This window comes from Pseudomonas sp. P867 (assembly GCF_019891455.1).
GTDB lineage: Bacteria > Pseudomonadota > Gammaproteobacteria > Pseudomonadales > Pseudomonadaceae > Aquipseudomonas > Aquipseudomonas synxantha_A.
This window is the reverse complement of sequence record NZ_JAFLXB010000015.1, coordinates 1-187564: the sequence shown is the minus strand read 5'-3', so window position 1 is coordinate 187564 and position 187564 is coordinate 1. Positions and strand designations below refer to the sequence as shown.

Annotated in this window: 147 protein-coding genes and 2 pseudogenes; 75 read left to right on the top strand and 74 right to left on the bottom strand. The window is 60.7% G+C overall.

The genetic code is table 11. The annotated features are described in order from the left end of the window. Positions 1 to 1372: cystathionine beta-synthase (locus J1G33_RS23805; protein WP_223018885.1), on the top strand; the 1372-nt coding region annotated here is incomplete at its 5' end. Beyond that, complete coding sequence (locus tag J1G33_RS23800) at positions 1369 to 2535, top strand: cystathionine gamma-synthase (protein ID WP_032880897.1); 1167 nt, start codon at positions 1369 to 1371, stop codon at positions 2533 to 2535. The genes J1G33_RS23805 and J1G33_RS23800, both read left to right, overlap by 4 nt. 126 nt (positions 2536 to 2661) lie before the next feature. On the opposite strand, the gene J1G33_RS23795 is transcribed toward J1G33_RS23800, so the two are convergent. Further along, positions 2662 to 4860, bottom strand: a complete 2199-nt coding sequence (locus J1G33_RS23795) for an OsmC domain/YcaO domain-containing protein (RefSeq protein WP_032880895.1) — start codon at positions 4858 to 4860, stop codon at positions 2662 to 2664. Between the two features lie 179 nt (positions 4861 to 5039). Between J1G33_RS23795 and J1G33_RS23790 the strand changes: the two genes are divergently transcribed. Both J1G33_RS23790 and J1G33_RS23785 read left to right on the top strand, forming a co-directional pair. Further along, complete coding sequence (locus J1G33_RS23790; protein ID WP_103735020.1) at positions 5040 to 5600, top strand: cysteine hydrolase family protein; 561 nt, start codon at positions 5040 to 5042, stop codon at positions 5598 to 5600. Between the two features lie 14 nt (positions 5601 to 5614). After that, on the top strand, positions 5615 to 6667 hold the full coding sequence (locus J1G33_RS23785) for an FAD-binding oxidoreductase (protein ID WP_223018884.1): 1053 nt from the start codon (positions 5615 to 5617) through the stop codon (positions 6665 to 6667). Positions 6668 to 6681: 14 nt separating this feature from the next. Here the strand turns inward: J1G33_RS23785 and J1G33_RS23780 are convergent, their stop codons facing one another. Next, positions 6682 to 7479: a nucleotidyltransferase domain-containing protein gene (locus tag J1G33_RS23780; protein ID WP_223018883.1), complete on the bottom strand. Its 798-nt coding sequence runs from the start codon at positions 7477 to 7479 to the stop codon at positions 6682 to 6684. Next, the gene (locus J1G33_RS23775; RefSeq protein ID WP_223018882.1) at positions 7476 to 7724 is read right to left on the bottom strand and encodes an ATP-binding protein; all 249 of its coding nucleotides are present in this window, start codon (positions 7722 to 7724) and stop codon (positions 7476 to 7478) included. The genes J1G33_RS23780 and J1G33_RS23775 overlap by 4 nt, the downstream gene beginning before the upstream one ends. Before the next feature lie 188 nt (positions 7725 to 7912). Here J1G33_RS23775 and J1G33_RS23770 point away from each other — a divergent pair, with 188 nt between their 5' ends. Together J1G33_RS23770 and J1G33_RS23765 are read left to right on the top strand one after the other, a co-directional pair. Continuing rightward, a complete protein-coding gene (locus tag J1G33_RS23770) occupies positions 7913 to 8338 on the top strand; it encodes a DUF2231 domain-containing protein (RefSeq protein ID WP_223018881.1) in 426 nt (141 codons plus the stop codon). Beyond that, entirely contained in the window at positions 8335 to 9627 is a 1293-nt protein-coding gene (locus J1G33_RS23765) for a sorbosone dehydrogenase family protein (RefSeq protein ID WP_223018880.1), read from the top strand. The genes J1G33_RS23770 and J1G33_RS23765 overlap by 4 nt, the downstream gene beginning before the upstream one ends. A gap of 30 nt (positions 9628 to 9657) precedes the next feature. Here the strand turns inward: J1G33_RS23765 and J1G33_RS23760 are convergent, their stop codons facing one another. Continuing rightward, positions 9658 to 10566 carry a LysR substrate-binding domain-containing protein gene (locus J1G33_RS23760; protein WP_223018879.1) on the bottom strand — a complete coding sequence of 303 codons (909 nt, stop codon included), beginning with the start codon at positions 10564 to 10566 and terminating at the stop codon, positions 9658 to 9660. Between the two features lie 92 nt (positions 10567 to 10658). On the opposite strand from J1G33_RS23760, the gene J1G33_RS23755 reads away from it, so the two are divergent. Next, entirely contained in the window at positions 10659 to 11642 is a 984-nt protein-coding gene (locus J1G33_RS23755; RefSeq protein ID WP_223018878.1) for a DMT family transporter, read from the top strand. Continuing rightward, a pseudogene (locus tag J1G33_RS23750) lies at positions 11639 to 12548 on the top strand (alpha/beta hydrolase). Before J1G33_RS23755 ends, J1G33_RS23750 begins: the two are co-directional and overlap by 4 nt. Here J1G33_RS23750 and J1G33_RS23745 read toward each other — a convergent pair. After that, positions 12535 to 13938, bottom strand: coding sequence for an MFS transporter (locus J1G33_RS23745; protein WP_223018877.1), 1404 nt, complete (start codon positions 13936 to 13938; stop codon positions 12535 to 12537). The pseudogene J1G33_RS23750 and the gene J1G33_RS23745 sit on opposite strands and share 14 nt — an antisense overlap. Positions 13939 to 14082: 144 nt before the next feature. Beyond that, positions 14083 to 14613, bottom strand: coding sequence for a GNAT family N-acetyltransferase (locus tag J1G33_RS23740; RefSeq protein WP_148853944.1), 531 nt, complete (start codon positions 14611 to 14613; stop codon positions 14083 to 14085). A 380-nt stretch (positions 14614 to 14993) separates the two neighbouring features. Between J1G33_RS23740 and proP the strand changes: the two genes are divergently transcribed. Both proP and J1G33_RS23730 read left to right on the top strand, forming a co-directional pair. After that, positions 14994 to 16496 carry a glycine betaine/L-proline transporter ProP gene (gene proP, locus J1G33_RS23735; RefSeq protein WP_005787944.1) on the top strand — a complete coding sequence of 501 codons (1503 nt, stop codon included), beginning with the start codon at positions 14994 to 14996 and terminating at the stop codon, positions 16494 to 16496. 52 nt (positions 16497 to 16548) lie between these two features. After that, the gene (locus J1G33_RS23730; RefSeq protein WP_223018876.1) at positions 16549 to 17049 is read left to right on the top strand and encodes a GAF domain-containing protein; all 501 of its coding nucleotides are present in this window, start codon (positions 16549 to 16551) and stop codon (positions 17047 to 17049) included. On the opposite strand, the gene J1G33_RS23725 is transcribed toward J1G33_RS23730, so the two are convergent. Continuing rightward, the gene (locus J1G33_RS23725; RefSeq protein WP_223018875.1) at positions 17027 to 17947 is read right to left on the bottom strand and encodes an AraC family transcriptional regulator; all 921 of its coding nucleotides are present in this window, start codon (positions 17945 to 17947) and stop codon (positions 17027 to 17029) included. The two genes, J1G33_RS23730 and J1G33_RS23725, sit on opposite strands and share 23 nt — an antisense overlap. Before the next feature lie 169 nt (positions 17948 to 18116). Between J1G33_RS23725 and J1G33_RS23720 the strand changes: the two genes are divergently transcribed. Further along, positions 18117 to 19304, top strand: coding sequence for an MFS transporter (locus tag J1G33_RS23720; RefSeq protein WP_223018874.1), 1188 nt, complete (start codon positions 18117 to 18119; stop codon positions 19302 to 19304). On the opposite strand, the gene J1G33_RS23715 is transcribed toward J1G33_RS23720, so the two are convergent. Next, positions 19297 to 20118 (bottom strand): helix-turn-helix transcriptional regulator, encoded by an 822-nt coding sequence (locus tag J1G33_RS23715; protein WP_032880875.1) that lies wholly within the window; start codon positions 20116 to 20118, stop codon positions 19297 to 19299. The genes J1G33_RS23720 and J1G33_RS23715 overlap by 8 nt on opposite strands. 96 nt (positions 20119 to 20214) lie before the next feature. On the opposite strand from J1G33_RS23715, the gene J1G33_RS23710 reads away from it, so the two are divergent. Beyond that, positions 20215 to 21426, top strand: coding sequence for an MFS transporter (locus tag J1G33_RS23710; RefSeq protein WP_078821240.1), 1212 nt, complete (start codon positions 20215 to 20217; stop codon positions 21424 to 21426). A gap of 491 nt (positions 21427 to 21917) precedes the next feature. On the opposite strand, the gene J1G33_RS23705 is transcribed toward J1G33_RS23710, so the two are convergent. Continuing rightward, the gene (locus J1G33_RS23705) at positions 21918 to 22226 is read right to left on the bottom strand and encodes a DUF2834 domain-containing protein (RefSeq protein ID WP_103735010.1); all 309 of its coding nucleotides are present in this window, start codon (positions 22224 to 22226) and stop codon (positions 21918 to 21920) included. A gap of 110 nt (positions 22227 to 22336) precedes the next feature. Here J1G33_RS23705 and J1G33_RS23700 point away from each other — a divergent pair, with 110 nt between their 5' ends. Continuing rightward, positions 22337 to 24046: an amidase gene (locus J1G33_RS23700; RefSeq protein WP_223018873.1), complete on the top strand. Its 1710-nt coding sequence runs from the start codon at positions 22337 to 22339 to the stop codon at positions 24044 to 24046. Between the two features lie 458 nt (positions 24047 to 24504). Here J1G33_RS23700 and J1G33_RS23695 read toward each other — a convergent pair whose 3' ends face one another. After that, the gene (locus tag J1G33_RS23695) at positions 24505 to 24720 is read right to left on the bottom strand and encodes a DUF6434 domain-containing protein (protein ID WP_223018872.1); all 216 of its coding nucleotides are present in this window, start codon (positions 24718 to 24720) and stop codon (positions 24505 to 24507) included. Between the two features lie 152 nt (positions 24721 to 24872). On the opposite strand from J1G33_RS23695, the gene J1G33_RS23690 reads away from it, so the two are divergent. After that, positions 24873 to 25298: a nuclear transport factor 2 family protein gene (locus J1G33_RS23690; RefSeq protein WP_223018871.1), complete on the top strand. Its 426-nt coding sequence runs from the start codon at positions 24873 to 24875 to the stop codon at positions 25296 to 25298. A gap of 7 nt (positions 25299 to 25305) precedes the next feature. Here the strand turns inward: J1G33_RS23690 and J1G33_RS23685 are convergent, their stop codons facing one another. Continuing rightward, positions 25306 to 26631 carry a PLP-dependent aminotransferase family protein gene (locus J1G33_RS23685; RefSeq protein WP_223018870.1) on the bottom strand — a complete coding sequence of 442 codons (1326 nt, stop codon included), beginning with the start codon at positions 26629 to 26631 and terminating at the stop codon, positions 25306 to 25308. 87 nt (positions 26632 to 26718) lie between these two features. Between J1G33_RS23685 and J1G33_RS23680 the strand changes: the two genes are divergently transcribed. Genes J1G33_RS23680 through yghX form a run of 3 tightly spaced genes read left to right on the top strand, consistent with a single transcriptional unit; the run spans position 26719 to position 29087 of the window. Then, a complete protein-coding gene (locus J1G33_RS23680; protein WP_223018869.1) occupies positions 26719 to 27609 on the top strand; it encodes a DMT family transporter in 891 nt (296 codons plus the stop codon). Between the two features lie 51 nt (positions 27610 to 27660). Continuing rightward, positions 27661 to 28155 carry a PaaI family thioesterase gene (locus J1G33_RS23675; RefSeq protein WP_122732266.1) on the top strand — a complete coding sequence of 165 codons (495 nt, stop codon included), beginning with the start codon at positions 27661 to 27663 and terminating at the stop codon, positions 28153 to 28155. Positions 28156 to 28199: 44 nt separating this feature from the next. After that, positions 28200 to 29087, top strand: a complete 888-nt coding sequence (gene yghX / locus J1G33_RS23670; RefSeq protein ID WP_005787912.1) for a YghX family hydrolase — start codon at positions 28200 to 28202, stop codon at positions 29085 to 29087. Positions 29088 to 29104: 17 nt separating this feature from the next. Here the strand turns inward: yghX and J1G33_RS23665 are convergent, their stop codons facing one another. Next, entirely contained in the window at positions 29105 to 29977 is an 873-nt protein-coding gene (locus J1G33_RS23665; RefSeq protein ID WP_032880863.1) for a LysR family transcriptional regulator, read from the bottom strand. Between the two features lie 131 nt (positions 29978 to 30108). On the opposite strand from J1G33_RS23665, the gene ampC reads away from it, so the two are divergent. Continuing rightward, positions 30109 to 31248 carry a class C beta-lactamase gene (gene ampC / locus J1G33_RS23660; protein WP_032880862.1) on the top strand — a complete coding sequence of 380 codons (1140 nt, stop codon included), beginning with the start codon at positions 30109 to 30111 and terminating at the stop codon, positions 31246 to 31248. Positions 31249 to 31293: 45 nt separating this feature from the next. Here the strand turns inward: ampC and dctM are convergent, their stop codons facing one another. The 8 genes from dctM to J1G33_RS23620 all read right to left on the bottom strand — a co-directional run bounded on the left by dctM (position 31294) and on the right by J1G33_RS23620 (position 39902). Then, the gene (gene dctM, locus J1G33_RS23655) at positions 31294 to 32574 is read right to left on the bottom strand and encodes a C4-dicarboxylate TRAP transporter large permease protein DctM (RefSeq protein WP_032880861.1); all 1281 of its coding nucleotides are present in this window, start codon (positions 32572 to 32574) and stop codon (positions 31294 to 31296) included. Next, positions 32574 to 33206 carry a TRAP transporter small permease gene (locus J1G33_RS23650; protein WP_005787907.1) on the bottom strand — a complete coding sequence of 211 codons (633 nt, stop codon included), beginning with the start codon at positions 33204 to 33206 and terminating at the stop codon, positions 32574 to 32576. Before J1G33_RS23650 ends, dctM begins: the two co-directional genes overlap by 1 nt. A 161-nt stretch (positions 33207 to 33367) precedes the next feature. Next, entirely contained in the window at positions 33368 to 34351 is a 984-nt protein-coding gene (locus tag J1G33_RS23645; RefSeq protein WP_005787905.1) for a TRAP transporter substrate-binding protein, read from the bottom strand. 146 nt (positions 34352 to 34497) lie between these two features. Beyond that, positions 34498 to 35313, bottom strand: coding sequence for a CoA ester lyase (locus J1G33_RS23640; RefSeq protein ID WP_223018868.1), 816 nt, complete (start codon positions 35311 to 35313; stop codon positions 34498 to 34500). 14 nt (positions 35314 to 35327) lie between these two features. Beyond that, complete coding sequence (locus tag J1G33_RS23635) at positions 35328 to 36521, bottom strand: CaiB/BaiF CoA-transferase family protein (protein ID WP_223018867.1); 1194 nt, start codon at positions 36519 to 36521, stop codon at positions 35328 to 35330. 10 nt (positions 36522 to 36531) lie between these two features. After that, positions 36532 to 37881, bottom strand: a complete 1350-nt coding sequence (locus tag J1G33_RS23630; protein ID WP_032880855.1) for an MmgE/PrpD family protein — start codon at positions 37879 to 37881, stop codon at positions 36532 to 36534. A 10-nt stretch (positions 37882 to 37891) separates the two neighbouring features. Then, the gene (locus J1G33_RS23625; protein WP_223018866.1) at positions 37892 to 39055 is read right to left on the bottom strand and encodes an acyl-CoA dehydrogenase family protein; all 1164 of its coding nucleotides are present in this window, start codon (positions 39053 to 39055) and stop codon (positions 37892 to 37894) included. 28 nt (positions 39056 to 39083) lie between these two features. Continuing rightward, a complete protein-coding gene (locus tag J1G33_RS23620) occupies positions 39084 to 39902 on the bottom strand; it encodes a MaoC family dehydratase N-terminal domain-containing protein (protein WP_223018865.1) in 819 nt (272 codons plus the stop codon). A gap of 131 nt (positions 39903 to 40033) precedes the next feature. Here J1G33_RS23620 and J1G33_RS23615 point away from each other — a divergent pair, with 131 nt between their 5' ends. From J1G33_RS23615 to J1G33_RS23605, 3 genes are all read left to right on the top strand, one after another. Then, on the top strand, positions 40034 to 40915 hold the full coding sequence (locus J1G33_RS23615) for a LysR family transcriptional regulator (RefSeq protein WP_032880850.1): 882 nt from the start codon (positions 40034 to 40036) through the stop codon (positions 40913 to 40915). 137 nt (positions 40916 to 41052) lie between these two features. Continuing rightward, the gene (locus tag J1G33_RS23610; RefSeq protein ID WP_223018864.1) at positions 41053 to 42876 is read left to right on the top strand and encodes a serine hydrolase domain-containing protein; all 1824 of its coding nucleotides are present in this window, start codon (positions 41053 to 41055) and stop codon (positions 42874 to 42876) included. Between the two features lie 16 nt (positions 42877 to 42892). Next, complete coding sequence (locus J1G33_RS23605) at positions 42893 to 43684, top strand: MipA/OmpV family protein (protein WP_078821230.1); 792 nt, start codon at positions 42893 to 42895, stop codon at positions 43682 to 43684. Between the two features lie 56 nt (positions 43685 to 43740). Here J1G33_RS23605 and J1G33_RS23600 read toward each other — a convergent pair whose 3' ends face one another. Beyond that, the gene (locus J1G33_RS23600; protein ID WP_223018863.1) at positions 43741 to 45018 is read right to left on the bottom strand and encodes an ATP-binding protein; all 1278 of its coding nucleotides are present in this window, start codon (positions 45016 to 45018) and stop codon (positions 43741 to 43743) included. Further along, positions 45019 to 45726 (bottom strand): winged helix-turn-helix domain-containing protein, encoded by a 708-nt coding sequence (locus tag J1G33_RS23595; protein ID WP_223018862.1) that lies wholly within the window; start codon positions 45724 to 45726, stop codon positions 45019 to 45021. Between the two features lie 157 nt (positions 45727 to 45883). On the opposite strand from J1G33_RS23595, the gene J1G33_RS23590 reads away from it, so the two are divergent. Further along, positions 45884 to 47083 (top strand): MFS transporter, encoded by a 1200-nt coding sequence (locus tag J1G33_RS23590; RefSeq protein ID WP_032880844.1) that lies wholly within the window; start codon positions 45884 to 45886, stop codon positions 47081 to 47083. Here J1G33_RS23590 and miaE read toward each other — a convergent pair. Continuing rightward, positions 47039 to 47641, bottom strand: a complete 603-nt coding sequence (miaE, locus tag J1G33_RS23585) for a tRNA isopentenyl-2-thiomethyl-A-37 hydroxylase MiaE (protein WP_032880843.1) — start codon at positions 47639 to 47641, stop codon at positions 47039 to 47041. The genes J1G33_RS23590 and miaE overlap by 45 nt on opposite strands. 147 nt (positions 47642 to 47788) lie before the next feature. Between miaE and J1G33_RS23580 the strand changes: the two genes are divergently transcribed. Then, a complete protein-coding gene (locus tag J1G33_RS23580; protein ID WP_103734994.1) occupies positions 47789 to 48652 on the top strand; it encodes a universal stress protein in 864 nt (287 codons plus the stop codon). Positions 48653 to 48787: 135 nt separating this feature from the next. Here J1G33_RS23580 and J1G33_RS23575 read toward each other — a convergent pair whose 3' ends face one another. After that, positions 48788 to 49255 carry a DUF1289 domain-containing protein gene (locus J1G33_RS23575; protein ID WP_005787885.1) on the bottom strand — a complete coding sequence of 156 codons (468 nt, stop codon included), beginning with the start codon at positions 49253 to 49255 and terminating at the stop codon, positions 48788 to 48790. Between the two features lie 396 nt (positions 49256 to 49651). Between J1G33_RS23575 and acnB the strand changes: the two genes are divergently transcribed. After that, on the top strand, positions 49652 to 52261 hold the full coding sequence (acnB, locus tag J1G33_RS23570) for a bifunctional aconitate hydratase 2/2-methylisocitrate dehydratase (RefSeq protein WP_005787883.1): 2610 nt from the start codon (positions 49652 to 49654) through the stop codon (positions 52259 to 52261). A 218-nt stretch (positions 52262 to 52479) separates the two neighbouring features. On the opposite strand, the gene J1G33_RS23565 is transcribed toward acnB, so the two are convergent. Beyond that, positions 52480 to 53757, bottom strand: coding sequence for a serine/threonine transporter (locus J1G33_RS23565; RefSeq protein WP_005787881.1), 1278 nt, complete (start codon positions 53755 to 53757; stop codon positions 52480 to 52482). A gap of 553 nt (positions 53758 to 54310) precedes the next feature. Here J1G33_RS23565 and J1G33_RS23560 point away from each other — a divergent pair. The 7 genes from J1G33_RS23560 (at position 54311) to J1G33_RS23530 (ending at position 60374) form a co-directional block, all read left to right on the top strand. Continuing rightward, positions 54311 to 54811, top strand: a complete 501-nt coding sequence (locus J1G33_RS23560) for a DUF4822 domain-containing protein (RefSeq protein WP_032880841.1) — start codon at positions 54311 to 54313, stop codon at positions 54809 to 54811. A gap of 53 nt (positions 54812 to 54864) precedes the next feature. Further along, positions 54865 to 55299 carry a hypothetical protein gene (locus J1G33_RS23555; RefSeq protein WP_032880840.1) on the top strand — a complete coding sequence of 145 codons (435 nt, stop codon included), beginning with the start codon at positions 54865 to 54867 and terminating at the stop codon, positions 55297 to 55299. Between the two features lie 145 nt (positions 55300 to 55444). Continuing rightward, a complete protein-coding gene (locus J1G33_RS23550; RefSeq protein ID WP_148853925.1) occupies positions 55445 to 56398 on the top strand; it encodes a 2-hydroxyacid dehydrogenase in 954 nt (317 codons plus the stop codon). A gap of 129 nt (positions 56399 to 56527) precedes the next feature. Beyond that, positions 56528 to 57595 (top strand): phosphotransferase family protein, encoded by a 1068-nt coding sequence (locus J1G33_RS23545; protein ID WP_223018861.1) that lies wholly within the window; start codon positions 56528 to 56530, stop codon positions 57593 to 57595. Positions 57596 to 57616: 21 nt separating this feature from the next. Next, positions 57617 to 58384, top strand: a complete 768-nt coding sequence (locus J1G33_RS23540; protein WP_223018860.1) for an SDR family oxidoreductase — start codon at positions 57617 to 57619, stop codon at positions 58382 to 58384. A 70-nt stretch (positions 58385 to 58454) separates the two neighbouring features. Further along, positions 58455 to 59888 (top strand): PLP-dependent aminotransferase family protein, encoded by a 1434-nt coding sequence (locus J1G33_RS23535; protein ID WP_148853924.1) that lies wholly within the window; start codon positions 58455 to 58457, stop codon positions 59886 to 59888. 84 nt (positions 59889 to 59972) lie between these two features. Continuing rightward, positions 59973 to 60374, top strand: a complete 402-nt coding sequence (locus J1G33_RS23530) for a cupin domain-containing protein (RefSeq protein ID WP_078821220.1) — start codon at positions 59973 to 59975, stop codon at positions 60372 to 60374. A gap of 66 nt (positions 60375 to 60440) precedes the next feature. On the opposite strand, the gene J1G33_RS23525 is transcribed toward J1G33_RS23530, so the two are convergent. Further along, a complete protein-coding gene (locus tag J1G33_RS23525) occupies positions 60441 to 61070 on the bottom strand; it encodes a DNA-3-methyladenine glycosylase I (RefSeq protein ID WP_223018859.1) in 630 nt (209 codons plus the stop codon). Positions 61071 to 61285: 215 nt separating this feature from the next. On the opposite strand from J1G33_RS23525, the gene J1G33_RS23520 reads away from it, so the two are divergent. From J1G33_RS23520 to J1G33_RS23510, 3 genes are all read left to right on the top strand, one after another. Next, positions 61286 to 62611, top strand: coding sequence for a C4-dicarboxylate transporter DctA (locus tag J1G33_RS23520; RefSeq protein ID WP_177327440.1), 1326 nt, complete (start codon positions 61286 to 61288; stop codon positions 62609 to 62611). A gap of 158 nt (positions 62612 to 62769) precedes the next feature. Then, entirely contained in the window at positions 62770 to 63471 is a 702-nt protein-coding gene (locus tag J1G33_RS23515) for a FadR/GntR family transcriptional regulator (RefSeq protein ID WP_014718317.1), read from the top strand. 17 nt (positions 63472 to 63488) lie between these two features. Beyond that, positions 63489 to 64172 carry a GntR family transcriptional regulator gene (locus J1G33_RS23510; RefSeq protein ID WP_078821218.1) on the top strand — a complete coding sequence of 228 codons (684 nt, stop codon included), beginning with the start codon at positions 63489 to 63491 and terminating at the stop codon, positions 64170 to 64172. A 179-nt stretch (positions 64173 to 64351) separates the two neighbouring features. On the opposite strand, the gene J1G33_RS23505 is transcribed toward J1G33_RS23510, so the two are convergent. Next, positions 64352 to 69220 carry an NAD-glutamate dehydrogenase gene (locus J1G33_RS23505; protein ID WP_032880832.1) on the bottom strand — a complete coding sequence of 1623 codons (4869 nt, stop codon included), beginning with the start codon at positions 69218 to 69220 and terminating at the stop codon, positions 64352 to 64354. A gap of 481 nt (positions 69221 to 69701) precedes the next feature. Between J1G33_RS23505 and J1G33_RS23500 the strand changes: the two genes are divergently transcribed. The 7 genes from J1G33_RS23500 (at position 69702) to J1G33_RS23470 (ending at position 77157) form a co-directional block, all read left to right on the top strand. Beyond that, entirely contained in the window at positions 69702 to 70055 is a 354-nt protein-coding gene (locus J1G33_RS23500) for a hypothetical protein (RefSeq protein ID WP_223018858.1), read from the top strand. A 259-nt stretch (positions 70056 to 70314) separates the two neighbouring features. Beyond that, on the top strand, positions 70315 to 71274 hold the full coding sequence (locus J1G33_RS23495; RefSeq protein ID WP_005787860.1) for a MoxR family ATPase: 960 nt from the start codon (positions 70315 to 70317) through the stop codon (positions 71272 to 71274). A 5-nt stretch (positions 71275 to 71279) separates the two neighbouring features. Then, the gene (locus J1G33_RS23490; protein ID WP_005787858.1) at positions 71280 to 72212 is read left to right on the top strand and encodes a DUF58 domain-containing protein; all 933 of its coding nucleotides are present in this window, start codon (positions 71280 to 71282) and stop codon (positions 72210 to 72212) included. Beyond that, complete coding sequence (locus tag J1G33_RS23485) at positions 72209 to 72703, top strand: DUF4381 domain-containing protein (protein ID WP_017136650.1); 495 nt, start codon at positions 72209 to 72211, stop codon at positions 72701 to 72703. The genes J1G33_RS23490 and J1G33_RS23485 overlap by 4 nt, the downstream gene beginning before the upstream one ends. Continuing rightward, entirely contained in the window at positions 72696 to 73784 is a 1089-nt protein-coding gene (locus tag J1G33_RS23480; protein ID WP_032880830.1) for a VWA domain-containing protein, read from the top strand. The genes J1G33_RS23485 and J1G33_RS23480 overlap by 8 nt, the downstream gene beginning before the upstream one ends. Continuing rightward, positions 73781 to 75520, top strand: coding sequence for a tetratricopeptide repeat protein (locus tag J1G33_RS23475; protein ID WP_078821215.1), 1740 nt, complete (start codon positions 73781 to 73783; stop codon positions 75518 to 75520). The genes J1G33_RS23480 and J1G33_RS23475 overlap by 4 nt, the downstream gene beginning before the upstream one ends. After that, positions 75517 to 77157, top strand: a complete 1641-nt coding sequence (locus tag J1G33_RS23470) for a BatD family protein (protein WP_032880828.1) — start codon at positions 75517 to 75519, stop codon at positions 77155 to 77157. Before J1G33_RS23475 ends, J1G33_RS23470 begins: the two co-directional genes overlap by 4 nt. A 139-nt stretch (positions 77158 to 77296) precedes the next feature. Here J1G33_RS23470 and J1G33_RS23465 read toward each other — a convergent pair whose 3' ends face one another. Beyond that, positions 77297 to 77806, bottom strand: a complete 510-nt coding sequence (locus J1G33_RS23465) for a hypothetical protein (protein ID WP_347709545.1) — start codon at positions 77804 to 77806, stop codon at positions 77297 to 77299. 282 nt (positions 77807 to 78088) lie between these two features. Here J1G33_RS23465 and J1G33_RS23460 point away from each other — a divergent pair, with 282 nt between their 5' ends. The 3 genes from J1G33_RS23460 to J1G33_RS23450 are packed head-to-tail and all read left to right on the top strand — an operon-like array spanning position 78089 to position 83555. After that, a complete protein-coding gene (locus J1G33_RS23460; protein WP_078821214.1) occupies positions 78089 to 79330 on the top strand; it encodes an exonuclease SbcCD subunit D C-terminal domain-containing protein in 1242 nt (413 codons plus the stop codon). Further along, positions 79327 to 82965 (top strand): AAA family ATPase, encoded by a 3639-nt coding sequence (locus tag J1G33_RS23455; protein WP_223018857.1) that lies wholly within the window; start codon positions 79327 to 79329, stop codon positions 82963 to 82965. The genes J1G33_RS23460 and J1G33_RS23455 overlap by 4 nt, the downstream gene beginning before the upstream one ends. After that, positions 82962 to 83555 carry a glutathione S-transferase gene (locus J1G33_RS23450; RefSeq protein WP_103734988.1) on the top strand — a complete coding sequence of 198 codons (594 nt, stop codon included), beginning with the start codon at positions 82962 to 82964 and terminating at the stop codon, positions 83553 to 83555. The genes J1G33_RS23455 and J1G33_RS23450 overlap by 4 nt, the downstream gene beginning before the upstream one ends. Positions 83556 to 84151: 596 nt before the next feature. Here J1G33_RS23450 and J1G33_RS23445 read toward each other — a convergent pair. From J1G33_RS23445 to J1G33_RS23435, 3 genes are all read right to left on the bottom strand, one after another. Next, the gene (locus J1G33_RS23445; RefSeq protein ID WP_005787847.1) at positions 84152 to 84331 is read right to left on the bottom strand and encodes a hypothetical protein; all 180 of its coding nucleotides are present in this window, start codon (positions 84329 to 84331) and stop codon (positions 84152 to 84154) included. A 156-nt stretch (positions 84332 to 84487) separates the two neighbouring features. Beyond that, positions 84488 to 85663, bottom strand: a complete 1176-nt coding sequence (locus J1G33_RS23440; RefSeq protein ID WP_078821211.1) for a lactonase family protein — start codon at positions 85661 to 85663, stop codon at positions 84488 to 84490. Next, the gene (locus J1G33_RS23435) at positions 85650 to 85946 is read right to left on the bottom strand and encodes a DUF5629 family protein (RefSeq protein WP_078821210.1); all 297 of its coding nucleotides are present in this window, start codon (positions 85944 to 85946) and stop codon (positions 85650 to 85652) included. Before J1G33_RS23435 ends, J1G33_RS23440 begins: the two co-directional genes overlap by 14 nt. 292 nt (positions 85947 to 86238) lie before the next feature. Between J1G33_RS23435 and J1G33_RS23430 the strand changes: the two genes are divergently transcribed. Further along, positions 86239 to 91335, top strand: coding sequence for a DUF6543 domain-containing protein (locus J1G33_RS23430; RefSeq protein WP_262416923.1), 5097 nt, complete (start codon positions 86239 to 86241; stop codon positions 91333 to 91335). Positions 91336 to 91390: 55 nt separating this feature from the next. On the opposite strand, the gene J1G33_RS23425 is transcribed toward J1G33_RS23430, so the two are convergent. Both J1G33_RS23425 and J1G33_RS23420 read right to left on the bottom strand, forming a co-directional pair. Next, a complete protein-coding gene (locus tag J1G33_RS23425; RefSeq protein WP_223018856.1) occupies positions 91391 to 93766 on the bottom strand; it encodes an RND family transporter in 2376 nt (791 codons plus the stop codon). A gap of 16 nt (positions 93767 to 93782) precedes the next feature. Beyond that, a complete protein-coding gene (locus tag J1G33_RS23420; RefSeq protein WP_103734985.1) occupies positions 93783 to 94823 on the bottom strand; it encodes a YCF48-related protein in 1041 nt (346 codons plus the stop codon). A 297-nt stretch (positions 94824 to 95120) separates the two neighbouring features. On the opposite strand from J1G33_RS23420, the gene J1G33_RS23415 reads away from it, so the two are divergent. Both J1G33_RS23415 and J1G33_RS23410 read left to right on the top strand, forming a co-directional pair. Next, positions 95121 to 96236, top strand: a complete 1116-nt coding sequence (locus J1G33_RS23415) for a Gfo/Idh/MocA family oxidoreductase (RefSeq protein ID WP_223018855.1) — start codon at positions 95121 to 95123, stop codon at positions 96234 to 96236. Between the two features lie 379 nt (positions 96237 to 96615). Then, positions 96616 to 98616, top strand: coding sequence for a M10 family metallopeptidase C-terminal domain-containing protein (locus J1G33_RS23410; protein ID WP_223018854.1), 2001 nt, complete (start codon positions 96616 to 96618; stop codon positions 98614 to 98616). Between the two features lie 26 nt (positions 98617 to 98642). On the opposite strand, the gene J1G33_RS23405 is transcribed toward J1G33_RS23410, so the two are convergent. The 10 genes from J1G33_RS23405 to J1G33_RS23360 all read right to left on the bottom strand — a co-directional run bounded on the left by J1G33_RS23405 (position 98643) and on the right by J1G33_RS23360 (position 112163). Continuing rightward, positions 98643 to 100346, bottom strand: a complete 1704-nt coding sequence (locus J1G33_RS23405) for an AMP-binding protein (RefSeq protein ID WP_148853918.1) — start codon at positions 100344 to 100346, stop codon at positions 98643 to 98645. A 31-nt stretch (positions 100347 to 100377) separates the two neighbouring features. Continuing rightward, complete coding sequence (locus J1G33_RS23400; RefSeq protein ID WP_078821204.1) at positions 100378 to 101676, bottom strand: acetyl-CoA C-acetyltransferase; 1299 nt, start codon at positions 101674 to 101676, stop codon at positions 100378 to 100380. Then, on the bottom strand, positions 101676 to 102563 hold the full coding sequence (locus J1G33_RS23395) for a MaoC/PaaZ C-terminal domain-containing protein (protein WP_223018853.1): 888 nt from the start codon (positions 102561 to 102563) through the stop codon (positions 101676 to 101678). Before J1G33_RS23395 ends, J1G33_RS23400 begins: the two co-directional genes overlap by 1 nt. A gap of 4 nt (positions 102564 to 102567) precedes the next feature. Beyond that, positions 102568 to 103911 (bottom strand): 3-oxoacyl-ACP reductase, encoded by a 1344-nt coding sequence (locus J1G33_RS23390; protein ID WP_223018852.1) that lies wholly within the window; start codon positions 103909 to 103911, stop codon positions 102568 to 102570. A gap of 79 nt (positions 103912 to 103990) precedes the next feature. Continuing rightward, positions 103991 to 106516: an acyl-CoA dehydrogenase gene (locus J1G33_RS23385; protein ID WP_223018851.1), complete on the bottom strand. Its 2526-nt coding sequence runs from the start codon at positions 106514 to 106516 to the stop codon at positions 103991 to 103993. Positions 106517 to 106745: 229 nt separating this feature from the next. Next, the gene (locus J1G33_RS23380) at positions 106746 to 108197 is read right to left on the bottom strand and encodes an outer membrane protein transport protein (RefSeq protein WP_223018850.1); all 1452 of its coding nucleotides are present in this window, start codon (positions 108195 to 108197) and stop codon (positions 106746 to 106748) included. A gap of 121 nt (positions 108198 to 108318) precedes the next feature. After that, positions 108319 to 108822: an alkane oxidation protein activator PraB gene (gene praB, locus J1G33_RS23375; protein ID WP_032880810.1), complete on the bottom strand. Its 504-nt coding sequence runs from the start codon at positions 108820 to 108822 to the stop codon at positions 108319 to 108321. Positions 108823 to 108956: 134 nt separating this feature from the next. Beyond that, positions 108957 to 109451: an alkane oxidation protein activator PraA gene (praA, locus tag J1G33_RS23370; RefSeq protein ID WP_078821199.1), complete on the bottom strand. Its 495-nt coding sequence runs from the start codon at positions 109449 to 109451 to the stop codon at positions 108957 to 108959. A 125-nt stretch (positions 109452 to 109576) separates the two neighbouring features. Further along, positions 109577 to 110857, bottom strand: a complete 1281-nt coding sequence (locus J1G33_RS23365; RefSeq protein ID WP_032880808.1) for an alkane 1-monooxygenase — start codon at positions 110855 to 110857, stop codon at positions 109577 to 109579. Positions 110858 to 111164: 307 nt separating this feature from the next. Next, positions 111165 to 112163 (bottom strand): alpha/beta hydrolase, encoded by a 999-nt coding sequence (locus tag J1G33_RS23360; RefSeq protein WP_223018849.1) that lies wholly within the window; start codon positions 112161 to 112163, stop codon positions 111165 to 111167. Positions 112164 to 112453: 290 nt separating this feature from the next. Between J1G33_RS23360 and J1G33_RS23355 the strand changes: the two genes are divergently transcribed. Genes J1G33_RS23355 through J1G33_RS23345 form a run of 3 tightly spaced genes read left to right on the top strand, consistent with a single transcriptional unit; the run spans position 112454 to position 115737 of the window. After that, a complete protein-coding gene (locus J1G33_RS23355) occupies positions 112454 to 113992 on the top strand; it encodes an NAD(P)/FAD-dependent oxidoreductase (RefSeq protein WP_223018848.1) in 1539 nt (512 codons plus the stop codon). Beyond that, positions 113989 to 114879 (top strand): SDR family NAD(P)-dependent oxidoreductase, encoded by an 891-nt coding sequence (locus J1G33_RS23350; protein ID WP_223018847.1) that lies wholly within the window; start codon positions 113989 to 113991, stop codon positions 114877 to 114879. Before J1G33_RS23355 ends, J1G33_RS23350 begins: the two co-directional genes overlap by 4 nt. Positions 114880 to 114894: 15 nt before the next feature. Further along, positions 114895 to 115737 (top strand): metal-dependent hydrolase, encoded by an 843-nt coding sequence (locus J1G33_RS23345; protein WP_223018846.1) that lies wholly within the window; start codon positions 114895 to 114897, stop codon positions 115735 to 115737. Between the two features lie 28 nt (positions 115738 to 115765). Here the strand turns inward: J1G33_RS23345 and J1G33_RS23340 are convergent, their stop codons facing one another. Continuing rightward, entirely contained in the window at positions 115766 to 118402 is a 2637-nt protein-coding gene (locus tag J1G33_RS23340) for a glucosidase (RefSeq protein ID WP_223018845.1), read from the bottom strand. Positions 118403 to 118641: 239 nt separating this feature from the next. On the opposite strand from J1G33_RS23340, the gene J1G33_RS23335 reads away from it, so the two are divergent. Continuing rightward, entirely contained in the window at positions 118642 to 120018 is a 1377-nt protein-coding gene (locus J1G33_RS23335) for a VOC family protein (protein WP_223018844.1), read from the top strand. A gap of 139 nt (positions 120019 to 120157) precedes the next feature. Here the strand turns inward: J1G33_RS23335 and J1G33_RS23330 are convergent, their stop codons facing one another. Continuing rightward, entirely contained in the window at positions 120158 to 120382 is a 225-nt protein-coding gene (locus J1G33_RS23330) for a DUF465 domain-containing protein (RefSeq protein ID WP_032880801.1), read from the bottom strand. A 175-nt stretch (positions 120383 to 120557) separates the two neighbouring features. On the opposite strand from J1G33_RS23330, the gene tkt reads away from it, so the two are divergent. Further along, a complete protein-coding gene (gene tkt, locus J1G33_RS23325) occupies positions 120558 to 122615 on the top strand; it encodes a transketolase (protein ID WP_223018843.1) in 2058 nt (685 codons plus the stop codon). Between the two features lie 58 nt (positions 122616 to 122673). On the opposite strand, the gene uvrA is transcribed toward tkt, so the two are convergent. The 6 genes from uvrA to lexA form a co-directional block, all read right to left on the bottom strand. After that, complete coding sequence (gene uvrA / locus J1G33_RS23320; protein WP_223018842.1) at positions 122674 to 125193, bottom strand: excinuclease ABC subunit UvrA; 2520 nt, start codon at positions 125191 to 125193, stop codon at positions 122674 to 122676. After that, entirely contained in the window at positions 125190 to 126902 is a 1713-nt protein-coding gene (locus J1G33_RS23315; RefSeq protein WP_148853906.1) for an ATP-binding protein, read from the bottom strand. Before J1G33_RS23315 ends, uvrA begins: the two co-directional genes overlap by 4 nt. 101 nt (positions 126903 to 127003) lie before the next feature. Then, positions 127004 to 130075 (bottom strand): error-prone DNA polymerase, encoded by a 3072-nt coding sequence (locus J1G33_RS23310; protein ID WP_223018841.1) that lies wholly within the window; start codon positions 130073 to 130075, stop codon positions 127004 to 127006. Positions 130076 to 130097: 22 nt separating this feature from the next. Continuing rightward, positions 130098 to 131513, bottom strand: a complete 1416-nt coding sequence (locus J1G33_RS23305; RefSeq protein ID WP_032880794.1) for a DNA polymerase Y family protein — start codon at positions 131511 to 131513, stop codon at positions 130098 to 130100. 7 nt (positions 131514 to 131520) lie between these two features. Then, on the bottom strand, positions 131521 to 132135 hold the full coding sequence (imuA, locus tag J1G33_RS23300) for a translesion DNA synthesis-associated protein ImuA (protein ID WP_223018840.1): 615 nt from the start codon (positions 132133 to 132135) through the stop codon (positions 131521 to 131523). Next, positions 132135 to 132752, bottom strand: coding sequence for a transcriptional repressor LexA (gene lexA / locus J1G33_RS23295; protein WP_032803494.1), 618 nt, complete (start codon positions 132750 to 132752; stop codon positions 132135 to 132137). The genes imuA and lexA overlap by 1 nt, the downstream gene beginning before the upstream one ends. A gap of 109 nt (positions 132753 to 132861) precedes the next feature. Here lexA and J1G33_RS23290 point away from each other — a divergent pair. After that, positions 132862 to 133050 (top strand): annotated as a pseudogene (locus J1G33_RS23290) (alpha/beta hydrolase); the annotation flags it as partial. A gap of 191 nt (positions 133051 to 133241) precedes the next feature. Here J1G33_RS23290 and J1G33_RS23285 read toward each other — a convergent pair. After that, positions 133242 to 134402, bottom strand: a complete 1161-nt coding sequence (locus J1G33_RS23285; RefSeq protein ID WP_032880790.1) for an alpha-hydroxy acid oxidase — start codon at positions 134400 to 134402, stop codon at positions 133242 to 133244. 120 nt (positions 134403 to 134522) lie between these two features. Between J1G33_RS23285 and J1G33_RS23280 the strand changes: the two genes are divergently transcribed. Further along, complete coding sequence (locus J1G33_RS23280) at positions 134523 to 135305, top strand: DeoR/GlpR family DNA-binding transcription regulator (RefSeq protein WP_032880789.1); 783 nt, start codon at positions 134523 to 134525, stop codon at positions 135303 to 135305. Between the two features lie 8 nt (positions 135306 to 135313). Here J1G33_RS23280 and acpP read toward each other — a convergent pair whose 3' ends face one another. The 3 genes from acpP to J1G33_RS23265 form a co-directional block, all read right to left on the bottom strand. Beyond that, complete coding sequence (gene acpP / locus J1G33_RS23275; RefSeq protein ID WP_032880788.1) at positions 135314 to 135553, bottom strand: acyl carrier protein; 240 nt, start codon at positions 135551 to 135553, stop codon at positions 135314 to 135316. Between the two features lie 303 nt (positions 135554 to 135856). Beyond that, positions 135857 to 136288, bottom strand: a complete 432-nt coding sequence (locus J1G33_RS23270; protein WP_032880787.1) for a hypothetical protein — start codon at positions 136286 to 136288, stop codon at positions 135857 to 135859. A 2-nt stretch (positions 136289 to 136290) separates the two neighbouring features. Next, the gene (locus tag J1G33_RS23265; RefSeq protein WP_032880786.1) at positions 136291 to 136500 is read right to left on the bottom strand and encodes a hypothetical protein; all 210 of its coding nucleotides are present in this window, start codon (positions 136498 to 136500) and stop codon (positions 136291 to 136293) included. Positions 136501 to 136697: 197 nt separating this feature from the next. Here J1G33_RS23265 and J1G33_RS23260 point away from each other — a divergent pair, with 197 nt between their 5' ends. Both J1G33_RS23260 and J1G33_RS23255 read left to right on the top strand, forming a co-directional pair. Next, positions 136698 to 137201: a DUF4142 domain-containing protein gene (locus J1G33_RS23260; protein ID WP_032880785.1), complete on the top strand. Its 504-nt coding sequence runs from the start codon at positions 136698 to 136700 to the stop codon at positions 137199 to 137201. Between the two features lie 27 nt (positions 137202 to 137228). Further along, positions 137229 to 137789, top strand: a complete 561-nt coding sequence (locus J1G33_RS23255; protein WP_148853903.1) for a type 1 glutamine amidotransferase domain-containing protein — start codon at positions 137229 to 137231, stop codon at positions 137787 to 137789. 60 nt (positions 137790 to 137849) lie between these two features. On the opposite strand, the gene J1G33_RS23250 is transcribed toward J1G33_RS23255, so the two are convergent. After that, positions 137850 to 138056: a hypothetical protein gene (locus tag J1G33_RS23250; RefSeq protein ID WP_005788888.1), complete on the bottom strand. Its 207-nt coding sequence runs from the start codon at positions 138054 to 138056 to the stop codon at positions 137850 to 137852. 287 nt (positions 138057 to 138343) lie between these two features. Here J1G33_RS23250 and J1G33_RS23245 point away from each other — a divergent pair, with 287 nt between their 5' ends. The 4 genes from J1G33_RS23245 to J1G33_RS23230 all read left to right on the top strand — a co-directional run bounded on the left by J1G33_RS23245 (position 138344) and on the right by J1G33_RS23230 (position 150796). After that, entirely contained in the window at positions 138344 to 138820 is a 477-nt protein-coding gene (locus J1G33_RS23245) for a hemerythrin domain-containing protein (protein ID WP_032880783.1), read from the top strand. Positions 138821 to 138997: 177 nt separating this feature from the next. Beyond that, a complete protein-coding gene (locus J1G33_RS23240; RefSeq protein WP_032880782.1) occupies positions 138998 to 141607 on the top strand; it encodes a Tc toxin subunit A in 2610 nt (869 codons plus the stop codon). A 34-nt stretch (positions 141608 to 141641) separates the two neighbouring features. Continuing rightward, complete coding sequence (locus J1G33_RS23235) at positions 141642 to 146357, top strand: neuraminidase-like domain-containing protein (RefSeq protein ID WP_223018839.1); 4716 nt, start codon at positions 141642 to 141644, stop codon at positions 146355 to 146357. Then, positions 146354 to 150796, top strand: coding sequence for a SpvB/TcaC N-terminal domain-containing protein (locus tag J1G33_RS23230; protein ID WP_223018838.1), 4443 nt, complete (start codon positions 146354 to 146356; stop codon positions 150794 to 150796). Before J1G33_RS23235 ends, J1G33_RS23230 begins: the two co-directional genes overlap by 4 nt. A 51-nt stretch (positions 150797 to 150847) precedes the next feature. Here J1G33_RS23230 and J1G33_RS23225 read toward each other — a convergent pair whose 3' ends face one another. The 4 genes from J1G33_RS23225 to J1G33_RS23210 all read right to left on the bottom strand — a co-directional run bounded on the left by J1G33_RS23225 (position 150848) and on the right by J1G33_RS23210 (position 155552). Next, positions 150848 to 153742, bottom strand: coding sequence for an RHS repeat-associated core domain-containing protein (locus J1G33_RS23225; protein WP_148853899.1), 2895 nt, complete (start codon positions 153740 to 153742; stop codon positions 150848 to 150850). 115 nt (positions 153743 to 153857) lie between these two features. Continuing rightward, positions 153858 to 154409 (bottom strand): cytochrome b, encoded by a 552-nt coding sequence (locus J1G33_RS23220; protein ID WP_032880778.1) that lies wholly within the window; start codon positions 154407 to 154409, stop codon positions 153858 to 153860. A 151-nt stretch (positions 154410 to 154560) separates the two neighbouring features. Next, the gene (locus J1G33_RS23215) at positions 154561 to 155106 is read right to left on the bottom strand and encodes a putative natural product biosynthesis protein (RefSeq protein ID WP_223018837.1); all 546 of its coding nucleotides are present in this window, start codon (positions 155104 to 155106) and stop codon (positions 154561 to 154563) included. Between the two features lie 62 nt (positions 155107 to 155168). After that, positions 155169 to 155552 (bottom strand): DUF2946 domain-containing protein, encoded by a 384-nt coding sequence (locus tag J1G33_RS23210; protein WP_005788904.1) that lies wholly within the window; start codon positions 155550 to 155552, stop codon positions 155169 to 155171. A gap of 180 nt (positions 155553 to 155732) precedes the next feature. Between J1G33_RS23210 and J1G33_RS23205 the strand changes: the two genes are divergently transcribed. Further along, complete coding sequence (locus tag J1G33_RS23205; RefSeq protein ID WP_032880776.1) at positions 155733 to 156341, top strand: SCO family protein; 609 nt, start codon at positions 155733 to 155735, stop codon at positions 156339 to 156341. Continuing rightward, positions 156341 to 156823 (top strand): copper chaperone PCu(A)C, encoded by a 483-nt coding sequence (locus J1G33_RS23200; RefSeq protein ID WP_032880775.1) that lies wholly within the window; start codon positions 156341 to 156343, stop codon positions 156821 to 156823. Before J1G33_RS23205 ends, J1G33_RS23200 begins: the two co-directional genes overlap by 1 nt. Before the next feature lie 510 nt (positions 156824 to 157333). On the opposite strand, the gene J1G33_RS23195 is transcribed toward J1G33_RS23200, so the two are convergent. Next, on the bottom strand, positions 157334 to 157816 hold the full coding sequence (locus J1G33_RS23195; protein ID WP_223018836.1) for a GNAT family N-acetyltransferase: 483 nt from the start codon (positions 157814 to 157816) through the stop codon (positions 157334 to 157336). 175 nt (positions 157817 to 157991) lie between these two features. On the opposite strand from J1G33_RS23195, the gene J1G33_RS23190 reads away from it, so the two are divergent. After that, entirely contained in the window at positions 157992 to 158327 is a 336-nt protein-coding gene (locus tag J1G33_RS23190) for a hypothetical protein (RefSeq protein WP_032880773.1), read from the top strand. Here the strand turns inward: J1G33_RS23190 and J1G33_RS23185 are convergent. Then, positions 158317 to 159930: a hybrid sensor histidine kinase/response regulator gene (locus J1G33_RS23185; protein WP_103734957.1), complete on the bottom strand. Its 1614-nt coding sequence runs from the start codon at positions 159928 to 159930 to the stop codon at positions 158317 to 158319. The genes J1G33_RS23190 and J1G33_RS23185 overlap by 11 nt on opposite strands. A gap of 98 nt (positions 159931 to 160028) precedes the next feature. On the opposite strand from J1G33_RS23185, the gene J1G33_RS23180 reads away from it, so the two are divergent. From J1G33_RS23180 to J1G33_RS23170, 3 genes are all read left to right on the top strand, one after another. Beyond that, entirely contained in the window at positions 160029 to 160631 is a 603-nt protein-coding gene (locus J1G33_RS23180; RefSeq protein WP_148853894.1) for a response regulator transcription factor, read from the top strand. Positions 160632 to 160881: 250 nt separating this feature from the next. Next, on the top strand, positions 160882 to 161373 hold the full coding sequence (locus J1G33_RS23175) for a GNAT family N-acetyltransferase (RefSeq protein ID WP_032880770.1): 492 nt from the start codon (positions 160882 to 160884) through the stop codon (positions 161371 to 161373). 317 nt (positions 161374 to 161690) lie between these two features. After that, positions 161691 to 162080 carry a hypothetical protein gene (locus J1G33_RS23170; protein ID WP_223018835.1) on the top strand — a complete coding sequence of 130 codons (390 nt, stop codon included), beginning with the start codon at positions 161691 to 161693 and terminating at the stop codon, positions 162078 to 162080. Between the two features lie 107 nt (positions 162081 to 162187). Here the strand turns inward: J1G33_RS23170 and J1G33_RS23165 are convergent, their stop codons facing one another. Beyond that, positions 162188 to 163381, bottom strand: coding sequence for a TPM domain-containing protein (locus tag J1G33_RS23165; protein ID WP_223018834.1), 1194 nt, complete (start codon positions 163379 to 163381; stop codon positions 162188 to 162190). A gap of 132 nt (positions 163382 to 163513) precedes the next feature. On the opposite strand from J1G33_RS23165, the gene J1G33_RS23160 reads away from it, so the two are divergent. Next, positions 163514 to 164329 (top strand): alpha/beta hydrolase, encoded by an 816-nt coding sequence (locus tag J1G33_RS23160; RefSeq protein ID WP_032880767.1) that lies wholly within the window; start codon positions 163514 to 163516, stop codon positions 164327 to 164329. Continuing rightward, entirely contained in the window at positions 164319 to 165455 is a 1137-nt protein-coding gene (locus J1G33_RS23155) for a PAS domain-containing sensor histidine kinase (protein ID WP_223018833.1), read from the top strand. The genes J1G33_RS23160 and J1G33_RS23155 overlap by 11 nt, the downstream gene beginning before the upstream one ends. Here J1G33_RS23155 and dapF read toward each other — a convergent pair. Next, positions 165452 to 166255, bottom strand: coding sequence for a diaminopimelate epimerase (gene dapF / locus J1G33_RS23150; protein ID WP_032880765.1), 804 nt, complete (start codon positions 166253 to 166255; stop codon positions 165452 to 165454). The two genes, J1G33_RS23155 and dapF, sit on opposite strands and share 4 nt — an antisense overlap. Before the next feature lie 158 nt (positions 166256 to 166413). Between dapF and J1G33_RS23145 the strand changes: the two genes are divergently transcribed. Continuing rightward, entirely contained in the window at positions 166414 to 166989 is a 576-nt protein-coding gene (locus J1G33_RS23145) for an AAA family ATPase (RefSeq protein WP_262416922.1), read from the top strand. Here J1G33_RS23145 and J1G33_RS23140 read toward each other — a convergent pair. The 3 genes from J1G33_RS23140 to J1G33_RS23130 are packed head-to-tail and all read right to left on the bottom strand — an operon-like array spanning position 166930 to position 169192. Beyond that, entirely contained in the window at positions 166930 to 167346 is a 417-nt protein-coding gene (locus tag J1G33_RS23140; protein WP_032880764.1) for an SRPBCC family protein, read from the bottom strand. The genes J1G33_RS23145 and J1G33_RS23140 overlap by 60 nt on opposite strands. Positions 167347 to 167372: 26 nt before the next feature. Further along, the gene (locus J1G33_RS23135) at positions 167373 to 168170 is read right to left on the bottom strand and encodes an SDR family oxidoreductase (protein WP_223018832.1); all 798 of its coding nucleotides are present in this window, start codon (positions 168168 to 168170) and stop codon (positions 167373 to 167375) included. A 17-nt stretch (positions 168171 to 168187) separates the two neighbouring features. Next, positions 168188 to 169192: an aldo/keto reductase gene (locus tag J1G33_RS23130; RefSeq protein WP_223018831.1), complete on the bottom strand. Its 1005-nt coding sequence runs from the start codon at positions 169190 to 169192 to the stop codon at positions 168188 to 168190. 107 nt (positions 169193 to 169299) lie between these two features. Between J1G33_RS23130 and J1G33_RS23125 the strand changes: the two genes are divergently transcribed. Then, on the top strand, positions 169300 to 170199 hold the full coding sequence (locus J1G33_RS23125; RefSeq protein ID WP_223018830.1) for a LysR substrate-binding domain-containing protein: 900 nt from the start codon (positions 169300 to 169302) through the stop codon (positions 170197 to 170199). 38 nt (positions 170200 to 170237) lie between these two features. On the opposite strand, the gene J1G33_RS23120 is transcribed toward J1G33_RS23125, so the two are convergent. From J1G33_RS23120 to J1G33_RS23110, 3 genes are read right to left on the bottom strand one after another with little or no spacing between them, the layout of a single operon-like run. Beyond that, positions 170238 to 171530, bottom strand: coding sequence for an FAD-binding oxidoreductase (locus J1G33_RS23120; RefSeq protein ID WP_223018829.1), 1293 nt, complete (start codon positions 171528 to 171530; stop codon positions 170238 to 170240). Then, entirely contained in the window at positions 171527 to 172627 is a 1101-nt protein-coding gene (locus tag J1G33_RS23115) for a polyamine ABC transporter substrate-binding protein (protein ID WP_223018828.1), read from the bottom strand. Before J1G33_RS23115 ends, J1G33_RS23120 begins: the two co-directional genes overlap by 4 nt. Positions 172628 to 172651: 24 nt before the next feature. After that, positions 172652 to 174010: a glutamine synthetase family protein gene (locus J1G33_RS23110; protein WP_032880758.1), complete on the bottom strand. Its 1359-nt coding sequence runs from the start codon at positions 174008 to 174010 to the stop codon at positions 172652 to 172654. A gap of 138 nt (positions 174011 to 174148) precedes the next feature. Between J1G33_RS23110 and J1G33_RS23105 the strand changes: the two genes are divergently transcribed. Both J1G33_RS23105 and J1G33_RS23100 read left to right on the top strand, forming a co-directional pair. Beyond that, positions 174149 to 175045: a helix-turn-helix domain-containing protein gene (locus J1G33_RS23105; protein WP_078821166.1), complete on the top strand. Its 897-nt coding sequence runs from the start codon at positions 174149 to 174151 to the stop codon at positions 175043 to 175045. A gap of 322 nt (positions 175046 to 175367) precedes the next feature. Beyond that, positions 175368 to 177512 carry a TonB-dependent siderophore receptor gene (locus tag J1G33_RS23100; RefSeq protein ID WP_223018827.1) on the top strand — a complete coding sequence of 715 codons (2145 nt, stop codon included), beginning with the start codon at positions 175368 to 175370 and terminating at the stop codon, positions 177510 to 177512. Here J1G33_RS23100 and J1G33_RS23095 read toward each other — a convergent pair. Further along, entirely contained in the window at positions 177502 to 178632 is a 1131-nt protein-coding gene (locus J1G33_RS23095) for an MFS transporter (protein WP_032881322.1), read from the bottom strand. The genes J1G33_RS23100 and J1G33_RS23095 overlap by 11 nt on opposite strands. Before the next feature lie 98 nt (positions 178633 to 178730). Between J1G33_RS23095 and J1G33_RS23090 the strand changes: the two genes are divergently transcribed. Beyond that, entirely contained in the window at positions 178731 to 179501 is a 771-nt protein-coding gene (locus tag J1G33_RS23090; protein ID WP_032880755.1) for a helix-turn-helix transcriptional regulator, read from the top strand. A 4-nt stretch (positions 179502 to 179505) separates the two neighbouring features. Here J1G33_RS23090 and J1G33_RS23085 read toward each other — a convergent pair whose 3' ends face one another. The 3 genes from J1G33_RS23085 to J1G33_RS23075 form a co-directional block, all read right to left on the bottom strand. Beyond that, positions 179506 to 179943 carry a carboxymuconolactone decarboxylase family protein gene (locus J1G33_RS23085; RefSeq protein ID WP_005788953.1) on the bottom strand — a complete coding sequence of 146 codons (438 nt, stop codon included), beginning with the start codon at positions 179941 to 179943 and terminating at the stop codon, positions 179506 to 179508. 93 nt (positions 179944 to 180036) lie between these two features. After that, entirely contained in the window at positions 180037 to 181482 is a 1446-nt protein-coding gene (locus J1G33_RS23080) for a mechanosensitive ion channel family protein (protein ID WP_032880754.1), read from the bottom strand. A gap of 180 nt (positions 181483 to 181662) precedes the next feature. Next, the gene (locus tag J1G33_RS23075) at positions 181663 to 182529 is read right to left on the bottom strand and encodes a pirin family protein (RefSeq protein ID WP_148853888.1); all 867 of its coding nucleotides are present in this window, start codon (positions 182527 to 182529) and stop codon (positions 181663 to 181665) included. 722 nt (positions 182530 to 183251) lie between these two features. On the opposite strand from J1G33_RS23075, the gene J1G33_RS23070 reads away from it, so the two are divergent. Both J1G33_RS23070 and J1G33_RS23065 read left to right on the top strand, forming a co-directional pair. Further along, complete coding sequence (locus J1G33_RS23070) at positions 183252 to 184355, top strand: efflux RND transporter periplasmic adaptor subunit (protein ID WP_032880752.1); 1104 nt, start codon at positions 183252 to 183254, stop codon at positions 184353 to 184355. Between the two features lie 2 nt (positions 184356 to 184357). Beyond that, positions 184358 to 187432 carry an efflux RND transporter permease subunit gene (locus J1G33_RS23065; protein ID WP_223018826.1) on the top strand — a complete coding sequence of 1025 codons (3075 nt, stop codon included), beginning with the start codon at positions 184358 to 184360 and terminating at the stop codon, positions 187430 to 187432. The last annotated feature ends 132 nt before the right edge of the window (positions 187433 to 187564 follow it).

The following is a 187564-nucleotide window of genomic DNA, read 5'->3' as shown; positions in this document are numbered from 1 at the left end:
CACCCTATCCCGCCCTGCCGTACTTGAACTGATCGGTAACACGCCGCTGGTCAAGGTCAGCCGCTTCGATACCGGCCCTTGCACGCTGTTTCTAAAGCTTGAATCGCAAAACCCTGGCGGCTCCATCAAGGATCGCATCGGCTTGGCCATGATCGACTCCGCCGAGCGTGATGGGCGCTTGCGTCCTGGGGGTACCATCATCGAAGCCACCGCAGGCAATACCGGCCTGGGCTTGGCGCTGGTAGGCCGGGCCAAGGGGTATCGGGTGGTGCTGGTAGTGCCCGACAAGATGTCCACGGAGAAAGTGCTGCACCTGAAGGCCATGGGCGCTGAAGTACATATCACCCGCTCCGATGTGGGCAAGGGCCACCCGGAGTATTACCAGGACGTGGCGGCACGGCTGGCCAAGGATATTCCGGGCTCGTTCTTTGCTGATCAGTTCAACAACCCGGCCAACCCACTGGCCCACGAAACCAGCACCGCGCCGGAGATCTGGGCGCAGACCCAACATGACGTCGACGCGATTGTGGTCGGCGTCGGCTCGGCCGGCACCCTCACCGGCTTGACGCGTTTTTTCAAGCGTGTGCAGCCCGATCTCACGATGGTACTGGCCGACCCGGTGGGTTCAGTCATGGCCGAATACAGCCGCAGCCGGCAACTTGAAACGCCTGGCTCCTGGGCCGTGGAAGGCATCGGCGAAGACTTCATCCCGTCGATTGCCGATCTGTCCAGCGTGCGCCACGCCTACTCCATCAGCGATGAAGAGAGCTTCGATCACGCCCGCCAATTGCTCAAGGCCGAAGGCATTCTCGGCGGCTCGTCCACCGGCACCCTGCTCGCCGCTGCCCTGCGCTACTGCCGCGAGCAAACCGAGCCCAAGCGCGTGGTGACCTTTGTGTGCGACACCGGCACGCGTTATTTATCGAAGGTTTACAACGACCAATGGATGAACGACGCCGGCCTGCTGCAGTACAAACATTACGGCGACCTGCGCGACCTGATCGCCCGCCGCTTCGAAGACGGCCGTGTGATCAGCGTGAGCCCCGACGACACCCTGCTCACTGCGTTCCAACGCATGCGCCTGGCGGATGTGTCGCAACTGCCGGTGCTGGTAGACGGCCAACAATTGGCGGGCGTGATCGACGAATCGGACATTCTGCTGGGCCTGCACCATGACGCGGCGGACTTTTCCATGACCGTCGCCAGCGCCATGACCGACACCTTGCACACCCTGCCCCCCAGCGCCAGCCTGGCCGAACTGCAGGCAGAACTGGATCGCGGCCTGGTCGCCATTATTGCCGACGCCTCGGGCTTCCATGGCCTGATCACCCGCGTCGACCTGCTTAATCACCTACGGAGATCCCTTGCATGAGTCAGCCCGATAAAAGCGCGTTTGCCACCCGTGTGATCCACGCCGGGCAGTCACCCGACCCGACCACGGGCGCGCTGATGCCGCCGATCTACGCCAACTCCACTTACCTGCAAGACAGCCCCGGTGTGCACAAGGGCTTCGACTACGGCCGCTCCCACAACCCCACGCGTTTTGCCCTGGAGCGCTGCGTGGCCGACCTTGAAGGCGGCAGCCAGGCCTTTGCATTTGCGTCGGGGCTGGCGGCGATTTCCACCGTGCTCGAATTGCTCGATGCCGGTGCGCATATCGTTTCGGGCAATGACCTGTATGGCGGCACCTTCCGGCTGTTCGACAAGGTGCGCCAACGCAGCGCTGGGCACCGTTTCAGCTATATCGACCTGAGCGACTTGTCGGCCTTTGAAGCGTCGTTGCAGGACGACACGCGCATGGTCTGGGTCGAGACCCCGAGCAACCCGCTGCTGAGCCTCACCGACCTGCGCGCCGTCGCACGCATCTGCCGTGCCCGCGGAATTATCTGCGTGGCCGACAACACCTTCGCCAGCCCGTGGATCCAGCGGCCGCTGGAACTGGGTTTCGATATCGTGGTGCACTCCACTACCAAGTATCTGAACGGGCATTCCGATGTGATCGGCGGTATCGCCATTGTCGGTGACAATCCGGACCTGGCCGAACGCCTGGGCTTCCTGCAAAACTCGGTCGGTGCCATTGCCGGGCCGTTCGATGCGTTCCTGACCCTGCGCGGCGTGAAAACCCTGGCGCTGCGCATGGAGCGCCATTGCAGCAATGCCCTGGAGCTGGCCACCTGGCTGGAACAGCAACCGCAAGTGGCGCGAGTGTATTACCCCGGCCTGAAATCCCATCCACAGCACGCGCTGGCCAAGCAGCAAATGCGCGGTTTTGGCGGGATGATTTCGGTGGATTTGAACAGTGACCTGGCCGGTGCCAGGCGCTTTCTGGAGAACGTCAGGATCTTCGCCCTGGCCGAGAGCCTGGGTGGTGTGGAAAGCCTGATCGAACACCCCGCGATCATGACGCACGCGAGCATCCCGGCGGCCACGCGGGCGCAGTTGGGGATTGGTGATGGGCTGGTGCGGTTGTCGGTGGGGGTTGAGGATGTGGAGGATTTGCGAGCGGATTTAGCCCAAGCCTTGGCACACATCTAACGTCAAATATCGAGCAAAATGTGGGAGGGGGCTTGCTCCCGATAGCAGGGTGTCAGTCACTGTATTTGTTGACTGATACACCGCTATCGGGAGCAAGCCCCCTCCCACATTAAATCAACTGCGTAATCAGCCTTGGGTGATGTTGGCTCGTGCACTGTGCAGCTTCTTGTAGCTGTCGATCAAGCGCAGATGCCGGTCCAGCCCTTCGAGCTTCATGCTGGTCGGCGTCAACCCGTAGAACCGAACACTGCCGTCGACCGAACCAATCACCGCGTCCATGCGCTCATTGCCGAACATGCGCCGGAAGTTGGCCTCGTAGTCGGCCAGCTCCAGGTCGTCATCCAGCTCCATCTCCAGCACCGCGTTCATCGCCTGGTAAAACAGGCCGCGCTCGACGGTGTTGTCGTTGTACTGCAGGAACATCTCCACGCATTCCTTGGCTTCTTCATACTGCTTGAGGGCCAGGAATATCAGCAGCTTCAGCTCAAGGATGGTCAACTGGCCCCACGCGGTGTTGTCGTCGAACTCGATGCCGATCAGGGTGGTGATGTCGGTGTAGTCGTCCAGCTCGCTTTCAATCAGGCGTTCGACCAAGGCTTGCAGCTCGTCCTCGTTGAGGCGATGCAGGTTGAGGATGTCTTCGCGAAAGAACAGCGCCTTGTTGGTGTTATCCCAGATCAGGTCGTCCACCGGGTAGATTTCCGAATAGTCCGGCACCAGGATGCGGCAGGCGGTGGCGCCCAGGTGTTCGTACACCGCCATGTAGCACTCCTTGCCCATGCCTTCAAGAATGCCGAACAGCGTCGCGGCTTCCTGGGCGTTAGAGTCTTCACCGTGGCCGGAGAAGTCCCACTCGACGAATTCATAATCGGACTGGGCGCTGAAGAAGCGCCACGACACTACGCCGCTGGAGTCGATAAAGTGCTCGACGAAATTGTTCGGCTCGGTCACCGCCTGGCCTTCGAAGGTCGGCTGCGGCAGGTCGTTCAAACCTTCGAAGCTGCGGCCTTGCAGCAGCTCGGTGAGGCTGCGCTCCAGTGCCACTTCCAGGCTCGGGTGCGCGCCAAAGGAGGCAAACACGCCACCGGTGCGCGGGTTCATCAAGGTCACGCACATCACCGGAAATTCACCGCCCAGGGATGCATCCTTGACCAGCACCGGGAAACCCTGGGCCTCCAGCCCCTCAATACCGGCGAGGATGCCAGGGTATTTGGCCAACACCTCGGCAGGTACATCCGGCAGGGCGAATTCGCCTTCGATGATTTCGCGCTTCACCGCCCGCTCGAAAATCTCCGACAGGCACTGCACCTGAGCTTCGGCCAGGGTGTTGCCGGCACTCATGCCGTTGCTCAGGTAGAGGTTTTCGATCAGGTTGGACGGGAAATACACCACTTCACCATCGGACTGGCGCACGAACGGCAGCGAGACAATGCCTCGGGCTTCATTGCCCGAGTTGGTGTCGAACAGGTGCGAACCGCGCAACTCGCCCTCGCGGTTGTAGATCTTCAGGCAGTAGGCATCGAGGATTTCACTCGGTAGCTCATCGTCCGGGCCCGGCTGAAACCAGCGCTCATCCGGATAATGCACGAACGGCGCATTGGCCAGCTCTTCGCCCCAGAACTGGTCGTTGTAGAAGAAATTGCAGTTGAGCCGCTCGATAAACTCGCCCAGCGCCGACGCCAGTGCGCCCTCCTTCGTCGCGCCCTTGCCGTTGGTAAAGCACATCGGCGAATGCGCATCGCGCACATGCAGCGACCAGACATTGGGCACGATATTGCGCCACGAGGCGATCTCGATCTTCATGCCCAGCCCGGCGAGGATGCCGGACATGTTGGCGATGGTCTGCTCCAGCGGTAGGTCCTTGCCAGCAATGTAGGTGCCCGCCTCGGACGTGGAATTGGGCATCAACAACGCCTGGGCGTCGGCGTCGAGATTTTCCACCTGCTCAATCACGAACTCCGGCCCGGCCTGCACCACTTTCTTCACGGTGCAACGGTCGATGGAACGCAGGATGCCCTGGCGGTCCTTGTCCGAGATGTCCGCCGGCAGCTCGACCTGGATCTTGAAAATCTGGTTGTAGCGGTTTTCCGGGTCGACGATGTTGTTCTGCGACAGGCGAATATTCTCCGTGGGAATATTGCGCGTCTGGCAGTACAACTTCACAAAGTACGCCGCACACAACGCCGACGAAGCCAGGAAGTAATCGAATGGCCCCGGTGCCGACCCATCGCCCTTGTAGCGGATGGGCTGGTCGGCAATGACCGTGAAGTCATCGAACTTGGCTTCAAGCCGAAGGTTGTCGAGAAAGTTGACCTTAATTTCCATGCGGGCACACCAGAATAACGAGCTAAACAAATTGGCGGCCATTATGAAGCGTTTCGCCGGGAAGTCTCAGGGTTTTGCGTGTGGGTTGCCGATCGGTGGTAACGTCCAACCGACCTGTAGGAGCGAGCAAGCCCGCTCCCACACTTGAATCGCGATACTCATCCCTACAAGGACAGGCCATGGAACCGATAGCGACGAACGCTGCACTGGTGATCATTGATATGCAGAGAGGCATGGCCGATCCCGCCCTGGGCCGCCGCAACAACCCAGACGCCGAACTGCGCATACAACAGTTGCTCAATGCCTGGCGACAGGCGCAACGCCCGATCGTCCATGTGCGGCATATCTCCCGCTCTCCCGGCTCGGTGTTCTGGCCAGGCCAACCAGGCTGTGAATTCCAAGACACGCTGCAACCCCTGGGTCACGAGCATGTGGTGGAAAAAAATGTACCGGATGCCTTCATCGCCACGGGCCTGGAACGCTGGCTGCACATGCGCTCGATCAAACAACTGGTGATCGTAGGCGTCATCACTAATAACTCAGTGGAGGCCACCGCACGCTCTGGGGGCAACTTGGGGTTCGACGTAATCGTGGCGGCGGATGCCTGTTTTACTTTCGATCAAACCGACTTGTCGGGACGCCTGTGGCTCGCCGAAGACGTGCACGCGTTATCGCTCAGTAACCTCGCGATGGACTATGCCAGGGTGCTCCAAAGCGGTGAAATCCTCACCCATTGTTAACAGAGAGAGCGGACATGAATCAGGGCAAGCGCATTGTGGTCATTGGCGCCGGTATCGTCGGGGCTTCACTGGCCTATCACCTGGCCGGCAAGGGTGCGAAGGTGACGGTGGTCGATGCCGGTGACGTTGCTTGCGGGGTCACGGCTACTTCGTTTGCCTGGATAAACACTACCTGCGACGCACCCGACCCCATCGCCTCATTGCGCAGTGCTGCGATTGACGCGTATCACCGCCTGGAACATGAGTTGCCCGACGTGAAGATACGCTGGACGGGCGCCCTGTGTTACGGCCCAAACATTCAACCCAGGGCGAACTCACGGATCACTCGTGAGCGTATCCAGGCACTTGAGCCGCAGTTGAAAAACCCGCCTGAATACGCTCAGTTCGAAGCCGAGGAAGGCGCACTGGACGCTGTACAAACCACCCATGCGTTAATAGCCGCCGCCCAGGCCCTCGGTGCCAGGCTGCTGACACACAACCCAGTGCTGGGCTTCAGCAGGCAGGGTTCGCAGGTCACCGGCGTTGAAACCCGCCGGGGCGTCATCCATGCCGACAGGGTGGTGCTCGCAGCCGGAACGGGCACGGCAGCACTGACAAGCCTGCTGGGTTTGCCCTTGCCGATAGACGCCTCGCCAGCGATTTTCATCCGCTACAGCGCCCCGCCCGGGATTGTGCACACGCTCATTTCCAACCCTGAAATGGAAGTACGCGAAAGTGCAGAGGGTATTTGGCTGGCAGCCGAAGACTACCTTGGCAACGCCCCGGAACATCAGCCCGCCGCCATCGCCCGCCGCACCGCCCTGGCCATTGCCGGTGAGCTTGAGGGCGTCACTTCCATCCAGCCACAACTGGCGTGCGTCGGGCTCAGGCCCATCCCCGTCGATGGCCTGCCGATCATTGGCGAGTTGCCGAGTGCCAACGGTGTGTATGTCTGCGTGATGCATCCAGGCGTGACACTTGCGGCCATCGTGGGGCAGTTGGTCAGTGAAGAGATCATGGAGAGCATAACGTCCCCTGCCCTGGCGCCTTGCCGACCCGAGCGCTTTTTCAATCCTGAAAAGAGTTAGACGATTGCGGGCGCTCACGCATTCGATTGATTCCTGTCTCCAGCCGCTGAAACCATCCAACTTAAAAATGCGCGCAATCGCGTGCTGAACGTCTCGCACTCGGCGCTTGGGTTGCGTGCTTCAAACAGGAAATAGGCAATGTGTACGCGCATCGAGGGGTAATGCTCAACGAATAGCGCGACGTATTCTTCCAGCGTATGCGGCCACATCCGTGCTTCTTTCGGGCGCAGGGTATGGGTGGCGCGGATCAAGGCCCGCGAAGCTTCCCGCTGCAAGCGATGGCGTATGTGTTCAGTGCTGGCCTGTTCGATGCGCACCAGGTAGCCGGTGAGCGCCTGCTCGAAATCACCATTGACCGCCAAGGCGATAGCCCGGGACGGGCGAAACGCTTCGAAGTGCTGTGACAGGTCTTCGCCCCAGACACAACGGCAATGATGTTTGAGCCAGAAGCCCCAACTGTTTCGGTTTTCGGGCGCCAACACTTGAGCGCAATGACCGATGTCGAAATCGATCTTGGTGACTTGCCGATGCCGTTGCTCCAAGGCGATTCGAGCCGCCTCCAATTGCTCAAGCACGGGCGCATCCGGTGGTTCGATCAGTATCAGCGTGAGATCCAAGTCGCAAATCCCGACCTCGGCCTGGCCCCGTGCGACGCTGCCATACAGGTAAATCCCGTGCAGCCCCAACGCGGGCTGGGACAGGGTGGCGCAGATATCCACCAGCACGGGCTTGAATTCGGGTTGTATAGGCGCATCGGCGACGGTGAGGATAAAGCCGTCGGCATCGATACCCGCAGGTTGTTGGGTGCTCATGGCCGATGCACCTTGATCACCAGCCCTTCTTCTTCACTCGGCACGCAGAAGTGGCGAGTGATCAGGTCGAACTCGGCGTCGGTCGCGGCAAAGTCATGCTCACCCCGGACGTTACGCTCATGCAGGCGGGCGCGGCAGCAGTGGTCTTCGCTGAGCACAATGGCCGCGTGCTCGGCAGCCAGGGTTTTGGCGAGCGTGGACTCGCCGGAGGCGATCTTGCCGCACAACAGATGCAGAGTTGGCATAAAACGATTCCTTGTTGGGGCCAAGCAGGATGAGTCATGGAGCTGGCGTCGTAAACACATCCAGGTACATCTGCCAGGAAACATCTCCACCTCTCAATGAACTTTCTGACAAATGACAGGCTCCTTTCCTATGCGAAGTCAGCGCGCCCTGAGTCCAGGGTGCAGAACGATAAGGAGCCGCCACCGACATGACTACCCTACCCACCTACCCCGTCGTCAGACCTGGCCCGCTGCATGGGACCTTACTGGCCGGCACCGTGCCGTTGTTTCTCGGCGCCTTGCTCAGTGATATTGCCTACGGCCAGAGTTACCAGATCCAATGGGCCAACTTCGCCTCCTGGCTGATCGCCGGGGCGCTGGTGTTCTGTGGTTTTGCCCTGTTGTTTGCGCTGGTCAACCTGGTGCGTGCCGAACACAAGGGCGGGCGCCCCGTGGCCTATTTCCTGCTGTTGCTGGCTACTTGGGTACTCGGGCTGATCAATGCCTTCCAACACGCCAAGGACGCGTACGCCATGATGCCCACCGGCCTGGTGCTGTCGGCGATTGTCACCGCCCTGGCGATCATCGCCACCTGGATCGGCTTGACCAACCTGCGCTCAGGAGCTACCCGATGAAACCACTCAACACATTGACCGTGCTCAGTGCTGCCCTGTTGCTGAGTGCCTGTGGCGGCGAAGGTGACAAGACCCAGGCCCGCGGCCCCGATCCCAAGCTGACCGAACAACAAAGCAGCCTGCTGCCGAGCATGAAGATCGCCGAGCCCACGCCTTGGGGCGAACAAAAGCCCAAGGTGCCCGAAGGCTACAGCGTGACCGCCATCGCCACCGACCTGGCAATCCCCCGCCAAACTCTGGTGTTGCCCAACGGCGACATCCTCGTAGCCGAAGGCCGTGGCGGCAGTGCGGCCAAGCTCAAGCCCAAGGACGTGATTGCCAGCGTGATCAAGGCTCAGGGCAACACCAAGGTCAAAGGCGGCAACCGCATTACCCTGCTGCGCGATGCCGACGGCGACGGCACCTATGAACTCAAGACCGTGTTCGCCGACAACCTCAACGCCCCCTATGGCCTGGCATACGCCGACGGCAAACTCTATGTGGCCAACCAGGACGCGCTGGTGCGTTTCGATTACGCCGACGGCCAGACCAAGGCCAGTGCGCCGCCGGTCAAAGTCACCGACCTGCCGGCGCAGATCAATCACCACTGGACCAAGTCCTTGGCGGTCAGTGATGACGGGCGCCAGCTGTATGTGGGCATCGGCTCCAACAGCAACATCACCGAGCGCGGCATGGAAGTTGAGATTGACCGCGCCATGGTCTGGCAGATCGACGCGGTCACTGGCGCGCACAAACCCTACGCTACCGGGCTACGCAACCCCACGGCACTGACCATCCAACCGGGCTCCGGGCAACTGTGGACGGTGGTCAACGAACGCGATGAACTCGGCCCCGACCTGGTGCCGGACTACCTGACGTCAGTGCGCGAAGGTGCCTTCTACGGTTGGCCCTACAGCTACTGGGGCCAGAACGTCGACCCACGCGCACAACCGCAGAACCCAGCCAAAGTAGCCTCGGCGATCAAGCCCGATTACAGCCTGGGTTCCCATGTGGCCGCGCTGGGGGTGGACTTTTCCATCCCGGCCATGGGTGAAAAATTCGCCGAGGGTGTGTTCGTCGGCGAGCACGGCAGTTGGAACCGCGACGCGCCGGTGGGCTACAAGGTGATCTTTGTGCCGTTCAGCAATGGCAAGCCGGCGGGCGAGCCCATCGACTTCGCCACCGGCTTTCGTGGTGACGACGGCAAGACCCGTGGGCGCCCGGTGGGCGTGACGGTGGACCCCAAAGGTGCGTTGATCATTGCCGACGACCTGGCCAATACCCTTTGGCGCGTCACCCGTAATAAATAACCGGGTGTGACAGGGGCGGCGACGCCCCTGTCAGTCGTCCTTGTGCAATTGCGCTTCAAGCCAGGCCAGCAACGCAGCCACCTCCCCCCGACTGCTTGCCCCATGCTGCCTGTACACCGAAATAGCCTCCGGCAGAAACACGCTTTCAGCACAGGGGCGCACCAGTGCCCCACTGTCAATCAGCCTGCTGGCGGTGCGACGCCAGCCCATCGCAACACCGTGCCCTTCCACCGCCGCCTGCAACATCAGCGGGTAACTGTCGAAGGTGGCACTGCGCGCATCTTTGGCCAACACCCGCCCGAACACCTGCAGCCACTCATCCCACTCCATCAAGTGCGGAGGTTCAGAGCTATGGTGCAAAAAGGTGCAAGGCTGTAACTCAGAGAGCGGTAACGGCTGCTGCGGGCACAGGTAGGCGGGACTGCACACCGGAAACACTTCATCAGAAGCGGTAAACATCAGCGTATGGGCACCACTGGCGCGCCGGGTACTTTGCAGGGCGACATCGAAGTGGCCCTCGAATTGCGTGATGGGCCGCGTACAGGTCACCACCTGGATCTCGACCTGCGGGTATTGCTGGTGGAAGGTCGACAGGCGCGGCATCAACCAATAAAACGCCTCGCACAACTGGCACAACAGCACCACCCGATTGCGTTGCGGCGCCGTGCGCAGCTGAGCCGCGCCATCACTGATGCTTTGCAACGCGGCACTGACCACCCGCCCCAATTCACGCCCCTCTTGCGTCAGGAACACCGCACGGTTGCGCCGACTAAAGAGTTTCACCCCCAGGTTATCTTCCAGCCCGCGAATCTGCCGGCTGACAGCCGCCTGGGTGATGTGCAGCTCATCGGCCGCCTTGGAAAAACTTTCCAGGCGCGCAGCGGCTTCAAACGGCAACAGGCTGGCGAGGGGCGGTAAGGTTTTGCCAAGTAGATTCATAATCTGAGGTAATGCATCAAGGGCCGAGAACTCGTTTGTAGCACAGCCGTGCGGCTGGGCACCATGGATCCATTACTTCATGGATCAGCCTGATGAGCACTTCCCAAGCTTCAGTCTTTACCGGCGTGATATGCGCGGTGGTCGCCACCCTTGGCTGGGCACTGAACTTCATTGCGCCCTACGTCACCGGGGCATACAGCCTCTACGATCTGATGGCTGTGCGCTTTCTGATAGCCGGCGGGCTGGGCATCGTCTGGATGATTGTGTGTCGAGCGCAACTGCGGATGCTCAGCCATGGCCAGTGCCTGCTCGCGGCACTGCTGGGCGCACTGGGTTGCCTGGGCTACGGCGTTTGCATTGCAGGCGGCGTGATCGTCGGTGGCCCGGTGCTGACGCCAGCGTTTGTCGGGATGGTCCCGGTGCTGCTGGCGCTGATAGGCAACGCCAGCGATAAAACCCTGCAGTGGCGTCAACTGGTTATGCCGTTGCTCTGTCTCTCGGTGGGGCTGTTACTGGTCAATATCAGCAGTCTGCACCAGCCCTCTTCGGGCGGCGGCTCCTGGTTGGCCGGTCTGTTTTTTTCTTTGGGCGCCGTCGCCTTATGGATGGCGTTCAGCGTGATCAACCAACAGCAACTGGCGCACCTGCCGGCCAAGGTGACAGGTGTGTGGACCGCCCTGATGCTAGTGGGGGCCGGTGCCGCTGCGCTGATCATCCTCCCGTGGCTATACGTGTTGGGCGTGTTGCGGTTGCCCACCCTTGGCGCTGGCTGGAGCCAGGCATGGCCGCTGTATGCCTGGAGCCTGGTGATCGCCATGATGTCCACCGTCGTCGGCGCCTGGGCCTGGAACGCCGCGACGCGGCGCCTGCCCATGGTATTGAGCGGCCAGTTGATTGCCCTGGAATCACTGTTCGCCAGCCTGCTGGGCTTGTGGTTTCACCAGCGCTGGCCAACGCCCATGGAAACAGCGGGCCTGGCCGCGGTATTGATCGGCGTAGTAATGGCAGTTCGTATCATCTTGGCGGACGTAAAGACCGTCACAACCCACGATGCTTTAGGGGAGATTCAATCATGACCCACGCGAGTGATGCCTTGGCACTGCGCGAAACTTTCGACTTTCACGGGCAGGCGGTGCGCTGGGGCCAACTCGGCACTCAGGGCCCGGCCTTGGTGATGGTGCATGGCACGCCCTTCTCTGCCCATGTGTGGCGACGCATTGCGCCATTGTTCGCCCAGCACTGTCGAGTGTTCTATTACGACCTGCTCGGCTACGGCCAGTCGCAAAAGGCACCGGGGCAGGACGTCTCCCTCGGCGTGCAAAACACCTTGCTGGCCGCACTGCTTGAACATTGGGGCCTGGAACGTCCTCATCTACTCGCCCATGATACTGCTTGAACATTGGGGCCTGGAACGTCCTCATCTACTCGCCCATGATTTCGGCGGTGCCACGGCACTGCGCACGCATCTGCTGGATGGCTGCGACTACGCCAGCCTCACCTTGATCGATCCCGTTGCCCTGGCGCCCTGGGGTTCGCCGCTGATTCAGCATGTGCGTCAACATGAACGGGCCTTCAGCGATGCGCCGGCATACATCCATGAAGCGATCGTGCGTGCCTATCTTCAGGGCGCCGCTTTCAAGTCGCTGCCTGCCGAGGTATTGCAAGCTTATGTCACGCCATGGACGGGCGAGATTGGCCAGGCCGCCTTTTACCGACAGATCGTGCAAATGGATCAGCGTTATACCGATGCGATAGAAGATCAACTCGCCAGCGTCCGCTGCCCGGTGCTGCTGCTGTGGGGTGAAGAAGACCGGTGGATCCCGCTGGCGCAAGGCGATGCACTTGCTGGCAGATTGGCCGGGGCACGCTACCTGCGTATCCCCCACGCCGGGCATCTGGTACAAGAAGATGCACCAGAAGCCATCGTTGCCGCGCTGATGGCGTTTCTACGGTTGCCTGAAGCGGCCCCTAAAGATCAGTAATTTCCTTGTGACGGGGCACCAATGCCTTCATCACGCTCCAGGCCACCAGGTAAGCCAGGGCGCAGATGGCAAACATGATCATGTAGCCGGTGTGGATGTCGTTGATGGACTTGTAGTAGTCGAACACCCAACCGCCGATCTTGGTCATGACCACACCGCCCAGGCCCCCGGCCATGCCACCAATGCCGACCACCGAGGCCACGGTTTTCTGCGGGAACATATCGGACACGGTGGTGAAGATATTGCACGACCACGCCTGGTGCGCCGAGGCGCCCACGCCAATCAGCAGCACCGGTACCCAGAAGCTCAGGTAACCCAGAGGCTGTGCCAGCAACACCACCAGCGGGAACAGCGCAATCACCAGCATGGCTTTCATACGCCCGTCATAGGGTGCATCGCCGCGCGCCATGAAGTAGCTCGGGAACCAGCCGCCACCGATGCTGCCGACCATGGTCATGCTGTACAGCACCGCCAGCGGCATGACGATATCCGCGCCTTTCATGCCGTACTGCGCCGACAGGTAGGTGGGCAACCAGAACAGGAAAAACCACCACACACCGTCAGTCATGAACTTGCCAAAGGCGAACGCCCACGTCTGGCGGTAAGTCAGCAGTTTGAACCAGGAGACTTTCTTTGCGTTGGCGCCCGTAGGCTCCGGAGTGAAAGGCTGTACGGTCTGATCGCTGCGGATATAGGCCAGTTCTTCAGCGGACAGTCGTTTTTGCTGTTCCGGTTTTTCGTACACGGCGGCCCAGACTGCCACCCACACAAAGCCCAACATGCCAATGACTATAAATGCCGCTTCCCAACCCCACCAGCCTGCGATCAACGGCACGCAGATCGGCGCCAGGATCGCGCCGACGTTGGCACCGGAGTTGAAGATGCCGGTAGCCAGTGAGCGTTCTTTCTTGGGAAAATATTCAGCGGTGGCCTTGATCGCGATAGGGAAATTACCCGCTTCGCCGATCGCCAACACGGCACGCGACAGCATGAACCCGGCAATCGACACCGGAATCACCACCAGGCCGACAGCGCTGCTGACCGCCGCAATGCCCTCGCCCATCGGCACCGAAAACGCATGCATGATCGCCCCAGTAGACCAGATGCCGATCGCCACCACATACGCGGCCTTGGTACCGATCTTGTCGACAAACCGCCCGGCAAACAGCATGGCAATCGCGTAGACGAACTGGAACACCGCGGCGATGTTGGCGTAATCGGTGTTGCTCCAGCCAAATTGTGTCGAGAGTTGCGGCGCCAACAGGCTCAGCACCTGACGGTCGAGGTAGTTGACCGTGGTCGCGAAAAACAGCATCGCGCAGATCGTCCAGCGATAGCTGCCGACCGCCTGGCCGACACGATAGGCACTGATGGGCTCGTTCAGATTCATGGCATCACTTTTTTATTTTTGTTAGGTAGGACACATGTAACGTCATATGTCGTCGTACAACTATGGCTTTTATATCGGGACGCCTGCGCAGTGTCAATCTGAACAAGCGCCGTTTATCGAGGAATTACGTACGTATGAAAAATGTCAGGCGCCAGCGGTTGTAGGATGACAAACCCGCAACACCAGGCTGGGTGCCTGGCCAGGTACGTCGTCCAGCAGGCCGAAGGGCTGCATGCCAATCTTCTCCAGTACGCGGATCGACGCAGCATGATCGGGTCGTACCAGACCGAAAACCTCGGGCAAACCCAAGGTTACAAAAGCCAGCTCCAACGCGTCACGGCCCACCTCGGTGGCGTAGCCCTGCCCCCAGGCTTCGACGGCAAAGCGATAACCGAGGTTGATGCGTCGTTGGGTCAGATAGTTAAGCGGTGCAATGCCGCCAAACCCGATGATGTGTTCGGGCGCTTCTTTACGGGCAATCGCCCACCAGCCGTAGCCGTGAGTGGCCCATTGCGCCATCCAGTGAGCCAACAAGCGTTGAGCCGTCGCAAGATCGGGCATGGGCCCGGCCGGGTTGAACAGATTGGTCTGCGGATCACCGAAGATCGCAAACAACCGCTGGACATCGGCCAGTCGTGGTTGGCGGTAGATGAGGCGTGAATAGCGGTTTGGCATACAAATGACGTCTCCATTTGCGGCATGAGCCTGCGAGCGGAGTTTAGCCAATATCGCTATCGTCGCCGCAGTCAGTTAAGCGAACGAAATGCTCAAAGCAGCGACGACCCAATGTGGGAGAGGGCCTGCCCCCGATGGCGGTGAGTCAGTTAATAATAAGCGTCTGGCAGCACTGCTATCGGGGCAAGCCCCCTCCCACATTTAAATTTGGTTGAGGCGTGGATTTGCACGCCGCCGCGAGGGCACTCACACGATATTTTCGCTAATGCGAGAAAAAACACCCGATGCGGTGAATTTTTTCGTGTCCACTTGTATCTGAACTGACAGAGCGGTGCCATCGTAGCGATGGCACCTCCCCGTTCAGCTTTAGAGTGGCCCGCATGAAACTACGGAAAAAACGCGTCAAACCCATCGGCTTGAAAGACATCACCATTGTCGACGACAACAAGATGCGCAAGGCGATCACCGCCGCCGCCCTTGGCAATGCCATGGAATGGTTCGACTTCGGCGTGTATGGCTTTGTCGCCTATGTGCTGGGCAAGGTGTTCTTCCCCGATGCGTCCCCCAGCGTACAAATGATCGCCGCATTGGGTACCTTCTCGGTGCCCTTCCTGATTCGCCCACTGGGCGGTCTGTTCTTCGGTGCCTTGGGAGATAAGTACGGACGGCAAAAAGTCCTCGCTGCCACCATCGTGATCATGTCCCTGAGCACCTTCGCCATCGGCTTGATCCCCGGCTATGCCTCCATTGGCATTTGGGCGCCAATCCTGCTGCTGCTGTGCAAAATGGCCCAGGGCTTCTCGGTAGGCGGCGAATACACCGGTGCGTCAATCTTCGTGGCCGAATACGCCCCGGACCGCAAGCGCGGCTTCCTCGGCAGTTGGCTGGACTTTGGCTCGATTGCCGGTTTCGTCCTCGGCGCGGGTGTGGTGGTACTGATCTCCACCGTGCTCGGCGAAGCGGAATTCGAATCCTGGGGCTGGCGCCTGCCGTTCTTCCTTGCCCTGCCCCTGGGCATCATCGGCCTGTACCTGCGCCACGCACTGGAAGAGACCCCAGCGTTCCAGCAGCACGTCGACAAGCTTGAACAGGGCGACCGCGAAGGCCTGAGCCATGGCCCTAAAGTCTCGTTCAAGGAAATCGCCACCAAACACTGGCGCAGCCTGTTGACCTGCATCGGTATTGTCGCGGCCACCAACGTGACCTACTACATGTTGCTCACGTACATGCCCAGCTACCTGTCGCATAACTTGCACTACGCCGAAAACAGCGGCGTGTTGATCATCATCGCGATCATGGTCGGCATGTTGTTCGTGCAGCCATTCATTGGCTTTGTCAGCGACAAGATCGGCCGCAAGCCGTTCATCATCGCCGGCAGCATCGGCCTGCTGTTTCTGTCGATCCCGGCGTTCATGCTGATCACCAGCGGCAAGACCGGCTTGATCTTCAGCGGCCTGCTGATCCTGGCGATCGTGCTGAACTTCTTTATCGGCGTGATGGCCTCGACCTTGCCAGCAATGTTTCCAACGCACTTGCGCTACAGCGCCCTGGCCAGTGCATTCAACGTCTCGGTGCTGATCGCCGGCGTCACGCCAACCGTCGTCGCCTGGCTGGTGGAAAGCACCAACGACCTGTACATGCCCGCCTATTACCTGATGGTGTTCGCCGTGGTCGGCCTGGTCACGGGCCTGACCATGAAGGAAACCGCCAACAAGCCACTGCGCGGCGCGGCGCCTGCGGCATCCGACATGGAAGAAGCCAAAGAACTGCTGCAGGAGCATCACGACAACATCGAGCAGAAGATCGAAGACATCGACGCCGAGATTGCCGCGCTGCAAGCCAAGCGTGAAAACCTGGTGCAGCAGCATCCACGGATTAACTAAGACCTGACTGTGCGTGGTCGCGCCAAGCGACCACGCCACTGGAGTGCCCAGCATGGTTTCAAGCGTCACCGCACAATCGTTACTCAGCGCAGACGAACGCGCCGCTATTGCAGAAATCGAAGCGACTACCAACATCCTCAAGCTGGTCACGCGCCTGACCGGGATGAGATTTGCCGGCATTGCCAAATTCACCGACCTGGAATGGGTGGTGTGTTCGGCCTACGACCCTCTGCAAATGGGCATCAATGTCGACGACGTACTCGACCTCGAAACTACCCTGTGCAGTGAGTTCTGCATCGACCCTCAAGCCCTGTTCATCCCGCAGATCAGCCATAACGGCCGCTTTGCCTCGCGCCCGGTGGTCAAGCAATACGCCATCGAAAGCTATGCCGGTGCACCGATCTTTTTACCCGATGGGCGCCTGTTCGGCGCGCTGTGCGCGCTGGACTCACGGGCAATGCTGTTCGATGACCCCAACCTGTCCGAAACCCTGAGCCTGTTTGCGCGGCTGATCGGCTGCATTTTCTACGCTAACCTGGCCCCGGATCCGTAACCCCCGCCCTGCCCCGCAGCGCGACCATGTCGCGCTTGGGTGGCACGCCAAACAAGCGACTGTACTCACGACTGAACTGCGACGGGCTCTCATAGCCCACTTTGAACGCTGCGCTGGACACGTCCTGGTGCTCGTTCAACATCAAGCGCCGCGCCTCATTCAAGCGCAGCCATTTCTGGTACTGCAGCGGGCTCATCGCCGTCAGTTGCCGGAAGTGATGGTGGAAGGTCGCCGCGCTCATTTGCACCCGCGCTGCCAATTCTTCCACGCGTAGCGCCGCATCGAAATTCAATTTCAACCAATCGATAGCCTTGGCAATCCGATAACCCTGCCCGTCCACCGAACAGATCTGGCGCAGGCGGCCAGCCTGGTCGCTTTTCAATAGGCGGTAATGAATCTCACGCTGGATCAACGGGGCGAGCACCGGAATGGCTTCAGGCTCCTCAAGCAACGCGACCAGACGAGCGAATGCGCTGAGCATACCGTCGGTGACCGTACCGATACCCACGCCTTTCAGCACCGCACGCTCTCGGGTTGGCGGCAGATCACCTTGGGCAATCAACTCGGCCAACATGCGCAAGTCCAGTTTGAACGTCAGCCCCAGGCAGGGTTGCTCGGGGCTGGCGACCAGCACCTCCGAGTTGGCCGGAATGTCCAGCGACGTCACCAGAAAGCGCGAGCTGTCGTAGGGGTAACCCTCACCACCGGCCCACAATTGCTTCTGGCCCTGCACCACCAGCACGATGCACGGTTCGACCATGCACACCACAGGCGCAGCGGGTTGCTCACGCCGATAAAACCCCAGCCCGGGAATCGGCATGGGGTAATCGCCGGGCGACGGGGTGCGCGACTCGATGGAGTGCGCGAGGGTTTGCAGGGACGCAGGGTGGATGCTCATAGCGGACTCGTTTGCCTCTTTGCGCAACTTTACTCCCGCACGCCTCGCGAGTCCCAGGTATACCGCGAGACTCAGAGGATCAGGCAAGTAATCTGGCGAATCGAACTATGGAACCTGGGGTTTGATCCGGAAAATGCGCAGGCCATTGACGCATTAACGGGTTTACGCCATGTCTGATACACCTACCAAAAGCAGTTGGGGCGCAGTGCTGGCGATGTCGCTCGCCGCGTTCGCCCTGGTCGCCTCCGAATTCATGCCCGTCAGCCTGCTGACACCGTTGGCCGCCGACCTGCACATCACCGAAGGCCAGGCTGGCCAGGGCATTTCCGTATCCGGGGTGTTTGCCCTGCTCACCAGCCTGGTGATCGCCTCGATCGCTACGCGGGTGGACCGCAAGCGCCTGTTGATGGCGTTGACGCTGCTGATGATTATCTCCGGCACCGTGGTAGCGTTCGCGCCCAATTACCTGGTGTTCATGCTCGGCCGAGCCTTGATTGGCGTGGCGATTGGTGGCTTCTGGTCATTGTCGGCGGCCACGGCGATGCGCCTGGTGCCGCAAGCGCAGATACCGCGGGCCCTTGCCATCGTCAACGGCGGCAACGCGCTGGCAACGGTGATCGCCGCGCCGCTGGGCAGCTTTCTCGGCGGGATCATCGGCTGGCGCGGTGCGTTCTTCTGCGTGGTGCCGGTCGCGGTGGTTGCACTGGTATGGCTGCTCGCCAGCCTGCCCGCGCTGAAAAACCAGGGTGAGGCGAAAACCGCCAATGCCTTGCGCCTGATGAAAAACCCCAAGGTGGCCTTGGGCATGTTCGCCGTCAGCGTGTTCTTCATGGGCCAGTTCATGTTGTTCACCTACCTGCGCCCGTTTCTGGAAAGCGTCACGCGGGTTGAGGTGTCTACGCTGTCGTTGATGCTGTTGGTGCTTGGCCTGGCAGGCCTGGCCGGTACGTTTTTGATTGAACGTTTCCTCAAGCACAACCTGTACCCGACACTGATTGCCATCCCGCTGATCATGGCAGGCCTCGCACTTGCGCTGGTGGAATGGGGCCATTCAACGATCATAACCACGCTATTGCTCGGCAGTTGGGGCCTGGTGGCAACCGCCGCACCTGTAGGCTGGTGGACGTGGCTGGCGCAAACCCTGCCCGATGACGCCGAAGCCGGCGGCGGATTGATGGTGGCTATCATCCAATTGGCGATTGCTGCCGGCGCCACCGTCGGCGGCGTGGCGTTCGACCTGAGCGGCTACCAGGCCACCTTTGAACTCAGTGCCGGCTTGCTGGTAGTCGCCACCCTGCTCGCCTGCCTGGCGTCACGCCGCGCTGTGCAAGCTCGTGTTATCAGCGGTGCTACCTGAAAAAATGACTCGGCGTCTTGCCAAACTGTTTCTTGAACATGCTGGTAAAGGCGCTGGGGCTTTCGTAACCCAGTTCAAATGCCACGTCGATAATCTTCTGCCCTACCGCAATGCGCTCCAGCGCCAGCAGCAGCCGCGCCTGCTGGCGCCATTGGCCGAAGGTCATGCCGGTTTCCTTGCGAAACAGGCGCTGAATGGTGGTTTGATCCAGCCCCAGGCGCGCGCTCCAATCCGCGACGGTGGAGGCATCCCCCGGTTCGTCCTGCAACGCCAGGCAAATCTGGCTGAGGCGCGGGTCGGCAGGCTGCGGCAGGGACAACGGCAAGTCCGGCAGGATCGCCAGTTCGTCGAGGATCAGGTGCATGATCCTGGTATCGCGTGAGTCCTCGGCATACGGCGGCTTCAGGCTCACCGAGGCCTTGATCAGTTCACTCAACAGCGGCGAAACCGTCACCGTCTTCGGCTCGGCTGGCAGGTTCGGGAAGCTGTCCGGGCGCACGAACACGCTGCGCATCTTCAACGTGCCCACGCATCGTAGCGAATGGACTTGCCCGCACGGCATCCAGAAGCCACGGTTGGGTGGCACCGTCCATTGATTCAGCGCCGAATACACCACCATCACCCCGCCAATGGCATAGAGCAGTTGATGCTTGTTGTGGCTGTGTTCCGGGATCACCCAGTTTTCCGGATAATCGGTGGCCGAGCTGATGACGGCCCAATCGCCTTCATCGATCTCTTGGAGAAATTTGTCTAGGGATTTGATTGTTTCGCCCTTTTTGCGATGGTTTATGCCCGAATTTCGCGAGACAGGCATTTTCTTCGAATTTAGCATAGCTTTCGAAACAATTAGAAATGGCTGCCAGCTAAAGTACTGTCTGCCCCTGTTCGCTGCCTTGTATGGAATGCCCGCATGTCGAGCCTCACCGCGACACCCGCCGCTGCCACCACGACACCCCAGGTAAGCCCTCTGGTCATGCGCGTCCTCGGCGCCTGCGCCCTGGCGCATATGATCAATGACCTGATCCAGGCCGTGCTGCCGTCGATCTACCCGATGCTCAAGGCCAACTACGGCCTGAGCTTCACCCAGGTCGGCCTGATCACCCTGACCTTCCAGTTGACCGCCTCCCTGCTGCAACCGTGGATCGGCTATCACACCGACCGCCACCCCAAGCCTTGGCTGTTGCCGGCGGGCATGGTGTGCACCTTGATCGGTATTTTGATGCTGGCGTTTGTCGGCAACTTCCCGGCGATTCTGCTCGCGGCGGGGCTGGTGGGTGTCGGCTCGTCGACCTTCCACCCGGAAACCTCGCGGGTCGCACGCCTGGCGTCCGGTGGGCGCTATGGCCTGGCGCAGTCGACCTTCCAGGTCGGCGGCAACACCGGCAGCGCGTTCGGCCCTTTGCTGGCGGCAGCGATCATCATTCCCTACGGCCAGACCCATATCGCCTGGTTCGGCCTGTTTGCGGTGTTCGCGATCCTGGTGCTGTATGGCTTGAGCCGCTGGTACCGTCACCATCTCAATCTGTTCAAGCTCAAACAGGGCAGCCAGGCGACCCATGGCTTGTCCAAAGGCCGCGTGACTTTCGCCCTGGTGGTTCTGGCCGTGCTGGTGTTCTCCAAGTATTGGTACATGACCAGCCTGACCAGCTACTTCACCTTCTACTTGATTGAAAAATTCCAGCTGTCGGTGGCCAGCTCGCAGATGTACCTGTTCCTGTTCCTTGGCGCGGTGGCGGTCGGCACCTTCGCCGGGGGCCCGATCGGCGACAAGATCGGCCGCAAGAAAGTCATCTGGTTCTCGATCCTCGGCGCCGCGCCGTTCACCCTCGCCCTGCCCTACGTCGACCTGTTCTGGACCGCCGTACTCAGCGTGGTCATCGGTTTCATCATCGCCTCGGCGTTCTCGGCCATTGTGGTGTTTGCCCAGGAACTGGTGCCGGGCAACGTGGGCATGATCGCTGGGATATTCTTCGGCCTGATGTTCGGTTTCAGCGGGATTGGCGCGGCGTTGCTGGGGTTGCTTGCCGATAACCACGGGATCGAATACGTCTACAAACTGTGCTCGTTCTTGCCGTTGGTGGGCATCTTGACGGTACTGCTGCCTTCGACCAAAGGCGTTTGAACGAAGGCAGGTGAGTATTTACCTGATCAAACTGTGGGAGGGACTTGCGCCCGGTAAGCATAGGTATCTTCACAACTTTGGTGCGACGCCGAAACTGTGGGAGGGGGCTTGCTCCCGATGGCGGCCTCAGGGCCGATCAGGATGCTGGGTCAGACCGAGTACATATCCGTTATTTGGGTAACGGCCACTATTGGTCCCGCTCTTACAGCGGCTCACTTTTGAAAAGCGCAAAATTAAGCAAAACGCTCTTGCCCCACCACTCGGCACCTCGCTTAGGCTCGGTGTGCCCGTAATCCGACAGGTATTTGGGGGGCCGCCGCCACGCGCCATCCATGGCGCGGGGCGGCTAAACCGGCATCCCTGCCGGTTTACCCCCCAAATCCCTGTCGAATTACGGCCAGCGTGGTTTGACGGGGCGCCTCAGATCAAAAGCAGATCAAGATCAAGAGCGGCTCGCTTCGCATCGTGGTTACTGTCGTTGGCATCTACCGTCAGGTGCGTCGCGAGAACCCATTAACGACGATATACAGCAGCGGCCCTACCGACACGAACACCGCCGTCAACAGGAAATACGGGATCAACGACGCCACGGAGCGCCCTCGTCCGCGCGCGTCCCGGTACATCCACACACACGCCAGCACCGCCATCAAATACAGGTCAATCACCACCTGTGCGGTATCAGGCCGCGACATCAGCTCGCGTCCAAATGCCAGCAGTGATTGCTCGGCCGTGAGCATCGTCGCCGCCGTGTAGAGGGTAAATCCCAGCAGGGCAACCAGAGCAATATAGGGTCTGTGCATGGTCTCTTCCTTGAAGCGCAATGGTAGTCATCGCGGCCACCTTAGCTGGTTTTGTGAAATATCTGTACGTAGACTGCCGCCATCCCCCCACGTGAAGGCGGCGAAAAAACGTGATGCAAGTTACTGAAGTCTCCATTGCCCAATTGCGCGCTGCGCTTGAAGCCGGGCAGACCACGGCCGTTGAACTGGTCCAGGCATACCTGGCACGGATCGATGCCTACGATGGCCCGCAGACAGCTACGGCGCTGAACGCCGTGGTGGTGCGCAACCCTGACGCCCTGAAAGAAGCCGAGGCGTCGGATGCGCGCCGCGCCAAGGGCCAGACCCTGGGACCGTTGGAGGGTATTCCCTACACGGCCAAGGACAGTTACCTGGTCAAAGGTCTGACGGCCGCATCCGGCAGCCCGGCGTTTGCCAAGCTGGTGGCCCAGCGCGATGCCTTCACCATTGAGCGTCTGCGTGCCGGTGGCGCGATCTGCCTGGGCAAGACCAACATGCCGCCGATGGCCAATGGCGGCATGCAGCGTGGCGTGTATGGCCGCGCCGAAAGCCCTTACAACGCCGACTACCTGACCGCGCCATTTGCGTCCGGTTCTTCCAACGGCGCGGGCACTGCCACCGCCGCCAGCTTTGCAGCGTTTGGCCTGGCTGAAGAAACCTGGTCGAGTGGCCGCGGCCCGGCCTCCAACAATGGTTTGTGTGCCTATACGCCTTCCCGTGGGGTGATTTCGGTACGCGGCAACTGGCCATTGACCCCGACGATGGACGTCGTGGTGCCGTATGCGCGCACCATGGCCGACCTGTTGGAAGTGCTCGACGTCGTGGTGGCCGAAGACCCCGACAAGCGCGGCGACCTGTGGCGCCTGCAACCCTGGGTACCGATCCCCAGCGTCACCTCGGTGCGCCCGGCCTCATACGCCGCACTGGCCACCAGCAGCGAAAGCCTGGCCGGCAAGCGCTTTGGCGTGCCGCGCATGTACATCAATGCCGACCCCGACGCCGGCACCAGCGAAAAACCCGGTATCGGCGGGCCCACCGGGCAAAGGATCAATACCCGCGCCACGGTGATCGAGTTGTGGCAAGCCGCCCGCCAGGCGCTGGAGGCCGCCGGCGCCGAAGTGATCGAGGTGGATTTCCCGCTGGTATCCAACTGCGAAGGCGACCGCCCCGGCGCGCCAACGGTGTTTACCCGTGGCCTGGTGTCCAAGGAGTTCCTCCACGACGAACTGTGGGAGCTGTCTGCCTGGGCCTTCGATGACTTCCTGCGCGCCAACAACGATCCGGCGCTCAACCGCCTGGCGGATGTGGACGGACCAAAGATCTTCCCCCACGACCCCGGCACCCTGCCCAACCGTGAAGACGACCTCGCCGCCGGCATGGATGAATACGTGCGCATGGCCCAACGCGGCATCACACCGTGGGACCAGATCGGTACCGTGCCCGATGGCCTGCGTGGCCTGGAAGCAACCCGACGCCTGGATCTGGAAGACTGGATGGACAACCTCGGCCTCGACGCCGTGCTGTTCCCGACCGTAGCCGATGTAGGCCCGGCCGATGCCGACGTGAACGAAGCGTCTGCCGACATCGCCTGGAGCAACGGCGTGTGGGTGGCCAACGGTAACCTCGCGATTCGCCACCTGGGCGTGCCCACCGTCACCGTGCCGATGGGCGTGATGGCGGATATCGGTATGCCGGTGGGGCTGACGTTTGCCGGACGTGCTTATGATGATTCGGCGCTGCTGCGCTTTGCCGCAGCGTTTGAAGCCACCGGCAGCAAACGCGTGATACCGCCACGCACACCGCCGCTGCCCAGCGAATAGGTGCAATTCAAATGTGGGAGGTATCTACACAACTTTGCAGTCGCCAACAGTAACCACGATGCGAAGCGAGCCGCTCTTGATCTTGATCTGCTTTTGATCTTAGGCGCCCCGTTAAACCACGCTGGCCGGAATTCGACAGGGATTTGGGGGGTAAACCGGCAGGGATGCCGGTTTAGCCGCCCCGCGCCATGGATGGCGCGTGGTGGCGGCCCCCCAAATCCCTGGCGGATTACGGGCACACCGAGCCGAAGCGAGGTGCCGAGTGGTGGGGCAAGAGCGTTTGGGTTACTTTTGCGCTTTTCAAAAGTGACCCGCTGTAAAAGCGGAACCAATAGTGGTCGTTACCGCAGCAATGGATATGTACTCGGCCTGATCCAACATCCTGGTCGGCCCTGAGGCCGCCATCGGGAGCAAGCCCCCTCCCACATTTTGCTGTATTTGCAATCAAGCACCGTGGCTTAGGCCAGCGTCACCTCGCGACGCTGCCACTCGTCCACCACATCACCCATAGTCTTGGGGACGCCATTGAGAATCCACGCCATAAAGGGGCGGTTGAACTTGAACGTCGGCCCGCACTGTTCACGCATGAAACGGCGCACGTTCTGAGTGTTTTTATAGCCCGGGGTCACCGGTGTCCCACGGCTGAGAGGGTCGCTGTGCCAGTCAAAAGCCATTTTTACCTCGGCTATGGGGTGCTGGTTACCACTCTAACCTCGAATCATTTCAGACCACCTCAAAATTTCACTTTCCTTCCCTGCCGAAATTATTGCATGGTTGTACGACGACATACCTCGTCGTATTCACACAACAAAAACAAGGAACACCCATGCCCAACCTCAAAGTGCTGATCGGCTTCCTGTGCCTGTTCTCCGGCTACGTCGCCGCCGCCCCTGCTGAAAAGGAAGTGGCCCAGGTAGTCGACCAACTGACCCAAGCCATGTTGCACCTGGACGTCAAGCAACTGCACGCGCTGACATCCGACACGCTCACCTACGGCCACTCCAGCGGCAAAGTGCAGAACAAGGCGCAATTTATCGCCGACCTGCAAACCCACACCAGCGCCTTCAAGACTCTGGAAATGCAGAACCAGGCCATCACCCTTAATGGCGATACCGCCCTGGTGCGCAACCACTTCCATGCCTTGGCGGTGAACAGTGGCGTGGACACGCCAACCGATATCGACAACTTCCAGGTCTGGCAGAAGCAACACGGCAAGTGGTTGCTGATCGGGCGCCAGGCTTACAAATACTGAGGGCAGCTCACCACGCCACCACTTTGCGTATCGTCTCCAGGGCCCCACGCAACTGCGCCATCGGCACCGACCCCAGGGCCACGCGCAGTGCGTGGGGCACCTGGGCCGAGACTGCGAACGGTTCGGCGGTGGACACGCAAATGCCTTCGCGCTGCAAGGTCATGACGACTTGATCGGCGCGAGCCTCTTCTGCCAACGGCAGCCACAAAAAATACGATGACGGATGGCTGACATACCGCACGCCCGTCAGCACTTGGGCTGCCAGTGCCTGGCGGGCTTGGGCATCCGCGCGTTTTTGCGCCTCCAGTTGCGCCACCGTACCGTCTTCGAGCCAGGCCACTGCAATCGCACTCATCACGCCTGGCACGCTCCAGGTGGTGGCCATGATCGTACGTTCCAACCTGCTCACCCAAGCTGAAGGCGCCGCGATAAACCCTATGCGCAAACCGGCGGCGACATTCTTGGACAGCCCACCCACATACACCGTGCGCTCCGGGGCCAGTGCCGCCAACGGCGCAGGTGCATCTTCGGCGAGAAACGCATAGGCGCCATCCTCGACGATCATCAGGTTGTGCTGCCGGGCAATCGCCACCAAACGCTCGCGCTGCTCCAGGCTCAGTACCCAGCCCAGCGGGTTATGCAGGGTTGGCATGCTGTATACCGCACGTACCGGGCGCTGGCGACACAGGCTATGCAGATGGTCCAAGTCCGGGCCGGCCGTGGTCACCGGGATGGCGACGATTTCCAGGTGCAGGGTTTCGGCCAGCGCCTTGAAGCCCGGATAAGTCAGCGCATCCACCGCGATCACATCCCCAGGCTTGAGCAACGTCATCAGGGTCACCGCCAAGCCGTGCTGGGCGCCGCTGACCACCAGCACCTGCTCGGCGTCCACCGTGAGTCCGCGGCTCAACAAGTGCCGAGCTATGGCGGCGCGCTCATGCACACGCCCCGCATGGGGCTGGTAACGCAGCAGTGCCTCCAGATCGCCCGACAACGCCAACTGGCGCAACGCCGTGCGCAACAGCTCGGCCTGCCCAGGCAAGGACGGGTAGTTGAAATTCAGGTCGAGCAGGCCCGGCGCCACCGTCATCTGCCCGCTGCCCTGCCCCGGCGGCAAGGTGATTTCACGCACGAAGGTACCGCGACCGGTCTCGCCACTGACCAGGCCCATGGCTTCCAACTCGCTGTACACCCGGCTTGCCGTGACCAGTGCCAAGCCATGCTCAGCGGCCAACTGGCGATGAGTAGGCAAGCGCGTGCCGGCGGGCATTCGTCCACTGCGAATGGCCTCGGCGAAGGTATCGACCAGCGATTTGTAGCGCGCACGGGGCATCGGGATGTATCCATGACAATTTTTTGATTGTCCTAATCTTCAGCCCTAGGATGAGCCGCACGCAACCCCACTTTCGGACATACCGTCATGGAACGCATCGCCCGCTTCGGCACCCTGGATGTCAGCACTCAGGGTTGGATCAACGGTTTTATCGGCGTGGTGATTTTCAGCGGATCGCTGCCGGCCACGCGCCTGGCGGTCATGGAGTTCGACCCGGTGTTCCTGACCATGATCCGCGCCACCCTCGCCGCCCTGCTGGGGGGCTGCCTGTTGTGGCTATTCAAGCAAAAACGCCCCACCCGTCAGCAATGGGCTCCCTTGGTGATCGTCGTTCTGGGCGTGGTGATCGGCTTCCCACTGCTCACAGCCCTGGCCCTGCAATACGTGACCTCGGCTCACTCAATCGTCTTCATCGGCCTACTGCCCCTGGCCACGGCGGTATTTGGCGTGCTGCGTGGCGGCGAGCGACCCAAGCCAGTGTTCTGGTTGTTTTCCATCCTGGGCAGCCTGTTGGTGATGGGTTACGCCTTTGCCCAAGGCTTGAGCGCCGCCCCTGCAGGCGACTTGTTGATGCTGTTGGCGGTGCTGGTCTGCGGCCTGGGTTATGCCGAAGGCGCCAAGCTGTCGCGCAGCCTGGGTGGCTGGCAGGTGATTTGTTGGGCGCTGGTGGTGTCGCTGCCGCTGGTGGCACCGTTGAGCCTGCTGCTGGCGCCTTCGACCCTCAGCGGCATTAGCCTGCCGGCGTGGCTGAGCCTGGGGTACGTGGCGCTGTTCAGCATGTTGATCGGCTTTGTGTTCTGGTACCGCGGCCTGGCCCAGGGCGGCATTGCCGCAGTCGGCCAGTTGCAGCTGCTGCAACCTTTCTTCGGCCTGGCGCTGGCCGCGGGCCTGCTGCATGAGCAGGTCAGCCTGGGCATGGTGCTGGTGACGGTCGCGGTGATCGGCTGCGTGGCCGGGGCGAAGAAGTTTGCCCGCTGACGCGTGGCCTGCTAAACAGGGAAGTCGCCTGAACAATAACAAGGACTTTGCATGACCACCGCTTCTCTCCAAGACATCACCGCGCCAGAAGGCATCTGCTACGGCTGCGGCAGCAGCAACCCCCATGGCCTGCATATCAAGAGCCGCTGGGCCGAAGATGGCGTACACGTGGTCGCCGAGCATCAACCCGAAGCCAAATATAGCGGCTGGCCAGACCTGGTCTACGGCGGCCTGATCGCCATGCTGGTGGATTGCCATTCCAACTGGACCGCCATGGCCTACCACTACCGCGCCGAACAGCGCGAACCCGGCAGCCTGCCGCGCATCGACTGCGTCACCGGCAACCTGGGGATCAAATTCATCAAGCCCACACCGATGGGCGTGCCACTGACCCTGCGCGCACGGGTCGAAGGCGACATCGGGCGCAAAAGCCGCGTGGTCTGCGAGGTGTACGCCGGTGACGTGCTCACGGCCATCGGCGATTCAGTTTTCGTACGCGTCGACACCGGTCAATTGGCCGCGGCCGCCCATGGTCGCGAGGTGTGATCCTGGTCTACAGTGACTGCAACCGCTGATCGAGGACTGCACCCATGCCCCGTCTTACCGCCAAGGACTTTGCTCCCGAACTGCTGGAACTCTACGACGGCTACGCCCACGGCAAGATCAACCGCCGCGAGTTTCTCGACCGTGCCGCGCTGTTCACCTTGGGCGGCCTCACCGCCTCGGCGCTGCTGGCAGCCCTGAGCCCCAACTACGCCCTGGCCGAACAGGTCAAATTCACCGATCCGGATATCGTCGCCGACTACATCACCTACCCTTCGCCCAAGGGCAACGGCACGGTGCGCGGCTACCTGGTGCGCCCGTCCAAGGCTGCGGCAAAACTGCCCGCCGTGGTGGTGGTGCATGAAAACCGTGGCCTGAACCCCTATATCGAAGACGTGGCCCGGCGCCTGGCCAAAGCCGGCTTCATTGCCCTGGCACCCGATGGCCTGACGTCCGTGGGCGGCTACCCCGGCAACGATGAAAAAGGCGTGGCGCTGCAACAGACTGTCGACCCGACCAAACTGATGAACGACTTCTTCGCCGCCATCGAATGGCTGATGCACCACGACAGCAGTACCGGCAAAGTCGGCATCACCGGCTTCTGTTACGGCGGCGGCGTGACCAACGCGGCGGCGGTGGCCTACCCGGAACTGGGCGCTGCGGTGTCGTTCTACGGGCGCCAACCCGAGGCCAAAGACGTGCCGCGCATCAAGGCACCGATCATGTTGCATTTCGGGGAACTGGATACGCGGATCAATGAGGGTTGGCCGGCGTATGAGCAGGCGTTGAAAGCTGCGGGCACGACGTATGAGGCTTACATCTACCAAGGCGCCAACCACGGTTTTCACAATGACTCAACGCCGCGGTATGACGAGGCAGCAGCCAACCTGGCCTGGGAGCGCACCCTGGGCTGGTTCCGCAAATACCTCGCCTAGCCGCCCCTCCCACATTCTTATTCAATACACGTCTGCAACCACCCCTTGAACGCCGACATCGCGGGTGTCTCGTTGCGTGACTGCAAACGGGTCAACCAATAACTGCCGGTCGTGATCCCCACATCGAACGGCTGGCGGATCACATCGCTTTCCAACTGGCGTGAAAACATCAACGCTGGCGCCAGGGCCACACCGCTGCCTTGCAGGGCGGCCTCCATCATCGCCAGCGAAGAGTCGAACACGATACTGCGCGGCACCAGGGTGTCTGCCGGCAACCCGGCAGCCTGCAACCAAAGGCTCCACTCATCGGCACGGTAAGAGCGCAGCAAGGTGTGCTTCAACACGTCGGCCGGGCTGTGCAATTGCTCGGCAATCTGCGGCACGCACAACACCGTCAGCGGGGCTTCCAGCAAAGGGCAGGCCTCGGTGCCATGCCAGGCGCCTGCGCCAAACCGAATGGCGTAATCCAAGCCCTCGGCAGCGACATCAACGCGGTTGTTGTGAGTGGACAGGCGCAAATCAATAAACGGATAGCGGCTGTGGAAATCCGCCAAACGAGGCAATAGCCAGCCCACGGCGAAGGTGCCGACCGCGCCCACTGTCAGCACCTCGCGGTAGTGACCGCCCTCGAACTGGCCCAGGGTGTGGGCAATACGGTCGAAGGCTTCACGCAACACCGGCAACAGGGTTTCGCCTTCGCGAGTGAGCATCAGGCCGCGTGGCAGGCGCTTGAACAGCGTGACATTGAGCTGCGCTTCGAGGCTTTTGACTTGATGGCTGACTGCGGCTTGGGTCACGCATAGCTCGATGGCCGCGCGGGTAAAGCTCAAATGGCGCGCCGAGGCTTCAAAAGCGCGCAGGGCATTGAGGGGCAGATGGGAACGCAACAAGGCTTACCCCAATTTTTCTAATGGCTGGTGCGAGATATCATCGTTTGCTCCGGGTATAAAATCCACCTAGATTTGCCACGCCTGCGCAGGCTCTGATCATCATTGCCACTTTTACATGGAAGCGAATCACCATGAAATATCAGCCAAAGTACCTGGTTTCAGCTTTGCTGCTCGTATCCGGCGGCTGTATGGCCGCCACCGATATACGCCAGGTCGTGGACAGCAACGTCAAACCCTTGATGCAACAGCAAGGCATCCCCGGCCTTGCGGTCGCGGTGGTGAACCAGGGCAAGGTGCAATACTTTAATTACGGCGTAGCCGCCAAGGACACCCAGGCCGCGGTCACTCAAAACACGCTGTTCGAAATCGGCTCGGTAAGTAAAACCTTCACCGCTACCCTTGGTGGTTATGCCCAGGCCATCGGCAAGCTCAAGCTGTCGGACACAGCCAGCCAGTACTTGCCGTCCCTGGCCGGCAGCGCGTTCGATCGCATCAGCCTGCTGCAACTGGCGACCTATACCCCTGGCGGCTTGCCGCTGCAATTTCCGGATGCAGCCGACAGTGCATCGACCATGCTGGGCTACTTCCAGCATTGGAAGCCCACTTACGCTGCGGGTGAACAACGCTTGTACTCCAACCCCAGCATCGGCCTGTTCGGCTACCTGACCGCGCAAAGCCTGGGCCAGCCGTTCAACGTTGCCATGGAGAAGACGCTGCTGCCCAAGCTAGGGTTGACCAACACGTATGTCAGCGTGCGCACGGACAAAGCCAGCCAATATGCCCAAGGCTATGACAAGCAGCAAAAACCTGTGCGCGTCAGCCCCGGCGCGCTGGACAGTGAAGCCTACGGGCTCAAGACCACCAGCCAGGACCTCGCCCGCTATGTCATTGCGAACATGCACCCGCAAACCCTGGAACAGCCCGTGCAACAGGCCATCGCCGCCACCCACGCTGGCTACTACACCGTGAACGGCATGACCCAGGGCCTGGGCTGGGAGCGCTACCCCTACCCCATCACCCTGCAAGCGTTGATCGACGGTAACTCAACACCGATGGCAATGGAGCCGCACAAGGTCACCTGGCTCAACCCGGCCCAGGCGCAGCCGGCCAACGTGTTGTACAACAAGACCGGCTCTACCGGTGGCTTTGGTGCGTATGTGGCGTATGTGCCGAGCAAGGATATGGGCGTGGTGATTCTGGCCAACAAGAACTACCCGAATGCCGAGCGGGTAAAAGTGGCCCATGCGATCTTGAGTGCGATGGATCAGTAAGGCCGAAACAATCAACAAATGTGGGAGGGGGCAATCCCTCCCACCTTACATCCCCAGCCAATGCGGCAGCGCAAGGGAAATGAATGGCAAGTAAGTCACCATGATCAGGAACACCAGCAAAATCATCAGCCACGGCATCGCCGCGCGAATGGTCTGCCCCAATGTCAGCCCGGTCACCGCCGAGGTCACGAACAGGTTCAACCCCACCGGCGGGTGCACCAGGCCGATTTCCATATTCACCACCATCACGATCCCCAGATGAATCGGGTCAATCCCGAGCTTCATCGCGATCGGGAAGAAGATCGGCGCCAGGATCAGCACGATGGCCGACGGTTCCATAAAGCTGCCGGCAATCAGCAGCACCACGTTGACCATGATCAGAAAACCAATCGGCGTCAGCCCTTCGGAGATCACCCACGCAGTGATTTCCTGGGGGATCTGCTCCGTGGTCAGCACATGGGCAAACAGCATGGCGTTGGCGATGATGAACATCAGCATGATCGACAAGCGCCCCGACTCCAGCAGCACCTTGGGGCAGTCGCGCAGCGTCATGTCCTTGTAGATGAACAGCGCGACAAACGCCGAGTACACCGCCGCCACCGCTGCGGCTTCAGTCGGGGTGAACATGCCGCTGTAGATACCGCCGAGGATGATCACCAACAGCAACAGGCCCCAGAACGCCCGGCGTGCGCAACTCAACCACTCGCGGAACGTCGCCCGTGGTTGCGCGGGTAGCTTCTTGATACGCGCGACGATGTAGATCGCGATCATCAACATCAGGCCCAGCAACAGTCCCGGGATCACCCCAGCCATGAACAGCTTGCCCACTGAGGTTTCGGTCGCCGCCGAATACACCACCATCACAATCGAAGGCGGAATCAGGATACCCAAGGTCCCGGCGTTGCAGATGATCCCCGCACCAAACTCCTTCGGATAACCGGAACGCACCATACCTGCCACGGCAATCGAGCCCACCGCTGCCACCGTGGCCGGTGACGAGCCGGACAGCGCGGCAAACAACATGCAGGCCAGCACCGCCGCAATCGCCAGACCGCCACGGATATGACCGACACAGGCATTGGCAAAGTCGATCAGCCGCTGAGCCACGCCACCAGTGGTCATAAAGGCACCGGACAGCAGGAAGAACGGGATCGCCAGGAAGGTGTAGGCATCGCTGGTTTCAAACAGCTTGATCGCCAGGGAGCTCACCGAGTCCTGGCTGAACATCAGGATCGACACCGCGCCGGACAGCCCGAGGGAAATCGCAATCGGCACGCCAAGGAACATGAACACGAACAACAGCAGAAACAGACAGAGCACGGCCATCAGTGACGCTCCTCATGGCTGCCGGCCAACTTGCTGGCCTCCCCGGCCTCATCGGCCAATCCCAACCCGACCTGGCGGTGGGTAAAAATGCGGTAGAAAATTTCCAGGTAGCGAATCAATACCAAGGCAAAACCGATGGGCACGATCACCACGATGTCACCGACGTCGATACCGAACTGGTCAAGGTCCTCGGCACCGATATGCGCGGTCATTACCGCACTCACCCACTTGTAGCTGGCGACCATGAACAGGCCGGCGTAGGCCAGGCAGCACAGGCAGGCGAGCATCCCGAGCAAGCGTTGTACCGGGCGTTTGGTCAACCTGACCAGCGCGTCCACGCCCAGGTGGCCGGCGGTGCGTACACCGTAGGAAATACCGAAGAAAATCAACCAGCCGAACATGGCCTTGGTCAGCGCCACGCTCCAGGTCATGTCCTGGGCCCAGGTCATGGTGGTGTCGCCCAGGGCATTGAAGAAGTGACTGCTCCAGGCCCATTTATCCGCCAGAGCAAAGAACAGGGTGTAGATGTTGTTGAGCATGACGTAGACGAATGTCACCAGGGTCATGGCGGCCAGCAGGAAGGCAATAAAGCCTTCCTCCAGGTGCTCCCAGACGCGCCTTAGCGTTTGCATGGCAAAACCTCGCGAGGCAAATGAAATACCAGGGTGGAACTTGCCCAAATGTAGGAGGGGGCTTGCTCCCGATAGCAATGTGTCAGCTTGCAGATCTGTCTCTGATCCACCGCTATCGGGAGCAAGCCGCCTCCCACATTGGATCTCAGTACACCCTGGGATTATTGGTTGGAAGCGTCCGCTGCCTTGATCAGCTCAGCCCCGATCTGGCCTTCGAACTTCTGCCACACCGGGCGCATGGCTTCGCGCCAGAGCGTGCGTTGCTCGGGGGTAAGTTCGATGATCTCGCTGGTCTTGGCATCGATGATCTTCTGCCTGGCCGACTGGTTCAGCGCTTCGGCCTGCTTGTTCACCTCGACAGTGACTTCGGCCATGATCTGCTCCAGCGTGCTGCGCACATCCGGCGCCAGGCCGTTCCAGAACTTGGCGTTGGTGATGACCATGTAGTCGATCAGGCCATGGTTGGACTCGGTGAAATACTTCTGCACCTCGTTGACCTTCTGGCTTTCATAGTTCGACCAGGTGTTCTCGGTGCCATTCACGGTGCCGGTCTGCAAGCCCTGGTAAACCTCGGCAAAGCTCATCTTGCGCGGGTTGGCGCGGATCGCCTTGAACTGCTCTTCAAGCACGCTGGAGGCTTGCACGCGAAACTTCAGGCCACGGGCGTCCTTGGGTTCGTGCAGGGCCTTGTTGGCGGAGAGTTGCTTGAGGCCGTTGTGCCAATAGGCCAGGCCGAGAATGTTCTTGTCCTGCATTGCAGTCAGCAGTTGCTTGCCCTGGGCGGCCTGGAAACGGTCGACGGCAGCCAGGTCGTTGAACAGGAACGGCAGGTCGTAGATCTGCACCTGTTTGGTGTACTGCTCGAACTTGGCCAGGGACGGCGCCAGCATCTGCACGTCACCCAACAGCAACGCTTCCATTTCCTTGCCATCGCCGAACAGCGACGAGTTGGGGTACACCTCGACCTTGACCTTGCCGGGCAGGCGTTCTTCGGCGAGCTTCTTGAACAGCAGCGCGCCCTGGCCTTTGGGCGTGTTCTCGGCCACCACGTGGGCGAACTTGATCACAATCGGGTCAGCCGCCTGGGCCAGGCCCGCGGCGAACAAGGTGGCGGCGCACAGCAGCGCCCGAGAGAGCTTGAGCATGGGAAATCACCTTCTTATTGTTGTGTTGTAAGGCAAAGTGCCTGATGTGCTGCATATTGAGAATTTCGAATTTTAGATACCTGCGTTCGGCCTGGCCGAACACCAACCTCAAGGAGCATGTCGATCCTGTGGGAAGGCTTATCCAGTCAGGGTTGGGCAGCCAGCAGTCTCTGTGCCCGCAGCAACACCGGCGCATCCACCATCTGCCCATCAATCTGATAGGCCCCTGCCCCATGGGCACTCGCCTCCACTACCCGCTTGGCCCAGGCCAGGTCTTCAGCGCTGGGCGCCAACGCCTGATGAATCACCGGAACCTGCTTGGGATGGATACACAACGCCCCGGCAAAACCCATTTCATAGGCGTGCCGGATCGAACTGCGCAGGCCCTCAGGGTCGTCGATGGCCGGATGTACGCCGTCCAGCGGTGCCACCAGGTCGGCGGCGCGGGAATGCACGATCAGTGACAGGCGCGCCTGGTCGAGGGCAAACTCAGCAGCGCGGGAATGGCTGCTCAGGTTCAGATCCAGGGCCAGGTCCAAGCCACCGAACGACAGCCGCTCTACCAGCGGAGCATGGGCAATCTCGGCCACCGCCAACAAGCCGCGAGCGCTTTCGATGATCGGCCAGATGGGTTTGCCGGTGGCAGCCACTACGGCGACCTGGGCTGCGCTCTCGACCTTGGGGAGCAGCACACCCGCGACATTTGCATGAGCCTTGCAGAACGCCACATCCTCAAAATGCTCGACGTGTTCCGGCGCATTGATGCGCACCCACACCTGAGCCTCGGGGTGGGCCTGCAGGAACATCCCCAGATTGTCCCGGGCCTGGCGCTTGAGCGGCTCTTCCACGGCGTCTTCAAAATCCACAATGACTGCGTCGGCGCCGCTGGCCAAGGCTTTGGCGAACCGCTCCGGGCGGCTGCCCGGCACAAACAACGCTGAACGAACTAAAGGCTTTGGCATCGCACACTTCCTGATCAGATAACGCCGCGCGCACGCAGGCTGTCGATGGCTTCACCGGAATAACCCAGCTGGTCGAGAATGCCCTGGCTGTGTTGCCCCAGTGCCGGCACACCATCCATGCGCGGGGTAAACGCGGCGTTACGCGCTGGTGGCAGCAGCGAGGGCAACGGCCCGGCCGGGCTGTCGACTTCACGCCAACTGTCGCGGGCCTTGAGTTGAGGGTGGGCCCATACGCCTTGCATATCGTTGACCCGCGCGCTGGCGATCTGCGCATCCTCCAGACGCTGAATCACCGCCTCGGCGTCCAACCGGGCAAAACTGTCCACGATAATCTGGCGCAGCGCCTCGCGGTTGGCCGAACGCTTGAAGTTGGCGCTGAAACGTTCGTCCGTCGCCAGCGCCGGGGTGAGCAGTACCTTGTCGCAGAACGCCGCCCACTCGCGCTCATTCTGCAACCCGAGCATCACCGTGCCGCCATCACCAGTGGGAAACGGCCCATAGGGGTAAATCGTTGAATGTGCTGCGCCCGCACGCGGGGGCGGCGGCGCGCCGTCGAAGGCGTAATACATCGGGTAGCCCATCCACTCCACCAGGCTTTCCAACATGCTCACATCGATACGGCTGCCCTTGCCGGTCGTGCCCCGCAGCAGCAACGCCGAAAGAATGCCGCTGTAGGCATACATGCCCGCGGAGATATCCGCGATGGAGCAGCCGGCCTTGGCCATCTGCTCATCACCCGGGCCGCCAGTCACCGACAGGAAGCCGCCTTCGCTCTGGATCAGCAGGTCGTAGGCTTTCTTTTTCTCGTAGGGCCCGCCTTCGCCATAGCCGGAGATATCGCAGACGATCAGCCTTGGAAAACGTTGATGCAGTGCCTCGAACGACAAGCCCATGCGCGCCGCCGCGCCGGGTGCAAGGTTTTGCACCAGCACATCGGCATCGGCCAGCAGCGCTTCAAGGATGGCGCCCGCCTCGCCCTGCTTGAGGTCCAGGGTCAGGCTTTCCTTTGAACGGTTGGTCCAGACGAAATGCGATGCCAGGCCGCGCACGCGTTCGTCATAACCTCGGGCAAAGTCACCGGCACCGGGGCGCTCGACCTTGATCACGCGGGCGCCGAGATCGGCCAATTGGCGGGTACAGAATGGCGCGGCAATCGCGTGTTCCAGGCTGACAACCGTGATGCCGTCCAGCGGTCGTTGATTACTCATGACAAATCCCTCAAAGCCAATGGGCCATGGACGCGGTGTTACGCAGGTTCCATACCTGCTCGATCAGGCCACTGGCCTGGGCGGGGGTACGGGCGCCGCTGAAGTGAGTCAGGCGCTGGAACTTATCCGCCAGTTCGGCGCGGCTCAAGGTGTTGCCCGGGTCGCCCTTGGGCTCGTCGATGGCACCGTGCAGCGTGCGCCCGTCAGTGGTGGTGACGATGACACGGCCCAGCCAGCGTTGCGGATAGGCACTATCGACCTCAGGGTCTAGGGTCATGCTGACCTTGTCGCGAAAGGCCGCGACCGCAGGGTCGGTCAACGCCAGCTGATGGAACTCGGGCAACCCTGCCTTGCCATGCACCGCGATCAGGCCAAGCACGGTGCCCATGGAGAATTTGGCCTGGTGCACGGTGGCCGGCACCGTCACCCGGCCGAGCACATCAATGGCGCCTTGATGCACGCGGGTTTCCACTCGGGAGATTTGCGCCGCGCTCAAGCCTTCACGCTGCATCACGTCCAGTAGCGCATCCGCAGCGGGATGGGTGTGGCGGCAGGAGGCGTGGAACTTGAACGAGGTTTCCACCAGCGCCCAGCGGCTACCCAAATCAGCGGACAACTTGCTCGGCTCTGAATCACTCGACATGCCCGCCGCCAAGCCTTGATCGCCTTCAAGGATATTGCGCGCACCGGACAATCCATCGGCCGTCAGGTAAGCCGCCAGCAAGCCATCCGCTGCGGCTTTGGCGGTGTGCAGTTGCTTGGAGTCGGCGGCATCGCGCAAGAACTCCCACAGCCCTGCCGCTTGAGTGCCGGCACTGCCGAGCAGGTTGATGAACTGTTCCTGGTTGAAATCGAGCAATTTGCCCACGGCGACCGCCGCCGCCAGGGTGCCGACGGTGGCCGTGGTGTGGAAGATGCGGTAGTGCGAGCGGCCCAGGAACTCGCCGATGCGAATCCCGGCTTCATAACCGGCCACCGCAGCCAGCAGCAGATCGCGACCCGATTTGCCCAGGTCCTGGGCGGCCGCCAGCGCGGCTGGAAACACCACCGTGGCCGGGTGCAGCACCGAACTGTTGTGCAGGTCATCCTGCTCCACCAGGTGCGACGATGCCGCATTGACCAGTGCCGCGAAATACGCGCTGCTGCTGGCGCCGCTGACGATCACCTGGGCCGGGCCGCTGCTCGGCCCCATCTTCTGCGCATAGCGCTCGAACAGGGGAATCGGGTGTGCGCCCTGGCTGGCCAGCGCCGAGGCGAGCCAATCCAGATACAGCTCCTCGATGCGATCCAGTACGTGCTCGGGCAACTGCGAGTAGGTCAGATCAGCGAGGAATTGGCACAGGGCTTGGGTATGACGCATGCTCAGGCCCTCAGAAACTGCGTGGCAGTTCGAGCAGGTGCTCGGCCACGTAGGACAGGATCAGGTTGGTGGAAATCGGCGCCACCTGGTACAGGCGCGTCTCGCGGAATTTGCGTTCCACGTCGTATTCGCAGGCAAAACCAAAGCCACCGTGGGTTTGCAGGCAAGCGTTGGCTGCCTCCCACGACGCCTTGGCCGCCAGGTACTTGGCCATGTTGGCGCTGGCCCCGGCGTTCTTGCCGCTGTCGTATTCCTCGCAGGCACGCCAGCGCATCAAGTCGGCCGCTTCGATCTCGATATGCGCTTCGGCAATCGGGAATTGCACGCCCTGGTTCTGCCCGATTGGCCGGCCAAACACCACGCGGTCGCGAGCATAGGCGCTGGCCTTTTCGATAAACCAGCGGCCGTCGCCGATGCACTCGGCGGCGATCAGGGTGCGCTCGGCATTGAGGCCATCGAAGATGTATTTGAAGCCCTTGCCCTCTTCGCCAATCAGGCTGTCGACCGGCAGTTCCAGGTTGTCGAAGAACAGTTCGTTGGTCTCATGGTTGACCATATTGGCGATGGGCTGCACGGTCAGGCCGTTACCGATGGCCTCGCGCAGGTCGACCAGGAAGATCGACATGCCTTCGGACTTTTTCTTCACCTCGGCCAAGGCCGTAGTGCGCGCCAGCAGGATCATCAGGTCGGAATGCTGCACTCGCGAGATCCAGACTTTCTGCCCGTTGATCACGTACTTGTCGCCGCGTTTGATCGCGGTGGTCTTGATCTTGGTGGTGTCAGTGCCCGTGGTGGGCTCTGTGACGCCCATTGATTGCAGACGCAGTTCACCGCTGGCCAGCTTGGGCAGGTAGAAGCGCTTTTGCGCCTCGCTGCCGTGACGCAACAGGGTGAACATGTTGTACATCTGGCCATGCACGGTGCCGGAGTTACCGCCGCAACGGTTGACCTCTTCGAGGATCACCGACGCTTCGGCCAGGCCCAGGCCGGAACCGCCATACTCTTCGGGGATCATTGCCGACAGCCAGCCGGCATCGGTCAGGGCCTTGACGAAGGCTTCGGGGAAGCCTTTGTCTTCGTCGATCCTGCGCCAGTAGGCGGCATCGAACTCGGCGCACAAGGCGCGCACGCCTTCGCGGATGGCATTGAGTTCTTCGTTGTCATTGGGGTTCATGCGCGGCTCTCCGCCTGTTGTTCTTGGGTTATTCGAAATGCACCTGGGCGGTCTGCGCCAGACCTTCAGCGTTGCCAGCCCAAAGTTCTGCGACGCCGGTTGCGCTGATGCGCCCGCCGACTTCAAACGGCTGCGGTGCAATCAACGGGCGCACGCCGCGATAGATGAAACGGCGCGGCGTGGCTTCAGGGTGCGCCCGGCAGAACGCACGCAGGCTCAAGGTGGCGATCAGTGGGCCATGCACCACCAAGCCGCTGTAGCCTTCAGTGGCGGTGACATAGGGATAGTCGTAATGGATGCGGTGGCCGTTGAAGGTCACGGCGCTGTAGCGGAACAACAGGGTTGGTGTCGGTTCCACCGCTTCTGTCCATTCGCCCCGGACCAGGGCATCGCCGCTGCCGGGTTTGGGCGGCGTGGGCTCGCGATAGACGATGTCCTGTTCCTCGCGGATCGCCAGGCGCCCGGCCTGGGAATAGTCGTGGCGCACCGTGACAAACAACAGCGAACCGGTGCGACCGGTCTTTTCTTCGACCTGAGTGATGGTCGACACGCGGGTCGCCGCCTCGCCGGCTCGCAGCGGGTGCACAAACTCGATACGCCCACCGGCCCACATGCGATTACGGTTATCGGCCGGTGGCAAGAACCCGCCGCGAGCCGGGTGGCCATCGCTGCCCAGGGCCGACTCCGGCAGCGGGTCCTGGAAAAAGCACCATTGCCACAATGCGGGTACGGCTGCACCGTCGGCAGGCACCCCTTCACCGAACGTGGCGGCGATGCGCTTGAGCAGGTTATGGCTCAGGTGATCGTGGGCAGTCTCGCTTCGGCCGATCCAATCAGTGGCGCTCATCGGGTGCAGATCCTCAGGCAGTGGGTGTCTGCTGCCGATCATGCAAGGGCCTGCCCGTTCTGAGAATTTGCATTTCAATAAACCAGCGTTCGGTTATGCTGAACGCTGCCACCCTGTACCGGGAGTCTTGCATGCACTTTGATCTCGCCGACCTGCGCCTGTTTATCCATATCGCCGAATCCCCCAGCCTGACCCAGGGCGCCAAGCGCGCGTTTCTGTCGCCGGCCGCCGCGAGTGCGCGGATCAAGGCCCTGGAAGGTCAGCTCGACACCCGCCTGTTGTACCGCGACAGCCGTGGCGTGGAGATCACCCCGGCGGGCGAGCGCCTGTTGCACCATGCGCGATTGATCATGCGTCAGGTGGACTACCTGAAAAGCGAGTTCACCCAATACGGCGTGGACTCAGCCGGGCATATCCGCATCTTCGCCAACACCACGGCGGTCACCGAGTTCTTGCCGGAAGTGCTGGCGGGCTTTTTGTCCCAGCGCCCAGGCGTGACCGTCGACCTGCAGGAGCGCCTGTCTCGGGACATCGTGCGCGGCGTACTCGATGGCACCAGCGACATGGGCATTATTGCCGGTCCCGTGGAAGCTGCTGGCTTGCAGGTGCTGCATTTCAGTACGGATGAATTGGTGCTGATGGTGCCCGTCGGGCATCCCTTGGCCGATCAGCCTTCGGTCACCCTCGAACAAACCCTCGCCTACCAGCATATCGGCCTGCATGAAGGCAGCACGCTGCTGAGTTTCCTGCGCGAACATGTCGAGCGCCTGGGCAAGCAGTTGTCGCTGCGCATCCAGGTGTCGAGCTTCGAGGCGATCTGCCGGATGGTCGAGGCCGGCGTGGGCATCGGGATCATTCCCGAGTCCGCCGCCCAGCGCCACAGCCGCACCATGCAGTTGGTGACGGTGAAGCTGGACGAGCCTTGGGCGATTCGCGAGCGCAGCATTCTGGTGCGCGAGTTGGAGGCATTGCCGGGGACCATTCGGGCACTGATCGCCACATTGATGCCCTGATCTTGTAGGCGCGAGCAAGTTCGCTCCTACAGTTGGCCGTTAACAGTCTTTGACAGTTTCCCGACAAAGCACTCAAAGATTCTCAGCCCCCGCCGCCCTAGCATTCCAGCATCCAAATCATCATTCGGGTGCTCTTGATGTTTCGTAGACTGCGCGGTATCCCGCTATTGGGTTGCCTGCTGAGCAGTATCGGTTGCCACTCGCAACCGCCTGCTCCGCCGCCGATTCAAAAAGGCGATTACGGCGCGATCATCCGTTACCTGCAAACACGCATACCCCGGGAGATGGTCCGGGAAAATGTGGCAGGCTTGTCGATTGCCCTGGTCAATGGCCAGGAGTTGATCTGGGCCCGTGGCTTTGGCCTGGCCGACAAGGCCCAGGGCGTGCCGGTTACGCCCAACACGGCGTTTCGCGCCGGGGGGATTTCCAAACTGATCACCGCCACGGCGGCGCTGCAGTTGGTGGAGCAACAGCGCCTGGCACTGGATGCACCGATCCAGCAAACCCTGCGTGAATTTTACGTACGCTCGCGCTTTCATGACGACCAGGCCGAAGCAGATCGCGCCATCACGTTACGGCGTTTGCTCAGCCATCAATCCGGCCTGCCCAGTGAGCACCTGCGTGACCTGCACAGCACCTATGCCATGGGGCAGATGCCGATGCGCGTGTCGGGCGTATGGCTGAGCAGCCCGCCCGGTTTTCAGGTGGCTTATTCCAACCTCGGCTATTCGCTGGTGGGTGCCGCCATCGAGCGCAGCAGCGGCAAAAGCTTCGAAGCCCAGCTACAAAGCAGCCTCTTGACCCCCTTGCACATGAACCAGTCCAGTTTCCTCGGCACCGGCGCGCAATTGAGCTTTCGCGCCCTGGGTTATGAGGACGGCAACGCCAGCACCGACGCCCAGGTACGCGACCTTGCCGCCGGTGGCCTGTGGGCCAGCCCCAAGGATCTGAGTCACTACGTGCAGATGTTGTTTGCCAAAGGCACCTACAAGGGCAACCGCGTGCTGGGCAGCGCTTCAATAGATCAAATGTTCACCCAGCAAAACACCGGCAACGCCTTGGATTTTGACTGCCAGATGGGCCTGGGCTGGTTTCTGGCGCCATGCGGTGACGAGCCGATTGCCCCCGGTGTGCGTACTTACCAGCACAGCGGCGGCGGCGATGATTTCGCCGCCCAGGTGACCCTGCTGCCGGACCAGCAACTGGCCGTGATCATCATGGCCAACGACAGCAATGCCGAAGAGATGGTGGTGTCGCTGTCCACCGACAGCCTGCGCCTGATGCTTGAAGCACAAACCGGCGAGCGCGCCTGCGCCGACGACTGCCAGGCTCCCGGCCACGGTCTAAAACTGCGCCACGTGCCAGCGGCCGTCGACCGCAAGCGCCTGGCCGGGTTCTACGCGACCCCCTGGGGCATATTCCGTATCAAGGATGACCGTGAGCGCCTGGCCGGCGAACTGGCCGGCTACACCTTCGACTTGTTGCGCGATGACCAGGGCTGGCTGCGTGCGCAGAAAAAGGTCCTGGGTTTTTGGCTCAAGGACCTGGGCGACCTGGGTCGCATCCAGCTTGATGTAGTGACGGTACAAGGCCGGCAGATGCTCACGGCCCGCAGCCACGGCCAACGCATTGCTATCGGTGAGCGCATCGAGCCGCCGACCCTGTCTACGGCTTGGGCCGACACCATCGGCACCTATCAGGTACTCAATAGCCATGAACCCGACGCACCGTTGAGCGGTATCAGCGTGCGCCTGGAAGACGGCTTCCTGGTGATACGCGGCCAATTGCACGACGAGCCTCTGACTGACTACATCCTGCTGCCGGTCGACAACGCCCACGCGGTACTCGCCGGCACCGGCTACGGCCTGGGCGACACCGTCAGCCGCCAGGTCAACGGGCTGAGCGCTTCGGGTTATTCCTTCAAACGCACCCAGTCCCCCCACACACCCTTGAATTTCTAACCTGGAGAAACACCTGATGCACGCAAAAAACCTGTGCCTGTCAGTGACCTCACTGTGCCTGCTTGCCGCCGCCGACACGGCGCTTGCCGAAGACTGGCAATACAGCCTCAAGGCCGGCATAGCCAACGCCCCCCGCTACAGTGGCAGCGACGAACGCATGACGGCGCCTGTGCTGGGCGGCAAAATCATCAGCCCTTGGGGCGTCTTCCTCGACACTGATACGGGCCTGGGCTGGGGTTATGAAGGCAATGCCTTGAGCTTCAGCGCATACGTTGGCGCAAGCGATTCGCGCAAGGATAAAAACGAAAGCATGCATGCCGGCTCCAAACGCCTCAAAGGCATGGGCGAGATCAAGTCACGCCCGCAATTGGGGGTGAGTGCCGCCTACAACCTCGGCGGTGTGATCATTGGCGCCACCCTGGAACATGCGCTTGAAGAAGATAAACACAAGGACACCGGCAAGGCTTTTACCCATCTGGAGTTGAGCCTGGGGACCAATCTCTATGAAGGCCGTTACGGTTCCGTCGATACCGCCATCAACAGCCACTTTGGTGACCGCGACTACCTGCAGACCTGGTACGGCGTGACCACCGGCCAAGCCGCGCGCAGCCGCTTCAAGGCATACAAGGCCAGCGGCGGCAATATCAGCAATGGCATGAACCTTACGTGGAGCTTGCCAATCAGCGAGCACACACAGTTCTCGACGCTGCTGGATGTGCAGTACCTGGCGGATAAAGCGGGCAAGAGCCCGATTGTGGAGCGCCGCTTGCAGACGTCGGTGATGGGGATGGTGGAATACACCTTCTGATTCAAGTTGGTAACCCAATCAAAATGTGGGAGGGGCAGTGCAGTATTCAAAAGGTGTTACTCGCCATACGCCCAGGTCATCCGAAACGACGCCCCGCCCCACTCCGAATCCAGCACTTCCACCTGCCCGCCATGCCACTGGCTGACGCGTTTGACCAATGCCAGGCCCAAGCCAAACCCTCCAGTACGGCGGTCGCGGCTGGCATCGAGGCGCAGGAACGGTTCGAAGATCTTGGTGCGGCCCTCCAGCGGCACGCCTGGGCCATCGTCATTGACCCGTACTTCATAGCCGTTGCCGAACTTGACCAGCGACACTTCCACGCGGCGATCGGCATAACGGATGGCGTTACGCAGCAGGTTGATCACCGCCCGCGCCATAAAGCGTGGCTCGATGCGGATAAAGTCGACCTCACAGGTACGCAGTGATAACTGCAACCCCTGTGCTTCGGCCTCCAGGGCCACACTGCCGATCACGCTGTCGAGCCAGCTGTGGGCTTCGATGTTCTCGCGGGTGACCTGGGTGGCACCGCGCTCCAGGCTGGCGTAGGTCAACAGTTCGGAAACCATTTCTTCCAGCTCGCCGAGGTCGGCGTACATATCGGCAATCAACTCGCTGCTCTGGCGTGGATCGATCTGCTGGCGCAGTTGATCAAGTTCAAACGACAAGCGCGCAATCGGCGTGCGCAATTCGTGAGATACGGCGTTGGTGAGTTCGCGCTGGTTGGCGATCAGGCTCTCGATGCGCTCGGCCATCTGGTTGAAGTGCCCTGCCAGTTCGCGAACGGTGGAGCGCCTTGGCAACAGGATGCGTGAGCCGAGGTCATTGTCACCAAAACGTTGCGCCGCCAGGCGGATATGCTCCAGGTCACGCCAGTGCGGGCGTACCCAGAAATACAGGACGATGGCCAGGCCTGCGCCCAGAAAGCCATAAGCCCACAGGTACAGCCATTTGGGTTCTTCCGGCAGCTGAATCTCAAGTAATTGCGGGCCGCCGTCAATCGCTGACAGGAACTTCATAAAATCCTCGCGTACCACCACTTGGTCACTCGCCAGGAGTTTCTGTTCGCGCTCGCTCAGGTGCTGGGCGTCGCGCTGCACCAGTTTCAGGCGCAAGCCATAATGCGGCTGCAGCTCATCCAGGCGTGCCTGGCGCGCCTCTCCCTGTACCGGTCGCAATTGTTCCACCAGGGCCCACGCCGGGCCGCGCAAGGCTTCACGGTTATACGTTTCGTTGGACTCGGGCATGTAAGCGTCCAGGCCATAGTTGACCAGCCAGACCGACCCGGCCAGGCCGAGCGCGAGGATCACATAGAGGCGCAGATACAAGCGCAGCATCTAAACCTCCCACGCGAACGGATTGAACAGGTAACCCTTGCCCCAGATGGTTTTGATGCACACCGGCTCGCGTGGGTTGTCGTTGAGCTTGCCGCGCAATTTGCTGATGTAGACGTCAACGCTGCGATTGAGGCCATCAAAGGCAATACCACGCATACGGTTGAGGATGTCATCGCGCGAGAGGATCTTGCCCGAGCTGCTGGCCAGTAACCACAGCAACTCGAACTCCATGGTCGTCAGATCGATGGTCTGACCGCCCAGGCTGACGACCCGGCAACTGCGATCAATCGACAAGCGGCCGAACTCCAGGGCACCCCGCGCCGCGGGCTCGGGCACCTGGCGGCGCTGCAACGCACGCAAACGTGCAAGCAGCACCGGCGGCTTGATCGGCTTGATCACGTAATCGTCAGCCCCAGACTCAAGGCCCAGGATATGGTCCAGATCGTCTTCCTTGGCTGTCAGGATCACGATGGGCGTGTCTGACACAGTGCGAATTTCGCGGCAAACATGCAGCCCGCTCTGGCCCGGAAGCATCAAATCGAGCACGACAATCCTGGGTTTGAAGTCCAGGAACGCTGCCAGGGCTTCATCGCCCCGGTGCACGACACGCGCCTCAAAACCATGCTGCGACAGGAACTGCGCGATCAGCCCTGCCAGCTTTTCATCGTCCTCAACGAGCAGGACCTTGCCCAGACCCAGGTTTTCCATAAGTTCTCAGTGTAGAAACGCAGATTGAAGTGCGCGCATTATAGGTAGCAAGCAGGCGCACAGAAGCAGCTGGCCAGTACGAGCCGATGAAACTTCATGCTTTTAAGAGTTTTTAACAAATAGCCTGCAATCTTTAACGCCATTCTCAAGGAGTTGTATGCGCAAGGATTACCTGGCGTTCTTCGTTTCGCTGTTCCTCTCGCGGCTGGCCGACCAGATCCTGCTGTTCATCGTGCCGCTGATCGTGTTCCAGACCACTCAAAGCGTGTCGTGGGCGGGCCTGGCGTTTTTTGTCGAATCGCTGCCGCGCTATCTGGCATTTCCGGTGTGCGGAGCCTTGTGCGACAGGTTTTCACCCGTACGCATTCTGCATATCAGCCAGGTGTATCGCGCGCTGGCCTGCGTGGTGGCGGTGGCGCTGTATGGGCTGTTCGACGGGATCCATTGGCTGGTGATGCTGTCCGCGTTGTGCGGGGTATTGACCACTCAGGGCATCATGGCGCGGGAGGTGGTGATGCCGCATGTCTTCCAGCATTACACCTACGCCAAGACCTTGTCCTATTCGCAGATTGCCGACCAGAGCGGCCTGGTGCTCGGGCCGTTGCTGGCAGCGTTGATGCTGCAGGTTTGGGCCTGGCCCTGGGTGGTGCTGGCCATCGCCGCACTGTTTGTTCTCGCTGACCTGGCAATGCTGATCTGGCAGCGCAACACCACGGTGAGCCCGCAAAGCCATGGGCAGCACCCGGGTATCTGGCTGCAACCGCTGCGCACCGCGTTTGGCCACATCCGCAACCTGGTGGAACTCAAGCGCATCATCATTCTGGCAGTCGGCGTGAACCTGATTATCGGGGTCACACTGGCCACCTCGGCCGCCATGGTTACCGGCCAATACGCCGCCGACAAGGATGCCTACGCCCTGCTGCAAGCCGCCGGCGCGCTGGTCACCATCGGGATTCTGTTTTACCTGGCACGCTCATCACTGCCGTTGAAAGTAATGGGTGGGCTGTCGTATTCGATGATTGCAGTCGGCGCGCTGATCACCGCCGTCAGCCCCGGTGTGTGGGCGTATGCCGTGGGCTTCCTGCTGGTGACGGGCTTTGACAAGATGTTCAACGTGTACCTGCGCAGCACCCGTCAAAAAGTGATCCCGGTGCAGGATTTCGGCAAGACGGTAGGCGTGATCACCTTGCTCAACAACCTGCCGCAGCCGTTGGCGGGCCTGATGATCGCCGTGCTGGCAGCGCCGTTGGGCACGCAAATGGTGATCCTGCTGCTCGCCGGGATCACCGCCTTGATCGGCGTGGCGGTGGCCTCAGGCTGGCACGCCACTGTGAAAGCGGAACTCGATGTCGGGTGATTCGATCAGCTCCTGCTCGGCCGCCCTCACCCGCTCGATCACCTGGGCGATGTCCTTGGCGTCGCCATACTGGTAGGCCAGCTTCAAGTAACCCTGGAAGTGCCGGGCTTCGCTTTTGAGCAAACCGAAGTAGAACTTGCCGAGCTCTTCGTCCAAATGCGGCACCAATGCTTCGAAACGCTCGCAGCTGCGTGCTTCGATAAAAGCGCCGACCACCAGGGTGTCCACCAGCTTGACCGGCTCGTGGCTGCGCACCACCTTGCGCAAACCCGAGGCATAACGGCCCGCGTGCAGTTGGCGCAGTTCAACCTTGCGCTTCTTCATCAGGCGCATGACTTGCTCGTGGTGCACCAGTTCTTCGCGGGCCAGGCGCGACATCATATTGATCAGGTCAACATGGCCGTGGTACTTGGCCATCAGGCTCAGGGCGGTGCTGGCGGCTTTGAATTCGCAGTTCTTGTGGTCGATCAGCAGGGTTTCCTGATCGGCCAGAGCGGCCTGGACCCAGGCGTCGGGGGTGCGGCAGCCGAGGAATTCGTGGATTTCGGGCAGGTTCATCGGGCTCACGGGCAAAGGATCACAAAAGGGCGCCGATTATACCGACCCCGCCGCAGACCACCAGCCACCGGCCTTGATGTGCATCAACATGACGTCTGGCGGGCAGCAACTATAGTTGTTGCATGCCTCTTCCTGGAGATCCCGATCATGCAAGCCATCCGCAGCATCCTGGTGGTCATCGAGCCCGAGCATTCGGAAAGCCTGGCCCTCAAGCGTGGCAAGCTGATTGCCGGGGTGACCGACGCACATCTGCACTTGCTGGTCTGCGACAAGAAACACGAGCATTCGGCGCTGTTGAGTGTGCTCAAGGAGGGTTTAAAGAACGACGGTTACAGCGTCTCCACCGAGCAGGCGTGGAACGAAAGCCTGCATGACACCATTATCGAGGTGCAGCAAGCCGAAGGCTGCGGCCTGGTGATCAAACAGCACTTTCCCGACAGCCCGCTGAAAAAAGCCCTGTTGACGCCGGCGGACTGGAAGCTGCTGCGCTATTGCCCGACGCCGGTGCTATTGGTCAAGACTGCTACGCCATGGGCTGGCGGAGTGATTCTGGCGGCCATCGATGTAGGCAATACCGACAGCGAGCACCGCTCACTGCACAATGCGATCATCGACCATGGCTTTGATATCGCCAGCCTGGCCAAGGCGCAACTGCATGTGATCAGCGCCCACCCGTCGCCGATGCTGTCGGCAGCCGACCCGACCTTCCAGCTCAAGGAAACCATCGAGGCGCGCTATCGCGAACAATGCAAGGCATTCCAGGACGAGTTCGACGTGGACGGCAGGCACCTGCATATCAAGGAAGGCCCGGCCGATGTGCTGATCCCGCATATGGCCCATCAGCTGCACGCGGCGGTGACCATCATCGGCACCGTGGCCCGCACTGGGATTTCGGGGGCGTTGATCGGTAATACAGCGGAGGTGGTGCTGGATGCGGTGGAAAGCGACGTGCTGGTGCTCAAGCCACAGACGTTGATGGATCACCTGCAAGAGCTTGCGACCAAGCCCTGACACCGATCCTTCAGGCAATGGAGATCAAATGTGGGAGCTGGCTTGCCTGCGATTGCGGTGGGTCAGCTGGCGCATTTGCTTCTGATACACCGCTATCGCAGGCAAGCCAGCTCCCACATTGAGCTCGTCAATCAGTTAGCCCAGCGCATCTTTCAAGAATCCCGGGGCGATATAGCGCTGGTAATGCGCCTCGGACAAGATAAAGAACTCCCGATCAATCGCATCGCGCAGGTCCGGCAAGGGCCAGTCGCGAAACTCCGGCAACAGCACCATGCCGTACGCCTCAAGGTTATTGATCACCCGCGCCCCGCGTGCGATCAACTGGTAGGCCCAGCAATACTCGGACTGGTGCGGCACGAAGCGGATCTTGCGTTGCTCCAACTGCCCGCGCAGGGTCTTGGGGTCAAACACCTCCACTTTGCCGGCCATCACCTGCACCAGCAGTTGCTCAAGCCTGAGCCAGACTGCACGCTTTTCTTCTTCGTTATAGCCATTCCACTGGATCACTTCATGGTGGAAGCGCTTGCAGCCGCGGCACACGAGGTCGCCGTAGACCGTGGAGCAGAGGCCGACGCAGGGGGTCTTGATGGTTTGGTTGGACATGGGCGACAACACGCAAATCAGCGAAACAGTGCGCCATGTTAGCCCTTTGTCTAAGGTTGATCACCCAGCAAACTTGGCCAGGCAACTTACCTTTAGATTTTTTTTGCCGTAGAATCACCCGGCCTTGTAAGGCGCCAATAATCCGCTGGAAGCTGTTTTCAAAGCGTCACGAGCACAGTCGTTCCTTCAGAACGGTGTTGGCGTGGTTTCGACCCGGTAGGTCAGAGCCCACGCCAACCCTCATCAGCTCCGTTCTGCAGGCGTAAAACTTTGAAAGCAGCTTCTGTAAAGGAATGCCGGCAGCGCTGGCTTTGCGGCCCAAAAAGCCCCTGAGCGCATGCGTGCCGTTCATTTCTGGATGAGCGTCCCGTGGGACCACTGATGAGGGTAATAACTGTGCTTGAAGCCTACCGCAAACATATCGAAGAGCGTGCAGCACTGGGTATCGTTCCCCAGCCGCTTAACGCCGAACAAACCGCAGGCCTGGTCGAGCTGCTGAAAAATCCTCCGGCTGGCGAAGAAGAATTCCTCGTTGACCTGATCACCAACCGCATTCCACCAGGCGTTGACGAAGCTGCCTACGTCAAGGCCGGTTTCCTGTCTGCCCTGGCCAAGGGCGAAGCCACTTCCCCCCTGATCGACAAGAAACGCGCTGTTGAACTGCTCGGCACCATGCAAGGCGGCTACAACATCGTGACGTTGGTCGAGCTGCTGGACGACGCCACCCTGGCGCCCGTCGCGGCCGCCCAACTCAAGCACACCCTGCTGATGTTCGATGCGTTCCACGACGTCGCCGAAAAAGCCCGCAACGGCAACGAACACGCCAAAGGCGTGATCCAGTCCTGGGCTGACGGCGAGTGGTTCCGCAACCGCCCTACCCTGGCCGACAAGATCAGCCTGCGCGTGTTCAAGGTTACCGGCGAAACCAACACCGACGACCTGTCCCCGGCGCCTGACGCCTGGTCCCGCCCTGACATCCCGCTGCACGCCCTGGCCATGCTGAAAATGGCTCGTGAAGGCATCGTGCCGGACGAGCAAGGCAAGACCGGCCCGATGAAGCAGATCGAAGAAATGCGCGGCCAAGGCTTCCCGATCGCCTACGTCGGTGACGTGGTCGGTACCGGTTCGTCGCGTAAGTCGGCCACCAACTCGGTACTGTGGTTCTTCGGTGACGACGTGCCTTACGTGCCGAACAAGCGTGCTGGCGGTTTCTGCTTCGGCAGCAAGATCGCTCCGATCTTCTACAACACCATGGAAGATGCTGGCGCATTGCCAATCGAATTCGACGTCACCAACATGAACATGGGCGACGTGATCGACCTGTACCCTCATGCTGGCAAAGTCTGCAAACACGGCACCGACGAAGTCCTGACCACCTTCGAAATGAAGACTCCGGTACTGTTGGACGAAGTTCGCGCCGGCGGCCGTATCCCGCTGATCATCGGTCGCGGCCTGACCGACAAGGCCCGCGCCGAACTGGGCCTGGGCCCTACCGACCTGTTCAAGCTGCCTGAAGCGCCTGTCGACACCGGCAAGGGCTTCACCCTGGCACAGAAGATGGTCGGCAAGGCGTGCGGCCTGCCGGAAGGCAAAGGCGTTCGCCCTGGCACCTACTGCGAGCCGAAGATGACCACCGTGGGCTCCCAGGACACCACCGGTCCCATGACCCGTGATGAACTGAAAGACCTGGCGTGCCTGGGCTTCTCGACCGACCTGGTGATGCAGTCGTTCTGCCACACCGCGGCGTACCCGAAGCCGATCGACGTGACCACCCACCACACCCTGCCTGACTTCATCATGACCCGTGGCGGTGTATCGCTGCGTCCGGGCGACGGTATCATCCACAGCTGGCTCAACCGTATGCTGCTGCCGGACACCGTCGGTACCGGTGGTGACTCCCACACCCGTTTCCCGATGGGCATCTCGTTCCCGGCCGGTTCCGGTCTGGTCGCGTTCGCCGCAGCCACTGGCGTGATGCCACTGGACATGCCGGAATCGATCCTGGTGCGCTTCAAAGGCAAGATGAAGCCTGGCATCACCCTGCGTGACCTGGTTCATGCCATTCCTTACTACGCGATCCAGGCTGGCCTGCTGACCGTAGAGAAGAAAGGCAAGAAAAACGCCTTCTCCGGCCGCATCCTGGAAATCGAAGGCCTGAACGATCTGACGCTGGAACAGGCTTTCGAGCTGTCCGACGCCTCGGCTGAACGTTCGGCTGCCGGTTGCACCATCAAGCTGTCCAAAGAGTCCGTTACCGAGTACCTGAACTCCAACATCACCCTGCTGCGCTGGATGATCGGTGAAGGCTACGGCGATGCCCGCACCCTGGAACGTCGCGCCCAAGCGATGGAAGCCTGGGTTGCCAACCCGGAACTGATGGAAGCCGATGCCGACGCCGAATACGCCGAAATCATCGAGATCGACCTGTCGGAAATCAACGAGCCGATCCTCTGCGCGCCTAACGACCCGGACGATGCCCGTCTGTTGTCCAGCGTTGCCGGCGAGAAAATCGACGAAGTGTTCATCGGTTCGTGCATGACCAACATCGGTCACTTCCGCGCTGCCGGTAAGCTGCTGGAGCAGGTCAAGGGCCAGCTGCCGACTCGTCTGTGGCTGTCGCCGCCGACCAAGATGGACGCTCACCAGTTGACCGAAGAAGGCTACTACGGCATCTACGGCAAGGCTGGCGCACGCATGGAAATGCCGGGCTGCTCGCTGTGCATGGGTAACCAGGCACGTGTAGAACCGAACTCCACCGTCGTGTCGACGTCGACCCGTAACTTCCCGAACCGCCTGGGTGACGGTGCAAACGTCTACCTGGCATCGGCCGAACTGGCGGCAGTGGCCTCTACCCTGGGTCGCCTGCCGACTGTCGAAGAGTACATGGGCTACGCAGCGAAACTGGACACCATGGCCAGTGACGTCTACCGCTACCTGAACTTCGACCAGATCGCCGAGTTCCGCAAGATCGCAGCAAGCGCCAACATCCCGGTGATTCAAGCTTAAGGGTGTGTTGATGTGAAAGACGCCGCGTATCGCAAGATACGCGGCGTTTTTTTATGCCTGGAACTAACCTTTACTGCCAACACAAAACCAATGTGGGAGCTGGCTTGCCTGCGATAGCGGTGTATCAGTCATGAATTTAATGACTGACACATAGCTATCGCAGGCAAGCCAGCTCCCACACTTTTAGAGCTGTGCAGTCAGATAGACCGCATCAGGGCTTAGGCAACCAGCGAATACACCAATGCCGTAATCGCCACCAGGCCGACGGCGGTGACAAACACATTCGATGCCTGCCCACGGTACTTGGCCATGGCCGGCACCTTGCGGATCGCATACATCGGCATCAGGAACAGGATCGACGCAATCACCGGCCCCCCCAGGGTCTCGATCATACCGAGGATGCTTGGGTTAAGCGTGGCGACGATCCAGCACACCACCAGCATGAAGGCGGCGGTCATGCGGTCCAGGGTCTTCGGTGCCGGGCGGCGACCGGTCTTGACCACCAGCCCCTTGAGACCCTCGCTGGCACCGATGTAGTGGCCCAGGAACGACTTGGCAATCGCCACGAACGCAATCAACGGGGCGGCAAAGGCGATGGTCGGGTTGTCGAAGTGGTTGGCCAGGTACGACAGGATCGACAGGTTCTGCGCTTTCGCCTCGGCCAGTTGCGCGGGCGACAGGGTCAGCACGCAACTGAACACGAAGAACAGCACCATCGCCACCATCAGCAAGTGAGCGCGGGACAGGATCTGCGAACTGCGCTCCTCGGCGTGTGCGCCGTACTGACGCTTCTGGTCAACCGCAAAGGCCGAGATGATCGGCGAATGGTTGAACGAGAACACCATCACCGGAATCGCCAGCCACAGCGTATTGAGCAGCGCCGACGGTGCCGGCACCTCGCTGGCAGTGCTGAGAATGCCGCCATTCCAGTGCGGCACCAGGTACACGGCCAGGAACAGCAAGGCGACGATAAACGGATACACCATCAGGCTCATGGCCTTGACGATCACTTGCTCACCGCAGCGCACCACGGCCAGCAGGCCGAGGATCAGCACAAACGCCAGGATCGCACGAGGCGGCGGCATGATGTGCAGTTGGTGTTCCATGAAGCTGCTCACGGTATTGGTCAGTGCCACGCTGTAGATCAGCAGGATCGGGAAGATCGCGAAGAAATACAGCAAGGTGATCAACGCACCCGCCTTGATACCGAAATGCTCTTCGACCACGTCGGTGATGTCTGAGCCTTCACGGCCAGACAGCACGAAACGGGTCAGCCCACGGTGGGCAAAGAACGTCATCGGGAACGCCAGTAACGCCAGGATCACCAGCGGCCAGAAGCCCCCCAGGCCCGCGTTGATTGGCAGAAACAAAGTACCGGCGCCAATGGCGGTACCGAATAGCCCGAGCATCCAGGTGGTGTCCTGGCGGCTCCAGCTTGTGAGGGTTGCAGGTGTCGTTGCATAGCGTTCGTCGACGCTATTGGCCTGATCATTCATCCGGTCGGATCTCCGCATTCACATGGCCAGCACGAGTCAGAAAAACCTGACAGGCAGCGCCCTGGCCGTAACAAGGGCCGGATTGTCCGGGATTCTCTTGAATAAGCAAAGACTTAGATGAGGAACGGTAATGCAGTGCAAAGGCTGGAAGGCAGCCCATGGGGCGGCTCAGTTGATTCAACGCCAGATGTCCACCGCCTTTACCCACCTCACGAACGCCCCTGCCAGCGGGGCATTGGGAGGGTCGATCACGCAAGGCCGACGAAGCTTTGTTTAAATAAACCCAGTCACTCAAAGTTCGCCATTGGGGAGCCGCTGACAGAGACCCAATATCAATTAAAGTTAAACACCCTCACATATAAGAAAGTTCTTACATACAGTTAATCAACGCCTCTCGATTGAAACTCTAATGATTGTGGCATTTGTTGCAAGGGTTTTCCCAGGCATTGAGAGCCCCTTCTATCACGTTTATATTCCAGTCCAGTTCAAAAAAACAAAAGCATCTAAACCCACCACAGCAGAATTAAAAACCTCACTCATCAGGAGCGACTAGATGAACAAACACAACCTTATTTTCTCCCTGATACTTGCCACCGGAATACTCAGCCCATTGGCCAGCCAAGCACAACCGGCAGTAGAAAACTCAGACGCAAGTGCCCTGGGTACATCCCCCCGCTGGCTGACGACAAAAGTTTATATAGAAGGCGCCCCGGAGATCGACGTAAAGGACAAGTACCCAGGTGTCGTTGGAATATCAGTGTGGGACCCTGAACGTAATCGCTACGAATTTTTCTACACCGATACCGGGCTATCAAAATATGACAACGGCGGCGGCGGTTACTTCATGGTAACGGGTGACAAGAAAAACCATATCCTGATACCGGATAAAGGTGCAACGAAAACCATCGTCAGAAAACTTGAGACGTTGAACAATCAGGAATTCACTTATTCTCGTGAAGTGCCGCGCGACATGATAGACGCCAACCCTCTTGTTCGAATACATGTGGTTCATGCGCCCTATACCGGATCAGTCAAAACCACCCCCACCCACTAACCCTCAACACTCATCCCACGAGTAGCGACAATACTCATAAAAGGCCTCACTCAATGAAAACACTATTAAAGCCTTTATTGGCGTCTGTTTTATTGCTCTCTACCCTTGTTTCAGGCGGCCTTCATGCGCAGGCTTCCACGTCAGGAAAACCTGTCGCCATCAGCGCTGACAATGCGGTCATGTTGACCGTCTTCCTCAAACATGACCAATCTCGCAACTTGAACGAAATAAGAACAAAACTCACCGAACAGGAACTCTTTAAAGTATTCCCTCCTGAAGGGGTAGAGATTGTCAGTTGGAACATCGCCATGGGGATCGGTCACGTCATCGTTCTACGCTTCCCCGCCTCGCGCCTGCGGGAAGTCAATCTCGCCATCGAACGCTCTGCATGGGGCCCCTTCAGGACGGAGTTCTTTCCTACCTACGATTACATGGACATCGTAGCGGCCGAACAGAGCAAGGTGCGCAAGCCCGTACCCGCTAAATAATTCGCACGCGTGCAAACAGCGTCTCCCACTCGCCGAGACGCTGGCACTTTTCGCAAAATCAGTGGCGCTTTCTCTGCGCCCTCAGCATTTCACACAACACAAATGCAGCATACTCCGAGCATCGAACTCACCGGAGAGCTGCCCCATGCCCACCACCGTTCTAGTCCTGGTTGAAACCATCAACGAATACCTGCAAATCATCGAAAGCAATGACTTTCACGTGATCCTGGCGCCGACGCCCGCCGAACGCGCTCAGGCGATCAAGTTGCACGGTGGGCAGATCAAGGCCGTGCTGACCCGTGGCCCGCTGGGGTTGTACGCTGATGAAATCGCCGCACTGCCGTTGCTGGAAATCATCTGCGTGATCGGTGCCGGCTACGAACACGTGGACCTGCAAGCGGCAAGCAACCGTGGGATCGTGGTCACCAACGGTGCCGGCGTGAACGCCCCCTCGGTGGCCGATCACGCCATGGCGCTGCTGCTCTCGCTGGTGCGCGGGATTCCCCAGACCGATGCCGCCGTGCGGCGCAGCGAATGGCCGAAGGTCATGCGCCCTTCCCTGGCCGGCAAGCAACTGGGAATTCTCGGGCTCGGTGCCGTGGGGATGGAAATCGCCAGGCGCGCCGCCCTCGGCTTCGGCATGGAGGTGAGCTATCACAACCGCCAACCCCGCGATGACGTGGATTACACCTACTGTTCAACGGCCGTCGAACTGGCGCGCACCTCGGACTTCCTGATCCTGGCCACGCCAGGTGGGGCCAGCACTCGCCATCTGATCGATAAACATGCGCTGGATGCGTTGGGCCCCAATGGCTATCTGGTGAACATTGGCCGCGGCAGCGTGGTGGTGACCGCTGACCTCGTGGCTGCCCTGGAGCAACGGCGTATCGGCGGCGCCGCGCTGGATGTATTCGACGACGAACCCAAGGTGCCCGACGCCCTCAAGCGCCTGAGCAATACCGTCCTGACCTCCCATGTGGCCGGCCTGTCACCGGAGGCTGCCCATGACACCGTGCAGCGGGTGGCCGACAACCTGGTGGAATACTTCGCCGGCCGTCCTGTGCTCACGCCGGTTGCGCTGCCAGCGCCCGCAAAATGACCGATCAGGCACGCTGATCACCCTTCAACACGCTAACCTATTAAGCCGCCCCGACCTTGTCGCTGGGCGGCGGTGCGCATTAGATTAGGAAATAGTCCAAGGCCTTTAGAATAAGCAGAAGGGATAAGCATGGCGCTGAACGACCAATCGACCCAGATTCGCCCCGGCGAAGAACTTGATGCCAGCCTGATCGATCCCTACCTCAAGGCCCACATTCCGGGCTTGAACGGCACGCCTGCGATCAGTCAGTTCCCCGGCGGCGCATCGAACCTGACCTACCTGCTGGAATATCCAGGCCAGGAATTCGTGCTGCGTTGCCCGCCGTTTGGCCACAAGGCCAAGTCCGCCCACGACATGGGCCGCGAATACCGCATTCTCAACCAGCTCAAAGATGGTTTTCCGTATTGCCCCAAGGCATACGTGCACTGCACCGATGAATCAGTGATCGGTGCCGAGTTCTATGTGATGGAACGGGTCAACGGCATCATCCTGCGCTCTGACCTGCCGCCCGAACTGGGCCTGGACGCGGCCAAGACTCAAGCGCTGTGCAAAAGCTTTATCGACAAGTTCGTCGAACTGCATCAAGTCGACTACAGCGCCTGCGGCCTGGCCGACCTGGGCAAGCCTGAAGGCTACGTGGCGCGGCAGATTCGTGGCTGGGGCGAGCGCTACGAAAAAGCCCTGACCCCTGATGCGCCAAAATGGGAAGCGGTGCGCGCCTGGCTCAACGACAAAATGCCAGCCGATTCGCCCACATCCAGCATCGTGCATAACGACTACCGCTTCGATAACGTGATCCTCGACCCGCATAACCCGATGCAAATCATCGGTGTGCTGGATTGGGAACTGACCACTCTGGGCGACCCGCTGATGGACCTGGGCAACACCCTCGCCTACTGGATCGAAGCCGCAGACCCGGCGCCGGTGCAACTGATGCGGCGCCAGCCGAGCAACGCCCCGGGGATGCTCACCCGCCGTCAGTTTGTCGACTACTACGCCGAGCGCTCGGGGCTTGCGATCGACAATTTCGATTTCTATTACACCTACGGCCTGTTCCGGCTGGCCGGCATCGTGCAGCAGATCTACTACCGCTTTTTCCACGGCCAGACCCAGGACAAACGCTTTGCGCAGTTCATCCACATGAACAAGCTGCTGGAGCAAATGAGCCTGAATGTCATTGGCAAATCAGCGCTCTGATCGCAACCACAAGGAACCCTTATGTCCAAGACCAACCTGTTTGACCTTGACGGCAAGATCGCCTTCGTTTCCGGCGCCAGCCGTGGTATCGGCGAGGCCATTGCCAAGCTGCTGGCCCAGCAAGGCGCCCACGTGATCGTCTCCAGCCGCAAGCTGGAAGGTTGCCAGCACGTCGCCGACGCGATCATTGCCGACGGCGGCAAGGCCACGGCGATTGCCTGCCATATCGGTGAAATGGAGCAGATTACCCGGGTGTTCGCCGGCATCCGCGAACAGTTCGGCCGCCTGGATATTCTGGTCAACAACGCCGCGACCAACCCGCAGTTCTGCAACGTGCTGGATACCGACCTTGGCGCATTCCAGAAGACGGTCGACGTGAATATCCGCGGTTACTTCTTCATGTCGGTGGAAGCCGGCAAGCTGATGCGCGAGAACGGCGGCGGCAGCATCATCAACGTGGCATCGATCAACGGCATTTCGCCGGGCGTGTTCCAGGGCATCTACTCGGTCACCAAGGCTGCCGTGATCAACATGACCAAGGTGTTCGCCAAGGAATGCGCGGCATTCGGCATCCGTTGCAACGCACTGCTGCCGGGCCTGACTGATACCAAATTCGCCTCGGCGCTGGTCAAGAACGATTCGATCCTGAAAGTGGCCCTGGCGCAGATCCCCCTCAAGCGCGTCGCCGACCCCAGCGAAATGGCCGGCGCGGTGTTGTATCTGGCCAGCGATGCGTCAAGCTACACCACCGGTGTGTCGTTGAATGTAGACGGCGGCTTCCTGTCCTGACGCTGCCTGGTTTCTTCAGATCGATTTGCGCGTAACCTTGGCGCGGATCGATCTGTCTCCAGGATGAAACATGGAACTGCACCTCGTCATCAATGGCCGCAAGGACCTGGCTGCCCAGCTTTATCAGCAACTGCGCGAAGCTATCGCCACCGGGCGACTGTCGGCGGGTGCGCAACTGCCACCGAGCCGCCTGCTCGCCGAACAACTGGGCGTATCGCGCAAGACGGTGTCGGATACCTACACCACACTCACGTACGAAGGCCTGCTGATCGGCAAGATCGGCCGCGGCACTTTCGTCAATGCGTGGGCGCCCCAACCCGATCGTGTGCAAACCGCCACCGACCTGGCCTGCGCCGCCAACCTGGGCAAGTGGGCAGCACTGCCCTCGCCCATGGGCCACCCGTCCCGTGAGGGCATCCTGCGCTACGAATTTATCGGCGGCGCGACTGCACGCAACCAATTCCCCCAGGACGAATGGCGACGCTGCACCCAGGATGCGCTGCGCCGTATCGCCCAGAACAGTGGTTTCTACAGCCAACCGGAAGGGTTACCGGCATTGCGCGAGGCCATCGCCGGGCATATCGCGTTTTCCCGAGGGGTCAAATGCCGCGCCAGCGATATCGTGGTCACCAATGGCGCGCAGCAGGCGCTGGACCTGATTGCCCGCGTGGTGCTGGAACCCGGCAGCATGGTCGCGATGGAAGACCCAGGCTATAGCCCCGCGCGCCAAATGTTCGTAGCGATGGGCGCCAGCGTCGCCAGCGTGGCCGTCGACGAACAGGGGCTCCAGGTCGACCAGATCCCCGATGGCACCCGTCTGATCTATGTAACCCCGTCCCACCAGTTCCCCCTCGGCATGCCGATGAGTCAGAGGCGCCGCCAGGCACTGCTGGACCGCGCAATCGAGCTGGGTGCGATCATCATCGAAGACGACTACGACAGCGAATTTCGCTACGAAGGGCGCCCCACCGACTCCCTGCAAAGCCTGGACACCCGAGGCGTGGTCACCTACGTCGGGACCTTTTCCAAAACCCTGTTGCCCGAGTTGCGCCTGGGCTACGCGGTGCTGCCGCCAGCGATCTATGGCGCGGTGCTCAAGGCCAAGCAGTTGACCGACCAGCACAGCTCTACCCTGCCGCAGTGGGCATTGGCCAAGTTCATCAGCGAAGGCTACCTGCTCAAGCATATTCGCCGTTGCCACAGCATCTACGCGGGGCGTCGCGAACGAATACTGCAGCGTCTGGCGGGCGATCTGTCACCGTGGTTCGAGGCGGTTCCGACGGTGGCGGGCTTTCACCTGGCGGCATTGTGCAAGGTGGCGTTGAATATCCCATTGCTGATAGAACAGGCGCGTCAGGTCGAGGTGGGGTTGTACCCCCTGGACGTATTCTTCCACGACGTGCCATTACGCTCGGGGCTGATTTTCGGCTTCGGCGCCATCGAGACCCTGGACATCGACCCGGCGCTGGACAAGGTGCGCGATATTCTCCGGCAGATTGGCTAAGGGGTTTTCCGGTGTATTGGTCATTGGTGGCGTACAGGCTACGGCGTAGGGTGAAGAGGTCTCGAACTACGCGGAATCCTGATCATGAAACGATTGCTCGCCACCACGCTGATGCTCACCTCCCTCAGCGCATTTGCCCACGACCCGGTATACAACCAGGAAACGCTCAAGGTGCTGCAGGAGCACCCCTTGACCAACGTGCCCGGCAAGAAAACCATCATGCTCACCGTTGACTACGCCCCCGGCCAGGCCACCGTGCCCCATAGCCACACCGGCACTGCGGTGGCTTATGTGCTGCAAGGCGCGATCACCTCGCGGGTCAATGATGAAAAGGCGATCACCTACAAAGCCGGGCAATCGTTCTACGAACCGGCCGGCTCGCGGCATTTTGAGTCAAGCAATGCCAGCCAGACCCAACCGGCCAGGCTGCTGGTGGTGATGGTGCTGGATGACAAGGCTGAGGTACTCACCCCGCTTCCCAAATAATCAGCAACACCACAAAACCCATGTGGGAGCTGGCTTGCCTGCTCCCACAGTTTTAACCGTGTCTGGTCAGGGACGTTTGAATAGGTCGCGCTGGTCTTCAATGCGCAGCCGGCACTCGCAACCCTCTAGATGATCATTGACCATCCCCATCGCCTGCATCAACGCATACATCGTGGTCGGGCCGACGAAGGTCCAGCCGCGTTTCTTCAGGGCCTTGGACAAGCGCATCGAAGCCGCTGAGGTCGGATTGGCCGTCCAGTAAGCCATGTCCACCACTGCCGGCCGCTCTTCTGCGGCGGGCTCGAACGCCCACAGCCAGCGCGCCAGCGAGCCGGTCTCCTCCACCAGTTCACAGGCCCGGCGTGCGTTGTTGATGGCCGAGATGATCTTTGCCCGATTGCGCACGATGCCCGGCTCGCTCATCAACCGCTCAATGTCCGCTTCGCCGTACTGCGCCACCCGGCGAAAATCAAAACCCTCGAACGCCTGCCGAAAGTTATCGCGCTTGCGCAGAATGGTGATCCACGCCATCCCAGCCTGAAACCCCTCCAGGCAGATCTTCTCGTACAACGCGATGTCATCCGCCACCGGCACACCCCACTCGTGGTCGTGGTAATGCAGGTACGCAGGCGCTGCAGTGCGCCAGGCGCAATACATGCGCCCTGCTTCGTCGGTTGTAAGCCCTGATTGGTCCATCCATCACCTCGTATGCCCAAGGCGATGATACGCAAAAAAAATTAATCCCCGTCAACCGCTCAAGCACCGTACTTACCGACCAACTGGTCAGACCGGGACCTGCCAACCGCTGAATATTTACTTGTTGTTTGAAAAAAACCAAGCGTAGACTGGCCGCGCACTGGACTTACCGGTAAGACCACAACAATTAAGCCCTGGAACCACCAGGGCACCGAATAGAGATCCCTCCCATGCTCAGATGGTGCTCGCGTTCGATTTTCCTGCAAGTCGTGATTGGCCTGATGCTCGGCATCGCCTGCGGCCTGGCCCTTCCCGAATTTTCCTCACAACTCAAACCCCTGGGCGACGGCTTTATCAAGCTGATCAAAATGCTGATCGGCCTGATCGTGTTCTGTGTCGTGGTCAGCGGTATTTCCGGCGCCGGCGATTTGAAGAAGGTCGGGCGTATCGGGCTCAAGTCGGTGATCTACTTTGAAGTGCTGACCACCGTCGCCCTGGTGCTTGGCCTGATCATGGCCTTCAGCACCGGCATCGGCAGCGGCGCCAATATTCATCTTGAGCAACTCTCTTCCGCCGGCTTGAATGAGCTGGCCGACAAGGGCCAACACATCAAGGGCACCAGCCAGTTCCTGATGGACCTGATTCCCAACTCGGTGATCGGTGCGTTTGCCGATAACAACGTGTTACAGGTGCTGCTGTTCTCGGTGCTGTTCGGCAGTGCGCTGAACCTGGTGGGCGAAGCGGCCAGCGGTATCTCGCGGCTGATCAATGAGCTTAGCCATGTGATCTTCCGCATCATGGGCATGATCGTGCGCCTGGCGCCGATTGGCGTATTCGGTGCCATCGCGTTCACCACCAGCACCTACGGCCTGGACTCGCTGCAACACCTGGGCAGCCTGGTTGGGCTTTTCTACCTGACGTGCTTTGCCTTTGTCGCGCTGATCCTCGGGCTGGTAATGCGCTTGTCCGGCCTGCGGATGCTGCCGCTGCTCAAGTACCTGCGCGAAGAGCTGCTGATCGTGATGGGCACCGCTTCGTCCGACGCTGTGCTGCCGCAGATCATGCGCAAGCTGGAACATTTGGGCATTGGCAGTTCCACCGTGGGTTTGGTAATTCCCACCGGGTACTCGTTCAACCTCGACGGTTTCTCGATCTACCTGACCCTGGCCATCGTGTTTATCGCCAACGCCACCGGTACACCGCTGTCGATGACCGACTTGCTGACCATCCTCCTGGTATCGTTGATCACCTCCAAAGGCGCCCACGGCATTCCGGGCTCGGCATTGGTGATTCTAGCGGCGACACTCACGGCGATCCCGGCAATTCCGGTGGTGGGCCTGGTGTTGGTGCTGGCGGTGGACTGGTTCATGGGGATCGGTCGTGCGCTGACCAACCTGATCGGCAACTGCGTGGCTACCGTGGCGATTGCTCGCTGGGAAAAAGATATCGATATCCAGCGTGCCAACAAGGTGCTCGACGGCCAGCAGGGCTATGCCTTTCAGGCCAAGAAGCCGGTGCTGCCGGCGCATCAGGAGTTCTAGGACAACACCCATCCAATGTGGGAGCTGGCTTGCCTGCGATAGCGGTGAGTCAGCGTCAAATGTAGTGCCTGACACTCAGTCATCGCAGGCAAGCCAGCTCCCACATTGGCCCTTTGCCAGACTGAATACTGTATGAGCAACATCAAGGAGCCTTCGACGTGATCAGCACCTCAACCGTCGTCAATTCAGTGGTAGAAAAACTGCGCGCCGCCTTGGCGCGAGGCCAGTGGCGCCGCGGTGAAATGCTGCCAGGCCAGCGTGAGCTGGCCGAGCAACTGGGTATCAGCCGCCCGAGCCTGCGTGAAGCGGTGATCGTGCTGGAGACCTTGGGCCTGGTGCGTTCCATGCCGGGCAAAGGTGTGGTGGTACTGGAAACCAGCGTCAGCGAGCCGCAGTCGAGCGACGCGGTGGCCGACGCCAGCCTGGAAGACATCCTGCAACTGCGCTATACCCTCGAACCCTTCATCGTCGGCCTGGTCGCCCAATCCATCAGCAGCAAGGAAATCGGCCAACTGCGCCTGACGCTGATGGACATGCGCGAAGCCCTGGATGCCGGCGACGCCGAGGCGGGCATGAACGCCTACATCGACTTTCACGAAGAACTGTTTGCCCTGACCTCCAACCCGATCTTCCAGAACGTGGTGCAGCAAACCAGCACCGCGCTCAAACAAAGCGCCCAGGTATTGCGCAACTCCCCTGAACACCTGGCCGAACGCCTGCAAGAGAACGAAGCCGTGGTACGCGCCATCCGCAACAAGAACAGCGCCCTGGCCAGTGCCGAAATGCGTCGGCACATCCTGCAGGAAGGCTTGCGCATGGGCATTCGCTTGAATATCCCGGATGACCATCTGGGCAGCTGAATAATTGGAGACCGGCCATGAACGTCCACGCCCTGCAACGTGACCCTCTGCCCTGCCTGCGCCTGGTGTCGGGCAAGAAGCCTTCGGTTGACGACATCTACCCGCGCTTGTTCGACGCGATCCTTGAGCAACGCATTGCGCCTGCCAGCCGCTTCACCGAAGAAGGCCTGGGCGAACTCTTTGGCGTGAGCCGCAGCGTGATTCGCCGGGTGCTCGCCAAGCTGTCCCATCAGCAAGTGGTCATCCTGCGCCCCAACCAGCGCGCCCAGGTCGCCGCGCCGGATGCCCAGCACACACGGCAGATTCTTGAAGCACGGCGCCTGACCGAAATGACCGTGGTGCAACTGGCCTGCGCCCAGGCCACAGCGATGCAAATCCGCCAACTGCGCGAGCTGATTGCGCAGGAGCGCGACGCCATTGAGCGTGACCAGCGTGGGCCGGCGATCCGGTTTTCTGGAGAGTTTCATCTGCAACTGGCGCACATGGCAGGCAATGCGCCGTTGGCACAGTTTCTCAACAGCCTGGTGCCGTTGACGTCGTTGATCATTGCGCAATTTGAAACGAAGGCCTGCACGTATTGTGCGTGGCAGGAGCATGTGGCGATTGTGGATGCCGTGGAACAGCGCGACGCCCACACGGCTGTCGCCCTGATGACTCAGCACCTGGATCACCTGGAAACCCGGCTACTCAAACACCACTGATTCCGAATGAAGTTCAAACTGTGGGAGCTGGCTTGCCTGCGATAGCGGTGTACCAGTGACTCGATTATTAACTGACCCACCGCTATCGCAGGCAAGCCAGCTCCCACATTGATCGCATTCCAGATCAAATAAAAAGCCCCCGCATCTCACGATGCGGGGGCTTTTGGTTTACCGAAGCATCAAGCCGGCTGCAACACCGACTGACCACTCAACGCCAGGTCCAGCAACTCACGATTGGCCACCGCGTACATGGCGTAGTCCGTGCCAACCGCAGCACGAATTTCCACCATCATGGCACGCCAGCGATCAGCCATGTCCTGGTGCTGTTCAAGCCACAGGGCCACGCGGGCTTCCATGTCTTGTGGCGCGTCGGCCATTTGCAGTACCGAAATGGTAATCGCCCGTTGCTGCCAGTCCACGTCATCGCGGAAGGCTTCGCGGGCCTGGGCCTGCCAGTTGTTGGCGACAGGCAGATCGCTGATCTGCTGCAGGTACCACGGCAGGTCCAGGGCGCTGCCGACGGCGAAGTAGGCTTTGGCCACTTCGGCGGCGTCATGCCCGGTCACGTCGGCGGCTTCGATGATCGGCAGCAAGGTGTATAGGTGGGTTGTGCCTGCAACCATGCGTGCCAACAACTCCGGTACGCCGGCCTGGGTGTAGGCCTGGTAACGGTTCTGCCAGCCTTCACGGGTCGGACCTTCCAGCAGTTCGTCGAGCTTGAGGCCCAATGCTGCCAGATGCGGACCGAAGTGCGCAGTGTCACGCCCGGCGTCCTGTTCGTTGCGACGGCTGCGCAGGAACCAGCGCGTAGCACGACGGCCCAGGCGCATCAGCTCGTCCATCAGCTCCAGTTGCACGTCGGCCGACACCTGGTGGTCCAGGGCTTCGATCTGACGGAACCAGTGCGGGAGGTGGAAGATATCGCGCACGATCACATAGGCACCGGCGACGTTCGCCGGGCTCATGCCGGTCGACTCTTTGAGTCGCTGCACGAAGGTGATGCCCATGTGGTTGACCAGGTCGTTGGCGATCTGGGTGCTGACGATCTCGCGCTTGAGGCGATGGCGACGCATGGCTTCGGAGAACTTGGCCACCAGGCTCGGTGGGAACGCGGTCTCCATGTCACGGGTCAGGTATTCGTCATCCGGCACCAGGGATTTGAGCAGCGCTTCCTTGAGGTCGATCTTGCTGTACGAAATCAGCACCGACAACTCCGGACGGGTCAAGCCCTTGCCGGTCGAAGCGCGCTCGGTGAGCTGCTCTTCGGTCGGCAGGTACTCGATGGCGCGGTCCAGCTTGCCACGGCCTTCCAGGTCACTCATCAGGCGTTTGTACTCGGCGGCGCGCTCGTAAGCCTTGCGTGCGGCCAGGGACAGGGCCTGGGTCTGCTTGTAGTTGTTGCCCAACACCAGGTGGCCGACTTCGTCGGTCATGCTCGCCAGCAACTGGTTGCGCTGCTTGTCGGTCATGTCACCGGCCTGCACCACTTCGTTGAGCAGGATCTTGATGTTCACTTCGTGGTCGGAGCAGTCCACGCCACCGGCGTTGTCGATGAAGTCGGTGTTGGAACCGCCGCCATTGAGGCCGAATTCCACACGGCCCAGTTGGGTCATGCCCAGGTTACCGCCCTCGCCCACCACCTTGCAGCGCAGCTCGTTGCCGTTGACACGCAGCGCGTCGTTGGCCTTGTCGCCCACGTCGGCATGGCTTTCGGTGCTGGCCTTGACGTAGGTACCGATACCGCCGTTCCACAACAGGTCCACCGGCGCCTTGAGCAAGGCGTTGAGCAGTTCGGTCGGGGTCAGCTTGTCGGCCTGGATGTCGAAACGCTCTTTCATCTGTGGCGAGATGGCGATGCTCTTGGCGCTTCGCGAGAAGATACCGCCGCCTTCAGACATGATGCTGGTGTCGTAGTCGGTCCAGGACGAACGCGGCAGCTCGAACATGCGCTGGCGCTCGACGAAGCTGGTGGCCGGGTTCGGGTTCGGGTCGATGAAGATGTGCAGGTGGTTGAAGGCCGCGACCAGTTGCAGCTTGTCGGACATCAGCAAACCATTACCGAACACGTCACCGGCCATATCGCCGACGCCCACTACGGTGATGCTGTCTTCCTGCACGTTGATGCCGCGCTCACGGAAGTGACGCTGCACACCGACCCACGCGCCCTTGGCGGTGATGCCCATTTTCTTGTGGTCGTAACCGGCAGAACCGCCGGAAGCGAACGCGTCACCCAGCCAGAAACCGTAGTCGATAGCGATGCCGTTGGCGATGTCGGAGAAGGTTGCAGTGCCCTTGTCCGCCGCCACCACCAGGTAGGGGTCATCGTCGTCATGACGCACGACGTTGGCCGGTGGCACCAGGGCGCCGTCCTTCAGGTTGTCGGTAATGTCCAACAGGCCGGAAATGAAGATGCGGTAGCAGGCGATGCCCTCGGCCGCGATCTCGTCCCGGCTGCCGCCCAATGGCAGGCGACGCGGCAGGAAGCCGCCCTTGGCGCCCACCGGCACGATCACCGAGTTTTTCACTTGCTGGGCTTTTACCAGGCCGAGCACTTCGGTACGGAAGTCTTCTTCACGGTCGGACCAGCGCAGGCCGCCGCGAGCGACGTTGCCGAAGCGCAGATGCACGCCTTCAACACGGGGCGAGTACACGAAGATTTCAAACTTCGGCACCGGCTTGGGCAGCTCGGGGATCGCGTGCGGGTTGAACTTGAAGCTGAAGTACGACTTGTTCTGGCCGTTGGCGTCAGTCTGGTAGAAGTTGGTACGCAGGGTCGCCTTGATCAGGTCCAGGTAGCGACGCAGGATACGGTCTTCGTTGAGCACCTGAACGTCGTCCAGGGCGGTGAGGATCGCTTGTTCCAGGCGTTGCTGCTTGTCTTCCAGGTCGTCGGCGGTGAGCTTGCGCGCCAGGTAGAAGCGGGTCTTGAACAACCGGGTCAACTCGCGGGCGATGTCGGTGTGGTTGTTCAGGGTGCTGGCGATATAGCCCAGGTCGAAGCCCAGGCGGATCTGCTTGAGGTAGCGAGCATAAGCACGCAGCAACGCGACGTCGCGCCATGGCAGGCCGGCGGTCAATACCAGGCGGTTGAACGCATCGTTCTCGGCATCGCCATGCACGATGTGCACGAATGCGTCCTGCAGGGTGTCGTTGAGCTGCTGGATATCCAGGTTCACGCCTTCGGCGGCGATGAATGCAAAGTCATGGATCCAGAACTCACGGCCATTGGCATGGCGCAGGCGATACGGAAACTCGCCCAGCACGCGCAGGCCGAGGTTTTCCAGGATCGGCAGCACGTCGGACAGCGCCAGCGGGGTGTCAGCGTGATAGAGCTTGCAATGCAGTTCGCGCTGACCGGAGACCTGGCCCAGCGGCTGATAGAAGCTCATCACCAGCGGGTTGGCTTCGGTGAGGCTGTTCAGATGCTGCATGTCGACCACGGCCGAATGCGCGGCGAAACGCTCGCGGTAGCCGGCCGGGAAGCCTTTGGGGAAGTCCGCCAGCACGTTGGTGCCGTGGGCTTCGCCGAAACTCTCCACCACCAGACTGGCGTAGTCGTCCTGCCAGCTGCGGCAGGCTTGCACCACTTCTTTTTCCAGTTGCAGCGGGTCGATGTCCAGGCGGTTCTTCGGGTCGACCCGCAGAATCAGTTGCACACGGGCCAGCACGGACTCGGAGAAGAAGGTCCAGAACTCGCAGTCCGAAGCCTTGAGGCGATCCATCAGCACTTGCTGGATCTTCTGACGCACTTCGGTGGAATAGATATCGCGCGGCACATAGGCCAGGCAGTAGCAGAAACGACCGTACGGATCTTTGCGCAGGAACACCCGGATCTTGTTGCGTTCCTGGATCTGCACGATCGACATCACGGTGCTGAACAGCTCGTCGACCGGGGTCTGGAACAGGTCGTCACGGGGCAGCACTTCAACCACTTGGGCCAGTTCCTTGCCCAGATGCGCCTTGGCCTGGAAGCCCGAGCGACGCTCGATTTCCGCTACCTTGCGGCGAATGTACGGGATCACTCGCACGCTTTCGCCGTACACCGAGGAGGTGTAGAGGCCCATGAAGCGGTGTTCCTTGATGACCTTGCCGTCGGCACTGATCTCGCGGATCGACACGTAGTCCGGATACGCCGGGCGGTGCACGCGGCTTGGGTGTGCAGCCTTGGCGAACGACAGCACCGTCGGTTCACGCAGGTAGGCCACGGCGTAGTCTTCGATGCGCAGGTCTTCGGCGGTGAGGCCGGCGCGCAACAGCTTGGTCAGACCGAGGAAGGAGCTGGCGTCATATTCGATATGACCGCCGTCCGCCTCGTCACGTACCACGAACTCTTCATAGCCCAGGAAGGTGAAGTGGTTGCCCACCAGCCATTCCAGGAAGTTCTTGATCTCGGCTTTTTCTTCACCGTCGATCGTGAATGCGCTGGCGTCGATACCGGCCAGCAGGTCCTGGACCTTGGCTTTCATCGGTTCGAAATCAGCCACGGCCACGCGCACTTCGCCCAGCACCTGCTCCAGCTCTTTGCTCAGCACGTTCAGCTCGGCGGCGTTGGCGCAGCGGTCGATCTCCAGGTACATCAGCGACTCTTGTAGGATGCCTTCGCCCTGGGTGCCCTTGGGCAGGATTTCCAGCAACTCACCCTTGCTGCCACGGCGCACGCTGAGCACGGTGGTTTGCAGGGTATGGATGCTGTAGCCACGGCGGTTCAGCTCGGTACGGACCGAGTCCACCAGAAATGGCAGGTCATGGTGCAGCACTTCGACCGCGGTGTGGGTCGATTGCCAGCCATGACGTTCGTAATCGGGGTTGTAGACCCGCACTTGCGGTTGGGTGTGATCGAAGCGCTCAAGCAGGCGCCAGGCAGACAGGGTGCAACCGGCCAGGTCGGAAAGGCGACGCTGGGTCAGTTCGTCCAGGGAAATGATGCCGAAGAATTGCTCAGCGAACAGCGCCACTTGTGGCAGTGCCTGTTCACTGATGTGCTGCGCCAGTGCCGCTTGCAGTTGATGCTGGAAGTCGGCCTTGCTGGCTGCGGTGAAGAACGCCATCTGTGGTACTCCGCTTGGGCTTGTTATTGATGGAAGCGTCGCGTGTTATCCCCTTGCGGGGAGACCGTCAGCTCTGTTCGTGGGTCACGATAAACGAATCAGGCCGACAGGTGGGTGAAGCTGGACAGGACAGTCAGGTCACATACAACTTCCACAAGATGCACACCTTGCCGGGTGACGGTACGACGGGCAGGTCAGGCGCCGGGCGCGGGGCACATCCGTTGCGCAGCTTAACGAGTGTAGGAAGACCGCTGCTTGCGACGCTGCGACATATTCGGTCATCGGTAAGCAGGCAATAGGTTGCAACTTGGGCAACCGCGTTTTTCCGGGCAAAAAACCTGCGTTTTTCAGCCCTCTGAGTACCGAAAATGACTGATACCGCACGCCAGGTCATGCCCTGGGTCTGACACACCCTGCAGCATAAAATTCGCCGCAATGGCACAATTGCCAGCGCAACGCCCTCCTCCACACAGGATTTCCCATGCTGCAGCTGAAAACCGACGCCCTGATGGCCACCCCGTGCGACGAAGAAGAAGACAACATGGCCATGCTTTGCTGCCACGGCAAGAACGGCGAAATGTTCATGTTGAGCCGCTACCCGGATGAAGAGGAAGTGGAACTGACCTGGGATTACGAGCCGTCGACGCTGGATGGGCTGAAGATCACCTTGAGTGCCACGACGTTGCTGATCGAACTTGCAGCCGGTGATGCCGATGCATTGGGTGGCAAGGATCATCTGGAGATCATCCACGCCACGGCCGCATCCGACCTGGCTGAAGTGGAGGAAACCTTGCAGAAAATCCTCGCAGGCACTGGCACTTTCATCCGGACTTGAGCTGCACCCTGGTTCAAATGTGGGAAGGGGCTTGCCCCCGATAGCGGCGGGCCAGTTAATACATCGGTGCCCGACACACGGGCATCGGCGGCAAGCCCCCTCCCACATTGACCGTGTTCCCACACCAAAAGCCTACAAGTTTTTCTGAAAATACCCGTGACGTCGTTAGTCGTCACCCCCTTCGATGCATTAAAGTAAGCCTCCCAAGCCTGGCGCTCGCGCTCCACCATCAGGCTCATCTTTCCAGGAACCGTCATCGATGGAACATCGTGAAGCGCTGCTTGCGCTGCGAACCTTTCTTTCTACGCAGATTCTCGGCCAGGAAAAACTCATCGATCGCCTGCTGATCGCCCTGCTCGCCGACGGCCATATGCTGGTCGAAGGCGCACCGGGGCTGGCCAAGACCAAGGCGATCAAGGAGCTGGCCGAAGGCATCGAAGCGCAGTTCCATCGTATCCAGTTCACCCCCGACCTGCTGCCCGCCGACATCACCGGCACCGAGATCTATCGCCCGGAAACCGGCAGTTTCGTGTTCCAGCAGGGGCCGATATTCCATAACCTGGTGCTCGCCGACGAAATCAACCGCGCCCCGGCCAAGGTCCAGTCGGCCTTGCTTGAAGCGATGGCCGAGCGCCAGGTCAGCGTGGGCCGCAGCACTTACGAGCTATCGCCGCTGTTTTTGGTGATGGCCACGCAGAACCCCATCGAGCAGGAAGGCACCTACCCTCTGCCCGAAGCCCAGCTCGACCGCTTCCTCATGCACGTGAAGATCGGTTTCCCGGACGCCGCCGTCGAACGGCGCATCCTTCAGCAGGCCCGCGGCGAAGCGCTCAATGGCGAAACCAAGCCCGAGCGGCGCGTCAGCCAACAGGCGATCTTTGCCGCCCGCAAGGAAATCCTTGGCCTGTACATGGCCGATGCGGTAGAGGAATACCTGGTGCAACTGGTCATGGCCACGCGTACGCCTTCCAAGTTCGACCCGGAAATGGCCGAGTGGATCGCCTATGGCGCCAGCCCCCGAGGCTCCATCGCCCTGGACCGTTGCGCCCGCGCCCACGCCTGGCTGGCCGGTCGCGACTTCGTGAGCCCCGAGGATATCCAGGCGGTGCTGTTCGACGTGCTGCGTCACCGCATCATCCTGTCGTTCGAAGCCGAAGCTGCCGGGATCGACCAGGACCGCGTGGTGCAACGCATTCTTGACGTTGTTGCCGTCGCTTGAAGCCGATGAACGCCAGCGATGGTATACGCGTAACCCTCAGTGAACTGATTGAGATGCGTCACCACGTGCGCGAAGTGCAGCTGTTCTCCACGCCCGGCCAGCGCAGCCCGTTGATCGGCCTGCACCACTCCAAGCTGCGCGGGCGCGGTGTGGACTTCGATCAGGTGCGGGTGTACCAGGCGGGCGACGACGTGCGCACCATCGACTGGCGCGTGACAGCGCGCACCCAGGAACCGCACACCAAGTTGTTCCACGAAGAACGCGAACGGCCGATCTTTATCATGGTGGAGCAAAGCTGCCGTCTGTTCTTCGGCTCGGGGCAGATGTTCAAGTCGGTGCTCGCCGCACAAGCGGCCAGCCTGATCGGCTGGGCGGCCCTGGGGCATAACGATCGGGTCGGCGGACTGGTGTTCGGCGACAGCGAGCACTACGAAATCAAGCCTCGACGCAGCAAACAAAGCCTGTTGCAGCTGCTTAACCGCCTGGTGCGGGTCAACCAGAGCCTGAACACCGAAAGCCGCCCCGAAGCTGACGCCCTGGGCATGGCCTTGCGCCGTGGCCGTGAAGTGTTGCGACCGGGCAGCCTGGGAATTGTGATCTGCGATGAACGGGCGCTGACTGACAGCGCCGAGCAACAGCTGAGCCTGCTGTCGCGACATTGCGACCTGTTGCTGCTGCCCATTTCCGACCCGCTTGATCACGCCCTGCCCGCCGCCGGGTTACTGCGCTTCGCAGAACGCGGCGCACAGCTGGAACTGGACACCCTGAACATTGATTTGCGCCAGGCCTACAAAGCCCAGGCCGAAGCACGTATCGCCCGCTGGGAACGGCTCGCGCAAAAGCTGCGGGTGCTGTTGATGCCGTTGAGCACACAGAGTGAAATGGTCGAGCAATTGCGCGAGTACCTCAACCCGCAACGCCCGGTTAAAAAACAATGAGCAGCCTGGACCAACTGCAACCGCTGATCGCGCCGCCGGCCATCGGCTTCTGGCCGCCTGCGCCCGGCTGGTGGCTGTTGCTGCTGGTGATCCCGCTGCTCGGCTGGGGCCTGTGGTGGTTGCGCCGCTTCCTGCCAACCCGCCGCCCCGTGGCCCGCGCCGAACAACCGCTGGACCCGCTGCGCATCGCCGCCCTCGCCGAACTGGCCTTGATGCCCAAGCCCTACGACGGCGCGCCCGCAGGTGCCTGGCTGCAACAACTCAACGGCCTGCTCAAGCGCCTGTGCCGTAACGACTACCCGTATAGCCAGAGCCATACCCTCAACGGCCGCAAATGGCTGGCCTTCCTCGACAACCGCTGCCCCGCCGCCGGCCTGACGCGCTGGATGGTACTGGTGGAAGGCGCCTACAAGCCCGAATGCAAACTCGACGACAAAGCTATCGCCGGCCTGACTCAAGCTGTCGACACCTGGATCCGCAAACATGTTTGAGTTCGCCTGGCCGTGGATCTTTACCCTGTTGCCATTGCCCTGGTTGATGCGCCTGATCCTGCCCGTGGCCGACAGCGGCGAACCGGCATTGAAAGTCAGCTACCTGAGCGACCTCGAAGGCTTGGCCCGCCGTCGCGCCCGCGCCAACCTGCCAGGCTGGCGCCAGCAGGCCCCCTTCGTGGTGCTGTGGCTGCTGCTGTTGACTGCCGCCGCACGCCCGCAATGGCTGGGCGAGCCTTTGCCAATTGCCGCCAGTGGCCGGGACTTGCTGGTGGCGGTCGACGTGTCAGGCTCCATGGATTTCCCCGACATGCACTGGCAGGGTGAGGACGTGAGTCGCCTGGCCCTGGTCAAACACCTGCTCGGGGACTTTCTTGAAGAACGCGAAGGTGACCGCGTGGGCTTGATCCTGTTTGGTACTCAAGCCTACCTGCAGGCACCGCTGACCTTTGATCGGCGCACCGTACGTACCTGGCTGGACGAAGCGCGTATCGGCATTGCCGGCAAGAACACCGCCATCGGCGATGCCATTGGCCTGGCCTTGAAACGCCTGCGCCAACGCCCGGCGCAAAGCCGTGTGCTGATCCTGATCACCGACGGCGCCAATAACGCCGGGCAGATCGACCCGTTGACGGCAGCGCGACTGGCGGCCGAAGAAGGCGTGAAGATTTACCCGATCGGCATTGGCGCCGACCCGGAGCAAACCGGTTCCCTGGGCATTCTCGGCGTAAATCCGAGCCTGGACCTCGACGAGCCGGCGCTCAAGGCGATGGCCGAGGCCACCGGCGGTCAATATTTCCGCGCCCATGACGGCGAGGAACTGCAGCAGATCAAGGAGACCCTCGACACCCTGGAGCCCGTCGAACAACAACCCACCCAAGCGCGACCGGCCCAGGCGTTGTACAGCGGCCCGCTGGCGCTGGCGCTGATCTTGAGCCTGTTGCTGGTGATCCAGGAACGCTGGCCCAACAACGCCTTGCAACGCGGGTTCAACAAGCTGTCGAGCAAAGGGATCTTCCTGCAACAACACCCTGAATGGCGCCAGCGCCTCAAGCGCTTGCGTTTGCGGAGACGTCGATGATCGCCCTGTGGCCGCACTGGTTCCGGCCCTGGTGGCTATTGCTGCTGCCGCTGCTCGGCTGGTTGCTGTGGCAGTTGTGGCACCGACAAAAGCGCGCCGGCCGCTGGCAGATGATCCTGCCACCGGCCTTCCATGCCGTACTGCTCAGTGGCGGCAACGGCCGCGAGAGCAAATCGCCGTGGGTGCTGCTGGGCATCGCCTGGCTGTTGGCCGTGCTGGCGTTGCTGGGGCCCAGTTGGCAACGGGTTGAACAGCCCAGTCAGAAACCCGCTGACCCGCTGGTGGTACTGCTGGAACTGACCCCGGAAATGCTTGCCACCGACAGCCCGCCCAACCGCCTGGAGCAGGCGCGGCGCAAGCTGTATGACCTGCTGCAAGCACGCACCGATGCGCAAACCGCCATCGTCGTGTATGCGGGCAGCGCCCATACGCTGGTGCCGCTGTCGGACGACCTGGCCACCAGCCGCAATCTGCTGGAGGCCCTGCGCCCTTCGATCATGCCCGAGCCCGGCCATCGCGCCGATCTGGCCGTGGAAAAAGCCCTCGGCCTGCTCAAGCAAGGCGGGCTCGGCCAGGGGCGCCTGCTGCTGATCGGCTCCTCGCTGTCGAAACAGGAGCGCCAGGGCATCCGCCTGCAACTGCAAAGCGCCCAGGCACCGCCCTTGTCGATCCTCGGCATCGGCAGCCGTGAAGGCACACCGGTGACCCAGGAAAGCGGCGAGTTCCTCAAGGACGACCAGGGCGCGATCCTGGTGCCACGCCTCGACAGCCCGACGCTCAAGGCCTTCGCCAGTGAAATGGGTGGCCGCTACCGTGCAGCGCGCCTGGATGACAAGGACCTGCGCCAACTGGGTATGCTCGACAGCGTACAAGCCCTGCGCAACGACGGCCAAGTGCTGCACCTGGACACCTGGGCCGATCAGGGTTACTGGCTGCTGCTGCCGCTGTTACTGCTGGCCGCCTGCGCCGGGCGTCGCGGCTGGCTGTTCTGCCTGCCGTTGCTGTTGCTGGGCGCGCCACAACCCAGTTACGCCTTTGGCCTTCAGGACCTGTGGCTGCGCCCCGACCAGCAAGGTCAATACCTGCTCAAGCACAAGCGCCCAGCCGAAGCCGCCGAACACTTTCAAGACCCGCAATGGCAAGGTGTAGCCCTGTACGAAGCCGGCAATTACGCCGAGGCGATCAAACGTTTTGCCCAGGGCAACGACGCCTATTCCCACTACAATCGAGGCAATGCCCTGGCCAAAGCCGGTGAACTTGAAGCCGCTATCGACGCCTACGAGCAAGCCCTGGAAGCCCAGCCCGATCTGCAACCGGCGCTGAAAAACAAGGCCCTGGTTGAAACCCTGATGCAAGAGCAAGCCGAGCCCGAGCCGACCCAGCCTGCAAAAAACGAAGATGACGAAAGCCCCCAACCCGGCCAAACTGCGCAACCGGGGGCCAGCGGGCAAACGGGCCAGAGCGGCGAACAATCGCCCCAGGGCCAGGGCGAAGCCAGCAGCGGTGAAACTCAGGCCGGCGCCACCCCACAGCCAGGCCACAATGAAGTGCCGGGCAGCGAACTGGGCGACGAGCACACCACCACGCCGCCCCTGCGCCCTGTCGACACCCGCCTTGAAGGTGAGCGCCGCCAGGCGCTGGAGCAATGGCTGCAAGAGATCCCGGACAATCCCGGTGAGCTGCTGCGGCGCAAATTCTGGTACGAACAGCAACAACATCAGGACACGACTCGATGAGCCGCCGCACCACCCTTTTGCTTCTGCTCGCGTTGTCGGCAGGCCACGCCCAGGCGGCGAACCTGGTTGCCAGCGTTGACCGTAACCGCCTCAACTCCGGGGAAACGGTGGAGCTGACGGTGGAGTCCAGCGATGTAACCCAATTCGGCAAGCCGGACCTGTCGCCCCTGGACGCACAGTTTGAAGTCAGCGGCACCCGCCAGATCAACCAGCTCACCACCCTGGGCGGCGATAACCACGCCACCACCCGCTGGATCATCACCCTGCTGCCCAAGGAAAACGGCAACGTGATCATCCCGCCGTTGCAAGTGGGCGCACTCAAGACCCAGCCGATCACCCTGCAAGTGGTCGAAACCGCCAGCCAGAACACCAGCACCGAGCTGGCCCCAGTATTTATCGAGGCCAACCTCGACCAGACCGCCGTGTACGTCCAGGCCCAAGCGCTGTTGACCGTACGCGTGTACCACTCGGTATCGCTGTATGACGACAGCAGCCTCACGCCCTTGCAGATTCCCGATGCACGTGTCGAACAACTGGGCGAGTCGCGTACCTATGAGAAGGTCATCAACAGCATCCGCCATGGCGTGATCGAGACCCGCTACGCTGTCTACCCGCAGCACAGCGGCACGGTGGTGATTCCGGCGCAGACCTTCAGCGCTACCCTGGTCGAATCGCGCCCACCCCAGGAAAACACACTGCAGGGCACCAAGCCGGGCAAGATGATCCACGTCAGCTCTGCGGCCCTGCCGTTGACGATCAAACCCAAGCCGGACCTCTACCCCGCCGACGCTCCCTGGCTGCCGGCGCGCAGCCTGACCCTGAGCGAAGGCTGGAACCCTACGCCGGACCACGTGCAGGTCGGCGACTCTCTGACTCGCAGCCTCACCGTGCAGGCCGAGGGCTTATCCAGCGCACAGTTGCCGGCGCTGCCCAGCGCCGACGTCAACGGCCTGCGCCGCTACCCGGACCAACCGGTACTGGGCAACCAGACCAGCGACCGCGGCCTGATCGGCAGCCGTGAAGACCGCGAAGCCCTGGTGCCAACCCGCGCCGGCGAGCTGGAACTGCCGCCGGTGGAAGTGGTGTGGTGGAACACCCACGAAGATCACCTGGAACGCACCAGCCTGCCGGCGCGCACTGTGCAAGTGGCGGTCAATCCCAGCCTGGTGGTGGACGCACCCGCCACGCCGACCATCATCACTGCACCCGACGATGAGCGCCTGTGGCTGTGGCAACTGAGCACACTGATCCTGGCATGCACCACGTTGCTGGGCTTCGGCCTGTGGTGGCGCGCCCGTCGGCAGCCGGCCGTACAGCGCGCCGCGCAAACCGGCCCGAGCCCGCGCACCCTGCTCGACGACCTCAAGCGCGCCACCCAGGCCAACGATCCGCAAGCCACCCGCCAGGCCCTCGATGCCTGGGCGCGTCAACAGCCGGAAACCCTGGCCGACATGGCGGCGCGGTTTGTGCCATTGTCAGATGCCCTGGATGGCTTGAACGGCGCGCTGTACAGCGAAAGCGGCCAGTACTGGCTGGGTGAAGACCTGTGGCGTGCGATCAAGGCCATCCCCGTGGCCGAACGCGAGCAGGACCCGGCGACCGACACCACCAGCTTGCCGCCGTTGTATCCCAAGTAATACCGCAAACTCATGTGGGAGGGGGCTTGCTCCCGATGGCAGAGTTTCAGTTGATACATCTTTAACTGACCCACCACTATCGGGAGCAAGCCCCCTCCCACAGTTGCCCTGTGTCGCCTGTTCGACATCCATCTGGATGTTAGTGATTACGGCGCGGCACCTTCCATTCACGATGGGGGAATTTGTACAGATAGTTCAGGTTATCCATATCGAACCGGCCATCTTCCTTGCCGGGGCCACCAAAGAAGCTGATGCCGATATCCAGCTTGCGCAGCAGTTCGGGGCGTGACAACAACTCCAGTGCCGTGTGGTGTGCCTCTGGAGAAAATGACCTGTCGCTGGCTATCAGACCGGCCGCTTCTTTCAATTCATTGAAGTTTACGTAGCTGTCTGTCGCCCCGGCGGCGAACTCGCGAAAGTGGTCGCGGACCAGCCCTATCAGTTGCCGGTCGGTCACTCCACCGAAAGGACGCGCGTGAGGGGCGCCGGCTTGGGCCTCAGCGCTTCGCGCTTGCCGATGGCTGGACGAGGGTGAGGTTTTTTCAGGGTCCACCTGCTGAGGCATCACGTGAAAAGGACTAATAGGGGATGCATTTATTGAAACTGTCATGGTGAGTCTCTGATTCCGAAGGTTAATTAAGGCGTCCACGTGAGTGTGTGGTCCTCCCCTGCCCAACCGTTCCCCACGGCTGGCGCCCAACGCGACATGGCCCGCGCAATGGCCTGCCTGCCCCCCCAACCCCGTCAACACCCATAACCCCTGTGGGAGGGGGCTTGCTCCCGATAACGGTGGATCAGCCAATTAATCCATATCTGATTCACCGTCATCGGGGCAAGTCCTCTGCTATATCGGGTCTGGGCCACTGGCAGGCACTGTGTGCGTGTTTACAGGTAAACTCCCCTCCTTTTCATCTTCTCCACGGAGTTCGCCTTGCGTCTGTTTCACACCTCCGACTGGCACCTGGGCCAAAACCTCCACGGCCAGGAACGCGACTTCGAACATGCCTGTTTCCTTGAGTGGCTGCTGGGCCAACTGAAGGCCCAGCGCCCGGATGCGCTGTTGATCGCTGGCGATATCTTCGACACGGTCAACCCGCCGCTCAAGGCCCAGGAACGCCTGTATGACTTCATCATCAGCGCCCACGAGCAAAACCCGACGCTGACGATTGTGATGATCGCCGGCAACCATGACTCCGGCTCGCGTATCGAGCTGCCCGCGCCATTGATGCGCCGCCTGCGCACTCATGCCCTGGGCCGGGTGTTGTGGCTCGACGATGGCCAGTTGGACGCCGAACGCCTGCTGATCCCCTTGCCGGATGCCAAAGGCAAGATTGCCGCCTGGTGCCTGGCGCTGCCATTCCTGCGCCCGGCGGAAGTTACCGGTGCGCATCTGGGAGACGACTACTTGCGGGGTATCGGCCAGGTGCATGAATGGCTGATCGCCGCCGCCAATGCCAAACGCAAAAAAGGCCAGGCACTGATAGCCATCAGTCATGCGCACATGGCCGGGGGGTCGGTATCGGAAGACTCCGAGCGCAGCCTGATCATCGGCAATGCCGAGGCACTGCCGGCCAGCCTGTTCGACAAAACCGTCGGCTATGTTGCCCTCGGCCATTTGCACAAGCCGCAACAGGTCAATGGCGAAGAGCGCATTCGCTACAGCGGCTCGCCGATTCCGCTGTCGTTTTCCGAGATTGGCTACAAGCATCAGGTGCTCGACGTGACGTTCCAGGGTGAACGGCTGGTGGGCGTCGAACCGCTGCTGATCCCCCGTTCAGTCAACCTGCAACGTCTGGAAGCCGCACCGCTGGCGGACATCCTCAAGCAGCTGCGCGACCTGCCGGACATCGACCTGCTGGCCGAAACCCAACGTCACCCTTGGCTGGAAGTGCGGGTACGCCTCGACGAACCACAGCCAGACCTGCGCCAGCAGATCGAAACCGCCCTGCAAGGCAAGGCCGTACGCCTGGTGCGCATCGCCGCCGAATACGCCGGCCAGCGCGGCAACAGCGAAAGCGACGATGAGCGCTTGATCGAACTCGACCAGCTCACGCCCCAGGAATTGTTCAGCCGTGCCTGGCAGGACAGCTATGGCAGCGAAGTGGATGAACAAACCCTGAAGGATTTCGCCGTGCTGCTCCAGGAAGTGCAACAGGAGGGCGAACAGCCATGAAGATCCTCGCTATCCGCCTGAAAAACCTCGCCTCCCTGGCCGGGCCGTTCGAGATCGACTTCACCGCCGAGCCCCTGGCCAGTGCGGGCCTGTTCGCTATCACCGGGCCGACCGGCGCGGGTAAAAGCACGCTGCTTGACGCATTGTGCCTGGCGTTGTTCGGCGCGGTGCCGCGCCTGGGCGATACCGGCCAGGCCAAGATGCCGGACGCCGACACCGATATCTCCATCGGCGATCCGCGCACGCTGATTCGGCGCGGCACCGGCGGCGGTTATGCCGAAGTGGATTTCGTCGGCGTCAGTGGCCGTCGCTACCGTGCGCGCTGGGAAGCCAACCGCGCCCGCGACAAGGCCAGCGGCAAGTTGCAGAACAGCCGGCAAAGCTTGATCGACCTGGACAGCGAGCAACTGCTGGCCAGCCAGAAAACCGAATACAAGACTCAGCTTGAGCTGGCCCTGGGCCTGAACTTCGAGCAGTTCACCCGTGCGGTGTTGCTGGCGCAAAGCGAGTTCAGCGCCTTCCTCAAGGCCAATGACAATGAGCGCAGCGAACTGCTGGAAAAGCTCACCGACACCGCGCTGTACACCCAACTGGGGCGACGTGCATTCGACAAGGCCAAGGAGGCCAGGGACGCCCACAAACAGTTGCAAGACCAGGCCACCGGCGTAGTGCCCTTGGCACCTGAAGCCCGCGCCGAACTCGATCAACAGTTGGCCGAGGCCCAGCAACAACTCAAGACCCAGCAGGCCCAGCTCAAGCAGTTGGAGTTGCAGCACACCTGGCTTAAAGAGTTGCGTGAGTGGCAAGAGCGCCAGCTCAGCGCCGTCGAACAACTGCAGCAGGCCCAGCAGCAGTGGGACAGCCAAGGCCCGCAACGCCAGGACCTCAATCGCCTGGAGCAATTGGCACCGCAACGTCATCACTTCCTGCGCCAGGCTGAACTCGGCACCCTGCTGACGCCACTCGCGGCACAGATTCAGCAACAGCTTGAGCAGCAAGTCGCCCTGCATACCCGCCAGGACCAGGCGCAACAACAGCAAGTGGCCGCCCAAGCGGCGCTGGCCGACGCCCTGAAAAACCAGGCCGAGGCGGCTCCCCTGCTGCGCCAGGCCGTTGAAGAACAGAACACCCTCGCCCACTTGACCCGGGAACTGGCCAAGCGCAGCGAAGAAAAACAACAACAGCAAAGCGCCTGCAACGAAGGCCACGCCCTGCTCAAGGGTTTGCAAGACACGCAAACCCAAGTCGCCGAGCGCCTGCACCGCCTGGCTGCCGAGCTTGAGCACAGCACCGCCCTTGCCCCGCTGAGCGAAGCCTGGAACGCCTACCGCGACCGTCTGCAACAGCTGATGGTGATCGGCAATCGCCTCAACAAGGGCGAGGCCGAACTGCCGCAACTCGAACAGCGTGCCAGCGCCGCCGCCGATCAGTTCACCCAACAGCGCGAAGCCCTCGACCTGCTCTATCAGGAAGCCGGTGCCGAACCCCACGCGGTGGCCGAGCAAATTCAGTTGCTGGCCAGCCTGCTGCAGGATAATCGCAAGCAACAGCGTGCTTTCGAAGACCTGGCCCGCTTGTGGGACAGCCAGCAGCAACTGGATCAACAGACAGGCGCGCTGACACAACAACTCGCCGATGCCGCGCAACGCCGCGAGCGACTGAACCAGAGCGGTTTGCAAACCAAGGCCGAACTCAGCGTGGCTGAGCAAACCCTGACGGTGACCAAGCAACTGCTGGAACGTCAGCGCCTGGCCCGCAGTGCCAGCGTCGAAGAGTTGCGCGCGCAATTGCAGGATGACCAGCCCTGCCCGGTGTGCGGCAGCCACGAGCATCCGTATCACCAGCCCGAAGCCCTGTTGCAGAGCCTGGGTCGCCATGACGAGAACGAAGAAGCCACGGCGCAAAAGGCGGTCGACGACCTCAAGGAAAAACTCAACGAACTGCGCGGTGAAGTCGGTGGACTGATCGCCGAACAAAAGGAGTTCCTGCGCCAACAGGAACAGCTGGCGATACAACAGCAAGGCCTGGCACAGAGCCTGGAGGCCCATTCGCTGTCCGCCTCGTTGTTCAATCAGGACGCGGCCAAACGCAGCGGCTGGCTGGCTCAGCAACTGGCCCAACTGACCCAGAGCCTCACTCAGGACGAACAACGCCAGGACGCCCTGCTCAACCTGCAACAAAACGCCGGGCGCCTTCAGCAGCAATTGCAAGCCGCCCAGGAGGCCAGCCAACAAGCCCGGCAATTGCTGGTGGACCAGCAACGGGAATTGGCCAAGGACCGCGAACGCCTCGACGCAGAACTCGCCACCTTCGCCACCCTGTTGCCCACCCAAACCCTGGAGGGCTTGCGCAGTGCGCCTGCGGCGACCTTCATGCAGCTCGACCAGCAGGTCAGTCAACGCCTTGAGCAGTTGGGCCATCAGCGCGATGAACTGGCCGAGCAGCAGGAGCGCCAGCAGGCCATCGAGAAACAGCAGACCCACCAGCAACATCGCCAGCAGCAGCTCGACGCGCTCACGCTGCAAGTCACCGAAGTGGCCTCACAGCAACAAGCTGTTCAAGAAAAACTCAGCGCCTTGCTGGGCGACCACGCCAGCGCCGAACACTGGCAGCAGCAACTGGAGCAGACCGTCGCGCAGTCACGCCAAAGCGAGACCGACGCCAACCACGAGCTGCACACCGTGCACACGGCCCTGGTCCAACTGGCTGCTGACCTTAAGGCCCAGCAGGACCGCCAGCACGCGCTGCAAGCGGAACAACAAGCGCTTGAAACACGCATCAATGAATGGCGCACGCTGCACCCCGATCTGGATAACCAGGGCCTGTCACGTTTATTAGCCTTCGATGAGGCTCAGATCGCGCAGCTACGCCAGGACCTGAACAGCAGCGAAAAAACTGTCGAACAAGCCAAGGTGCTGCTGCAAGAGCGCGAACAGCGCTTGGCCGAACACCAGGCCTTGCACAACGGCAATCTCGACGCCGATCAACTGGACCACACCCTGGCGGCGCTCAATCAGCGGCTGGCCGAAGGCGAGAAGCAGTGCGCCGAACTGCGCGCCCGCCAAGCCGAAGATCAACGCCGCCAGGACGCCAACCAGGCCCTGGCCGAACAGATCACCAAGGCCTATGAAGAATGGCAGCGCTGGGCGCGCCTGAATGCGTTGATCGGTTCGGCCACCGGCGACACCTTCCGCAAGATCGCCCAGGCCTACAACCTCGATTTGCTGGTGCACCATGCCAACGTGCAGTTGCGCCAACTGGTGCGCCGCTACCGGCTTAAACGCGGCGGCAGTATGCTCGGGCTGTTGGTGATGGACACGGAGATGGGTGACGAATTGCGCTCGGTACACTCACTGTCCGGTGGCGAAACCTTCCTGGTGTCATTGGCGCTGGCCTTGGGCCTGGCGTCCATGGCCTCAAGCACCTTGAAGATCGAGTCGCTGTTTATCGATGAAGGTTTCGGCAGCCTCGACCCCGAGTCCCTGCAATTGGCCATGGACGCTTTGGATGGTTTGCAGGCTCAGGGCCGCAAAGTGGCGGTGATCTCTCACGTTCAGGAAATGCACGAGCGTATCCCGGTGCAAATCCAGGTCAAGCGCCAGGGCAATGGCCTGAGCACCCTGGAGGTCAAGTGAGCCAGGCGCTGCTGTATTCGTTCCGGCGCTGCCCTTATGCAATGCGGGCGCGATTGGCGCTGCGCTATTCAGGCGTGCCGGTGGACATTATCGAAGTGAGCCTGAAAGCCAAGCCGACCGAGATGCTGGCGCTGTCGCCCAAGGGCACGGTGCCGGTGTTGAGCGTCGAGGGCCGAGTGATCGAAGAAAGCCTGGAGATCATGCAGTGGGCGCTGGCACAGCACGATCCCGAGGATTGGTTGTTGCAGGGTGAGCCTGCGGTATTGGCGCTGATCAGCGAGAACGATCAGGTGTTCAAACATCACTTGAATCGATACAAGTACGCCGAACGCTACCCGGAGCAACCGATGGAACATTATCGGGCCGAGGGCGAGGTGTTTTTGCGCAAGCTGGAGGGTTTGCTGACAGAGCGGGAGTATTTGCTTGCCGATCACCTGAGCCTGGCAGATGCGGCGCTGGTGCCCTTTGTAAGGCAGTTTGCCCATGTGGATCGCGAGTGGTTTGCGGGGACGCCGTACTACCGGTTGCAGGCGTGGCTTCAACGGTTTCTGGAATCACCGCTGTTTATTGCGGTGATGGCAAAAACCTGAGTCTTACTCGACTAAATGTGGGAGGAGCTTGCTCCCGATAGCGGTGGGTCAGTCACAGGTGTGCTTACTGATACTCCCTCATCGGGGCATAGGTATCTACACAACTTCTGGTATGGCGCTGTACCTGTGGGAGGGGGCTTGCTCCCGATGGCGGCCTCAGGGCCGACCAGGATGCCGGATCAAACCGAGTACATATCCGTTATTTAGGCAACGGCTACTATTGGTTCCGCTCTTACAGCGGCTCACTTTTGAAAAGCGCAAAAGTAAGCAAAACGCTCTTGCCCCACCACTCGGCACCTCGCCTAGGCTCGGTGTGCCCGTAATCCGCCAGTGATTTGGGGGGCCGCCGCCACGCGCCATCCATGGCGCGGGGCGGCTAAACCGGCATCCCTGCCGGTTTACCCCCCAAATCCCTGTCGAATTCCGGCCAGCGTGGTTTGACGGGGCGCTTAAGATCAAAAGCAGATCAAGATCAAGATCAAGAGCGGCTCGCTTCGCATCGTGGTTACGCTCGGCGGTGGCTACAAAAGTTGTGTAGATACCCATGCTCATCGGGGGCAAGCCCCCTCCCACATCAGGCCTCTATTGTCTGAAGCTCAGTGCTGAGTCTTGTGATCCAGCGCTGCATAGAAATTGGCACTCTGTTGCAGGTATTTCTGGGTGTAGGCCGTGACACTGGATTTCTTGTCAGTGACTTCCACGCTGGCGCTGGCAGGCAATGCCACGGTGGCGGAAACAGCGGAAGCGGCGATGATGGAGAAGAGATTCAAGTTCATGGCGGTAACCCTTGTGTTCGTTTGGTTGAGTGGCCGGTGGAGGCCTTGGAACCAAACTTACGCCCGAGGATTGAACCTTAGAAATGCTTTGAAACAGTAGCCGCTATCAACCGAATTAATACAAAGGCTCAGGCCCCGCACTGCGGGGCCTGTGGCTTATTGACGCACCAGGAACTTGAGGTCGCTGGGGGCATCGATCGGCAATTGCTGCACGGTTTTACCCAACAGACCGGTCTTGGGGTCGCGTTCAACCACCACGATTTCATTGCTTTTCTGGTTGGCGATCAGCAGGAACTTGCCGCTCGGGTCGAGGCTGAACTCACGAGGGTGATCACCTTCGACAGAGCGACGCTGGATCTCCTTGAGGTGCGCGGTGGCCGGGTCGATGCTGAACACCAGCAACTGATTGGCCGTACCGCGGTTGCTCACGTAGAGGAACTTGCCGTCGCTTGACGCATGCAGCGCCGCGCCGGCCTTGTCGGACACCGGTTGGCCAGCGGCATAGTCCAGCAGCTGGGTTTGCGTCAGCTTGCCGTCGCTGTAATCGAACACCGCGACCTGAGCGCTCATTTCGGTGGTCAGCCAGGCGTGTTTGCCGTCGGCGCTGAACAGCAAATGACGCGGGCCGCTGCCGGGTGGCAGTTGCACCGAGGCCGGGTTGGCCGGCGTCAGCGGCAATTCGTGATTGGCCTTGGGATCGTACTGGTAGACAAACACTTTGTCCGCGCCCAGGTCCTGCACATATACGTACTTGCCATCCGGTGACGACACCACGGAATGCACGTGATTGGACGCCTGGCGCTCAGGATTTACCCGGCTGGCCGGATGCCCGCTCAACTGCACCGGGGCCGACAGCTTGCCCTCGGCGCCTATCGGCAGCACCGCCAGGCTGCCGCCCGGGTCTTCGAGTACCGAATAGTTGGCAACGAACAGGTGACGCCCATCGGCGGCGACGCTGGAATGGGTCGGCTCGTTGCCCAGGCTCTGCACCTGGTTGATCAGGGTGAGCTGATGATTTTGCGGGTCGATGCTGTAACTGCTGACACGACCCACCGGGTCTTTCTGGCCTGGACCGTTCTCGTTGACCACAAACAGGTACTTCTGGTCCTTGGAAACCGTCAACCACGACGGGTTGGCCGTCTTGGCAGCCAGCACCGGCTTGCCGCTGAACTGCCCGGTGCGGCTGTCGAATTGCAGGCGGTAGATACCTTCGCTGGTGCCGGCGGTATAGCTGCCCACCAGCAGCTCATAGGTGTCAGCCGGTGCAGCCTGCACCGACATGGCACCGACACTGCCCGCCATCAGCAAGGGCCAGAATTTACGCATCATCATCGGCTACATCCTCATCGTTATTGTTGCCGGTGAAGGCGCTCATGCAGATCAAGCGGTGCTCGCCCGATTCACCGGTAAGGGTCCAGCTTTGCAGGGTGCCGTCGAACGTGGCCGCCTGCACCTGGGCCAGGCTGAACGCCCAGCGTTTTTCTGCACGGCCGTCCATGGCGGTGATCAGCAACTTCTCGTTATCGAGTTCGAAGTCAAAGGCGTGCAAGCCATCGATTTCAAGCATGTCGCTGGTTTCAAGGGTGTCCGGCAGGGTGGCAGATTCGGCAGTCATCACATCAGTCGTTCAGAGGAAAGACCTCATGATAGGCCAAATTGTTGCATCGGCCTAAACGCTGCGTTCAACCATCGGGGGCGTTCACATGCCGCCATAATTACTCCCCCCTACGTCGGCCTGCGCATTATCAGCTTTTGCCGCTGATACAGCGTTGCCGGAAACAGCTGATTACTCATTGTTCATTTGACGGTTAAGCACCGGTCGTTAATTTTCGCTCGCCTGTTCGCTTTAGGCGTTCAGGGTCAAATCGCTACGCCGAGCAAGATCTCAACGACAAGGAAGCTACACGATGATCCATGGAAACCACCCTCCAAGACTTTCCGACTACACCTTGAGCCCCGTACCGCTCCCCCCCGTTACCCACAAGTCGGGGAAAGTGCTCGAAATACCCCCTGGCAGCCACTCCGAGGCGTCGCTCCAAACGGACCACGATCAATCACTGCGCAGATCCCGGCGCGATACCAGCGTCCATTACGAAACATCGCCGGGGTCGTCATCGCTCAGATCCGGCTTGAGCTTTGTGCCGCTAAGCCCAACGCCGACCGCTACGGTCTCAACGCCGCAGCCCGCTGCCGACATCACAGCCAATACGGTTGCACACCAGTTCGCTGGCCGGCCCACGTTGCGCTCAGTGGTGTCGAACCTGCTCAGCGACGCCATCAAAAACCTGTATCCCACCCTGGCGTTTGACCCTCGATACACAGCGTTGGCCGAACCCATTTCCAACAATCCCCCCCAGTACTGCTTGACCCCTTTGCTGGACGTAGCACTCAAGCACCTGACCCGCGACGGCGAGCTGGACTTTACCGATAAACACTCACTGGCCTGCACGCTGATTGATCAAGCCACGGGCCATATGCTCAAACCGGGGCCCTTGGCGGGAGCGCTGGTGCCGGGCATCGATATGCAAGCCATCGAATTGATCATCCGCAGCCTGCGAACCACTCTCAAAAGCGGTTTCGAACAAGCGCTGGTTCGCCACTTCAACGGCAACGCCTATAACACCCAGGACATCCCCAACCTTGAGACAAACCGTTGGCTATGGCTGAGCGACACACTCAGGGACACCCTGCGAACCGCCGCATTGAAACAACCCGGGCTCACCGACACGCAACGCGAGACTCTCGATCAGCTCGCCACCTACCCGGATCAAGTGCACCGCCAAGCCGCAAAAGGCAACGCAGCGGCCAAGGTATTTATCCTCGACACCACCGTAAGCCATGGCGCCAGCAATTCAGCTCAACTGAGCCCGGATCTGTTGATCACACGAGAAGTCGACGGCCGTACGCAAGTGCTGCATACAACCCCCGCTGGAGTCGTCACACCGTATGACTCATTGCAAGCATTCGGCGAAGCCTGGGGGAGAAACCTGGAGAAAGTGTTTGTTTTCGACAGCCTGAATTGGAAGCGCCAGGAAATCGATACAAACATTTTTGATACACAAGCGGCGCTCATCCTCAATGCCATGGTGGAAAACGTCGCATCCATTGAGCTCCCAACGTCGGGCACGCCTGATCAACTGGAGCAGGCCTTCTTCCGTGCAAGCGACCCGAGCCCCTGGTTCACCGGAGCCTATGCTGCAAATGCGGCCGAGCTTGGGCGGCTGCGCGATAATTTGCCAGGCTGGCTCAAAAACGCCAGCGAAGCAGATCGTGACACTTACCGGCGTCACTCGTTGGCACTGGCCAGCAGCGTACAACGTAACAACGGCCGGACGTTTCTCGACGGCATTCCCGATATCCGCACCTACGCCCAGCAGCAACTGGACGAGCAATTGTCCGGTAAGGGCTACACGGCAAAGGATGTGGAGGTGGTGTTCAAGGTCGCCGTGGGTAATCTGGGCAGCGGCTACATCGAGCGGGTGAAGATGAGCCTGGTGGATATGGCTCTGAACAATCTCGCCGGCTTGCCCAAGGGCGAGATGGAAGTCCATCTGCGTGGGCAACCGAGCAGCGACCCGCAAATGCCGCAGATGCTCAAGAACCTGATCAGCAGCGTGGATATCGGTCGCCACTACCCACAACTGCTCAATCGCGAACTGCTCAGCGAGACCCAGCAATCCCGGGACCGGGCAGCGCGTTTTGTCGAGCAGGTACCGATCCAGCTCGCCATGCAGGCGCTGGAGCTCAAGCTCAAGGGCGAAGCCGGCATGAGCGCCCAGGGTTACCGCTTTATTGAAGCACTCACCCAGCCCGGTGCGGGCAGCAAACAGGTGGACGGACAGGAGATTACCGTGCGCCCCCTGGCATTTGTGCGCAAACCAGGGGCAACGCCAGACGTTGTCGACAACATGTTCATCATCGAACCAGTGGCCGGCACCAGCGGCCCACATATTCTCTATCGTGCGCAACTGAAGCCCGCGTTGCTGGAGTTTGCAAGCCGCGACGCGCTGCTGGAAGCCATCCGCCAGCCGGGTGCGTTGCAAGACAGCGTGCTGGCCTGGTTGAAGGATGACAAGGTCAGAGCGGTGTATGGCAATGGCGGTTTTCGCACCCCCAATATTGCACGCTTCACCGTATTCAATGAGTTCGACCCACCCACCACGCCCAAGCCCACCACCCTCGCCGTCGACGGCTATGCTGAGGCCACCACGCTACGCCAGGACCAGCTCAACGGTGGCCTATTCACGCATTGGTTCCGATCCAACGCCAACAGCCTCGTCACCCTGGCGGAAGGCCAATCCACCTCCGACGCTGAAAGCCGCTGGGCCTCGCACAAGGAACTCGGTTGGCTGCTATTCAACACGTTGCTGCCGGTATTGCGCGGGCCGGGGGCTATGGCGGGCTGGTTACTGCAATTGGCCAACAGCGAAGAGGACATCAAGCGGCTCTCCACACCAAGCGACCCGGACCCGACTTCGGCGGTGATCGACCTGCTGATCAATTTGGGCATGACGCTGACCCATGCTCCGACCGGCGAACCTGGCAAACCAGCGCAGTCCTTTGAACACTTCGAGCAGGACGCCCATTCCGACAGCCGCGGTCCGCGCCCTCGCGACAGCAATCAGCCGATAGTTCGCCAGGCTGTGATCCGTCAGGACCCGACACCTCCCTCCTCCGGCAATTTTGGCGACAACAGTATGGCCATCGATATCCGCTTATCCAGCCCGCGTGGATTGACGCCAAGCCTGCTTGCACACATAGACTCGTTCAAAGTAACGGCTCCGACCGCCCCTGGATTGCCCATCGCCGAAGGCATCAAAAAAGGTCTGTACCAAGTGAACGATAAGCTGTATGCCAACATCGACAATCACTGGTATCGCGTAGCGACCGACCTGGATGGCCCGTACGTTATTGATGAACAGAACAAGGCACGTACGGCACCGCCAATACAACGCGATGCCCAGGGTCGTTGGCATTTTGACGTGGCACCCAAGCTCAAGGGAGGCATGCCAAAAAACGAGAGCCCGCAGGATATGGTCAAAAAAAACCTGCTAGCGCAGAAGCAAGCAAAGGCGAACTTTCAGCGCAGCACGCGGGAATTGACCAAAGTGGTAGAAGCCCATACAAGCGCACTCAAAGAAATCCAAACCAGCCTCTCCGACTACGAGACCGCTCGAAAAAAACTCAAGACGCTTCGCAACCTATCCAGGAGTGAGGGTTCGGCACAGCGATTTCTTGCGCCCTATCTAGAACAGTACGAGGCCTCCGAGCGGCTCAAGAGCAACCTGGACCAGCAACTTCAGGCGCTCAAGCCGCTGACACAAACCCTAAAGGTGGCTGGCGAAAAAGCCATTGAAATCATTGCACCCAAAAAATTCGGCGGGGTCGACGACCTGTCCAAATTCAAAGAGGACCGCTCAGAGGTGTACGAAAAAGTCCTGCACGCCCTGACTGAAATAGATGACGTTTACACGAAGCTGGCCAACGACGCCCGCCACGTTGGAGTGAACGGCGCCTCGCTGGAGGAGTTGATACGGCAGTCCAATAACGACTCCGAGATCGCTTACGATGAATTGATGGAAGTGTCCGAAATGGCCTATCACGCTACTGAAAACCTATTGGCGTCGAAGCAGGCGGTCAGTGACACATTTGATCAGTGGAAGAACGACTCCCCCTTCGGTAATAAAAAAGCCGAGGAGTACATCAAAGAGCGTTACACCTCCCCTCCCGCCGCCAGAATACTGACATCAAAACTGAATAGGATGTCGTTCCTCAAATTACTAACCACGACATGGTCTGCCCGCAGCGCAGGGGCAACTGACCACCTGCAGATGAAGCGTTTCCTGGCAGAATCCCTGAAAACCGAAATAGTCGCTTTTAATGATCTGCACCAATACACCGGCTACACCTTGAGCGAACGCAATGCCGCGCTGACTACCATTATCACTAAATACAAACAGGTATTGAGCGACAGCCTCCTTATGCAGGAGGAGCACCCAGAGCTCTTTCGGGCGCAATACCACCAGCGTTTCACCGAGGTACTCAATAAGCTCATCGCCGAAGCGGAAGCCGAGTTGGTCCAGGTCGTCGAAGAAGAGCAGTTTCTAATTCCAAAAGCGCCCCCACGCAGCGACCAACGGGCCAAACCGAGTAATCAACGCGTATTCAAGACTGAAGACAATGAGACCTTGATCGGCACCCTGCGCGCTCCGGAACCGGGCCAGACCTTTGACATTGTCGATGTGATAGACCCACAAAGCGGCCAACCCGTGGCGAGTTACAGCGAACACGCGAATGATCGTGGGTGGGTGAAGATCATCCGTGGGCAGCCCACACCTCCCCGCCTTGCCTCCCCCCCGAGGTCCCTGGCGAACTATAAGAGCGAGGCACAAAAGCTGATGAGTGACGCGGCGAAAGAGGAGCAGTCAATTCTTTTCCAGAAACGCAAACTTAACGATCCGGCGCGGCGCGATACTGTTACCCCCAAGGATTGGAACGATATGCTAGAACCGCTGGCCAATAAACTCAGGGAGACAGCGGATCAAGCCGAAGCCAGCCATAGAGCCAGACCGGAAACCGCCGACTTAGTTGCACAATGGAGGGCCGCCGCAGATGAGCTGCTGCAAAAGGCCCGTCAACACGCCGCAGACGGCTTTCTGGTTCAGCCGCCGACAGCGGAAAATGTCGACTTCTTGTGGACCCATCGCTTTGTCGATATCAACCTGGTAAAGCGGGACTTCCAATTAAAGCCAAACGACTTTCTCACCGAGTACCAAGTTCGCAAAAAAGGCGAAGTCGAACCGTTGTGGTATGCCCACTTCCACTATCCGCAGAAAGGCTGGAAGCGAGCCGACCACAACGCTGCGCATCTGAAAATCCCATCCCAACGCTACAAGACCCAAAAGGACTTGATTAGAGAAGCAGGAAACAATGGCGTCGTGGAGAAAATAACCAAAGCCAGTATTACAGCCCCGCTGGACCAGAAGCTCTTTCTGGAGCTGTGAGGCTGATCAACTGACGCTCTGCAAAAAGCCGCACAGTGCGGCTTTTTGCATTGGCTTAATGCGCAAACAACGAATTGCCCTTCTGCCCCGCCAGTTTCTCAGGCTTGATCAGGAACCGCGCGAGTGCGGGTAGTAGCCACAACGCGCCGAACATGTTCCACAACAACATGAAGGTCAGCATCAAGCCCATGTCGGCCTGGAACTTGATGGCCGAAAAGATCCAGGTACACACACCAATGGCCAGGCACAGACCGGTGAACAGCACAGCTTTACCGGTGGACTTCAATGTCTGGTAGTACGCCTCTTGCAGCGGCAAACCTGCACGCAGGAAACTTTCCAGACGGCTGTAGATGTAGATACCGTAGTCCACGCCAATCCCCACGCCCAGGGCCACCACCGGCAAGGTCGCGACCTTGACGCCAATACCCATGAACGCCATCAGCGCGTTACCCAGCACCGAGGTCAGCACCAGCGGCAGCACAATGCACAAAGTCGCCGCCCAGGACCGGAAGGTGATCATGCACATGGTCGCCACACACAGGTACACCAGGATCAGGATGATCAGTTCCGACTCCTTGATCACCTCGTTGGTGGCCGCTTCGATCCCTGCGTTACCAGCAGCGAGGATGAACTCCAGGCCGTCCTTGTTGTTTTCCTTGGCGAATTCCTGCACAGCGTGCACCGCACGGTCGAGGGTTTCGGCCTTGTGATCGTTGAGGAACACCAGCACCGGCGCCAGGGAACAGTTGTTGTTGTACAGGCCATCGGCACGGGCGATGGAGTTGTTCAGCACATCGGGGTTACGCGACAGGGTTTCCCATTTCAGGTTGCCCTCGTTCATGCCTTTGATCATTTGTTTGGATACGGTCACCAACGAGATCGCCGACTGCACACCCTCGGTGTTCTGCATCTTCCACATCAACTGGTCGATGGGCGCCATGGCTTCATAGCGCGAGCAGCCTTCGGCACGGGTCTTGACCATCACTACCAGCACGTCGGAGCTGGTGGAGTAGTTGCTGATGATGAAGTTGTTATCTTTGTTGTAGCGCGAGTCCGGGCGCAGTTCCGGTGCGCCTTGGTCGAGGTCGCCGATCTTCAGGTTCTGGCTGTACCACAGGCCGCCGCCAAAGGCGACCAAGGCCAGGAAAATCGAGACCGGCGCGACTTTCGGGCTGGCGAATCCGGACAGCAGGCGCCAGAACGCATGTTCGCGGTTCGCGTCTTTCTTGCTCTTGGCGATGGCGCGTTTGCTTATCCCTACATAGGAAATCGCTACCGGCAATAGGATCAGGTTGGTGAACACGATCACCGCCACGCCGATCGATGCGCCGATGGCCAGTTCACGGATCACGCCGATATCAATGATCAGCAGGGTAATAAAGCCAACCGCATCCGCGAGAATCGCGATCATCCCCGGCAGGAACAGTTGCCGGAACGTGCGGCGCGCAGCCGTCAGGGCGTTGTCGGCCTCACCGGATTGCAGGGCGATGCCATTGATCTTCTGTACGCCGTGGGAAATACCGATGGCGAAGATCAGGAACGGTACCAGCATCGAGTAGGGATCCAGCCCGAAACCGGCGGCATGCATCAGGCCCAACTGCCATACCACCGCCACCAATGTGGTGCTCAACACCGCGATGGTGCTGCGCAGGCAGTTGGTGAACCACAGCAACAGGATCAGGGTGATGCCAAAGGCCACGCCAAAGAACAGCACCACCATGATCAGGCCGTCGATCAGGTCTCCGACTTTCTTGGCAAAGCCGACAATGTGGATTTTTACATTAGGGTTTTGCGCCTCGAACTTGTTGCGGATCTTGTCCTCAAGCTCGTGGGAAAACTTCTGGTAGTCCAGGGCCAGTAGCTTGCCCTGGTCCTGCGGGTCCGGGTAGGACTCCAGCAACGGGATATCGACAATGCTCGACTTGAAATCGTTAGCCACCAAACGCCCGACCTGGCCGGACTTGAGCACGTTGTTGCGCAGTTGGTCGAGGCTTTGCGGCGAGCCGTTGTAGCTCTGCGGGATCACTTCACCGCCGGCAAAGCCTTCTTCGGTCACTTCGGTCCAGCGCACGCTGGGGCTCCACAGCGACTTGAGGCCCGAACGATCGACGCCGGAGATGTAGAACACCTCGTCATTGATCTGACGCAGGGTCTCCATATAGTCCTTGGTGAAGATATCCCCATCCTTGGCCTCCACCGAAATGCGCACGGTGTTGCCCAGGTTGGCCAGGTCGTTGCGGTGCTCCATCATCTTTTCGATGAAGGGGTGCTTGAGGGGGATCATCTTTTCAAAGCTGGTAGACGGGCGAATCAACGTCGCCTGCCAGAACAGGAAAATACTCACCAGCAGGCAGATGACGATCACCGCCGGGCGATTGTTAAAAATCAGGCGCTCAAGAAAGGTCGCTTTATCGTTGTGATGACTGCTCATGCGTTCCCCGCCCTTCTTATTGTTTTACGAGTTCGGCGCCGGCTGGCGTGGCGACACGAACGCCACCCTGCCCCACCAGAATCAAGTTGCCATTGCCTGCGGCTGTGACTGCCGAGAGTGAAATCCGGTCCGGGCGATTGAACACGCTGAACGTCTGGCCGTCGTCATGGCTGACCACCACGCTGCCACCGTTGCCGACGACGACGATGGCGCCATCATCAAGCAAGGTGGCGCCAGACAGGCCGAACTCAAGCGCACCGCGTGTGGCATTGAGTTCGACCTGTTCCCAGGTGCTGCCGAAATCCGTGGAGCGGTAGAGATTGCCGCGCAAGCCATAAGCCAGCAGGGTCTGCGGCTGCGCCGTGCTGATCACGCCAAACAACGAGCCCTCGTAGGGGCCTTCGAGTTTCTCCCAGGTTTGGCCATCGTCGCTGGAGCGGAACATGCTGCCCTGTTCGCCGACGATAAACAGGCCGGCGTCCTTGATCCGGGCGATGGCGTTGAGGTGAAACTGGTCTTCGTTATCGAGGCGGTCACTGACGTCGGCCCAGGTGGTGCCGCCGTCGGTGGTTTCAATCAACGCACCGTAGGCGCCGACGGCCAGTCCGTGCTTGGCATCGTTGAACCACACATCGAGCAACGGCGCTTCGCGCTTGAGGTCTTCATATTGCTGGGTCCACGTGGCGCCGCCATCGGAACTGGCAAGAATTTGCGCATCATGGCCGACAGCCCAGCCCTGTTGGTCATCGACGAAAAACACCGCCGTGAGCAGTTGCCGGGTGGGGACTTTGGCTTGGGTCCAGGTGTTGCCCTGGTCATCGGAATACAGGATATGCCCACGATCACCGACCGCCACCAGCCGCTTGCCGGCGTGAACCACATCGATCATCAAGCCTTTGGCGGCCTTGGGGGATTGAATCGCAAATACCGCGGCGGCGGAGGTATCGCTGGCGGCCAGTACGGGCGTAGACAACACCGCACCGGCAAGCAGCGAGAGCGCTGTGGCCAGCAACGCAACCCTGCGTGCGGCGCGTGGGCGGCAAACTACCCAACCCATGACAGGCTCACTCATAGACCTTTCTCCCATTTATTATTTTTAGGTCGGCTTATCTTCCAGGACGTTGAAACCTGCAATCTAGAGCGCCTGGAGTCAGCACGGGCCATCCTATCGGGCTTTGGAATCGTCTGACAATCGGCGCTACGTTATCTTTTGTTAACTGGCGGCGTTTGGCTACGGCTGAATAGGTTCATATCAACTGAAGTGATGAGTGAATTTTTATTCCAACTATTGATATTTGCGAATTTTTATTCCATTAATGCCATCCCTGAAAACAATAATCAAAGGACCACGGCTATGCGTGAACTCGGAATCGGCTTGATCGGCACAGGCTTCATGGGCCGTGCCCACGCGTTAGCGTTCAATAACGCGCGCACAGTGTTCGAGTTGCCGGTACAGCTAAAGCTTGCTGCCCTGGCCGATGCCGACACCGAGCGAGCCCAACGCTGCGCCACGGCCTGGGGGTTTGCCCAGGCCCATGGTGATTGGCAGGCGCTGATCGAGGACCCTAAGGTCGATGTCGTGGCCATCACCACCCCCAACCACCTGCACTACCCCATGGCCATGGCCGCGATTGCGGCGGGCAAAGCGGTGTACTGCGAGAAACCCCTGGCCATCAGCCTGGAGCAAGCCGATGCCATGCGCCGTGCAGCCAGCAACGCCGGGGTGGTGACGCGAGTGGGCTACAACTACCAGCACAACCCGATGATCGTGTTGGCGCGCCAGATGCTAGCCCGGGGTGAGCTGGGCCAGATCATCAGCTTCCAGGGTGAGTTCAGCGAAGACTTCATGGCCGATCCGGTCTCGCCGTGGTCGTGGCGTTGCGAAGTGGGACACGCCGGTGGTGCTCTGGCTGACCTGGGCAGCCATTTGCTGTCGATGGCGCGTTACCTGGTCGGCGATGTGGTCAGTGTGTGTGCCGATACCCAGACAGTGCATGCTCAGCGTCCCGCGACCCAAGGCAGCGCTGATTTGAAATCCATCGCCGTGGATGACCAGGTGCACGCCCTGCTGCGCTTCGCCAACGGTGCGCGCGGCACGGTGAGCAGCAGCTGGCTCAAGCACGGCTACAAAAACCACCTGTGCTTTGAGATAAGCGGGACCAAAGGCACCTTGGCGTTCGATCAGGAGCGCTTGAATGAACTGCGCCTGCACCGTGTCGGCCAGGACGGCTTTCAACGCGTCTTGGCAGGCCCTGCGCTGCCCGGCTATGCGGCGTTCAGCCCAGCGGCGGGGCATCAGTTGGGCTACAACGAGTTGAAGACGCTGGAGGTGCAGGAGTTGATCATGGCGCTTGCGGGGCAAGGTGCGGATGGCACGGACTTTGATGCTGCATGGGAGGTGGAGCGGTTGGCGACAGCGATTCGCGTGGCGGCCCTCGAAGAACGTTGGGTCAAGGTCAGCGCACTTTAATCAATCACGGTGCAAATGATCAATCACGTCGCCCTGTCTACGGGCGACGTCACTCATTGTTGTATGTTCTATGCACGCACTCATTGCTTGTTTTCTAAATAACGAAAATATGAGCGCACGAGCCATTCAACGCCCATTCTATCTGACAAGATAACCCTCGCCCTTCGCTTAACTATCTTGGCACCTCCCCCACAAAGTAATTATTCCGACAACACCTAGCACACTAGCAACATGATCACAGTTACCTAACAACACAATCATATATCGAAATACTGTACCCCTAGAGCAGCCTCCCAAAAGCGTCTAACTTACCCCCGCCTTCAACATCAATTGCAAGCATGGCCAGCAACTAATACCCACTTACTCAAGGGTCTCAATCATGTCGTCGATTCGCGCTTACTGCCCGCCCGCAAAATCGTTCTCTGTGACAACCGAAACTTCCAACTTATCCGCTAGCAACTCACTCTCTTCCGATCCTCCCAATGAAGTTGCTAAAAATCTCACTCGCAGCAACTATAAAATACAAGATCGCAATGGTGACGGACAACTCACTGTGTCCTATGCATTTACCGAATTCAGCGAGACCAAAAAGAGAGCATTCAGGCAGGCACTTCGGTCTTGGGAAGATGTTATAAAAGTCAATTTTGTCGAAAATGGCAAAAATGCTGACACTCACCTGTCAGTTCGGGAAGTCTCAGGTGGGGGCGGTGACGCTACGTTGCCAAATGCTTACGGCGCTCAGGACGTAAATATCGGAAAAAATGAAGGGGCCGGGCTGCATGCGGCAATGGTCCACGAGATCGGGCACACCTTGGGACTTGAGCATCCGGATCTTGACCTCCCTCAAAGCAGCGACGTCTATAGCACTATGAGTTATAACTTCAGCCTGTTTCGCCCCCATGAAAATAATAAAAACTCGTTCGTATCGGACTCTTCCCAAACCCCGATGATGCACGATATTGCCGGCGCTCATTTGCGATACAAGGCCAACGACGAAACCCGTAAAGGCAATACAACCTACGGTTTCAACTCCAACACAGAGCGCGACCACTACACGTTGACCTCCCCCAACGACTTGCCGTTCTTTTGTATCTGGGATAACGGCGGCGAAGACACTCTGGATTTTTCCGGATTCAAAAAAGATCAAAGGATCAACTTGAACGCGGGAAAAATCTCAGATGTCGGCGGCCGTCAGGGTAATGTATCAATCGCCAAGGGCGTTGTTATTGAAAATGCCATTGGCGGCTCGGGGCACGACGTGCTGATCGGCAATGATGCCAACAACCGCATGAGGGGAGGTGCTGGCGGCGACACGCTGACCGGTGGAGGTGGCGCAGATACGTTTGTATATAATAGTGTCAGCGACTCACCTGGTGAAAACCCCGATACACTCACAGACTTCACAAGTGGCATCGACAAGATTGACCTGTCAACCATGTTGAAAGATGCGGGCATCCAGAAACCCAAGCTTGTTGACTGGCACACGGGGAAGAAAGGCGAACTGACGCTGGACTACGATGAGAGTATCAAGCGCTACAGGCTGATCATGAATGTAACTGGCGACCCCTATTCCATGCTGGTGATCCTGAGTGAAAAGCCCATAAAGCCCACAGATATTTTGACGAATGCCACCCCAGTGGTGCTACCTGAATCAAAACCTACACGCCCTTCCGTTCCCGCTCCGGTACCCACGACGCCACCCCCGGTTACGCCTCCACTTGCGAAATCCACAGCCGCCGACACTGTCTACGGCTTCAACTCCAACACGGGCAAGCCCGAAACCAGCCTTACGTCTCCCACCGACAGGCCCGGTTTCAGCGTGCACGACAAACAAGGCAATGACACGCTGGACTTCTCTGGCTTCGCGCAAAACCAGCGAATCAACCTGACCCCGGATTCACGCTCCAGCGTGGGTGGTTTGACTAACAACGTGCACATCAGCGCCCAAACCCTTATCGAAAACGCGAAAGGCGGCACAGGCAACGATCGTATTACCGGGAACAGTGCGGACAACGTCCTGACTGGAGGTGGCGGAGCCGACATACTGACCGGCAACGGTGGCTCCAACACGTTTACTTATCATGCCGCCGGCGACTCCCCGCGCAACAACGCTGACTTGCTTATGGACTTCACCACAGGCCAAGACAAAATCGACTTGAGCAGCCTGAGCGAAAATTCGCAAGTCCAACTCAACTACGTCAGTCAGTACAGCGGACAACCGGGCGATACCATCCTGACATTCAACCCAAAAACCAATAGGTACTTCCTCGGTGTCGATTTGACGGGAAATGGCAAGACTGATTTCTTGATCAAAAGCATCCGACCGATCCACAGCCAGGATGTCATTGGTCTCAATTTCCCCGACGATGGTTACCTCTGACGATTGGCCAGCCCCGGTAAACCGAGTCAGCGCAATGCGCGCCGCAGTACCTTGCCAACCGTCGTCTTGGGCAGCTCGGTACTGCGGAACTCCACATACCGGGGCACCTTGTACCCCGTCAGGTATTCCCGGCAATGCGCAAGAATCTGCTCCTGGGTCAGGGCCGGATCCTTGCGCACCACGATGATCTTGACCTTCTCCCCACTCACGGCATCTTCCACACCGATCGCCGCCACTTCCGCGACACCCGGGTGCATCGCCACCACGTCCTCGATTTCATTGGGGTACACATTGAAACCCGAGACCAGGATCATGTCCTTCTTGCGGTCCACCAGGCGAATATAGCCGCGCGCGTCCATCACCCCGATATCGCCGGTGGACAGCCAACCGTCGGCATCCAATACCTCAGCAGTTTCCTTGGGCCGCTTCCAGTAGCCCTGCATCACTTGCGGGCCGCGTACTTGCAGCTCGCCTTGCTCGCCGATGTCAGCCAGCTCGCCGTCTTCGCGCATGAAACGCACCCAGGTCGACGGCAACGGCACGCCGATGCTGCCGGTAAATTCCATCTCGCGCATACGCGAAATATCGATAGGGCTGATGCTCACCACGGGCGAACACTCGGTCAGCCCGTAGCCTTCGATGATCGGCAGCCCGGTCACCTCCTTCCAGCGCTTGGCCACCGCGGTGTGGGTGGCCATACCGCCGGCGATCACCAGGCGCAGGTCGGAAAAATCCCGCGAGCAGAATTCCTTGTTCTCCAGCAAGCCATTAAACAGCGTGTTAACCCCGGCAATCCCGTTGAAGCGCTCCTTGCGCAGGATCATCTGCACCCGCTTCACGTCCCGCGGGTTGGCGATGAGGATATTGCGCCCGCCCAGGCACATGAACATCAGGCAATTCACGGTCAGCGAAAAGATGTGGTAAAGCGGCAGCAGGGTCACATTGGTTTCCTGCTTGTGCTGGTCCAGTTGGTCGCCGACCCAGGCCTTGGCTTGCAGCAGGTTGGCAATGATATTGCGATGGCTGAGCATCACGCCCTTGGCATCGCCGGTAGTGCCGCCGGTGTACTGCAGGAAGGCCAGCTCATCGCGATCCAGCGCAACCGGCAAGTGGTGCAGCCCCCTGCCCTGTTCAAGCACCTGCTTGAAGCGCAGCGCACCGGGCAGCTTGAAAGCCGGCACCTGCTTCTGCACGCGGCGCAGGATAAAGTTCATCGCCGCGCCCTTGAAGGTCCCCAGCAAATCACCGATAGCCGCGAGCACCACGCGCTTGACGCTGCTGCCGGCCATGGCTTTTTCCAGGGTGTGGGCGAAGTTCTCGAAGATCACCACGGTTTCGGCGCCGCTGTCCTTGAGCAGGTGCTTGAGTTCATGGGCGGTGTACAACGGGTTGACGTTGACCACCACGGCACCGGCCAGGATCGAGCCCAACAGGCAGATCGGGTATTGCAAGCAGTTGGGCATCATCAGCGCCACGCGGTCGCCCTTTTTTACGCCCTGGCCCTGTAACCAAGCGGCAAAGGCGATGCCCTGAACCCGCCAGTCGGCGTAGGTCATTTCGGTGCCGATGCTGACGTAGGCCACCCGCTCGCTGAATTTTTCCAGATGCTCCAGGAACACTTCACGCAGCGACGGATACTCCTCGATCCCGGTCTCGATATCGGCTGGAACGCCGGGCAGGTAAGTGTTCAACCAGATACGTTCGGTGTGTTCCAGGCTGATAGCGTTCATGGCAGTGTCCTTATTGTTGTTTTTAAAAGCGTTACTTTTCGACGATGGCGGTGATGCCCAATCCACCCGCCGCACAGATCGAGATCAGGCCGCGGCCACCACCGCGTTCATGGATCGCCTTGGCCAGCGCCGCCAATTGCCGACCGCCAGTGGCCGCGAACGGATGGCCGCAGCCCAGTGAGCCACCGTTGACGTTCATCTTGCTGCGCTCGATGGTGCCCAAGGGCGTCTCAAGGCCGAGCCGCTCGCGGCAATATTCAGGGTCTTCCCACGCTTTGAGCGTACACAGCACCTGGGCGGCAAACGCTTCGTGTATCTCGAATAAATCAAAGTCGGCAAAACTCAAGCCTTCCCGTTGCAACATGCGCGGCACGGCGTAGGCCGGTGCCATCAGCAGGCCCTCGGTGCCGTCGACAAAATTTACCGCCGCCGTCTCACCCGTGCGCAAGTAGGCCAGCACCGGCCAGCCATTGGCAGTGGCCCATTCTTCACTGGCAAGCAGCACCACCGAAGCGCCATCGGTCAAGGGCGTGGAGTTGCCGGCAGTGAGGGTGCCGTTCTGGCGGTCGAATACCGGCGACAGGCCCGCCAGTTTCTCCAGGCTGATATCGGCACGCAGGTTATTGTCGCGGGCCAGGCCGCGATGGGGACTGATCAGGTCGTCGAAAAAACCGCGGTTGTAGGCCGCGTCCAATCGTTGGTGGCTGGTAAGGGTCAACTCGTCCTGGGCCAGGCGCTTGATCTGCCAGCGCTTGGCCATTTCTTCGCAGTGTTCGCCCATGGACAGCCCCGTACGCGGCTCGCCATTGCGCGGCAGCAGCGGCTTGAACAACATCGACGGGCGCACGTTGAGGAGTTGCTTGAGCTTGTCGCCCATGCCCTTGGCGCGATTGGCCGCAAGCAAGGTATGGCGCAAGGATTCGTTGATGCCGATAGGCGCGTCGGAGGTGGTGTCGGCGCCACCGGCAATGCCGACTTCGATCTGGCCCAGAGCGATTTTATTCGCCACCAGCAGCGCAGCTTCAAGCCCGGTGCCGCAGGCTTGCTGCACATCATAGGCCGGGGTTTGCGGCGACAGTGTGGTGGACAACAGCGCTTCACGGGCCAGGTTGAAATCCCGCGAATGCTTGATCACTGCCCCGGCGGCAAATTCGCCCAGGCGTTGGCCATGCAGGTTGTAACGGTCGACCAGGCCCTGGAGAGCGGCGACCAGCAGATCCTGGTTGCTGTCATGGGCATACACCGTGTTGGAGCGAGCAAACGGAATGCGATTGCCGCCGATAATCGCCACGCGGCGAGTTGGCGCCGGGTTGAAGCTGTAGTCACTCATCACTGGTTCTCTTTCCAAATAAACAGCCCGCGCATATGGGGTTTGTCCCCGGCGAAATTGCGCACTTCGAACTCACGGCGTGGGCCAGTCACCGGGTGGCTCCACAGGGCGACCTGGCCAGGCAGGAAAATCGGCAACTTGAAATCGCAATGCGCTTGCGCCTGCTCCAGGCCACCGGGCGGTTGTTGCGCCGCCAATGCACGGCCCAGCGTCCACATGCCATGGGCGATGGCACGGCGAAAACCAAAAAGCCTGGCCCCAATGACCGAGGTGTGAATCGGATTGAAATCCCCCGAGACCTTGGCAAAGCGTCGCCCCAGGTCGGCGGGAAGCACCCAGCGCTGGGTGCGCAACAAGCCTTCCTCCTGCAATGGCAATGGGTCATTCCATGGCTCACCCACGGGGTTGTTGACGTTACGGCGCAGGTACAGGCTGTCGCTTTCCCACACCAGCGCGCCCGCACTGAAGGCACGGGTGGCGATACTCAATGCCTGCCCCTTGGGATGCGCGACCCAGCGCTCGCAGTACACCTCCACGCGCAACGCCTGGCCCTGGTGCAGGCGCTGGTGCTGACGAATACGATTGGCCAGATGCACCATGCCGCTGGCCGGGTACGGGAAGCTTGGCCGGGTCAGCAGCATCAAGTGCAAGGGAAAGGCCAATACATGGGGGTAGGACAGCGGCACGCCCTGTTCGGGACAAAAGCCACAGGCCCGTGCGTAAGCGGCGATACCCGCGGGGGAAAGCGCCACCGCAGCGCGCACCAGGCACGCCGTGGGTAACAGCGGCGCACCGTCGAGCTTGGGCTTGCGCATAGCGCGCATACCGTCGAGCAGCAACTGCGTGCGCGACGGCGGCGGGTCGATAATCTGCGTCACATAGTCCATCGCTTCAGGCTCCCAACAGGCTTTGGCCACACACTCGCACGACCTGGCCATTCACTCCGCCCGACGCAGGATGAGCGAGCCAGGCGATAGTCTCGGCCACATCAATAGGCTGCCCGCCCTGAGACAATGAATTCATGCGCCGCCCCGCCTCACGGATCATCAACGGGATCTTCGCGGTCATCTGGGTCTCGATAAAGCCGGGCGCCACCGCATTCACTGTGACCTGCCGGGCCGCCGCACGCGGTGCCAGACCTTGCACCAGGCCAATCACGCCCGCCTTGGAGGTGGCATAGTTGCTTTGCCCCAGGTTGCCGGCAATCCCTGAAATCGACGACACGCAGATGATGCGCCCACCGGCGTTTATGCCCTGGTTGTCGAGCAAGGCTTCACTGAGCTGCAACGGTGCCTGCAGGTTGACCGCCATCACGCTGCGCCAGGCGGCTTCGGTCATCTTGGCGATGGTCTTGTCACGGGTGATCCCGGCGTTGTGCACCACCACATCAAAGCCACCGTATTGGCTGACATGGGCTTGCAACAGCGCGGCGGTGTCGGCGGCGGTGATGTCCAGGGGCAAGGCCGACCCGCCGACGCTGGCGGCGGCCTGTTGCAAGGCTTGCTGGGCCTGGGGCACGTCCACGCACACCACATGGGCGCCGTCACGCGCCAGCACCTGGGCGATAGCCAGGCCGATGCCTCGGGAAGCACCGGTGACCAAGGCACGGCGACCGGCGAAGGGTTTGTCCCAATTGACGGTGGTGTTGCCATCCACAGGTCTTTCCAGGCGCACCACCTGCCCCGAGACATAGGCAGAGCGGCGTGAGAGGAAGAAGCGCAAACTGCTGTCCAATGCCTCCTCGGCACCCGGCGCCACATATAACAATTGTACGGTGATCGCCCGACGCAGCTCCTTGGCCAGCGAGCGCACCAAGCCCTCCAGAGCACGCTGAGCGATGGCCTGGGGCAAGTCCTTGCTGTGTTCCGGCGCAGTGCCGAGCACCACCACTCGGCCATGTTGACCGAGGCGCTTGGCGTTGGCGTGGAAGAACAGGTAGAGCTCGTCCAACTGTTGCAGATCGACCACGCCACTGGCATCAAACACTGCGCCTTGCACCTTGACCGTGGACGGCGCCTTGAGGGTTGCCGCCGTGGCGGCGACGGTGTCGGTGGCGCTGAAAATACGCTGCACCGACGCCGCCAGGCGCCCTGCCCCGGCGATGATCACCGGGTTGGCCAGCCCGGCCTGGCCGCTGCGATGACGCTGCAGCGGCAAGGGTTGCGGCAAGCCAATAGCCTGGGCCAGGCGACGGCCCCAGGGGGAGTTGACGAATGAAAGGTAGTTGTCACTCATGGTAAGCACTCACTCACGCCACACATTTGCCTTGTAAACCCAATCAAATGTGGGAGGGGGCAAGCCCCCTCCCACACTGTCAATTCACCGGGGCGTTTTCGCTTTGGCTGCTGCGCCGTTTGGCGGCCGGTTCGAGCGCCTGCTTGCGCTGCTGCAACGCCTCCAGCAAACCAAAATCCTGGGGGAAGTCATCCACCTGGATACCGTGATCGGCGTATTCCACATAGCGGCCCAGCAAGGCGTCCTCGTCGTCGCTGATCAAGTCCAGCGCCCGCGCCTTGACGCGCCATTCGGTAAAGGCCGTGGCCGAAATCGGCAGCGGGCCAAGCAAACCTTGCTTGATGGCGGGTTTAAGCCGAGCCTCGATCGACTCCACCTGTGGCAGTAAACGAAAGCCCAATTCGCCGTAGGCCAGCTTGTCGATTTCCGGGCGCGGGATGTAGGAATTGGCCAGCAAGCGGTCGCGGGTTTCCCCTGGGGTTTGCACCACATCGGCCACTTGCGCCAACAGACGATCCGACGGTTTGTGCAGGGGAATGCCAAACGGAAAACTCAACGCGCGCACCACCCTCGCCGCTGGTTTCGACGGGTAGTTGTCGAGCACCTCAGCCAAGGCTTCATGGGCGCGCAGCAACGCGTCCTGCGCCGCCCAATGCACCAGCGGCAGATCTGCCTGGGGCCGGCCGTCGTCCTCGAAACGCTTGAGCACGCACGACAGGATGTACAGCTGCGACAGAATATCCCCCAAACGCCCGGTGATACTTTCCTTGCGCTTGAGGGCACCCCCAAGCACGCCCATGGAAATGTCCGAGATCAACGCCAGCACCACCGACAGCCGATTGGCCTGACGGTAGTAGGACGCCAGCGCCGGGTCGGTCTTGGCAGGCGCGCCAAGCAGGCGCCCGCCAGTCAGGGAATGCACCGCTGCGCGGACGGTGTTGGCCAGTACAAAACTCACATGGCCGAACATCGCGCTGTCGAAGTCTTCCAGCGCCTTGCGCCGGTCCGGGTTGCGCGCCGCTTCCATTTCGCGCAACACATAGGGGTGGCAACGAATCAGGCCCTGACCAAAGATGATCAGGCAGCGGGTCATGATGTTGGCGCCTTCCACCGTAATGGCGATGGGGCTTTGCTGATAGGCACGGGCGAGGAAGTTATTGGGCCCCATGCAGATACCCTTGCCGGCAACAATGTCCATGCCGTCGTTGACGATGATGCGCGCGCGCTCAGTGACGTGGTATTTGGCAATGGCCGAGATCACCGAAGGTTTCTCGCCGGCATCCAGGGACGCTACCGACACCTTGCGCACCGCGTCGCAGGCATACAGGTGCCCGGCCATGCGCGCCAACGGAGCCTGCACCCCTTCGAACTTGCCGATGGGCAAGCCGAACTGCTTGCGCATCGCCGCATAGGCTGTAGTGCCGCGCACGGCGACCTTGCCCAGGCCAACGTTAGCCGAAGGCAGGGAAATCGCCCGGCCCGCGGCCAGGCACTCCATCAACATGCGCCAGCCGTTACCGACTTGTTCACGGCCGCCAATCACCCACTCCAGTGGAATGAATACGTCCTTGCCGGTGGTAGGACCGTTCTGGAACACCGCATTCAGCGGCCAGTGACGACGACCGCTGTTCACCCCTGGGTGAGAAGTCGGGATCAGCGCACAGGTAATTCCCAGGGAACCGGCCGCGCCAAGCAGGCCGTCCGGGTCTTCGGCGCGAAATGCCAGGCCCAATACCGTGGCAATCGGGCCAAGGGTGATGTAACGCTTGTCCCAGGTCACTTTGAAACCCAGCACTTCTTCGCCTTCGTGCAGACCTTTGCAGACAATGCCCAGGTCCGGGATCGCACCCGCGTCAGAGCCGGCATACGGGCTGGTCAAGGCAAAACACGGGATGTCTTCGCCCCGCGCCAGGCGCGGCAGGTAGTAATTGCGCTGGGCGTCGGTGCCGTAATGCAGCAGCAATTCGGCCGGGCCCAGGGAGTTGGGCACCATCACCGAAATCGCCGCCGCCGAGCAGCGAGTCGACAGCTTCATCACCACCTGGGAGTGGGCGTAGTGGGAGAAGCCTTTGCCTCCGTACTGCTTGGGAATAATCATGCCGAGGAACCCGGCGTCCTTGGTGTATTGCCAGCCTTCGGGGGACATGTCCTGCCAGACTTGGGTGGTTTCCCAGTCGTTGGCAATGTCGCACAGGGTTTCGACCTCATTGTCGAGAAAGGCTTGCTCCTCCGCACTCAGGCTGGCCGGCGCGGCTTGCAACAGGCGCTGCCAGTTGGGCTTGCCGCTGAACAGCTCGGCATCCCACCACACAGTGCCGGACTCGATGGCCGCACGCTCGGTGTCGGACATCGCCGGCATGATCGTGCGAAACAGGCCTAGGGCCTTGCTGGTCAACAGCGTGCGGCGCAGGGGTTTGAGCGCCAGCACCAGGGCCGGCAACACCACCAGTACCGCCGCGACGGCGGTGCCCAGGCCGGCCACGACGTTGAACAGGTAACCCGCTGCCAGCCAAACCAGGCCAGTGACCAGCCACAGGGTAGCGGCGGCTTGTCGATACGCCAGGGCAATCGCTGCTGCGAAACCCACCAATAACCAGATAAGCATAGGGATACCTCTACTTGATTCGAGATGTGGCCAAAGCACAGGCAGGTCGAGCTGCGCGGCGGCGTAAAACCACACTACAAACTTGAATGACTAAATTCAAATTTTGTTTTGAAATTTTTATTTAGTCATTGAGCGCAATAATTTGAGGCCGAACGAAGGCCTCAAAACAGTTATCAAAATCGTTGAGCAGCGAGCACCAGATGCTCTGGTACTCGCTGTCAGGGTGGGCTCAGAACTTGTACGTGGCTGACAGGCTGACAATATCGCCTGAGGACTCGGCCTTGCCGTCAAGCCTGCCACCGCCCAGTCGGTCTACGTTCTGGGTCTTGATGTTGACCTTCTCGACAAATTGATGCGAGTACGCGGCGTCCAGAGTCAAGCCAGGAACGGCTTTGATATCGTAGCCCGCACCCAAAGAGAGAAAATAACGGTCACCGTCAGGAATACGCGGATCGCGCGTCGAATTGCGGGTTGGCGTTTGGTCATAGGCCACACCAGCGCGCAAGGTCAGCTCGTCCGTTGCCTTGAAATCTCCCCCCACCGAGTACATCCACGCATCTTTGTAGTTATAGGGAATGGCGACGATAGTCGAACCCTGAGACTTGAGCGTGAGGTCCTTGAAGGACGACCACTGGGTCCACATGGCGCTGACACCCAAGGTCCAGCGGTCGTTGAACTGGTGCACCCAGTCGAGCGCCGCGGTGGCTGGAATATCCAACTGAGTACTGGCATGGGCGCCACCGGGGTACAGCGTCAGGCCCGGATAAGCCGTTTCGACCAGCGTCTTGCCGTTACCGAAGATCGTATCGTCAGTCATCAGGCCATTGTTCAAGGCATCAGCCCGGACGCTGTATTTGCCTGTCAGCTTGTTTTTGATTTTGGCGTGATAGTTAAGGCCCAGCGAGTCTCGATCAGTCGGCTTCCAGACAACACCGGTAAACCAGCCAGTGGAGATGTTATCGACCTTCACCCGCATCAGCGCGGTGCCGACGCCCGCCGGAAATGCCCCGTTACCCAAGCCTGGTGAGACTGACGCGGCCGAAAACAGGTCAACATTCTGGCTGACGAAGCCTTGACTGCGCTGAACGATAAGGCCCCCCCCGATGGAGAAGTCGTCACGCACCTTGAAGGATAAGGAGCCCGTCAGACCGACGGTCTCGATTTTGGTGTCCACGGCGAAGTCGCGAAACTTGGAGTTTTCATTCCAGGTGGTGCGCATACCTTGCGGCACGACCTGACTGAGGCCGAATGCAAAGCGGTCACCGATTGGAATAACGAGGAAGCCGGTAGGCAACCAGGCGGTGAAACCACCCTGGCCGCCATCGTTGTTATTGAGTGCTGCAGTGCTGGGGTCAAAGCTGCCATCAGGCATTACCGCCGTATTACTGACCGGGTTACCGGTGTAATCATAGGCTTGGCCGCTGTATTTGATTTTGACCCGAGCATAGTCAATGGTCTGTTGAACCACGGACTGGTCGACGAACGCCATGGCCGCCGGGTTGTTGTAGGCAGAGCTTGGATCATTCTTGAACAGAGAGCCGCCGCCGAATGCCCGGCCCCAGCCTGGAGCACCATAAGTCGGCGTGGAGAAACCACCCGCCTGCACGGGCGCAGTCGTCATCAAGCCTCCCAATATTGCCAGCCCCAGCAGTGTTTGAGCCTGTTGTTTCTTACTGATCATGCGGCACTCCTTATTATTATGCGCTCCCGGCATGGCCGGCTTTCCACGTCAGCCGGCACCTCTGGCGAGGTACCGGCCTTTCAGCGGGTGATCAACCCTTTTATCCTGCAATAAGCAGCCGTTATGGATTGACGGTCAGGCCAGCAGCAGTGGTGGTCAGCGAGACCACGTTGCAGCCACCGCTCAGAGCTTGGTTGGCAGCCGTAAGCGTGTGAGTCGCAGCATTCCAGGCCACGCTGATAGTGGATGGACCGCAGTCGGTACCTGGGATTACGATGGTCTTTTTAATGGTGTAACCAACGTTCTCTACTTGGCCGGTAGTGCCCGACAAGGCCGTCAGCTTCCAGCCTGGCGACGGGATGCTTTTCAAGGTGGGCAATGCACACAGGCCACCGCCGGTCAGCGAGGCATTGTTGATAGTCGCAACGCCGCCGCTGACATTGCCGCTGAAGGTAATGCCACAGGTCACAGAGCCCCCGAACGACGACGGTGACTGCACCACGATGGAGCCTGCGGTCGTGGTGAAAGGGCCTTCCGGGCTGATTGAAGCCGCACTGGCCATCGAAGCAGCACCCATGCAAACAGCCAGGGCAGTCAACGACACGAGAGTTTTCAAGCTTTTCATTGTTTTTCCTCACATGTTATGGCGATTCATTTCGCCAGGGGTAATGGCCATGATCGAGAGGTCACGGTGAAACTGCAGAACTTCCCTTTCCAGCCAAATTTCAATGCATTTACCGCTGCAACAGTTGGAACGGTTTATTCGACCACTTTGAAGTTGGGCGGCATCTTGATGGATACCGTGTTGATCTTGCAGTCTTCGCCAATAGCAACATTGGCGGCTTCCAACTTGCCGGTGGCGTTATCCCAAGTACCGTCGGCGGTTGAAGGGCCGCACTTGCCGCCCAGGCCAAAGGCGTGCACATCGACGCTGATCCTGGACATCGAGCCACTCTTTGTATCTTTGGCGACCAGCACCCAGGGCAAATTGATCGCTTCGACACGGCTGCATTTGAGGCCACCGTCAAACTCGACTTTATCGACATTCACCGATGAGCCATCGGCCGCGACCTTGCCGGCCACCTTGATCGTGCAGTCGGCGCTGATCAGCTTGCCTTTGGAAAAGCTGATGGGCCCTTGAGCCGTGAAGGCACTGCCAGCAGGTTCGATACGGGCAGCCTGGGCCTGGTGATAAACAATCAGGCCCATCGCTGCCAGCAGGATATGGGCGGTGAACTTGGCAGAACTTTGCATGGTGTACGTCCTTCCCTTGAAATTATTTTTGTAGGGTCAAACCACGTTCTTGCACCTGATACTGGGGGCGACAAGGACCTGCGCGATACACAGATCCCGAGTACGCCCGTACTGCTTACTTCATCTCAAAACGGCTTGGCGCTGTTGCTGTACTTCTCCAGATACTTCAAACGCTGTGACGGTTGAAGATTGGTCAGGGTGATATCCCCGGCATAATGATTGAGCACCCGATGGTCCATACGACGTCGCCACAAGTAAGGCACATAGGCCCAGACAATCATGCTCGCGTAACCATACGGAAGTTGCGGTGACTCATCGAAGTGGCGCAACGACTGATAACTGCGCGTGGGGTTGGCATGGTGATCGGAATGCCGCTGAAGTTGGAACAGGAAGATATTGGTGACAATCCGGTTACTGTTCCATGAATGGCGCGGCGAGCAGCGTTCGTAACGGCCATTGGGCAACTTCTGGCGCTTGAGGCCGTAATGCTCGACGTAGTTCACCACTTCCAGCAACGAGAACCCGTAGATGCCCTGGATGATCAGGAACGGAATCACCGCCGCGCCCAACCAGGCAATCATCGCGCCCCACAACACCACGCTGTACATCCAGGCACTGAGCACGGCGTTCTTCCAGTGCAAGGCCGGCAAACCGAGTTTGCGCAGGCGTTCGCGCTCCAGGTTCCAGGCCGACACGGCGCTGAACCACACCGAACGCGGCAGGAATGCCCAAAAACTTTCCCCCAGCCGCGAACTGGCGGGATCTTCCGGGGTGGCGACCCGAACGTGATGGCCGCGGTTATGTTCGGTGTAGAAGTGCCCGTAGAACGTCGGCGCCAGGGTGACCTTGGCCAGGAACACTTCCAGGGGCTTGGGTTTGTGCCCCAGTTCATGAGCGGTGTTGATCGCGATGCCCGTGGCAGCGCCGGTGGACATTGCCATACCCAGGTAAGTGAACACGCTGATGTGGCCATGCAGTTCAGTGCGTGCGGTGACGAATGCAGCAGCCTTGGCCAGCCAGCTCGACGGCTCAAGTGTGGCCGTAGCGTTCAACAGGCCGCCGTTGATGATCCAGTCGATGCCACCGGCGGCCAGCCAGCCGGTGATAATCACTGAAGAGATCACAAACAGCACGCCGGTGTAGACGATCCAGCGATAGTAACGTTGGGATTCAAGGTTGCTGACGGCAGATTCAGGCGGGTTGCTGACATCTTCGCCGAGCAGGCCGTCGATCAGGGGGATCAAGCCGAAGATCACCAGCACACCCACCCACCACAATTGCTGTACGCCGGTGCCGATCGCCAGGGCGCCGGAGAGCAAGGGGGTTGCCAGTGGCATGATGCCGAGCCACCACAGGTGGCGCTTTGCGTCGGTCCAGACGTGCGGGGCGGCCAGGGTCTGATTCATGGCAACCTCCGTACACATCCGGTGTGCATTGGGGCAGCAAACAGGTTTACGGAGCGCTGACTGCCCCGAGAAATCAACCATGCGATAAAAGGCGTTTTTTTCATTATTTTATTCGCTCTTAGGCATTTCAAAAATAATTTCAAATTACACATTGAAATAGTTTTTTAAATAAATAGCGCGGAATCGTTAGGTCGTCAACTAGTTTCTCCCGCCCTTTTTACCGTGACCGGGCAGTCTCTTTTTCAGCCGTCTGGTCAGGTGTCTAGGACAGGCATCAACGCCTTTGAACCGCGAGTCGGGTGCACCCTTATCTACTCGCCAGAGTCTTGGGAGGGTGCAACAGCCGGATGCCTGCCCCGGGCCTGACGCGCTTGGCGACCTGCTCCACCAGCGCCACCACTCGCTCTGTCGCGGTGATCGGCAACATATGCCCACAGCCTTCGACCACTTGCATTTTCAGCCCTGGCACCTTGCTCGCCAGGGCCTGGCCGTGTTTCTGAAAGTCGAGCACCTTGTCGCGGGTGCCATAGATCAGCCCGATGGGCAAGGTCAGTTGCGGGTAGCGCTTGACCATGTCGGGCAGGTGGTCGTTGACCCGGTTGATTTCGGTGGACGCGGCATAGAAGTTGTCTGGACGCATGCCCAGCAGCCCGCCGCCCCGGGTGGCGAAGTCCGGCGGTGCGGCATCGGGGCCGAAGACGCCTTTGACCACTGCATTTTTACTCAGCAGGCCAACGGGCATCGTCAGGGTGTGGGCCATCCAGCGTCGCAGCCAGGCCGGGCGCACCGATAATGACAGGAACACCAGCGGCAACATGCGTTGCGGGTGAGTCAAAGGCGCTACCAGTACCAACCCGGATACCGCATGGGGATGGTCGAGGGCCAGCGCCAGAGCAACCGCGCCACCCAGGGAATGGCCCAGCACCAACGGCTTGCCCAGGTCGAGCGTGTCGATAAAGGCCGCGATTTGTCGGGCCTGACCCGGTAAGTCTGCGGCCGTGCCACTGTGTCGGCTGGAATAGCCGGACCCCGGCCGGTCAAGGGTGATCACGCGAAAATGCTCTCGCAACTGACCGGACAAGGCATATGTGAGGTTACGGCTGCTGCCCATCAGCCCGTGGATCATCACCAGCGGCGGGCCCTTGCCCTCTTCGACATAATGAAAGCGCTCGCCATCCACCTCGACGAAACGCCCGTTGATCGGAACCCGCGCTTCAATGCGCCGCGTCATCCAGGCACTCAAGCCCCATAACGCCACGCTGGCGCCGGCCAGCACACCCGCAGCGACAACCCATTCCACAGCCATAGCTCGGTCCTCTGCTTCCCTGCTGCTGGCGACCCGACCGGAATTGATCAGGGCCTCAGCCATCGTCCACCCCTTGGACCTGGACGCCCTGCATACCACGCTCGTCCGTCGGACAAATCGCACATGCGGAACAAGGTCCTAGCGTAGGCGAAATTTTCAGGTAGATTATTTAAAATCTTTTTTAAAATAATTAATTCAATTTTCCTTTGCAATGGTGTTCTATCTAAAAGACAAAACAAAAAGAGGAGCACATCCGATGCCCACCCGCTTTCTATCTATGAGGCACGCCCATGACTGCCCACAGTGATTCAATTGACATTGCCATCATTGGCTCGGGATTCGCTGGCCTGTGTATGGCGATCAAGCTCAAGGAGGCCGGGCTCACCGACTTCTTCATCGCCGAACAGGCCGAGACCCTCGGCGGTACCTGGCGCGATAACCACTACCCGGGTTGCGCCTGTGACGTGCAGTCCCATGTGTATTCAATTTCCTTCGCGCCCAACCCGGACTGGTCGCGACAGTTCGCGACACAACCTGAGATCCGCGCCTATCTGGAACACTGCGCCACACGTTTTGAGCTGGCGCCCTATCTGCGTTTTGGCATGGCCCTGCAACGTGCGGTGTTTGATGAGCAACAGCAGCGCTGGCACCTGAGCTTCAGCAATGGCCGCCAAGTCAGCGCACGGGTGCTGGTCTCGGCCATGGGCGGGCTGTCTCGCCCGGCGCTGCCGGATATCCCGGGGCTGGATAGCTTCAAGGGCAAGCGTTTTCACTCCCAGCAGTGGGACCATGACTACTCTTTGAAAGGCAAGCGCGTGGCCGTGATCGGCACCGGCGCCAGTGCCATCCAGTTCGTGCCGCAGATCGCGCCACAAGTGGCGCACCTGGACCTGTTCCAGCGCACGCCGCCCTGGATCATGCCCAAACCGGACCGGCCGATTTCAACGCTTGAACGCTGGCTGTTCAAACACTTGCCGTTCACCCAAAAGCTGGTGCGCGGCGCGTTTTATTGGGCACTGGAAGGCCGGGTGGTGGGTTTTGCCTTGCACCCACGCCTGATGAAGATGGTGCAGAAAATCGCCCTGCGGCATCTGCGCAAACAAGTGGCCCGCCCTTCCCTGCGCAAGACGCTGACGCCGGACTACACCATCGGCTGCAAGCGCGTGCTGATCTCCAATGACTACTACCCGGCGCTGTCGCGCAGTAATGTCGAGGTGGTCACCGACAGGGTGCTGCGCATCGAAGCTGATGGTGTGATCACCGCCGACGGGATCAAGCATCCCGCTGACTGCCTGATCTTCGGCACCGGCTTCCAGGCCAGCGACCCCTTGCCGCGAGACTGCATCATCGGCCGCGACGGCATCGACCTGATGGACGCCTGGAGCGACGGCGCCCATGCCTTCAAAGGCACCACCGTGCCGGGCTATCCCAACCTGTTTCTGATCGTCGGACCCAACACCGGCCTGGGGCATAACTCGATGATCCTGATGATCGAAGCTCAGGTCACCTACATCCTCGATGCCTTGAAACATATGCGGCGCCAGCGCATTGCCACGGTCGAGGTCAAACCCGCCGTAGAGCACGCCTACAACCACCAGTTGCAGGACAAGCTCAAGCGCACCATCTGGAACACCGGCGGCTGCCAGAGCTGGTACCTGGACCCACGCACCGGCAAGAACACCACGCTGTGGCCCGGTTCTACCTGGCGTTTCAAACAGCTCACCCGTCACTTTGCGCTCAAGGACTACGTCGCCAGCCCGTTGCCGGCGCCCGCTCTGCCACGTCCCGTACCAGCCCCTCACTCCGCCACAGAAGGCAGCCTGTCATGAAGTCATTCAATGGCCGCGTTGCTGCGATCACCGGTGCAGCCTCCGGCATGGGCCGCGCATTGGCTTTAGCCTTGGCACGCGAAGGCTGCCACCTGGCCTTGGCCGACAAGAACAACCAGGGGTTGGAACAGACCTTGGAGCTGATCCGCACATCGACCTTGTCGCCCGTGACCGTTACCACGCAGGTGCTGGACGTCTCTGACCGCCAAGCCATGCAGGATTGGGCTGCACGCTGTGCCGCGGAACATGGCCAGGTCAACCTGGTGTTCAACAATGCCGGGGTGGCGCTGTCGAGTACCGTCGAAGGCGTGGACTACGCCGACCTGGAATGGATCGTCGGCATCAACTTCTGGGGCGTGGTGCATGGCACCAAGGCGTTCCTGCCGTATCTCAAGGCCAGCGGCGAAGGCCACATAGTCAATACTTCCAGCGTGTTCGGCCTGTTCGCCCAACCCGGCATGAGCGGTTACAACGCCACCAAGTTTGCTGTGCGCGGGTTCACCGAGGCTCTGCGCCAGGAACTCGACCTGCAACGCTGCGGCGTATCGGCCACCTGTGTGCACCCCGGTGGTATTCGTACTGATATCTGCCGCAGCAGCCGCATCGACGCGAACATGACCGGTTTTCTCATCCACAGCGAACAACAGGCCCGCGCCGATTTGGAAAAGCTGTTCATTACCGACGCCGACCAGGCCGCCAAAGTAATCCTGCAAGGTGTACGCAAAAACAAGCGCCGTGTGCTGATCGGCCGCGACGCCTATTTTCTCGACCTGCTCGCCCGTTGCCTGCCGTCGGCCTATCAGGCACTGGTGGTGTTTGCCAGCAAACGCATGGCGCCCAAGCCGCGCACACAGGTCTTTGAAACCAACGACCAGTCCCATCTCTGAACAGGAGGACGCAGCATGTTGCCGATCCGTCGCGATATCCGTTTTGCCTTGCCTGCCGAGCGCATCAAAGACTGGCATGAACAAGGGCCGGTGATCAGCCACTTCTTCAACGCCCTGTCGTTGCTGTTTCCCCAGGGCGAGCTGTTTTTCATGGACAGCGTGCGCCACTACCGCGGGCAGATCGACGATCCCGAACTGAAAAAGGAAATCCAGGGTTTCATAGGCCAGGAGGCCATGCACAGCCGCGAACATGTGGCCTATAACGACCTGCTGCAAGCGGCGGGCTTGCCGGCGCACACCCTCGACCGACGCCTGAAGTTCTTCCTCGACTTGCAGAAGAAACACCTGCCGCCGTCGTTCAACCTGGCGGTGACCATCGCCCTTGAGCACTACACTGCGATGCTGGCGGAAATCCTGTTGAGCGACCCCTCGCGCTTTGGTGATTCACTCAAGGGTTACCAGCAGATGTGGTATTGGCACGCCTTGGAAGAAACCGAACATAAAGCCGTAGCCTTCGATGTATGGAACCAGGTAATCAAACCCGGCCCCGCACGCTACCTGCTGCGCACCGGCACCATGCTGACCACCACCGTCATGTTCTGGCTAGTGGTGCTGGACTTCCACGTGCGGCTGCTGATTGCCGACCGCAGCTCGGGCGGCACGCTGAAGGGGCTGTGGCGCATGGTCAAGTACTTGTACGGCCCCAAGGGCGTATTCCCGCGGATGCTCAGGCCGTGGCTGCATTATTTCAAACCGGGGTTTCACCCTTGGGAACATGACAACCGCGCACGCCTGGCGGGCATAGATAGCTTGCTTGAAGAGATCGAGCGCACGCGGCGCGGCGCCAAAGGGGTGTAGATACCGATACCTATGCGCGCCATGGGTGCTAGACCTTTGGCTGCAGCAGCAAGGCGACCAGGGCGCTCCACCCCGTCTGGTGCGACGCCCCCAACCCTCGCCCTGTCTCGCCATGAAAGTATTCATGAAACAACACCAGATCGCGGCTGGCCGGGTCCGCCTCCAGCTGCGCATACCCTGCCATGGATGGCCGCAGGCCATTTTCATCGCGCAGGAATAATCCGGTCAGGCGCTGGCTGAGGCTGTCGGCCACGTCTTCCAGCGACGCCAGATAGCCGCTGCCTGTGGGGTATTCCACTGAGAAGTTATCCGCGTAGTAGCGGTGAAATTCGCGCAGCGATTCGATCAGCATGTAGTTCACCGGCATCCACAGCGGCCCGCGCCAATTGGAGTTGCCGCCGTACAGGCGAGAGTCGGATTCGCCGGGCTGATAACTGGCGCACAGGGTGTTGCCATTCATCTTCAGCACCAGGGGTTGCTCTGCAAAGGTCTTGGACAAGGCGCGCACACCGAAGGTCGACAAGAACTCCTGGTCATCCAACATGCGGCGCAGCAAATCCTTGGTACGCTCGCCACGCAGCAACGCCAGCAGCAGGCGATTGCCCTGCCCCGGTTCGTTCCAGCGCGAGACCAGTTTGGCCAGGTCGGGCCGGTGATGCATAAACCCCAGCAGACGCTCGCGCAGGCCTTCCAAGCCTTCATGTTCGCGCTGTTCCAGCACCAGCACAGCGAACAGCGGCATCAGGCCGACGATAGACCGCAAACGCACCGGTTCGCTCTGGCCGTCGGGACGGTGCAGTACGTCGTAGAAGAACAGGTCCTGCTCATCCCACAAGCCTTCGGCACTGTCATCGACGCGGTTGATGGCGCCGGCGATATACAGGAAGTGCTCGAAAAACTTTACCGCAATGTCCACGTACACGGCGTTGCGCTTGGCCAGCTCCAGCCCGATGCGCATCAGATCCAGGGCATAGGCCGCGACCCAGGCAGTGCCATCGGCCTGGTCCAACTGGTAACCCGGCGGCAGCGTGGCCGAGCGGTCGAACAAGGCGATATTGTCCAGGCCCAGAAAACCACCCTGGAACAGGTTGCGGCCTTCAGCGTCCTTGCGGTTGACCCACCAGGAAAAATTCAGCAGCAGCTTGTGGAAGATCCGCTCCAGAAAGTCCATATCGCCCACGCCGGTCAGCGCCTTGTCTTGCTGATACACGCGCCAGCTGGCCCAGGCATGCACTGGCGGGTTGGCATCGTCGAAGCGCCATTCGTAGGCGGGCAATTGGCCGTTGGGGTGCATGAAACGGTCTTTAACCAGCAACAGCAGCTGTTGCTTGGCGTAGCCGGGATCGATCAGCGCCATGGCCACCGCCTGGAAGCCTTGGTCCCAGGAGGCGTACCACGGGTATTCCCAGGTATCGGGCATGGACAGGATGTCGAAGTTGGACAGGTGGCGCCAATGGGTATTACGGATATGCAAACGCTCGGGCGGCGGCGCAGGCTGGGCCGGATCACCGTCGAGCCACTGGTTGACGTCGAAATAGTACAACTGCTTGGACCACAGCAAGCCGGCCAGGGCCTGGCGCTGCACATTGCGCGCATCGTCATTGGCGATACCCTGTTGCAGGGCTGCGTAGAAGTCATCGGCCTCGCGGCGGCGCTGTTCGAACAACTTGCGTGCGTTGACCTCGGGGGCGTCCAGAGGGGCAAAGCGCAGATAGAGGCTTTTGCTTTCCTGGCCCGCTAATTCAAGACTGAATCGCGCCGCCACCTTGGTGCCCGCGTCACCGCGAATGGCCCCTTGATCACCCTCCACCACGTAATCGTTGATGCCATCCTTGAACGGCCCGGACGTCGGCTGCCCGCCCAGTTTGGCGAAGTTGCTCTCGTTTTCGCAGAACAACCATTGCCACCCATCCTGGCCCCAGGCGGTGAGCTGGCGATCGTCCATCTCATGATGACGGGCGAGCACGCGGTCGCCGTCCAGCGTCAACCTGGGTTTGGGCGCATCAAAGGTCCAGCTCCAGTCATTGCGCGCCCACAACTGGGGCAGCACCTGCAGACGTGTCGGCTGCTCCGAGCGGTTGTGCACGGTGACACGCATGAAAATATCGTCGGGCTGGTGCTTGGCGTATTCGACGCTGATGTCGCAGTAACGGTTGTCTTCAAACACGCCGGTATCAAGGATTTCATACTCGGTATCGCCCAGCCCACGGCGAGCGTTTTCAGCGATCAGGTCGGCATAGGGAAAGGCGGCATGGGGGTATTTGTAGAGCATGCGCATGTAGGCATGGCTCGGTACGCCATCGACGAAAAAGTACAGTTCCTTGACGTCTTCACCGTGGTTGCCTTCAGCGTTATTGAGGCCGAACAGGCGCTCCTTGAGGATCGCATCCCGTTCGTTCCACAGCGCCAGGCCCAGGCACCAGCGTTGTGCCTTGTCGCTGAAACCGGCCAGGCCGTCCTCGCCCCAGCGATAAGCGCGGCTGCGCGCCTGTTCATGGGGGAAGTAGGCCCAGGCGTCGCCATCGGCGCTGTAGTCTTCGCGCACGGTGCCCCACTGGCGTTCGCTCAAGTACGGGCCCCACTCACGCCAACGCTCGGCATCTTGCGTCGCCAGGCGCTGGCCTTCAATCGTGTCAAGCAGGCGGTTTGCGGGTACGGCCGTCATTGAGTCCTCCATCACCTACACAGTGAGGCGCAGTGTAGAACCCAATGGTGCCCGGTTGCACATGAAGACTCACAGCACCAGGCGTTGACAAGCCGCTGGGGCTGGGTTTGCTCCTGTTCATGGCATCTCATTCATTTGCAGAATGAAGTCCAGAGGAATCTTCGTTTGCAAGCCGGCCTGCGCCTCAACAAAATCGGGCAAAGGTCATTTTGCTCGCCACAGCCATCAGGAATTTTTCTATGCACGCCACTGCACATGTCAGCCCCGATGAGATCCGCAAGGGCTTTTCCAAGGCCATGTCCGACATGTACCGCGATGAAGTACCTCTGTACGGCGCGCTGCTGGAACTGGTGGCCCAAACCAATGCACGCGTACTCGACAGCCAACCTGAGCTGGTGCAGCAGTTGCAGCGCACCGGAGAAATCCAGCGCCTGGACATGGAGCGCCATGGTGCCATCCGCCTGGGTACTGCCGCAGAACTGGCGACAATCAGCCGCCTGTTCGCGGTCATGGGCATGCAACCGGTGGGCTACTACGACCTCACCCCCGCCGGTGTGCCGGTGCATTCCACGGCCTTTCGCGCCGTGCATGAGCACGCGCTGCAAACCAGCCCGTTCCGGGTGTTCACCTCGCTGCTGCGCCTGGAGCTGATCGAAAACCTGGAGCTGCGCACCTTCGCCGAAAGTGCCCTGGCCAAGCGCTCGATCTTCACCCCCGGCGCCCTGGCGCTGATCGAACAGGCCGAAACACAGGGCGGCTTGAATGCCAGCGACGCCCAGGCTTTCATCGACGAGGCGCTGGAGACGTTCCGCTGGCATAACACCGCCACCGTGACAGGCGCGCAATACGAGCAACTGAGCAACCAGCACCGCCTGATCGCCGACGTGGTCGCCTTCAGGGGCCCGCATATCAACCATCTCACGCCACGCACCCTGGACATCGACCAGGTACAGGCCGCCATGCCCGGCAAAGGCATTACGCCCAAAGCCGTGATCGAAGGCCCACCCCGGCGCCATTGCCCGATCCTGCTGCGCCAGACCAGCTTCAAGGCGCTCGACGAACCGATCGCGTTCACCGACGCCCACGGCAGCCACAGCGCACGCTTTGGCGAAATCGAACAACGCGGTGTAGCGCTCACGCCTAAAGGCCGCGCCCTGTACGACCAACTGCTGAACGCCGCCCGCGATGAACTCGGCGCGTTCCCCAACGAGGCCAACGCCGAGCGTTATGTGCAATTGATGGAACGGCACTTTACGGCGTTCCCGGATACCCCCGCACAGATGCGCGAGCAGGGCCTGGCGTACTTTCGTTACTTCGTTACCGCAAAAGGCCTGGCGGCACGCGGCCAGCCCGAGCAGCCGCGAACGTTGCAAGCGCTGGTCAACGCCGATCACGTGGCGGTGGAGCCATTGGTGTATGAGGATTTTCTGCCGGTCAGTGCGGCGGGGATTTTCCAGTCAAACCTGGGGGATGCGGCGCAGAGTCATTACGCGGCCAACGCCAACCAGGCGCAATTCGAACAGGCGCTGGGGCGCAAGACGATTGATGAGTTGCAGCTTTACGGCGAGACGCAGCAGCGCTCCATTGATGAATGCCTGGGCACACTGCTGGCCTGAAATAGGGTGTCCTCCCCGGCTCAGCGGCACAATCCTTGCGCCGCAACAGTCCCCAGAGCCGGGTGGACGGGGCGCATCATAAAGACACAGTCCTGCGATGTCCCGCATACAAATCTGAACAAATATTGCCGTTTTGCGCCTAGCCTAATCGCCCGGCGATTTCGTCCTTGATCAGCAGCCGTTTCTTCTTCAGGTTTTCCACTTTCTCATCGCTGGCACTGGCTTTTTCCGCCTCCAGCACATTCGCGTCGGCATCGTCATATTGAGTGAGCAGCGAATCCAGCCGTTTGTCGTCCGCCCTGCGCTTGTGAACGTCTTCCTTGCTGACACCCAAGTCCTCATACAGGTCGTGTTTCACTGGCATGGCGTACCTCCACAAATTGATCAATGGTCTACGCCCTTGAAGCTAGCCCATTCCAATGGGTCTTGTCATGTTTGAGGTCAATACAGTCCCGTTCGTCGTGCAGCATGCGATGGGATCAAACCTTTGCCGTGCCCTGCCCTCCACTGTAGATCGCCACCCGAGGGAGACAGGTTTCATGAATCACGCTGCCACTGCTGCCGACACTCAATGCATCAACACGCTTCGCACCCTGGCCATGGACGCTGTACAGAAGGCCAATTCGGGGCATCCGGGCACGCCCATGGGCCTGGCGCCGGTGGGTTATACGTTGTGGAGTCGCTTCCTGCGTTATCACCCCGAACATCCCGATTGGCCTAACCGTGACCGTTTTGTGTTGTCAGTGGGGCATGCGTCGATGCTGCTGTATTCGCTGTTGCATCTGGCCGGTGTGGTGGAGATTGACGCCCACGGCCAGCGCTCCGGCCAGCCGGCCATCAGCCTCGACGATATCAAGCAGTTCCGGCAGATGGGTTCCAAGACCCCAGGCCACCCCGAATACCGCATGACCACCGGCGTGGAAACCACCACCGGCCCGCTCGGCCAGGGCTGCGCCAACAGCGTGGGCATGGCCATGGCCCAGCGTTGGCTGGCCGAGCGCTTCAACCGCGACGGCCAGGTACTGTTCGACTACGACGTCTACACCCTGTGCGGTGACGGCGACATGATGGAAGGCATCAGCAGCGAAGCGGCCTCGATGGCCGGCCACTTGAAGCTGGATAACCTGTGCTGGATCTACGACAACAACACCATCAGCATCGAGGGCCACACTGAACTGGCCTTCAGCGAAGACGTGATCAAGCGCTTCCAGGCCTACGGCTGGCACACCCAGCACGTCACCGACGCCAATGACTTGCAGGCGTTGAGCGTGGCGCTGGAAACCTTCAAGGCCAATACCGGCGCGCCGACCCTGATCGTGGTCGACAGCGTGATCGGCTATGGCTCGCCGCACAAGCACAACACCGCCGCCGCCCACGGCGAGCCTCTGGGCGAAGACGAGATTCGCCTGACCAAGGCTGCCTATGGCTGGCCGCAGGGTTCGAGCTTCCTGGTGCCCGACGAAGCCCGCACGGTACTGCGTGATGCCCTCTACGAACGCGCCGAACCGCTGTTCGCCGAATGGAACCAGACCCTGGCATCCCTCGACCCGCAACGGGCCGATGAACTGCACCGGATGCGCGCCGGCGAAATGCCCGAGCAATGGCAGGCGCACCTGCCCAGCTTCGCCGCCGATGCCAAGGGCGTCGCCAGCCGGGCCTCCGGCGGCGAGGTATTGAATGCCTTCGCCCAACAGATCCCCTGGTTGCTGGGCGGCTCGGCGGATCTGTCGCCGTCGACCAAAACCAACCTGACGTTCGACGGCGCCGGGCGCTTCAGCGCCGATGACTACAGCGGGCGAAACCTGCACTTCGGCATCCGCGAGCACGCCATGGGCGCAATTGCCAATGGCATGGCGTTGTCCTACCTGCGCCCGTACACCTCGACCTTCCTGGTGTTCAGCGACTATATGAAGCCACCGATCCGCCTGGCGGCGATCATGGAATTGCCGGTGATTTTCGTGTTTACCCATGACTCCATCGGCGTGGGTGAAGACGGGCCGACGCACCAACCGATCGAACACCTGACCCAACTGCGCGCCACGCCAGGGCTGCTGACTCTGCGCCCGGGCGACGCCAATGAAACCCTGGAGTTGTGGAAGGTGGCCCTGGCGCAAACCCATCGGCCAAGCTGCGTGGTGCTGTCGCGCCAGGCGCTGCCAACCCTGGATCGCACCCAGTATGCGTGCTCCTCCGGTGCGGCCAAAGGTGCCTATGTATTGGCCGCTGCGGATAAGCCTGAAGTCATTCTGATCGCGACAGGCAGTGAGGTCAGCCTGGCGGTGGCTGCCTACGAGCAACTCAAGGGCGAAGGCGTGGCCGCGCAAGTGGTATCGATGCCGAGTTGGGAGTTGTTTGAAGGCCAGGATCAAGCCTACCGCGACGGCGTCTTGCCGCCTGCGATAAAAGCGCGGGTGGTGGTGGAACAGGCGGGGCCCCTGGGTTGGGATCGCTATGTCGGGCAAACCGGTGCCAAGGTGGTGATGAACAGCTTTGGCGCGTCGGCGCCATTGGCCAAGTTGCAGGAGAAGTTCGGGTTTACCGTGGAGAATGTGGTGAAGCTGGCCAAGGAGCAGATCCAGCATAATCTCACTGACTAGCGCTTGGCTTAATGTGGGAGGGGGCTTGCTCCCTCCCACATTTGGTCATCAACAACTGCTAGATCAGCGCCTGGGTTAGATAAGGCGCGGTTCGGCTGTGCTTGCTTTTGGCAACCTTGTGCGGCGTACCACACGCCACCACCTTCCCGCCCAGGTCCCCTGCCCCCGGCCCGATATCAATGACCCAGTCACTCTGGGCCACCACGCGCATCTCATGCTCGACCACAACCACGGTATGCCCCGCATCGACCAGTTGATTCAACTGGCTGAGCAAGCGGTCGACATCCTTGGGGTGCAAGCCGGTGGTCGGCTCGTCGAGCACATACAACGTAGCGCCGCGGGCGTTGCGTTGCAGTTCGCTGGCGAGCTTGATGCGCTGGGCTTCACCGCCGGACAGTTCGGTGGCCGGCTGGCCAAGGCGCAGATAGCCCAGGCCGATATCGCGCAGCACCTGCAACGAGCGCAGTACGCCAGGCTGCTCGGCAAAGACTTCCACTGCCTGCTCGACCGTCAAGCCCAGCACCTGGGCGATGTTCAAACCCTGCCATTTGATCGCCAGGGTTTCGGGGTTGTAACGCGCACCGTGGCAAGTGGGGCATGGCGCGTACACGCTGGGCATAAACAGCAGCTCAACGCTGACAAAGCCTTCACCCTCGCAGTTCGGGCACCGCCCCTTGGCGACATTGAACGAAAACTGCCCGGCGTCGTAAGCGCGTTTCTTGGCCGCCGGCGTAGCGGCGAACAGCTTGCGCACGTTGTCGAACAGCCCGGTGTAGGTCGCCAGGTTAGAGCGCGGCGTGCGGCCGATAGGTTTCTGGTCCACCTGCACCAGGCGGCGAATGTGTTCCAGCCCGGCACTGATGCGCCCGCCACTGGCTTGCGGTGCGGCGTCTTCCAGGCTTGGCTCGTCGTCATTTTCCAGCACGCGCCCAAGGCCCGTGGCCACCAGCTCCAGCAACGCCTGGCTGACCAGGCTGGATTTGCCCGAGCCGGAAATACCGGTTACCGCGGTAAAGCAGCCCAGCGGGAAGTCCACCTTCAGGTCATCGAGGTTATTGCGCGTCACGCCTTCGAGCTTCAGCCAGGCAGTGGGCTCACGACGCACCGAGTTGGCCGGGCGCTGTGGAGCAAACAGGTATTCACGGGTCTGCGACGCCTCGATAGCCTCCAACCCCGCAGGCGGCCCACTGTACAGCACCTGCCCGCCATGTTCACCGGCTGCCGGGCCCACGTCGATCAACCAGTCGGCGCGGCGCATGGTTTCCAGGTCGTGCTCCACTACAAACAATGAATTGCCCGCGGCCTTCAAGCGCTCAAGCGCACTGAACAACGCTTCGCCGTCCGCCGGATGCAGGCCCGCCGAGGGCTCGTCCAGCACATAGATGACGCCGAACAGCTGTGAGCCCAACTGGGTGGCCAGGCGCAAACGCTGCAACTCTCCGGAGGACAAGGTCGGCGTGCTGCGTTCCAGCGACAGATAGCCCAGCCCCAACTCGATCAGGGTGTTCACCCGTTCGAGCAAGTCCTGGGCGATGCGTTGGGCTGCCAGGCGCTTTTCCACCGACAATTTCATCTTGTCCTGCCCCGCCGCCACCGGCCGCAGCAATTGGGCCAATTGCGCCAGGGACAGTTGTGACAACTCTCCGATATCCACCCCGGCAAACTTCACCGACAGTGCCGCCTGGGTCAGGCGCTTGCCGTGGCATAACGGGCAGGCACTGCCTTGCATGAACTGCGACACACGCTTTTTCATGAGTGCGCTTTGGGTATGGGCGAAGGTGTGCAGGATGTAGCGCCGTGCGCCGCTGAAAGTGCCCTGGTAGCTGGGTTCGAGCTTGCGTTTCAACGCATCGCGGGTCTGCTGCGGGGTAAAGCCGGCGTATACCGGCACGGTGGGGGTTTCTTCGGTGAACAGGATCCAGTCGCGCTGTTTTTTCGGCAGGTCACGCCAGGGGATGTCGACGTCATAGCCCAGGGTCACAAGGATGTCGCGCAGGTTCTGGCCCTGCCAGGCCAGCGGCCAGGACGCCACCGCACGCTGGCGGATGGTCAAGGACGGATCGGGCACCATCAGCGCTTCGGTCACTTCATACACGCGGCCCAAGCCATGGCATTGCGGGCACGCGCCCTGGGGCAGGTTCGGGGAAAAGTCCTCGGCATACAGCATGGCCTGCCCCGGCGGGTAGCTGCCGGCGCGTGAATACAGCATACGGATCAAGCTCGACAGCGTGGTGACGCTGCCCACCGAAGAGCGCGCACTCGGCGTGCCACGTTGCTGTTGCAGGGCCACCGCCGGCGGCAAGCCCTCGATGCTATCCACATCCGGCACGCCCACCTGGTCGATCAAGCGTCGCGCATAGGGCGCCACCGATTCGAAATAGCGACGCTGCGCCTCGGCATACACGGTGGAAAACGCCAGGGACGATTTGCCGGAGCCGGATACCCCGGTAAACACCACCAGGGCATCGCGTGGAATATCCACATCGACGTTACGCAGATTATGTTCACGGGCGCCACGCACCCTGACAAAGCCCGGTTGCTGGGCGGTAACCGCAGGGATGTTGCGCTGTGATGTCATGGGCAACCTTGTCTTGCACTGAGCACCCTGCGCACGCGTTGAGTCAGGGCATCGGGGCTGTAGGGTTTGCTCAGCAAGTGGATGTCGGCGCCGAGCAAATGATTGGAGGACAGGATGTCGCGGGTGTGGCCAGAGGTGAACAGCACCGCCACTGGCGGGTTCTGCGTACGCGCCCAAGTGGCCAGGTCAGTGCTCTTGACCCGGCCTGGCATCACCACGTCGGTGAAGATCAGGTCCGGCGCTGCGCCGCGCTGCAACACCTGCATCGCGCGGTCGCCATCTTCGGCGGTCAATACGGTATAACCCGACTGCTGCAGCAACTCGACCACCGTCAGGCGCACGCCTTCGTTGTCCTCGACCACCAGGATGGTTTCCTGGCCGCCACCTTGCGGGTCCACGTCACTGTAGTCGTCGAGGCACTCGGGCTCCAGGCTGTGGGGGAAGTACATCTGCACCAGTGAGCCCTTGCCCTCCTCGCTCCACATATCCACATGCCCGCCGCTTTGGCGCACAAAACCAAACACCATGCTCAGCCCCAGACCGGTGCCGTGGCCTTCGCGTTTGGTGGTAAAGAAGGGTTCGAAGGCGCGCTTGAGGGTGGCCTGGGACATGCCCACACCGGTGTCGGCCACCGCCAGGCGCACATACTCGCCGGGCTTGATGCTTTTGCCGATGCAATCGTCAGGGTTGAGGATGACGTTTTCCCCGGTGATCCGAATCACCCCTTCGCCCTGCATGGCATCCCGGGCGTTGATTGCCAGGTTGAGCAAGGCGTTTTCCAGCTGGTTGCGGTCGACATTGATGCACCAGGAGTCCTGGGGCAATTGCACGTCGATATGGATGGTTTCCCCCAGCGCCCGTTGCAGCAACTCGCCCAGGCCGGCATAGATGCGCTGCGGGTTGTACACCGCGGGTGATAACGGTTGGCGACGGGCAAACGCCAGCAATTGCGATGACAACTTGGCCCCACGCTCGACTGCCGCGATGGCCGCGGTCACGCGACGTTGCACCTGGCAATTGTCCGGCTCATGCCGGGCAAGCAAATGCAGATTGCCGGCGATCACTTGCAGCAGGTTATTGAAGTCATGGGCCACGCCCCCGGTCAGGCCGCCAATCGCTTCCAGCTTTTGTGACTGGCGCAACTGGTCTTCGGCGGCAGAGCGCGCCTGCACCTCGGCGGCCACGCGTTGCTCCAGATTATGGGTAAGCTCCTGGCGCACCCGCTCGGACTTCACCAGCTCGGTGGTTTCCACCACAATCGCCAGCACGCCGGCCGGCTGCTGGTTGTCACCCGCCACCGGGCTGTAGTAGAGGTCCAGCCACACGCTTTCCGGTCGGCCGTGACGCGACAACACCAGTTCCTTGTTATTGAACGACAAGGTACCGCCCGCCAGGCACGTATCCACCACATGCCGATTGAACTCGGCCACTTCCGGCCAGCCCAGTTCCACCGGCGTGCCCAACAGGTAAGGATGGCGCCCGCCGGCAAATGCCGAATAGCTGTCGTTGTAGATCATGTACCCCGCCCGCCCCCACAGCATCACCATCGGTACGGGTGAGGCCAGCATCATTTGCACGGTGCAAGCCAGGCTTGTGGACCACTGATCCAAAGGGCCAAGGTCGGTAGTTGACCAGTCAAAGGTGCGTATCCGCTGAGCCATTTCGCCGGCCCAGCCTTCACAGCCGTGGGGGTTGGATAAAAATTGCATCATTGGGCTCTGTGCGCAGGAGAGGACGATCGCAAGTTTTGGAGCGCGCCGACGGTGGATGGTTTCATCTTGTGTACGCTGGAATGCAGAAACCACTGAACTCAATGAAAATCCCGGCTGCGCACCACCATGCCATCCAACAGCGGCGTCAAATCGGTCAGGCGCCCTGCGATCAAATGCCGCACCTCGCCCACCGCCTCCCAGCGCCCATCCACCTTGAGCAGGCGCGACCCCACCAGCGCCCGGCGCTGGCGCTCGGCCAGGTCGCGCCAGACCACTACATTGAGGTTGCCGAATTCATCTTCGAGGGTGACAAAGGTCACGCCACTGGCCGTACCAGGGCGCTGGCGACCGGTCACCAACCCGGCGATGCTCACATTGCGCCCATGCTCCACCGCCAGCAACTCTTGGGAACTGCGGCAGCGTCGCTTGCGCAGCTCGGCGCGCAACAAGGCCAAGGGGTGCGGCCCAAGGGTGGTGCCCAGCGTGGCGTAATCGGCTTGCAGGTCCTCGCCTACGCTGGGCGCGGGTAATGCCACCACGGTTTCATCCTGACCTGGCTGGCCGGCAAACAAGCCGAGCTGCTTGTGCACACCGGCCACGTCCCAACGCGCCTGGTGTCGATTGCCGGCCAGCGCGCGCAATGCACCGGCATCCGCCAGCAGCGCCTGGGCCCGGGCATCCAGGCCGGCGCGTGCGTCCAGGTCGGCGATGTCGCTGAACGGTTGCCGGTGGCGTGCGGCTTCGATACGCCGCCCGTCGTCCTCGCGAAACCCCGAGATCATGCGCAAGCCCATACGAATCGCCGGTTGCTGGCCATCGATGGGCTCCAGGCTGCAATCCCAGTCACTGGCCTGCACATCCACCGGGCGAATCTGCAAGCGATGGCGCCGGGCGTCCTGCAGGATCTGGTCCGGGCTATAGAAACCCATGGGCCAGCTGTTGATCAGGGCGCAGGCAAAGGCCGCCGGTTCATGGCATTTGAGCCAGCAACTGGCGTAGGTCAACAGGGCAAAACTGGCCGCGTGGGACTCGGGGAAACCATAGCTGCCAAAGCCTTTGATCTGCTCGAAAATCTGCGCGGCAAAGGCTTCGGTGTAGCCGTTGCCCAGCATACCGTCGCGCAGTCGCTTCTGGTGCGGCTCCAGGCCGCCGTGACGTTTCCAGGCGGCCATGGAGCGGCGCAACTGGTCGGCCTCGCCAGGGCTGTAGTCGGCGGCGACCATCGCGATCTGCATCACTTGTTCCTGGAACAAAGGGATACCCAGGGTGCGTTTGAGCACGGCCTCCAATTCGGGTGAAGGATAGGTTTCTGCTTCCTCTTTGTTTCTGCGGCGCAAATACGGATGCACCATGCCGCCCTGAATCGGCCCAGGGCGCACGATGGCGACTTCGATCACCAGGTCATAGAACGTTTGCGGCTTGAGCCTGGGCAACATCGACATCTGCGCCCGCGATTCGATCTGGAACACGCCGATGGTGTCAGCCTTGCTGATCATGGCGTAGGTCGCCGGATCCTCCTTTGGGATGCCTGCCAGGCTCAAATCCAGGTTGCGATGCCGACGCAACAAATCGAAACAGCGGCGGATTGCGCTGAGCATACCGAGGGCGAGGATATCCACCTTGAGCAGGCCGACGGCGTCGAGGTCATCCTTGTCCCACTGGATGATGGTGCGCTCGGCCATGGCCGCATTTTCCACTGGCACCAGGGTGTCCAGCGGGTATTCGGAAATCACGAAACCGCCGGGGTGCTGGGACAGGTGCCGGGGAAAGCCGATCAGTTGCCGGGTGAGCGTCAACACGCGGCGCAGCAGTGGGCTGTCCGGATCGAAACCGCTTTCACGCAGACGTTCAAGAGGTGGCGCGTCATCACTCCAGCGCCCGCAGCAGTCGGCCAACGCGTTGATCTGGTCTGGTGGCAGCCCGAGGGCCTTGGCTACATCGCGCACTGCGCCGGCGGCGTGGTAGCTGCTGACCACCGCCGTCAACGCTGCACGATTGCGGCCGTAGCGCTGGAATACGTATTGCAGCACTTCTTCGCGGCGCTCGTGCTCGAAGTCTACGTCGATGTCCGGCGGTTCATTGCGCTCTTTGGAAAGGAAGCGCTCGAACAGCAAGTCGCTCAAGCTCGGGTTGATTTCGGTGATACCCAAGGCAAAACACACCGCCGAATTGGCCGCCGAGCCACGGCCCTGACACAGGATCGAGCGGCTGCGGGCGAAGCGCACGATGTCGTGCACCGTGAGGAAATAACTTTCGTAGCCCAACTCGCTGATCAGCAGCAGTTCCTTGTCGATCTGCTGCAAGGTCTTGGCATCGACGCCCTCGGGCCAGCGCCGGGCAATGCCTTCTTCGGTCACCGCACGCAACCAGGAGGCGGCGTCATGACCTGTCGGCACCAGTTCGCGTGGGTAGTGATAGCGCAACTGGCTGAGGTCGAAGGTACAACGCCGCGCAATCGCCAGGGTTTCGTCAAGCAGCGCTTGCGGGTACAGCGCGGTCAGGGCATCGAGGCTGCGCAAGTGCCGCTCGCCATTGGGATGCAACAAGGTACCGGCGTCGGCCACCGCGACGTGATGGCGGATGGCGGTCATGGTGTCTTGCAGGGCACGGCGGCCACGAGCATGCATGTGCACATCGCCGCAAGCCACCGCCGGGATCTGCAACCGGGCGGCCAGGTCCAGGCGCTGCTCCAGGTGACGCCCATCGTCCTGGCCGCAATGCAACTGCACTGCCAGCCACAGGCGCCCGTTGAAAGTGCGGCACAGCCATTGGATCGAGGCCTGGGTGTCATGGTCCTGCGCCACCCACAGCGCCAACAGGCCGGGCAATGGTTGCTCGAAGTCTTCCTGCAGCAGGCGGTAACGGCCTTTTTCAGCACGGCGACGGGCCAGGGTGATCAGACGGCACAGATGCTGGTAGCCGTTGAGGTCTTGCACCAGCAGCACCAGTTTGGGGCCGTTTTCGATGCGCACTTCACTGCCGATAATCAGCGGCAAATCCACCGCTTTCGCTGCTTGCCAGGCCCGTACGATGCCCGACAAGGTGCATTCATCAGTGATTGCCAGGGCGCTGTAGCCCTGGTGTTTGGCCCGCTGGAACAACTCCAGTGCACTGGAGGCACCGCGCTGGAAGCTGAAGTTGGACAGACAATGCAGTTCGGCGTAACTCATGCGCTACTCGCCCCTACAGAGCTCATGCAAACCAGCCTTGCAGCCACAGTCCATCGCTGCACCCCACATTGCGGTAGGCCCAGCCTTGCTGGCCGGCGCGGGTCTGGATCAGGTAATAGTCGCGGCGGATATCGGCGCCATCCCACCAGCCGGATTCGATGCGCTCCGGGCCCATCAGAATGTGCACGCCCTGCTCGGCCAGCAGCGTCGGTTCGGACAGCAACCAGCCGGGGCGCCGCACCTTGTTCAAGCTCGGGCATGGACGGCTGTCGGTCGCGGCTTGCCAGGCGCATTCGGGACGATGGTCAGCGTGAAAGCGCAGGCCCTGCACCGCCTCATCCCCCAGGCGCGCACGCAAGCGTTCGCGCAATTGTTCCCACGGCAGGGTTTGCTGCGGGCGGTCGTCGAACAGGTCCTGGCGCTGGGGCACGAACACCGGCAAGTCCTCGGCCACCAGACGCAAACCGCGCACCGGCGAGGTGACCTGGACCTGTTCCAGGCGGCCACGGGCCAGTTCGAACAGCATCAAAGGCTCACGCTCGGCACTGAGCAAGCCCACCTTGATCACGCTGTCGGGCGCCTGGGCATGTTCCAGGTGCAGGTCAAAGCGCTGCACGCCACTGTCGCGCCCGCAAAGGAAGGCCGACAAGTCGCCGGTCAAGCGCCGCAATGGAAACAGCAAGGCCTGGTGGGATTGCACATCGAAGTTCAACTCGATGCGCGCCTCGAACTGGTCCGGCGGCTGATAGAACGCCAGGGCCAAGGGGCGTTGCCCGCTCAGGGCGTCGAGGTGCTTGAGCAGGCTGGCGTCAAAACGTCGCGCCAGGGTATGCCGCGGCAATGCCTGCACCTGGGCCAGGGTGCGCAGGCCCATGCGTGACAAGGCGGTGGCGGCCTGCGGGTCAAGACCGGCGCGGTCGACAGGCAGTGGCGCCAGGGCCTGCATCAAGGCGTTGTCATCGGCCACGGCCAGGCCATCGTAAAGGTTTGCCAACACCCGCGCCGCCGCCGGATTGGGCGCTGCGACGATGCGGTGACGAAAGCCAAGGTCGGTCAACTCCTTGCGCAAGCGCGCCTCGAACTGCGACCAGGGCCCAAACAGGCCCAGGCTCGATTCGATCTCGAACAACAAGGCGCGCGGGTAATACAGGCTGACCTGGGAACTGAAACGGTAGGCCCAGGCGGCAAGCAACTGCTGCAAGCGCTCGATTTCCAGAGGGTCGTATTCCACACAGGCAAAGCCCTTGGCCAGGGCATGGGCTGCCGTCAACGATTGACCAGGGCGCAAGCCCAGGGCACGGGCGGCGGCGTTGACGGTTTGCAGCACACGCCGCTGCGGCGTGCCGGCCAGCAGTGCCAGAGGCTGGTCAGGTTCGGGATGCACACGCTGCGCCCCGTCCAGCGCCAATTGCGGGAATACGATACAGACCCAACGCATGGCAACCTCAATGCCCCGCCAGGGCAATCGGTGCCGGATGGGCCAACCCGCCCCGGCACTTGAGCACGCGCACTTGTGCAGGCTTTGCCTCGACCGCCAGGCGCAAGGCCGCGGGCGAGGCATTGACCGCCTCATTCAAGGAGCGCCAGGCAAATGCCAGGGTCTGTCCGGTTTCCGCCGCCACCTGCAAGCGCCGCAAGGCCCGATCATCGGCCTTGCGCGGCCAGCACAACACCGCACCGCAACTGCCGGAGCGCAGGCATTGTTCCACCGCCCACAGCGCATCGCGCTCCTGGGCCTGGATAATGGAAAGCTGACGCACATCTACCCCGGCGTTCTGCCAGGCATGGGGATACGGCGTATAGGGCGGCGCCACCAGCACAATGCGCTCACCCAGGGCCGACAAGCGTGCCAGGGTTGGCAGCACCAGTTGCAATTCGCCCACCCCGTCCTTGGCCATGAGGATTTCACTCAAGGCCGCTTCCGGCCAGCCGCCAGTGGGCAGCACCGCATCCAGCGCCGCCAGCCCCGTGGGGTGCACGCTGGCCGGTGGTGCGGCGGGCCGGCCCTTCCAGACTCGCCCGCCATTGAACAGCGAGTCCAGGGCAACCATGGCGCCCATCAGCCTTGCCTCACCAGGCCACAGAACACCCCTTCGATGGCCAGGTCCTGGTCGGGGCCGACCACAATGGGTTGATATGCCGGGTTGCGCGGCAATAAACGCACCCGCTCGCCGTTGCGCTCAAAACGCTTGATGGTGACCTCACCATCCAGACGCGCCACCACAATCTGCCCGTTCAAGGCTTCGGCACTGCGACGTACGCCCACCAGGTCTCCGTCGAGAATGCCATCTTCGATCATCGAATCGCCCTGTACTCGCAGCAGGTAGTCAGGGGTCTTGGCGAAAGTGGCCGGATCCAGTTGCAAGTGGCTGTGCACGTCCGCATCGGCACCGATGGGCCGGCCAGCCGCCACGCGGCCAAGTACCGGGACATCCAGCCACTCGGGACGCGCGGGTTGATTGAGCAAACGAATGCCACGGGCCTGGTTGGGGTTGACCTCAATGAAGCCGGCTTCGGTCAAGGCCACCACATGCTTGCGGGCGACGCTGCGCGAGGCGAAGCCGAACGCCTCGGCGATCTCAGCGAGGCTGGGGGGCTGGCCTTGGTGCGCGATGCGCTCGCGAATGAAGGTCAGGATGGCGGTACGGCGGGGAGTCAGGTTGGTCATGGAGTACATTTGTACTCCTGTAGGAAATTTCTGACAACAACCGTCAGTCGGCGATCAACTGCCTGGTCATCACCGCATAAATATCTACACAACTTTGTAGCTACCGCACGTAACCACGCGCTTCAGCCAGCAATTATTTGAAGCCGCCCAGCAACCCAAGCAATTGTTATGGGTGCCCGGTGCCAGCCATAACAACAGCATGAGCCTGGCCGCTCGCAACTATGGCAAGGCGCTGGAAAACCTGATGCGCACGCAGATACCCGCCCGGGAAGTGACACACTCCACAGGGCGCGACAACGCGTCATAAATACACTTTTCGACACTGGGTTCGCGTTTGGCTGTCAAGCGCAAACCCTGCCCATACTGGCCCGAAACACAAGTTGATCAAATAATGATCTTCACGCAAATCGCCAACGCAGCCGGGCCTTCGCAAAGTTATCCACAGAGATACCCACGGTTTTCGTGGACAACTCTTTTTATATTTTTACGTTTTTTTGCTCAGGCAGCACTTTCAGGAAAGGTGCCAGGCAGCAAAATTTCGCGGTTCACATCGCGTATATCGTTATAGCCACACAGCGCCATCGACACGTCCAACTCACGGGCGATGATATCGAGCGCCTTTGTCACGCCCGCCTCACCCATCGCCCCCAGGCCATACAAGTGCGGGCGACCGATCATGGTGCCCCTGGCGCCCAGCGCCATGGCCTTGAGCACGTCCTGGCCGGAACGAATACCACCGTCGAGCCACACTTCAATACGGTTGCCTACGGCCTCAACAATGGCGGGCAACTGGCTGATACTCGACGGCGCGCCATCGAGTTGCCGACCACCGTGGTTGCTCACCACCAACGCATCCGCGCCGGAGTCGGCCGCCAGGCGCGCATCCTCCACGTCAAGGATGCCCTTGATGATCAACTTGCCGCCCCAGCACCGCTTGATCCACTCCACATCGTCCCAACTCAGGCGCGGGTCAAATTGCTGGGCAGTCCAGGACGACAGCGAACTCATGTCGGCCACGCCCTTCACATGCCCGACGATATTGCCGAAGCCACGCCGCTGGGTGCCGAGCATACCCATGACCCAGCGCGGTTTGGTCATCATGTTGAGGATATTGGGCAGGGTCAGTTTGGGCGGCGCCGACAAGCCGTTGATCAAGTCCTTGTGGCGTTGCCCCAGGATCTGCAAATCCAGCGTCAGCACCAGCGCATCCACCCCGGCAGCCTTGGCGCGTTCGATCAGTTGCTCGATAAACCCACGGTCGCGCATCACATAAAGCTGGAACCAGAATGGCTGGCCGACATGCTCGGCAATGTCTTCCAGCGAGCAAATACTCATGGTCGACAAGGTGTAGCGCAGGCCGAACGCCGCAGCGGCTCGTGCGGTCAGGATCTCGCCATCGGCATGTTGCATGCCTGCCAGGCCGGTAGGTGCCAGGGCCACGGGCATGGCCATGTCCTGGCCAATCATGCTGGCGCGGATCGAACGCTCATCAATATTGCGTGCCACGCGCTGGCGGAACTTGATGCGCGCAAAATCGCTTTCATTGGCGCGGTAGGTGCTCTCAGTCCAGGAGCCGGAATCGGCGTAGTCGTAGAACATCCGGGGCACACGTTTTTGCGCCAGCTTGCGTAAGTCTTCGATGGTTGTGATCAACGACATCGGGTCACCTCTCCCTGAACTGAACACAGAGAGTAACCGGCCATCGCCCACGCAACCAGCCGTTGCGTTTATCGAAGCTGATGACTAATCTCGCATAAACCCGCAATAAAGCGCATAAACATGCATAACGTTCATCAAGCCATTGACCTGCCTTCCCTGCGTAAACAAAAGATCCTGTTGTTGCTCGAACGCGACGGCAAGGTAACGGCTTCCGAGCTGGTCGAGCATTTCGCCGTGTCCCAGGACACCATCCGCCGCGACCTCGGCGAACTCGCCGCCGCCGGTTTATTGCAGCGCGTACACGGCGGCGCCCTGCCTCGTCCCAAGGACACCGGCAAGGATTTCTTCACCCGTGTCGGCGAAACCACCGAAGTCAAACGCCACCTCGCGCGCCTGGCGGCCGAGCGAGTTGAAGACGGCCAGATCGTGCTGTTCGATTCCGGCTCCACCACCCTGCAGATCGCCCAGTCACTGCCGCAGGCGATCCACCTGACGGTGGTCACCCCATCGCCGATGATCGCCATCGCCCTGGCGGACCATCCGCATGTAACGCTGATCCTGGCCGGAGGCCAACTCAACCCCGCCACCCTTTCAACCGGCGGGCATGAAGCGCTGCGCCTGATCCAGAGCATCAAGGCCGACCTGCTGTTTACCGGCGTGTGCGCACTGCACCCGCAAGTGGGCATTACCTCGCTGCATTTTGCCGAAGTGGCAGTCAAGCAAGCCTTGATCGACAGCGCGTCCCAAGTGGTTGCAGTGACAACCTCAGACAAACTCGGTGCAGTGGAACCGTTTGTGGTGGCGCCGTGCAGCCGTATTCATACGCTGATTACCGAGTGGGATGCGCCGGGGGTGGAGGCATATGAGCAATCAGGCGTGGAAGTGCTGCGGGTGGAGATCTGATTGCAGCATTAGCGATTAGCCATATTCGTCATGAGATTGATCGCATCTTGGACCGTGGTAATTTTATTGCTGTCTTTGTCCGGAATTTCGAAGCCAAACTCATCCTCCAAATCCATGACGAGTTCAACAAGTGTCATAGAGTCGGCACTCAGGTCGTCAATGAAAGATGCCTCATTACTAAACTCAGCCTCAGAAATCTCTAAATAATCAGACACTATTTTCCTAACACGTTGCTCTATATCAGTCATTTTTGCATACCCTTGCTTAACGTTATCGAAACCAAGCCGTTTGAAGCAGGCATGTAAACGCCTTTAAAGATACGCACAGGTAAAAAAGCTTCTACTGTCAGAATTGACAGTCGGCTATATCGGTTCGCAATAAGCAATGACTGTGTATCCACAGATATCGTTCGATGCTTAGAAACCTGCCGTTTTAGACCTAGTAAAGGGTTCAGCCCTGACGGCGGGTCACTTATAAAAAAAGCCCGACAGTGCCACCACTTGGCACCTCGCCCAAGCTCCAACCAGTGCAGCCCACATACAGCGTTGGCATCAAAACAACACATCCGCCGCGTCGCGCATGAAAATCTCGATGGTCTTGGGGCCGACGCCATCGAATTCACCCAAGCGTTGTTCAAACGCCTGGCGATCTTCGCTGGCCTGCCGAATCCCGGTAATCTTGCCGCCGTAATCGGCATTGAGCCGGGCACTCAGGTCCAACAGGCGCTGCGCCGTGGTTTCGTCATACCGCACGTAATGCGCCCGCCCCAACATCGCCACTAACTCCCGCGATGTACAGTGCTGCAATTTGCGCGGCGTATCACGCCCCTCCTCCTCAACGATCACCTTGTAAGCCTGGGCAGCGATGGGCGCCTGGATGCGTTTGCCCATCAGGAAGCTGGCGATGAACCACTTGAACAGACTGGCGTCATCATCGGGTTTTAGCTCGATGCCCAACTGGGCAGCGCTGATGGAGCGGGCCATGCTCAATGCCCTTTGTCGAGCTTCTCGTTGATCGCATCCGTCTGGCGTTCAATGTCCTTGATCGAGGTGGGTGTCACCACTTTGTCGATGGTTTCGGTCTTCGGGTTCGCACGCTCCAGCGTCTGCCCTTTCAGACCTTCAGCCTTACCCTTCTGCGCGTCTTCAGAGCTGACGGGGTCGGGGGTTTTATCGGCGCTCTTGTGTTCGTTCACAGTGCAATCTCCTGCCTATAACGGCCTTCCAAACAGTGGCGGCCTTATGCAGCAGAACACGCTGAATTTGAATTGGTTCAAGGAAATTGCCACACCTGACCTTTGGGCAAACACGCGCAAAAAAAATTAAACCTTTTGCTCGCCCCCCCGCTCAACACTTGGGTACGGCATCGCGCCATTTCCTGAGGAGAGACACCATGACAACTCGACTGATGAAACAAATGGGCCTGACGTTCGCACTCGTTGCCGGCTCGATTTCGACCGCTATGGCGGCCACGTCCAACGACTTTGTCGACAACGCCGCCGAGGGCGGTATTACCGAGGTGGAAGCCGGCAAGCTGGCGCTGGAAAAAAGCAGCTCGGCAGACGTAAAAACCTTTGCGCAGCATATGGTGACCGACCATACCAAAGCCAACAACGAGCTGATGGCCTTGGCAAAAAAACTCGATATCGAGGTTCCGGATGACGCCGCCCTGACCGACAAGGCGAAGAAAGCGATTCTGGAAATGCGCGACGAATCGTTCGACAAGGCCTACGCCAACAACCAGGTGGCCGCCCATGAAAAAACCGTAGAACTGTTCAAGAAAGAAGCGGCCTCTTCGGACAATGCCGAGCTGAAGGCTTTCGCCACCAAGACGCTGCCAACCCTTGAAGCTCACTTGAAAATGGCCAAGGAACTGCAAAGCAAATACGCCAAATAATCAACCTGACACCGGAGGCATCTGAGTATGAGTTCGCAACTCACGGGTAAGAAAATCCTCGTCATCACGTCCAACACCGGGATCGAGCGCGACGAGCTGCTCAAACCCCTGGAAACCCTGCGTGGCTATGGCGCGACGGTGACGCACGCCTCCAGCAAGGGCGGCACTACCCAGACCTTTGTCGGCGATACCGAAAAGGACGGGACAGTTGAGTCCGATGTGCAATTGTCTGATGTGGTCGGCAGCAACTTCGATGCATTGGTCATCCCGGGCGGGACGGTGAATGCCGACACTTTGCGTCAGGATGCCGCGGCGCTGCGCTTGATCAACGAGTTCGCTAAGGCCGGCAAGACCATCGCAGCGATCTGCCACGGCCCGTGGGCGCTGATCGACGCAGGCGTGGTCAAGGGCAAAACCCTGACCTCGTACAAAAGCGTACGCATCGACTTGGAAAACGCTGGCGCTGCGGGCGTAGTGGATGCTGAGGTCAAGGAATGCAAAGCCAATGGCTGGACCTTGATCACCTCACGGACGCCGGACGATTTGCCGGCGTTCAATGAGGCGATTGCCAGAGCTGTGGCCGGCTGATCATGGCTAACGAATGACAACAGGCGCCCATGGGCGCCTGTTTTTATATGGCTCACCGACTCAGCTCTTGCGATGCTCAGCCATCTCGCGCTTGGGGCCGAACATCGCCCATGCGATCAACCCCAACAGCGGCACGAAAACCAGTACCACCACCCACAGTCCCTTGGTCTCCCAGCCACCGGTACTGCGCAAGACGATATTGATCGCCCACAGTTCCAAGAGCAGCAGAATCACTGCCAATATGATCCAGATATATTCTATTTGCATGATTCACCTCCTGAGGTCTAAAGGTTAGGTCAAGCAGATCGCTCAAGGGTTCCATTAGAATTTTCAGGAACGCTCACGCGAGCCCGGCACGTGACCGGCAGGAGTGCGTTGTGCAATCTCGAAAGGGCCAGACCATGCAAGCTGCACGACGAACCCGCCCATATAAATCCCTATCTATTTGATTTAAATAGTTATTTAACCCCGATTAAAGTTGGTACGGCTGATGCAATTCCCTCACTACGAGGCGTGCGTTTCGACATGCCCGACAACTACCCGTGAGGTTGCACATGAATGCCATCGACCTGCTTAAAGCCGACCATGAACGCGTCAAGACCCTGCTGACCCAACTAAGCGAGTCCACCGAGCGCGGGGTTAAAAAGCGCACCGAGTTGCTAGCCAAGCTCGAGATGGAAATCACCCTGCACACCAAGCTCGAAGAAGAAATCCTTTATCCCGCTTTTAGAAAAGCCGGTGGCAAGGAACAAGACATCATGTACCACGAGGCCAAGGAAGAGCACCGCACCGTCGACTCGCTGGTGCTGCCCGACCTGAAGCAGACCGAACCCTCCTCCACCGAATTTTCAGGCCGTGTGAAAGTGGTCAAGGAACTGCTTGAGCACCACATCGAAGAGGAAGAAACGGAGATGTTTCCCCAGGCGAAAAAACTGCTGGGCAAGGCAATACTTGAAGAGCTGGGGGCCGAAATGGAGGCGATGAAAGCGGCCTACAAAAAGGCCTCGACCAACAAACCCCTCGCGGCCTGATTGACCCGCAAATGAAAGCTCAAGCGACGGCCCCACGGGGTCTGTCGCGCTATCGAGCTTCACCAGTGATTTCTCCTCGCCTACTCGGCGACCCGGCCGACCGAGCCGGCCTGGACGCCCATGCTAGCGTGCCGTTGCCCATGGCATTGGCACTGGGCTTTCAGGAGATTCACCAAAATGGACACGCATTCGCCCACCTACACCAGGCTCTTCAAGGAAGACTGGGAGCTGCTTTGCTCGGCTTCCTCCATGGCTGCAGTCGATTCACCGGCAGCCTATCTAAAGGCGCTGTATTTATTTGCCCAGGTGCTTGAGGACAGCGGAAAAGGCCGAGCCGGCAAAGTCACCCTGGACCAGCGGCGACCTGAGCTCAAGGCATTGCCCATCGACGAACACAGCCTGACGGCTGTGATCCCCCAACTGTCGATCATTAATGAAACCCTCACTCACCAGATCGACACATACCTTGGAAAGACCACCGGTGAAAACCGTGGACGCTCGCTGGATACGGTGCTTGGTCTTCAACGTTTTCCGTTCGCACTGCCGTTTGAACGAGCCCATCGGCAATGCTGGCTCAGCTTGTCCGCAGGCAAGCCGCAACTGGGTGAACTCAGCTATCGCATCAGTCTGAAGCTGCCCATTACCCAACGCGCTCAGAACGCCTACGGCGTCGTCAGGCACGCGGCCTATGAAGCACAGCGATTGCTGTGCGGCTTGAGCCCTGCACAGCAAAACTTGTTGACGGAACCGTTTCTGGAAAACTCGGGGAATGTGCACGCCACTGAGTTTTTCGCGCGGCACTATGGCCTCCAGGAGGAGTCGCTCAGAAAAACGCCCCATTGGCTGCACCAAACCGCTCTGACTCGCGACCAGGCTCAGGCATTACTGGCATGTGGCAGGTACCTGCCGGTGCTCTCGGGCAATGTATCTGCCGCCGCGCTGCCAAGGCCGACGCCCGAGCTGCAGACACATGAACGGGCAGCCTACGTGAACGGCCCAATAACCAGCAATGCCGAGACGCGGCAACCGCTGTCGATAGAGCACACAGAACTGCAAAACACCTCATGGAACCGCTACCAGCGCCTGCACCGAATGATTCGCCTGCAACGCTGGACGCAACTGCCGTTTGAGGATCTGGACGCGCTGTTGATCAGCGTTGTGCGACGTGAGCAGGATGCTGATCCGCATCAGCCCTGCAACGACAATACCCTGCGGGCGCTGGGTGTCTACCGCTACCTGGAGCGGCGTCATGGCCTGCCACTTGAAGAGTTTGCGGCGATGCTGGATGAGCTTCCTGTGTGGGCGTCGGGCAATCGCCTGTCGCTGTACGACCAGGTGTTCAACCACGCTTCAATGCCCGGCGAGACACTGCGGGTGGATGTGCCAAATCTGGCGCTGCATGAAGCGCTGCCGGACAACCTGCGACATCGGCTGTGTGCCGGTCTGAACCTTGGGGACACCCCCGACGCCTTGCATTGGCTGATCGGACAGGCGCGCCAATACCTGCCTTCGCCTTGCCCGACGCTGACGTTCTATAGCGCCCTGTACCGCCAGGCCCGGATCGCACGGTTGTTCGGGTTATCGGTGCTCGACAGTCATCACGTGGCGGCACTGCTCGGCGGTACGGATTACACAGTCCAACTGGTCAACCCCTCCCTACGCAGCTCCGGCGTCAATGCACCGCCAGACATGCTCGATATGCTGATGCAAATGGATTGGCTGCTCGGTTGGCTCAAGGACGCGCGCCAATCGGTTGATCAACTTCGCCGTCGTTTAGTCCTGGAGGAAGACGCACAGCCGGCCCAGGTCCAGGCGTACCTCACCCAGCTTGATGACTTGGTGCAATTGACCCGACAGGGGCTGCTGGCGCAAGAAGACATCGCTGACCTTACGCTGCCCCAGCCCGAACCTGACACCAGGGCCGCGCCTATTCCCTGGCATGCCCTCATCGTCCAGGGCCTACTGCACAGCCACCCCCAGCTCAAGCCGCCAGCTCCCAGCGAACTGCCCAAGGCACTTGTGCAACTCATTGAAGCTCGAACCCTGAGCCTGGACCCGACCCGCAACGCTACCCTGCACGCTGATGCCAAACACGCAGTGACCAAGAAGCTCGGCGAGTTCTATCGGCAGCTGCAGCCTTTGAAGGAAAAAATCGATGCGCTGTTCGGCGCCCCCTCGCATTTGCCTGGCGATCCGGCACTGTACCTGCAATCGCGCAAGCTCGCCGCCCGACAGATTGCCCGTGCGGCCACCGCCCAATCGCCCCTTGACCTGGTCAAACATCTGCTGCTGCTGTTGCCGGACGCCGAAGTGTTATTGGAGCTGACGGTGAGCCGCCAGACCCTGCACACCTTTTTGCTCCACCCGCACTGGTTGAGCCAGGAGCAGACGCAAGGCTCGCTGCTCAAGCTGACACTGAACACGCTGTACCTGCTGCAGCGCTTTGCCCACTGCCTCGACACCTATGGGCTTGCCCAACACAGCGTTCTCGATTACCTGCAACGCGCCAACACACCCTCTGCGGCAGACGTCGACACCTCGGCCAGCCCACGACTGGCCGCCCTGCTCAAGTGGGACGCCGGCGAGATCGAGCATCTGGTCGACCATCTCCCGAACAAACAGGTAAAAACCCTGGCCGACCTGGACTGGATCCTGCGTTGCCACCAAACCGTCAGACTCACCGGGCTCTGTGCCAAAACCCTGCTCAAGGCGACCGACCTGCACGCCACATTGATGAATGAGGACTGGAAACACGTCGGTTCGGCATTGATCACTACCGCCCCATAACACCGCTTTGTTGCGACCGGATCAAGGAACGACCATGTCTGCCCCCATCACCCAATACCTCAACGAACAGCTGCGCGACGCGATGCTGGCGTTCTACATGAACACCGTACTGCCCGAAGATCCCACCGTGCAGGCACTGCAACTGGCCGACACCTTCAAGCGCGTCGACGATGTCTACACCTACTGGCTGCTCGACCCCCAGGTCAGCCACGCGGTGCCCACTACTCGTATTGCCAGCGCGATTGCCAGCCTTCAGCAGTACATCAACGCCATCTACCTGGGCCTGGAACCCGGCTACGAAAAAACAGGCATGAGCCATGCCCAGCAGACCGAATGGCGAGACACCTTGCTGACCTACTCGCTGTGGCGTGCCAACCAACAACTTCGCCAGTACCCGGCCAGTTACCTGAGCCCCACCCTGCGCCACGACAAGAGCGACAGTTTCAGACAACTGGAAGACGAGTTGAACCAGTTCCGGACCGAGCCGGCATCGCTATTGAAGGCTGTCCACGGTTACCTCAATCGCTTCGAAGAACTCGCCAATATCAGAACCCTCAATGGCTATATCGATGGCGACAAGGACAGCTTCGCCAGCAGCGCCTATTACTTCATTGGCAAATCCAGCTCTGAAAACACCTATTACTGGCGCACGCTGGCTATGTCTGAGCGCCCAGCCGAGGGCACCGCTCCCAACCCAACGGCCTGGTCGGGATGGAAAAAAATCCATCTGTCCATCGACGACAATGTTCCCGAACAGACGATCCGCCCAGTGGTGTTCAATGGCCGTCTTTTCCTGGTGTGGGCCCAATGTATCAATCCGATGTCCTCCACCAAAGACATCACCCCGTTTGGACGCGGCGACGTTGAATCCGACAAGGACTACCAGCAACGCCTGGATACCCGGATACAAAGTACCTACCTGCAGTTCCGGCTGTACTTCTCGTTCAAAAAGCTCGATGACAGCTGGAGCACGCCGCAACTGTGCATCCAGGAATACAACATCGCCAAAGACCTCGACGAGTTGAGTTCAGAGGACTTGATGAGTGCCACCCATACGATTGCCGTTGTAGACGCGAACACCCACGCACCGTCGCTGTTTCTGGGCCTCATCGCCCATCCGGACGCTCCAGCACCCGCGCAGAACAACGGTACCCATAGAAACTTTTACCAAGCCATTCGCGTGGACGAACACTTCAACACCCATTGGCTTGAGAGCATCGGTAGCACCCGCAAGACGCGCCTGTGGCTCGATGAGTCTCACCTGGAACTGGCGGGGCGCTACCTGGCCATGTTTGCACACCACAACCATGCCAGGTTTCAGTTCAGGGCTACGAAAACCGCGCAGGTAAACGTGGAGGCTTTAACCCATGACGCGCCTCATGGCGCTGTCAACGGCTGGAATTATGCAGGCCACCAGAACAAGATCCGTGCGCTGACGAGCGCCGATATCAAGTTCAATACCACGACCTCCATACTGGAGGTGACGACCAGGCTCGCAGAAGGCTTCGAGCCGCATCGCACCCTGATCTTCAACTACGACAACGACCTGGTCACGTTTACCCTGACCTTGAGTACAAACGGCGTGCTCCGGGCAAATGAAACACTGAAGTTGAGCGCCACCTCACAGATCCATCTCAAGAGCGCCGTGCTCATTGAAGTGTCCTCCGTGCAAATAGGGCTGAGCCTCAAATGCCAGAAAACCGGAGTCGAGCAGGCTGACTTTATTCGCAATCAAAGTAATGAACCGTTCAGTCTTGCCCTACCACCGAAAAAAAATGCCAGCCCCCCCACAGATTCCGTCACCCTGGACCTGGACGGGGCATACATTTCACGCGAAGCCTTCGAGTATTTTTCCAACGCCCCGGATTCTGCTTACCTCGTTTCGCTGACATTCCATGAAGATCACGGCTCGCCACCGGACCATAAGCACGACTTGTTCATCGGCACTGTCACGCTCTACCAAAAACAACGTCTGTACAGACCCGTACTGATGTATATGAAACAAGCCGATGCTGCTTTGCCGGAAACCCTGAACAGGAACAATACCGTGCTGGTCGGGCAGGCCGAACACTCGCGCCGCAACCTGCGCGATGCCTTCCCGGAACTGTCCATAAAGCATTTTTTTGACGTGCCGATCGAGTTCGCGCCGCAGACGATGAGACCTTATGGCGAGGACCCCGGCAATCCTCCCCCGACCTCATTGACCCTTATCCACGGCGTGTTGATACTGGAAAGCGATGTGCGCTATCCCTCGCCTACCATTCTGGGCTATGCGCTGAAAACTGCCACATTCACGCTCGGCACCCATAGCAATCCTCCTGTCATCCCGCTGGCCCCGCGCATTCGTCGTCTCACATCGGCGCCTTATGGCACGGCGGAGTTCATCGATTTCGACGGCAGCGCCATCGAGTACGGCGTTACGCCTAAGCACAAACGCGCGCCCATTCGTACCAATACCTGCGTCGCGAGCCTGCTGACAAAAACCGCAGGGGCTGATGTGCATCACCTGTTCTCCTTGCCAACGGACGCCTGGCGTGAGCCACCGCTGGCGGGCGAAAAGAATTACAGCCTGCTGGACTTCCAGGGTGCCCATGGCGCGTATTACTGGGAGCTGTTTCTTTACCTGCCCTGGTTGTTGGCGCACCGTTTGAACCTGGAACAACAATATGCCGACGCCGAAGTCTGGATACGTTTTCTTTTCGATCCTGCTCACCAGTCTGCCCATTGGCGTCAGCCGATGCTGTTGGCCGACACTACGCCACAACCCAGCCAGACCTTGCTCTGCGCTCATCGACTGGCCAAAAGCAGCCCCGTGCATTTTCGCCAGGCGCTGTACCTGTTGTATGTCGATATCCTGCTTAATCGCGGTGACGCGGCCTACCGGGAAATGAGCCGCGACAGTCTGGCCGAGGCCAAGCTGTGGTACATCCGCGCTAAAGGATTGCTGGGGCTGCGCCCACCGCTCAACGCTGTTGATCCCTGGGTGACCACGACCCTGGACAAACTGCAAAGTCCCTCGTCACTTGGCATGACGCCGGTGCCTGCCGGCACAGCACGGCTGTGCCGATCCCTGAGCCCGGACCTGCTGATGCGCTGGGACAAGGTTGATGCGCGCCTGTACAACCTTCGCCATCACCTTGACCTGACCGGCAAGCCCATGAGCCTGCCGCTCTACGCCGCCACGCTGACACCCCAAACGTTGCTGGCCGCCTACCAGCAAGGCACCGGCGGCGCCGGCGTGCAGACAACCCTGCGCACTGCGCACGCCGGGCACTATCGCTTCCAGGTGGTACTGGGGCACGCGTTGCAGGCCGTCGATAACCTGATCCAGTTGGGAGTGACCTTGCTGTCACTGTGGGAGCGCAAGGAGCAGGCCCACTCTGTAGAATCCCAGCAACAACAGGCCTGGGAACTGGCAAGGTTAGCCGTCGAGCAACAAGCCCAGGCCGTGCAGGTCGATACCAGAAACAAGCATGCCCTACTGGCCGGACGTCGCATCGTCGAGGCCCGGGTGGCCTTCTTCGAGCAGCAACTCAAGGTCGGCATCAGCCCGGCAGAAGCCCAGGCCACCCAGGCGTATCAGGACAGCGCACACTGGGAAACGGCAGCCGCGGTTGCTCAAGCCGGCGCGGGCCTGGCGATGCTGATACCGAATATTTTCGGCACCTCCAATGGCGGCGTGCGTTACGAAGGTGCCTTTCACGCGCTGCAAGCCATGTCCCAAGGCATGGCCAACGAACAGCGCGCCAACGCCGCCCACCTCGACCGCTCCGACCTGTTCGCCCGCCGCGCCGCCGAATGGGGCAATGCCCTGGAGCAGGCGCGCCTGGAACTGGCCCAGGTCGATGCACAACTGCTGGCTTACACCGAACAAGAGCAACATACCCGCCTGCAATTGCGCCTGGCCCAAACCTCGTTCACCCAGACGCGAACCTTGTATGACCTACTGGGTAAACGCTTTACCAACGCTCAGCTCTATCAATGGCTCAACGGCCAGCTTTCGACGTTCTACTACCAGGCGTATGACGCCACCCTGTCCCTGTGCCTGGCCGCCGAGGCGTGCTGGCAAGAGGAGCGCGCGGAGTGGGACAAACACTTCATTCAAACCGGGCTCTGGGTTCGCCAATACCGTGGCCTCAGCGCCGGCGAAGCCCTTAAACAGAATTTGCTGAGCATGAGCAGTGCCTACGCCACCCAGAACGAACGCCTGCTGGAGATCACCAAAACCGTGTCGTTGCGTCAGCTTCACGACCAAGACGCTTCAGCCACAGGCGATAAACCCTGGGCAACGCTTAAAGCCGAACTGCTGACTAACGGTACGCTGAGCTTCGAACTGACCCGCAAGCTGTTCGACGACGATTACCCTGGCCACTACCTGCGACGGATCAAAAGCGTCAGTGTCTCGCTGCCTGCCACCCTGGGGCCCTACGAAGACATCAAGGCCCTCCTGACCCAGACCGGCAATACCACGCAGCTTGCGCCCACCTCTGATAAACCCGAGGTTGCAGTAAAGAAAGACTGGCGCGCCAGGCAGGAAATCGCCCTGTCCAACGGGCTCAACGACAGCGGCCTGTTTACTTTGAACTTCGACGGTGACGAACGTTATCTGCCGTTCGAATACACCGGCGCCATTTCCACCTGGCAACTGAGCTTCCCCAACCATACGCGGCAACGGGACCTGCTCAAATCCTTGACCGATATCATCGTGCACCTGCGTTACACCGCCAGGAACAGCGGAGGCCTGCGATGAGCATGCAGTCATCCGATTTTTTGCAGCCGGCAATCCCTGCCCTGCCCAAGGGCGGCGGTGCCATCCAGGGCCCTGGCGTCAGTTGGGGGCCTGTCGGCTCACGGGGCGAGGCGTGCCTGGACGTGCCTTTGCCGATTTCGCCCGGACGCGGTTTCGCCCCTGCGTTGAGCCTCGGGTATCGCAGCTCACAAGGCAATGGCCCGTTCGGACTCGGCTGGACACTGTCGGCGGGCGCGATCAGCCGTGATACACGCAAGGGTATCCCGGCCTACGGCGAAGATGACCGTTTCGTCAGCCCCCAGGGTGTCGAGCTGATCCCGGAGCGTGACGCCCATGGCGAGATTCACGCCACCGCTTGCGACCAGTACAACGGCCTGCCCCTGGGTGAAGCACATCGGGTAGTGCGCTATGTACCCATCGTCGAGGGCAGGTTCGATCGGATCGAACATTGGTCATCCTCAAGTGATACTGCCGGGTTCTGGCTGGTACAGGGTGCGGACGGCTGCGTACATCTGTTCGGCAAAACCCTGATCGCTCGCTGCACAGACCCGGAGGACAGCCGCCATGTGGCCCAATGGCTGTTGCAGGAAAGCCTCAATCCCCTGGGAGAGCAGATTTATTACCACTACAAGCCAGAAGACCAGCGCGCTCCAATCACCAGGGATTACCGTGCGCAGCGTTACCTGGCCAGGGTGTGCTACGGCAACCTGCGACACTGCGAACACTTGGCGCTTTGGAATACCGATGTGCTCGCCGAGAAACAATGGCACTTCGAGCTGCTGCTCGACTATGGCGAACGCCACATCGAGCTGAGCCAGGTGCCGACCTACGCCGAGCAACAGCCGTGGCTCTCGCGCAACGACCCGTTCTGCAATTACGCCTACGGTTTTGAACTCGGCACCCAGCGGCTTTGCCGGCAAGTCCTGATGTTTCATTACTTCCCGGATGAGCCGAGCATGGGCGCCGACCCGGTGCTGACCCGGCGACTGCTGCTGGAACACACCGACCGTCACGCCGCAGGCAGTTGCTTGAATGCCTTGCACAACCAGGCATATGACGCTCAGGGAACGGCCAGCGCCTGGCCGCCCCTGGAACTGGCCTATAGCGCCTTCAAGCCGGTACTGGAACCCGCCCGCTACCAGCCGTTCGACGGCATGGCGGGTGTCAACGATGGGCAACACTATCAACTGGTGGACCTGCGCAACGACGGTCTGCCGGGCATCCTGCACCGTACCGACAAAAGTTGGTATTACCGCGAACCGCTCAGGGCTGCGCGTGCGACCGGCCTCGATGCGGTGACCTATGGGCCATGGCAGGCATTGCCACACATTCCCGTCGCCGACACTGCCCAGGCCACCCGTCAGGCCCTGGCAGACCTTAATGGTGACGGGCACCTCGAATGGGTGGTGGCCCAACCGGGCATGAGCGGTTTTTTCACCCTCGATACGCAGCAACAATGGTCAAGTTTTACGCCGTTCGCGGCGATACCCCAGGAGTTTTTCCATCCCCACGGGCAATTCGCTGACCTGATGGGCAGCGGCCGCCTGGACCTTGTGTTGATCGGCAATCACAGCGTGCGTTTGTATGCCCATCATCAGGGCGAGGGGTATGGCGCCGGCCTCCAAGTGCCCTACGAGCACGCCGACGAGGGTCTGCCCACGCTCAGCCATACATCGACCGAACTGGTCGCCTTCTGCGACCCGTTGGGCAGCGGTCAACAGCACTTGGTGCGTATTCGCCATAATGAAATCAGATGCTGGCCAAACCTGGGCCGCGGACGCTTCGGCAAGGGGTTCGTGTTTGCGGCATTGCCGTTCGACTACGCCAGCTTCGACGCCGCCAATATCCGCCTGGCTGACCTCGACGGTTCAGGCGCGGTGGACCTGATTTACCTGCAGCCCGAACAACTGCTGATTCTCATGAACCGCGCCGGCAGCGGGCTGATGCCGCCCGTGACGTTGCCCTGGCCAGACGGCGTGCTCCACGACGCGACGTGTCAGGTCAGTTTCGCCGACCTTCAAGGCCTGGGCTGTTCCAGCCTGATCCTGAGCGTGCCGCACATCAAACCCCGGCATTGGCGCTTCGACTTTGTCCGCCGAAAACCTTATTTGTTGACGGCAACCCTCAACAACATGGGAGCGGCCACCCAACTGAGTTACCGCAGCAGTGCCCAGGAATGGCTCGACGAAAAACACCAGCGCCAGTCATCGGGGAAAGCCTCAGTCAGCAGCCTGCCCTTCCCCGTGCCGGTGGTTCGGCATCAGCGGCAAACAGACCAGGTCAGCGGCAATCGGCTGACCCAGTATTTTCGCTACCGTGAAGCCTGTCACGACAGCGTTGAGCGCCGGTTCATCGGCTTCGGCCTGGTGCTGGAAAGCGATATGCCGCCGTCCGCCAATACCGCATCGGGGATACTGACCAAGCGCTGGTTCAATACACTTGAGCTTTCGCGAGAGGGGTTTTATGCAGGGGATCGGCATGCGCCTGTGGTGGGGCCGACCCTGCTGAGCCAGTTGGAGACCGGGCGCACTCTGGACACCCTGATTGCCAACCCGCAGGCATCGACCTGGCATCAAGTGCGGCGTGCGCTGGCCGGTAGCCTGTTGCGCGAGGAGGTCTACGCCGCCGCCGATCAACCGCCGAACGGCGTGCCCTACTCGGTGCAGCAGCAACGTTATCTGGTACGCCTTATAAGCCCGTCGCGAAAGGCTGGCGAACCGGCGACACTGCTGCCTTTGCTGCTGGAATCGATCACCTGTCACTACGAGCGCCAACAGGATGATCCGCGCTGTCGGCACCTGTTGAATCTGCGCTGGGACACCTACGCAAGCCTTGTGCACAGCGTGGTGGTCGATTATGCCCGCCGCAAGAGCGCCACTGACGCCGCGCCGTCCGGCCAACCCCATGAGCAGCAGTGGTGGCGTGCGGCGCACGACCCGGCACAACAGGCTTACTACCTCAACGAAACCCTCGCCCGCTTCATTCACCTGGACGCACCGCAACGCTGGCGCCTGCAACTGCCTTACCAGCAGCGCAGCAACGTACTGACGCTACCCAGGCAAGCATGGCCGCACGGGCAGATCGGCTATGAACAATTCGTCGCCGAGGACGCGTCCAACCCCTTGAGGCCGGGTGACCAGCGCCAACTCGGCGGGCTGTCGGTGCAGCACTATTGCCTGGCGGAGCACACCACGCCGTTACCGCCCGGAACCGCGAGTTTCCAGGCTTTGCCCGCTTACGTCGAAGTGGCCGAACTCGATGCGCCGGCATTGAGTGTCTATCAGGACCCACAGATCACCGCCACCTTGACCGAACAACATTATCGCCCGATGTCCGCGTTTCTCTCGGCGATTGCAGGGCAGGACGATGCAATGACACTTTGGTCGGTCGGCCGCGGCTATAACCGTTACGCGCAACCTGAAGGGTTCTACCGGCCTCGTCGCCACCAGGCCAGCATGAGCCACGCCGCGACGCAGACCGAATACGATGCCTACTGGCTACACGTGATCAAGGTTCAGTCAGCGGACGGCTGCTCGACCCAGGCCGACTACGACTACCGGATCGGCCTGCCGGTGACAGTCACCGACGCACAGCGCACCCGGCAGTACGCGCAATACGATGCCCGCGGACATCTGATTGCCACTGGCCTTGGGGGTGAGGAACAGGGCGCGCCTGTCGGCTATGACAACTGGCAATCCGTCACCCGCGCCCTCGACAGCGGCCCGACACAAGCGCTGGCCGATCCTGCCACGGCCCTTAACAATGCCCAGAGCGCCTGCTTTTATGACGTGTTCAGTTGGATGGGCCGCATCCCGCCTGCCAGTGTGCAGGGGCACTGGGTGAGCAGCGGTTACCTGCTGCCCAGCGGGCACATTCGGGCCTCAGCGCTGTCGCGCATCAACCACCTGCCCAGCCAGCAGCCCCATCATCAAACGCTCATAAGCCTGATCAAGACCACCCGTCGAGTACCGGTGCACGCCGTGGTGCTGCATGACGACCACTGGCAGGGAACGCCAGGTGAGGCCGATCGGCAGATCCACGTAGCCCTCGCCTTCAGTGATGGTTTTGGTCGCGTGCGGCAAACCCAGGAGCAGGCACAATCAGGCCCCGCGTTTGAGGTCGACCACGCAGGGACATTAAGCGAGGGCGCCGATCAAGTCGAAGCCAGTCGCCGTTGGCGCATCAGTGGGCGCGTCGAATACGACAACCGAGGTGGCGTGGCGCGGACCTGGCGGCCTTACTTCGCCGACCGTGCCGGGTACATCGATGACGAGGCATTCAACGCCTCACGCCCCAGCGAGCGACAGGTGCATGATGCTCTGGGGCGCACTGTAAGTGTGCTCAACGCCAATGGCGGCCTGCGGCGCCAAACGTATTGGGCCTGGTACACCGTAAGCGAGGACGAAAACGACACCGAGGAGGACAATCCTGCCGATTAGCAGCACTGAAGGCCGTTGCCGAGGCAGCGGCCTTCAAGACAAAAGAACGCGTCACCCTCGGTGTGGATTCATCACCCTGACAGCCCGATAGTGAAAGCCACTGACGTGCTGAATCAATAGCCGATACGCACCGCGACCGCGCTGGCCGCGATACCCCGGCAAATCAAAGCCTCGGATGTTATTTCCGTAAGCGTGCCCTCTTTCCATGGCCCATTCTCTGGATGCCAGCCTGTTGAGGACGTCCCTGATAATTCCCCCATCACGCCCACGCAACTCGTTCAGAATATTTGATTCGTCGATCACAAGGCGTTCCGGCGCTCGACCGGAAGAAGGCCCTGGGCGTTCAGCTGCCGTCACCTCTTCAACTGCGCCAGAACCTCGTCGCCCCGCACTTGCGGCTTTTGTCAGCGGGCGTACTTCGGTAGCTGTCAGCCCGGCTGCCGGCAGTGGGCCAACCCTTTCATGTCGCGGAGGGCGCAGCGTCATCGCTTCAAATCCCAGTCTTTTTAACTCCCGATTCGGGTTTTTGTGTGATTGGGCAGCTTTCAAAGCCGCGTGCTTGCCCTGACCGGGTCCGGTGTAGGCATAAATGCCACCGTAATCATCAGGTATCAATCCGTAGGCGTAGCTCCCACTGTCGGATTTGTTCACTCGGAACTGATGAAGAAAATCCGCAAACGCAGTGATCTCCTCCTCGCTGGGGTTGGCCCCTTGCAATATATTCCGGGCATTTTCCATGGCCAGTTCTCGATAAACTGCACTGCGCTCGTTTTCCCAGCTCCTGTCAGTTCTTACCTGCTGGCGAACCCACAACGTTGCGCCCACAACTGCCATCATGAATCCCGCGATAGCTATCTGCGCGGCTTGGCTTGCGTCCAGGCCAATGGCTGGCCCAGCCAACACCGCCATGATAATGATGATGACTACTTCAACCAGGGGATTGCGCTGCAAGCCATTGTCATCCACGTAGCCGACAGGGTTGTTCCCGACCATGGCGTACAGGTTCAACCCATCCACATCCCCCGCCGGATCTGCACTTATCCACCGCATCAACCAGGGTGCGTAATACCTGAACCCGTAGTAATACAGGCCGCTGGCGTCTCGCTCCTTGCCCGAGTAACGCCGGTTTTTATAGCTTGCTTCAAGCGCATTCTTCGCGGCCCACCAGGCGGTCGCACCGAACGGGTAATAACTTTCCTGGCTCAGCAAGGCTGCCTTTTCGTCAAGCTCCAAGGTACTGCTGCCCAGGTGATCGCAGAGGCTGAAGCGCAGTTGCTCGTCCACCATGCCCTCGGGGCGCCCCTGTTGCCATTGCAACCCTCTGACCGCAGTGCGCCCGGCCTGAGCAAGCAGCACATTGCGCCATTCACCCGAGGTGCCCTGGCGATGCAGCTCCAGGCCCGGTAGATACAGCACTTCATGGGTATGGGTCTGTGAGCCGGCGTGTGCCACTCGGCGTTTGCTGACCCGCTGGCCGGCGCCGTCGTACACATAGACCTCATCGTCATGTTCGCCGCTGTCACGCAGCACTTGCGCAACACGAACCAATTGGTTGCGCACATTCCAGGTCAGCGCCTGCCCACGCGCCAGTTCCTTGAGGTTGCCGGCCTGATCAAAGCGATTGCCCAGGCCGGGCGCCGTCGCCCCCTCCCGCTCGATCACGCTGTGGTTACTGTGTTCACCTGCGCGCATGTGCTGGGTAAAGCCGCTGCCGGAGGAAGGAACATGGCGCATCTGCGTCAGGTTGCCGGCCGGGTCGTAGGCGTAGTGTCGGGTGTAGTTGCGCCAGAGATTGTCGTCCGTGGCCCCGAACGTGACCCTGCCCGGCAGCGCGGATGTGCCGGCGCTACGGGAGTTTTCCCGGCCAGTGGCCTTGATCAATCGTGACAGGCTGTCGTACTCGAACGTACTGACCGCCGCCACCTGAACGTTAGTCGCCCACCGCGTCGGCTGCGCCGCGTCGTGGATGCGCAGCACGTTGCCGACCCGGTCGTAGCGGTATGAAAGGTCTTGCAGGAGCCTACCCGGCGTGTTTTTGAGGTGGGCGCTCAAGCGCATCAGACGGCCATCGGCATCGGCGTACTCGGCCACGCTGACGACGCCATTGCCCGTGCGTTCGGCCAACACCTGCGCCGAGGCGTTGAAGGTGCGCTGATCCACCAAGGTCTTGCGCGCTCCGCTCTTGAAGACTATTTCGCTGTGGGTCAACAAGCCGTCTACGCCGTAACGCGATTGCTGACGATTGCCGAGGGCATCGACCTGTTCCAGCACCTGGCCCAGCGCGTCGTACCGCCAGGTGGTCGTGAATGCTTCAGCCTGCAAGTGTGCGTCGCGTTCACTCTCCGCCAGCGGCCAGTCGGACGCAGTGTATTGTGCGCGCAAACGCCGGGTTTGCACCGTGACGCTGCCCTGTACGTTGTAATGATCGAAGAACAGCGTACCGGCTGGATCATCGTGGCGGATCAAGCGGCCACAGCGATTACGTGCCGCCTCCCGAGACGTCATGCCGGCGTAGGTCATGCGCTCCACGCAGCGCTCTGCCGCTTCGTCTGCGGCACGCTCAAACACCGCCACGGGGCGTAGCAACTGATCGTACTCAAACCGCTGCCGGGCGCCACGGCTGTCCCATTGCTGCACGACCTGACCAGCGCTGCCAGGCAGCATGACCTGGCTACCGGCATCCACACTATCGGTGCTCAGGGGTAGCCCGGTGAGGCTATGGCGATGGGACAGATTGGGCGGCACAGCGTCGTCAAGGCCGTGCAGGTCAGATAGCCTGGGGTCCCATTGTTGTTGCAGGAAGCCCCGGGCGCCGAATACCTGGCGTGTGACATACTCCAGAGGTTGCTGTTGTAGCGTGTTGCGGTGGTAAGCCACGCTACGCACGGTCAACCCTCGCGGGTCGAAAACCGTCAGTGACGGGGTGTTTTGGTGCAAGGAAGGCATAAGCGGATAAACCTGAAAACCAATGGTTCACAAAGCCTAGTCATCCGCTCGAAGGTCGCATGGCAGCGCACCACGCTGTGAAGCGTGCGGGCCTTCCGAATCTCTCGTCAGCGCTTCAAGCCCGACGACTGAACATGCGTCGCAATACCTGAGGCTCGCCTCGCAGCGAATGCACAAGCACCGCGCCGATATGCCCGACAATCAATACCAGCATCGTCCACCCCAGTTCGCTGTGGAAGTCGCGGCCCAGATCAATCATCCACTGCACCTTTTCGCCTTCCAGGCCCTCCATGATCGTCAGGCCAAACGCCGAAAATTCGCGACCGGAGCCGTACTGGCGCAGCAGCCCGATCACGGGGATCAGCAACATCAGCGCATACAGCGCGCCATGCCCGATCGATGACCAGCGGTTCACGCTTGGAGGACGACGGTGCCGGTGCAACAGGTTCCAACTGGTCCGCAGTATCAGCAGCACCAGCAATAACAACCCTGTGGGCTTGTGATAGGGCCACAGCAGTTTGTCCACCGTAGAGTCGGAAGCCAGGTAGTGGGCCACCGCCGTGCAATAGATCCAGGTGAAAACCAGGGCCATCAACCAGTGCAGCGCCCGACTGACAACATCGTAGTGATCACTGGGCAAAGGGGTTGTCTCGAACATCTTCTTCATCGCAGCCTCTTGTGTTTTTGGCGTCGAACGTGAACATCGCACTCTTGCGGGTAAAAAAATACCGTTCCCATCAGCAGTATGAAAAAACAGTTTCATCCTACAAAAAGTTCGCGTTTCTTACGTCGCCTCACGTCATAGTTCGACCAGCACTTCAAGGCACCGGTTGCCAGCCGCTGAAGCCGGCCTGGCGGGTCAACGGGCACCAGGCAAAATCCCCTGCCGGGGCAGGCAACACCTGGCGTTCGATATCAACCAGCGGCCTGCCCTTCCAATCGACAACCCGTGTGTCTTGCCAGGCCAGAACCACGCCCTGGGCCGGGCTTTGATCGGTCGTCACCCAGCACGCCGCCGCGGCAGCCATAAAGGTTTCTATCGGCTCGTTATCTATTTGCGCACGGTATATCGAGCCCAGCAGCCAGCGGCAGACGTTCAGATGGTAGGTCCAATCCAACGGCGGCTGATTGCGATAGGCCCAGGTCATAAAGCTGCGGAACAGGTTCAGCCCCTCCGGCGGGTCAAGCTTGAGCAATGCCGGGCAGATATCGAACAAAGTGTGCCAATGGGGTAACAGGCGTGCATCCAGGTGCACAAAGCAACGGGCATTACTCGGGTAGTCGGGCAGCGCGGGCTCCGCGCACAGGCGACGGGACGCCTTGCTGACCAGGCGGCTCGCGCCTGCAGGCAATAGTTGATTCATGGATAGCACCCATAATCGTGACGGCAGAATGCCCCCTGGTCTCAGGAGGCCCAAGGCATACGTCAGAATGCAGGGGAAGCGCGGGGGTTGGCCGAGGGCCAGGAGTAACGCGGTGGCGCCTTGTTGCGCCGCTCATGGCCCGGGCGCGGGGTTTGCCCGAGGCCAAGAAGCCAGGCCAGGCCGATCAGGAATACGATAGCGACGGTAATGGCGTTGCAGACCGGGCAGGCAAAGTAGTTCGAGATGTTGCTGGAACTCGGGTCAGCCAACCCTTTATCGGAAATTGGCAACTGGCCACCCTCCACCGAACAGAACAGCCCACCGATGCCATTGAGCTGCTGGCCCATCATCTGACCGTGCCCCAAACCGCAGGCGAACAGGTTCATCAGCACGCAGAAGTACAGGGCCCAGGCGATCAGCGAACGGTCAGAGTGGCGCAATTTCATGGCGGCGACTCTACCACTGAAGCCGCAAAAGGATGAAGTACGGTGCGCCCCTGTGGCAGAACGTCGCAGATTACGCAGGGTGGCCAGGGTTGATAGACTCTGCACCCTTCTCGTTACTCCTTTTCCAAGCCTGATCGGCCGCTTCACAGCCCTGCAGGCGTTTCACAGGATGCACAGTTGATGAGTACGTTATTCACCCGCCGCAAAGTGCTGACCGGCATGGGCCTGTTGGGCCTGGGCAGCCTGCTGGGCGGCTGTGACTACAGCCCCAAACTGAACTTCAAGTACGGCAAGGACCTCAGTGACAAGATCATGGGCCGTACCTTCAAGCTCAAGAACACCGCCGGCGAAACCGTCACCCTGAGCTCGTACCGTGGCCTGATGCCCGTGGTGTTCTTCGGTTTCACCCAATGCCCAGCGGTCTGCCCGACCGCCCTGGCACGCGCCGCCCAGGCCAAGAAGCTGATGGGCCGCGACGGCAAGATCATGCAGGTGGTGTTCATCACCCTGGACCCGGAACGCGACACCCCCGAGATTCTCGACAAGTACGTCAAGGCCTTCGACCCCAGCTTCGAAGCCCTCTACGGCACCCCGGAAGAAATCGCCGTGGCCGCCAAGGAGTTCGGGATCTTTTATGAAAAGATCCCCGCCGGCGACACCTACACCTTGTCCCACACCGCCACCAGCTTCGTGTTCGACACCCGTGGCAACCTGCGCCTTGGCTTGCAGGCATCCCTTACCGCTCAAGAGTGCGCAGAAGACCTGCTCACCGTCATGGAGGTCTGCTAATGACTACCGCTCAATCCCTGAAACGCTTTGCCTTCGGCCTTACCCTGCTCGGCCTCGCCGCCCACGCCAGCGCCCAGGTGCAAGTGACCGACGCCTGGGTACGCGCCTCCGTACCGGGCCAGCCGTCCAGCGGTGCCTTCATGACCCTCACCGCCGACAGCGACAGCCAACTGCTCAGCGTGGCCTCGCCGGTGGCCAAGGACGTGCAGATCCATGAGATGAGCATGAAGGACGACGTGATGCGCATGGGCCCGGTGGACTCGGTGGCCCTGCCGGCGGGTAAAGCCGTCAAGCTCGACCCCAACGGCTATCACGTCATGCTGATGGGCCTGACCGGCCAGATCAAGGAAGGCGACCAGGTGCCGCTGACCCTTACGGTGAAGGATGCCAAGGGTGAAAAGCAGACCGTTGAGGTGAAGGCCAATGCCCGTGGCCTGGACGGCATGGATCACAGCCAGATGGACCATAGCAAGATGCATTGATTGCCCTGTGTAGGCGGTCCTGTGGGAGGGGGCTTGCTCCCGATGGCGGCCTCAGGGCCGACCAGGATGTTGGATCAGGCCGAGTACATATCCGTTATTTAGGTAACGGCTGATATTGGTTCCGCTTTTACAGCGGGTCACTTTCGAAAAGCGCGAAAGTAACCAAAGCGCTCTTGCCCCACCACTCGGCACCTCGCTTAGGCTCGGTGTGCCCGTAATCCGCCATGGATTTGGGGGGCCGCCGCCACGCGCCATCCATGGCGCGGGGCGGCTAAACCGGCATCCCTGCCGGTTTACCCCCCAAATCCCTGTCGAATTCCGGCCAGCGTGGTTTGACGGGGCGCCTAAGATCAAGATCAAAAGCAGATCAAGAGCGGCTCGCTTCGCATCGTGGTTACGGTCGGCTGCTACAGAGTTGTGTAGATATCGATACTTATCGGGAGCAAGCTCCCTCGCCACGGATTCGGGGCCCAGGCGTTGCTCAGGTCATTGAGCAATTGCGCGCAGCATTCAAAACGCCGGCATGACCCGCAGCCGCTTCACCATCGGCACACACGCCAGCACCAACCCCGAGGGTGAGTGATACACCGCCTGCTCATCCCCCACATAACCACACGAGCGGTAGAAACTCACCGCATTCAAGGTGGCGTCCAGCACTACCTTTTCAATCTCCATCTGCCGTGCAATGCCCTCCACATGCGCAAGCATCGCCTTGCCATAGCCGCGCCCAGTGAACGCAGGCCGCACGAACAACGCTCCCACCTCATGGTGGTCAGGATCGAGCATACCGGTAGCGACAGCTTCACCGTTCACCCAGCCCAGGTAGAACGGTTTGTCCATCAACACGCTGTAGCCATCACTTGCGCAACCTTGGGTCCAGAGCGCCATTTGCTCCGCGCTGTAGGCGCCAATGCACTGACCGCGAATGGCGTCACGGCGAATCTCGAACGCTCTGTCGGCGTCGTCTGGCGTAGCTCGTTTTATCTCCAACACTGCCTGTTCCTTCCATGACCTCAAATTGCCATTAGCCCATTTGTGCTAATCGACCCTGCCCGCCCGCGGCGCTATATTCCTCGGCACTTCCAACGCTTCCTCAGCACCGCGCATTCATTGCGTGCGGGTTTGTTGCGCGCTGGAAAAACCAAAACAACCCCAAGGAAGACGCACCATGAAACTCCACTCCCCTGTTACTCGCCTTGCCCTGCTGGGCGCTTTGATCATCGGCGTCGCCGGTTGCAGCAATATCAAGCCCACTGAAGATCACCTCAAGAAGCTGTCGGAAACCAACCTGGGCGAGCCGGTTAAACGTATTTCCAATGTGCGCAGCGATTCCATGACCACTTACTATGTAGCCAACACTGCGTCCGGCGAATACAACTGCTCCGTACCAAGCGGGGCCAGCGGCGGTGCATTTGCGATCGCCAGTTTTGGCCTGATGAAACCTGCCGCCTACTGCCAGCCAAAAGGCGCACGTGGCAACGGGCTGACACCGTTCATGCAGTAACTTTTTCCTGGCTGAGGTCACGCAACCTGCCGCGCAGTTCCGCAGGGCGCACCGGTTTGGACAAGATGGCGATCTGACGGTCGTGCAACGCGGCCTGGATTCTCTCCACGTCGTGACCGGTGAGGATCAACGCCGGCACCGCCCAACCGCGTTGCTGGCGTAGCTCGTCGATGCATTCGATGCCAGTGGCGTGATTACCCAGGTCGTAGTCGGCGACGATGATATCGCAGTCGCTGACCAGCCCCTTCCCACTCGACTCAGCCTGCACCTGGCACCCCCATCGCTCCAGCAGCGCCTGGGTGGCAAGCAGCACGTTGTGGTCATCCTCCACCAGGCATACTTTCAGACCGGTGAGCAGACCGGCCTGGCGCACATCGTCGCGCAGCGCCAGTTGACGCGGCGCGGTGGCCAGGGCCAGGCCGTGCAGGCTCACCGAGGTGCCCTGGCCCAACCGCGAACGCAGGCTCACCTGCATCCCCATCAATTGCCCCAGGCGCTTGACGATGGACAGCCCGAGGCCCACGCCTTCGACATCCTTGTCACGCAATTGGCGCACGCGATAGAACTCTTCGAAGACCTTTGAAAGATGCTCCCGTGCAATCCCTCGCCCCTGATCATGCACCTCTATGACCAAGCCGTTTTCACGACTACGCACGCCGATCAGCACTGGCCGCTGCGCGCCGTACTTGAAGCAATTGGAGAGCAGGTTTTGCACCATGGTTGCCAACATGCCCGGGTCCACCCGTACCCAATGAGTGCAGGGGCGCAAGCGCAACTCCACGCCGGCCCAGCGTGCGGCCTCGGCATTCTGACGCACCAGGTCGGCGAGAAAGTCGCCCAGGTGGATCACCTGGTATTTGGGCAACAGGCGACCGTTGTCGAGGGTGTAGAGGTCGAGGATCGAACGGAACAGTTGCGACACGTTGAGCAGCGAGCGATCGATATTGTCCACCAGCCGCCGCTCGTCATCCCCCAACCGTGCTTCGCGCAGGCAGGCGGTGAACAGGCCAATGGAGTGGATCGGCTGGCGCAGGTCATGGCTGGCTTGGGCGAGAAAGCGGGATTTTTCCAGGTTGGCGGCAATGGCTTGTTCCGAAGCCTTGCGCGTGCGCTCCAGAAGGATATGGGCGTACACCGGGATCACCGTGCTGGTGATCATCAGCATCAACACCATGAACGGTTGCGCCTGCCACAGCGGCGTAAGCTGGTACACGATCAGCAGCGCCAGCAACGCCAGCCCCGTGGCAATCGCCAGGTAGCGCGACCCGTAGCGCATCCCGTTGCCCAGGTTCACCCAGACCATCACCGCATACAGCGGCAACGCCGCCTCACCACCCACCACCAGGCCGAACGACGTGCCGGTGTAGTCGTGGATCATGCCGAAGATGCGCCGCGCCGGGTAATGCCCGGGCCAACGTGCGATCACCTGGCGCAACACGATGGACGCCAGCAGGAACCCGAAGATATACAGGATCACCGGCAGGTAGGTGTCCAGCGACTGCCCGGGCAAAAAACCCAGTACGCTGATATACACAATGGCGATGGTGGCCACCACGATGCGCAGGTTAGCCTGATCGAGTTCGGAGTTGGTCTCGGGACTCATAGTCATATCCTTGACAGATCATCTTTGGAAAAGAGGCCCTCGGCCCGCTGGTAAAGTAGCATGCCTCGACACCACCTTGCCCCACGAAGGAGCTCACCATGACCGGCCGGATCATCATCGCCGACGACCACCCGATGTTTCGCGAAGGCATGGCGCGCACCGTGCGGCGCCTGCTGCCCGATGCCCAGGTGCAAGAGGCCGGCGACCTGGCCACGGTGAATGCGCTGCTGTGCGAGCCGAACGAAGTCGACACCCTGATCCTCGACCTGCGCTTCCCCGGCCTGACTTGCATCAGCCAACTGGCCGAACTGCGCCAGCAACTGCGGCGCACAACGTTGATCGTGGTGTCGATGGTCGACGACCCGGCGCTGATCGAACAGGTGATGGCCCTGGGCGCCGACGGATTCATCGGCAAGAACATCGCCCCCGACGACATCGGCCAGGCGTTGCTGGCGATTCGCGCCGGCGAAGTGCTGGTCAAGTTCGCGCCTTCGGGCCTGCTGCCGCTGGACACCCACACCCTCACCACCCGCCAGCAGGAAGTGCTGCGCCTGATTGCCCAGGGCAAGACCAACAAGGAAATCGCCAAGGCCCTGGATATTTCGCCGTTTACCGTGCGCATTCATGTGTCGTCATTGCTGCGCAGTTTGAATGTGCCGTCGCGGGCGGCGGCGGCAGTAAAGTATTCCGGGGAATTCTAGGTCGTCCAAATGTGGGAGGGGGCTTGCTCCCGATGGCAGTGGGTCAGTCCAAGATGCGTTTACTGACACTCCCTCATCGGGAGCAAGCCCCCTCCCACATTGGACTGAGTCGCATCAGTCAGGCCTGCGCTCTGCATCCGATATTTCAGTTGAACCTCACACCTTCCCCTCCAAGCAAATGGCCTTGCTGTGCCATAAGCTCGACGTTTGTTTATGATGTTGCCTTTCGCTCAACGCCCTGGAACCACCCATGCCCACCCTTACCCTGCGTACCGCTCTGCCCACCGACGCCCACCGCTGCTTTGAAATCGAAACCAGCGCATACGAAGGCGACGAAGCCGCCACCCTGGAAAAAATCACCACGCGCATCGCCCAGTATCCCCAGGGCTTTTTGATCCTGGAGGCGGATGGCGAAATCGCAGGTTTCATCAATTCCGGCTGTGCCCACAATGTGGTGATGTCGGATGAGGCATTCAAGGAGTTGGTAGGCCATGTGGCCGAGGCGCCGAATGTGGTGATCATGTCGGTGGTGGTCGACCCGGCACATCAAGGCAAAGGCTATGCAAAAAAACTGATGACCGCGTTCGTGCAGCGCATGGCAGCAATGGGCAAGCAGACGATTCACCTGATGTGCAAGCACCAGCACGTGCCGTTGTACACCCGCATGGGCTACACCTATGTGCGTCCTTCGCCGTCGGATCACGGTGGGATGGCGTGGCATGAAATGGTGAGAACTGTCTAAGAAAGGTCATTACATAACTGTTTCCAATCGTGAAACAAGCGCACACCACTGAGCCGTCAAATGTATTTCTACAAATGAAAACCTGAGAACCAACGACGCTTTCTTACATCCAGCCTGACTCTGCTGCCCCTTTTGCCGGATTGCACCTATCGCCACTCTCACTATTTGGAAACCCGCGACCACAGCGGTTTCACTCGGTTACATTCACCCGAAATGGGCCGCATTGAGCGACTGCTCATGGCGCTGTAGCCTGCGAAACGCCGAGCCGGGACCACGTCCTGGCGGGTCAATATCCCAGCTATCAGAGAGGTGCAATCGTGTCTTCAATCAATGGTTCCAGCCCATCTTTCCCTGCATACCAACCCGTTGACAACAGCAGGATCGACAACGACAAAGCCAGATACAACCCCAAGGAAGAAAACCAGATTGGGGACGATGCAGAAGTGTCCGATGGCAAGGGCGGCTGGAAGAACATCGGCGACGAATACAGGGCCCACGCCAACCGTAGTCGGCTGGATAAAAACTTCCTGCCTGCGGACGAAAAGGCCGTCGACAACTCTCAGGTCAACACTGCCCGCAGCCAGTTAGATCGCAACTTCCTGCCGTCGGACGAAAAGGCCGTTGAAAACGCTCCAGGCAACGCCAACCGTGACCCCATTGATTTCGAAATCAAATCCGATGGCAAGGGCGATTGGGTCAAGGCGTAATACTGCAACCGGCTGTTTGCGGTCCAAACCGTTGTGCCCCCCCATGGCATTGCCAAACACGCGCTTGCCATGGATGGGGTTCGAAAGTGTGGGGATCGGCTACCGCGTCACCAACTGCCGGAAGCCCCACCGCCACCACTGGAACCACCGCCACCGGAGGAACTGTCACTGGAGGTGGAACTGCTGGAACTCGAACTGGAGCCGCTACCCGATCCCGTCCCTTCACCGACCTTGCCGAAGATGATCAGCGCGACAAACGATGCGATGGGAAACGCCAATAGCCAGCCGTCGCGGCCGCCGTCAATCACCCACCCTGCCACCACGTACACGACTACCGCCGCCAGCAGTCGCACACTAAAACCTGCACGGCTGGTGCGCCAGGTCTGCCTCATGATCAGCAGTAGCACCAGGTACAACCCCAGCACCACCAAGACGCCCAGTGGCCACAGCAGCCAATGGATGAAACTGACGTCCACGTACTGGTTTGCCACCACCAACCCGAGGATATAAGCCAGCAGCCCGATTACGCAGTAAAACAGCGTACGCACCTGCCACAGCGCGCCGAATATCGCGCCGCCTATCAACAGCGTCAGCGGCATTACAAACAGGAACATCGGCCACTCGCGACCGCCCGCCAGCAGCGTCAGCAACAGCGTGGCCGCCACGGTGACGATCAACGCCCGGCGCCAATGCAGCTTGCCGGCAGCGATCGCCACGCCGCCCAAGCCGCCCAGGATAAACGCCACCAGCAACGCGATAAATTGAGGGTTGATCCCGGCGCCCACCAATGGCGGCAAGTCACCGCCGTCCACCAGCACGGTCAGGGCGTCCACGCCCTGTTGCACACCGCCGGCAAAATCACCCTGGCGAAACGCCGGGGTGATCTGTTCTTCAATAATGCGATGGGCCAGCAGGTCGGTGACGATGCCTTCCAGGCCGTAGCCCACTTCAATGCGCACTGCGCGGTCAGCCTTGGCCACTACCAGCAGGATGCCATCGTTGACGTCCTTGCGCCCCAGCTGCCAGGCGCGAAACAGTTGGTTGGCATAGTCTTCGATAGCGGCGCCGCCCGTGGTCGGCACCAGCAACACCGCGACTTGCGCGCCCTTGCGCGTTTCAAGGTCGCCAAGCTGATTTTTTAAGCGTTGGGTGGTGGTTGCGTCGAGGGTGTTGGTGAGGTCAATCACCCGCTGGTCGAGGGCGACCCCGATCGGTGAAGTGTCCGCCTGGGCTATGCTCAGCACGCCCAGGAGCACCAGGGCCAGCAAACCCGAGACCGTTTGACGCCAATTCCCTATCATGTTTTGTTACCTGAGGTTTCTTCCTTAAGCTGCCGACTTTACCTTATCGACGTATAACGCGTGACCCCAGGTGCGCGACTATCTAAACTGCGGCCTTACCCCGCATAGCAAATTGCCAGCTACGAGAACGCCATGGACCTGCGCTACCGCAACAATGTGAATGTGATGGGCGACGGTCCTTCGACGCTGGTGTTTTCCCACGGCTTTGGCTGCAATCAAGCGATGTGGAACCAGTTGGCGCCGCACTTTAGCCAGCGCTTTCGCGTGGTTCTCTACGACCTGGTCGGTGCGGGCCGGTCGGACCTCAGCGCGTTCGACAAAGCCAAATACCTGGCCCTGGACGGCTACGCCCGCGACCTCAACGAGATTATCGACGCCTATGCCCAAGGCCCGGTGATCCTGGTGGGCCACTCCGTCAGCGCGATGATCGGCACCCTCGCCGACCGTTTTGTCCCCGGGCGTATTGCTGCGCACGTGATGATCGGCCCATCGCCGCGCTATATCGACACTGACGATTATGTTGGCGGCTTCAAGCGCGAGGATATCGACGACCTGCTCGACACCCTCGACAGCAACTACCTGGGCTGGTCGAGCGCAATGGCCCCGGTGATCATGGGCGCGCCGGACCAACCGGCACTGGGTGAGGCGTTGACCGAGAGCTTTTGCCGCACCGAGCCGGACATCGCCAAGCAATTTGCCCGGGTGACCTTCCTTTCGGATAACCGCCAGGATGTAGTGGGCCTGACCACTGCGGTGTTGATCCTGCAATCGACTGACGACCTGATCGCCCCCGTAGCCGTGGGTGAATACCTGCACCGCGTGCTGCCCAACAGCACTTATTGCCTGGTGGAGAATGTCGGCCATTGCCCGCATATGAGTGCACCCCAGGCGTGCGCAGCGGCAATGGACCGGTTCCTGACCCCTTGGGCGCCTGCCGATGCCCGCTGACGCGTTGTTCGACAGCGCCGCCTGCGCCCTGGCCGTAACCCACGAAGACGGCACGATCCTGCACGTCAACCCGCGCTTGAGCGACTGGCTGGGGTTCAGCGCCGCCGAGCTGCAAGGGCGGCGCTTCCAGGACCTGCTGACCATGGGCGGGCGGATTTTCTACCAGACCCACCTGGCACCGATGCTACGCATGCACGGCAGCGTCACCGAAGTGAAGCTCGACATCCGCCATTGCGCCGGGCACAAAGTGACCGTATTACTCAATGCCAACCAGCGCCGGCAGGCCGACGGCGTGGTGCATGACCTGGCACTGTTCGGCACCACCGACCGCGACAAATACGAGCGCGAACTGCTCAATGCACGCAAGTTGGCCGAAGCGCTGCTCCAGGAAAAAACCGCCACCGAGGTCGCCCTGCAACAGGCCCAGGCCGAACTCAGCGCGGCCTATGCGGTTGCCCAGCGCCGGGCGTTGTTTGCCGAACAGATGGTGGCGATTGTCAGTCATGACTTGAAAAACCCCCTTACCGCCATCCGCATGGCTTCGGACTTTCTGCAGCGTGGCGAGCGCACGGCCAAGGAGCGCCAACTGTTGGGGCATATCGGCCAGTCGGCCGAACGCGCCCATCGCATGATCGCCGACCTGCTGGACTTCACCCAGGCGCGGGTCGGCCAGGGCATCACCATCAAGGCGGTGCCGCTGGATTTGCACGGCGTTATTCAACATGCGGTGGATGAATTGCGGGTGGCCTTTCCCAGGGCCACGCTGGTGCATCAGGCCGAAGGCAACGGCCAGGCGTGCCTGGATGCCGACCGAGTGCAGCAGATGATCGGCAACCTGGTTGCCAACAGCGTGGCCTATGGCGACCTGCTGCAACCGATCACCATCACCTCGCGCCTGGGCGACAACGCCTGCGCGGTCGCGGTGCACAACCATGGCCTGGCGATTCCCGAAACACTGCTGGCCGGGTTGTTCGAGCCCATGACCCGTGGCACCGACCAGGGCAGCGATGTGCGCAGCGTCGGCCTCGGCCTGTATATCGTGCGCGAACTGGCGAAGGTGCATGGTGGCGATGTGGCGGTGACGTCCTGCGCCACGGCCGGTACTACGTTTACCGTGACGTTCTAGCCCAGGTATGCGGCGCCCTGCATAATCGGCTCGACACGGCCGGCCAAGATCACCCCGCCCTGCCCGTCCCACTGCACCGTGACCGTGCCGCCGTCGCATTCGACCTCCACGCTGTCATCGAGCAACCCGCGCCGAATCCCATTGACCACCGCACCGCAGCAGCACGAACCGGAGCCCAACGGCACCGCGCCGCCACGCTCCCAGATGCGCAGGCGGATACGGCCACGGCTCAACACCTGCACAAAATGCACATTGGTCTTGGCCGGGAACAGCGGGTGAGCTTCAAGCGCCGGGCCCACCGCCGCGACATCGATGGCAGCGATGTCTTGCACAAAAAACGTGCAATGCGGGTTGCCCATGCTGCAGGCCGCCGGGTTACCGTCCATGGGCAGCACGCGGGTGTCCATCGCCTCGGCCAGCGGCACCGCCGCCCAGTCCAGCGACGGCGCGCCCATGTCCACCGACACGCGCTGCCCGTCGACGCGTGTGCACGTCAGCAAACCGCGGTCGGTGCGTAATACGACGGTGTCGATGCCGGTCTCGTGCATCAGGCGGTCGGCCACCCCGCGAGTCGCGCTGCCGCAGGTTGGCAGCCGCGTGCCGTCGGGGTTCCAGAACTGGACATGTGCGGCGGCGTCTCCACAGTCGAGTATCACCGCCAACTGATTGAAACCGATACCCGAGCGGCGGTTGCCCAGGCGGGCGGCGACCTGTGCAGTGATGGGGTTGTCCTGGCCACGGCGGTCGATGATGATGAAGTCGTCGCCATGGGCGTGCATCTTCACAAATGGCAGGGTCATGGGGCGCAGGTCCTGTTGTCGAAGTGAAGCAGTTCTAATAACACTGTAGGAGCGAGCTTGCTCGCGAAAATAGTGAAGACCACACGTTTTACCTGGAAGTACGCGTTATCGTTGACGTTTTTCGCGAGCAAGCTCGCTCCTGCAAAGAGTTGATGACCATGCTTATCGTATTCAGCGGTCTGCCCGGCAGCGGCAAGACCACGGTTGCCAGGGAACTGGCGCGACAGACCGGCGCGGTTTACCTGCGTATTGATGTGATCGAACAGGCGCTGCGCGATGCCGCCGTATTGGCGGGGGATGGGGGCGCCAGCGGCTACAGCGTGGCCAATGCATTGGCGCTGAGCAATTTGCGCCTGGGGCATCGGGTCATCGCCGATTGCGTGAACCCGGTCAGGGAGAGCCGCCAAGCCTGGCAAGCCGTGGCGACGGCAGCGCAGGTTGAACTGATCAATATCCAGGTGGTGTGTGCTGATCAGCACGAGCATCGGCGCCGTGTGGAAAGCCGCGTGGGCGATGTTCCCGGTCTGGCGCCGCCGACCTGGCAGTCGGTGCTGGTGCATGAATATGAATGCTGGGATGAGCCGCCGTTCAGGCTCGATACGGCGCAGAGGACGCCCGCTGAGTCAGTTGCAGCGATCCTCGCCCATCACCAGTTTTTTCCCGATAACACCGGTTCAGTTGGGGAAGTTGCCGCGCAACGCCTCCAAGCCACCGCTGTAGACGCCGGCAAATAACTCCTCCACCGCCGCATCCGTGGTGCCCGCTGCCGGAGTGAACACGCCGGACCAGGTGACTTTCGCCGACGACTCGGTCAGCGCTTCAACCTGCACGGTCGCCAGATACGCGCTCACCGGAAACGGCGATTCTTCAATCGTGTAGCTGTAAATGCGCGCCACGTTGTCAAAGGTCTGCAAACGCTCGACGATCTGGCCGCCGTCAGCGGTGGTCAGGTGACGCACACGGCCACCTTCGCTCGGCTCGCTCTTGGCGATAAAGGGCAGCCAGTCGGGCAGGCTGTTGAAGCCGCCAATCAGTTGCCAGACCTGGTCGGCTGATGCCGGGATTTCAATTACTGAAGACGCTGTTGCCACGATAAATACTCCAATCAGGGGAAAAATCAGATCGCCATGCTGTCGACAACGCCACCGTCTACGCGCAAAGCGGCACCGGTAGTGGCAGACGACAGCGGTGAAGCAATGTACGCCACCAGGTTCGCCACTTCATCCACATTGGCTGCACGCTGGATGATCGAGGTGGGCCGCGCATTACGCACGAACACATCGGCTTCTTCCCGCGCACTGCGCCCGGACTGGGCCGTGGCGTCCTTGAGCATCTGTTCCAGGCCGTCGGTAAAGGTCGGCCCCGGCAAAATCGCATTCACCGTCACCCCGGTGCCTGCCAGGCGCTTGGCCAGGCCGTGGGAGACCGCCAGGTTGGCGCTTTTGGTCACGCCGTAGTTGATCATGTCGGCCGGCGTCGCCACCCCGGATTCCGACGACACAAAGATCACCCGCCCCCAGCCCTGCTCGACCATGCCCGGCGCATAATGGCGCGACAGGCGCACGCCGGAAATCACATTGACCTCATAGAAGCGCGTCCACTCACTGTCTGGCGCCTCGAAGAAATCCACATCGTTGAAGATGCCGAGGTTGTTGACCAGGATATCGGCGCGAGGTTCGGCGGCGAACAGTGTCTCGGCGCCCTCCAGGGTGCCAAGGTCGGCCACCAGCCCACGCAGGTCAGCGCCGGGCACCCCTTGGCGAATGCTGGCCAAAGCGTCGTCGACCTTGCCCGCGTCCCGCCCGATCACTACCACCGTTGCGCCGGATTGCGCCAGGGCCTGGCTGATGCCCAAGCCGATACCGGCAGTGCTGCCGCTGACGATGGCTACTTTGCCGCTCACATCAATTTTCATGGTTAGCTTCCTTAAGATTAGAGAGGCAAAGGCGCACGATCCGAAATCAGTCGGGCCTCGCGTAGCGCTTGCCAGAAGGCTGCTGGAATCTGTTCTGACAACGCCGCAACGTCTTCGGCAATGCGCCCCGGACGACTGGCACCGGGAATCACCGCCGCCACGGCCGGGTGTGCCAGGGAAAACTGCAGCGCCGCGGCTTTCACACTCACGCCAAATGCCTGGGCAATCGCCTTGATCTGCTCGACCTTGCTGATGATCGCAGGCTTAGCGGGCTGGTATTCAAAGTGTGCGCCGCCGGCGAGGATGCCAGAGCTGTACGGGCCGCCGACCACAATTTCAACCTGCTGGGCCAAGGCGGCGTCCATCAGGCGTTGCAGTGCGCGCTCGTGGTCCAGCAGCGTATAGCGGCCGGCGAGGAGGAACCCGTCGGGCTGCGCCTCAGTCAGGTCCAGGGTCAGTTCACACGGCTCGACGCGATTGACGCCCAGACCCCAGGCCTTGATCACACCCTCCTCGCGCAAGCGGGTCAGCACTTTGAAGGCGCCGGTACGGGCCTGGTTGAAGTAGTCCAGCCACTGGTCGCCGTAAAAATCCTGGGCGATATCGTGAATCCACACGATGTCGAGGCGATCGGTTTGCAGGCGCTTGAGGCTATCGTCAATGGAGCGCAGGGTGGCATCGGCGCTGTAGTCATTGAGGATTTTATTCGGGCGGCCGTGTTCGAACACGCCGCTTTTTTCGCCAAGGTCACGGGCGCCGGTTTCGACTTCATCCAGAATCACCCGGCCGACCTTGGTGCTGAGCACGTAGTCATCACGGTTGTAGTGGGACAGGGCCTGGCCCAAGCGGATTTCCGACAGGCCCGAGCCGTAGAACGGCGCGGTATCGAAGTAACGCACGCCGTGCTTCCAGGCGGATTCGACGGTGGCCTGGGCTTCGTCTTCAGGGATGGCGCGGAACATATTCCCCAAGGGTGCGGTGCCAAAGCCCAGTACGCCGGGGAGTTTGTCTGTCAAGCTCATGGTGAGATCCTCAATCGGTTGGTTGTGACCGTTGAGCAGATGCTAGATTGCGTTAATCAGACCGTCCAAGACATACTGCGACCAACTTGAGTCCTTACAGGTCTTACATGATCGATCTACGCCAACTGCGCTACTTCGAAGTGGTCGCCGAAGAAGAACACGTCGGCCGCGCCGCCGAGCGCTTGCACATCTCCCAATCGCCCCTGAGCCGGCAGATCGCCCAGCTGGAGGAACGCCTGGGCCTGACGCTGTTCGAACGCAGCCAGCAGCGCATCCGCCTGACCCGCGACGGCCAGACCTTCCTGGCTGAAACCAAGGCGCTGCTGACCCATGCCAACCGTCTGGAATCGCTGGGCAAGCGCCTGGGCCGTGGGGAAGAAGGCGGCCTGTGCATCGGCTATATCGAAAATGCCATGCACGCCGGTGTTCTGCCCAATGCCTTGCGCATACTGCGCGACGATCGCCCCACCGTGCATATCAAGCTGTATAACCTGCCCTCCCTCGAACAGTTGGAGGGCCTGCGCCAACGCAGTCTGGACATCGCCCTGGTAAGCGAGCCCCCCGCCGACGACGATCCAGACCTGAGCGCCTTGCAGGTGCTCGACGACCCGATGCTGCTGGCCCTGCCCGAACAGCATCCGCTGGCCCGGCAACGCGAACTGCTGCCCGAACACCTGGCCGATCAACAATGGATCGGCGTGCAGCGCAAACCCGGCGCCCACCCGGCCGATGACTTCATCGCTGCCTGCATTCGTGCCGGTTTCACCCCACAGATTCCCATGGAAGCCAGCGAACCCTTTACCGCACTGGGCCTGGTGGCGTCAGGGCTTGGGGTAGCGATGGTGCAGAAGGGCCTGAGCCGCAATGCCCCGCCCGGCGTGGTGTTGCGAGAGTTGCCGTGGCTGACCTACACCACACCGCTGTGGGCGGCCTGGCACCGCGTTAATTTGCGACCGCTGGTGGAGACGTTTCGCAAGGTGCTGACTGAACCTGAGGCTAGTGAATAAGGCGCCCAGTACAGCAATTGCCTGCGCCCTTTGTGTGATCAAAGCACCTCCCGCAACCGATACCACAACATTCCCAACGCCAACAGCGGCGAGCGCAGCGCCTTGCCGCCCGGGAAGGTCATGTGCGGCACCTGGCTGAAAATATCCAGCCCGCGACTTGCACCCGCGTGAATCGCTTCGGCCAACAGCCGTGCGCACCAGTGGGTCACGTTGAGGCCATGGCCGGAATAGCCCTGGGCATAGAACACATTGGGGTACTGCTTGAGCCGCCCGACCTGGGGAAAGCGGTTGGCGGTGATGCCGATCTTGCCGCCCCACTGGAACTCGATGGCGGTGTCGGCCAGTTGCGGGAACACCTTGAGCATTTTCGGGCGCATGTAAGCGGCGATGTCCTGGGGGTCGCGCCCCGAGTAATGGCAGGCACCGCCAAACAGCAGGCGCCGGTCGGCGGACAGCCGGTAGTAATCCAGCCCGACTTTCTGGTCGCACAGCGCCAGATTCTGCGGAATCAATTGCTCGGCCATCGTTTCCGGCAACGGCTCGGTGGCGATGATGTAGCTGCCCGCCGGCAGCACCTTGCCGCCCAGGCGCGGCTCCAGGTTCTCCAGGTGCGCATTGCACGCCAGCACCAGATGGGCGGCGCGCACACTGCCGCCGGCGCAACGCACCTGCACAGTGTTGCCATGGATCAGTTCCAGCACCTCGGTCTGTTCAAAGATCCGCACCCCGAGGGCCTCGGCCACCTGCGCCTCGCCAAGCACCAGGTTGAGCGGGTGCAGATGCCCGGAGCCCATGTCGACCAGGCCTCCGGCGTACACTGTCGAGCCCACCACCTGGGCCATGTCCTGCGCGCCCACCAACCGGGTTTCAGGGGCATAGCCCATGGCCGCCAACTGCGCCTGTTCATTCTTGAACGCGGCGAATTGCGCCGGGGTGTTGGCCAGTTCACAAAAACCCCAGCGCAAGTCGCAATCGATACCATGCTCGCCGATGCGCTCGCCCACCAACGCCACCGAGTCGATACCCGCTCGCGCCAGATAGCGCACGCCCTCCTCGCCCACGTATTTGGCAACCCCCGAGACATCATGACCGATACCCCGAATCAACTGCCCACCGTTGCGCCCGCTGGCACCCCAGCCAATGCGTCGGGCCTCCAGCACAATCACCGAGAGCCCGCGCTGGGCCAGTTCGATGGCCGTGTTGACCCCGGTGAACCCGCCGCCGATCACACACACATCGACGCTCAGATCAGCGTCGAGTGCAGGCCGCTGCGGCATGGTGTTGGCTGTAGCGCGGTAATAGGACTGCGCATGTTCGCTGGACTGAATCATCGGTTGGACTTCACTTTGCTCCAGGCGCGGGTCATCACGCGCATGGTCGCCGGCGTGGGCGTGGTGGAAATGTAGAGTTTGTCGAGGACGTCCTGGGGCGGGTAAACCTCAGGGTTGTTGACCAGTTCCGGGGCCATGAACGGCTTGGCCGCCGGGTTGGCGTTGGCGTAGCCCACCGAGGCGCTGACCTTGGCGATCACTTCGGGTTCGAGCAGGTAGTTGATGAACGCGTGGGCCTCTTTGGGGTTGGTGGCGTCGGCAGGAATTGCCAGCAGGTCGAACCACAGGTTGGAGCCTTCCCTGGGAATCGAGTACGCAATGTTCACCCCGTTTTTGGCTTCCTTGGCGCGGTTGGCGGCCTGGAACACATCGCCGGAATAACCGAAGGCCACGCAGATATTGCCGTTGGCCAGGTCCGAGATGTACTTGGAGGAATGGAAATAAGTGATGTACGGCCGCAGCGTCAGCAGCTTGGCTTCGGCCTGCTTGTAGTCCTCGGCGTTCTCGCTGCGTGGGTCCTTGCCCATGTAGTTGAGGATCGCCGGAAACAGCTCATCCGGCGAATCAAGGAAGGCCACACCGCATTCATGGAGCTTCTTGAGGTTGTCCGGCTCGAACAGCACCGCCCATGAATCAATGCGCTCGATACCCAGCACCTGCTTGACCTTGTCGACGTTGTAACCGATGCCATTGGTGCCCCACAGGTACGGCACCGAGTGCGCGTTACCCGGGTCGTTCTGCTCCAGCAGCTTGAGCAACCGGGGATCGAGGTTCTTGAAGTTCGGCAGTTGCGCACGGTCCAGCATGAGGAACGCGCCGGCCTCCACTTGCCGCGCCAGGAAGTGGTTGGACGGCACCACCACGTCATAGCCGGTGCGCCCGGCGAGCAACTTGCCTTCCAGGGTTTCGTTGGAGTCGAACACGTCATAGACCACCTTGATCCCGGTGTTGGCCTGGAAATCCGCCAAGGTGGTTTCACCAATGTAGTCGGTCCAGTTGTAGACGCTCACCGTCGACGCTGCCTGGGTGCTGGCGCTGAATGCCGCCGGCAGTACAAGTGCAAGTGCCAACGGCAGAAACTTGTTCACAAGACGCATATCGTCACCCCTTTTATCGTTGTTTTAGACGCTCAACAGCAGGAATTCACGTTCCCAGGAACTGATCACCCGCTTGAAATTCTCATGCTCGGCGCGCTTGACCGCGACGTAGCCGCGCACGAATTTTTCGCCCAGGTATTGCTTGACTGTGTCGCAGTCTTCCATGCGTGCCAGGGCATCCTCGAGGGTGAACGGCAGGCGCAGGTTGCGGCGCTCATAGGCACGGCCTTCCACCGGCGCACTGGGCTCGATCTGCTCGATCATGCCCAGGTAGCCACACAACAAGCTGGCGGCGATCGCCAGGTAGGGATTGGCATCGGCACCCGGCAAGCGGTTTTCCACGCGCATCGCCTCGGGGCTGGAAGTCGGCACGCGCAGGCCGACGGTGCGGTTTTCTTCACCCCATTCGACGTTGACCGGCGCCGAGGTGTCCGGCAAAAAGCGCCTGAACGAGTTCACGTTGGGTGCAAACATCGGCAGCAGCTTGGGGATGTACTTCTGCAGGCCGCCGATGTGATGCAGGAATAACGGGCTCATGTTGCCGTCGGCATCGACGAACACCGGTTTTCCGGTGGCAATTTCCACCACGCTCTGGTGCAGGTGCATGGCGCTGCCGGGTTCGTCGGCCACCGGTTTGGCCATAAAGGTCGCGGCGACATTGTGCTTGAGCGCGGCCTCGCGCAGGGTGCGCTTGAACACAGTGATCTGATCGGCCAGGTTCAGGGCATCGCCGTGACGGAAGTTGATCTCCATCTGCGCCGGGCCGTCTTCGTGGATCAGCGTGTCGAGGTCCAGGCCCTGGGCTTCGCACCAGTCGTAGACGTCTTCGAACAACGGGTCGAATTCGTTGGCGGCATCGATGGAAAATGACTGGCGCCCGGTTTCGGCACGCCCCGAACGACCGATGGGGGTTTTCAACGGCAGGTCCGGGTCTTCGCAGCGCTGGGTCAGGTAGAACTCCATTTCCGGCGCGACAATCGGCTGCCAGCCCTGGTCGGTGTACAGCTGCAGGACTTTTTTCAGCACATTGCGCGGCGACAGTTCAATCGGGTTGCCCTGCTTGTCGAAGGTGTCGTGGATCACGATGGCGGTGGGTTCGATGGCCCAGGGCACCACGTAGGTGGCGTTGGCCACCGGGCGGCAGATCATGTCGATATCGGCCGGGTCCAGCAGGTCGTAGTAGATGTCGTCGTCGACAAAGTCCCCGGTTACCGTTTGCAGCAGCACACTTTCCGGCAGGCGCATGCCTCGCTCATGCAGGAACTTGTTGGTGGGTGCAATCTTGCCGCGCGCAATGCCAGTCAAGTCACTGATCACGCATTCGACTTCGGTAATCTTGTGTTCTTTCAGCCAGGTGGAGAGCTGATCGAAGGGGGCGTTCATAAGGACCTCGTCTTGGGTGGGATGCGGCGCCGGCTTGTACAGTCGACACATTGAGGTCTATCTTGGGCCGGCCTTGAAACGGCATCTATCCACTTTGCACGCAGTACAACGCACCAATAGAGTGCGCACGGATCCCCCATGACACAGGCAACCGCTTTGCGCGTACAGGCCTTCGCTACCGGCGATGTGACCGCCCAATGCAGTGCGACACCCGGTTGGGTTCAGCATTACCAGCAAATGTCCCCCGGGCATTTCGCCGGGCGCGTGCGCTACCTCGACCTGCAAGGCGTGCAGGTGTACGAAGAATGTATGAACACCCGCGTGGAACAGCACTTCAACGCGCCGCCAGGCTCGCTGTCGTTCTGCTTCGATGGCAGCGACAACGCGCTGTACCTGCTTAACGGCGAAAGCCGCAATACCTGGATCACCCCGCAGAACTACCGCGAAGTGGCGGTGGTGTTCGGCCCGCAGTTCGTGCAGCGCCATGGGCTGGACATGGCCAGACTGGAAGGGTTGTTCATGGCGCCACTGGCCTGTCAGCAAAACGCGCTGTTCACTCGCTGGCTCAGCGGTACCCTTACGCGCCTGTCGGCACTGACCGACCCCATCAGCCGTGATGCCCTGACCCAGCAGTTGCTCGACGATTGCCTGTTTATCCTCGACAACGCCTGCGTGTGCCTGGACGGCAGTTCCTTGCAAAAACGCAATGAAGAACGCCGGTTGATGGCGCGTATCGGTGAATGGGCGGCGGATGCTCCGGATGAAACTGCCAACCTGCTGGAACTGGCGCAGATTGCGGGTGTGCCGTTGCGCCAATTGCAACAAGGGTTCAAGACCTACACCGGGATGAGTCCGGCGCAGTGGTTGCGGTTGCGTCGGTTGAATGGGGCGCGGCGGGAGCTATTGAGTGGCGCGGATACCACCGTGGCCGAGGTGGCGATGAATTGGTCGTTCTGGCATCTGGGGCGGTTTTCCAATAGCTATCGAGCACTATTCAAGGAACTGCCCAGCGAAACCCTCAAGCGCTCACGTTGAAACGCATTCAAAAAGGTGGGAGGGGGCTTGCCCCCGATGAGGGAGTGTCAGCCAATACATCTGGGGCTGGCCCACCGCCATCGGGGGCAAGCCCCCTCCCACCTTTAACCAGACCGAGTACATATCCATTGTGCTGTAACGGCCACTATCGGTTCCGCCCACCGGCGGGTCACCTTGCAAAAGCGGCAAAGTAATCAAATGTTCTTGCCCCTCCACTCGGCACCTCGCCCAGGCTCGGTGTGCGCGAGTACCGAACGCTTGTAAAACCTGGCCGTTATGCCTAGCTTATGCGCCCCCCCGCCCTGCGTTTAAGGCCCTGCCCATGGTTCTGCGTTTTCGACCCGTCGTCACTTCACGTTTTGCCCTCGGCCTGCTGCTCAGTGGCGGCATCGGCAGCAGCCTGGCCGCCGAGATCCAATTGCCGGCGGTGAAGGTCCAGGGCCTGGATGAGTCCGGTTACCGCAATGAAACCGCTTCGGTGGGCGGTTTTGACGAAGCACCATTGCTCGACACTCCGGCCTCGATCACGGTGATCAACGCAGCCTTGATCAAGGACCAGCAGGCACGCTTGCTCAGTGAAGTGCTGCGCAACGATGCCTCGGTGGGCGACAGTTACGCGCCCATCGGCTATTACGAAAACTTCGTGGTGCGCGGCTTCTCGCTGAATGCGGCCAGCAGCTACAAGATCAACGGGCGCACCATCACCGGCGAGCAGAACGTCGCTCTGGAAAACAAGCAGCAGGTGGAAGTGCTCAAGGGCCTGGCCGGTTTGCAGAGCGGCATTTCCGAGCCCAGTGGCGTGATCAACTACGTGACCAAGCGGCCGGAGGACGTGCGCTCGGTGACGGTGTCTACCGATGATCGCGGCAGCGGTTATATCGCCACCGATGTCGGCGGCTGGTTTGGCAGCGAGCAGCAGTTCGGCCTGCGTGCCAACGTCGCCCATGAAGACCTCAATTCCTATGTGGAACACGCCAATGGCCAGCGCGATTTCCTGTCCCTGGCCTTTGACTGGAACATCAGCCCCGACGCCGTGCTGCAACTGGATGCCGAGTACCAGAACAAGCAACAACGTTCGGTACCGGGGTATCAACTGTTGGGGGGTACGGAAGTGCCCCATGACGCCTCGCCGAAAAAGCTGCTGGGGCATCAGACTGGCGGCAAGCAGGTGGGGATTGATTCGCTGAACCTCAACGGCAAGTTCGAGTACCGTTTCAGCGACCAGTGGAAAGGTAATATCAGTGCGGCGCGCAGCAAGGTGGTGATTGACGATTACAGCTCGTTTGCGTGGGGCGGCGATACCAACGGCCTAGGAAATTACTTCACGCCGGAGGGTGACTACGACATCTACGACTTCCGCAGCCCTGACGACACTCGTCGCGATGATGAAGTCCAGGCTGCGATGACTGGCTTGTTCGACGCCGCAGGCTTAAGCCATGAGTTAACCTTTGGTACCAGCGCGTTTCGTCGGGTGATCAACAAACGTGAATCTGTGAACGCTCCAATTGGCAGCGGCAATATCTATGAACCAACTCCAACCTTTAAACCTACTAGCCAGCCGCTGAACGACAGCCACCGCAACCTCGACAGCCGCCAGTACAGCCTGTTTGTCACCGACCGCATTCGATTCAACGAGCAATGGCAAACCATTCTGGGCGGGCGAGAAGTGCGCCTGGATGAAAAGGCTTTCGACGAGAACGGCACTGAGTCACGGCATACCCAGCAGTACGTGTTCCTTCCCCAAGCCTCGTTGATCTACAAGCCGGTGGAAAACCTTTCACTGTATACCAGCTACAGTAAGGGCCTGTCCTTGGGCGGCACCGCGCCGTGGTTTGCAGAACCTCGAAATGAAACCCTCGCCCCCACCGTCTCCCGTCAAATCGAAGCTGGGGTGAAATACGACTGGCGTCGCATCAGCTTCGCCGCCGCTGTATTCCAGACGCGTCAGGCCTACCAATACGCCAAGCCAGAAGGCGACAGCACATTCACTTACATACAACAGGGCCAGCAGAAGAACACCGGCCTGGAACTGTCCGCCAACGGCTGGGCCACCGACCGCCTACAAATCGCAACCAGCGTGGCAGCGATTCGAGCGCGGGTCAGCGGCAGCGGCACGCCGGACTATGAAGGCCACCAGGCGATCAACGTGCCCAAGCTGCGCGCCAGCCTGTACGCCGACTATGCCTTGCCGTGGGTCAATGGCCTGGCGGTACTGGGCGGCGTGCAATACAGCGCCAAGAAATACGCCAATCGCACCGGTAATGTACAGGTGGGTGATTACGCGGTGGTCAATGTCGGCAGCCGTTACACCACCAAGGTCGATGGGTACGAGACGGTGTTTCGCCTGAGCGTCGACAACCTGTTCGACAAGCGCTACTGGCGCGACGCAGGCGAATACATGGGCGATGACTACCTGTTCCAGGGCGCACCGCTGACGGCGCGCTTGAGTGCATCGGTCAACTTCTGAATACCCGCGGCGTTGCCAGCCACAACGCCGCCAAGCTGCATACCAACAGGCTCCAGCCAAGGTCCTGGGTCCATGCCACCAGGGTCAGCCCGCCACCAATCACCAGGTAATACAGCAAGCCAAACAAGGCGGCGGCAGTGCCGAGGCGATCGCGGTAGTCGACTAACGCGCCGCCGAGCACGTTGGGTATCGCCATGCCGAATGCCAGCACCACCAGCAACATCGGCCATACCAATAACCAGCTGTGTTGCAGGGCCAGTACCAGCAGGCTCCCCACCACCGCCACTGCAGCAGCGACAAACACCAATTGATCGCTGTCCATACCACGCTTGAGCAAGGCTTTGTTCAGCCACGCCCCCAGGCCGGACCCCAACGCCAGCAGCACGCCGCTGTAGCCGAACTCGGCAGTGGAGCGCCCCAGGTGCGCGAAGATAAACGGCCCCACGCTGTAATAGCTGAACAGCGCAATATTGAAGGCTGCCACCAATCCGACCGAGCGCCAGATTCCGGCATCCTTGAGCATCAATCCGAGTGTCTGGCCAAGGGCGGCCGTGGGCAACGATGCCGGGCGTGTTTCCGGCAGGGCCCACAGGCACCAGGCCCACAACCCCAGTGCGAGCAGCAGCAACGTGCCAAGCACGCCGCGATAGCCGAAGCACTCCACCAGGCTCGCACCGCTGAATAACCCGATGGCGGGGCTGGCCGCCAGCGCAATGCCCATCAGCGAAAACACCTGGGCCAGTCCAGCGCCGTGGAACCGGTCACGCAACACGGTCTGCGTGACCACCGACCCCACCGCCGCACCGAAAGCAGCACACGCCTGGGCCAGCAACAAACCGCTGAAGGTAGTCACATTCAAGGCCAGCGCCGAGGCGCCTGCATAAACCCCAAGCCCGATCAGCATCACGGGCCGCCGCCCCCAACGATCGCTCAAGCGCCCCCATACCACTACACCAAAAGCGAAGGCCAGGAAGTACACCGACAGTGTCTGCCCCGCCCGCTCAGGCTCGACCGCGAACACCCGGCCGATATCGCCCAGGGCCGGGCTGTACAGGGTCTGGGCCAATTGCGGGAACATCAGCAAGGCCATCGTCAGCATCAGCAAATTTCCAGACTTCATCACCAGGTCCATCCATAAAAACAATGGACGAATTCTAGGGCGCGCCAACTGGGGTATTATCCAGACTTCGACATTTTATCCATGAAATCGGACAAACCATGGCTTGGCTCGAAGCGACTGCGTCTTTCAATCCCGACGCGTTTGCCGCTCCCGTGATCGGCATCGCTGCGGTGCTGGGCAATCACGACTCCGGCATGCATCGCCACCAGCGCGGGCAGTTGCTGTTCACCCAGCAAGGTTGCACGCGCATCACGCTGGACACTCAACTGTGCCTGCTGCCGCCCACCCGCGCTGCCTGGATACCTTGCGGCCTGCCTCATCGCGCGGTGATGCAGCACGCGGTCGATTACCGGTCGGTGTACGTGAGCGCGGCCCTGGCCGGGCAGTTACCCGCGCAGGTGCGAGTGATCCAAGTGAGTACCTTGCTGCGGGCCGTACTGGAACCGATGGCTATGGCACCCTTCGAGACCGATTGGCACACCGGCCGCTATGCCCACTTGCTTGGGCTGTGCCTGGACGAAATCCGCCACGCGGTCGAGCAGCCCCTGCTCCTGCCGTTGCCGCAAGACAAGCGCCTGGCACCCTTGCTGGCCCAACTCGACCGCTTGCCACCGACATTGCAGGAACTGGAGCAGCACATTGGCGCCAGCACCAAGACCATTGGCCGGATTTTTCTCAGGGAGACCGGCCTGGGGTATCAGCAGTGGCGCCAACAGTGGCGACTGATGCGGGTGATCGAACTGCTCGCCACCGGGCGCAGCCTGGGCTACTGCGCCTTTGAACTGGGCTTTGCCAGCGACAGTGCGTTGATCGCCTTTTTCAAAGGCATGACCGGCAGCACCCCGCGTGGTTATTTCAAAGCCAACTGATGCCTTACTTGGGCATCTTGCGAAACCCCACCGCCAGGCGATTCCAGCTGTTGATGGTGGCGATGGCCACGCTCAGGTCGACTTGCTCCTGTGGGCTGAATTCGGCGGCCAGGGCGTTGAAGTCTTCATCCGGGGCGTGGGTGTGACTGAGCAGGGTCAGGCTTTCGGCCCAGGCCAGGGCGGCGCGTTCACGCGGGGTGAAAAATGGCGTTTCGCGCCAGGCCGACAGGGTGTACAGACGCCGCTCGGTCTCGCCGCCTTTGCGCGCATCGGCGGTGTGCATGTCGAGGCAGAACGCGCAGCCGTTGATTTGCGAAACGCGCAGGCGCACCAGTTCCAGCAGTGGCAATTCGATGGAGAGTTTGCCTACCGCCGCTTCCAGGGCGAGCATGGCTTTCATCGCGTCTGGGGAAGCGGTGTAGAAATCGGTACGGGTTTGCATGATGAGACTCCAGAACGTTGGGACAGGTGCGCAGAGTAATCAGCGCAGCGTTCTGGAGAAATAGCCAATCCGGGCGAAGAACAGGTGACCAATCTACAGGCCACGCTTCCTCAGCCACTGGATGAAGCCCTTCTTGACCGGCACCACGGGTACGTCTTCGGTCAGGGCCTGGGCGGCATGGCGACGGAAATCCAGCAGCGCTTTCATGGCTTCGCCGATATCATGCCGAGCGTCCAGGCACGGCTTGAGGTATTCATTTTCGATGCGGTACAGCGTGCAGTAGGTCTTGGCCGAAAAATCCGCCAGTGCCGCCTGGTCGGAAAGGATGCCGGACTCACCGATCACCTCCCCCGGCCCCATGCGCCCGGCCTCGAACTTGTGCCCGTCCTTGATCAACAGCACCGAGACCACGCCAGACTCGATGATGAACAGGTGATCGCTGACCTCTCCCGCCGCCAGGATCATCTCACCGGCGCGGTAGGTGTGCAGGGTCATGTTCTGGCTGAAGGTGTCTTTTTCTTCCTGACGCAAGGTGGAGAAGATCGATGAGCGCTCAAGCAGAGCGCGGGCGCCGGACACGGATGGCGGCGTGCTGCCTTCGGTGGAGGACAACAGCCCCACACCTGCCGCCTGCAAATGCCGATAGGCCAGGTCGTAAAGCTGGTTGCGTGTTTCACGCTTGAGGCCCATGGCCGGCACAAACCCACTGATTTCATATTCCACGCCGCCGCTGGTGGAGGCCTTGAACGCCACGCTTGGGGCGGGCTTGGCCAGCAGCGGCCGGCAGCCCTGCATGGCACGCTCCAGGGCCTCGATCACGGTTTGCGGGCGCGCATGGGGGCTGACTTGCAGGCTGACCGCCAGGCCGAACATGTCTGCCGGGCGCGAAAAGTTGATGATCTTGGCTTTGGCCGCCAGGGAATTGGGGATCACCGCCAGGCTGCCCTGGGACGTTTGCAGGCGCGTGGCGCGCCAGTCGATGTCGGTGACGCGGCCTTCAGTACCGTCGATTGAGATCCAGTCATCGATCTGGTAAGGCTTGGTGGTATTGAGGACGATCCCGGAAAACACATCGCTCAAGGTGCTTTGCAGCGCCAGGCCGACGATGATCGCCACGGCGCCGGAGGTGGCCAGTACGCCTTTGACCGGCAGGTCGAGCACATAGGCCATGGCGGCGATGATCGCGATCAGGAAAATCACCGCGCCCAGCAGGTCCTGCAATAAACGCCCGGTATGGCCGACCCGCTGCATCATCACCGCGCCGAGCAACACCGTAAGGGTGCGCGCCGCGAACAGCCACCAGCCGATCTGCAACGCCGTGGCGGCGAGGTGCAAGGTGGTGTCGTCGGCATAGGGCGCCGCTTGCATGGGGTTCATGCCGTCGTTGAACAACACGGCACTGAATACCGCAAAGATCACCAGCCGCGCCGCCAGTTTCCAGTTGGCCAGGCTGGGGGAAATAAGGCGCCACACGGCAATGTCGATAAGGATCAACGCCACGGCGCACAACATCGGGTGATCAGCGATAAATGAGGGCATCCAGGCGACTCCAGGGCGAATGCCGAGAAGATCGCATGAAATAAGAACCCTGGGAACAAAATGTAGGAGCGAGCTTGCTCGCGAAAAACCACAACGATAACGCGTTCTGTCTGATTGAACGCAGTATGTTGAAGTTCTTCGCGAGCAAGCTCGCTCCTACAGGTTTTTTGCGGTGAACCGTCAGGTGTGCATCTGCCCGAACTTGCCCGACTGGAAGTCGGCGAACGCCTGGTGAATCTCCTGCTCGGTGTTCATCACGAACGGACCGTGGCCGACGATGGGCTCGTCGATGGGTTCACCGCTGAGCAGCAGCACCTTGGCGTCGTCATTGGACTCCAGGGTGATCTGATCACCGTCACGCTCGAACAACGCCAGTTGCCCTTGGCGCGCGACTTCTTTGCCGTTGACCAGCACAGTGCCGCTGAGGATCACCAAGGCCGTGTTGCGCCCGGCGTGCAGGTCCAGCGTGACCGCCTTACCGGCGTTGAGGCGCAAGTCCCACACGTCAATCGGCGTAAAGGTGCGGGCCGGGCCCTGAGTACCGGCGAACTCACCGGCGATCAGGCGCAATTGCCCCGCGTCGTTAGCCAATGGCAGCACCGGGATATCGCCATCCACGATGGTCTGGTAACCGGCATCCGCCATTTTGTCCTTGGCCGGCAGGTTGACCCACAGTTGCACCATTTCCAGCGCCCCGCCGCTACGAGCGAAAGCTTGGGAGTGAAATTCCTCGTGGAGAATGCCCTTGGCTGCAGTCATCCATTGCACATCGCCCGGGCCGATTTTGCCGCCGGCACCGGTGGAATCGCGGTGCTCGACTTCGCCGTCGTAGACGATGGTCACGGTTTCAAAACCGCGATGCGGGTGTTGGCCGACGCCGCGACGCTGTTCAGTCGGGGTGAATTCAGCCGGGCCTGCGTGATCCAGCAACAGGAATGGGCTGATGTGCTTGCCCATGGTGTCGTAGGAAAACAGCGTGCGTACCGGGAAACCATCGCCGACCCAGTGGGCGCGGGGGCTGGTGTAGATACCAATTAGCTTTTTCATGATGTACCTCCAAAGTGAGTACAGCTTAATTCGCCTCACCTCTGAGCACTAGAGGGCAAAACTGGCCCTGATCGTTCTACATATAGAACAATTCTTTAGCCTGTAGGCGGGCTTGCCTGCGATGGTGGCTTGCCAGCCGACACCTACCTACCTGACACCCCGCGATCCAACTGTGGGAGGGGCGGTGCGACGATTCGACTTGCTCGCGAAGGCGGCCTGACAGGCGACGCAGTTATACCGGGTGCATATCCATTCCTGCGGTAACGGCCACTTAGGGTTCCGCCCTTACGGCGGCTCCTGGGCTCGGTGTGCCCGTAATCCGCCATGGATTTGGGGGGCCGCCGCCACGCGCCATCCATGGCGCGGGGCGGCTAAACCGGCATCCCTGCCGGTTTACCCCCCAAATCCCTGTCGAATTCCGGCCAGCGTGGTTTAACGGGGCGCCTGAGATCAAGAGCAGATCAAGATCAAGAGCGGCTCGCTTCGCATCGTGGTTACGGGGCGTGCGGCAGCTACAAAGTTGTGTAGATACCTATGCTGCGATAGTGGTGGTTCGGTTGACTCATCAGTGACTGGCACTGCGCTTTCGCGAACAAGCCCACAGGAGATCTGCACATAGCAGACTGGGATTATCGGGGGGCTGGATTAATTTATATTTCAACCATAATATAAGCAAAAAATTACGACCGTAATTTTTTGCACAATGGTTTCCGGAGTTCGCCATGCCCCCTCTCCCCCTGCGTTTTCTCATGCCCCTGGCCCTGTTGATGTTCCTCAATGGCTGCAACAGCAAGGCCGATACCGCCCAGGTGCCAGTGCCGCGCCCGGTACTCGCCGCCAAAGTCGAAGCAGCCGGCACCCAGCAAAGCGCCTATACCGGTGTAGTGGCCGCGCGCACGGAAAGCGACCTGGGCTTTCGGGTCAGCGGCAAGGTGATCGAACGCAAGGTCGACCCCGGCCAGCACGTCTCCCGTGGTGACACCCTGTTGGTGCTGGACATTGGCGACTTCGAACTGGCGCTGCGCTCGGCAAAAAACCGCGTCAACGCCGCCCAGGCCCAACTGCGCCAGCGCCGCGATGACGAAAACCGTTACCAGCGCCTGGCCAGTACCGGCGCGGTGTCGCGGCAGATCTTCGATCAGTCGGCCACTAACCTGCGCGTCGCCCAGGCCGAACTGGCCGCGGCGCAATCGGATGCCAGCCAGATCGAAAACCGTCGCACTTATTCAGTACTCAAGGCCGATGGCGACGGCATCATCACCGACGTGCTGGCCGATCGCGGCCAGGTGGTAGCCGAAGGGCAAATCGTGGCGCGCCTGGCCCATGACGGCGCCCGCGAAGCCATCGTCAATCTGCCGGAGAACCAGCGTGACCTGGCTACGCAAAAAGCCCTGGCGCTTCCTTTTGGCGCAGCGGACCAGGCCGTGACCGCCACCCTGCGCGAACTGTCCGCCAGTGCCGACCCCGTGACCCGCACCTACCGCGCACGTTATGTGCTGCAGGGTGCGGTCGAACGTTTCGCCCTCGGTTCCACCATCACCGTGCGCTTGCAAGGCAACGGCCAGCCCCTGCAAACCCGCGTACCCATTGGCGCCTTGCAGGATGCAGGGCAAGGCACGGGCGTATGGGTGATTGGCGACGATTTCAAACTCAGCTTCGCCCCGGTGAAGGTCGCCAGCCTCGGCCAGGAGGACGCCTTGCTCGACAGCGGCGTAACACCCGGCCAAACCATCGTCGCCCTCGGCGCTCACCTGTTGCACAGCGGCGATACGGTGCGCTTGCTGCCCTCCCAAGCGCTGGCCCTCAACCGTAAGCAGGATCAATGAGTATGCGCGGGATCAACCTCTCCGAACTGGCCGTCAAACACCGCGCTGTCACCCTGTTTTTGCTGATTGCGATCCTCGTCGCCGGGGTCTTCGCGTTCGGCAAGCTGGGCCGCGCCGAAGACCCTTCGTTCACCGTCAAGGTCATGACCATCACCGCCGCCTGGCCCGGCGCCACCGCCCAGGAGATGCAGGAGCAAGTGGCCGACCGCCTGGAAAAACGCCTGCAGGAACTGGACTACTACGACCGCGTCGAGACCATCGCCCAGCCGGGTTTCGTGTCGATGCGCATGACCTTCCTCGAATCCACACGCCCGAGCGAGATCCAGGCGCTGTTCTACCAGACACGCAAAAAGCTCAGCGACGAAGCCGCGCAACTGCCCAAGGGCGTGATCGGGCCGTTTTTCAACGATGAATATTCCGATGTGTATTTCGCCTTGTATGCCCTGGAGGCAGAACACCTGCCCCACCGCCAGCAAGTACAAATGGCCGAGGAACTGCGCCAGGGCTTGCTCAACCTGCCGGGGGTAAAGAAGGTCAATATCCTTGGTGAACAGGCCCAGCGCGTGTTTGTGGAGTTTTCCTATGAGCGCCTGGCAACTCTGGGCATCAAGCCCGAGCAAATCTTCGCCGCCCTCGCCGCGCAAAACGCCGTGGCGCCCGCAGGCTTCGTCGAAACCGCCGGCGCCCGCACCTACATACGCATCGACGGCGCCTTCGACAGCCTCGCGCTGATCGAAAACGTACCGCTGCAAGTCAATGGCCGCGTGCTGCGCATCGCTGATGTCGCCACCGTGAGCCGCGGATATGAAGACCCGCCCAGCTACCGCATCCGTCACCAGGGCGACCCCGCGCTGATGCTGGGTGTGATCATGGAAAAACACTGGAACGGCCTGGAACTGGACAAGAGCCTGCTGGCCCAGGAAGCCAGGATCCAGGCCGACCTGCCCTTGGGCGTGAACTTCGCCAAAGTCTCCGACCAGGCGAAAAACATCAGCCTGGCGGTCAACGAGTTCATGCTCAAATTCTTCGTTGCCCTGGCCGTGGTGATGCTGATCAGCCTGCTGGCCCTGGGCTTTCGCGTGGGGCTGGTAGTGGCGGCAGCCGTGCCGCTGACGCTCTCGATCGTGTTCGTGATCATGCTGGTCACCGGCCGTGAATTCGACCGTGTGACCCTCGGCGCACTGATCATTTCCCTGGGTTTGTTGGTGGACGACGCGATCATTGCCATCGAGATGATGGTGGTCAAACTCGAAGAAGGCTTTGATCGGATCCACGCGGCCACCTACGCCTGGAGTTCCACGGCGGCGCCGATGCTGACCGGGACCCTGGTCACCATCATCGGTTTTCTCCCGGTAGGGTTTGCGCGCTCCGGGGCGGGCGAATACGCCGGGAATATTTTCTGGATCGTAGGTTTCGCGCTGATTTCGTCCTGGCTGGTGGCCGTGGTGTTTACGCCTTACCTGGGCGTGAAGTTGTTGCCGCACATCAAGCCAGTCCCCGGCGGGCATGATGCGATTTATGCCGGGCGCTACTACCAGAAACTGCGCAGCCTGGTGGAGGCCTGCGTGCGCGGGCGCTGGCTGGTAACCGGGCTGGTGGTGGCCGCGTTCGTGCTGTGCGGCCTGGGTATGGCGGTGGTGAAGAAACAGTTCTTCCCCGACTCCGACCGCTCGGAGCTGATTCTTGAAGTGTATATGCCACCCGGCAGCGCATTTAAAAGCACCGAAGCGGTGGCAGCGCAGGTGGAGAAAGCCCTGTTGCAAGAGCCGCAGACCAGCATGGTGGACACGTATGTGGGCGGCGGTGCACCGCGGTTTTTCCTGTCGTTGAACCCTGAAATGCCCGACCCGGCGTTCGCCAAGCTGATCGTGCAAACCCCCGACTCCCACGCCCGCGATGCGCTGAAACTGCGTATGCGCGAGCGCATTGCGGCAGGCGAATTTCCATCGGCGCGGGTGCGGGTCACACAGCTCGTCTTCGGCCCGCCGGTGCCGTTCCCGGTGGTGTTTCGCGTCTCCGGGCCAGACCTCAATGTGCTGCGCGAGCTGTCTGAAGACGTGCGCCAGGTCGTGGCCGGCAACAAGCTGACCAGAGACACCTTCCTCGAATGGGGCGAGCGTGCCAGCGCTTATCGCCTGGTGCTGGACCAAGACCGCCTGCGCTTGCTGGGTTTTACCCCCGACGAGGTCAAGTCCCAGTTGAACGCCCTGCTCAGCGGCAACCCGATCACCGAAGTCCGCGAAGGCAACCGCACCGTCTCAGTGGTGGCCCGCGCCCAGGGCAGCCAACGCGAAGACCTTGCCAACCTCAATAACATGACGCTGACCAACAGCGCCGGTACGTCGGTGCCGCTGGCCCAGGTCGGACATTTCAAGGCGGTGATGGAAGAACCGATCCTCAAGCGCCGTGACCGCGCCACCACCGTGGAAGTGCGCGCCGACATCATCGACGGCGTGCAACCGCCCGATGTGGAAATGGCCGTGTACAAAGACCTGCAACCGCTGATCGCCAAGCTGCCCAGTGGTTACAAAATCGACATCGGCGGCCCGGTAGAGGAAAGCGCCAAGGCCAACGTGGCCCTGGCGGCGCTGTTCCCGATCATGATCCTGCTGACCCTCACGGTGATCATGTTCCAGGTGCGCTCGTTCGGCGTGATGTTCATGGTGTTCGCTACCGCGCCTCTGGGCCTGATCGGTGCAGTGCCGACCTTGTTGCTGTTCAACCAGCCATTCGGCTTCAACGCGATTCTCGGGCTGATCGGCATCGGCGGCATCCTGATGCGCAACACACTGATCTTTACCGACCAGATCCGCCAGAACCAGGATCACGGCATGGCGATTCGCGAGGCCATCATCGAAGCCACAGTGCGCCGTGCGCGCCCGGTAATCCTCACCGCACTGGCAGCGGCGCTGGCGTTTATTCCGCTGACGCTGTCGGTGTTCTGGTCGTCGCTGGCCTATGTGCTGATTGGCGGCGTGCTGGTGGGCACGGTGTTGACGCTGTTGTTCCTGCCTGCGCTGTGCAGCCTGGTGCTGCGCGACAAGGTTGCTGAAACTTCCCACGCAAGCGCCGGATAAGCTCTACTCCCCTGCCCTGAAAACCTCTGCAAAGTCCCTCGCCTGATTGAACAGTGCGAGGGATTGCAGATGGTTGTTTTCGTTAGAGCCCTGGTTGACAGGGCTGGCTCTTGATTCCGGTGATCGCTGGCT

What these genes read in the sequence shown, in the direction of transcription:
- J1G33_RS23800 (WP_032880897.1), top strand. Translation starts at nt 1,369, where the DNA reads ATGAGTCAGCCCGATAAAAGCGCGTTTGCCACCCGTGTGATCCACGCC.
- J1G33_RS23795 (WP_032880895.1), bottom strand. Translation starts at nt 4,860, where the DNA reads ATGGAAATTAAGGTCAACTTTCTCGACAACCTTCGGCTTGAAGCCAAG.
- J1G33_RS23790 (WP_103735020.1), top strand. Translation starts at nt 5,040, where the DNA reads ATGGAACCGATAGCGACGAACGCTGCACTGGTGATCATTGATATGCAG.
- J1G33_RS23785 (WP_223018884.1), top strand. Translation starts at nt 5,615, where the DNA reads ATGAATCAGGGCAAGCGCATTGTGGTCATTGGCGCCGGTATCGTCGGG.
- J1G33_RS23780 (WP_223018883.1), bottom strand. Translation starts at nt 7,479, where the DNA reads ATGAGCACCCAACAACCTGCGGGTATCGATGCCGACGGCTTTATCCTC.
- J1G33_RS23775 (WP_223018882.1), bottom strand. Translation starts at nt 7,724, where the DNA reads ATGCCAACTCTGCATCTGTTGTGCGGCAAGATCGCCTCCGGCGAGTCC.
- J1G33_RS23770 (WP_223018881.1), top strand. Translation starts at nt 7,913, where the DNA reads ATGACTACCCTACCCACCTACCCCGTCGTCAGACCTGGCCCGCTGCAT.
- J1G33_RS23765 (WP_223018880.1), top strand. Translation starts at nt 8,335, where the DNA reads ATGAAACCACTCAACACATTGACCGTGCTCAGTGCTGCCCTGTTGCTG.
- J1G33_RS23760 (WP_223018879.1), bottom strand. Translation starts at nt 10,566, where the DNA reads ATGAATCTACTTGGCAAAACCTTACCGCCCCTCGCCAGCCTGTTGCCG.
- J1G33_RS23755 (WP_223018878.1), top strand. Translation starts at nt 10,659, where the DNA reads ATGAGCACTTCCCAAGCTTCAGTCTTTACCGGCGTGATATGCGCGGTG.
- J1G33_RS23745 (WP_223018877.1), bottom strand. Translation starts at nt 13,938, where the DNA reads ATGAATCTGAACGAGCCCATCAGTGCCTATCGTGTCGGCCAGGCGGTC.
- J1G33_RS23740 (WP_148853944.1), bottom strand. Translation starts at nt 14,613, where the DNA reads ATGCCAAACCGCTATTCACGCCTCATCTACCGCCAACCACGACTGGCC.
- proP (WP_005787944.1), top strand. Translation starts at nt 14,994, where the DNA reads ATGAAACTACGGAAAAAACGCGTCAAACCCATCGGCTTGAAAGACATC.
- J1G33_RS23730 (WP_223018876.1), top strand. Translation starts at nt 16,549, where the DNA reads ATGGTTTCAAGCGTCACCGCACAATCGTTACTCAGCGCAGACGAACGC.
- J1G33_RS23725 (WP_223018875.1), bottom strand. Translation starts at nt 17,947, where the DNA reads ATGAGCATCCACCCTGCGTCCCTGCAAACCCTCGCGCACTCCATCGAG.
- J1G33_RS23720 (WP_223018874.1), top strand. Translation starts at nt 18,117, where the DNA reads ATGTCTGATACACCTACCAAAAGCAGTTGGGGCGCAGTGCTGGCGATG.
- J1G33_RS23715 (WP_032880875.1), bottom strand. Translation starts at nt 20,118, where the DNA reads ATGCCTGTCTCGCGAAATTCGGGCATAAACCATCGCAAAAAGGGCGAA.
- J1G33_RS23710 (WP_078821240.1), top strand. Translation starts at nt 20,215, where the DNA reads ATGTCGAGCCTCACCGCGACACCCGCCGCTGCCACCACGACACCCCAG.
- J1G33_RS23705 (WP_103735010.1), bottom strand. Translation starts at nt 22,226, where the DNA reads ATGCACAGACCCTATATTGCTCTGGTTGCCCTGCTGGGATTTACCCTC.
- J1G33_RS23695 (WP_223018872.1), bottom strand. Translation starts at nt 24,720, where the DNA reads ATGGCTTTTGACTGGCACAGCGACCCTCTCAGCCGTGGGACACCGGTG.
- J1G33_RS23690 (WP_223018871.1), top strand. Translation starts at nt 24,873, where the DNA reads ATGCCCAACCTCAAAGTGCTGATCGGCTTCCTGTGCCTGTTCTCCGGC.
- J1G33_RS23685 (WP_223018870.1), bottom strand. Translation starts at nt 26,631, where the DNA reads ATGCCCCGTGCGCGCTACAAATCGCTGGTCGATACCTTCGCCGAGGCC.
- J1G33_RS23680 (WP_223018869.1), top strand. Translation starts at nt 26,719, where the DNA reads ATGGAACGCATCGCCCGCTTCGGCACCCTGGATGTCAGCACTCAGGGT.
- J1G33_RS23675 (WP_122732266.1), top strand. Translation starts at nt 27,661, where the DNA reads ATGACCACCGCTTCTCTCCAAGACATCACCGCGCCAGAAGGCATCTGC.
- yghX (WP_005787912.1), top strand. Translation starts at nt 28,200, where the DNA reads ATGCCCCGTCTTACCGCCAAGGACTTTGCTCCCGAACTGCTGGAACTC.
- ampC (WP_032880862.1), top strand. Translation starts at nt 30,109, where the DNA reads ATGAAATATCAGCCAAAGTACCTGGTTTCAGCTTTGCTGCTCGTATCC.
- dctM (WP_032880861.1), bottom strand. Translation starts at nt 32,574, where the DNA reads ATGGCCGTGCTCTGTCTGTTTCTGCTGTTGTTCGTGTTCATGTTCCTT.
- J1G33_RS23650 (WP_005787907.1), bottom strand. Translation starts at nt 33,206, where the DNA reads ATGCAAACGCTAAGGCGCGTCTGGGAGCACCTGGAGGAAGGCTTTATT.
- J1G33_RS23645 (WP_005787905.1), bottom strand. Translation starts at nt 34,351, where the DNA reads ATGCTCAAGCTCTCTCGGGCGCTGCTGTGCGCCGCCACCTTGTTCGCC.
- J1G33_RS23640 (WP_223018868.1), bottom strand. Translation starts at nt 35,313, where the DNA reads ATGCCAAAGCCTTTAGTTCGTTCAGCGTTGTTTGTGCCGGGCAGCCGC.
- J1G33_RS23635 (WP_223018867.1), bottom strand. Translation starts at nt 36,521, where the DNA reads ATGAGTAATCAACGACCGCTGGACGGCATCACGGTTGTCAGCCTGGAA.
- J1G33_RS23630 (WP_032880855.1), bottom strand. Translation starts at nt 37,881, where the DNA reads ATGCGTCATACCCAAGCCCTGTGCCAATTCCTCGCTGATCTGACCTAC.
- J1G33_RS23625 (WP_223018866.1), bottom strand. Translation starts at nt 39,055, where the DNA reads ATGAACCCCAATGACAACGAAGAACTCAATGCCATCCGCGAAGGCGTG.
- J1G33_RS23620 (WP_223018865.1), bottom strand. Translation starts at nt 39,902, where the DNA reads ATGAGCGCCACTGATTGGATCGGCCGAAGCGAGACTGCCCACGATCAC.
- J1G33_RS23615 (WP_032880850.1), top strand. Translation starts at nt 40,034, where the DNA reads ATGCACTTTGATCTCGCCGACCTGCGCCTGTTTATCCATATCGCCGAA.
- J1G33_RS23610 (WP_223018864.1), top strand. Translation starts at nt 41,053, where the DNA reads ATGTTTCGTAGACTGCGCGGTATCCCGCTATTGGGTTGCCTGCTGAGC.
- J1G33_RS23605 (WP_078821230.1), top strand. Translation starts at nt 42,893, where the DNA reads ATGCACGCAAAAAACCTGTGCCTGTCAGTGACCTCACTGTGCCTGCTT.
- J1G33_RS23600 (WP_223018863.1), bottom strand. Translation starts at nt 45,018, where the DNA reads ATGCTGCGCTTGTATCTGCGCCTCTATGTGATCCTCGCGCTCGGCCTG.
- J1G33_RS23595 (WP_223018862.1), bottom strand. Translation starts at nt 45,726, where the DNA reads ATGGAAAACCTGGGTCTGGGCAAGGTCCTGCTCGTTGAGGACGATGAA.
- J1G33_RS23590 (WP_032880844.1), top strand. Translation starts at nt 45,884, where the DNA reads ATGCGCAAGGATTACCTGGCGTTCTTCGTTTCGCTGTTCCTCTCGCGG.
- miaE (WP_032880843.1), bottom strand. Translation starts at nt 47,641, where the DNA reads ATGAACCTGCCCGAAATCCACGAATTCCTCGGCTGCCGCACCCCCGAC.
- J1G33_RS23580 (WP_103734994.1), top strand. Translation starts at nt 47,789, where the DNA reads ATGCAAGCCATCCGCAGCATCCTGGTGGTCATCGAGCCCGAGCATTCG.
- J1G33_RS23575 (WP_005787885.1), bottom strand. Translation starts at nt 49,255, where the DNA reads ATGTCCAACCAAACCATCAAGACCCCCTGCGTCGGCCTCTGCTCCACG.
- J1G33_RS23565 (WP_005787881.1), bottom strand. Translation starts at nt 53,757, where the DNA reads ATGAATGATCAGGCCAATAGCGTCGACGAACGCTATGCAACGACACCT.
- J1G33_RS23560 (WP_032880841.1), top strand. Translation starts at nt 54,311, where the DNA reads ATGAACAAACACAACCTTATTTTCTCCCTGATACTTGCCACCGGAATA.
- J1G33_RS23555 (WP_032880840.1), top strand. Translation starts at nt 54,865, where the DNA reads ATGAAAACACTATTAAAGCCTTTATTGGCGTCTGTTTTATTGCTCTCT.
- J1G33_RS23550 (WP_148853925.1), top strand. Translation starts at nt 55,445, where the DNA reads ATGCCCACCACCGTTCTAGTCCTGGTTGAAACCATCAACGAATACCTG.
- J1G33_RS23545 (WP_223018861.1), top strand. Translation starts at nt 56,528, where the DNA reads ATGGCGCTGAACGACCAATCGACCCAGATTCGCCCCGGCGAAGAACTT.
- J1G33_RS23540 (WP_223018860.1), top strand. Translation starts at nt 57,617, where the DNA reads ATGTCCAAGACCAACCTGTTTGACCTTGACGGCAAGATCGCCTTCGTT.
- J1G33_RS23535 (WP_148853924.1), top strand. Translation starts at nt 58,455, where the DNA reads ATGGAACTGCACCTCGTCATCAATGGCCGCAAGGACCTGGCTGCCCAG.
- J1G33_RS23530 (WP_078821220.1), top strand. Translation starts at nt 59,973, where the DNA reads ATGAAACGATTGCTCGCCACCACGCTGATGCTCACCTCCCTCAGCGCA.
- J1G33_RS23525 (WP_223018859.1), bottom strand. Translation starts at nt 61,070, where the DNA reads ATGGACCAATCAGGGCTTACAACCGACGAAGCAGGGCGCATGTATTGC.
- J1G33_RS23510 (WP_078821218.1), top strand. Translation starts at nt 63,489, where the DNA reads ATGAACGTCCACGCCCTGCAACGTGACCCTCTGCCCTGCCTGCGCCTG.
- J1G33_RS23505 (WP_032880832.1), bottom strand. Translation starts at nt 69,220, where the DNA reads ATGGCGTTCTTCACCGCAGCCAGCAAGGCCGACTTCCAGCATCAACTG.
- J1G33_RS23500 (WP_223018858.1), top strand. Translation starts at nt 69,702, where the DNA reads ATGCTGCAGCTGAAAACCGACGCCCTGATGGCCACCCCGTGCGACGAA.
- J1G33_RS23495 (WP_005787860.1), top strand. Translation starts at nt 70,315, where the DNA reads ATGGAACATCGTGAAGCGCTGCTTGCGCTGCGAACCTTTCTTTCTACG.
- J1G33_RS23490 (WP_005787858.1), top strand. Translation starts at nt 71,280, where the DNA reads ATGAACGCCAGCGATGGTATACGCGTAACCCTCAGTGAACTGATTGAG.
- J1G33_RS23485 (WP_017136650.1), top strand. Translation starts at nt 72,209, where the DNA reads ATGAGCAGCCTGGACCAACTGCAACCGCTGATCGCGCCGCCGGCCATC.
- J1G33_RS23480 (WP_032880830.1), top strand. Translation starts at nt 72,696, where the DNA reads ATGTTTGAGTTCGCCTGGCCGTGGATCTTTACCCTGTTGCCATTGCCC.
- J1G33_RS23475 (WP_078821215.1), top strand. Translation starts at nt 73,781, where the DNA reads ATGATCGCCCTGTGGCCGCACTGGTTCCGGCCCTGGTGGCTATTGCTG.
- J1G33_RS23470 (WP_032880828.1), top strand. Translation starts at nt 75,517, where the DNA reads ATGAGCCGCCGCACCACCCTTTTGCTTCTGCTCGCGTTGTCGGCAGGC.
- J1G33_RS23455 (WP_223018857.1), top strand. Translation starts at nt 79,327, where the DNA reads ATGAAGATCCTCGCTATCCGCCTGAAAAACCTCGCCTCCCTGGCCGGG.
- J1G33_RS23445 (WP_005787847.1), bottom strand. Translation starts at nt 84,331, where the DNA reads ATGAACTTGAATCTCTTCTCCATCATCGCCGCTTCCGCTGTTTCCGCC.
- J1G33_RS23440 (WP_078821211.1), bottom strand. Translation starts at nt 85,663, where the DNA reads ATGATGATGCGTAAATTCTGGCCCTTGCTGATGGCGGGCAGTGTCGGT.
- J1G33_RS23435 (WP_078821210.1), bottom strand. Translation starts at nt 85,946, where the DNA reads ATGACTGCCGAATCTGCCACCCTGCCGGACACCCTTGAAACCAGCGAC.
- J1G33_RS23430 (WP_262416923.1), top strand. Translation starts at nt 86,239, where the DNA reads ATGATCCATGGAAACCACCCTCCAAGACTTTCCGACTACACCTTGAGC.
- J1G33_RS23425 (WP_223018856.1), bottom strand. Translation starts at nt 93,766, where the DNA reads ATGAGCAGTCATCACAACGATAAAGCGACCTTTCTTGAGCGCCTGATT.
- J1G33_RS23420 (WP_103734985.1), bottom strand. Translation starts at nt 94,823, where the DNA reads ATGGGTTGGGTAGTTTGCCGCCCACGCGCCGCACGCAGGGTTGCGTTG.
- J1G33_RS23415 (WP_223018855.1), top strand. Translation starts at nt 95,121, where the DNA reads ATGCGTGAACTCGGAATCGGCTTGATCGGCACAGGCTTCATGGGCCGT.
- J1G33_RS23410 (WP_223018854.1), top strand. Translation starts at nt 96,616, where the DNA reads ATGTCGTCGATTCGCGCTTACTGCCCGCCCGCAAAATCGTTCTCTGTG.
- J1G33_RS23405 (WP_148853918.1), bottom strand. Translation starts at nt 100,346, where the DNA reads ATGAACGCTATCAGCCTGGAACACACCGAACGTATCTGGTTGAACACT.
- J1G33_RS23400 (WP_078821204.1), bottom strand. Translation starts at nt 101,676, where the DNA reads ATGAGTGACTACAGCTTCAACCCGGCGCCAACTCGCCGCGTGGCGATT.
- J1G33_RS23395 (WP_223018853.1), bottom strand. Translation starts at nt 102,563, where the DNA reads ATGGACTATGTGACGCAGATTATCGACCCGCCGCCGTCGCGCACGCAG.
- J1G33_RS23390 (WP_223018852.1), bottom strand. Translation starts at nt 103,911, where the DNA reads ATGAGTGACAACTACCTTTCATTCGTCAACTCCCCCTGGGGCCGTCGC.
- J1G33_RS23385 (WP_223018851.1), bottom strand. Translation starts at nt 106,516, where the DNA reads ATGCTTATCTGGTTATTGGTGGGTTTCGCAGCAGCGATTGCCCTGGCG.
- J1G33_RS23380 (WP_223018850.1), bottom strand. Translation starts at nt 108,197, where the DNA reads ATGATCAGTAAGAAACAACAGGCTCAAACACTGCTGGGGCTGGCAATA.
- praB (WP_032880810.1), bottom strand. Translation starts at nt 108,822, where the DNA reads ATGAAAAGCTTGAAAACTCTCGTGTCGTTGACTGCCCTGGCTGTTTGC.
- praA (WP_078821199.1), bottom strand. Translation starts at nt 109,451, where the DNA reads ATGCAAAGTTCTGCCAAGTTCACCGCCCATATCCTGCTGGCAGCGATG.
- J1G33_RS23365 (WP_032880808.1), bottom strand. Translation starts at nt 110,857, where the DNA reads ATGAATCAGACCCTGGCCGCCCCGCACGTCTGGACCGACGCAAAGCGC.
- J1G33_RS23360 (WP_223018849.1), bottom strand. Translation starts at nt 112,163, where the DNA reads ATGGCTGTGGAATGGGTTGTCGCTGCGGGTGTGCTGGCCGGCGCCAGC.
- J1G33_RS23355 (WP_223018848.1), top strand. Translation starts at nt 112,454, where the DNA reads ATGACTGCCCACAGTGATTCAATTGACATTGCCATCATTGGCTCGGGA.
- J1G33_RS23350 (WP_223018847.1), top strand. Translation starts at nt 113,989, where the DNA reads ATGAAGTCATTCAATGGCCGCGTTGCTGCGATCACCGGTGCAGCCTCC.
- J1G33_RS23345 (WP_223018846.1), top strand. Translation starts at nt 114,895, where the DNA reads ATGTTGCCGATCCGTCGCGATATCCGTTTTGCCTTGCCTGCCGAGCGC.
- J1G33_RS23340 (WP_223018845.1), bottom strand. Translation starts at nt 118,402, where the DNA reads ATGACGGCCGTACCCGCAAACCGCCTGCTTGACACGATTGAAGGCCAG.
- J1G33_RS23335 (WP_223018844.1), top strand. Translation starts at nt 118,642, where the DNA reads ATGCACGCCACTGCACATGTCAGCCCCGATGAGATCCGCAAGGGCTTT.
- J1G33_RS23330 (WP_032880801.1), bottom strand. Translation starts at nt 120,382, where the DNA reads ATGCCAGTGAAACACGACCTGTATGAGGACTTGGGTGTCAGCAAGGAA.
- tkt (WP_223018843.1), top strand. Translation starts at nt 120,558, where the DNA reads ATGAATCACGCTGCCACTGCTGCCGACACTCAATGCATCAACACGCTT.
- uvrA (WP_223018842.1), bottom strand. Translation starts at nt 125,193, where the DNA reads ATGACATCACAGCGCAACATCCCTGCGGTTACCGCCCAGCAACCGGGC.
- J1G33_RS23315 (WP_148853906.1), bottom strand. Translation starts at nt 126,902, where the DNA reads ATGCAATTTTTATCCAACCCCCACGGCTGTGAAGGCTGGGCCGGCGAA.
- J1G33_RS23310 (WP_223018841.1), bottom strand. Translation starts at nt 130,075, where the DNA reads ATGAGTTACGCCGAACTGCATTGTCTGTCCAACTTCAGCTTCCAGCGC.
- J1G33_RS23305 (WP_032880794.1), bottom strand. Translation starts at nt 131,513, where the DNA reads ATGCGTTGGGTCTGTATCGTATTCCCGCAATTGGCGCTGGACGGGGCG.
- imuA (WP_223018840.1), bottom strand. Translation starts at nt 132,135, where the DNA reads ATGGGCGCCATGGTTGCCCTGGACTCGCTGTTCAATGGCGGGCGAGTC.
- lexA (WP_032803494.1), bottom strand. Translation starts at nt 132,752, where the DNA reads ATGTACTCCATGACCAACCTGACTCCCCGCCGTACCGCCATCCTGACC.
- J1G33_RS23285 (WP_032880790.1), bottom strand. Translation starts at nt 134,402, where the DNA reads ATGTCGTTGATCACAACCATCGAAGACTTACGCAAGCTGGCGCAAAAA.
- J1G33_RS23280 (WP_032880789.1), top strand. Translation starts at nt 134,523, where the DNA reads ATGCATAACGTTCATCAAGCCATTGACCTGCCTTCCCTGCGTAAACAA.
- acpP (WP_032880788.1), bottom strand. Translation starts at nt 135,553, where the DNA reads ATGACTGATATAGAGCAACGTGTTAGGAAAATAGTGTCTGATTATTTA.
- J1G33_RS23270 (WP_032880787.1), bottom strand. Translation starts at nt 136,288, where the DNA reads ATGGCCCGCTCCATCAGCGCTGCCCAGTTGGGCATCGAGCTAAAACCC.
- J1G33_RS23260 (WP_032880785.1), top strand. Translation starts at nt 136,698, where the DNA reads ATGACAACTCGACTGATGAAACAAATGGGCCTGACGTTCGCACTCGTT.
- J1G33_RS23255 (WP_148853903.1), top strand. Translation starts at nt 137,229, where the DNA reads ATGAGTTCGCAACTCACGGGTAAGAAAATCCTCGTCATCACGTCCAAC.
- J1G33_RS23250 (WP_005788888.1), bottom strand. Translation starts at nt 138,056, where the DNA reads ATGCAAATAGAATATATCTGGATCATATTGGCAGTGATTCTGCTGCTC.
- J1G33_RS23245 (WP_032880783.1), top strand. Translation starts at nt 138,344, where the DNA reads ATGAATGCCATCGACCTGCTTAAAGCCGACCATGAACGCGTCAAGACC.
- J1G33_RS23240 (WP_032880782.1), top strand. Translation starts at nt 138,998, where the DNA reads ATGGACACGCATTCGCCCACCTACACCAGGCTCTTCAAGGAAGACTGG.
- J1G33_RS23235 (WP_223018839.1), top strand. Translation starts at nt 141,642, where the DNA reads ATGTCTGCCCCCATCACCCAATACCTCAACGAACAGCTGCGCGACGCG.
- J1G33_RS23230 (WP_223018838.1), top strand. Translation starts at nt 146,354, where the DNA reads ATGAGCATGCAGTCATCCGATTTTTTGCAGCCGGCAATCCCTGCCCTG.
- J1G33_RS23225 (WP_148853899.1), bottom strand. Translation starts at nt 153,742, where the DNA reads ATGCCTTCCTTGCACCAAAACACCCCGTCACTGACGGTTTTCGACCCG.
- J1G33_RS23220 (WP_032880778.1), bottom strand. Translation starts at nt 154,409, where the DNA reads ATGAAGAAGATGTTCGAGACAACCCCTTTGCCCAGTGATCACTACGAT.
- J1G33_RS23215 (WP_223018837.1), bottom strand. Translation starts at nt 155,106, where the DNA reads ATGAATCAACTATTGCCTGCAGGCGCGAGCCGCCTGGTCAGCAAGGCG.
- J1G33_RS23210 (WP_005788904.1), bottom strand. Translation starts at nt 155,552, where the DNA reads ATGAAATTGCGCCACTCTGACCGTTCGCTGATCGCCTGGGCCCTGTAC.
- J1G33_RS23205 (WP_032880776.1), top strand. Translation starts at nt 155,733, where the DNA reads ATGAGTACGTTATTCACCCGCCGCAAAGTGCTGACCGGCATGGGCCTG.
- J1G33_RS23200 (WP_032880775.1), top strand. Translation starts at nt 156,341, where the DNA reads ATGACTACCGCTCAATCCCTGAAACGCTTTGCCTTCGGCCTTACCCTG.
- J1G33_RS23190 (WP_032880773.1), top strand. Translation starts at nt 157,992, where the DNA reads ATGAAACTCCACTCCCCTGTTACTCGCCTTGCCCTGCTGGGCGCTTTG.
- J1G33_RS23185 (WP_103734957.1), bottom strand. Translation starts at nt 159,930, where the DNA reads ATGAGTCCCGAGACCAACTCCGAACTCGATCAGGCTAACCTGCGCATC.
- J1G33_RS23180 (WP_148853894.1), top strand. Translation starts at nt 160,029, where the DNA reads ATGACCGGCCGGATCATCATCGCCGACGACCACCCGATGTTTCGCGAA.
- J1G33_RS23175 (WP_032880770.1), top strand. Translation starts at nt 160,882, where the DNA reads ATGCCCACCCTTACCCTGCGTACCGCTCTGCCCACCGACGCCCACCGC.
- J1G33_RS23165 (WP_223018834.1), bottom strand. Translation starts at nt 163,381, where the DNA reads ATGATAGGGAATTGGCGTCAAACGGTCTCGGGTTTGCTGGCCCTGGTG.
- J1G33_RS23160 (WP_032880767.1), top strand. Translation starts at nt 163,514, where the DNA reads ATGGACCTGCGCTACCGCAACAATGTGAATGTGATGGGCGACGGTCCT.
- J1G33_RS23155 (WP_223018833.1), top strand. Translation starts at nt 164,319, where the DNA reads ATGCCCGCTGACGCGTTGTTCGACAGCGCCGCCTGCGCCCTGGCCGTA.
- dapF (WP_032880765.1), bottom strand. Translation starts at nt 166,255, where the DNA reads ATGACCCTGCCATTTGTGAAGATGCACGCCCATGGCGACGACTTCATC.
- J1G33_RS23145 (WP_262416922.1), top strand. Translation starts at nt 166,414, where the DNA reads ATGCTTATCGTATTCAGCGGTCTGCCCGGCAGCGGCAAGACCACGGTT.
- J1G33_RS23135 (WP_223018832.1), bottom strand. Translation starts at nt 168,170, where the DNA reads ATGAAAATTGATGTGAGCGGCAAAGTAGCCATCGTCAGCGGCAGCACT.
- J1G33_RS23130 (WP_223018831.1), bottom strand. Translation starts at nt 169,192, where the DNA reads ATGAGCTTGACAGACAAACTCCCCGGCGTACTGGGCTTTGGCACCGCA.
- J1G33_RS23125 (WP_223018830.1), top strand. Translation starts at nt 169,300, where the DNA reads ATGATCGATCTACGCCAACTGCGCTACTTCGAAGTGGTCGCCGAAGAA.
- J1G33_RS23120 (WP_223018829.1), bottom strand. Translation starts at nt 171,530, where the DNA reads ATGATTCAGTCCAGCGAACATGCGCAGTCCTATTACCGCGCTACAGCC.
- J1G33_RS23115 (WP_223018828.1), bottom strand. Translation starts at nt 172,627, where the DNA reads ATGCGTCTTGTGAACAAGTTTCTGCCGTTGGCACTTGCACTTGTACTG.
- J1G33_RS23110 (WP_032880758.1), bottom strand. Translation starts at nt 174,010, where the DNA reads ATGAACGCCCCCTTCGATCAGCTCTCCACCTGGCTGAAAGAACACAAG.
- J1G33_RS23105 (WP_078821166.1), top strand. Translation starts at nt 174,149, where the DNA reads ATGACACAGGCAACCGCTTTGCGCGTACAGGCCTTCGCTACCGGCGAT.
- J1G33_RS23100 (WP_223018827.1), top strand. Translation starts at nt 175,368, where the DNA reads ATGGTTCTGCGTTTTCGACCCGTCGTCACTTCACGTTTTGCCCTCGGC.
- J1G33_RS23095 (WP_032881322.1), bottom strand. Translation starts at nt 178,632, where the DNA reads ATGAAGTCTGGAAATTTGCTGATGCTGACGATGGCCTTGCTGATGTTC.
- J1G33_RS23090 (WP_032880755.1), top strand. Translation starts at nt 178,731, where the DNA reads ATGGCTTGGCTCGAAGCGACTGCGTCTTTCAATCCCGACGCGTTTGCC.
- J1G33_RS23085 (WP_005788953.1), bottom strand. Translation starts at nt 179,943, where the DNA reads ATGCAAACCCGTACCGATTTCTACACCGCTTCCCCAGACGCGATGAAA.
- J1G33_RS23080 (WP_032880754.1), bottom strand. Translation starts at nt 181,482, where the DNA reads ATGCCCTCATTTATCGCTGATCACCCGATGTTGTGCGCCGTGGCGTTG.
- J1G33_RS23075 (WP_148853888.1), bottom strand. Translation starts at nt 182,529, where the DNA reads ATGAAAAAGCTAATTGGTATCTACACCAGCCCCCGCGCCCACTGGGTC.
- J1G33_RS23070 (WP_032880752.1), top strand. Translation starts at nt 183,252, where the DNA reads ATGCCCCCTCTCCCCCTGCGTTTTCTCATGCCCCTGGCCCTGTTGATG.
- J1G33_RS23065 (WP_223018826.1), top strand. Translation starts at nt 184,358, where the DNA reads ATGCGCGGGATCAACCTCTCCGAACTGGCCGTCAAACACCGCGCTGTC.